This window comes from Streptomyces sp. NPDC053069 (genome assembly GCF_044546895.1).
Classification (GTDB): Bacteria; Actinomycetota; Actinomycetes; order Streptomycetales; family Streptomycetaceae; genus Streptomyces.
Map to the genome: position 1 here is coordinate 449,107 of NZ_JBITZN010000003.1, position 162,531 is coordinate 611,637.

General features: G+C 72.1%; 145 protein-coding genes, 1 tRNA gene and 7 pseudogenes (1 of these 153 only partly in view). 69 read left to right on the top strand and 84 right to left on the bottom strand.

All coding sequences use genetic code 11. From position 1 onward, the window contains the following. Together ACIGXP_RS09050 and ACIGXP_RS09055 are read left to right on the top strand one after the other, a co-directional pair. Positions 1-263, top strand: partial view of an anhydro-N-acetylmuramic acid kinase gene (locus tag ACIGXP_RS09050; protein WP_363217503.1) — the 3' portion only. The gene continues 907 nt to the left of window position 1, outside the view; the window shows 263 of its 1,170 coding nt (coding positions 908-1,170); its start codon lies beyond the left edge, outside the window; the stop codon is at positions 261-263. Positions 264-376: 113 nt separating this feature from the next. Next, on the top strand, positions 377-1,414 hold the full coding sequence (locus tag ACIGXP_RS09055; protein ID WP_399765833.1) for a DUF2510 domain-containing protein: 1,038 nt from the start codon (positions 377-379) through the stop codon (positions 1,412-1,414). 150 nt (positions 1,415-1,564) lie between these two features. Here ACIGXP_RS09055 and ACIGXP_RS09060 read toward each other — a convergent pair whose 3' ends face one another. Next, complete coding sequence (locus tag ACIGXP_RS09060; protein ID WP_363217505.1) at positions 1,565-2,179, bottom strand: TetR/AcrR family transcriptional regulator C-terminal ligand-binding domain-containing protein; 615 nt, start codon at positions 2,177-2,179, stop codon at positions 1,565-1,567. A 168-nt stretch (positions 2,180-2,347) separates the two neighbouring features. On the opposite strand from ACIGXP_RS09060, the gene ACIGXP_RS09065 reads away from it, so the two are divergent. Both ACIGXP_RS09065 and ACIGXP_RS09070 read left to right on the top strand, forming a co-directional pair. Next, entirely contained in the window at positions 2,348-3,148 is an 801-nt protein-coding gene (locus ACIGXP_RS09065; protein ID WP_399765837.1) for a phosphatase PAP2 family protein, read from the top strand. Continuing rightward, positions 3,145-4,101, top strand: a complete 957-nt coding sequence (locus tag ACIGXP_RS09070) for a hypothetical protein (protein WP_399765839.1) — start codon at positions 3,145-3,147, stop codon at positions 4,099-4,101. The genes ACIGXP_RS09065 and ACIGXP_RS09070 overlap by 4 nt, the downstream gene beginning before the upstream one ends. A gap of 108 nt (positions 4,102-4,209) precedes the next feature. Here the strand turns inward: ACIGXP_RS09070 and ACIGXP_RS09075 are convergent, their stop codons facing one another. From ACIGXP_RS09075 to ACIGXP_RS09090, 4 genes are all read right to left on the bottom strand, one after another. Next, entirely contained in the window at positions 4,210-5,076 is an 867-nt protein-coding gene (locus ACIGXP_RS09075) for a phospholipid scramblase-related protein (protein ID WP_363217508.1), read from the bottom strand. A 66-nt stretch (positions 5,077-5,142) separates the two neighbouring features. Next, positions 5,143-7,191: a phosphocholine-specific phospholipase C gene (locus ACIGXP_RS09080; protein WP_399765842.1), complete on the bottom strand. Its 2,049-nt coding sequence runs from the start codon at positions 7,189-7,191 to the stop codon at positions 5,143-5,145. Positions 7,192-7,409: 218 nt separating this feature from the next. Further along, a complete protein-coding gene (locus tag ACIGXP_RS09085) occupies positions 7,410-9,197 on the bottom strand; it encodes an HEXXH motif domain-containing protein (RefSeq protein ID WP_399765845.1) in 1,788 nt (595 codons plus the stop codon). Next, positions 9,194-9,379, bottom strand: coding sequence for a hypothetical protein (locus ACIGXP_RS09090; RefSeq protein ID WP_363218477.1), 186 nt, complete (start codon positions 9,377-9,379; stop codon positions 9,194-9,196). The genes ACIGXP_RS09085 and ACIGXP_RS09090 overlap by 4 nt, the downstream gene beginning before the upstream one ends. 254 nt (positions 9,380-9,633) lie before the next feature. Between ACIGXP_RS09090 and ACIGXP_RS09095 the strand changes: the two genes are divergently transcribed. The 3 genes from ACIGXP_RS09095 to ACIGXP_RS09105 all read left to right on the top strand — a co-directional run bounded on the left by ACIGXP_RS09095 (position 9,634) and on the right by ACIGXP_RS09105 (position 12,883). Beyond that, the gene (locus tag ACIGXP_RS09095; protein ID WP_399765847.1) at positions 9,634-10,752 is read left to right on the top strand and encodes a trypsin-like peptidase domain-containing protein; all 1,119 of its coding nucleotides are present in this window, start codon (positions 9,634-9,636) and stop codon (positions 10,750-10,752) included. 116 nt (positions 10,753-10,868) lie between these two features. Beyond that, positions 10,869-11,051, top strand: a complete 183-nt coding sequence (locus ACIGXP_RS09100; RefSeq protein ID WP_399765850.1) for a hypothetical protein — start codon at positions 10,869-10,871, stop codon at positions 11,049-11,051. A 17-nt stretch (positions 11,052-11,068) separates the two neighbouring features. Further along, positions 11,069-12,883 (top strand): HEXXH motif domain-containing protein, encoded by a 1,815-nt coding sequence (locus ACIGXP_RS09105; RefSeq protein WP_399765853.1) that lies wholly within the window; start codon positions 11,069-11,071, stop codon positions 12,881-12,883. A gap of 199 nt (positions 12,884-13,082) precedes the next feature. Here ACIGXP_RS09105 and fxsT read toward each other — a convergent pair whose 3' ends face one another. The 3 genes from fxsT to ACIGXP_RS09120 all read right to left on the bottom strand — a co-directional run bounded on the left by fxsT (position 13,083) and on the right by ACIGXP_RS09120 (position 19,825). Then, positions 13,083-17,096 carry an FxSxx-COOH system tetratricopeptide repeat protein gene (gene fxsT / locus ACIGXP_RS09110; protein ID WP_399765856.1) on the bottom strand — a complete coding sequence of 1,338 codons (4,014 nt, stop codon included), beginning with the start codon at positions 17,094-17,096 and terminating at the stop codon, positions 13,083-13,085. Between the two features lie 450 nt (positions 17,097-17,546). Further along, positions 17,547-19,016, bottom strand: a complete 1,470-nt coding sequence (locus ACIGXP_RS09115) for a hypothetical protein (protein WP_399765859.1) — start codon at positions 19,014-19,016, stop codon at positions 17,547-17,549. Positions 19,017-19,153: 137 nt separating this feature from the next. Next, a complete protein-coding gene (locus ACIGXP_RS09120; protein WP_399765862.1) occupies positions 19,154-19,825 on the bottom strand; it encodes a hypothetical protein in 672 nt (223 codons plus the stop codon). A gap of 240 nt (positions 19,826-20,065) precedes the next feature. Between ACIGXP_RS09120 and ACIGXP_RS09125 the strand changes: the two genes are divergently transcribed. From ACIGXP_RS09125 to ACIGXP_RS09135, 3 genes are all read left to right on the top strand, one after another. Then, positions 20,066-20,722 carry a helix-turn-helix transcriptional regulator gene (locus ACIGXP_RS09125; RefSeq protein WP_363218484.1) on the top strand — a complete coding sequence of 219 codons (657 nt, stop codon included), beginning with the start codon at positions 20,066-20,068 and terminating at the stop codon, positions 20,720-20,722. A gap of 14 nt (positions 20,723-20,736) precedes the next feature. Beyond that, a complete protein-coding gene (locus ACIGXP_RS09130) occupies positions 20,737-21,294 on the top strand; it encodes a toxin-antitoxin system, toxin component (protein WP_399765866.1) in 558 nt (185 codons plus the stop codon). 223 nt (positions 21,295-21,517) lie between these two features. After that, complete coding sequence (locus ACIGXP_RS09135) at positions 21,518-21,745, top strand: hypothetical protein (protein ID WP_363218486.1); 228 nt, start codon at positions 21,518-21,520, stop codon at positions 21,743-21,745. A gap of 48 nt (positions 21,746-21,793) precedes the next feature. Here ACIGXP_RS09135 and ACIGXP_RS09140 read toward each other — a convergent pair whose 3' ends face one another. Beyond that, positions 21,794-22,474, bottom strand: coding sequence for a 4'-phosphopantetheinyl transferase superfamily protein (locus ACIGXP_RS09140; protein WP_363218487.1), 681 nt, complete (start codon positions 22,472-22,474; stop codon positions 21,794-21,796). Further along, positions 22,422-23,327 (bottom strand): metallophosphoesterase, encoded by a 906-nt coding sequence (locus ACIGXP_RS09145; protein WP_363218488.1) that lies wholly within the window; start codon positions 23,325-23,327, stop codon positions 22,422-22,424. Before ACIGXP_RS09145 ends, ACIGXP_RS09140 begins: the two co-directional genes overlap by 53 nt. Before the next feature lie 235 nt (positions 23,328-23,562). On the opposite strand from ACIGXP_RS09145, the gene ACIGXP_RS09150 reads away from it, so the two are divergent. Continuing rightward, positions 23,563-24,672, top strand: a complete 1,110-nt coding sequence (locus ACIGXP_RS09150; protein WP_399765871.1) for an ATP-grasp domain-containing protein — start codon at positions 23,563-23,565, stop codon at positions 24,670-24,672. Between the two features lie 302 nt (positions 24,673-24,974). Here ACIGXP_RS09150 and ACIGXP_RS09155 read toward each other — a convergent pair whose 3' ends face one another. After that, a complete protein-coding gene (locus ACIGXP_RS09155; protein WP_399765874.1) occupies positions 24,975-28,034 on the bottom strand; it encodes an alpha-mannosidase in 3,060 nt (1,019 codons plus the stop codon). Between the two features lie 101 nt (positions 28,035-28,135). Continuing rightward, a complete protein-coding gene (locus ACIGXP_RS09160) occupies positions 28,136-29,473 on the bottom strand; it encodes a 6-phospho-beta-glucosidase (RefSeq protein ID WP_363218491.1) in 1,338 nt (445 codons plus the stop codon). A 448-nt stretch (positions 29,474-29,921) separates the two neighbouring features. Here ACIGXP_RS09160 and ACIGXP_RS09165 point away from each other — a divergent pair, with 448 nt between their 5' ends. Further along, entirely contained in the window at positions 29,922-30,392 is a 471-nt protein-coding gene (locus tag ACIGXP_RS09165) for a DUF4981 domain-containing protein (protein WP_399765877.1), read from the top strand. A 266-nt stretch (positions 30,393-30,658) separates the two neighbouring features. Here ACIGXP_RS09165 and ACIGXP_RS09170 read toward each other — a convergent pair whose 3' ends face one another. Continuing rightward, positions 30,659-31,855 (bottom strand): S8 family serine peptidase, encoded by a 1,197-nt coding sequence (locus ACIGXP_RS09170; RefSeq protein ID WP_363218493.1) that lies wholly within the window; start codon positions 31,853-31,855, stop codon positions 30,659-30,661. 8 nt (positions 31,856-31,863) lie between these two features. Continuing rightward, on the bottom strand, positions 31,864-32,553 hold the full coding sequence (locus ACIGXP_RS09175; protein WP_363218494.1) for a hypothetical protein: 690 nt from the start codon (positions 32,551-32,553) through the stop codon (positions 31,864-31,866). 681 nt (positions 32,554-33,234) lie between these two features. Between ACIGXP_RS09175 and ACIGXP_RS09180 the strand changes: the two genes are divergently transcribed. Beyond that, positions 33,235-34,647, top strand: a complete 1,413-nt coding sequence (locus ACIGXP_RS09180; RefSeq protein WP_399765881.1) for a glycoside hydrolase family 16 protein — start codon at positions 33,235-33,237, stop codon at positions 34,645-34,647. A 465-nt stretch (positions 34,648-35,112) separates the two neighbouring features. Here the strand turns inward: ACIGXP_RS09180 and ACIGXP_RS09185 are convergent, their stop codons facing one another. After that, positions 35,113-36,003, bottom strand: coding sequence for a helix-turn-helix domain-containing protein (locus tag ACIGXP_RS09185; protein WP_399765884.1), 891 nt, complete (start codon positions 36,001-36,003; stop codon positions 35,113-35,115). A gap of 146 nt (positions 36,004-36,149) precedes the next feature. On the opposite strand from ACIGXP_RS09185, the gene tkt reads away from it, so the two are divergent. From tkt to ACIGXP_RS09225, 8 genes and pseudogenes are all read left to right on the top strand, one after another. Next, entirely contained in the window at positions 36,150-38,225 is a 2,076-nt protein-coding gene (tkt, locus tag ACIGXP_RS09190; RefSeq protein WP_399765887.1) for a transketolase, read from the top strand. A 32-nt stretch (positions 38,226-38,257) separates the two neighbouring features. Continuing rightward, the gene (gene tal, locus ACIGXP_RS09195) at positions 38,258-39,403 is read left to right on the top strand and encodes a transaldolase (RefSeq protein ID WP_363216361.1); all 1,146 of its coding nucleotides are present in this window, start codon (positions 38,258-38,260) and stop codon (positions 39,401-39,403) included. Continuing rightward, positions 39,400-41,001 carry a glucose-6-phosphate dehydrogenase gene (zwf, locus tag ACIGXP_RS09200; protein ID WP_399765891.1) on the top strand — a complete coding sequence of 534 codons (1,602 nt, stop codon included), beginning with the start codon at positions 39,400-39,402 and terminating at the stop codon, positions 40,999-41,001. Before tal ends, zwf begins: the two co-directional genes overlap by 4 nt. Continuing rightward, the gene (gene opcA / locus ACIGXP_RS09205) at positions 40,998-41,924 is read left to right on the top strand and encodes a glucose-6-phosphate dehydrogenase assembly protein OpcA (protein WP_363216359.1); all 927 of its coding nucleotides are present in this window, start codon (positions 40,998-41,000) and stop codon (positions 41,922-41,924) included. Before zwf ends, opcA begins: the two co-directional genes overlap by 4 nt. 1 nt (position 41,925) lies before the next feature. Beyond that, entirely contained in the window at positions 41,926-43,587 is a 1,662-nt protein-coding gene (pgi, locus tag ACIGXP_RS09210; RefSeq protein ID WP_399765894.1) for a glucose-6-phosphate isomerase, read from the top strand. Between the two features lie 2 nt (positions 43,588-43,589). Then, on the top strand, positions 43,590-44,468 hold the full coding sequence (gene gnd / locus ACIGXP_RS09215; RefSeq protein ID WP_363220101.1) for a phosphogluconate dehydrogenase (NAD(+)-dependent, decarboxylating): 879 nt from the start codon (positions 43,590-43,592) through the stop codon (positions 44,466-44,468). Next, positions 44,461-44,631 (top strand): annotated as a pseudogene (locus ACIGXP_RS09220) (histidine phosphatase family protein); the annotation flags it as partial. The gene gnd and the pseudogene ACIGXP_RS09220, both read left to right, overlap by 8 nt. A gap of 151 nt (positions 44,632-44,782) precedes the next feature. Beyond that, on the top strand, positions 44,783-45,448 hold the full coding sequence (locus ACIGXP_RS09225) for a TetR/AcrR family transcriptional regulator (RefSeq protein ID WP_399765898.1): 666 nt from the start codon (positions 44,783-44,785) through the stop codon (positions 45,446-45,448). Between the two features lie 67 nt (positions 45,449-45,515). Here ACIGXP_RS09225 and ACIGXP_RS09230 read toward each other — a convergent pair whose 3' ends face one another. Together ACIGXP_RS09230 and ACIGXP_RS09235 are read right to left on the bottom strand one after the other, a co-directional pair. Next, on the bottom strand, positions 45,516-45,869 hold the full coding sequence (locus ACIGXP_RS09230) for a VOC family protein (RefSeq protein ID WP_399765900.1): 354 nt from the start codon (positions 45,867-45,869) through the stop codon (positions 45,516-45,518). Positions 45,870-45,938: 69 nt separating this feature from the next. Continuing rightward, a complete protein-coding gene (locus ACIGXP_RS09235) occupies positions 45,939-46,535 on the bottom strand; it encodes a TetR/AcrR family transcriptional regulator (protein ID WP_399765903.1) in 597 nt (198 codons plus the stop codon). On the opposite strand from ACIGXP_RS09235, the gene ACIGXP_RS09240 reads away from it, so the two are divergent. Beyond that, positions 46,477-47,517, top strand: a complete 1,041-nt coding sequence (locus ACIGXP_RS09240; RefSeq protein WP_399765905.1) for an NAD(P)-dependent oxidoreductase — start codon at positions 46,477-46,479, stop codon at positions 47,515-47,517. The two genes, ACIGXP_RS09235 and ACIGXP_RS09240, sit on opposite strands and share 59 nt — an antisense overlap. A 14-nt stretch (positions 47,518-47,531) precedes the next feature. Here ACIGXP_RS09240 and ACIGXP_RS09245 read toward each other — a convergent pair whose 3' ends face one another. Continuing rightward, complete coding sequence (locus ACIGXP_RS09245; protein WP_363220096.1) at positions 47,532-47,969, bottom strand: PPOX class F420-dependent oxidoreductase; 438 nt, start codon at positions 47,967-47,969, stop codon at positions 47,532-47,534. Between the two features lie 113 nt (positions 47,970-48,082). Between ACIGXP_RS09245 and ACIGXP_RS09250 the strand changes: the two genes are divergently transcribed. The 3 genes from ACIGXP_RS09250 to ACIGXP_RS09260 all read left to right on the top strand — a co-directional run bounded on the left by ACIGXP_RS09250 (position 48,083) and on the right by ACIGXP_RS09260 (position 51,909). Continuing rightward, positions 48,083-48,664: a TetR/AcrR family transcriptional regulator gene (locus tag ACIGXP_RS09250; RefSeq protein ID WP_399765909.1), complete on the top strand. Its 582-nt coding sequence runs from the start codon at positions 48,083-48,085 to the stop codon at positions 48,662-48,664. Further along, positions 48,661-50,127 (top strand): MFS transporter, encoded by a 1,467-nt coding sequence (locus ACIGXP_RS09255; RefSeq protein WP_399765912.1) that lies wholly within the window; start codon positions 48,661-48,663, stop codon positions 50,125-50,127. The genes ACIGXP_RS09250 and ACIGXP_RS09255 overlap by 4 nt, the downstream gene beginning before the upstream one ends. 558 nt (positions 50,128-50,685) lie before the next feature. Continuing rightward, positions 50,686-51,909 (top strand): serine hydrolase domain-containing protein, encoded by a 1,224-nt coding sequence (locus ACIGXP_RS09260; protein WP_399765915.1) that lies wholly within the window; start codon positions 50,686-50,688, stop codon positions 51,907-51,909. 65 nt (positions 51,910-51,974) lie between these two features. On the opposite strand, the gene ribA is transcribed toward ACIGXP_RS09260, so the two are convergent. After that, the gene (ribA, locus tag ACIGXP_RS09265) at positions 51,975-52,646 is read right to left on the bottom strand and encodes a GTP cyclohydrolase II (RefSeq protein WP_363220054.1); all 672 of its coding nucleotides are present in this window, start codon (positions 52,644-52,646) and stop codon (positions 51,975-51,977) included. A gap of 38 nt (positions 52,647-52,684) precedes the next feature. Here ribA and ACIGXP_RS09270 point away from each other — a divergent pair, with 38 nt between their 5' ends. After that, on the top strand, positions 52,685-53,473 hold the full coding sequence (locus tag ACIGXP_RS09270) for a creatininase family protein (protein ID WP_399765919.1): 789 nt from the start codon (positions 52,685-52,687) through the stop codon (positions 53,471-53,473). A gap of 170 nt (positions 53,474-53,643) precedes the next feature. On the opposite strand, the pseudogene ACIGXP_RS09275 reads toward ACIGXP_RS09270, so the two are convergent. The 5 genes and pseudogenes from ACIGXP_RS09275 to ACIGXP_RS09295 all read right to left on the bottom strand — a co-directional run. Then, positions 53,644-54,771: pseudogene (locus tag ACIGXP_RS09275) on the bottom strand (lysylphosphatidylglycerol synthase domain-containing protein); the annotation flags it as partial. After that, complete coding sequence (locus ACIGXP_RS09280; RefSeq protein WP_399765922.1) at positions 54,768-55,958, bottom strand: class I SAM-dependent methyltransferase; 1,191 nt, start codon at positions 55,956-55,958, stop codon at positions 54,768-54,770. The pseudogene ACIGXP_RS09275 and the gene ACIGXP_RS09280, both read right to left, overlap by 4 nt. Further along, positions 55,955-57,100 (bottom strand): glycosyltransferase family 4 protein, encoded by a 1,146-nt coding sequence (locus ACIGXP_RS09285; RefSeq protein ID WP_399766155.1) that lies wholly within the window; start codon positions 57,098-57,100, stop codon positions 55,955-55,957. Before ACIGXP_RS09285 ends, ACIGXP_RS09280 begins: the two co-directional genes overlap by 4 nt. Positions 57,101-57,204: 104 nt before the next feature. Beyond that, positions 57,205-57,603 carry a 6-carboxytetrahydropterin synthase gene (locus tag ACIGXP_RS09290; RefSeq protein WP_363220051.1) on the bottom strand — a complete coding sequence of 133 codons (399 nt, stop codon included), beginning with the start codon at positions 57,601-57,603 and terminating at the stop codon, positions 57,205-57,207. Between the two features lie 116 nt (positions 57,604-57,719). After that, complete coding sequence (locus ACIGXP_RS09295) at positions 57,720-58,703, bottom strand: zinc-binding alcohol dehydrogenase (protein WP_399765925.1); 984 nt, start codon at positions 58,701-58,703, stop codon at positions 57,720-57,722. A gap of 107 nt (positions 58,704-58,810) precedes the next feature. On the opposite strand from ACIGXP_RS09295, the gene ACIGXP_RS09300 reads away from it, so the two are divergent. Further along, on the top strand, positions 58,811-59,572 hold the full coding sequence (locus ACIGXP_RS09300) for a CDP-alcohol phosphatidyltransferase family protein (RefSeq protein ID WP_363220049.1): 762 nt from the start codon (positions 58,811-58,813) through the stop codon (positions 59,570-59,572). Positions 59,573-59,646: 74 nt separating this feature from the next. Here the strand turns inward: ACIGXP_RS09300 and ACIGXP_RS09305 are convergent, their stop codons facing one another. From ACIGXP_RS09305 to ACIGXP_RS09320, 4 genes are all read right to left on the bottom strand, one after another. Next, complete coding sequence (locus ACIGXP_RS09305; protein ID WP_399765929.1) at positions 59,647-60,357, bottom strand: YcnI family protein; 711 nt, start codon at positions 60,355-60,357, stop codon at positions 59,647-59,649. Between the two features lie 46 nt (positions 60,358-60,403). Next, positions 60,404-61,006, bottom strand: a complete 603-nt coding sequence (locus ACIGXP_RS09310; protein ID WP_399765931.1) for a hypothetical protein — start codon at positions 61,004-61,006, stop codon at positions 60,404-60,406. 234 nt (positions 61,007-61,240) lie between these two features. After that, the gene (gene fusA, locus ACIGXP_RS09315) at positions 61,241-63,298 is read right to left on the bottom strand and encodes an elongation factor G (protein ID WP_399765934.1); all 2,058 of its coding nucleotides are present in this window, start codon (positions 63,296-63,298) and stop codon (positions 61,241-61,243) included. A 353-nt stretch (positions 63,299-63,651) separates the two neighbouring features. After that, positions 63,652-63,948, bottom strand: coding sequence for an antibiotic biosynthesis monooxygenase (locus tag ACIGXP_RS09320; RefSeq protein ID WP_399765937.1), 297 nt, complete (start codon positions 63,946-63,948; stop codon positions 63,652-63,654). Between the two features lie 237 nt (positions 63,949-64,185). On the opposite strand from ACIGXP_RS09320, the gene ACIGXP_RS09325 reads away from it, so the two are divergent. Then, entirely contained in the window at positions 64,186-65,325 is a 1,140-nt protein-coding gene (locus tag ACIGXP_RS09325) for a site-2 protease family protein (RefSeq protein WP_399765940.1), read from the top strand. A gap of 201 nt (positions 65,326-65,526) precedes the next feature. Here the strand turns inward: ACIGXP_RS09325 and ACIGXP_RS09330 are convergent, their stop codons facing one another. Continuing rightward, on the bottom strand, positions 65,527-67,113 hold the full coding sequence (locus ACIGXP_RS09330) for a Na+/H+ antiporter (protein ID WP_399765942.1): 1,587 nt from the start codon (positions 67,111-67,113) through the stop codon (positions 65,527-65,529). A 1,277-nt stretch (positions 67,114-68,390) separates the two neighbouring features. Further along, positions 68,391-69,122 carry a hypothetical protein gene (locus ACIGXP_RS09335; RefSeq protein ID WP_363218588.1) on the bottom strand — a complete coding sequence of 244 codons (732 nt, stop codon included), beginning with the start codon at positions 69,120-69,122 and terminating at the stop codon, positions 68,391-68,393. Between the two features lie 98 nt (positions 69,123-69,220). Between ACIGXP_RS09335 and ACIGXP_RS09340 the strand changes: the two genes are divergently transcribed. Then, positions 69,221-69,352, top strand: a complete 132-nt coding sequence (locus tag ACIGXP_RS09340) for a hypothetical protein (RefSeq protein WP_399765945.1) — start codon at positions 69,221-69,223, stop codon at positions 69,350-69,352. Positions 69,353-69,367: 15 nt separating this feature from the next. Next, positions 69,368-69,556 (top strand): annotated as a pseudogene (locus ACIGXP_RS09345) (hypothetical protein); the annotation flags it as partial. 181 nt (positions 69,557-69,737) lie between these two features. Here the strand turns inward: ACIGXP_RS09345 and ACIGXP_RS09350 are convergent. Beyond that, positions 69,738-70,517 (bottom strand): hypothetical protein, encoded by a 780-nt coding sequence (locus ACIGXP_RS09350; protein WP_399766164.1) that lies wholly within the window; start codon positions 70,515-70,517, stop codon positions 69,738-69,740. Continuing rightward, positions 70,500-70,698: pseudogene (locus ACIGXP_RS09355) on the bottom strand (transposase family protein); the annotation flags it as partial. The pseudogene ACIGXP_RS09355 and the gene ACIGXP_RS09350, both read right to left, overlap by 18 nt. A gap of 53 nt (positions 70,699-70,751) precedes the next feature. On the opposite strand from ACIGXP_RS09355, the gene ACIGXP_RS09360 reads away from it, so the two are divergent. Beyond that, positions 70,752-71,042, top strand: coding sequence for a hypothetical protein (locus tag ACIGXP_RS09360; protein ID WP_399765948.1), 291 nt, complete (start codon positions 70,752-70,754; stop codon positions 71,040-71,042). Here the strand turns inward: ACIGXP_RS09360 and ACIGXP_RS09365 are convergent. The 3 genes and pseudogenes from ACIGXP_RS09365 to ACIGXP_RS09375 form a co-directional block, all read right to left on the bottom strand. After that, complete coding sequence (locus ACIGXP_RS09365; RefSeq protein ID WP_399765951.1) at positions 71,011-71,463, bottom strand: hypothetical protein; 453 nt, start codon at positions 71,461-71,463, stop codon at positions 71,011-71,013. The genes ACIGXP_RS09360 and ACIGXP_RS09365 overlap by 32 nt on opposite strands. Positions 71,464-71,503: 40 nt before the next feature. Continuing rightward, a pseudogene (locus ACIGXP_RS09370) lies at positions 71,504-71,641 on the bottom strand (IS5/IS1182 family transposase); the annotation flags it as partial. Positions 71,642-71,860: 219 nt separating this feature from the next. Further along, positions 71,861-71,945: transfer RNA gene (locus ACIGXP_RS09375), tRNA-Leu, on the bottom strand. A gap of 227 nt (positions 71,946-72,172) precedes the next feature. On the opposite strand from ACIGXP_RS09375, the gene ACIGXP_RS09380 reads away from it, so the two are divergent. Further along, positions 72,173-73,372: a low temperature requirement protein A gene (locus ACIGXP_RS09380; protein WP_399765954.1), complete on the top strand. Its 1,200-nt coding sequence runs from the start codon at positions 72,173-72,175 to the stop codon at positions 73,370-73,372. Positions 73,373-73,382: 10 nt separating this feature from the next. Here ACIGXP_RS09380 and ACIGXP_RS09385 read toward each other — a convergent pair whose 3' ends face one another. The 4 genes from ACIGXP_RS09385 to ACIGXP_RS09400 all read right to left on the bottom strand — a co-directional run bounded on the left by ACIGXP_RS09385 (position 73,383) and on the right by ACIGXP_RS09400 (position 76,732). Continuing rightward, positions 73,383-74,060 carry a GntR family transcriptional regulator gene (locus tag ACIGXP_RS09385; protein WP_399765957.1) on the bottom strand — a complete coding sequence of 226 codons (678 nt, stop codon included), beginning with the start codon at positions 74,058-74,060 and terminating at the stop codon, positions 73,383-73,385. A 151-nt stretch (positions 74,061-74,211) separates the two neighbouring features. Further along, positions 74,212-75,159, bottom strand: a complete 948-nt coding sequence (locus ACIGXP_RS09390) for a beta-ketoacyl-ACP synthase III (RefSeq protein ID WP_399765960.1) — start codon at positions 75,157-75,159, stop codon at positions 74,212-74,214. A 135-nt stretch (positions 75,160-75,294) separates the two neighbouring features. Beyond that, a complete protein-coding gene (locus ACIGXP_RS09395) occupies positions 75,295-75,423 on the bottom strand; it encodes a hypothetical protein (protein WP_399765963.1) in 129 nt (42 codons plus the stop codon). Next, a complete protein-coding gene (locus ACIGXP_RS09400) occupies positions 75,398-76,732 on the bottom strand; it encodes an OFA family MFS transporter (RefSeq protein ID WP_399765965.1) in 1,335 nt (444 codons plus the stop codon). The genes ACIGXP_RS09395 and ACIGXP_RS09400 overlap by 26 nt, the downstream gene beginning before the upstream one ends. A 216-nt stretch (positions 76,733-76,948) precedes the next feature. On the opposite strand from ACIGXP_RS09400, the pseudogene ACIGXP_RS09405 reads away from it, so the two are divergent. Both ACIGXP_RS09405 and fdhD read left to right on the top strand, forming a co-directional pair. Then, a pseudogene (locus tag ACIGXP_RS09405) lies at positions 76,949-77,052 on the top strand (Fe-S-binding domain-containing protein); the annotation flags it as partial. 7 nt (positions 77,053-77,059) lie between these two features. Then, positions 77,060-77,908, top strand: a complete 849-nt coding sequence (gene fdhD, locus ACIGXP_RS09410; RefSeq protein WP_399765968.1) for a formate dehydrogenase accessory sulfurtransferase FdhD — start codon at positions 77,060-77,062, stop codon at positions 77,906-77,908. Between the two features lie 229 nt (positions 77,909-78,137). Here fdhD and ACIGXP_RS09415 read toward each other — a convergent pair whose 3' ends face one another. Further along, entirely contained in the window at positions 78,138-78,665 is a 528-nt protein-coding gene (locus ACIGXP_RS09415) for an isochorismatase family protein (protein ID WP_399765971.1), read from the bottom strand. Between the two features lie 19 nt (positions 78,666-78,684). Beyond that, positions 78,685-79,122 carry a MarR family winged helix-turn-helix transcriptional regulator gene (locus ACIGXP_RS09420; protein WP_363218597.1) on the bottom strand — a complete coding sequence of 146 codons (438 nt, stop codon included), beginning with the start codon at positions 79,120-79,122 and terminating at the stop codon, positions 78,685-78,687. Between the two features lie 127 nt (positions 79,123-79,249). Between ACIGXP_RS09420 and ACIGXP_RS09425 the strand changes: the two genes are divergently transcribed. Both ACIGXP_RS09425 and ACIGXP_RS09430 read left to right on the top strand, forming a co-directional pair. Next, the gene (locus ACIGXP_RS09425; protein ID WP_399765975.1) at positions 79,250-80,167 is read left to right on the top strand and encodes a zinc-binding alcohol dehydrogenase family protein; all 918 of its coding nucleotides are present in this window, start codon (positions 79,250-79,252) and stop codon (positions 80,165-80,167) included. 131 nt (positions 80,168-80,298) lie between these two features. Continuing rightward, entirely contained in the window at positions 80,299-82,170 is a 1,872-nt protein-coding gene (locus ACIGXP_RS09430) for an exo-alpha-sialidase (RefSeq protein WP_399765979.1), read from the top strand. Here ACIGXP_RS09430 and ACIGXP_RS09435 read toward each other — a convergent pair. Beyond that, a complete protein-coding gene (locus ACIGXP_RS09435; RefSeq protein ID WP_399765982.1) occupies positions 82,120-83,136 on the bottom strand; it encodes a bile acid:sodium symporter family protein in 1,017 nt (338 codons plus the stop codon). The genes ACIGXP_RS09430 and ACIGXP_RS09435 overlap by 51 nt on opposite strands. 185 nt (positions 83,137-83,321) lie before the next feature. On the opposite strand from ACIGXP_RS09435, the gene ACIGXP_RS09440 reads away from it, so the two are divergent. Next, a complete protein-coding gene (locus ACIGXP_RS09440; protein ID WP_399765986.1) occupies positions 83,322-84,191 on the top strand; it encodes a LysR substrate-binding domain-containing protein in 870 nt (289 codons plus the stop codon). A 16-nt stretch (positions 84,192-84,207) separates the two neighbouring features. Here the strand turns inward: ACIGXP_RS09440 and ACIGXP_RS09445 are convergent, their stop codons facing one another. Further along, positions 84,208-85,185, bottom strand: coding sequence for an Lrp/AsnC family transcriptional regulator (locus tag ACIGXP_RS09445; protein WP_399765989.1), 978 nt, complete (start codon positions 85,183-85,185; stop codon positions 84,208-84,210). Between the two features lie 116 nt (positions 85,186-85,301). On the opposite strand from ACIGXP_RS09445, the gene ACIGXP_RS09450 reads away from it, so the two are divergent. The 3 genes from ACIGXP_RS09450 to ACIGXP_RS09460 all read left to right on the top strand — a co-directional run bounded on the left by ACIGXP_RS09450 (position 85,302) and on the right by ACIGXP_RS09460 (position 89,977). Further along, positions 85,302-86,789, top strand: coding sequence for an MFS transporter (locus ACIGXP_RS09450; RefSeq protein WP_363218603.1), 1,488 nt, complete (start codon positions 85,302-85,304; stop codon positions 86,787-86,789). A 328-nt stretch (positions 86,790-87,117) separates the two neighbouring features. Next, a complete protein-coding gene (locus ACIGXP_RS09455; RefSeq protein ID WP_399765992.1) occupies positions 87,118-88,944 on the top strand; it encodes an AMP-dependent synthetase/ligase in 1,827 nt (608 codons plus the stop codon). A 196-nt stretch (positions 88,945-89,140) separates the two neighbouring features. Next, positions 89,141-89,977 carry an aldo/keto reductase gene (locus ACIGXP_RS09460; RefSeq protein WP_363216235.1) on the top strand — a complete coding sequence of 279 codons (837 nt, stop codon included), beginning with the start codon at positions 89,141-89,143 and terminating at the stop codon, positions 89,975-89,977. A gap of 82 nt (positions 89,978-90,059) precedes the next feature. Here ACIGXP_RS09460 and ACIGXP_RS09465 read toward each other — a convergent pair whose 3' ends face one another. Further along, positions 90,060-90,671: a hypothetical protein gene (locus ACIGXP_RS09465; RefSeq protein ID WP_399765995.1), complete on the bottom strand. Its 612-nt coding sequence runs from the start codon at positions 90,669-90,671 to the stop codon at positions 90,060-90,062. Positions 90,672-90,884: 213 nt separating this feature from the next. Here ACIGXP_RS09465 and ACIGXP_RS09470 point away from each other — a divergent pair, with 213 nt between their 5' ends. Then, on the top strand, positions 90,885-91,592 hold the full coding sequence (locus ACIGXP_RS09470; RefSeq protein ID WP_399765998.1) for a glycoside hydrolase family 75 protein: 708 nt from the start codon (positions 90,885-90,887) through the stop codon (positions 91,590-91,592). 97 nt (positions 91,593-91,689) lie between these two features. Here the strand turns inward: ACIGXP_RS09470 and ACIGXP_RS09475 are convergent, their stop codons facing one another. The 4 genes from ACIGXP_RS09475 to ACIGXP_RS09490 all read right to left on the bottom strand — a co-directional run bounded on the left by ACIGXP_RS09475 (position 91,690) and on the right by ACIGXP_RS09490 (position 95,276). Then, positions 91,690-92,592 carry a class I SAM-dependent methyltransferase gene (locus ACIGXP_RS09475; protein WP_399766001.1) on the bottom strand — a complete coding sequence of 301 codons (903 nt, stop codon included), beginning with the start codon at positions 92,590-92,592 and terminating at the stop codon, positions 91,690-91,692. Positions 92,593-92,829: 237 nt separating this feature from the next. Further along, positions 92,830-93,621 carry a class I SAM-dependent methyltransferase gene (locus ACIGXP_RS09480; protein WP_363216239.1) on the bottom strand — a complete coding sequence of 264 codons (792 nt, stop codon included), beginning with the start codon at positions 93,619-93,621 and terminating at the stop codon, positions 92,830-92,832. Positions 93,622-93,626: 5 nt separating this feature from the next. Beyond that, entirely contained in the window at positions 93,627-93,932 is a 306-nt protein-coding gene (locus ACIGXP_RS09485; protein ID WP_363216241.1) for a 4a-hydroxytetrahydrobiopterin dehydratase, read from the bottom strand. 156 nt (positions 93,933-94,088) lie between these two features. After that, positions 94,089-95,276: an ADP-ribosylglycohydrolase family protein gene (locus ACIGXP_RS09490; protein WP_399766004.1), complete on the bottom strand. Its 1,188-nt coding sequence runs from the start codon at positions 95,274-95,276 to the stop codon at positions 94,089-94,091. A gap of 36 nt (positions 95,277-95,312) precedes the next feature. Between ACIGXP_RS09490 and ACIGXP_RS09495 the strand changes: the two genes are divergently transcribed. Together ACIGXP_RS09495 and ACIGXP_RS09500 are read left to right on the top strand one after the other, a co-directional pair. Further along, positions 95,313-96,215, top strand: coding sequence for a helix-turn-helix domain-containing protein (locus ACIGXP_RS09495; RefSeq protein ID WP_399766007.1), 903 nt, complete (start codon positions 95,313-95,315; stop codon positions 96,213-96,215). Between the two features lie 98 nt (positions 96,216-96,313). Beyond that, positions 96,314-97,177 carry a helix-turn-helix transcriptional regulator gene (locus ACIGXP_RS09500; RefSeq protein WP_363216244.1) on the top strand — a complete coding sequence of 288 codons (864 nt, stop codon included), beginning with the start codon at positions 96,314-96,316 and terminating at the stop codon, positions 97,175-97,177. A 13-nt stretch (positions 97,178-97,190) separates the two neighbouring features. On the opposite strand, the gene dnaK is transcribed toward ACIGXP_RS09500, so the two are convergent. The 6 genes from dnaK to ACIGXP_RS09530 form a co-directional block, all read right to left on the bottom strand. Continuing rightward, positions 97,191-99,053, bottom strand: a complete 1,863-nt coding sequence (gene dnaK / locus ACIGXP_RS09505) for a molecular chaperone DnaK (RefSeq protein ID WP_399766012.1) — start codon at positions 99,051-99,053, stop codon at positions 97,191-97,193. Positions 99,054-99,192: 139 nt separating this feature from the next. After that, the gene (locus ACIGXP_RS09510; protein ID WP_363216246.1) at positions 99,193-99,618 is read right to left on the bottom strand and encodes an OsmC family protein; all 426 of its coding nucleotides are present in this window, start codon (positions 99,616-99,618) and stop codon (positions 99,193-99,195) included. A gap of 205 nt (positions 99,619-99,823) precedes the next feature. Next, the gene (locus tag ACIGXP_RS09515; protein WP_363216247.1) at positions 99,824-100,261 is read right to left on the bottom strand and encodes a hypothetical protein; all 438 of its coding nucleotides are present in this window, start codon (positions 100,259-100,261) and stop codon (positions 99,824-99,826) included. 229 nt (positions 100,262-100,490) lie between these two features. Next, positions 100,491-101,723 (bottom strand): MBL fold metallo-hydrolase, encoded by a 1,233-nt coding sequence (locus ACIGXP_RS09520; protein WP_399766015.1) that lies wholly within the window; start codon positions 101,721-101,723, stop codon positions 100,491-100,493. Continuing rightward, complete coding sequence (locus tag ACIGXP_RS09525; RefSeq protein ID WP_399766018.1) at positions 101,720-102,976, bottom strand: aminotransferase class I/II-fold pyridoxal phosphate-dependent enzyme; 1,257 nt, start codon at positions 102,974-102,976, stop codon at positions 101,720-101,722. The genes ACIGXP_RS09520 and ACIGXP_RS09525 overlap by 4 nt, the downstream gene beginning before the upstream one ends. A gap of 218 nt (positions 102,977-103,194) precedes the next feature. Further along, complete coding sequence (locus tag ACIGXP_RS09530) at positions 103,195-104,064, bottom strand: hypothetical protein (RefSeq protein ID WP_399766021.1); 870 nt, start codon at positions 104,062-104,064, stop codon at positions 103,195-103,197. Between the two features lie 368 nt (positions 104,065-104,432). On the opposite strand from ACIGXP_RS09530, the gene ACIGXP_RS09535 reads away from it, so the two are divergent. From ACIGXP_RS09535 to ACIGXP_RS09550, 4 genes are read left to right on the top strand one after another with little or no spacing between them, the layout of a single operon-like run. Then, positions 104,433-106,229 (top strand): thiamine pyrophosphate-requiring protein, encoded by a 1,797-nt coding sequence (locus tag ACIGXP_RS09535; RefSeq protein ID WP_399766023.1) that lies wholly within the window; start codon positions 104,433-104,435, stop codon positions 106,227-106,229. A gap of 16 nt (positions 106,230-106,245) precedes the next feature. Further along, positions 106,246-106,623 carry a DUF2795 domain-containing protein gene (locus ACIGXP_RS09540; RefSeq protein WP_363216252.1) on the top strand — a complete coding sequence of 126 codons (378 nt, stop codon included), beginning with the start codon at positions 106,246-106,248 and terminating at the stop codon, positions 106,621-106,623. Further along, positions 106,620-107,273 (top strand): diguanylate cyclase, encoded by a 654-nt coding sequence (locus ACIGXP_RS09545; RefSeq protein ID WP_399766027.1) that lies wholly within the window; start codon positions 106,620-106,622, stop codon positions 107,271-107,273. The genes ACIGXP_RS09540 and ACIGXP_RS09545 overlap by 4 nt, the downstream gene beginning before the upstream one ends. A gap of 5 nt (positions 107,274-107,278) precedes the next feature. Then, a complete protein-coding gene (locus tag ACIGXP_RS09550) occupies positions 107,279-107,821 on the top strand; it encodes a type 1 glutamine amidotransferase domain-containing protein (RefSeq protein ID WP_363216254.1) in 543 nt (180 codons plus the stop codon). Positions 107,822-107,884: 63 nt separating this feature from the next. Here ACIGXP_RS09550 and ACIGXP_RS09555 read toward each other — a convergent pair whose 3' ends face one another. Next, positions 107,885-108,172: a DUF6158 family protein gene (locus ACIGXP_RS09555; RefSeq protein ID WP_363216255.1), complete on the bottom strand. Its 288-nt coding sequence runs from the start codon at positions 108,170-108,172 to the stop codon at positions 107,885-107,887. A 57-nt stretch (positions 108,173-108,229) separates the two neighbouring features. On the opposite strand from ACIGXP_RS09555, the pseudogene ACIGXP_RS09560 reads away from it, so the two are divergent. Continuing rightward, positions 108,230-109,341, top strand: a pseudogene (locus tag ACIGXP_RS09560) (Vms1/Ankzf1 family peptidyl-tRNA hydrolase). 120 nt (positions 109,342-109,461) lie between these two features. Here ACIGXP_RS09560 and ACIGXP_RS09565 read toward each other — a convergent pair. Beyond that, positions 109,462-111,081, bottom strand: coding sequence for an ABC-F family ATP-binding cassette domain-containing protein (locus tag ACIGXP_RS09565; protein WP_399766030.1), 1,620 nt, complete (start codon positions 111,079-111,081; stop codon positions 109,462-109,464). Positions 111,082-111,246: 165 nt separating this feature from the next. After that, a complete protein-coding gene (locus ACIGXP_RS09570; protein ID WP_399766033.1) occupies positions 111,247-111,903 on the bottom strand; it encodes a histidine phosphatase family protein in 657 nt (218 codons plus the stop codon). Between the two features lie 80 nt (positions 111,904-111,983). Here ACIGXP_RS09570 and ACIGXP_RS09575 point away from each other — a divergent pair, with 80 nt between their 5' ends. The 3 genes from ACIGXP_RS09575 to ACIGXP_RS09585 all read left to right on the top strand — a co-directional run bounded on the left by ACIGXP_RS09575 (position 111,984) and on the right by ACIGXP_RS09585 (position 114,611). Then, positions 111,984-113,477 (top strand): bifunctional phosphatase PAP2/diacylglycerol kinase family protein, encoded by a 1,494-nt coding sequence (locus ACIGXP_RS09575; protein WP_399766035.1) that lies wholly within the window; start codon positions 111,984-111,986, stop codon positions 113,475-113,477. 99 nt (positions 113,478-113,576) lie between these two features. Next, complete coding sequence (locus ACIGXP_RS09580) at positions 113,577-114,398, top strand: class I SAM-dependent methyltransferase (protein WP_399766038.1); 822 nt, start codon at positions 113,577-113,579, stop codon at positions 114,396-114,398. A gap of 42 nt (positions 114,399-114,440) precedes the next feature. Further along, complete coding sequence (locus ACIGXP_RS09585) at positions 114,441-114,611, top strand: hydrophobic protein (protein ID WP_363216262.1); 171 nt, start codon at positions 114,441-114,443, stop codon at positions 114,609-114,611. 7 nt (positions 114,612-114,618) lie between these two features. Here the strand turns inward: ACIGXP_RS09585 and ACIGXP_RS09590 are convergent, their stop codons facing one another. From ACIGXP_RS09590 to ACIGXP_RS09650, 13 genes are all read right to left on the bottom strand, one after another. After that, positions 114,619-114,900: a gas vesicle protein K gene (locus ACIGXP_RS09590; RefSeq protein WP_363216264.1), complete on the bottom strand. Its 282-nt coding sequence runs from the start codon at positions 114,898-114,900 to the stop codon at positions 114,619-114,621. Continuing rightward, on the bottom strand, positions 114,897-115,106 hold the full coding sequence (locus tag ACIGXP_RS09595) for a gas vesicle protein (RefSeq protein ID WP_399766043.1): 210 nt from the start codon (positions 115,104-115,106) through the stop codon (positions 114,897-114,899). Before ACIGXP_RS09595 ends, ACIGXP_RS09590 begins: the two co-directional genes overlap by 4 nt. Next, entirely contained in the window at positions 115,103-115,861 is a 759-nt protein-coding gene (locus ACIGXP_RS09600; RefSeq protein ID WP_399766046.1) for a GvpL/GvpF family gas vesicle protein, read from the bottom strand. The genes ACIGXP_RS09595 and ACIGXP_RS09600 overlap by 4 nt, the downstream gene beginning before the upstream one ends. Further along, entirely contained in the window at positions 115,858-116,193 is a 336-nt protein-coding gene (locus ACIGXP_RS09605) for a gas vesicle protein (RefSeq protein ID WP_363216267.1), read from the bottom strand. Before ACIGXP_RS09605 ends, ACIGXP_RS09600 begins: the two co-directional genes overlap by 4 nt. Beyond that, positions 116,190-117,326: an SRPBCC family protein gene (locus tag ACIGXP_RS09610; protein ID WP_399766050.1), complete on the bottom strand. Its 1,137-nt coding sequence runs from the start codon at positions 117,324-117,326 to the stop codon at positions 116,190-116,192. The genes ACIGXP_RS09605 and ACIGXP_RS09610 overlap by 4 nt, the downstream gene beginning before the upstream one ends. Beyond that, positions 117,323-117,934: a DNA primase gene (locus tag ACIGXP_RS09615; protein ID WP_399766157.1), complete on the bottom strand. Its 612-nt coding sequence runs from the start codon at positions 117,932-117,934 to the stop codon at positions 117,323-117,325. The genes ACIGXP_RS09610 and ACIGXP_RS09615 overlap by 4 nt, the downstream gene beginning before the upstream one ends. A 2-nt stretch (positions 117,935-117,936) precedes the next feature. Beyond that, the gene (locus ACIGXP_RS09620; RefSeq protein WP_399766052.1) at positions 117,937-118,194 is read right to left on the bottom strand and encodes a gas vesicle protein GvpG; all 258 of its coding nucleotides are present in this window, start codon (positions 118,192-118,194) and stop codon (positions 117,937-117,939) included. A 35-nt stretch (positions 118,195-118,229) separates the two neighbouring features. Beyond that, positions 118,230-118,997, bottom strand: a complete 768-nt coding sequence (locus tag ACIGXP_RS09625) for a GvpL/GvpF family gas vesicle protein (protein ID WP_399766055.1) — start codon at positions 118,995-118,997, stop codon at positions 118,230-118,232. Continuing rightward, positions 118,994-119,410 (bottom strand): gas vesicle structural protein GvpA, encoded by a 417-nt coding sequence (locus tag ACIGXP_RS09630; RefSeq protein WP_363216272.1) that lies wholly within the window; start codon positions 119,408-119,410, stop codon positions 118,994-118,996. The genes ACIGXP_RS09625 and ACIGXP_RS09630 overlap by 4 nt, the downstream gene beginning before the upstream one ends. A 70-nt stretch (positions 119,411-119,480) precedes the next feature. Continuing rightward, on the bottom strand, positions 119,481-119,852 hold the full coding sequence (locus ACIGXP_RS09635; RefSeq protein ID WP_399766058.1) for a gas vesicle protein: 372 nt from the start codon (positions 119,850-119,852) through the stop codon (positions 119,481-119,483). Positions 119,853-119,897: 45 nt separating this feature from the next. Then, positions 119,898-120,863: a non-homologous end-joining DNA ligase gene (gene ligD, locus ACIGXP_RS09640; protein WP_399766061.1), complete on the bottom strand. Its 966-nt coding sequence runs from the start codon at positions 120,861-120,863 to the stop codon at positions 119,898-119,900. Next, a complete protein-coding gene (locus ACIGXP_RS09645; RefSeq protein ID WP_399766064.1) occupies positions 120,860-122,707 on the bottom strand; it encodes a transketolase in 1,848 nt (615 codons plus the stop codon). The genes ligD and ACIGXP_RS09645 overlap by 4 nt, the downstream gene beginning before the upstream one ends. Positions 122,708-122,784: 77 nt before the next feature. Further along, positions 122,785-124,569, bottom strand: a complete 1,785-nt coding sequence (locus tag ACIGXP_RS09650; RefSeq protein ID WP_399766067.1) for an FAD-dependent oxidoreductase — start codon at positions 124,567-124,569, stop codon at positions 122,785-122,787. 201 nt (positions 124,570-124,770) lie between these two features. Between ACIGXP_RS09650 and ACIGXP_RS09655 the strand changes: the two genes are divergently transcribed. Then, positions 124,771-125,724, top strand: coding sequence for an LLM class F420-dependent oxidoreductase (locus tag ACIGXP_RS09655; RefSeq protein WP_399766070.1), 954 nt, complete (start codon positions 124,771-124,773; stop codon positions 125,722-125,724). 15 nt (positions 125,725-125,739) lie between these two features. Here the strand turns inward: ACIGXP_RS09655 and ACIGXP_RS09660 are convergent, their stop codons facing one another. After that, positions 125,740-126,159 (bottom strand): phage holin family protein, encoded by a 420-nt coding sequence (locus ACIGXP_RS09660; protein ID WP_399766073.1) that lies wholly within the window; start codon positions 126,157-126,159, stop codon positions 125,740-125,742. An 80-nt stretch (positions 126,160-126,239) separates the two neighbouring features. Between ACIGXP_RS09660 and ACIGXP_RS09665 the strand changes: the two genes are divergently transcribed. Beyond that, entirely contained in the window at positions 126,240-126,587 is a 348-nt protein-coding gene (locus tag ACIGXP_RS09665; RefSeq protein ID WP_363216279.1) for a VOC family protein, read from the top strand. A 22-nt stretch (positions 126,588-126,609) separates the two neighbouring features. Here the strand turns inward: ACIGXP_RS09665 and ACIGXP_RS09670 are convergent, their stop codons facing one another. The 11 genes from ACIGXP_RS09670 to ACIGXP_RS09720 all read right to left on the bottom strand — a co-directional run bounded on the left by ACIGXP_RS09670 (position 126,610) and on the right by ACIGXP_RS09720 (position 142,959). Then, complete coding sequence (locus ACIGXP_RS09670) at positions 126,610-128,610, bottom strand: DUF5107 domain-containing protein (RefSeq protein WP_399766160.1); 2,001 nt, start codon at positions 128,608-128,610, stop codon at positions 126,610-126,612. 180 nt (positions 128,611-128,790) lie between these two features. Then, entirely contained in the window at positions 128,791-129,342 is a 552-nt protein-coding gene (locus ACIGXP_RS09675) for a GNAT family N-acetyltransferase (protein ID WP_399766078.1), read from the bottom strand. 72 nt (positions 129,343-129,414) lie between these two features. Then, positions 129,415-131,295, bottom strand: a complete 1,881-nt coding sequence (locus ACIGXP_RS09680) for a CocE/NonD family hydrolase (protein WP_399766081.1) — start codon at positions 131,293-131,295, stop codon at positions 129,415-129,417. A 71-nt stretch (positions 131,296-131,366) separates the two neighbouring features. After that, positions 131,367-132,290 (bottom strand): LD-carboxypeptidase, encoded by a 924-nt coding sequence (locus ACIGXP_RS09685; protein ID WP_399766084.1) that lies wholly within the window; start codon positions 132,288-132,290, stop codon positions 131,367-131,369. Beyond that, a complete protein-coding gene (locus ACIGXP_RS09690; protein ID WP_399766087.1) occupies positions 132,287-134,239 on the bottom strand; it encodes a prolyl oligopeptidase family serine peptidase in 1,953 nt (650 codons plus the stop codon). The genes ACIGXP_RS09685 and ACIGXP_RS09690 overlap by 4 nt, the downstream gene beginning before the upstream one ends. A gap of 13 nt (positions 134,240-134,252) precedes the next feature. Continuing rightward, complete coding sequence (locus ACIGXP_RS09695) at positions 134,253-135,569, bottom strand: M20/M25/M40 family metallo-hydrolase (RefSeq protein ID WP_399766090.1); 1,317 nt, start codon at positions 135,567-135,569, stop codon at positions 134,253-134,255. After that, positions 135,562-136,395 carry a M55 family metallopeptidase gene (locus ACIGXP_RS09700; RefSeq protein ID WP_399766093.1) on the bottom strand — a complete coding sequence of 278 codons (834 nt, stop codon included), beginning with the start codon at positions 136,393-136,395 and terminating at the stop codon, positions 135,562-135,564. The genes ACIGXP_RS09695 and ACIGXP_RS09700 overlap by 8 nt, the downstream gene beginning before the upstream one ends. 93 nt (positions 136,396-136,488) lie before the next feature. Then, a complete protein-coding gene (locus ACIGXP_RS09705) occupies positions 136,489-137,202 on the bottom strand; it encodes a class I SAM-dependent methyltransferase (RefSeq protein WP_399766096.1) in 714 nt (237 codons plus the stop codon). Between the two features lie 144 nt (positions 137,203-137,346). Continuing rightward, complete coding sequence (locus tag ACIGXP_RS09710; protein ID WP_399766099.1) at positions 137,347-139,800, bottom strand: SpoIIE family protein phosphatase; 2,454 nt, start codon at positions 139,798-139,800, stop codon at positions 137,347-137,349. Between the two features lie 157 nt (positions 139,801-139,957). Beyond that, on the bottom strand, positions 139,958-142,354 hold the full coding sequence (locus tag ACIGXP_RS09715) for an MFS transporter (RefSeq protein ID WP_399766102.1): 2,397 nt from the start codon (positions 142,352-142,354) through the stop codon (positions 139,958-139,960). Positions 142,355-142,515: 161 nt separating this feature from the next. Beyond that, positions 142,516-142,959 carry an SRPBCC family protein gene (locus tag ACIGXP_RS09720; protein ID WP_351244431.1) on the bottom strand — a complete coding sequence of 148 codons (444 nt, stop codon included), beginning with the start codon at positions 142,957-142,959 and terminating at the stop codon, positions 142,516-142,518. A 135-nt stretch (positions 142,960-143,094) separates the two neighbouring features. On the opposite strand from ACIGXP_RS09720, the gene ACIGXP_RS09725 reads away from it, so the two are divergent. From ACIGXP_RS09725 to ACIGXP_RS09735, 3 genes are all read left to right on the top strand, one after another. Then, a complete protein-coding gene (locus ACIGXP_RS09725; protein WP_399766106.1) occupies positions 143,095-144,126 on the top strand; it encodes an Rv2578c family radical SAM protein in 1,032 nt (343 codons plus the stop codon). A 177-nt stretch (positions 144,127-144,303) separates the two neighbouring features. Further along, positions 144,304-145,863, top strand: coding sequence for an alpha/beta hydrolase (locus ACIGXP_RS09730; RefSeq protein WP_399766109.1), 1,560 nt, complete (start codon positions 144,304-144,306; stop codon positions 145,861-145,863). Between the two features lie 140 nt (positions 145,864-146,003). Further along, positions 146,004-146,402, top strand: coding sequence for a RidA family protein (locus ACIGXP_RS09735; protein WP_399766112.1), 399 nt, complete (start codon positions 146,004-146,006; stop codon positions 146,400-146,402). 39 nt (positions 146,403-146,441) lie between these two features. Here ACIGXP_RS09735 and ACIGXP_RS09740 read toward each other — a convergent pair whose 3' ends face one another. Further along, a complete protein-coding gene (locus tag ACIGXP_RS09740) occupies positions 146,442-147,029 on the bottom strand; it encodes an adenylosuccinate lyase (RefSeq protein ID WP_399766115.1) in 588 nt (195 codons plus the stop codon). Positions 147,030-147,424: 395 nt separating this feature from the next. Between ACIGXP_RS09740 and ACIGXP_RS09745 the strand changes: the two genes are divergently transcribed. The 9 genes from ACIGXP_RS09745 (at position 147,425) to pssA (ending at position 158,341) form a co-directional block, all read left to right on the top strand. Continuing rightward, positions 147,425-149,230 (top strand): 3-hydroxyacyl-CoA dehydrogenase family protein, encoded by a 1,806-nt coding sequence (locus ACIGXP_RS09745; protein WP_399766118.1) that lies wholly within the window; start codon positions 147,425-147,427, stop codon positions 149,228-149,230. Between the two features lie 154 nt (positions 149,231-149,384). After that, the gene (locus ACIGXP_RS09750; RefSeq protein WP_399766121.1) at positions 149,385-150,203 is read left to right on the top strand and encodes a TetR family transcriptional regulator; all 819 of its coding nucleotides are present in this window, start codon (positions 149,385-149,387) and stop codon (positions 150,201-150,203) included. A gap of 397 nt (positions 150,204-150,600) precedes the next feature. After that, positions 150,601-151,938, top strand: coding sequence for a crotonyl-CoA carboxylase/reductase (gene ccrA, locus ACIGXP_RS09755; protein WP_363217076.1), 1,338 nt, complete (start codon positions 150,601-150,603; stop codon positions 151,936-151,938). A gap of 9 nt (positions 151,939-151,947) precedes the next feature. Further along, positions 151,948-153,975 (top strand): protein meaA, encoded by a 2,028-nt coding sequence (locus tag ACIGXP_RS09760; protein WP_363217072.1) that lies wholly within the window; start codon positions 151,948-151,950, stop codon positions 153,973-153,975. Beyond that, positions 153,972-154,937, top strand: a complete 966-nt coding sequence (locus tag ACIGXP_RS09765) for a CoA ester lyase (RefSeq protein ID WP_363217071.1) — start codon at positions 153,972-153,974, stop codon at positions 154,935-154,937. Before ACIGXP_RS09760 ends, ACIGXP_RS09765 begins: the two co-directional genes overlap by 4 nt. A gap of 15 nt (positions 154,938-154,952) precedes the next feature. Beyond that, positions 154,953-155,465 (top strand): MaoC family dehydratase, encoded by a 513-nt coding sequence (locus ACIGXP_RS09770; RefSeq protein WP_399766125.1) that lies wholly within the window; start codon positions 154,953-154,955, stop codon positions 155,463-155,465. Continuing rightward, positions 155,465-156,670, top strand: a complete 1,206-nt coding sequence (locus tag ACIGXP_RS09775) for an acyl-CoA dehydrogenase family protein (RefSeq protein WP_228620643.1) — start codon at positions 155,465-155,467, stop codon at positions 156,668-156,670. The genes ACIGXP_RS09770 and ACIGXP_RS09775 overlap by 1 nt, the downstream gene beginning before the upstream one ends. Positions 156,671-156,840: 170 nt before the next feature. Next, entirely contained in the window at positions 156,841-157,497 is a 657-nt protein-coding gene (locus tag ACIGXP_RS09780) for a phosphatidylserine decarboxylase (RefSeq protein WP_363217069.1), read from the top strand. Positions 157,498-157,519: 22 nt separating this feature from the next. Beyond that, a complete protein-coding gene (pssA, locus tag ACIGXP_RS09785) occupies positions 157,520-158,341 on the top strand; it encodes a CDP-diacylglycerol--serine O-phosphatidyltransferase (protein WP_363217075.1) in 822 nt (273 codons plus the stop codon). A 91-nt stretch (positions 158,342-158,432) separates the two neighbouring features. Here the strand turns inward: pssA and ACIGXP_RS09790 are convergent, their stop codons facing one another. Further along, a complete protein-coding gene (locus ACIGXP_RS09790) occupies positions 158,433-159,569 on the bottom strand; it encodes a glycerate kinase (RefSeq protein ID WP_363217068.1) in 1,137 nt (378 codons plus the stop codon). Between the two features lie 218 nt (positions 159,570-159,787). Here ACIGXP_RS09790 and ACIGXP_RS09795 point away from each other — a divergent pair, with 218 nt between their 5' ends. The 4 genes from ACIGXP_RS09795 to ACIGXP_RS09810 are packed head-to-tail and all read left to right on the top strand — an operon-like array spanning position 159,788 to position 162,440. Next, entirely contained in the window at positions 159,788-160,864 is a 1,077-nt protein-coding gene (locus tag ACIGXP_RS09795; protein WP_399766131.1) for an ADP-ribosylglycohydrolase family protein, read from the top strand. Positions 160,865-160,892: 28 nt separating this feature from the next. Further along, positions 160,893-161,387 carry an NUDIX hydrolase gene (locus tag ACIGXP_RS09800; protein WP_363217066.1) on the top strand — a complete coding sequence of 165 codons (495 nt, stop codon included), beginning with the start codon at positions 160,893-160,895 and terminating at the stop codon, positions 161,385-161,387. Next, the gene (locus ACIGXP_RS09805) at positions 161,384-161,644 is read left to right on the top strand and encodes a hypothetical protein (RefSeq protein ID WP_399766134.1); all 261 of its coding nucleotides are present in this window, start codon (positions 161,384-161,386) and stop codon (positions 161,642-161,644) included. Before ACIGXP_RS09800 ends, ACIGXP_RS09805 begins: the two co-directional genes overlap by 4 nt. Positions 161,645-161,702: 58 nt before the next feature. Beyond that, positions 161,703-162,440 carry a Sir2 family NAD-dependent protein deacetylase gene (locus tag ACIGXP_RS09810; RefSeq protein WP_363217064.1) on the top strand — a complete coding sequence of 246 codons (738 nt, stop codon included), beginning with the start codon at positions 161,703-161,705 and terminating at the stop codon, positions 162,438-162,440. Positions 162,441-162,531: the final 91 nt, after the last annotated feature.

The following is a 162,531-nucleotide window of genomic DNA, read 5'->3' on the forward strand; positions in this document are numbered from 1 at the left end:
TCCGGGAGGAGCTGGCGCCCGTTGCGGTGCGTGCCTCGGACGAGCTGGGGCTGCCGGGCGCCGCGAAGGAGGCGTACGCCTTCGCGGTCCTCGGCTTCCTGACCGCCCATGGCCTGCCCGGTACCGATCCGCGCAGCACGGGCGCCCGCCATCCGAGCGTGCTGGGGTCGCTGACCCCGGGCAGGGACGGGTTCCGGCTGCCGCCGGCGGCGTCGCGCGGGCCGGTGCGACTGGTGGTGGAGGGGGCGGACCGGGGGCCGTGACGAGGGCGGCCGGGCGGCCGCGGGGCGGAACCGACGGGGCGGATCATCTCGTCCGAGGGCGGGGACACGGGTCCTCTCATCGCGCTTTCACCGTCGCCTCATACGGTATGGGCATGACGCAGGTGACTCCCCCCGGGTGGTACCCCGACCCCGGGCAGACGAACGACGGTCCGCCCACCGAGCGCTGGTGGGACGGCAAGGCCTGGACGGACCGGACCCGCCCCGCCGGGACGGCCGCCCCGTGGGGTCCCCCGGCACAGCAGCCGGCGCACCCGGCGGCACCCTCCGTTCCCCCCGGGTACGGCGCACAGCCCGGGTATCCGGCGTATCCGGCCTACCCCGCTGCGGCCCGCAACGGGTCCCGGCGCCTGCGCACCGGCATAGCCGTCACGGTGGGGGTGGCGGTCCTGGCGAGCATCGTGGTCGGCGCGTGGGCGCTCGCCAAGAACCCCGACGGCCACGCCGACCGGGCCGGGACCCGGCAGGGAGCCGCGGGCGGGCAGGACGGCGGCCAGGGCGGCGGACCCGGCGGCTCGGGCGGCTTCGGCGGTCAGGGCGGGTCCGGGGGCGGATCCGGTGGGGCCTCGCCGTCGCCGGGTCAGCCCGAGGCTCCCAAGGTCAAGGGCGGCGGCACGGTGCCGGACCTGGCCAACGGGATCAGCCTGCCGGTGCCCCAGGGCTGGACCGGGCAGACGATCCGCCTCGGCGCGGAGGTGACCTCCGACGACTCCTACACGTGCCCGGGCAATCCCGCCCAGACCTGCACCCCCGGCGGCGCCTACACGGCTCCGGCGCGGGCACTGCGCATCAAGGGCGACACCGCGGAGGAGGTCGCCAAGGCGGACATCGCGGCGAACGCCAAGCAGTCCTACGGCGGGAGCACCTACGGCAGCATCACCTCGCACCAGGTGCTCGGCTCCGGGACGGTGACGGTGGCCGGGCAGAAGGGCTACATGGTGCGCTGGAAGGCGGTCACCAGCAAGGGCGCCGACGGATACGTCGAGTCGGTCGCCTTCCCCTCGCCCGACGACGCCCGGCAGATCGTGGTGGTGCGCTTCGGCATCGACGTCGGACAGAACACGTCGGTCATCGACGAGATCCTCAAGGGGATCAAGGTCTCGTCCGGGGGCGGGAACGGCCAGGACGTCTGATCCCGGCCCGCCCGGACATGATGTGGCCGGGCGGGGCTCCCCTCCGCTCAAGAGGAGCCCCACCCGGCCGGGGGTGCGCGCCGCCCCCGTCCCCACGGTGCGGCGCGGGCAGGTCGCCGTCGAGTCATCCCGTGAACGGCGACCTGAGTCCTATGTCAGCCCGAGCGCAGGAAGCACGGTGGCCTCCACGAAACGGGCGAGATAGTCGGCGTCGGCGTACTGGCCGCTGAGCACGGGCCTTACGCGCAGCACGCCGAAGATCATCGCGGGGATGTACTCCAGGGCCGGATGGTCCGCTCGCACCTCGCCCCGGGCCACACCCCGCGCGAGCATCTCCTGCAGCGCGGCGATCTCCGGATACACCAGCGCCTCGCGCAGCGCCCGGGCCAGTTCCTGGTCCGCCGTCACCGCGTGCCCGAGCGCCTGCAGCAGCCTGGTGTCCTTGCCGGACCAGTCACCCGCGGCCCGCGCGGCCTGGCGCAGGTCCTCGGCGAGCGATCCGGTGTCGATGCCGGCGAACCGCACCCGGCGGTTGGCGCGCAGTGCGGCCGCCACGAACTGGGGCTTGGTCTTCCACTGCCGGTAGAGCGTGGACTTGCTGCAGCGGGTGCTGGCGGCGACGCCCTCCATGGTGACCGACTCGTAGCCGCACTCGCGGATCTGCTCCAGCACGGCGTCGAAGAACTCCCGCTCACGCTCCGGCGTGATCTTGGAGCGGCGCGAGGCGACGACCGTCTCCGGTCCGTCCGCGGCCTGCGACGTCATGCGGTGCTTCCTCTCACTCTGGGCCCTGGCCCTGTGTCTCCAGTGTGTCGCACATCAATCGATACGCCAGTGTACCGGTACCAAACCGTATCGGTACACTGGCGTATCGGTACGTCAGCGTATCGATGATGTGCACACCCGCACCACCGTCAGCGAAGGGGCCGGGGGATGAATGCCCGAACCGAGCCTGCAGAGGCAGAAGCGGAGCCGGACGCGACCGCGCGTCCGGCGCTGATACGTGAGCTTCTGCTGGTCGCGGGGCTCTTCCTCGTCTACAAGCTCGGCCGGCAACTGGCCATCGGGCACACCGGGACCGCCTTCCACAACGCACACCGCGTGTGGGACCTGGAACGGACCCTGCATCTCCCGCACGAGAACGGCGTGCAGTCCGCACTGCTGCACGGCGACACCCTCGTCCGCCTCGCGAACACCTACTACGCCACCGTCCACTTCCCGGCGACGCTCGCCTTCCTGGTCTGGCTCTACCTCAGGAGGCCCGCCCACTATGTGTGGGCCCGCCGGGTCCTCGCCCTCGTCACCACCGCCGCGCTGGTGCTGCCGTTCACCTTCCCGCTCGCCCCGCCGCGGATGCTGACCGGTACGGGTCTGGTGGACACCGCCCGCCGGTACGGCCCGTCCGTGTACGGCCCGCCGGCCGGCGACCACCTGTCCAACCAGTTCGCGGCGATGCCGTCGCTGCACTTCGGCTGGGCGCTGATGGTGGCTGTCGGCCTGATCGCGGCCACCAGGTCCCGGTGGCGCCCGCTGTGGCTGCTGCACCCGCTGATCACCCTGCTGGTGATCGTGGGCACGGCGAACCACTACTGGCTCGACGCGCTCGTGGCCACGGCCATGCTCGGCACAGCCCTGGCCGTGGTCCGTCCGCCGCACCCGAAGGCCACCGCGCCGGGAGGCGGCACCGGCCGGCTCGCGCCGCGCGAGCACGTCCTCGCGGGAGCGGGCCGATGAGCGCCGCCGCCCTGGCCGCCGTAGCCCTCTGCCTCGTCTCGGCCGTCGCCTACGCGCTGGCCGCCGTCGCCCAGGAGCGCCTCGCCTCGCGCACCACCGGCACCGGCCTGCTGCGGCTGCTCGGCACCGGTGCCTGGTGGTCGGCGGTCGGCCTGAACGCGGCCGCCGCCCTGCTGCACGTCGTCGCCCTCAAGTACGGTCCGCTCACCCTCGTCCAGCCGCTGGGCGCGCTCACCCTGGTCGCGGCCGTGCCGCTCGGGGCGCGGGCGGCCGGACGCCGGGTCGGTACGGCGGAGTGGCGGGGTACGGCGCTGACGCTGCTCGGGCTCGCCGCACTGCTCGTCACCGCCTCGGGACCGGCGCCCGCACGGGTGCTGACCCTGACCGAGGCGCTGGCGGTCGCCGGTACGACCGCTGCCGCCATCGGCATGCTGTCGTGGCCCGGCGCCCGGCCGGGTCTCAGGCACGCGACGGCGTCCGGCTTCGCCTCCGGTGTCGCCTCGGCGCTGACCCAGACGGTGACCGTGGCGGCCACCGACCGCACCGGGCCGGGCCCGAGCACCGAGGTGATCGTCGTCGCCGTGCTCGTCGCCGCGTTCGCCGCCGGCGGGCTGCTGCTGTCCCAGACCGCCTACCGCGACGGCCTCGGCGCGCCGCTGGCGGTGGTCACCCTCACCAACCCGGTGGCGGCCGCGGTCATCGGGCTCACCCTGCTCGGCCAGGACCTCAGGGGCGGCCCGGCCGGCGTCCTGCTGGCCCTCGCCGGGGCCGGCCTGGCGTCCCGGGGCGTGGTCCTGCTCACCCGGGGCACGCCGGATCCGGTGCAGCCGGTGCTTGAGGACGATGACCACCCCGTGGCCGCGGTGCTGGCGCTGGAGCCGGGCACGGCGACCGCCGAACCCGCGCTGGTGCCCCGGCAGCCGGAACAGCCGGGACACCTCACCTCGCTCTGACCGCCCGGGCTCCGCGGACACACGACGGCGGCCGGTGCGCGCGAACTGCGCAGGCACCGGCCGCCGTCGCCGTACTCCCCGTGTTCCGTTCTCCCCGTCGGGGCCCGCTCAGTTCCAGCCCCGCGAGTCCTGCTTCAGCGCGGTGTCGACGGTCAGGGCCGTCGCCACCACGAGGCTCAGCAGCGGCTCGGGCAGCTGGTAGTGGATCTGCAGGACGTAGTTGTCGGCGCTCGTGAAGAGCGTCTTGGCGAGGCCTTCCCAGGTCTTGGTGATCCGGGCCACCTCGTTGTCCGCGTGGTCGACGATGGCGAAGTTCCACGCCCGCCAGTTCTCCGCCTTGATCGCGCCGACCTGCTGGCCGTTCGCGTTCATCGCGAAGTTGATCTTCCCGATCATGTTCTGCTGGACGATCTCACCGACCTGCGAGCCGTCCGGGCGGGTCACGATGACCCGGGACTTGAAGATCTTCGCGGGGCGGGTCAGCAGCAGCTGCGGCTGCCCGTAGGCGTCGCGGATCTCCAGCTTGTGGGTCAGGAACTGGTCCCAGCTGGAGATGAAGCGGAAGATCTTCCTCAGCACGCCCTGGCCGACCTCGGTGACCGAGCCGATCTCGCGGCCGTTCTGATCCATGACCTTGTACTCGTTGGTCACCTCGATCAGCTTGGCCTTCTGGTTCACCACCAGGACGGGCTCGGTGAACAGGGTGCCGCCGCCGGGGCCGCCGGCCGCGACCCCGGCCTGCTGCTGCACCTGGCGCTGCACCTTGGGGTCGGCGGTCTGCGCCTGCGGGGCGCCGTAGTGCTGCGGAGCGGTCTGCTGTTGCGGAGCGGTCTGCTGCTGGGGCATCTGACCGGCGGGCGCCTGCGCCGGGTTGGTGTGCTCGGTCCACTGCGCGCCGTCCCAGTAGCGGAGCGTCTGCGGCGCTCCGTGCGGATCCGGGTACCAGCCTGCAGGAGTGTTCGATTGCGTGGTCACCGGGGCACACTACCCTGCTGTGACCGGTACCTGACCAGTCCGCACGGAGCGGTGTTCATCGCCCGTTCACTCCGCGGCGATGGCCGGGTCGCTGACGCCGGGGCGCCCGTTCTCGACGTGGCCGGCGAAGCCGCGCAGGAAGGCCGGGTCGCCGTCGCAGGTGACCGTCACGTCGTACCAGCGCTTGCTCACCGTGAGGTCGACGGTGTGCCTGACCGTCGCGCCGGGCCGTACGGTCACGGTGGCCGGACTGCCGCCGTAGCCGCTCACGAGCCTCAGCCTCACCGTGCCGGCACCCTTGTTGGTGAAGGTGAGTTCCAGGTGGTCGCCCACGTGCCGGGCGGTCGCCTCGGGGCCCGCCGCCTTCCCCTTGCCCTTGAAGACGCGCAGGAAGCCGTTGGGGCCGTGCACGGCGAGGTCGTGGACGCCGCCGGAGTAGGCCGAGTTCCAGGTGTCGGACAGGGACTTGCCGGCCTGGGTGGTGTAGGTCCAGGGGCCGTCGGTGCGGTTGCCGGAGGTCACGAGGAAGGCGGCGCCCGCGTGCGCCCCCGAGGCGAACGTGAGCGTGAAGGTGCCGGCCGCCGTGTCCGCGGAACCGTCCACCACCGGGGCGTACTTCAGCGGGCGGGTGGGCCGGTGGCCGCGCTCCTGCCTGGGCAGGGAGGGGTTGGCGGGCGGCTTGGGCACGTAGTCGGGGTGACGGCCCCGGTCCCGCGGCTGATAGGCGGCCGTGGACGGCAGCGCGACCGGTTTGGTGTCCTTGCGGGAGAAGTCGAAGGCGCTGGTCAGGTCGCCGGTGACGGCGCGGCGCCAGGGCGAGACGTTCGGCTCCCGCACGCCGAAGCGGCGCTCGATGAACCGGATGATCGAGGTGTGGTCGAAGGTCTCGGAGCAGACGTAACCACCCTTGCTCCACGGCGAGACCACCAGCATCGGCACCCGCTGGCCGAGTCCGTAGGGACCGGCGACATGGCTCGCGTCGCCCTTGTACAGATCGAGGGAGGGATCGACGGTCGACTTGCCCTGGGCGCCCGAAGCCGGCGGGAAGGGCGGGACGACGTGGTCGAAGAAGCCGTCGTTCTCGTCGTACGTGATGAACAGCGCGGTCTTGGCCCACACCTCGGGGTCGGCGGTGAGCGCGTCGAGGACCTGGGAGATGTACCAGGCGCCGTAGTTGGCGGGCCAGTTGGGGTGCTCGGTGAAGGCCTCGGGGGCGACGACCCAGGAGACCTGCGGCAGCTTGCCGGCCTTCACGTCGGCCTTCAGCTGGTCGAAGAAGCCTTCGCCCTTCTTCGCGTCGGTGCCGGTGCGGGCCTTGTCGTACAGCGGGTCGCCGGGCTTGGCATTGCGGTACTGGTTGAAATAGAGCAGCGAGTTGTCACCGTAGTTGCCGCGGTAGGCGTCGTCGATCCAGCCCCAGCCGCCGGCGGCGTCCAGGCCGTCGCCGACGTCCTGGTAGATCTTCCAGGAGACCCCGGCCTGCTCCAGGCGCTCCGGGTACGTCGTCCAGCCGTAGCCCTTCTCGTCGTTGCCGAGGACGGGGCCGCCGCCCTTGCCGTCGTTGCCGACGTAACCGGTCCACATGTAGTAGCGGTTCGGGTCGGTCGAGCCCATGAACGAGCAGTGGTAGGCGTCGCAGAGGGTGAAGGCGTCGGCGAGCGCGTAGTGGAACGGGATGTCCTCGCGGGTCAGGTACGCCATGGTCGTGGTGCCCTTGGCCGGCACCCACTTGTCGTACTTGCCCCCGTTGAAGGCGGCGTGCGTGTCCTGCCAGCCGTGCGGCAGGTCCTGGATGAAGGCCAGGCCCAGGTCGTCGGCGTCCGGATGGAAGGGCAGGATGTCCTTCGTGCCGTCGGACTGCTTCCAGACCGACCGGCCGTTCTGCGTGACGGAGCGGGGATCGCCGAAACCGCGGACGCCGCGGAGCGTGCCGAAGTAGTGGTCGAAGGATCGGTTCTCCTGCATGAGGACGACGATGTGCTCGACGTCCTGGACCGTCCCCGTGCGATGGTGCGCGGGCAGGGCCGCGGCGCGCTGGATACTGCCGGACAGCGCGGTGAACGCGGTGGTGGCGCCCGCGAGTTGAAGGAAACGGCGCCGGTTGACTTCGGCCATGGGTGTGAGGGTCCTCTCGTCCTGACGTACATGATGCCGCCGTGATGCCGTACACATGACGGAATCTGCGCGGAGCGAGTGTTCCAAGAGCAGCAAACGTCAGGGAAGGGTCTGGTGGCGCCTGTGTGAAACTCGGCGGTCCGTGCGGTGCGCACCACGGGGGCATATGAGGCACCGGTCACCGAAGCCAACGCTCGTGGCGGGCCGGTGACTTCGGGCTACGGGGTGAACTGCCGTGCGAGGGTGCGGCCCAGTTCCAGCGGGTCCCGTTCGCCCAGCGCGTACAGGGCCATGGCGAGTTCGGGGGCGGCGAGGAGGGCCTCGCCTCCCGGGTCGCCGTGCGCGCGGGCGGCAAGGGCAAGGCCGGTCCAGGTCTCCGGGTCGCCCTCGCCCCGGACGATCCGGCTCCGGAAGGCGTCGAGCGCCTCTCCGGTGCGGCCCGTGACCAGGGCGACGTCCTCGGGGCGCGCGCCCTCGACGACGGCGCCGGGGGCTGCGCCGAAACGGTGGACGTCCTCGGGGTCGGCCAGCAGACGGCGCAGCAGCACCGCGCGCGTGTCCAAGCCACGCACCGGACGCCCGGGGACCAGTCTGGGGGTGGAAAGGCCCGGGGGCGGCGGGGCGCTCCGCGCGAGGGCCTCGGCGTACTCGCCAACCGCGTCCGGATCGGGCCGCAGATGATAGGCCCGCCAGGTCGCCCGGTGGTCGGCGGCGGCGAGTTCGGCTGCGGCGAGCGCGCGGGCGCCGACCGGTTCGGTGAGCCAGGGCCGGAGCGTTGCGGTCAGCTCGGCCACCAGCCTCCGTCCCAGCTCGGTGAGCTGGGGTGCGGCGGCGACGGAGTGCAGGGCGTGCGCGGTCTGGGTGCGCCACAGGGCGAACTCGAAGTGGGCGAGGGGGTGCTGACGGCGGCGCCAGAACCGGGTGACACCGTGGAAGGCGTATACACCCTGCAGCAGACCGCCGAGGGGGCGCGGGTCGTCGCGCCAGGGAGCGTAGTACCGCTGTTCGCCGGTGTCCTCGTGCAGGGTGAACAGGTGCATGAGCGCACTGAGTTTGCTGTGCTGGAACTCGTGCACGAGAGTCGAGGCGAACTGCTCGGCGTCGTCGGGGACGGACGCCAGCGCCGCGCCGAAGGCGTCCCCGGAGGAGGCGCTGTGCGGCCGGTACCGCTCGGCCCGCGGCCGGGGCACGACCACGGACAGCCCCCGTGCGATCGCCCGGGCCTCCTCGGCCCCGGTCTCCCTCAGCACCTCCCACGCCCCGGCGAACAGTTGTCGCCAGTCGTCGGCGGCGGGGAGCGGCTCGGGGACGGCGGGTGTGCGCAGGGTGCGGTAGGGGTCGAGGTCGTCGAGCACCAGGGTGCAGCCCTCGGCGGTCAGCTGGGTCAGGGGGTGCCAGCCGGGGCCGGGCACGGGCCGTGCGGCGACCGTGACGCGTCCTCCGCCTTCGGCGCGTACCTCGGCGGTCGACCAGGCGGCACCGTCGTCGTACGCCTCGGCGGTGTCCGGCTCGTGGCCGCCACCGTCCAGTCGCAGGGCCCCCAGGCAGGGCAGCACCACCCAGCCGCGCCGCACCGGCACGTCCGCACGGAACTCCAGCCCGGCCAGGATCGCCGCGCTCGCCGCGAGGGCCTGGAGGTGGCCGATGTGCACCCACACAGGTGCGTCGTCCCGGGCGCTGCCACGCAGCCGGCGCAGGGTGTGGGCGGCCCAGGCGCCGGTCGCCGGGTAGGCCAGCACCCGCTCGGCCGCGGCCGGGTCGGCCGCCCCGGCCCGGACGAGCAACTGCCAGGCTTCGGCAGGCGGCGGCAGCGGGCCGGCGAGGTCCGGCGGTGGTGCGGTGTCCAGCACCGCACGGATGGCGAGCAGCCGCCAGCTGCGCTCGCTCGCCCTCAGGCCGGCCACGGTGTCCGGCCCGCCGGCACCGCAGAGCAGTTCGTCGAAGGCGGTGGCGGAAAGGACATGGGGCGGGGCGGCCGGGTGGGTCACGGAAGCCGGGTGGGTCACGGAAGAAGTCCCTGGGCCTCGCGCGGCGGCTGGTAGCCGCCGTAGCTGCCTTCACCGTCGTCGATCCGGCCGAGCAGCCGGCTCATGGAGGCGTCGGACGGCGGCAGTTGCGTCCCGGGCAAGTCGTCCAGCCGAACGCCACTGAGATCAACCAGCTCGGACTCGACTCCCGGCATGTGCATCGCGCTGTCCCTGTGTGTGGCATGAACTGGATCCGACGAAGAATGTCACTGAATACCACCTTTCGGCGGTATTCATACGACTTGATCGACTCTAGTGCACCGACACCCCACCCCACGGCCGCCGCACGGAAAGCCACCCGAAATGAGTGATCCCCGACGCCTTGCGGGTAGAACGCGAGCGTGACTGAACTCTTTTGCCACGCCGCGGCTTTGCCCTGTTCCGGGGCCGCTCCGCGGCGGACGGGCTGAGCCCGGTGCCGGAGCCGGACGGACGCCCCGGTCTGGACCCGCTCCGGGTGGCGGAGGTGATGGTCCGGGCGACGGGCGACGCCCGGGGTCCGGGCCGGCGCGGCTCCGGCTACCGGGTGGGTCCCTGCTGGGTGCTCACGGCCGCGCACGTCGTACAGGGCGCGGCCGAGGACGCTGTGCGGGTCCGGTTCGACGCCGACCGCCCCGACGAGTGGACCGCGCCGGCCCGGGTGGTTCTCGCCTCCGGCAAGGCGGACGTGGCACTCCTCGCCCTCACCGGTCCGCCGCCGCCCGGTCCGCACGCGGCACCGGCCGGCCCCCCGCTCTACGGCGACCTGCCGGACGCGGATCTGCACCTGCCGTGGAGCGCGCTGGGCTTTCCCCGCTTCAAGCTCCGCAAGGACCGGATGCGTCTGCTGGACGACGGTTCGCCCTCGCAGTACCGCGACTCCTGCCATGCACACGGGCTCACTTCGGTCCTCTCCAACCGTCGCGAAGGCACACTGGAGCTGGCGGTGACCCCGCCGGCCGCCGACCCGGATCCGCGGCGCTCGCCCTGGGAGGGGATGTCGGGGGCGGCCGTGTGGTACGACGGGCGGCTGGTCGGCCTGATCAGCACCCACCATCCGGCGGACGGGCTGGGCCGGCTCGCGGCCGTCCGGGTGAGCCGCTGGTACGCGCTGCTGAGCCCCGCCGAGCTGACCACCCTGCATACATACGCCGGACTGCCCCCGTCCCCGGCCGGCCTGTCCCGTGCGCCGGAGGTCACCGGCGCCTCACCGGCCCCGGCCGACCTGGCCCATCTGCCCTCCGACCTCCGGCTCGGCGAACTCGCCCCGCTGGCCGACGCCTTGGTCACCCTGCCGACCGTGGCCGACCGCACCACGCTCGACCTGGTGCTGTCCGGCATCGACCCGTCGATCGCGGCGATGAGCCCCCGCTCGCCCTCCCTGCGGCCGGACGTGTTCGGGATCCTGCGCACCTGCCTGCGCTATCCGGGAAGCCTGGACCAATTCCTGGAAGCGGTACGGCTGTTGGAGGACGGATCGGCCGGGGTGGCGCTTCTGGACCGGGCTGCTTCGGCACTGTCCCGGCGCCACCGGTCCGGCCCGGACGCGGGGTGACCTGATATCGCGCGCCCGGCTGAGCGCGGGGTTTCATCGTCCGTGCGGCGGGTCATGATGAGGAGGATGTGAGCAGCCAGCATCCAAACACAGCCGGGGGAAGGGGTTTGGCCGCCATGGAGCCGACTGTGTCCGACGTGGAGTCCAGCCTGGTCGATCTCGCGGGGGTATCTCTTGAAACGCTGCGCTCCATGGACGACCGAGTGCTCGCGCCGTCGGTACGGGAGTTGCTGCCACAGATCGACCACCATCTGGCCAGCGTCAGCCAACTCGACGGCGGGGCCATGCGGTTCGACTGACGCGCACGGGGCCGCTCGTGAGCGCTGAGCCCTCCCTGCCCCATCATCGCCTGCCCGCCGCCGGCGTCCTGGAGCTGATCCGGGGCGAGGGCGGCTCGGAGACCCTGGACTTCCTCCTCGGGGCCGAGCGCAGCCGCCGCCTGCTGCTGTTGCGGATACTCGACGACATCACGGACCTCGGCCCCGCCTGGGACCTGATCAGCCGGGCGCAGCGCCACGCTCCCCAGGTCGTCGAGGACCTCCTGATGTACCCGCAGACGGGCATGTGGCTGGCCACCGTACTGCGTCGGCTGCGTGGCGCGGCAGCCGTGGAGGAGCCGCCGCTGTCGGTGGTGCTCGGCCATGCCGGCGCCCTGGCCGCCTCGGCGGGACTGCGCGCCGGTCTGGACTTCGCCATCGATGTGCCGGTGTGGCACGGCCGGGTACCCCTGCCGACGCTCGGCTGCGCGGTGCTGCCGGTGCGTGAGCCGTGGGGTACGGCCACCGTCCGGGCGCAGGACGGAAGGGCCGTACTGGAGGTGCCCGGTGCCACGGTCGCAGTACCGTTTCCGCCGGGTTCGTCCGGCCCGCACTGGCACCCTGTGCGACGGGTTGTCGTCGGGCCCGAGGGCCGGCGGCTCGACATCGCCCTGGACGATTCGGACCCCTACCGGACGTATCCGCCGCCGACCGAGCCCCAACCGCTGTCCGACGAAGCCGCGGCGCTGTGGCGGGAGTTCCTGGGGCGGGCTTGGGCCGTGCTGCTGGACGAGCAGCCCGCCACGGCCGACGCGATGCGCCGCAGTTGGCTCTCACTGACTCCCACAGCCGCAAGGGAAAGGTTTCGGCCGCGTAGCGTCACATCCGGGGACGCGTTCGGCGGTATCGAGGCCTCGGAACCGGACGACGCCACTCAGCTGGCCGTCACCCTCGTCCACGAGTTCCAGCACACGAAGCTCGGCGGCCTGCTGCACCTGACCCCGCTGCTGACCCGCGACACCAGTGCGTCCCCTCAGCTGTGGTACGCACCCTGGCGGGACGATCCGCGGCCGCTGGACGGACTGCTCCAAGGTATCTACGCCTTCATGGGGATCACCGCGTTCTGGCGTACGCACCGCGCCGCCGCAGCGGAAGGGGACGCCCTCGCGCACTTCGAGTTCGCCCTGTGGCGCATCCATGTGACCACGGCGATGGAGCAGATACATCGCCACCCGCGCTTCACCCCGCTGGGCGCGGCGCTGCTGGAGGCGCTGCGCGAGCGAGCCGCGCAGTGGCAGTCCGAGCCGGTACCCGAGGACTGCCTGGCGCTGGCCCGGCTGTGCGCGCAGGACCGTCTCGCCCGCTGGCGCGCGCATCACTGGCAGCCTCCCGCTCCGGCGGTCGACGACGCGGTCCGCGCATGGCTGGACGGAGCGGACACGCCGCCCTCCTCGCTGGCGGCGGAGCCCGGGACCGTGCCCGACCCGTCGGCCCGCTGGCTCGACAGTCTGTCGGTGCTCGCCCGCTACCGTCTCGCCGGCACGGACGACGACGGGACCCCACCCGACGCGGCCGAGAAGACGGCCGCCAGGGTCGCCGGTGCGCTGACCGCGGACGCACTGCTGGCCGCGGGCGACGCCACGGCGGCCCGGGACGCCTATGTGTCACACCTGGCCACCGATGCCTGCCCCGCCGGAGCCTGGGCGGGCCTCGGCCGCGCCCTCGCCATGGCGGGCACCGACACGGCGGCGGCCCGCCTGCTCTGCCACCACCCGGAGCGCGCCCGAGCCGTGCACCAGGCCCTCCTCCGCACCACCGGCACCGCCCCCGACCCGATCCACCTCGGCACCTGGCTCGGCTCGACCGAGCAGTGAGGCAACCGTCGTCGGCGACCGGCCTCGACTCGACCGCGAAGCAAGGCGACCCACCCCGCACCTGACCCCGCCCAACCGCAAAGGACGGCGACCCACCCCAAGACGGCCCGCCTCCCTGTCCGGCCCGGCTCGACCACGCGCAAGGCCGTCCGTCACGGTGACTGCCGTCCGGGTAGGCGGAGGAGTGACATGGGTGGTTTTACATCGGCATCGGGTCGATGTCGCAGTCGCTGCGCCGCCGGGCCCTGGCCTGCTCGGTCGCCGGGTGTGGGGCGGGCTCGGCCGACCTGAGGCGCGGCTCGTCCAGGACCTGCTCCATCCGGGCCAGGGTGGCTGCGCGCAGCGCCTCGCCCTCGGCCTGCTCGCCGACGGCGATGAGGTCCAGGGAGAGATTGGCCGCGCCCACCAGCGTGGTCGGGTGGTCCTCCCCCAGCCGCGAACGGCACAGCGCCACCGTGCGCTCCCCCAGTGCGCGGGCCTCGGCCACCTGCCCCAGCGCACTGAGGTCACTCGCCAGGTTGATGGCGCAGGCCAGCACGATCGGGTGACTGTCACCGAGCCGCCCGCTCAGCGAGGCCAGCGCCGCCTCGTCCAGCTCTCTGGCTTCCGCCACCCGGCCCAGGAGCCGCAGCGTCACCGCGAGGTCCACATCCGCGGCCATGACATGGGGATGGTCCGGCCGGAAGACGGAGCGGAAACCCTCCGCGGCCTTCACCCCGCGCTCCAGCGCGCCTTCCAGGTCACCGTTGTGCCGCAGTGCCACCGACAGGGCGAGCGCGGACGTCAGGGACTCCGGGTGCGTGTCGCCGTAACGGCGGGTGAACTGGTCGAACGTCTCGCGTGCCAGGAGCAGCGCGGTCACCTGGTCGCCCTCCTTGCGGCAGGCCTCACTGAGCTGGCGCACGTTCCGCAACGTGGTGGGGTTCTCCGGCCCGAAGGTGTCGCGGTAGCCGTCGACGACGGCCTGCTGAAGGGATCGGGCGCCGACGTAGTTGCCCGTCTCGCGCACGTCGACGGCGACACTCGCCTCGGTCACCAGGGACTGCTGATGGTCACGGCCGAACAGCCGCACCTTCATCACATGGGTCTTCCGGTCGAGTTCCAGGGCGCGCTGGAAGTCGCCGACCAGCCGCAGGCTGACGCCGAGGTTGTGCGAGGTGACCAGCGTGGTGGGGTCGTCCTCGCCGAAGGCGCGCAAGGCCCGCTGATAGGCCAGCTCGTCCACCTCGGCACCGGCGATGAAGTCCCCCTGGTGCCGTCGTACCGCGGCTTCGAGGTTCAGGGCCACCAGCGCGTCCTCGCGGGTGTCCTCCTGGTCGGCCGGAGCGGTCCGGGTATAGGCCTCCTTCAGGACGGACACGACCTCGGCGGCATCGTCATGGCGCCCCACCATGAGATACAGGAAGCCCAGCCACCAGCCCATCAGCAGGGTCTGCTGGTCCTCCGGCCCGAACAGCCGCTGCCAGGTCTCCCACGCCTGCTCCGAGAACTCCAGGGCGACCGGGTGATCGCCCCAGTACCACAGGTACTTGGCGACGTTCATCACGAGCTCGCGCACCCACGGCTGGTCGGACTCGATGGCCGTGGACGCGATGACATGGCCGTACAGCTCCGCATAGCGAGGCCAGTTGCCCGCCTGGTTGGGTCCCTTCGGGTCGGCGGCGGCGAGCAGTGTGTGAGCCCCATTGCGCATGCGTTTCTGTTCCTCGGGGGTCATCCGGTGGACCAGCACCGCCTGCACGAGGCGGTGCATCTCGATCGAGTTGGTCCGGTGGTCGATACGGGCGAGCGAGTAGCGGTTGATTTCCCGGATGGCGCGGGCCAGCCGCATCGGATCGTTGAGGGCCCGGTCCAGGTCGGGATCGATCTGGGAGGCTCCGAGACCCGAGAAGATCGAACGCGAGATCGGGTCCGGGGCGAAGTAGGAGCACAGCTGGAGCAGGCGCAGCGCGGTCCGGCTGCGGGTCTCCAGGTGGTCGAGGGAGACGTTCCAGGCCGCCGCGACCGGCAGCTGGTAGTCGGCGGGCGGCGAGACCGCCAGGAGTTCGCTGCGCTTGTCCTCGAACAGCCGCAGGTACTCCGAGACCGGCATCCCGGTCTCCGCCCGCCAGGCCGCCGCCTGTTCCAGGGCGAGCGGGAGGTCACCGAGGGCCTCGGCGAGACGGTCGGCGTCCTGGTCGCTGAGTTCCTCGCCGTAGGCCCTGGACCGGCGCAGCAGCTGCTTGCTCTCGTCGCGTGTGAAGACGTCCACCTCCAGGGAGGGGCCGACCACGCTCCAGCGGCGGTTGCGGGAGGTGACCAGGATGGTGCCGCTGCCGCCGGTCGGGAAGTACTCCCGCACCCGCTCCGGGCTGTCGGCGTTGTCGAAGATCAGCAGCCAGCGGGAGTACGGCCGGCCCTCGCGCAACGCCTCGCGCACCGCGGGCCCGGCGATGTTCGCCTCGGCGCTGCTGACCAGCCCGAGCCGCTGGGCGAGTTCCACCAGGGCCTGTCCGATCTGACCGGGCCGCTCGGCGGGGATCCACCAGACGACGTCGTACTCGGACTGGTGCCGGTAGGCGTACTCGATGGCCAGCTGGGTCTTGCCCACACCGCCCATGCCGTGGATCGCCTCGGGCAGCACGGTGGTCGTGCCCTCGCGCAGCCGCTCGCCCAGACGTTCGAGAAGATCCACGCGGCCGGTGAAATTCGGGTTGCGCGGGGGGATGTTGCCCCAGACCCGCGGCGTGGACTGCCCGCTGCCCACCGTCGGCTGCTGCTGCGTGGTGGTCATGGCCGTGGCTCCTCCTGAAGTGGTCCCGGCGCCCCGGGGGACTGACGCGGTCTGCGCGGGGTCGGGTGAGCCGGCGGGCCCGGATCGCCGCGGACTCTCCGTCCGGGCGGGCCTGCGGACTCCGCTGCCCTTGCGCAGGCTGACGGTGTGCTGGCGGTCGTACTCGTCGATCGCCCGGGCCAGTTGCCCGGCCCGGGTGAGGAAACGCCCGGAGAGGGCGGACAGCGCGGCCAGTTCCACCCGCAGCAGGGACACATTGCGCACCGTGACGGGCGGCACCGGACCGGCGTCGGCCGGCCGGCCGATAGCGGTCGCGGCGGGTCCGGCGGCCTCGGCGCCTTCCGCGGTGACAGCCTCGCCGTCCGCCGTCACGGCAGGCTCGCCGTCCTCGCCGTCCCCCGGCGTCGCCGCCATCAGTGACCGCACCTCGTGCAGCACCCGCACGGTGTCCCGGCGCCGGGACAGGGCCAGCAGCTCCTGGCGGATGTTGGGGCCGAACGTGAAGATCACATCGGCCGCCCGGTCGGCCTCCCCGCCCGCGGGCCGCACCAGGCCGCTCATCAGCAGCTCGCTGAGGTGGGCCGGACCGGCGCCCGGTAACGAGGCGGTGACGGCCCGCATCACCTGCGGTGTCAGCGGGGCCGCAGCCAACCGGGTGGCGAGCGCGAACGCGGTGGGCGAGGCCGCCGCCCGGAACTCCGAGACCCGCTCCCACGGCGGTACGCCGCTCGCGGGATCGGGTACGTCGTCGATCCACGGCACGGCCCGCGCCGCGTCCGCCCGGCGCTTCCACTCGCGCGCGCGCAGGCCGGACGTCTCCAGCCGGCCGGCGCCGCGGCCGGTCACCAGGCCGGCCCAGCCCGCCAGCGACCGTTCGGTGAGCTCCAGGACGGGGACCGGCACCACGCCCGCCGGGTCGACGTCGTCGACGGGCTCCAGCGGCGAGGTGCGCAGCTCCCAGCGCAGCTCGGTGTTGGGTGCCCATGGCGCCCCGGCCCGCAGTCGCATCCGGCGGACGTCCAGCCCGGTACGGAACCACAGCCGTTGCGGCGGCAGCTCCAGGACCGCAAGGGGGCCCATCGCGCCCAGTTCCCGCAGCAGCGGAAGCACCGCTCCCGACCGCCAGCCCGCGGCGAGGCCGTCCGTCAGCACCAGCACCACCCGGCGGGCGGCCTTGACGGGCGGCAGATCGGCCAGCCGGACCCGGTCCGGTTCGGTGTCGTCGGAGCACAGCAGCCCGGTGACCGCCACCGGACCCAGTCCCGTCAAGTCGGCCAGGCCGCAGCTGAGTTGCTCGACCACCGAGTCCCATACCCGCATGGTGACGTGGTGGTCCACCACCAGCAGTACGGCGCAGCGCCCGGCGGCGTCGGGTGCGGCGAGCCCGCTCAGGGCTTGGCACGCCGCCTGAAGGGACACGGCGTCAGAAGTCGGTGCCATCGCTGATCGTGAGTCATCGTCACACCGCATAAGCACTCTCTGCGCGTCCAGGGGCTCTGGTCGCCGGGATGAAGGAGGGGAGGCGCATCGCGCGGGCATGCGTGACCACGCGCCCACCCTGTCAGTGGACTGTCGCAGGTGCAAGACGACAGGCCAGAAGGGGTGAGAGAAGACCGGATGAGGCGATGGAACATGGGCGCGCAGTCGTACCAGCGTGGCACCGCTCCCCCTACCGCGCAAGGGTGCCTCCGGGCCGTTTCGCCGCCCGGCCGAAAGGACGAAGACGGCCGGAAAAGGCCGCCTCGCAGGGGGGCCGAGAGGACGGTCCGGCCGGCCCGGCACGACGGCGCACAGCCCGGCCGGCGGTTCGGCCGCCCGCCCCCGAGCCGGTCCGCCCGACCGGCCGGCCCCGGCGTCCGGCCGCGCCCCGCCGCGCCAGTCCATGGCCGCCTACACCGGACCGGGCGGTGTCGGTTTGCGGTCCGGATCGTCCAGCAGGATGGCGAGGTGCCGGCCGACGTGCCCGTCCCACGCGTCCGGCCCGGCGGCCAGCGCCTCGTTGCGCCACTTGCGGACCCGGTCCTCCAGACTGCCCAGGCTCCGCTCCTCCAGTATGTCCCCGAGCGCATCCTGAAAGGCCGCGTCGGAGCAGTCGCTGCGGTGCCAGATCATCGCCGGCACCCCCGCCCGAAGCCCGGCCAGCACCTCACGCCGCCCGGCGCCCGAGTCGTCACCCGGCGGCTCGCTGAGGACCAGGCAGACCGCCTGGCGGTCCTCCTTCAGCTCACGCTCCAGGTGGAAGAAGTACGTCCCCTCCTGCACGGGGTGGCTCCAGTGGGAACGGCTGTCCGCCGGCCGTTCGCTCAACTGCCGCCACTTGGCCCGCCACGGCCGGTGCCAGGCGCCCCGCTGCAGACGCTCCAGGCTGCGCACCACCACCGGATAGTCGAGGACCAGCGGGGTCGGGGAGGGCGAGTCGGACTCCCTCGGCCACCATTCCACCGGCTCGTTCAGCAGTTCCCACGGCAGGACGAACTCCAGGAAGACCGGCTGGCGCAGATCGGCCCATCGCTCCTCGGTCTCCTCGATCAGCGCCTCGACCGCCGCCGGCAGCTCGTCCCGGCGCAGATGGACGGTCTCGCCACGTACCGGGTGCCAGCCCTCGGAGTCGGACTGGCGCCAGTGCGAGAGGTAGTAGCGGCCCGCCTCGACGCGGTCGGGCTCGAACTGGATGAGCAGATAGGCGGGCACCACGGAGGGCTCGGTCTGGAGGACCTGCGCGTGCTGCCAGTCCGCGAGCAGCGCCTCGGCGCCCAGCCGCCCCGCCTGCTCCCGGTTGAAGCGGCGCAGCCGCTCCGCCGCCTCCGTGCTGCCCTCTTCCACCAGCCACTCCGCGCACAGCGCCAGGAACGCCATGCCGGGCGCGAGTTCCCCGGGAGGTGTGTTCTGCCCGGCCAGCCGCAGGAAGACCTGCCACGCCGTACGGCACCAGGCGGGCAGTTCCTGCACCCGGGACCGGCTGGCCCGGCGGGCCGCCGCCGACAGGTCCATGGAGATCATCGGCTGCAGTACGGGGCGCAGCCCGCGCAGGTCGACCTGGAAGAAGTCGACGGCCTCCCACTCGTCCACCAGCGGCCACAGCTCCGCGACCGTCGTCGACTCCTCCTCCACGTACTCGACGGACCGCACCAGACAGGCGAGGCCGTCGCCGACCTCGGCGCAGGCCCTCGCCACGCTCAGCAGCCAGGGCCGCAGCCGGTCCCCGGTGTACGGCTCCACGCGCCGGCCCAGTTCACCGGAGAGCAGGTCGAGCCAGACCTCACGGCCGGCCGGCTGGCTCACCGTTCCCGACCGCTGCAGCGCGTCCACCATGGACACGATCAGCTCGTTGCGGACCCGTTCCAGACTGCGCTCTCCCACCCCGTTGCCTCCAGACAGCCTGCGCGGTTCCCTGACGGTGCCGACCAGGGTAAGGCCGGGCACCGGGAAAGGGCAGCAGAAGTACGGACCACCACCCCGAACGGCGCACGGGCCCGCGCCTCCAGGGGCGCGCCGGGTCAGTCCTCGGGGGTGCGGACGACCGTGAGGTGCCCCGCCGGGCCACGTGACCGGCGCGGGCGGCGTACGGGTGCGGCGGGCCGGCGGTTCTCGCGCAGGACCATCGAAAGGCGCCGGTAGCCGAGGTCGCGCAGGACCTCCGGCGTCTCCTCGACGATGCGGCACTCGGTGGGGCCGCGCCGCGGGTCGGGATGGACCAGCAGCCGCACGGCCCCGTCGATCCGGGTGGCCGTCTCCCCCACGGCCCGGATCCAGTGCGGCAGGCCCTGCCGGTAGGCGGCCTCCATGAGCGGGTCCTGGGCGATGTCCCGGCGGATCGCCTGGAGTTCGTGGTCGTGACCGTACGTCTCCAGGGCGGACCTGAGATGGGCCAGCATCGGCAGGCACCAGCCCTGCTCGTGCTCGCCGAGGACGTCGCCCGCGTCCGGGTGGAAGAGGACGAACCGCAGGAAGTTGTCCCCGGGCATGGCCGGCGCATACCGGCGCACCCCGCGGAAAAGTGTCTCGAACGCGCCGTTGGCCATGACCACGTCCCAGCGGTGGTCGACGACCAGGGACGGGCAGGCGAGGGCCTCCAGCAGTACGCCGTAGTCCTGGAGATACGCCTGGGTCTCGCAGGTCTCGGGGACGGGCCGCGGTGCCGGCCGCCGCCCTCCTGCCTGATGTGCCATCGGGAGGTCACCCCTCTTGCCTCTGCCGCCTTCACGCGGCCCTGCGATCCTGCGGCCCCCGGCAAGACCGTGTCAACTATCGTGGCATTCCATGCCCGTTGACGGCCGAAATTCGCCACAGTTGTGGCGACACCTGGATGTGAGTTCGAGGCACCCGCTACTCTCCGGGAAGTTCACGGCGATCGCTCGTGAGAAGCACGGACACATCTGAAGCCCTCGAGAGACGTAGGAGTTCTGTCGGTGACGGATGGCTACGAGGATCCGGGCGCCACGGCGACCGCCCAGCTGCCGGCCGTCGTCGCCCGCGTCACCGCACTCGCCGACCGGCTCGGCGTGCCGCAGTCCGAGGTCTTCGACGTCGGGCGGCTCTCCGTGGCCTGCGGTGTGCCGGAGGCGGTGGTCAAGGCCCTGCTCAGCGGCCGGCCGGCCGGTGAACCGGACGTCCAGGCCCGCTTTCTGCAGCGCCTGGGCCTGCTGCGGCGTACGCGGCTGAAACCCAACGGCCGCAAGTACACCCAGCAGGAGATCGCCGACGGTGCGGGCATGTCCCGGCAGCAGGCCGGCGCGCTCATCAACGGCGACCGGCGGCCGACCATGGAGCACTGCGACGCGCTGCAGCGTTTCTTCCGGGTGCACGCCGGCTTCCTCACCGCCGAGGACCCCGAGGCGTTGGCCGGTGCGCTGCAGCGCACCGAGCAGGAGCTGCTGCAGAAGCTCGCCGACCGGGAGCGGGCCGCCGCCGGGGCCGACCAGGATCCGCTGGAGCGGCTGCTGCAGGACCACGGCGTGCGCGGCATAGCCTGGCGCGCCGCGCAGTTGCCCACCGACCAGCACCGGGACAAGGTCGCGGAGTGGCTCGACATGCTCCTGGAGAGCGTCAAACGACCCGAGTCGTGAGCCGGGGGAGGACTGTGGGCATCGGCAGGGACATGCGCCGGCTGTGCAACGAGCTGGCGGGCGGGCTCAGGCTGCCCGTGCCGGCACCGCCGGGAGAGCTGTACCGCGCACTGTGCGAGGCGATGAGCCGCCGCCGCGGCCGGCCGGTGCACTTCCGGGCCGCCGCGTTTCCGCCGGGCACGGCGAGCGGGCTGTGGCTGGACCTGACCGACCGCGACCTCGTCGTCGTGGAGGAACGCACCGCGCCCGACCACCAGTTGGTGATCCTCGGCCACGAGCTCTGGCACATGCAGGCCGACCACCGCGGACACCACGTCGACGCCGTCGGGGTCGCCACCCGCCTGCTGCACGACGACACCGACCATGACGCGCTCCGGGCCACGGTGCAGCGGATCGCGGCGCGGACCCGCTTCGACCTCGCGGAGGAGCGGGAGGCCGAGACCTTCGGCCTGCTGCTGGCCAGCAAGTGCCGTACCTGGCTGGCCGGTTCGGGGCGCGGTCCGGTGCAGCGGGACGACGTGGTCGGGCGCATCGAGGCGTCCCTGGGATACCACTCGGGCGCAAAGGGCTGACCCCGGGCGTTCGCCGCAGCACCCCGGGACGCCCGGCGCCCGCCGCCCGCACGTCGTCTTCGGCGCGGCTCGTCCTTTTCGCCTCCGCTGAGCGGGCGAACCGGCGCGGAGTCGAACGGCGTTGTCAGTGGCGGGCGGCAAGCTGGAGGCGTGCGCCGTACTGCGCGGCGCGCGGCGCCGCAGGGCGCATGACCGATGACGCCTACTCGGGGAGAGCCGACCGATGCCCACCGCCGTACTGACCGACCGTGAGCGCACCGCCGTACAGGCCTACCTCCGGCTGCTGCACACGGTGCGCGCCGCCTTCGACGGGCCGCCGGACGAGGCCCGGCCCGCCGTGGTACCGCCCGCCGTGCTGGCCGAGGCGGAACAGGCCCTGGCGCGCGCGGGTCTCGCGGGCAACGAGGAGGAGTTCTTCCGTCTGCTGCACCACTGGTGCCCGCCGGACTGAGCGGGCCTCCGGAGCGGAGACCGGCGCTCCCCCGCCCCGGCCGGGGCTTCAGGGGTGCGGGACGATCACGGCGGTGGCGACCAGCCCGTCGCGTACGGCCCACCGGCCGTCGAAGACCTGAAGCCTGCGGTCGCCGACCCGGGGCCCGGGGACGAGGAGTTCGGCGCGCAGGATGCCGTCCGCCGCGTCGCCGGTCCCCGGGTGGAGGGTGATGTCGGCCTCGGAGAAGTCCAGCCACATACGGGTGAGCGGGAACCACGCCTTGTAGACGGACTCCTTGGCGCTGAACAGGATCCGGTCCCAGTGCACGGCGGGCCGCCGCCCGGCGAGCCGGGCGAGCCGGGCGCCCTCCTCGGGCAGGAAGACGGCGGGGCCGACGCCCTCCGGGAGCGGGCCGTGCGGTTCCGCGTCGATGCCGAGTGAGGCCAGGTCGTCCGCGCGGGCCAGGGCGGCGGCGCCGTAGCCGTCGCAGTGGGTCATGCTGCCGATCAGACCGGCCGGCCAGCGCGGTGCGCCCCGCTCGCTGCTGAGCACGGGCTGCGCCGGCACGCCCAGCTTCTCCATGGCCTGCCGGGCGCAGCCGCGTACGGCGGCGAACTCGCGGCGGCGCTTGTCCACCGCGCGTTCGACGAGCACCGCCTCCCCGGGGTAGAGCGGGGCGTCCCACAGCGGATCGTCACCGTGTGCCTCCACGGCCACGACCGACTCCGGGAGCAGCTCCTCGATCACCGGTTCCGACCTCCATCGGCAGGATGCGGCGCAGCCGTCCCGGCGGTTCCGGGCGCTTGCGCCATTCGCGGGGATAGCCTACGGAGACCTCTTCGAAGCGGACTCCGTCGTGCCAGGTGGTGCGCGGGATGTGCAGATGGCCGTAGACCATCGTGGCGACGGGGAAGCGGCGGTGCCAGTCGGCGGTCAGCTCGGTGCCGCACCACATGGCGAACTCGGGATACCACAGCACCTCGGTCGGATGCCGGTGCAGCGGATAGTGGTTGACCGGTACGACCGGCAGGTCCGCGGGGAGCGCGGCGAGCCTGCGCTCGGTCTCGGCGACCCGCGCCCGGCACCAGTCGTCACGGGTCGGATAGGGGTCGGGATGCAGCAGGTACTCGTCGTTGCAGACGATGCCCGTGCCGTGCGCGTACGCCAGGCCCTCGGCCTTGGTGGCGCAGCCGGGCGGCAAGAACGAGTAGTCGTACAGCAGGAACAGCGGGGCGACGGCGACCGGGCCGCCGGGGCCCTGCCACACCGGGTAGGGGTCCTCGGGAGTGACGACGCCCAGCTCCCGGCACAGCTCGACCAGGTGTTCGTAGCGGGCGACGCCGCGCAGGGTGACGGGATCCTTCGGATGGGTCCACAGCTCGTGGTTGCCGGGCACCCACAGCACCTTGCGGAAACGGCCCGCCAGCTTCTCCAGGGCCCAGCGGATGTCGGCGACCGTCTCGGCGATGTCACCGGCCACGATCAGCCAGTCCGCGTCGCTCGTGGGCCGCATGTCCTCGACCAGGGCGCGGTTCTCCGGATAGGTGATGTGCAGGTCACTGATGGCCAGCAGCTGTCCGGCCCCGGCCGCAGACTCCACCCCGCACCCCTTCCGATCATCCTCTGCCTGCACCACAAGAACACATTCCCGGACAGCGGAGCAAGCGGCAATCCGTAACACTCGCGTTGCACGCACAGTCTCTTGAAAGCCGTATGATCGCCCCGGCATCAGCACCCCAACCTCCCTTCTGCAGGGGTTGTTTGGTGTCCCTTCCTCCCTCCTGCCCGGGCACGGGCCGCTGAGCCCTGCCCGAAAACCCTGAAAGGCGGCCTGCATGCTCTCTCGCGTACGCGTCTGGCTCAACCGCACGTACGCGGAGAACGTGTTCTTCATGGATCAGCTGCGCAGAAATCCCAGCGACCGCGCCGTGGAGATCCACGCCACGCACGGGGACCCCGACTCCCCCGTGCTGGCCGCCGCCGACACCGCCGACCTGGAGCCGGAGGGCCTGTCCCCGGCCGGGTACGTCGAGTACGCCCTCGACCAGTGCGTCCGGCGCGGCATCGACGTGTTCGTGCCCCGGCTGCACCAGGCGGCGATCGTGGCGCACCGCGCGGAGTTCGCGGCGGCCGGTACGGCGCTGCTGGCGCCGACTCCCGAGGCGGTGGCCGTGTTCGAGGACAAGGCGACCGCGTACGAGGCGGTCCGCTCGGTGGGGGTCCCGGTGCCGCCGTGGTGGCGGGTCCGTACGGCGGACGAACTCCTCGCGGCGGTCGGGCAGTTGGAGGCGGCCGGGCACAAGCCGTGCGTCAAGCCGGCCGCCGGCGCCGGCGGGGTCGGCTTCCGGATGATCACCCGCGCCCCGTTCTCGCTGGCGAACCTCGCCGGGTTCCCGAGCCCGTACGTCCAGCTGGACCTCGTGGTCGAGGCGCTGCGGCGGGCGGATGAGCCGGTGGACTGGCTGGTGATGCCGCGCCTGGAGCAGCCCGAGGTGTCCGTGGACTGCCTGACCGGGCCGGACAACCGGCTGCGGCTCGCGGTGGGCCGCACCAAGAACGGCCGCCGGCGGGGCTTCACCCTGGACGAACGGTGGCTGGAACCGGCCCGGCTGATCGTGGAGGGCTTCGGGGTGCACCACCTGTCCAACATCCAGTTCCGCATGCTCGGCGACCGGCCGGTGCTGCTCGATGTGAACACGCGGCCCTCCGGGGGCTTGCACCAGCTGTCCCTGTGCGGGGTGAACGCACCCTGGGCCGCCGTGCAGTTGGCGCTGGGCGAGGATCCCGGGGAGATCGAGCCGCCGTTCCTGGGACAGGACTACACGGTGGTCTCGGGGCCGCGGCCTGTGGTGCCTGCTTCACTTCCCCGGCAGAGGGGGGCGGAGATCACCCTGCCGGCAGTGCCTGCGCAGGCGGGTTCGGCGGTGGAGGCGCTGCCGCTCTAGGCCGTAGGCCGGGTTCACCTGGTGAGCGCGCCCTCGCCGTCCCCCGGCCCTCGCTGCCCCCGTCCTCGCTGTCCCCCGGTTTTCAGGACCGGGGGACATTTTTTTCCGCAGGGGGTGTATCAGAGCGGGGCCTCGCCGCTCTCCATGACAGCAACGGAAAGCCCACGGGGACCAACGGGGGAATCCACGGGGGGACGGGGGAACGGGCCGGTCGGTCGCGGTCACGGGGAGCGACCGGCCGGCCCGGTGGGCCGGGCACACGGTGCCGGCTCTCCGTCGTCCGTGCGCCCGGACCGCACGCCCTACGACCCGCTCGCCCGGGCCCGCCGCAGACGCAGGGTCAGGACCTGGAACGGCCGCAGCGCGACCGGGACCGAGCCGTCGGGGCACGCTTCCGCGTCGGCCAGCGGTCGCTCCAGCAGGTCGGTGACCTGGGCACCCGCCAGCGGGAACCCGGTGCGCAGCACCCCGGCGGCCCGGCCGCCCCGGCACTCGTACAGCCGTACCACCACGTCCCCCGAGCCGTCGTCGGCGAGCTTGACCGCCTCCACCGTCAGCCCCTCGCCCTCGGCGGAGACGACCGGTTCCGGCTCGCCCGCCGAGTCCGCCACGCGCAGCGGGAGGTTGAGGGCGTAGCCCTCGGCCATCGCGTCCTCGATGCTCGCGCCGGGCAGCAGCGCGTAGGTGAAGCGGTGCCGGCCCTGGTCGGCCTCGGGGTCGGGGACGCGCGGGGCGCGGACCAGGCTGAGCCGGACCGTGGTGGTGGTGCCCCCGTCCTCGCGGACGGTACGGGAGACGTCGTGGCCGTAGGTGGAGTCGTTGATGAGGGCGACACCGTAGCCGGGTTCGGCGATGTGCACCCAGCGGTGCCCGCACACCTCGAAACGGGCCGCCTCCCAGCTGGTGTTGGTGTGGGCGGGCCGCTGGACGTGACCGAACTGGATCTCGGCGGAGGAGTGCGGGGCGCGCAGGTCGACGGGGAAGCCCGCCTTGAGGATCTTCTCCGTCTCGTGCCAGTCGATGTCCGTCTCGATGTCGATGCGGGCGCTGCCGGCCCGGACCGTGATCGTCTGGGTGATCCGGGATCCCCTGCCGAAGGAGCGGACCACCCGGATCGCGCCGACCAGAGGGGTGTCCTCGACCACGGCGACCGAGTCGGGCTCCAGCAGGTCGGTGTACCGGTTCCTGTAGTGCTTGTCGATGTCCCAGGCGTCCCAGCAGTTGGGCAGGTCCGTGTGCAGGCGGAGCAGATTGCCCTGGCCGGCGAGGACTTCACGGTCCGCCCGTAGATCGCGTACGGACGACAGTGTTCCGTCGTCCGCCACCTGTACACGGACGATCCCGTTGTCCAGGGTCCGTCCGGAGACCGTGACCGTGTGCGGGGGTTCGGCCGCGGTGAGGGGCGCGGAGCCGTTCGCCGGCACCCGCACATACACCGGTGCGCCCCCGGGAGGACGGACCACCTCGGCGCGCGGGCGCGGGCCGGCGTTGAACACACGGGGCCCGCCGGCACCCAGCGCGGCGATCGCCTCGCCCGTGAGCAGCTGCAGCTCCTCGGCGACCCGGGCGTATGCGGCCTCGGCCTCGCGGTGCACCCAGGCGATGGAGGAGCCGGGCAGGATGTCGTGGAACTGGTGCAGCAGGACCGTCTTCCACAGGCGGTCCAGCGTCTCGTACGGGTAGGCGTAGCCCGGCGCGTGCAGGGCGGCCGTGGTGGCCCACAACTCGGCCTCCCGGAGGAGGTGTTCACTGCGCCGGTTGCCCTGCTTGGTGCGGGCCTGGGTGGTGTAGGTGGCGCGGTGCAGCTCCAGGTACAGCTCGCCCGCCCAGACCGGTGCGTCCGGGTATTCCTCGCGTGCCTTGGCGAAGAACGCGTCGGGGTGTTCGATCTCGACCTTCGCCGAGCCCTCCAGGTTCTTCAGGCGGCGGGCGCGTTCCATGATCTCGCGGGTGGGGCCGCCTCCGCCGTCGCCCCAGCCGAAGGGGGCGAGGGAGCGGGTGCCGCCGCCCTTCTCGGCGTAGTTGCGGACGGCCCGGGCCAGTTCCTCGCCGCTGAAGCGGGCGTTGTAGGTGTCGATGGGCGGGAAGTGGGTGAAGATGCGGGTGCCGTCGATGCCCTCCCACCAGAAGGTGTGGTGGGGGAAGGTGTTGGTCTGGTTCCAGGAGATCTTCTGGGTGAGGAACCACTCGTTGCCGGCGAGCCTGGCCAGCTGCGGGTAGGCCGCCGTGTAGCCGAAGGAGTCCGGCAGCCATACGCCCTTGGTCTCGATGCCGAAGTGGTCCAGGAAGAACCGCTTGCCGTGCACGAGCTGGCGGACGAGGGCCTCACCGCCGGGCAGGTTGCCGTCGGCCTCCACCCACAGGCCGCCGACGGGCGCCCACTGGCCCTTCGTCACGGCTTCCTTGATCCGCTCCCACACCTGCGGGTAGTGGTCGCGCACCCACGCGTACTGCTGGGCCTGGGAGCAGGCGAAGACGAACTCCTCGTACTCGTCGGCGAGCGCGGTGACATTGGAGAACGTCCGGGCCGTCTTGCGCTTGGTCTCGCGGATCGGCCACAGCCAGGCGGTGTCGATGTGCGCGTGGCCGACGCCGGAGAGGATGTGGGCGCTGGCGTGGGCGGGCTTGGCGAGCACCGGGCGCAGGGCCTCGCGCACGGCGGGGGCCGAGCCGGAGACGTCGTCCAGGTCGAGCAGGTCCATGGCCCGGTCGAGGGCGTGCGCGATCTCGTGCCGGCGCGGGTCGTGCCCGCCAAGTTCCGCCATGAGTTCGCGCAGCACCTGGAGGTCGAGGTCGAGGTGCCAGACCTGCTCGTCGAGTACGGCGAGATCGGCGCGGCGGAATGTGTACAGGGGACGGTCGCCTGCCGTCCGTACATCGCCGAGCGGGGTCGGTCCGGCGAAGCCGTTCGCGAGGATGTCCGGGTTGGAGGCAGCCTCCACCAGGTACTCGACCGTCTCCCCGCCCGCCGCCGGGCGCGCCACCGGCACATACTGGTTGAGCGGGTTGACCGCCTTGAGCGGGGTGCCGTCGGTGCGGTGGACGAGCGCCTCGGCCTGGTTGCCCGGCCAGTCCCCGACGAAGCCGAGGTCGATGACCGACTCCACCCGCCGGCCGGCCCACTCGGCCGGCACCCGGCCGCGCATCCGGAACCAGGTCGTCCCCCATGGCGGTCCCCACGGCATGTCCTTCACGAAGGGCGCGTACGGAGCGGCCGCGGCCTCCTCGAAAGAAACCGGTTCCCCGGGAGCCTGCCAGGCCTCCACCTCCAGGGGGATGGCGGCGGCGTAGATCGCGGGCCTGATGCGCTGGTGGTGGAGGCGTTCGGTGCGCTCCTCGATCCGGCGGCGTTCGTCGTGCATGGCGGCCTCCCAAGGATGTCGGCGAAAGCAGAAAACGCTGGGAACACAGAGGACGCAGGGAACGCAGGGGACGCTCGGCGGGCAGGACGGGGCGGAGACGCTTACTTCAGGTATGCCAAGCCAGGATGGACCTCGGTGTACGCCTCGACCAGCCTGCGGGCCACATTGACCGAGTCGACCAGCGGATGCAGCGCGAAGGCCTTCACGGCCGTCTGCCGGGATCCGGAGTCTGCGGCGGCGAGCACCTCGCGCTCGACGGCCTTGACGGAGCAGACCAGTCCGGTGGCGTGACCGGGCAGCGGCGCGACCGCGACCGGATGGGCGCCGCCCGCGTCGACCAGGCAGGGGACCTCGATGACGGCATCGGCGTCGAGCGCCGACAGGGTGCTCCTGTTGCGCACGTTCAGGATCAGCGTCGTCCGCTCGTTGCGGGCGATGGCCCGCATCAACGCCAGCGCCACCTTCTCGTAGCCGCCGGACAGGTCGTCGGCCTCGCGCTCCCCCGCGCCGGCGCTCTCCCGGTTCTCGGCCATGTAGGTGGCCTCGCGTTCGGCGCGGGTGCGGTTCCACACGTCCAGCGCGGACCGGTCCGTGCGCAGGGCCTCCGCGTAGAAACGGGCCTGCTGGTCGCGCAGGAAGGCACCCCGGGTCCGCTCGGCCTCCTGGTAGGCGCGCACGGTTTCCCGGTTGAAGTAGTAGTAGTGCAGGTACTCGTTGGGGATCGCGCCGAGCGACTGCAGCCAGTCGGCCCCGAACAGCCTTCCCTCCTCGAAGGAGCCGAGCAGGGCGGGATCGGCGAGCAGGCGTGGGAGTTCGTCGCGTCCGGCGACGCGCAGGCCGCGTACCCAGCCGAGGTGATTGAGGCCGACGTAGTCGACGAAGGCCTGCGCCGGGTCGGCGCCGAGGACGCGGGCGATACGGCGGCCGAGGCCGACGGGAGAGTCGCAGATACCGATGACGCGGTCGCCGAGGTGCCGGGACATGGCCTCGGTGACCAGGCCGGCGGGATTGGTGAAGTTGATGACCCAGGCGTCCGGGGCGAGGCGGGCCACCCGCCGGGCGATGTCGACGGCGACGGGGACGGTGCGCAGACCGTAGGCGATGCCGCCCGCGCCGACGGTCTCCTGGCCGAGCACCCCTTCGGCGAGCGCCACCCGCTCGTCGTCGGCGCGGCCCTCCAGGCCGCCGACGCGGATCGCGGAGAAGACGAAGTCGGCACCGGTGAGCGCCTGGTCGAGGTCGGTGGTGGCGGTCACCCGGGGCGCGTCGGGGAGGCCGGCGGCTTGGGCATCCAGTACACGGGTTACTGCATACAGTCGACGGTCGTCCAGGTCGTGCAGGACGACCTCGGTGACCCGGCCTTCGGCGCGGTCGGTCAGCAGGGCACCGTACACGAGCGGCACGCGGAATCCGCCGCCGCCCAGAATCGTCAGCTTCACGTCTGCACCCTTCCCGGAACGTCCGACCCGCCACCTCGACGCCCGCTTCCCGGAGCGCGGACCGGGTGGCCGGCTCCACCGGCGCGCCCCTCACCGACGCGCCCCGTCACCGGCCCGTCCCTCACCGATACACCCAGGAGGGGATTCCGAGCACCCGCTGCTCGGCCGCGGGGTTCCCCGCGTACCGGGCGTGCGCGCGGTGGCCGAGCACGATGCGCCTGCTCGCTCGTCGCGTACCTGGGGGAACGTGACATGCCGTCATCGTAGTGGTGCGGGACCCGACGCCGGAACGCCGGACGAAGCCGCTCCCCACAGGGGCACCCCGGATCACTCCCAGCGGCCCGGACAACCGGCGGCGCCCGCGGACCACCGCACGGCCACCGGGTCCGCCCCGGCTCTTCAACGCAGCTTCATGCAGCTGTCCCGGGACCACGGCACTGTGCACCGTGTGAGCGACGGAAGACCGGCCGGGCGCCGCGGCGCCCGGCCGTACGAGCACCTGGAGTGCCGGGGTCCGGTGCGCATCCGGTGCCATCGGCACGAGGGGATCGTGCTCGTCAACGACCATGCCGTCCGGGGCCTCGGCCGCCTGGCGGCGACCTGGGAACTGGTGCGGGCCGACGGCCGGATCCTGACCGCTCCCGCCCGCCTGCCCGATCTGAGACCGGGCGAGACGGCGGCCGTACTCCCGCCGTTCCCGCTACCGCGGGACGGCGGCGAGGCGTGGCTGACGCTTCGGGTGGTGACGGCGGTGGACGAGCCGTGGGCACCGCGCGGTACGGAGCTGTGCGCGCCGCGGATCCGGCTGCGGACGGCGTCCCCGGCCGCCGGGCGAGCCGATGCCGGCAGTGGCGTACGGCCGTCCCGTCCGGCCGCGGACGGGAACCACCACCGGAACCGGCCCCTGCGCGCCCTGTGAACCCGGCCCCTCCTCCCCGCACCCACCTGGGCGACCTCACACAGAACGGGGCCCAGGAGGAATGCGCCGCGATCAGTGAGGCGTTCGGGCCGCCGGACCGACGGGGCGTCGGCCACCGAGGGCACCGTCACCGACTGGGCCAGGAGACGCCGCTGGAGACCTGGTGGCACCTCGCGGTCGTGAACGACGGCAGCCACATGATCCGGTACGTCGAGGGCTGCCCCGTCGTCCGCGAAGATGGCGCACCGTCTTGTGATCTCGCAGGATCAGCCCGGGAAGGGTCCGTGAGGCTGTGCCATGCCCATCGTTCCCGCCGGGGCCCTGCGGCGGCCCGATCGTGCGAGGAGCACACCGGCGATCAGGAGTACCAGCCCCGCGCCGGCGGCCACGAGGCCCGTCATCCACAGCCCCTGCTCCAGCGGCGCATGCCTGGTCTTCGGGGTTCCGTCCGGAGTCGCCAGGTGCTCCCTGCCGTGGTACGTCACCGGAGCGGTCCTGTCCTCGGGGGGCGAGGCGGCGGCCTTCACCGCCGCGGCGGCGTCGATCGGTCCGTAGCCGAGCCGGGCGCTGCCGCCCCCCGCGGGGCGATGTGCGGTGGCGATCAGGACGTCGTTCACCTGCGCCGGGGTCAGTTTCGGGTTCTTGCCGTACATGAGCGCCACGACCCCGGCGGCCAGCGCGCACGCCGGTGAGGTGCCGTTGATCTTCAGGTAGCCGCCGGTGTTCTTCGCACTGACGATGCCGACGCCGGGTGCGGCCACATCGTTGTAGGTGTGCACGGTGGAGAAGCCGGCGCGCCCACCGCCCGGCTGAGTGGCGGCCACCGCGATCACGCCCGGGTATCCGGCCGGGTAGGAGTTGTCGTTGAGTTTGTCGCCCGAGTTGCCGGCCGACGCCAGCAGCGTCACCCCCTTGCGGAGGGCATAGGCCACGGCCTCGGTCTCTTCGTCGTCGTAGGTGCTGAAACCGTCCGCGCTGCCGAACGACATGGAGATCACGTCGGCGCCGTGGTCGGCCGCGTAGCGGATGCCTTGCGCGGCCGGGCTCTTGCCGCCCTTGCGGAGATGTTCCAAGTCCTTCGCGGCGGTCTTCTCGTCGTCCTTGTCGGAGGTGACGCGCACGGCGAGGATCCTGGCTCCGGGGGCCACCTTGAGGACGTCCGAGGCCATGGCCGTACCGTGCCCTCCCCAGTCCGGGTCCCCCGGCCGCAGCCCGTCCTGGCGGTAGTCGGGGCCGGTCGTCACCCTGCCCTTCAGGGCCGGGTGGCCGGCCACCACGCCGCTGTCGAGGACCGCGACCGTCACTCCTTCGCCCTTGCTCTGCTGCTGCGCCGCGGACAGGCCGAGTGCGCCCCCTTCCCACCCGACCGGTGCCGCCGCCTGTGCGGGGGCGGCGGCCAGAGTGCACAGCAGACCGGTGAGGGCGACCGCGGTGCAGGTGGCGCGTATCGTCTTGAGCTTCACTGCGGGTCTCACCTTGCCAGGTTCAGGATGTGGGCGTGGAACGTCTCGCTGAGCGCCTTGGCCTCGTCCATCCAGGGCTGTCTGTCCGCGTCGTTCCCCTCGAAGCCGCTGGGCAGGGTGGACGAGGCGCGCCCGTCGACGGCGCCCGTGGTGACGGCGACGGCGTAGGGGAAGTCGTCTCCCAGGCCGGTGCCGCCCATGCCGTTGCGCCTGCGCTCCTGCCACTTCGCCGCGAGCGTCCCCGGTACCCGCAGCGGGACCACCGCGGCGTCGGGAACGTCCGCCGACTGCTGGTCGTCGAGATACTCGCCCATCTCCTGTGCGGCGGTTCCGCCCTTGGGCAGCACGATGACCGCGACGGTGGCGACCATTTCCCCGGTGAGATCGACGTACGTGGCGCGCAGTACGGCCTTGCAGCCGAGCCGCTGGGCGGTCTTGCGCGTCTCTCCGCTGAGACCGGCGGAGCACGAGGTGTCCTCGGAGACGCCCATCCGGCTCCACTGCGCAACGTTCTTGTCCGAGGCCTGGTGGGTGTAGTCGGGCGGTTCGCCGATGGTCGCAGGGAAGAGACGGCCGACGGTCTCGTCGCGCCACAGCACCGGCCCGTAGGCGTCGGAGTTGGGCACCGACTGCCGGCTGTTGCCGTACGCGTGCGCCGCCAGTGCTCCGCCGCCGAGCATGCCGAGTACACCGAACACGCCGAGCAGACTGCCCAGGACCTTCCGGGCGGTGCGTCCTGAGCCCGCGGGGGCCGCCGGCGGCCCGGGCACGGGATGTGCGGGCGCGGGGTAGGCACCGTACGGTGAGGGCCCCGCGTGGGCCGGAGCGGCAATCGGGGGTGCCGTCGGCATGGGCGGCGGCACCGGGGCCGGGCCCTGCCACTGTGGTTGCGGCTGCCAACCGCCGTGCGAGGGCGGCTGCCCATACGGATGGCCGCTTCCCGGCGGCGGGGGGTAAGACATGGGTGGTTCCCTCTCACAGGTCAATCTGCGAGGGAGCACGATGCCTGGTCCGGCTCACGTGGCAGAGCACACACCTCGAACGACCTGCACACCAGGATGCAGCGAGGCACAACTTCAGCCACCCGCGCACCTCTTCGGCGCCCCCGCGAATCTGACGACAGCTTATGACCTTCGCAGACGCAAGGCGTGTGCCGCTCGTGGAGTTCGTATAACGATCTCATCCCTTCGCCACGGCACCTGCTGGGCCCTTCACCCAGTGAACTCATCTGCAGGGGCGTCGACTTTCCTTGCTTCAAGCCTTGACGACCGCAGAGAGGGGGAGCACATTGGCGGCACGGTGAGAGCGCTCTCAGAATGCTCGGCGAGCGCCCGCCGAGGGCTCCCCGCACAACTCCCCGTACCCGAGAGGCCTCCCCCATGAGCGATTGCTCCGGCATACCCGGAATCCACCGCCGCCGGCGCCCCCTGCGGCGCGCTCTCGTCGCCGTCGCCGCGACGCTCGGCCTGGCCGCGGCCGTCGCCACGGCGGCCTCCGCACCGGCGAACGCCACCGCCCCCGCCCCTCCCTCGGGCTGGACCCAGGTCTTCCTGGACGACTTCGACGGCGCGGCCGGCTCCGGCGTGAACACCGCCGACTGGCAGTACGACACTGGCACTTCGTACCCGGGCGGCGCCGCGAACTGGGGTACCGGCGAGGTCGAGACGATGACGTCGAACACGAACAATGTGGCGCTGGACGGCAAGGGCGATCTGCTCATCACGCCGCGCCGGGACGCCTCCGGCAACTGGACCTCCGGGCGGATCGAGACCACCCGCACCGACTTCCAGCCCCCGGCCGGCGGCAAGCTGCGCGTCGAGGCCCGGATCCGGATGCCCGATGTGACCGGTGACGCGGCCGCCGGCTACTGGCCGGCGTTCTGGATGCTGGGCGCACCGTACCGCGGCAACTACCAGAACTGGCCGAGCGTCGGCGAGCTGGACATCATGGAGAACGTCCAGGGCCTGAACAAGACGTGGGCCACCGTGCACTGCGGCACCAACCCCGGCGGCCCGTGCAACGAGACGACGGGCCTCGGCAACTCGACCGCGTGTCCGAACACCACCTGCCAGTCGGGCTTTCACACCTACACGATGGAGTGGGACCGCTCGGTGAGCCCGGAGGCGATCCGCTTCGCCGTCGACGGCGTGACCTACCAGACGGTCACGGCGAACCAGGTGGACGCGACGACCTGGGCCAACGCCACGAACCACGGCTTCTTCGTCATCCTGAACGTGGCGATGGGCGGCGGCTTCCCGGGGGCGTTCGGTGGCGGCCCGACCGGCGCGACGGAGCCCGGCCACCCCATGGCCGTCGACTATGTGCAGGTCCTGCAGTCCTCGGGCAACGGCGGTGGCACCACTCCCCCGCCGTCCGGCAACCGCGACGCCTACAGCACCGTCCAGGCCGAGTCCTACGACAGCCAGTCCGGCCTCGGCACCGAGACCACCACGGACACCGGAGGCGGTCAGGACATCGGCTGGATCGCGAACGGCGACTGGGCGCTGTACAAGGGCGTGAACTTCGGCTCGACACCGGCCAGGCAGTTCTACGCGCGCGTGGCGAGCGGGGCGGCGTCCGGGGTGAGCGGGCTGGTGGAGGTGCGACTGGACAGCCGTGGCAACGCACCCATCGGCAGCTTCGCGGTGGGCAGCACCGGCGGCTGGCAGACGTGGAAGACGGTGCCGGCCAACATCAGCGCGGTGACCGGCACCCATGACGTCTATCTGACCTTCTCCAGCGGCCAGTCCGCGGACTTCGTGAACATGAACTGGTTCGACTTCGGTCACTGACCTGGAACGGCCGTACGGCCCTGGAGCCGGCACCAGGACGGCCCGGTGCTCGCCCCAGCGCGGTGACACCGGCGGCCCGCGAAGCTGAACGGGTCCGCCGGGGGCGGCAACTGGCCGCCGGCGGCTGCCGGCGCAGCACGAGCAGCACGGCCGGGGCACCCTGGTCCGGGCCGAGAAGCCGTACACCGTCGCGGGCCGTGGCGGCCGGTGGGGCGGGGGCGCCCCGGCCCGCGCCTTCGCGCCCGGACGGCGTACGCCGACAGAACAGGCCGTCACCGCCCACACGGAGCACTGCCGGACGGCTCTGGGCAGGAACGGCGTGAACGCACGGGTCGTCGATGTGGGCGCCGCCGACCACCACGGCTCCCGGCACCTGGGGGCCGACGCCGCGGCCACGCCGCCGATCGTCCGCTGGTTCGGGGAACTGGCCCGCAGTTGAGCCGAACACGGTGCGCGGCGGAAGGTTCAGCGCAGCTCCGCCCGGAACGCCACCGGCGTCTGCCCGGTGTGCAGATGGAAGAACTTGGTGAAGTTCGCCGCGTCGGGAAAGCCCACCGCTGCCCCGACGCGGCCGATCGGCATGTCGGTGTGGGCGAGGAGGCGCTTGGCCTCCAGGACGACGCGTTTGTCGATGAACCCCTTGGGGGTCTCACCGGTGGCGGCACGGACGGCGCGGACGAGGGTGCGGCGGGAGTACCCGAGTGCGTCGGCGTAGGCGCTGACGCTGTGGTTGGTGGCGAAGCCGTGCTCGACGGCGTCCCGGAAGCGGGTGAAGGTGCTGTCCGTCTGCTGCCGGGTGACCTCCGCCGAGCTGGCCGCGAGATGCGCGAGGCGCAGCAGGAACGCGGTGAGGGTGTGTCTGAGGACGGCGGTGTGCAGGCTGAGCGGCAGCGTGGCCGTGTCCTGGTACTCGCGGCGCAGCTGGTCGAGGGAGGCCTTGAGGGCGATGAGCCGGTCCGGGGCGGGGTGCAGCAGGGGCGGGAGGTCGTAGCGGTACAGGCCGGTGGCCTCGACGGTCGCCCGGGGCAGAAAGCCGGGCTGCATGGTCAGGACGGTTCCGCGGTACACGGTCTCGCGGGAGAAACGGTGGACCTGTCCGGGGCGGATCCAGAGCAGGTCGCCGGCACCCGCCTCGTACTCGGCGAAGTCGATCATGTGCCGTACGGGGCCGTCGGTGAACAGCATGACGACGTGGAAGTCGATGCGGTGGACGCGGTGCAGGGGGGCGTCGGCGTGCCAGGTGCGGTCGGTTCCCATGGGGCCGATCTGCATGCCGACGCCGCCGACGGCCAGTTCGGCCGGGAAGGGAAAGGTTCGGATGCCGTCGCCGTCAGCCTGAGAGGTTCCGTCCGTCATGTCCTTTTCGTGCCGTCCCTGTCGCGCGCTCGCTGTCCCAGATTCACCACAGGCTGACACACCCCGACCTTTCCTCGAAAAAGTCAGACTTTTAAGTTTGAACGCGTCAGGCCAGCAATCCCGCACTGAACGAGGACTTCTTGAAGATGACCACGCAGACTCCCGACGGATTCGAGTGGACCGACCTCGACCGGCGTGCTGTGGACACCGCCCGTCTTCTGGCGGCTGACGCGGTCCAAAAGGTGGGCAACGGCCACCCGGGCACCGCGATGAGCCTGGCACCTGCCGCATACACGATCTTTCAGAAGGTGATGCGTCACGATCCCGCCGACCCCGAGTGGACCGGCCGGGACCGTTTCGTCCTCTCCCCCGGCCACACCTCGCTGACCCTCTACACGCAGCTGTTCCTCTCCGGGTACGAGCTGGAGCTGGACGACCTGAAGGCATTCCGGACCCAGGGCTCCAGGACACCGGGGCACCCCGAGTACGGGCACACCGCCGGCGTCGAGACCACCACCGGCCCGCTCGGCCAGGGGGTCGCCAACGCGGTCGGCATGGCGATGGCGGCCCGCTACGAGCGCGGCCTGTTCGACCGGGACGCGCCGCAGGGCGAGTCCCCCTTCGACCACACCGTCTGGGCGATCGTCTCCGACGGCGACCTGGAGGAGGGCGTCTCCGCCGAGGCCTCCTCGCTCGCCGGTCACCAAAGGCTCGGCAACCTCGTCCTCCTGTACGACGACAACCACATCTCCATCGAGGGCGACACCGCAACCGCGTTCTCCGAGGACGTGCTGAAGCGGTACGAGGCCTACGGCTGGCACACCCAGCGCATCGAGCCCGCCGCCGACGGCGACATCGACGTGCCCGCCCTGCACACGGCCCTGAAGGCCGCGCAGGCCGAGACCGAGCGGCCCTCGATCATCGCGATGCGCACGATCATCGCCTGGCCGGCCCCGAACGCGCAGAACACCGAGGCCGCGCACGGCTCGGCGCTGGGCGCGGAGGAGATCGCGGCCACCAAGCGCGTCCTCGGCTTCGACCCCGGGCAGGCCTTCCAGGTCGAGGAGGCGGTGCTCAAGCACACGCGCCGGGCGCTGGACCGGGGTGCCGAGGCGCACGCGGCCTGGGACAAGCGGATCGCCGAGTGGCGTGCCGCCGACGCCGAGCGAGCCGCCCTCTTCGACCGGATCGCCAAGGGCGAGCTGCCCGAGGGCTGGGAGAGGAACATCCCGGTGTTCGAGGAGGGCAGGTCGGTCGCCACCCGCGCCGCCTCCGGCAAGGTGCTCCAGGCGCTCGGCCCGGTGATCCCCGAGCTGTGGGGCGGCTCCGCCGACCTGGCAGGGTCCAACAACACCACCATCGACAAGACCAGCTCGTTCCTGCCCGAGGGCAACCCGCTGCCCGAGGCCGACCCGTACGGCCGAACCGTCCACTTCGGCATCCGCGAGTTCTCGATGGCCGCGGAGATGAACGGCATCGCCCTGCACGGCAACACCCGCATCTACGGCGGCACCTTCCTCGTCTTCTCCGACTACATGCGCAACGCCGTGCGGATGTCGGCGCTCATGCAGCTGCCGGTGACGTACGTGTGGACGCACGACTCCATCGGCCTGGGCGAGGACGGCCCCACCCACCAGCCCGTCGAGCACCTCGCGTCCCTGCGCGCCATCCCGGGCCTGAACATCGTCCGCCCGGCCGACGCCAACGAGACCGCGATCGCCTGGGCCGAGATCCTGAAGAGGCACGCCACCAGCCCCGCCCCGCACGGGCTCGCGCTCACCCGCCAGGGCGTGCCGGTGTACGCGCCGAACGAGGACGCGGCCAAGGGCGGCTATGTGCTGCGCGAGTCGTCGACCGAGGTCCCGGAGGTGATTGTCATCGCGACGGGCTCCGAGGTGCAGCTGGCCGTGGCCGCGCGGGAGCAGCTGGAAGCCGAGGGGATCGGCACGCGCGTGGTGTCCATGCCGTCGGTGGAGTGGTTCGAGGAGCAGCCGCGCGAGTACCGCGAGCGGGTGCTGCCGCCGGCCGTGAAGGCCCGGGTCGCCGTCGAGGCCGGGATCGCTCTGACCTGGTACCGGTTCGTGGGCGACGCGGGACGCATCGTCTCCCTTGAGCACTTCGGCGCTTCCGCCGACGCGAAGACCCTGTTCACCGAGTTCGGCTTCACCCCCGAGAACGTCGCCGCCGCGGCCCGCGAGTCGCTCGCCGCCGTGCGCGCCTGACACCGACGCCCGATACCGACGCAAGCAGAAAGATGATCACTGTGACCGAAGCAATCGCGACCCCGGGAGCCCTCAAGCGCCTCGCCGACGAGGGCGTGTCGATCTGGCTCGACGACCTGTCGCGCAAGCGGATCACGTCGGGCAGCCTCGCCGAGCTGGTGGCGAGCGGCAGCGCCGTCGGTGTCACCACCAACCCGTCGATCTTCCAGGCCGCCATCGGCTCCGGCGAGGGCTACGAGGAGCAGCTCACCGACCTCGCCGTACGGGGGGTGACGGTGGACGAGGCGGTGCGGATGATGACGACCGCCGACGTGCGGGCTGCCGCCGATATCCTGGATTCTGTATACAGCACATCGAAGGGTGTGGACGGCCGCGTCTCCATCGAGGTAGACCCGCGCCTGGCCCACGACACCGGGGCCACCGTCGCCGAGGCCAAGCAGCTGGCGTGGCTGGTGAACCGCCCCAATGTCATGATCAAGATCCCGGCGACCAGGGCGGGCCTGCCGGCCATCACCGAGGTCATCGGCCTCGGCATCAGCGTCAATGTGACCCTGATCTTCTCCCTGGAGCGCTACCGCGAGGTCATGGCCGCCTACCTGGCCGGCCTGGAGAAGGCCCGCGAGCGCGGCATCGACCTGTCCACGATCCACTCCGTGGCGTCCTTCTTCGTCTCCCGCGTGGACACCGAGATCGACAAGCGGCTGACCGCCCTGGGCACCGACGAGGCCCTGGCCCTCAAGGGCCGCGCGGCCCTCGCCAACGCCCGGCTCGCCTACGAGGCGTACGAGGAGGTGTTCGGCTCCGACCGGTGGCTGGCGCTCGCCGGTGCCAAGGCCAACAAGCAGCGCCCGCTGTGGGCGTCCACCGGTGTGAAGGATCCTGCATACAAGGACACCCTGTACGTGGACGAGCTGGTCGCGCCGGGCACGGTCAACACCATGCCGGAGGCCACCCTGAACGCCGTCGCCGACCACGGCGAGATCACCGGCGACACGGTGACCGGCGGCTACGCGCAGGCCCACGCCGACCTGGCCGCCGTGGAGCGGCTCGGCATCTCCTACGACGAGGTCGTCCAGCAGCTGGAGGACGAGGGCGTCGCCAAGTTCGAGGCGGCCTGGCAGGAGCTGCTGGACGCCGTAGCGAAGTCCCTGAAGAGCAAGGGAGTTGACGCCCGATGACCGACAACGCACCCGCCGCCGCCCCGGCGCCCGCAGAGGTGCCGGTCCCGGTGGCCCCGCCGGGACGTGCTCTCGCCGACTGGGAGAATCCGCTGCGGGACGCCCGTGACCGCCGGCTCCCCCGGATCGCGGGCCCGTCCGGGCTGGTCATCTTCGGTGTGACCGGTGACCTGTCCCGCAAGAAGCTGATGCCCGCGGTGTACGACCTCGCCAACCGCGGTCTGCTGCCGCCGGGCTTCTCCCTCGTCGGGTTCGCCCGCCGGGACTGGGAGGACCAGGACTTCGCCCAGGTCGTCCACGACGCGGTCCGCGAGCACTCCCGCACCCCGTTCCGCGAGGAGGTGTGGCAGCAGCTCGCCGAGGGCATGCGGTTCATCCCCGGCGACTTCGACGACGACACCGCGTTCAAGCAGCTGAAGGACGCCGTCGAGGAGCTGGACGCCTCCCGCGGCACGGGAGGCAACTTCGCGTTCTATCTCTCGGTTCCGCCGAAGTTCTTCCCGAAGGTCGTGCAGCAGCTGAAGAAGCACGGCCTGGCCTCCCCGCCGCAGGGATCCTGGCGGCGCGCGGTCATCGAGAAGCCCTTCGGGCACGACCTGGACAGCGCCCGCGAACTGAACGCGATCGTGCACGAGGTGTTCGAACCGGACCAGGTGTTCCGGATCGACCACTACCTCGGCAAGGAGACCGTCCAGAACATCCTGGCGCTGCGCTTCGCCAACCAGATGTACGAGCCGATCTGGAACCGGTCGTACGTCGACCACGTCCAGATCACCATGGCCGAGGACATCGGCATCGGCGGCCGGGCCGGCTACTACGACGGCATCGGCGCCGCCCGTGACGTCATCCAGAACCACCTGCTGCAGCTGATGGCGCTGACCGCCATGGAGGAGCCGATCGCGTTCGACGCGGAGGCGCTGCTCACCGAGAAGCTGAAGGTGCTGAAGTCGGTGCGCCTGCCCGAGGACCTCGGCCGGCACACCGTGCGGGCGCAGTACGCGGGGGGCTGGCAGGGCGGCGAGAAGGTCGTCGGCTACCTCCAGGAGGACGGCATCGACCCCAAGTCGAAGACCGACACCTTCGCCGCGATCAAGCTGGGCATCGACAACCGCCGCTGGGCGGGCGTCCCCTTCTATCTGCGCACCGGAAAGCGTCTCGGCCGCCGGGTGACCGAGATCGCGGTGGTCTTCAAGCGGGCCCCGCACTCCCCGTTCGACTCCACCGCGACCGAGGAGCTGGGCCAGAACGCGATCGTCATCCGCGTCCAGCCGGACGAGGGCATGACCGTGCGGTTCGGCTCGAAGGTGCCGGGCACGTCGATGGAGATCCGGGACGTGTCGATGGACTTCGCGTACGGCGAGTCGTTCACCGAGTCCAGCCCGGAGGCGTACGAGCGGCTCATCCTGGACGTGCTGCTCGGCGACGCGAATTTGTTCCCCCGTCACCAGGAAGTGGAAGAGTCCTGGAAGATCCTCGACCCGATCGAGGCGTACTGGGCGGCGCACGGCAGGCCGGCGCAGTACGCGTCGGGCAGCTGGGGACCGAGTGAAGCGGACGAGATGCTCGCACGAGACGGACGGAGCTGGCGCAGGCCATGAAGATCGACCTGACCGACACCACGGCAAGCAAGATCAACAAGGCGTTGGTGCAGGGCCGCCGCGCCATCGGCACCCCGGCCGTGGGCATGGTCCTGACGATGGTCATCGTCACGGACGAGGAGAACGCCTACGACTCGATCAAGGCCGCCGAGGAGGCCTCGCACGAGCACCCCTCGCGGACCCTGGTCGTCATCAAGAGGCACGCCCGCACCCTGCGCGACCGCACCCACTCCCGGCTGGACGCGGAGGTCCGGGTCGGTTCCGAGGCGGGCACCGGGGAGACGGTCGTGCTGCGCACCTACGGCGAGGTGTCCGACCACGCCGACTCGGTCGTCCTGCCGCTGCTGCTGCCGGACGCGCCCGTCGTCGTGTGGTGGCCGGTGGAGGCCCCCGACACCCCGTCCAAGGACCCGCTCGGCGCGCTGGCCCAGCGCCGGATCACCGACCTGTACGCGGTCGAGCGGCCGATGGAGGTCCTGGAGACCCGCGCCCGCAACTACGCGCCCGGCGACACCGACCTCGCCTGGACCCGGCTGACGCTGTGGCGGTCCATGCTGGCCGCCGCGCTCGACCAGGCCCGGGTGAAGGTGACCACGGCGGCCGTCGAGGCCGAGGCGGACAACCCCAGCGCCGAGCTGCTGTCCCGCTGGCTGGAGGCCCGCCTGAACGTCACCGTGGACCGCGTGGTCAGCGCCGGCCCGGTCGTCACGGCCGTACGCCTCGGCACCGCGAACGGCGAGATCGTCATCGACCGCCCCGAGGGCCCCCTCGCGACCCTGACCCTGCCGGGCCAGCCGCCGCGCACCCTTGCCCTGAAGGTCCGCCCCACCTCCGAACTCATCGCCGAGGAGCTGCGCCGCCTCGACGCCGACGAGATGTACGCCATCGCCCTCAAGGGCGAGGCCGCCAAGGAGAACGCCTGACATGGCACAGTCCGAGTTCCCCAAGCTCACCAGCCGGCCCGAGTGGACGGCCCTCGCCGACCACCGCGCCGAGGGGCAGCCGCAGCTGCGCGAGCTGTTCGCGGCGGACCCCGGCCGCGCCGAGCGGTATGTCGTACGGGCCGGCGACCTGTACATCGACTACAGCAAGCACCTGATCACCGACGAGACCCTGGCCCTGCTCCAGGAACTCGCCGCCGCCACCGGCGTGTTCGCGCTGCGCGACGCCATGTTCCGCGGCGAGAGGATCAACCTCACCGAGGACCGGGCCGTGCTGCACACCGCGCTGCGTTCCGCACGGGACGCGGTGATCGAGGTCGACGGCGAGAACGTCGTGCCCAAGGTGCACGCGGTCCTGGACAAGATGGCCCACTTCGCCGACCGGGTCCGCTCGGGCGAGTGGACCGGCCACACCGGCAGGCGGATCAGGAACGTCGTCAACATCGGCATCGGCGGCTCCGACCTCGGCCCGGCCATGGCCTACGAGGTGCTGCGCCCTTACACCGCACGGGAGTTGACGTTCCGGTTCGTGTCGAACGTGGACGGCGCCGACCTGCACGAGGCCACCCGTGACCTGGACCCGGCGGAGACGCTGTTCATCGTCGCGTCCAAGACGTTCACCACGATCGAGACGATCACCAACGCCACCTCGGCGCGCAAGTGGCTGCTCGACGGGCTCGGCGGCGAGGAGAAGGCGGTCGCCAGGCACTTCGTGGCACTGTCCACGAACGCCGAGAAGGTCACCGAGTTCGGCATCGACCCGGACAACATGTTCGAGTTCTGGGACTGGGTCGGCGGCCGGTACTCGTACGACTCGGCGATCGGCCTCTCCCTGATGATCGCCATCGGGCCCGACCGGTTCCGGGAGATGCTCGACGGCTTCCGGCTGATGGACGACCACTTCCGCACCGCGCCCGCCGAGGCCAACGCGCCGCTGCTGCTGGGCCTGCTGGGCATCTGGTACGGCAACTTCCACGACGCCCAGTCGCACGCGGTGCTGCCGTACAGCCACTACCTGTCGAAGTTCACCGCCTACCTCCAGCAGCTGGACATGGAGTCCAACGGCAAGTCGGTGCAGCGCGACGGCGAGCCGGTGCAGTGGCAGACCGGGCCGGTCGTCTGGGGCACCCCGGGCACCAACGGCCAGCACGCCTACTACCAGTTGATCCACCAGGGCACCAAGCTGATCCCGGCGGACTTCATCGGCTTCGCCCGCCCGGTCGACGAGCTGAGCGCCGAACTCAAGGCCCAGCACGACCTGTTGATGGCCAACTTCTTCGCCCAGACCCAGGCACTCGCCTTCGGCAAGAGTGCCGATGAGGTCCGCGCCGAGGGCGTGCCCGAGGAGCAGGTGGCGCACCGCACCTTCCAGGGCAACCACCCCACCACCACGGTCCTCGCCCCCGAGCTGACCCCGTCCGTGCTCGGCCAGCTGATCGCCCTCTACGAGCACAAGGTGTTCGTGCAGGGCGCGGTGTGGAACATCGACTCCTTCGACCAGTGGGGCGTGGAGCTGGGCAAGGTCCTCGCCAAGCGGGTCGAGCCCGCGCTGACCGAGGGCGCACAGGTCCCCGGTCTCGACCCGTCCACCACGGCCCTCGTCGCCGCCTACCGCACCTTCAAGAACGCTCAGGAAGTGAACTGATCATGCAGCTCGGTCTCATCGGTCTCGGCAAGATGGGCGGCAACATGCGCGAGCGGATCCGCCGCGCCGGCCACACCGTCATCGGCTACGACCGCAATCCCGAGGTCTCCGACGTCAAGTCCCTCGCCGAACTGGTCGAGAAGCTGGACGCGCCACGCCATGTGTGGGTGATGGTCCCGGCCGGCACCGCCACGCAGACCGTCATCGACGAACTGGGCGACCTGCTGCAGCCCGGCGACACGGTGATCGACGGCGGCAACTCCCGCTGGACGGACGACGAGAAGCACGCCGCCGCCCTCGGCATCAAGGGCATCGGCTTCGTCGACGCCGGTGTCTCCGGCGGGGTGTGGGGCCTGCAGAACGGCTACGCGCTCATGGTCGGCGGCGACAAGGCGCACGTGGAGCCGCTGGAGCCGATCTTCGAGGCGCTCAAGCCGGAGGGCCCGTACGGCTATGTCCACGCGGGCCGGGTCGGCGCCGGGCACTTCTCGAAGATGGTCCACAACGGCATCGAGTACGCCATGATGCAGGCGTACGCCGAGGGCTGGGAGCTGCTGGAGAAGGTGCACTCGGTGGAGAACGTCCGCGAGGTGTTCCGCTCCTGGCAGGAGGGCACCGTGATCCGTTCCTGGCTGCTGGACCTCGCGGTCAACGCCCTGGACGAGGACGAGCACCTGCAGAAGCTGCGCGGCTACGCGGAGGACTCCGGCGAGGGCCGCTGGACGGTGGAGGCGGCGATCGACAACGCCGTACCGCTCCCGGCGATCACGGCCTCGCTCTTCGCCCGGTTCGCCTCCCGGCAGGACGACTCACCGCAGATGAAGATGATCGCGGCGCTGCGCAACCAGTTCGGCGGCCACGCGGTCGAGAAGAAGGACTGACGCCCTCGCCCTGTCCAGCCCGCTGGACAGGGCAATCCGCACCGCCGAGCCGGCGGGCCCGACCGGAGCCGTGCCCGACCCCGATCTGCACGAGTGGCACTACGGCGGCTACGAGGGCGTCACCACCGTCGACATCCACCGCACCCGCCCCGGCTGGGACCTGTGACGGCCCTTCCGGGAGCGAGACACCGTACGGCTCGCAGCCGCGCGGACTGTGAGGAACATCCCGGCCACCACCCCGGGCCCGGCTTCTACAATCTCCGGCACGCACAGTGAGCGTGCCGCCCCGGCGGCCACCGGCCCGAAGGAAAGCGATGACCAGCGTCGAAGAACCGGTACGCCCCGGGGGACGCGTACGCGACGCGGCCCGCACCAAGGCCGAGATCCTGGACGTGGCCACGCAGGAGTTCGCCCGAGCCGGCTACGACGGCGCCCGCGTGGACGAGATAGCGGCCCGCACCCGCACCACCAAGCGGATGATCTACTACTACTTCGGCGGCAAGGAGCAGCTGTTCACGGCCGTGCTGGAGCGGGCGTACGGAGTGATCCGCGAGGCCGAGCAGCAGCTGGACGTCGAGCACCTGGACCCGGTCGCCGCGATCCGGCGGCTGGCCGAGCTGACCTTCGACCACCACGAGCGGCACCCGGACTTCATCCGGCTGGTCGGTATCGAGAACATCCACGGGGCCGAGCACCTCGCGGCCTCCGGGAAGCTCGGCAGGACCGGCTCACCGGCCCTGGAGCTGATCCGCCGGATCCTCGCCGCGGGGCGGGAGTCCGGGCTGTTCACAGCCGATGTGGACGCGGTCGACCTGCACGCGGTGATCAGCTCGTTCTGCTTCTTCCGGGTCGCCGGCCGGAACACCTACGGCGCCCTGTTCGGCCGGGACCTGGCGGACCCCGCCCGGCGGGAGCACTACCGGACCATGCTCGGCGACATGGTGATCGCCTACCTGACGGCGGAGCGGGCGGCCGGCTGACCGCCGTAGCCCCGGCTGCCCACCGCGGCTGACTCTGCACATCCGGGTCGGGGAGCCGGTTCGTTGATCAGCAGCGGGGATCCGGTCTCGGGTGGCGCGGCTCGTAGAGGGTGAGTTCACCGCCGCCCGGCAGGCGCAGGGTGGTCACCCGGCCCCACCGGGCCTCCTCCACCGGACGGGTGAACTCCACGCCATGTCCGGCGAGTTGACGCTGCGTCGCGTCGAGGTCGTCGCACATCAGCATCAGCTCGTGCGCGGGCTCGCCGTCGGTGGGGTGACAGGCCACCTCGGCAGGCGGTGCCTGGAAGATCAGCCAGCCGTGGCCCGCGTCGACGTGCGCCCAGCCGAGGGTGTCGCGCAGAAAGGCCCGGTCGGCCTCCGCGTCGCGGCTGTAGAGCACCACATGTGCACCGTTGATCACGCGCGGAGGCTAGTGCGGCGGAGGGGTCCGGGCAAGCACCGGCCGCCTGCGCCCCGCCGTGCGGCCCGGTCACGGGGCCGGGTTCACGGCCGCGTCGAGGAGCGGGCCGAGTTCCCTCACGGCCGTGGTCAGGGGGCCTGCGTCGCGTTCGGCGCGGGCCATGAGGATCGCTCCCTCCAGCGTGCTGATCATCAGTGTGGCGAGGGATGCGGCACGGGCCCCGGGCACCCCCATGCCGGCCAGGGCCTCGGCGAGCGGGTTCCGCCAGGTCGTGAACGCGGCGGCCACGGCCTCCTGGGTCGATCCGGCGGCGGAGGTGCACTCGACCGTGGCGGCGGTCACCGGGCAGCCCGCCGCGAAGCCGTCCGTCGCGTACTCGTCGGTCCACTGCGCGACCATCGCCGCGAACAGGGCGCTCGGCGTCGGCTCCTCAAGTCCCGCCAGAAAACGGGCGATGCGCCGGCCCGCGTACCGTCCGGCCCAGGCGACCGCCTCGTTGACCAGCTGTTCCTTTCCACCCGGGAAGTAGTGCTGGAGCGAACCGCGCGGTGCGCCGGCGTGCGCGGCGACCTCGCGCAGACCGGTGGCGGCGACTCCGTCGCGGCGGATGAGCTGGGCGGCGCTGAAGACCATCCGCTCCCGCGGCCCCCGTCTCGCCTCGCTCATCGCGGCCCTCCGTTCCTCACGGCGCCCACTCTATGACCGGCGTCATAACGACCGCTACTATGACAGCGGTCATAGTCCGCTCCGGGAGCAGAGGACGGTCCCCGTGCACGTCGGTTTCATCGGTCTCGGTGTGATGGGCCGGCCCATGGCGCAGCGCCTGGTGTCCGCCGGCACTCCCCTGGTGGTCTGGAACCGGACTCCGGGACGCACCGCAGCCCTGCGCGCGGCCGGGGCCTCGGTCGCCGCGGACGCCGACGAGGTGTTCGCACGGTCGGACGTGGTGCTGCTGATGCTCGCCGACGAGGCCGCGGTCGACGCCGTCCTCGGCCGCGGCACCCGTGTGTTCGCCGCGCGCGTCGCCGGGCGCACCGTCGTCCACATGGGCACCACCTCGCCCGAGTACTCCCACGCCCTGGAGAGGGACATCCGGGCGGCCGGCGGCGGGTACGTCGAGGCGCCCGTCTCCGGGTCGCGGGTGCCGGCGGAGGAGGGCCGGCTGGTGGCGATGCTCGCCGGGGAGGCGGACGCCGTGGACGCCGTACGGCCGCTGCTCGCGCCGTTGTGCCGGGAGACGTTCGTGTGCGGTCCCGCGCCCGGCGCCCTGTTGATGAAGTTGTCCGTGAACCTCTTCCTGATCACGCTGGTGACCGGCCTGACCGAGGCGTTCCACTTCGCCGAGCGCCAGGGCCTGGACCGCCGGCTGTTCCTGAAGGTCCTCGACGCGGGGCCCATGGCCAGCGCGGTCTCCCGGATGAAGGCACCCAAGCTGGGTGAGCGGGACTTCTCGGTTCAGGCGGCCGCGCTGGACGTCCTGAAGAACAACCGGCTCATCGCCGAGGCGGCGCGCAAGGCGCGGCTGGCCTCACCGCTCCTCGACGTGTGCCACACCCTGTTCGAGGAGACGGTGGCGCAGGGGTACGGCGGCGAGGACATGGTGGCCGTACTGCGCGCGATCGAGACCCGGTCCGCCGAGGCGTCGTAGCCGGCCGTCGCGGGTCAGCGCTTAGGGGCGCCGTAGACCCGGTCGACGTGCAGGCGCACCACGAGGCGTCGGTCGCGGACCATCGCCGCCCGGTAGTCGTCCCAGTCCGGGTGCTCGCCGAGCACGTCCCGGTACAGCCGGATCAGTTCCTCGACGGTCTCGTCGTGCGGGTCCCGGGCGACCGGGGACAGCTCGGCCGTGCCCTCGGCGACCGTGTACGCCCAGCGGTCGGCGCTGGTGACGTGGTAGGAGGCGCGGGGGTCGCGGCGCAGGTTGCGGGTCTTGGCGCGGTCGTCGGTGACCGAGATCCGGATGATCCGCTCGTCGGGGTAGTAGGCGTGGCTGACGTTGGACAGCTGGGGACGGCCGTCGCGCTTGAGGGTGACCAGCACCCCGCCATGGCCGTCGGAGAGGAGGTCGAGCAGCGCGTCCTGTGCCGGTTCCTGAGTCATGACGGGGTCAACCCTGCGCGGCCCGCCGGGCATTCCCTCAGCCGGGAGGAGCGGCAGGCGCCGCCCGCGACCCGCGGTAGACACTGTCTACGCACGCCTGGTAGACAGTGTCTATGACTGAGTCCGACATCGGGTTGCGCAAGCGTCTGGTCGACGTGGGAGCGGAGCTGCTGGCCGCCGAGGGGCTGCAGGCGCTCACCCTGCGGGAGATCGCCCGGCGCGCCGGCGTCTCGCACGGGGCGCCGCGCCGCTACTTCCCCACCCATCTGGAGCTGCTGTCGGCCATCGCCCGCCGCGGCTTCGACGATCTGGCCGAGCGGGTGCGCAGCACACTCGCACACGAGCCCGCCGACCCGCGCGCACAGGTGGCGGCGCTCGCGCGGACGTATCTGGAGTTCGCGCTGCACAACCCCGGCATGTACGAGCTGATGTTCCGTCACGACCTGCTGGAGAGCGGACATCTCGGGTTGCGGGAGACGAGTCTGCCCCTGTTCGGTGTGCTCGCCGGGCTGGTCGGTGAGGTGCGGCCCGAGGCCGACGCACGGCGGGTGGCGGGCGCACTGTGGGCGAACCTGCACGGGATCGCCCAGCTGTGGCGCTGGCGCAGCCTCCAACTGGCCCTCGGTGAGGACGACTTCGGCCGGTTGCTCGATGCGGTGCTGGCGGCCCACCTGGGCGCGGACGGCGACCGGTGAACCGGCGGTGGACGCTGGCGAGCAGTGTGGCGGGCGCGGTGGTCGTCGCGCTGGACGGCACGGTCCTCACGGTCGCCCAGCCCCGTCTGCAGGGGGACTTGGGCGCGTCGTTCGCCGAGGTGCAATGGACCAGTACGGCGTACCTCGTCGCGGTGGCGAGCCTGCTGGTGTTCGCGGGGCGGCTCGGCGACCGGTACGGGCAGCGGCGGGTGTTCGCGCTGGGCCTGCTGGGGTTCGGGGCGGCGTCGGCGGGGATCGGTGCCGCGCCCTCGGTGGGCTGGGTGATCGGACTGCGGGCGGTGCAGGGAGTGTTCGGCGCGCTGTTGCAGCCGGCCACGCTGGGCATGCTGCGGGCCGCGTTCCCGCCGGACCGGCTGGCCGGGCCGCTCGCCGTACGGACGGCCGCGATCGGGCTGGCGGCGGCAGCGGGGCCGCTGGTGGGCGGGGCGCTGGTGGGCGGCCTCGGCTGGCGGGCGGTGTTCTTCGTCAACGTGCTGCCCGCGCTCGTCTTCGGCCTGCCGGCCCTGCTGCGGCCACAGCCGCCCGCCGCGGGCTCCCGGACAGCGCTGGACGTGCCGGGGGCCGCGCTGCTCGCGGTGTCCCTGGCCTGCCTGGTGCACGCGCTGACCGCGCCGCCGGACTTCGTGGCGGGCCTCGCCGCCGCCGCGGTCACCGCCGCCGTCCTCGTGCGGCACGAACGGCGTACGGCGAGCCCGCTGCTGCCGGCCGCGGTCCTCGGCTCGCGGGCGGTCGGGGCGGCGCTCGGGATGCTGGTGGCCGTCTCCGCGGCCCTGTTCGGCGCCCTGTTCGTGGCCACCTACGTGCTGCAACGCCGGCTCGGCCTCGACCCGTTGCCCAGTGCCCTGCGCAGTCTGCCCCTGGCGGTGCTGATGGTGGCGTCCGCCGCGCTGTGCCCGGTGCTGCTGCGCCGGTTCGGGGCGCGCGGTACGACGACGGCGGCGACGGCTCTGCTGGCGCTCGGTGTCCTCGTGCTGTCCGGCACCACCGCCGCGCCGGCGCTCGGCTGTGCGTTCGCCCTGCTGGGCGCGGGCTTCGGCACGGTGATGGTGGCGGCCACCCAGGTGGTCGTACGGCGGGCGCAGGTGGCGGTGGCCGGAGTGGCGGGCGGACTGCAGCAGACAGCACTGAACGTCGGCCCGGCCGTCGGCGTCGCCACGGCGACCGCCCTGATGGACACCGGAACCGGTCAGGCCCTGCTGGTCCTGGCAGCCGTCGCAGCACTCGGCATACCGCTGGCCCGCGCGCTGCCGGGCATCGGGGACGGGGATGCACTGCCCGGCATCGGGGACGGGGATGCACTGCCGGGGGCCGGTGACGGGGATGCGCTGCCGGGGGCCGGTGACGACCGTTCGGTGCCCGGGCCGGACGGCGACGATCCGCTGCCAGGGACCACCCGCGCCCGATCGCTGCCTGGCATCGAGGGCGCCCCTTCGTCTTCCTAGACCGCAGGCATCATCCGCCGCCCGGACCCACCCTCGCCCGGCTGGTGCCCTGCGCCAAGGCGCCCCTTCGTTGCCCTGGACCGCGAGCGACCACCCGCTGCCGGAACCACCTCGCCCGGCTTCTGGCCCGCACCGAGGGCCACCCTTCGATGCCCTGGAGCCGCAAGCGACCATCCGTCAGGGACCGCCCGTGCCCGATCGCTGCCTGGCATCGAGGGCGCCCCTTCGTCTTCCTGGACCACAGGCACCATCCGCCGCCCGGACCCACCCCCCGCCCGGCTGGTGCCCTGCACCACGGGAAACCCTCGTCGCGTGGGACCGGAAGCCGCCGTCCGCTGCCCCGGGCCGGCCATGAGCCCTCTGCTGCCCGGGACCCTCTGGCGCCTCCCTGGCGGCGCGGTCCGGTGACGGGGGCGGGCGGCCGCTGCCGGTGCCGTTGCGTCGATGACGTGCGGCGCTGAGCAGCGGGTGGGTAAGGGTGCTCCTGCGGGACGATGAGGGGCGGGTGCTTCCGGTGGGCGGCCGGGGCATCGCGGACGAGGTGACCGGAGGAGAGCGATGGCACAGCTGCGGCAGGAAGCCGACCCGGGCGAGGCGGGGCTGGACGTCGAGGCGCTGGACCGCCTGGACCGGCAGTTCGCCCGCTACGTCGACCAGGGGCGGCTGCCCGGCTTTCTGGTGGCCCTGTCCCGCGGCGGCCGGGTCGCCCATCTCACCACATACGGCCGGCGCGATGTCGCGGCCGGCCTGCCGGTCGAGGCGGACACCCTGTGGCGGATCTACTCGATGACCAAGCCGGTCACCGCGGTCGCCGTGCTGCTGCTGGCGGAGGAGGGCAGGCTGTCCCTGGACGACCCACTGGACCGCCATCTGCCCGCATTCGCCGACCCGGTGGTGTACGAGGGCGGTTCGGGCGCCGAGGTGCGCACCCGCCCGGCCGCAGGCCCGATCCTGATCCGCCATCTGCTCACCCACACCGCCGGCCTCACCTTCGGCTTCTACTACCGTCACCCCGTCGACGCCCTGTACCGCGAGGCCGGCCTGGAGTACTCCGTCCCGCCGGGCAAGAACCTCGCCGAGACGGTCGCGGTGTACGCGCGCATGCCCCTGCAGTTCGATCCCGGCACACAGTGGAACTACTCGGTCGCCTCGAACGTGCTGGGCCGGGTCGTCGAGGTGGTGTCCGGGCAGCCGCTGGACGCGTTCTTCACCGAGCGGATCCTGCGTCCGCTCGGCATGACCGACACCGGCTTCCACCTCGGGCCCGGACATACGGGCCGACTGGCCGAGTTGTACGGGGAGACGGACGACGGCGGGATCGAGCCCGTGCCGGGACTGCCGGTGCACGGCCGGCCGCGGTTCCTGTCCGGCAGCGGCGGCCTGGTCTCCTCCGCGTACGACTTCCACCGGTTCATGGAGATGCTGCGCCGGGGCGGCGAACTGGACGGTGTCCGGCTGCTGTCCGCGGACAGCGTCGCGCAGATGACCCGCAATCAGCTGCCCGGCGGCGCGACGCTGCGGTCCTTCGGCGCACCCGTCCATCAGGAGCGGGGCAACGACGGGCTCGGCTTCGGCTTCAACGTGTCGGTGGTGACCGACCCGTCCCGCACCCCGGCCCCGTCCACCCTCGGCACGTACGGCTGGACCGGTGTGGCCACGACCGCGTTCTGGGTCGACCCGGCCCATGAGCTCACGGTGCAGTTCATGACGCAGATGCGCCCGAAGACGCTGAAGATCTTCCCGGAGCTGCGGCGGCTCGTGCACGCGGCACTGGTGGACTGAGCGCCGAGGACGCCGCCCGCCGCTCGTCCCCCATGGGGAGCGGCGGCGGGCCGCACGGTCCGGCTTCAGGAGCCGTGCGCGACGGCGTCCAGATGGGGCAGGATGTGGTCCATCCGCTCCCGCTTGGTGCGCAGATAGGTGATGTTGCTCTCGCACGGCTCGATCAGCAGCGGCACCTGCTCGGCGACCTGGACGCCGTGCCGGACCAGCGCCTCCCGCTTGCGCGGGTTGTTGGACATCAGGCGTACCGAGCGCACCCCGAGGTCGCGCAGGATCCCGGCCGCGACGCCGTAGTCACGGGCGTCCACGGGCAGGCCGAGCGCGAGGTTCGCCTCCACCGTGTCCAGGCCCTCCGCCTGCAGTGCCATCGCGCGCAGCTTGGCGAGCAGTCCAATCCCGCGGCCCTCGTGGCCCCGCAAGTAGACGACGATCCCGCTGCCTTCGGCGACCACGGCGCGCAGGGCGGCCTCCAGCTGGTCGCCGCACTCGCAGTGCCGGGAGCCGAACGCGTCCCCGGTCAGGCACTCGGAGTGCAGCCGGGTCAGCACGTTCTCGGTGCCGATGTCGCCGTACACCAGGGCCACTTGCTCGTCACCGAGGTCGTGGTCCAGGTAGCCGATCGCCTGGAATTTCCCGTACACGGTGGGCAGCGGTGCATTCACGACGCGTTCCACGCCCGACCGCCGCGAGGACTTCTTGCCGAGTACGCCGAGGTTGGCGCCGGTGTTTTCTGTCATGATCTGATTCCTAAGCAGAGACGAAAGGCCGTGAAAAGATGAGTGGTTCGGGCGCGCGTGCGGCGGCAGGCGAGGGGACGTACGACGTGGCGAACGGCGTGCTGCCGACGGACACCACGGAAGACGTACGGAGGCGGGGGGCGGGCGTTTCAGCACAGGTCGCCGTCCTCCCCGTCGGGAGCTTCGAACAGCACGGTCCGTTCCTTCCGCTGGCGACCGACACGCTCGTCGCCTGCGCCGTGGCGCGGGAGATCGCCGCCGCGTACCCGGTGCACCTCCTTCCTCCGGTGACGGTCTCCTGCTCGCACGAGCACGCCAACTGGCCGGGGACCGTCAGCATCTCCTCCGTGACCCTCCATGCGGTGGTCCGGGACATCGCGGCGTCGCTGCGCCGCTCGGGCGTCGGCGCGCTGGTCGTGGTCAACGGGCACGGCGGCAACTACGTGCTGGGCAACGTCGTCCAGGAGGCCTCCGCGTGCGGCGAGCGGATGGCACTGTTCCCGGCCGCCGAGGACTGGGAGTCGGCCCGGGAGCGGGCGGGGGTGCACACCTCGCTGCTCACCGACATGCACGCGGGAGAAATCGAGACCTCGATTCTGCTGCACGCTCACCCCGAATTCGTCCGCCCTGGTTACGAGTCCGCCGATTTCACCGCTGACGACCGTCGTCATCTGCTCACCGTGGGAATGTCCGCCTATACCGAATCGGGTGTCATCGGCCGTCCTTCCCTGGGGTCGGCGGAAAAGGGGAAGGAACTCCTGGCGAGCCTGGCGGAATCCTTCGCACCGTATTTCGCGTTGCTCACCTCGGCGGAGGGGCGCGGGTAGTCCCCGGCGGCAGCGGGGCCCGGCTCCTCGGTCACGGCGGCCGGGCCGGGGTCCGCCGGCGCGCCGGCGGGGCGCAGACCGGCGTACCAGCGCGCGGCGAGGACAAGGGCGCCGGGCAGGCTCGCCACGAAGCTGAGTACGCCGTACACGACGGCGACGGCGACACCGGTGCTCGCGCCGAGACCGGCGGCGCCGAACGCCCAGGCGGTCACGCCCTCGCGGGGGCCGAAGCCGCCGACGTTCAGCGGCAGACCCATGGCGACCAGGGCGAGGACCGCGAGCGGGACCAGTACCGCGACGGGGGCGGCACAGCCGGCGACCCGGGCCGCCACGACGAACATCGCCAGGTGCCCGGCCAGGACGAGAGCGGAGGACACGGCGATGCCCGGGCCGCCGCGACGGGAGAGCAGGCCCCGGCGTGCCTCGCCGAGGGCGGTGCGCAGGGCTCCGGTCCGGCGCGAGGGCGCGCGGTTCATGCGGACGGCGAGGCCGACGGCGAGCGCCCCGGCCGCCGCGAGGGCCACCAGCGGGGCGAAGTCGCGGGCCTCGGCGCGGACCGGGGACGGCAGCGTCGGCAGCACCGCCACGGCGAACACGGCCAGCGCGATCTGCCCGGCGACGCGTTCCAGTACGACGGCCTTCACCCCGCGCCGCAGGTCACCGGCGCTCTGTCCGTGCCGGACCGCCCGGTGTACATCGCCCAGGATCCCGCCGGGCAGCGCCGCGTTCAGGAACAGCGCCCGGTAGTAGTCGGCGACGGCGGGGCCCAGCGGCAGCCGGATGCGCAGGCCGCGGGCCACCAACTGCCAGCGCCAGGCACTGAGCACGGTGGTGGCCGCGCCGATGCCCAGCGCGGCCAGCACCGTCACCGTGTCGATCCGCCGCAGCCCGTCGAGGAGCACACCGGTGCCCAGCCGCCACAGCAGGAAGCCGAGGACGACGACGCCGGTGACGCTGCCGACGTGCCTACGCAGCGCGCGGAGTCGGGGACGGCCGGGGCTGGTGGGCTGCGGGGCCTCGGAGGCCGGCGGCTCCGTGAGCGAGGACCGCGAGGACCGCGAGGACGAGGACGGCTCCGGCATCCGGGTGCCGGCCGCGCGGGCCGTCTGCCCGGCGTCCACGCCAGGGTGTGCGGGTGCGGGGTGTGGGCCCGCACTCTGCACATGCGCGGGTGCCGCGCGGACCAGGCCGGCGTCGTGCGGGCGGGCGGGCGCCGGGCCGGTGGGCAGCACGCGCGCGTGGGCGTCGGCTCCGGTGACCCGGTGCTCCGCCTCCACCGCAGCCGTCCGCGGGGTCATGACGCCCCGCCCGTCGGCCGGGGCAGGGCCAGCAGGTCGCTGTGCTGGACCACGACCCGCAGTTCACCGGCGGCGCAGGCGGCGAGCCGGTCCCGCAGATAGCGCTCGGCACGGTCGCGCAGCTCCGGCCGCTGCTCCACGGCCGCGCCCACCCAGCCGCGCAGCCACTGCTCGGTCAGCGCCGACTCCTCGGGGCCGAGTCGCCACGGGCTCGGATGCACGCGTACGGCGGCGCCGCGCTCGGCGAACGCCTCGCAGGCCGCGGTGACCGCGTCGGGACCGAGCAGCCCGGCGCGCCGCTGATGGGCGTTGAACGCCTCGGCGATCTCCGCGTCCAGCGGGTCGGCCGGGGTGAGTTCGACGCGGCCGGCGACCGACAGCGTGAGCAGCGCGGGGCAGCCGGCCCCCGCGCAGGCGTCGGCGAGGGTGACGACCTCCTCGCGGGTGAGGACGTCGAGCAGCGCGGAGGCGGTGACCAGCGAGGCCCCGGCCAGCGCGTCCGGGGTGAGCCGGGCCACGTCGCCGCGCCGGGTCTCGACGGTGACGCCGCTGCCGTCGGCGGCGGAGCGCGGGGAGCCGACGGCGGCGAAGTGCAGCAGGTAGGGGTCGCGGTCGTGCAGGACCCAGTGCTGGGATCCGTCCAGGCGGGGCGCGAGCCAGCGGCCCATCGAGCCGGTGCCGCAGCCCAGGTCGTGCACGGTCAGTGCGCCGGTGCGGCCGGGCGGGTTCGCCAGCCGGATCCGCAACGCGTCCAGCAGTTCCTCCGCGCGGGCGGCCGCGTCGGCCCCTTCCCTGAGCCGCAGCCATTCGGGCGCGTACCGGGGCGGCTCCTCGGGCTCGCTGTCCCGCAGCCGCACGGTGACCCGCTCACCGCGACTCCCCACGGGCCCGGCTCCGGCGACCACCCCGGTCTCCTCACCACCACCGACGGCACCGCCGAACTCCCCGTCTCCCACCGCCCCGTGGGCGGCACCGCTCTCCCCGCCCCCGGCGACGACCTGGCCGCTCAAGTCCGCAGTGCTCTCCGCCGCCTGCGCACCCGCCGCGGCGGCCGGAGTGCGGGCCTCCTCGCGACCGGCGTCGGGTACCGGCTCCGCCTCGGCACCGCGCAGCGCGCGTACCTGCCTCGGCCCGGACTGGGCCGGTATCGACGAGATGCCGTTTGTCGTGGTGTGCGGGCCGGTCATGCCGCCCTCCTCGGGGTTTCGGGGAGTCGTGCGAGGACTCCGGCCAGGCTGCGGGCGGTGGTGGCCCAGCCGTCGAGTGCGGCGCGGCGGGCGCGGGCCGCGGCCTTGAGCCGGCGGCGCACGTCGGGCTCGCCGAACCAGCCGCGCAGTTCGGCGGCGAGCGCGGCGGGGTCCTCCGGCGGGACGAGGATGCCGGGCACCCCGCCGTCGGGGGCACGGCCGACCGCCTCCGGCAGGCCGCCCACGTCGGTGGCGAGGACCGGGACACCGCGGGCCAGCGCCTCGGTGACCGCCATGCCGTAGGTCTCGGCGTAGGAGGTGAGGACCATCAGGTCGGCGGCGGCGTACGTGGCGTCGAGGTCCGCGCCGGAGCGCGGGCCGGTCAGGTGCAGCCGGTCGGCGAGGCCGTACCGGGCGATCAGTTCCCGCAAGTGGGCGACGTACGCCGGATCGTGGCCGAGTCCGCCGACCAGTTCGCAGGTCCACGGCAGGTCCCGTACCGTCGCGAGCGCCTCCACGAGCCGGTGCTGGCCCTTGCGCGGGGTGACCGCGGCCACGCACAGCAGCCGGGACACGCCGTCGGTGCCGGGCGCGAGCGGCGCGATGTCGGCGCCGGGCGCGGCGGCATGCACGCGTTCGGGGGCGAGGCCGTGGTGGGAGAGCAGTCGGCGCACCGCCCAGTCGCTGGTCGCGATCACAGCGGGCACGGCACGCAGCACGGCGCGTTCGCGGGCGTCGAGGTCGGCGGCGACGGCCGGGTCGAGACCGGTCTCGTCGCCGAGCGGAAGGTGGACGAGCACCGCCAGGCGGAGCCGGCCGGTCTCCGCGGTGATGACCTCCGGGACGGCGCAGGCGACGAGCCCGTCCAGCAGGACGACCGCGTCGTCCGGCAGGTCCCGCAGGGTGCGGGCGAGGCCGTCGCGGGCCGCGCGGTCGGGGCGCGGCCAGGTGCCGGGAGCGGCGTGCGGGGTGACCTGCCAGCCGAAGCCGGGCAGGTCCAGGCTGACCCGGCGGTCGTAGGCGTTGCCGCCGCTGGGCGCGGCCGGGTCGTCGACGCCGCCCGGCAGGACGAAGTGGACGGTGCGCAGGGACATGGGGACGATTCCGGCCTTCTCGACGGCGATGGCCTTCTCGACGGCGATGGCCTCGTCCTCGACGGTGGCCTTCTCCTCGGCGGTGGGCTTCTCGTCGGCGGTGGGCTGCGCCGGCACATAGGCCAGCCGCGCCGGCGCCGTGGTCGCCCCGGTCACAGGCCACGCTCGTAACTCGCCCAGGCGACATGGGACTCGTGTAGGGTGACGCCGATACCCGCGAGTCCCTTGGCGCCCTCGCCGAGCGCGCCCTTGTGGACGCGTTCGGCGAGCCGGTCGGCGATGACCTTGGCGAGGAACTCGGTAGAGGTGTTGATGCCGGCGAACTCGGGTTCGTCGTCGAGGTTGCGGTAGTTCAGCTCGGCGGTGATGGCGCTCAGTTCCTGCGTGGCCAGGCCGATGTCGACCACGATGTTGTCCTCGTCCAGCTGCTCGCGGCGGAAGGTTGCGTCCACCAGGAACGTGGCGCCGTGCAGGCGCTGCGCGGGCCCGAACACCTCGCCGCGGAAGCTGTGGGCGATCATGATGTGATCGCGGACGGTGATGCTGAACAACGGACGACCCTCCAGGTACGGCGCGTCTGGTCCCCCGGTCCTTACCCGTCGGGGGATGCCGGATAGTACGGCTCTCCGCCTCCCCGCGTTCAGCCCCCTCTCACTCTTTTCTCAGGTCAGGCCGGTTCCGCGTACCGGACCCGGTGGCACAGGGCGGGGACCTCGCCCGAGGCGAGCTTCGGCAGGACGTCCGGGAGTTCCTCGAAAGCGCTCTCCCCGGTGATGAGCGCGTCCAGTGCCGGGTCGGCGAGCAGGTCGAGGGCGAGCGCCATCCGGTCGCCGTAGCCGCGGCCGGGGCGGGCGGCCGGGGACACGGTGCCGACCTGGCTGCTGCGCACGGTGAGCCGGCGGGAGTGGAAGGCCTCGCCGAGCGGCAGGGCCACGCGCCGGTCGCCGTACCAGCTCAGTTCCACGACCGTGCCCTCGGGCGCGAGGAGTTGCAGGGCGCGGGTGAGGCCGGCCTCGGTGGCGCTGGCGTGCACCACGAGGTCGCAGTCGCCGAGGGCGCCGTCGGGCGTGGCGAAGTCGACGCCGAGCGCCTCGGCGGTCCTGGCGCGGGCCGGGTCGGCGTCGACGAGCTGCAGCCTGACGCCCGGGAAGCGGGCGAGCAGCGCGGCCACCGAGCAGCCGACCATGCCACCGCCGACCACCGCGATCCGGTCGCCGATCAGCGGCGTCGCGTCCCACAGGGCGTTGACGGCGGTCTCCACGGTTCCGGCGAGCACGGCCCGCGCGGCGGGGACCCGTTCGGGCACGACGGTCACGGCGCTCGCCGGGACGACGTAACGGCTCTGATGCGGGTAGAGGCAGAAGACCGTACGTCCGATCAGCTCGGCCGGCCCCTCTTCCACCTCGCCGACGCTGAGGTAGCCGTACTTGACCGGACCAGGGAAGTCGCCCTCCTGGAACGGCGCCCGCATCAGGGCGTGTTGGCTCTGCGGCACCCCGCCGCGGAAGACGAGCGTCTCCGTGCCGCGGCTCACCCCGGAGTACAGGGCGCGCACCAGGACCTCGCCCTCGGCGGGCGCCGCGAAGGTGACGTCGCGCAGCTCGCCGTGGCCGGGTGAGCGCAGCCAGAACGCCCGTGCCGAGCGGTTCATCGGCATCCTCCTGAACGATAGGGAAGTTGTTCACGTACCGAGAAGTGCACAGGCCGCGCACAGTACGCGGCGTTGATCGACTCTGTCACTCGGCCGGAGGGTGTGCGGTGGCCCTGAACAACACGTATGACGCGAGGCTCCAGCAGGAGACCGCTGTGGGAGCGGGCGTACAGCTGCTGCTGCTCGCGCTGCTCGGCACGGCGATCGGCATGGGGCCGGCCGGCTGGCTTACGGGGCTGGCGTTCGCGTTCGCCACCTGGGCGGTGCTGGCCCGTGCGCTGCACCGCTCCCCCCTGCGCTCCTTCGGCCCCGCGAACCGGGTCACGCTCGGCCGGGCGACCCTGGTGGGCGGGGTGACCGCGCTGGTCGCGGACTCCTTCGAGAGCGCGCCGCCGGTGACGCTGCTGGTCGGCCTGACCGCGGTCGCCCTGCTCCTGGACGGCGTCGACGGCAAGGTGGCCCGCCGCACGGGGACCTCGACGGCGCTCGGCGCGCGCTTCGACATGGAGGTCGACGCGTTCCTGATCCTGGTGCTGAGCGTGTACGTGTCCATGCAACTCGGCCCGTGGGTGCTGCTGATCGGCGGCATGCGGTACGCCTTCGTCGCCGCCGCCCGGCTGGCCCCCTGGCTGAACGCCCCGCTGCCGCCGTCCTTCGCCCGCAAGACCGTCGCCGCCGTCCAGGGGGTGTGCCTGCTCCTGGCCGGCGCCGAACTGCTCCCCCACCTGGCGAACCTCGCGGTCGTCCTGCTGGCGCTGGGCTCGCTGGTGTGGTCCTTCGGCAGGGACGTGCGGTGGCTGTGGCGCACCTCCCGGATGCCCGTGGAGCCGGCGGCCGGGGTGCAGGTCCTGGAGCTGGCGGCGCGCTGAGCGCGGCCCGACGGCGACGCAGAGGGCCCGGACCGGGTGACCGGTCCGGGCCCTTCGTCATGCTTCTTCGGCTGTTACGACCGTGCCGCCCGGCTGCGTACGATCGCGAACGCGGCGGCCGCGAGGCCGAGGACGCCGACGGCCAGGCCGGCGATGCCGAGCCCACGGGCGGTGGAGTCGCTCGTGCCGGCCGCTTCGGCGGTGGCGGCGGCGGTCTTGGCGGGCGCCGGCGCGGCGGTGGCATCACCGGCCGTCAGCTTCAGCACCGGGGCCGGGTTCTCCGGCTCCTCTCCGCCCGTCGGCTCCTCGATCCAGCGCGCGACCTTGCCGTCGGAGTAGGTCTGCAGGGTCTTGAACACCAACTGGTCTGTGTTGTCGGGAAGTTGACCGAAGGCGACGTCGAAGTCCTCGTACTGCCCGGCGCCGATCTTCCCGCCGGTGAAGGTGATCTCGGAGGCGGCCTCGGTGATGGTGCCGTCGTCGGTCTTGACCGGCGTCTTGAGCTTGGTGGTGGTGACCTTGGCGGTCCAGCCGTCCTGCGGGTGGACGAGCACGCCGAGGACGGGGTGGTCGGTGGGCAGGAAGACCTGCACCTTGGTGGTGGAGGCGCTGTCCTCCTCGTTCGGGACGCGGAAGGTCAGCACACCGTCGGTGGCTCCCTTGGCGTAGCTCTCGGGGTGGACGGTGACGTGCGCGAAGGCGGCACCGGCGGCGAACAGGACCGTCGCGGCGCCGACGGCGGCGACGGTTCCGGCGCGGCGCGCGGTGAGACGTGCTGCGGACATGGACATGGGTGAGTCGATCTCCGTACGGGTGATGGGTCGTTCGGGGTCAGAGCGAGTACGGGATCGGGGCCGGGGGTCCGCGCCGGCTGACCGCGTGCCGCAGCAGGGCCGGGCGGGGCGGGGCGGGGGCGACCGGGACCCGCGGGGCGGCACCGGCGGGGGCGGGCAGCGGGGAGCCGCGCCACCAGGCGAAGAGACCGGGTACGAGCGTGGCGGCCCGGCGCAGCAGCGACCACAGGGCGGCCTCACCCCGCCGCAGCCACCAGGAGGCGGCGAGCGCGGCGAGGACGTGGGCGGCGGTGGCGTGGCCGGTGAGATGCGCTGTCACCTGGGCGTGCGTGTGCATCGCGGCCATGGTGTGCCCCGGCATGGCGGCCATGTGCGCGGTCCCGAAGCCGGGGCGCGCGGCGTCGAAGCCGAGGTGCAGTCCGGCCTGGGTGAGCAGCGTGGCCGCACCGATGCCGGGCAGCGACCGCTCCCGGCCGCCGAGGACCCAGCCGAGCGCGAACACGGCGAGGAAACCGGCCGCGTCGGCCCACAGCGGCGGCATGGCGCCCATGGCAAGGCCGTGCCCGGCGGCGGCGAGCAGCACGCACACCGCGGCGAACACCGCGGCACGCAGGGCTCTCACCGCCGGGGACGCGCTCATGGGACTCATGGTGAGGGATCCTCCCACGGCTGGGTGATACGCGCGGCGCGGACGCTGTGTTCAGCGGCCGGGGGAACACACTCGCACCGGACGGCTGACTCCCCCGGCCCGGACGCTCCCCGGCCGTACAGCGGTGCGCGGAACCCGCACCACACAACCGCAACCGTCTCTCGGGTCCCGCACCACGAACCGCGTCGGTCCGTGGTGCGGGTCCGGGTCCGGGACCCGTGCTGCCTACCGGACCGGTGCGGGTCGGGGCGCCGGGACGTAGCCGGCGGGCCGGGTCGTGAAGGTGCCCCGGCCCTGGGTGCGGCTGCGCAGCCGGGTGGCGTAACCGAACAGTTCGGCCAGCGGTACGGTCGCGGTCAGTACGGCCGTACCGTCGCGGCTCCCGGACCCGCCGACCCGGCCGCGCCGGGCTGCCAGGTCGCCGAGGACCGAGCCGACGGCGTCCTCCGGCACGGTCACCGTGACCTCGGCGACCGGCTCCAGCAGGGCGACCGCGCAGGCGCGCAGGGCCTCGCGGAGCCCGAGCCGGCCGGCCGTGCGGAAGGCCGTGTCGGACGAGTCCTTCACGTGGGTGGAGCCGTCGGTGAGGGTGACCCGCACCCCGGTCACCGGGTGCCCGTCGAGCGGTCCCTCGGCGAGCGCGTCCCGGCAGCCGGCCTCCACCGCGCGCACGTACTCCTGCGGCACCCGCCCGCCGACCACGGCGGAGCGGAACTCGAAGCCGGTGACGCCGGTTTCGGGTCCGAGCGGTTCCACGTCGAGCACGACATGGGCGAACTGCCCCGCTCCGCCGTCCTGTTTGACGTGCCGGTACACGAACCCGGTCACCCCTTCCAGGACCGTCTCGCGGTGGGCGACCCGCGGCCGGCCGACGCCGACCTCCGGTCCGCCGTCGCGGCGGATCTTCTCCACCGCGACCTCCAGATGGAGTTCGCCCATCCCGGACAGCACGGTCTGCCCGGTCTCGGCGTCGGTACGCACCACCAGCGAGGGATCCTCCTCGGCGAGCCGTGCCAGCGCCGCCGCCAGCCGGCCGGTGTCCGTGGCGCGCCGGGCCTCGACCGCCACGGACACCACGGGTTCGGCGGCCACCGGCGGTTCCAGCAGCAGCGGTGCGCCGGGGTCGCACAGGGTGGAGCCGGCCCGCGCCGCCTTCACGCCGGCGAGCGCGACGATGTCACCGGCGACCGCCCGGTCGAGCTGGGCATGCCGGTCCGCCATGACCCGCAGGATGCGCGCGACGCGCTCGGTGCGCCCGGTGCCCGGGTCCCGCACGGTGTCTCCCTTCTCGATGGTGCCGGCGTAGACGCGCACGTAGGCCAGCCGCCCGGTGGCGCTCGCGTTCACCTTGAACACCAGCCCCGCGAACGGCGCTTCGGGGTCGGCGGCCCGCCGCTGCTCGGTGCCCTCGTGGACACCGCGTACGGCGGGGACGTCCAGCGGCGAGGGCAGATAGGCCACGACCGCGTCCAGCAGCGGTTCGATGCCGCGGTTGCGGTAGGCGGAGCCGCACAGCACGACCACGCCGTCCCCGGTGCGGGTGAGGTCACGCAGGGCGGCGGCGAGGGTGCCGGCGTCGAGTGTGTCCCGGTCGCAGAACTCCTCCAGGGCGGCCGGGTGCAGCTCCGCCACCGTCTCCTCCAACGCCCGGCGCCGCCGTAGCGCCTCCTGCCGCAGCGGCTCGGGTACGGGCCCCGCCAGGGCCGTTGCGGCACCGTCGGCCCAGACCAGCGAGCGCATCCGCACCAGGTCGACCACTCCGGTGAACGCGTCCTCGGCGCCGATGGGCAACTGGACGACGAGTGGCGCGGGATGCAGCCGCTGCCGGATGGACTCGACGGCCCGGTCGAGCTCGGCGCCCGCGCGGTCCATCTTGTTGACGAACGCGATTCTCGGCACACCGTGCCGGTCGGCCTGCCGCCACACCGACTCGCTCTGCGGCTCGACCCCGGCGACGGCGTCGAACACGGCGACCGCCCCGTCGAGGACCCGCAGCGAACGCTCGACCTCGTCGGCGAAGTCGACGTGCCCGGGGGTGTCGATCAGGTTGACGCGGTGGCCGTCCCAGGCGCAGCTGACGGCGGCGGCGAAGATGGTGATGCCACGGTCGCGTTCCTGCGGGTCGAAGTCGGTGACGGTGGTGCCGTCGTGCACCTCGCCCCGCTTGTGGGTGGTGCCCGTCGCATACAGGATCCGCTCGGTGACGGTGGTCTTGCCGGCGTCCACGTGAGCGAGGATGCCGAGGTTGCGGACGGCGGCGAGGGTGGTGAGGTTCGTGCGCACGGCCCGGGGCCTTTCTGGCGATCAGGGAAAGATCCTGAAAGATCAGGAAAAGGGCAGCGCGATTTACCCGTGCGTCCGGGTCAGCGAGGCGTCACGGGCGTCCGGTGCCGGCCGCGCAGCGGGCACCGGCCGGACCAGGACACGAGGATCACCTCGTACCGGGATCGGGGAGCGACGACAGCGGTGCGTGCGCGCACGGCCGGGCTCCCCTCTGTGTCGGTCGACAGGCGCCGCCGTACGGTCGTCGCGGCGCTCGGTACGGCATGACGGTACGAGAGCGGCGCGGCCGGGGCACGTGATTTTCCGGGCGGGTCGTGGATCACCTGGATCCGGCCGCCTCCGGCTGTCCCGGACTACCGCTGGGGGATGGCGAGTTCGCGGCCGCGGTAGAACCCTTCCCGCTCCTCGACGACGAAGGGGGCCATGGCCGCGCGCCGTTGCGCCTCGTGCTCGGAGGACCTCCAGGCGTCGCACGCCTCCTGGGAGTCCCAGAACGACACACCGGTGATCTCCTGTCCGTCCTCGGACCAGTAGGCGTAGGCACGGCGAAGGCCCTGCGGGGAGGGTGTGGGCCGCCACGCCTGTTCGAAGTCCTCCAGGGTGTCCGGCCGGATGCGGCGGGTGGTCACCCAGATGTAGTGCTCTTCCATCGCGGCCTCCTGCGCAACGCCGGCTCGGTCGGCTCGCCGGGCTCTCTCCGCCCACCGTAGGCGCGGGCCGCCGCCTCCGCCTGCGTGGCGGGCCCGGCCTCGCCCAACCGTGTCATGGGCCCTGTGCGACCAGGGGGTTCGCTGCCCGGCAGGGGCGTTCCCCGGCCGCGGCCGACGGTGGACCATGGAGGAAGGACCCGTGCGGTGGCTGGGCACGAGTCGTCGGCGGTGAGGACGATGAGGGGTTCGATCCGGCTCGGGAGTGTGCGAGGAGTGGTGCTGCGGGCCCACTGGAGCGTGCCGTTGATCATGCTGTTCTTCGCGTACGGTCTGGCTGCCCGCACCCTGCCCCGGTACGCCCCGGGCCTGGCACCCGTGGTGTACGCGGTGGCCGGAGTCGCCGGAGCCGTGCTGTTGCTGGCGAGCCTGGTGGTGCACGAGGCGGCGCATGCTCTGACGGCTCGCCGGGCGGGGATCGGTGTGCGGGACGTGACGCTGTGGGCGCTCGGGGGATTCACCCGGATGGACCAGCCGACGACCGCGCGGGCGGCCTTCGTGGTCGCGGTCAGCGGGCCGCTCGCCAGCCTGCTTCTCGGCGGGATCGGGCTCGGCGCGGGGGCCGCGGTTCAGGCGGCGCCGGACGCGCGGATCGTTGTCGCCGTACTGGGCTGGCTCGGTGGCACGAACCTGGTGCTGGGCGTGTTCAATCTCCTGCCTGCCGCGCCGCTGGACGGCGGCCGGCTGCTGCAGGCCGCGCTGTGGTGGCGTACCGGGGATCGCGAGCGGGCCCAGCGGGCGGCCGGGCGCAGCGGTCAGGCCGTCGGCATGGTGCTGGCCGTCCTGGGCTGGCTCGCGTTCGCCCGGGGCCTGTCGGGTGGCTTGTGGCTGGTCCTCGTCGGAGTCTTCGTCGCGGGCGTCGCCGCGGCCGAGCGCCGGTGGGCCGAGCTGGTCACGGCCCTGCGGGGCCTGCGGGTCGGGCAGACGATGACCGCGCCGGTGGTCACCGGTCCGGACTGGCTGACCATCGACCGCTTCCTCGCCGAGGTGGCGGCCCCGGCACGGCACTCGGCGCTGCCGCTGCTGGACTTCGAGGGCCGGCTCAGTGGCGTCGTACAGCTGAGCCGGCTGGCCGCCGTGCCGTCCGGGCAGCGTGCGTCGCTGCGGGCACGAGACGTGGCGACCCCGCTGTCCCGGTGCGCGCTCGCCGCACCCGACGAGCTGCTGACCTCCGTCCTGGAACGGCTCGGCACCGAGGGCCGCCTGCTGCCCATCCTGGTCATGGACGACAGCCGGCTGCTCGGGATCATCACCGCGCACGACATCGACCGGTCCCGCCGCACCACCGGGCATGCACCGGAGGAACAGGCGCCCCCGTAGAGCGGCACGGAGGCATTCATTCCGGGAAGCGAGGGGGACGGTGAGAGCGCGGCGGCCGTCACGACGGCGTGGTCGTCGCTCCCCCCGACGTCCTCCGGGCCGGCCCGCGCCGCCCTGTGTCTTGGTCAGCTGAGGCGGATGCCCTCGACCGCGGTGTCGAAGACCGGCCGGTACTGCTTTGAGCCGGCTGCCGGCCGGCCGTCAGTCGCAGGGGCGGAGGCTGGCTTCTTCGAGGTCGAGTTCGTGCTGGATCCGGCGCCGGGTGGCGTTGCTGATCTTGTTCGCTTCGTAGAGGCGGTGGAGCTCGGCCGCCTCAATGGCGATGAGCGTCCGGCGAATCTCGCGGTAGGCGTCGGCAGGGCGGGCGTCCGGGTCGCTGTAGTGCGCGTCTTCGACCTGGTGGATGCGCGCTTCCAGATGACGACGGGCCTGTTTCAGGGCGACCTCGGCGGCCGTACCCAGCTCGGCGAGCTGATCCAGATCGCCCAGCAGTTTGAGCTCATCGAGAGCGGCGTGGGCAATGTGCCGGCGGGTCCGGGCCTCCTCTCGGGCGGTGTGCTCCGGTTCCAGGGCGATGCCGGAGCGGCGGACGACGGGGACCAGCGTGAAGCCCTGGAAGACGAGAGTGAGCGCGACGGTCCCGGTGGTGAGCGTGAGAATGAGCGCCCGGTGCGGCAGTGGCGCCCCTGTGTGGGTGACCAGGGGGATGGAGAGCGCGGCTGCCAGCGGCATGACACCCCGGGTGCCCGCCCAGGACAGGACAGCCGGAATCCGCCAGGAGAGGCGGTTGTCGCCCTCCCTGTGCCGGTGGTGGATCAGGGCGGACAGCGGGAAGATCCACAGCAGGCGGATCGCCAGCAGAGTGAAGGCGATCACCGGCACCCACAGCGGCCAGCCGTGCTCATCGCGCGCGAGATGACGGACGGTCGAGGGGAGCTCAAGTCCGATCAGGGCGAAGACGACGCTCTCCAGCAGGAAGGTCACGGTTTCGTAGACGGCGTGGACCTGCAGGCGGACGGGGGCGTCGCCGAGCTTGTGACCGGTGCTGCCGAGGACGACTCCGGACACGATGACGGCCGTCACGCCGGAGGTGTGCGACTGCTCCGCGATGACGTACGAGGCATAGGGAGTGACCAACGCGATGACGGTCTCCAGCATGGGGTCGTCGGTCCGTCTGCGGATCAGGGTCACCACTGCGGCGAGCGCCGCCCCGATGAGGGCCCCTCCGCCTGCGAGGATCAGGAACTGCAGGGCGGTCCCGGACGCACTGATGACGCTGCCGGACACCACGGTGGCCACGGCGACCTTGTACAGGACCAGCGAGGTGGCATCGTTGAACAGGCTTTCCGCCTGCACCATGGCCTGTACGCGCGATGGGAGCGACAGGCGCCGGCCGAGCGCGGTCACGGCTACGGGGTCGGTGCTGGCCAGGACGGAGCCGAGGATGAACGCGGTCGCGGCGGTGAGCGGCGTGATCGCCTGGGCCACGTACCCGACGGCGAGGGCCGAGGCGAGGACCAGGCCGAAGACCAGGCCTGTCACGGGCCGCCATACGGCACGCAGGTCGCGGACGGAGATTTCCCCGGCCGATGCGTAGAGCAGCGGTGGCAGCACCAGCACGTTGATCACATGAGGCGGCAGCCGGACCTCGGGAACCCAGGGCATCAGCCCCACGACCAGACCCACGACCACGAGGAGCGAGGGGGCGGGCAGGCTCCAGCGCCGGGCACCGGTCGCCACAGCGGTGGCCAGGACCACCAACAGCAGGACGACGATCACGCCGGTCATGGAGCGTCCTCGGTGGGTTACGGCTTGTGCCCCCTCTGGCCAGGTGCTTTACCAACGTAACCGACGTACGGCGGTGACGCAGCCGACGGGGAGCAGCGACCGACCGGTGTCCCGGCCCCTCGTCCGAACTCGGAGCTCAGCGCGGCGCCGGAGCGTTGGACGCCGCGGGCGGTGTTCGAGTCGACGCCGGTCGGACAACAGGGCGTACGTCCACGGGAACTGCTGGGCACCACGACTGATCCACGGCCGCCGGCGCACGGCCGACACTGCCCCACACCCGCTGGTGCTGACGCGGGCACCCTGCCCCGGCACGAGCGGAGGCACTTCACGACGGGCGCCAGTTCGCCCTTCGGGGTGTCGATGACCTTGAGGGGCCCGGCGCGGCTGTCATCGGTCCTGAAGCAGAGTACGGAGCCCTCTTCCAGGGGCTTGCCGTCGGGCTCGGCGGCGTGGCTGATCACGGCCCACGCGACCGCCGCCCCGACGAGCAAGACGCGCGGCCTCCGGCGTGAGCCGGGGGCTGAGGGCGGCCGCGCCGGCCGGCCCCGTTGCACCGGGCCCAGGTGCACGTTGGCGTGGGTCACGGTCTGGTCGCGGCCCGCCTGGTACACACCGCCGTGGTCCGAGGCGCAGCCCCACGGATGGATCGCGCCGGTTCTGGCTTCTGGCTTCTGGCTCGTCGATGCGGTCAGCCGTAGTGGTTGACGGTCTGGTCGCGTGCGGACCGGTACACCTGGGCCTGGCCCTCCGCGCGTGCCTCGAGGTGCACGTTTCCGGCCCCAGGCGTCAGTCGCCATCAGCGTCACGACAGTAGGAACGCGGTGGCGGAGCCCGGGAGTCGTATCCAGCTCCCGGGCCCCTGGGGATGCCACCCAATTGCGCACGCCGGCGGCGTTTAAGAGGACGGATCAGTCATCATGCCGTCGTGTTCTTCCTTTGAACTACCGCAGCACGAAAGAGCTGCAGGCGAGAGTCGAACTCGCATCCGACGGCGTTCGTCCGGCCTCGGTCGATCCGGCGATCGGCGGCGATGCTGAGACTGGAGCGAGAGTCTGAGATTGACCGCGGCTGCCTCTGCCGTGTTGGGCTACCCCGGCCCGTTGGTGGTGCTGTGCCGGGGGAAGGACTCGAACCTTCACTGTCACCGCGTGTTTCAGGCTGAACTTCAGTGTCAGCTTGCGCTCCTCACGCGAACCGGTCCTCAATCCGGCCCGCGCCTGTCGCGCACCCCCGCGCTCACACGCGGGGGCGATCGTGGATGCTACCCGTGCACGGCGTCAGCCGAACAGGTAGCCGAACACCGCGTCGCCGACCCGCTGGTCGGTGACCTCGGCGCCGTTGGCCTCCTCACGGGCGAACTTCACCGCCTGCTGGAGCTTCTCGACCCGCTCCACCAGTTCGTTCACCCGCCGCGCCGGAAGCGCTCCGGAGAACTTCACGGTTGTCCAGTACCCGATGGGCACGTCCTCGTAGTACACCTCGACCTGCGCCGGGTGCTTGTCGGTCGCCTCCGCCTTGACGTGGTTGCGGGGGACCTTCTTCGTACGGATCGTGCGAACCGGGTCCGTCTTCCACCAGTCCGTCGACGGGTCGTGGGACCAGGATTCGGCGGCGTCGAGGGTGGGGAGCTTCCTGACGAACGTGTGCAGGTCGGTGAGCTGCTTCTCCAGGAAGAGGAGGTAGCTGACCGGGACGTCGGCGACGATCGTGCGGCCGTCGACCGTGACGTCGGCGCGGGCCGTGCAGTTCGCCCAGTCCTTGGTGGCGGTCACGTCGAAGAGCCGGGTGAGCGACGCGGACATCTCCCGCAGTACGTCCTCGGCCTGTACCTGCACCCGCGTGGACTCGGGCGGCAGCTGCTCGCCCTCCTCGTCCTTCGGCTGGTACGTACGCGAGATACCGGCCAGCAGAGCCGGCTTCTGCACCTTGTGGTGCGCCGCGGTGATGTCCTGGAGCGACTTGCTCTTGACACCCTTCTCGACAGCGATGATCTGGTTCAATCGCGCCACTTCTGATCCCCCTTCGAACAGGCAGGAACGTACCTCAGCGACTCGCACGCACGCACTCCGTTTATCGCCCCGCCTCTCGTGTCCGCGAGGCACGGCTGGTGACCGCCACGGCCCGCCGCTGCCGGGAGCAGCGCCGGCTGCCGGTCCTGCTGTCCACAGCGGCCACCGGCCTGTACGGCAGGCAGGGCGAGGGTCACGAGAGCGCGCGGATCACCCCGCTGACGCCATAGGGCCATCACAAGCCGGCGATGGAACGGCTGGTCACCGCATCCGGCGCCGCCGCGCTGATCCTGCGCCTGAGTCATCTGGTCGGCCCGGACCAGAACCCGGCCCAGCTGATCCCGTCGCTGGTCCGTCAGATCCGCTCGGGCACCGACTCCCGCCCTCTTCTGTCGGCATCCGCCCCTGGTCAGACCCTGGTTTTGGGTCTCTGACCGGCGAGTGCCCCCGGCAGGATTCGAACCTGCGCACACGGCTCCGGAGAGCTTGCGTATGACAGGGTTAGATGTGCGCCTGACCTGCAACTTCTGAGGCGCGAAGCAGGTCAGGGCTCGGGTCTCACTCGCCGCTCACTCGCATCGTGACCTTGCTGGGCGCCGGCGAGTGCGATGGCACCTATGCATCGGGCGGTTGCACCCCCGCCGTGTAGCCGCCAACAGCATCGATCCCCAGTCCGCGGTTCACTAATCCCCGGTCGATACTGGCCTTCCGGGTGTCCTGCAGCATGCGGAGAGCTGCGTGGAAGTCGGAGATGGGCTTATCAACTCCGAGATCGTGCCTGAGGACCTGGCGGTGTACCCATGCCGCCTCCGAGAGGCCGTCGTAGAGCCACTGTTGAAGCTCAGCAGCCTTGGCTGCGTCGTAGTTCTTCTGGAGTTGAGCCAGGACCCGATAGGCACTGTTGAAGCTTCTGTTGATTTCGGATGTGATGATCATGGGGTGTTCAGGGAGGACCATCTGCGCGCGGGCGTACTCGATCTGGTAAGCGCGCCGGGGCTCGTCCAGGACGTCCAGTGTGGGGCCCGGCGAGGCTGCTTGGTCCAACAAGTCCTGCACATAGAGTTCGATCGCTGCGCGGAAGGCACGCACGGCTTGGTTAAGATCGGCGTACAGCGCTCGCTTTTCAGCGAGCTCGGCCCGCTGGTCTTCGTGTGCTCGTTCCTCAGCCCGCTCCTGGCGCTGGAGATCAAACTCCTGCTTCTTCGCGCGGGCTGCGGAACGTTGCGTCGTAATGGGTGCTGCCAGCGTTCCTATGATGCCGATGACGGCGACGAAGGCTGCAGTAAGGTTCCCTGACAAGGTCTCTCCCGAAGCGGACGAGGAACCGACGAACAGTGCGGCACAAGCACACTGCTTCAGGGCGGTTGTGTCGAGATTCTTTGCAGGTTGCAGCACGCAGCAGCCGCACATGTGCGGTCCGAGATGCCCGATGATCCCGCGCGGCAGCCGACTTGGACACACCGAATAGCGGGCCGAGCTGACGCAGCGTCATGTTCATCCGCCAATACGCGGTGACCAACAAGACCCGATCGTGTAGAGACAGGACGGCTCCGACGCCGTGATCAGACCAGGCACGACAAGATCATGTCGCCAAGAGCAGTCGCTACGGGACAGCCCATAGTTCGGAGAATGGACGTACGGCACTTCGGCACGGTGCTGAACCGGCTGCTGGACCTCGGAGTGCACGGCCGTACCGTCAATGTGGCCTCGGGGATCTCCTGCTCGGCCGAGGAGATCGTCACCGCGGTCGAGGCGGCCCTGGGCAGGCGGGCGCACCGGGCCCCTCACGAGGTGCCGCCCGAGTCCCTGCGGATCTCTACCAGCCGGATGCGGGCCTGCGTCCCCGAGGCCGCGCACTTCGGCTTCGGCCCCGCCTACCTGGACGGCCTCATCGCGCGCTACGCGCCAGCCACGGTGTGAGGTTGGCGTCCACGATCAGTTCCTTGTAGGTCTCGTCCCCCGGGAGCGGCACGATGAGCCACTGGCCGGACGGGAACAGCCGGCCCTTGGTCCGGGCGAGCCCGCCGTAGACGGATCGCAGGAACCCGGGCACGGAGTCCCGCGGCACATCGTGGAACTCCACCCCGTCGACGATGATCCGCGCGTCGTCCTCGGGAAAGAGCCGGACGCTGACGGAGGGCGACCCGGCCAGCTCCACGAACGCCTCGTGCGGCAGCGAGCCGTCGGGGTCGAACACGGTGAACAGCTCTGCCGAGGTGCGGCGCGAGGTCTGGTCGGCACCGATGTCGTCGGTGACGGTCATGCTCACCCCGAACTCCACCGCGAGGTCACGAATCGCCACGACAGCGGACTCAGTGGTCGGCAAATGCGCGCTCTCCATGCACCGATCATGCCCGACGAGGCCCACAGAGGTCTAGACAACACTCCTCACCTCTCCTGACGGGCCACGACTTGAGGGTGGCGACGGCCTGCTCGACGAGGGGCCGGATCTTCGCGTGGGACCGGTCGACCGCCTGTTGCCCCATCGACAGGTTCTCCCAGCGGCCCCAGTAAGGCGGCATGAGCAAGGGCGAGCGCAACCGCAGTCCCCGCTCGACCCGCAACACTTCCGGCAGATCACTGAGAGTCTTGGAGATGTTGCAGAGCGCATCCAGATCGCCGCCGTCGAGAAGAAAGGTCCACTCCAGGAGGCTCTGGGCATCACTGTCAGCTACGAATACGCAACGAGGACCGCGACCGTAAGGTCGAGGCCCTCGTCACCGTATCGTCAATCGTTGTGTCCGAGGGGGGACTTGAACCCCCACGCCCGATAAAGGGCACTAGCACCTCAAGCTAGCGCGTCTGCCATTCCGCCACCCGGACCAGGTGTCTGCCGCCTCGCGGGGGTGTTCCCCGCGGCGACATGGACAACAATACCAAGGTTTCGGAGTGCGTTTCACCTGCGTATCCCCCCTGTGCGTGGCAGTCCGGGCCCACGGATCGGCGACGGTGTACAGAATGCAAGATCTTGCCTACAGGTGGTGAAGATCAGGGCGTGAGGACGTGCCCCTCTACGATCTGCTCACCGAACGCCGGAGGGGGAACACCGCATGGACATCACGTCGTTGCACACGCCGTTCGACACGACGGCCGAGGAGCCCGGGCGCCGGGTCACCACCCTGGAACTCTTCTTCGACCTGGTCTTCGTCTTCACACTCACCCAGCTCACCGTGCTGCTCGCGCACGACCTGTCCTTCGCCACGGCCGGCCGGGTGGCGCTGATCCTCGTCGTGCTGTTCTGGATGTACGGCGCCTACGCCTACCTCACCAACCAGGTGCCTCCCGACCGCCCCTCCCGGCGCCTGCTGCTGATGCTCGGCATGGCCGCGTTCCTGGTCTGCGCGCTGGCCATCCCCCGGGTCTTCGAGGACACCGGCGTGGTCTTCGGGCTCGGTTTCCTGCTGGTGGTGACCGTCCACACGGGCCTGTACACCCGCGGCCACGGCTGGGACTCCATCTGGTACGGCGTCCCCAACGCGCTCGCGGCCCTGTCGGTGACCGCCGCCGGGCTGGTCGACGGGCTCGCGGCGGACGGCCTGTGGCTGCTCGCGATCGCCCTGCAGTTCGTGACGCCGCTGGTGGCCGAGCACGGGCCGGGCCGCAGGGACGGGCGCAGTGCGGCGACGCTGCGGGTGCAGCTGGGCGCACTCGACCCGGCCCATTTCGTGGAGCGGCACGGGCTGCTGCTGATCATCGCCTTCGGCGAGTCCGTGATCTCCATCGGGGTCGGCATCGGCGATCTGCCGCTCACGCCGGAGCTGCTCTGCGGCGCGTTCCTCGCGCTGGCCCTGTCGGTCGCGCTGTGGTGGACGTACTTCGTGCGGGACGAGGAGGCGGCCGAGGTCACGTTCCGGGCGACACCGCCGCCGGCCCGCTGGCGGCTGGCGATGAACGCGTACTACTACGCCTTCCTGCCGATGCTGCTCGGCATCGCGTTCCTCGCGGCCGGCATCAAGAAGACCCTCGGCCATCTGACCGGACACCCGCAGCCGGGGCCCGCGTTGGCACTTGCGGGCGGGGTCGCGCTGTTCCTCGCGGGCGACGTGGCCTTCCGTAGGGCTCTGCGGCTGCGGCCAGTGCGCCACCGCGCGGCCGGTGCCCTCCTCGCCCTGGCCACCGCCGCGGCCGGCGTCCGCATGCCGGTCTACGGCGAACTCCTCCTGCTGGTCGCCGTGCTGGCGGGGATGCTGGCGGTGGAAGCCCGGTCCTGCATCACGGCGACACCGGACCCCGCGGCGGCCAGGACGTGACAGCGGCGGGTCAGGACTCGTTACGGTGGCGGTACGAGCGCCGGGTGCGCTCGGTGTGCTCGCGCATCAGCCGGCCGGCCCGCTCCGCGTCCCCCTCCTTGATCGCGAAGGCCAGGTCCGAGTGTTCGCTCCAGGAGGTGCCGCCGCGCAGCCGGGCCACAGGGGTGTAGTACCAGCGGACCCGCCGGTCGACCTGAGCGGCCAGCTCGGCGAGCACCGCGTTGCCGGCCAGCTCCATGACCTTGGCGTGAAAGGCCGCGTTGAGCGCCACGGCACGGGCCACGTCGTCGGCGGCGACCGCCGTCCGGCCGTCCTCCACGATGGCGAAGAGGGCCTCGACCCCCTCCTCGCCGGCGTTGAGGGCCGCCAGCCGGGCCGCCTCCGCCTCCAGCAGGGTGCGGACCGTGAGCAGCTGGTCGGCCTCCCCCTCGGTCGGCTCGTGCACGAACGCGCCCTGCGCGGGCCGCAGATCCACCCAGCCCTCGGTGTTGAGCCGCTGCAGCGCCTCGCGCACCGGCTGCCGGGAGACGCCGAGGTGCCCGGCGAGTTCGCTCTCGACCAGATGCTGACCGGGGTGCAGGGCGCGGGTGGTGATGAGTTCCAGCAGCGCCTCGTAGACGCGCTCGCGCAGCGGTCCGGGACGTTCCAGCTTCGGCACCGGCATCTGCGGCAGTCCGGTCGACAACATCGCGGTCCCCCTCCTGGGCAGCGCCGGCGCGTGAACCCTGGACGCTCGGTATCGATGAGCTCGGTGTCGTGTCCTTCGTCCACAGTCCGCGGTGTACGAAATCCACGCTGCCGGTATACAACATCCCGGCAGGAGCACCGACTTCACCCGCTCAGGGGCAGCGTACGACCTGCCCGGCGTACGACAGATTGCCGCCGAAGCCGAACAGCAGCACCGGGTCGCCGGTGCTGAGCGCTCCCTGCTCGATCAGCTTGGAGAAGGCGAGCGGGACACTGGCCGCCGAGGTATTGCCGGATTCGGTGACATCGCGGGCGACCACCGCGTTGACGGCACCGAGCTTCTCCGCCAGCGGTTCGATGATGCGCAGGTTCGCCTGGTGCAGGACGACGCCCGCGAGGTCCGCCGGGACCACGCCGGCCTTCTCGCAGGCCCGCCGGGCGATGGCCGGCAGCTGGGTGGTGGCCCAGCGGTAGACGCTCTGTCCCTCCTGCGCGAACCGCGGTGGCGTGCCCTCGATCCGTACCGCGTGCCCCATCTCCGGCACCGACCCCCACAGCACCGGCCCGATCCCCGGCTGCTGTCCCGGCGCGCAGGCCTCGACCACGGCGGCCCCGGCGCCGTCGCCGACGAGGACACAGGTGCTGCGGTCGCTCCAGTCGGTGACGTCGGACATCTTGTCGGCGCCGATGACCAGCGCGCGGCCGGCCGCGCCGGCCCGGACGGTGTGGTCCGCCGTGGCCAGCGCGTGGGTGAACCCGGCGCACACCACGTTCACGTCCATCGCAGCCGGCTGCGGGATGCCGAGCCTGGCCGCGACCCGGGCGGCGGTGTTCGGGGAACGGTCGATCGCCGTGGAGGTGGCGACCAGGACCAGGTCGATGTCGCCGGGGGTGAGACCGGCGGCGGCGAGGGCCTTGGCCGCGGCGTGCGCGGCCAGCTCGTCGACCGGCTCGTCGGGACCGGCGATGTGCCGGGTCCTGATGCCGACCCGGCTGCGGATCCACTCGTCACTCGTGTCGACCAGGCCCGCCAGGTCCTCGTTGGTGAGCACCCGGGCGGGCTGGTAGTGACCGATGGCGGCGATGCGCGAGCCGTTCATGGCGGAGGTCCCTCGTTTCCGTCGTGGCGGATTCACCAGTCTGAACAGTGACTCGCGAGTACGGCGGCAGGTGAAGCCACAGGAATCGGGCGCCCGCGTTGTCGGCTTCGCGCAGGCCCTCGGACGCCCGAGTATTCATCCGGTGAACAGCCGGGTTGCCTTGTGTACGAGTTCGTAGACCCCGTAGGCGAGGGGTGCTCCGACCCACAGCCAGGCGAGGGTGATCAGGCCCCGCCGGCTAGGCGGGCTGCTGTCGCTGGGCATCTGCGGCCTCCCTCGGGGCGGGGACGTGATGGCGGGTGTGGACGGGACGGACGAGTTCGTTGGCGACGAAGCCGACGACGAGGAGGCCGATCATGATGCCGAACGACAGCCCGTACAGCGACGAGCCGTGCTTGCCCGCGCCCTTCTGCCGGTCGGCGATCCAGTTGACGATCAGCGGCCCGAGCACGCCTGCCGTGGACCAGGCGGTGAGCAGCCGGCCGTGGATGGCGCCGACCTGGTAGGTGCCGAACAGGTCCTTCAAGTAGGCGGGGACGGTCGCGAAGCCGCCGCCGTAGAAGGAGAGGATCACCAGCGCGCACAGGACGAACAGCGGCTTGGACGCGTCGCCGAACAGGGCGATGAGCAGGTACATCAGCGCACCGACGCCCAGGTAGAGACGGTAGATGTTCTTGCGGCCGATCAGGTCGGAGGCGGACGACCAGCCGATGCGGCCGGCCATGTTGGCGGCGGACAGCAGGGCGACGAACCCCGCGGCCGCGGACGCCGACACCGGGGTGGAGCCGCCGGCGAAGAAGTCCGTGATCATCGGTGCGGCTTTCTCCAGGATGCCGATGCCGGCGGTCACGTTCATGCAGAGCACGATCCACAGGCACCAGAACTGCGGGGTGCGCACCGCGCTGCGTGCGGAGACCTGCACTCCCTCGAAGGCGTTCGGCCCACTCGCTGTGCCGGCACGGCCCTCGGTGCGCGGCACGCGGACCAGCAGGACGCCCAGGGTCATGAAGACGGCGTACGACAGCCCGTGCACCAGGAAGGCGAGGGCGATGCCGTCGTTGTCACCGCCGAAGGACGCGAGCATCTGCGCGGACCACGGCGAGGCGATCAGCGCGCCGCCGCCGAAACCCATGATGGCGATGCCGGTGGCCGTGCCCGGCCGGTCCGGGAACCACTTGATCAGGGTGGACACGGGCGAGATGTATCCGATGCCGAGGCCGATCCCGCCGACGAAGCCGTAGCCGAGGACGATCAGCCAGTACTGCTTGGTCTCGGCGCCGAGCGCGGAGAGCAGGAAGCCGGAGGAGAAGCACACGAGGGCGACGGTCATCGCCCAGCGCGGGCCGTTGCGCTCGACGAGCGTGCCGCCGAACGCGGCCGACAGCCCGAGCATCACGATCGCCAGCTGGAAGGGCAGTGCGCTCCGGGTGCCGTCGAGGTGCAGGGCGGATTCGAGCGGCGGCTTGAACACGCTCCAGGCGTAGGCCTGGCCGATGGACAGGTGGACGGAGAGGGCGGCGGGCGGGACGAGCCGGCGGCTCCAGCCCTCAGGCGCGACAGGGGGGCTGCTCATGAGGCCGGACGGTACGGCGGGGCACGGGAGTTGAGAAGGCGCGGCGTCGACCGTATGCGGTGAACGGTAGGCGGAATGCGGTCAACGGTCGACACGCGAACCCTTGTCGCGACCGGCTCCGTACCGTGGTGCCGGGTGCGTGACGGAGGCCGAGGGCGCGCGGACGCCGGCGCCTGCCTGGGCACGCACCGCGCAGCCCGGGGCGGGAGCCCCCAGAATGAGATCGTGAGGGTCACCTTGCCGCAGGCAACCCGGTGACCCACGGCAATCCCTGCAGCAAGGGCCGTTTCGGCCACCAGCACATACAGAACCGGGGCTGATCAGGACATGGGACGAGTCACGGAACGACGCAAGGTCCTCCGCATCCGGGACGGGGCGGTCTCCACCCGGCCGGACACGCTCGTCGCCGAGGAACCCCTGGAGATCCGGCTGAACGGCAAGCCGCTCGCGATCACCATGCGCACACCGGGCGACGACTTCGCGCTGGCGGCGGGGTTCCTGGTGAGCGAAGGTGTGCTGGCGACCGCATACGATCTGCAGAACATCGTCTACTGTGCGGGGGCGACCGCAGACGGCTCCAATACCTACAATGTCGTCGACGTGAAAACCGCGCCGGGCGTCGCCCTGCCGGACTTCACGCTGGAGCGGAACGTCTACACGTCGTCCTCGTGCGGCCTGTGCGGCAAGGCCAGTCTGGACGCCGTCCGTACGACCGCGCGCTTCCCGATCGCCGACACTCCCCCGGTGCGGGTCACCCCGGAGCTGCTGTCGAGTCTTCCGGAGCGGCTGCGGGCGGCCCAGCGGGTGTTCGACCGGACCGGAGGCCTGCACGCGGCGGCCCTGTTCAACGAGGACGGGGAGCTGCTGGACATACGCGAGGACGTGGGCCGCCACAACGCGGTGGACAAGCTGGTCGGGCGGGCGCTGCAGAACGGCGACCTGCCGCTGTCCCGGACGATCCTGCTCGTCTCCGGGCGGGCCTCGTTCGAGCTGGCGCAGAAGGCGGTGATGGCGGGCATCCCCGTGCTGGCGGCGGTGTCGGCGCCGTCGTCGCTGGCGGTGGACCTGGCCGCCGAGACGGGGCTGACCCTGGTGGGTTTCCTGCGGGGCAGCTCGATGAACGTGTACGCGGGCGAGGACCGCATCACGCTGCGGGAGGCGGCCACCCAGGGCTGAGACAGCTCCCCACGGCACGGCGGCGGGCCCCGGCCGACGGGCCCCGCCTCAGCCGGGGGACTGCGTCGCTGCGACGAACGGGACGTATGCGGCCCGCAGGGCGCGGCGCCGCGTCCCGTCGGCCAGGGGCAATCTCCTTGCCCTGCCCAGGAGTGATGTCCGGATTCGGTCGACCTCGGGTCGATCCGGCCGGGCGCCAGGGACGTGGGCGGGATGCCGGCCTGGGCGGTCAGGCGGGCCCGAGGCGTACGGCGGCGGCGGTCACGACCGTGCCGAGCCGGGGGAAGTCGAGCCGGACGGACGCCTCGTGCTCGGCGGCGGTGAAGGCGGCCATGGCGTCCTCGGCGAAGAGGAGGTCGTAGCCGAGGTCGGCGGCGGCACGGGCGGTGGACTCGACGCCGAGGTTGGTGGCGATGCCGCCGAACACCAGCGTGGTCACGCCGCGTTCGCGCAGCCGCTCGTCCAGGCCGGTGCCCTGGAAGGCGCCGATGGTCCGCTTGACCACCTCCAGGTCGCCGTGCGCCGCGAGGCCGGGGACCAGGGCGCTGCCGGGCGGCTGTTCGGCCACCGAGGGGCGTTCGACCCGGACGAGGACGACGGGCGCTCCGGCGGCACGGAAGGTACGCGCCAACTCCTCGGCGGTGGCCAGCACTTCGGTGCCTTTGCGGGGTTCCAGGGGCAGCGCGACGATGCGTTCCATCAGGTCGACGAGGATCAGGGCGGTGCGCTGCGGATCGAGCGTGTGAGCTGCGGTCATGACGGAACGTTAGCCGCCGTCAGCCGTCCGTGCCGGAAATCCGGATCAACAGGCCCATGAACTGCTCGCGTTCGGCGTCCGAGAGCGGGGCGAGCAATTCGTCGTTGGCCGCGCGGGCCGCCTTCTCGCAGCGGGCGAGGAGGCGGGCGCCGTCGTCGGTGAGGGACACGGCGTTCTTGCGCCGGTCCCTGGGGTCGGGGGCGCGGACGACGTGGCCGGCGGACTGCAGGTCGTTGAGCACGCCGACCAGGTCCTTGGGGTCCAGGCCCACGCTGCGGCCGAGGTCTGCCTGGGCGACGGGCTGAAGGTCCCGGACGGCGGAGAGGACCACGTGGTGCCACATCTTCTGGCCCTCGGCCGCGAGGGCGTCGGCGACCAGGGCGCGCCCCCGGCCGGCGGCGCGGCCGAGGAGCCAGCTGGGCAGGGAGCGGATTGCGGGCAGGGGTGCTTCGGCCATACGGGCAGCGTATCCCGAGAATCGTTGGACGCACCAACGAACCTCCGCTATCGTTGGGGCTCCCAACGAGTTCATGGGTGTTCCCAACGGTCAATGCGCCGGAATTCCGGCCCTGGAGGTGTGTGCGATGCGTCGCGTCCGATACGAGTCCACCGGCGGCCCGCTGTTCGTCGAAGAGGCGCCCGTCCCCGAACCCGGCCCCGGCGAGCTGCTGGTGCGTTGCGCGGCCGTCGGCGTCACCCTGCCCGTGGTGCGCAAGGTCACCGAGGCCGCCGAGCCGATCGCGCTCGGCGGGGAGATCGCCGGCGAGGTGGTGGCGGCCGGCGAGGGCGTGACCCGGTACCGGCCGGGCGACCGGGTGACCGGGCTGTGCTTCGGACACGGATACGCCGACTTCGCCCTGCTGCACGAGGCCATGGCCTCCCCGATACCGGACGGCGCAGATGCCGTGGACGCGATCGCGCTGGTCCGCAGCGGTCTGGTGGCGTTCGGGGCGCTGGAGGCGGCGCGCCCGGTGCCGGGCGAGGCAGTGCTCGTCACGGCGGCGGCGAGCGGGGTCGGACACCTCGCGGTGCAGCTGGCGCGGGCGCGGGGTGCGGGGCGGGTGGTGGGGGCCGTGTCCGACCCCCGCAAGGCGGATTTCGTCCGCTCACTCGGCGCGGACGACTGTATCCAGTACGGCGACGACAGCTGGGGGGATCCCGTCGACTGTGTACTGGATGCCGTCGGCGGTGACCTGCTCGGCCCAGCCCTCGCCGCCCTGGCCCCGCACGGCCGCCTCGTCGCCTACAGCTCCGGCGGCGGCACCCTCCGGGCGTACGACCTGCTGGTGGGTGCCAAGTCGGTGATCGGATTCCAGATGGCCCTGATCGCCCGTGGCCGGCCGGAGCTGTACGAGCAGTGGCGCAAGGAGCTGTGGCGGTTGTTCGCCGAGGGCGCCCTGAAGCCCGCCGTGCACGCCGAGTTCGCGCTGGAGGACGCGGCGAAGGCGCACGAGGTGATCGAGCGGCGGGCCAACCTCGGCAAGGTCGTGCTGCGCCCGTAGGCCGTTCGCGTGTTCCGTGCGCTGCACGCTTCTTGTGGGGCGCCCTGTCCCCAACTACCTTCGATGGGGCGCATTGGACGTCGGATGTCCGGATGTCCAGAGGTCCGGCCGACGAAAGGGCAGGTCGCACCATGCCGTCAGGTCTTCGCGCCCGTCTCAGAGCCGTACTCGCCGCCGTCACCGCGGCGGCCGCCCTCACAGCGTTCCTCCCCGGCACCACCGCGCACGCCCGACCGGCCACCGGATCCGACGTGTTCGAGCAGCAGATCCTCTTCAAGGCGTCCCAGGACCCCGGCTACGCCTGCTTCCGCATCCCGGCGATCGTGCGGACGACCGCCGGCACTCTGCTGGCGTTCGCCGAGGGCCGGGTCCTCAACTGCGGTGACGCCGCCGACATCGACATCGTGCTCAAGCGCTCCACCGACGGCGGCCGCACCTGGGGCCCGCTGCAGGTGGTCAACGAGGGCGCCGGTGACACGCACGGCAATCCGGCGCCGGTCGTGGACCGCGAAACGGGCCGGGTCTGGCTCGCGGAGACGTACAACACGGGCCGTACGGACAGCGCCAGTTGCTCGATCCCCTGCGACCGCACCCCGCATCTGCAGTACAGCGACGACGACGGCCAGAGCTGGTCCGTGCCGCGCGATCCGGGCCCGGAGATCCTGCCCGCCGACTGGAACTCCTGGTACGCGACCGGGCCGGTGCACGGCATCCAGCTGACCCGGGGCCGGTACGCGAGCCGGCTGGTCTTCGGGGTCAACACCGAGACCTGGGACGGCAGCCGGGTCACCGCCAACCACGCGGCGCTGATCGTGAGCGACGACCACGGCGGCCACTGGCGGATCGGGGCCACGGACACCTGGCCCATCGCCGACGACGGCACCTTCCGGCAGAAGCCGTCCGAGCTGGCCCTCGCCGAGCGCGGCGACGGCTCCATCCTGGTCAGCGGCCGGGAGCAGGACGGCACCGACCTGGGCCACCGCACCCAGGCCGTCAGCCGCGACGGCGGGAGCAGCTTCACCGCGCCGTTCCACGGCCTGCCCGACCTGTACGCCCCGCAGGTCCAGGGTTCCCTGCTGCGCCTGGACGACCGGCTTCTGCTCGCCTGCCCCGCCGACCCCGACCGGCGGCGGACGATGATGATCCGCTCTTCCTACGACGGCGGCCGGACCTGGGACGGCGTGGACCGCGGCACGGTCGTCACCACGGACTGGTCCGGCTACTCGGACATGGTGCGTGCCGACGCGGACACGGTGGGCCTGCTCTACGAGGGCGGGGCGGTGGACGCGCGCGACGAGATCCGCTTCGCCCGCTTCACCGAGGACCGGCTCGCCCCGCGCCGCGGCCCCGACCCGGTCACCGCCGACCTGGCCCCGCACGCGCGCCCGGCCGCGGTGCTCGGCGGCGCGCAGGAGACGGACGGGGTCTTCGGCAAGGCGCTGGAGTTCGACGGCACCGACGACGCCGTGCGCCTGCCGTTCCGCAGCGGGCTGCCCCTGGGGACCAGGGACTTCACGGCGTCCCTGTGGTTCCGCTACACGGCCACCGCCGGCGAGCAGCCGCTGCTGTGGATGGGCGGGGTGGGCACCACCCAGCCGCAGGTGTGGGTGCGCGGCGAGCCGGCGAACCACCGGATCCAGGGACTGATCACGGTGCGGGACGGGGCGATCGCGCCGCAGACTGTCTACGTTCGTACGGATACCGCATACAACGACGGCCAGTGGCATCACCTGGCGCTGCGCCGGGGCGGAGGACGGCTGTCGTTGTTCGTCGACGGTGTGCAGTCGTCCGTCGCCGACATACCGGGGTCGGTCAGCCGTAACTCCCCCTTCGGTGTGCACATCGGTCAGCGCATGGACAGCCGGGCCTTCTTCACCGGCTCGATCGACGAGGTGCACGTCTGGGACCGTGCGCTCACCGATGGGCAGCTGTCGGACCCGAAGGCACTGCGGTCACCGAAGGACACGGTCCTGTGGCTGCCCCTGGACCGCGTGCTCGGCTGACGCGCCCGGCGCGTCCTGGGCCTCCTGCGGGTCGCGGGCGCGCCGCTTGGCGATGACCGCGCACACCATGAGCTGCATCTGGTGGAACAGCATCAGCGGCAGCACGGCGAGGGAGGCCTGGGCGCCGAACAGGACGCTCGCCATGGGCAGCCCGGAGGCCAGGGACTTCTTCGAGCCGGCGAACTGGATGGCGATCCGGTCGTTGCGTCCGAAGCCGAGTGCCCGGGCGCCGTACCAGGTCAGCAGGAGCATCACGGTGAGCAGGACGGCCTCGACGGCGAGCAGCGCGCCCAGCCGGGCCGGGCTGACCTGGTGCCAGATGCCCCGGGTCATGCCCTCGCTGAAGGCGGTGTACACGACCAGCAGGATCGAGCCGCGGTCGACCAGGCCGAGCACCTTCTTGTGCCGGGCGACGAAACCGCCGATCCAGCGGCGCAGCACCTGCCCGGCGAGGAACGGCACCAGCAGCTGCAGCACGATCTTGATCAATGAGTCGGCGGAGAACCCGCCCCCGCTGTTGCCGAGCAGTCCGGCCGCCAGCAGCGGGGTGACGACGATGCCGAGGAGCGAGGAGAAGGACCCGGCGCAGATCGCCGCCGGTACGTTTCCGCGGGCGATCGAGGTGAACGCGATGGACGACTGGATCGTGGACGGCACCAGTGTCAGGAACAGCAGCCCCTGGTAGAGGGGCTGGGTCAGCAGTACCGGCACCAGCGCCCGCGCGGCCAGCCCGAACCCCGGGAAGAGGATGAAGGTGCAGGCCAGCACGGTGACGTGGAGCCGCCAGTGGCGCAGTCCGTCCAGCGCCTCCCGGGTGGAGAGCCGGGCGCCGTAGAGGAAGAAGAGGAAGGCGATCGCGGCCGTCGACGCGCCCGAGGCCACGTCGGAGGCGGTGCCGCGGGCCGGCAGGAGCGCGGCGAGGCCCACCGTCGCGAGCAGCAGGACGATGTACGGGTCGATCGGCATCCAACGCGGCCGGCGCAGGCGTTTCACAGTGCTCCGATTGCTGTACGGGGGCGGGACGGGTGTCGCTTTGTCGCTTCCAGGGGCTGCAGGTCCCCCTCCATCGTCCTCCTCCGCCCGGCGATCGGGAATCCCGCACACCACTCTGACTGTCATCATGAATGGCGATAGCCGGGTAGCCTGAGGATGTGTACGACCCGGCGCAGCTGCGCACCTTCCTCGCCGTGGCCCAGACGCTCAGCTTCACGCAGGCCGCACGCCGGCTGGGGCTGCGCCAGTCCACGGTCAGCCAGCATGTGCGCCGGCTGGAGGACGCGGCCGGGCGGCAGCTGTTCACCCGGGACACCCATTCGGTGGAGCTGACCGAGGACGGCGAGGCGATGCTGGGCTTCGCCCGGCGGATCCTGCAGGTGCACGAGCAGGCCACGGCGTTCTTCACGGGCACCCGGGTGCGGGGCCGGCTGCGGTTCGGGGCGTCGGAGGACTTCGTGCTCACCCGGCTGCCGGAGATCCTGAAGGGCTTCCGCACCGACCATCCGGAGGTCGACCTGGAGCTGACGGTGGAGCTGTCCGGCACCCTGCACGAACAGCTGGCCGCCGGGAAGCTCGACCTGGTGCTGGCCAAGCGGCGCCCGGAGGATCCCCGTGGCGCGCTGGTCTGGCGCGACGACCTGGTGTGGATCGGCGCCGAGCGGCTGCGCCTGGACGCCGACCGGCCGGTGCCGCTGATCGTGTATCCGCCGCCCGGTATCACCCGGGCCCGTGCGCTCCAGGTGCTGGAGCGCGAGGGCCGCGCGTGGCGGATCGTGTGCACCAGCGGCAGCCTCAACGGGCTGATCGCGGCGGCCCGCGCCGGGCTCGGCGTGATGGCCCACTCCCGGCACCTGATCCCGCCCGGCCTGTTCCGTCTGCCGGAGCGGTCCGGGCTGCCCGACCTGGGCAAGGTCGACTTCGTACTCGTCCACGGCCGCCGAAGGGGCGCTGCCGAGGGGGCCGCGAACGCGCTGGCGGCGGCGTTGCTGGCGGGTGGGGAACGCCTCAGCCGCCGGGGCGGCTGAAGTCCGTCGCCCGAGGTCAGCGGGGCATCGGGTACGTGAGTTTCTTGACCTGGCGCAGGAAGGGCGTGGTCTCCACGTGCTGGACGCCGGCCAGGCCGCCGAGCGGGCCGCTGAGGTAGGCGTACAGATCGGCAGTGCTGCGGAACAGCGCGGTGACGGCGAGGTTGGACTGGCCGGCCGTCGCGGAGACCCAGGCGGTCTCCTGGTGCCCGGCCAGGGCCTCGCCGACGGAGTGCAGTGCGGCGGGCGCGGCGGTGACCCACAGCGCGGCGACGACGGGGTGGCCGAGGACCTCGGACCGGTACTCCACGTCGATGTACACCGCGCCCGAGGCGCGCAGCGCGGCCAGCCGGCGTTTGACCGAGGACTCCGAGCGGCCTGTCGCCCGTTGGAGCTCGGGGTAGGCGGCCCGGCCGTTCTGCTCCAGGACGGCCAGCAGGGGTTCGTCCTCGGGTTCGATGCGGGCCGGTCCGGGCACGGGTTCGGCGGGGCGCAGGGCGGCGATCTGGTCGTCGGTGAGTGCGGCGAACTTGCTGACCCAGCAGTCCGCACCGCCGTAGAAGCGGTGCAGGAGCTGGAGGGCGCGGATCTCGACCACGTTCGGCGTGCGCGGCAGCTTGCCGAGCAGCAGTTCGTCGTGGTCGCCGGGGGTGCGCGGCCTGGTCAGGCACAGGACCTCGGTGCCGCCCGAGGCGAGCCCGATCCAGTAGGTGTCGGGGCGCCGGGCGAGCGCCTCCCCGATGGCCAGGGCGCTGTCCGGCGCACAGCGGATCCGCAGCATCCACTGGTCCTGGCCGAGCCGGGAGGCGTTGCGCATCGCGACGACCCGCAGCCCGCCCTGGGCGCACAGGCGCCGGTAGCGGCGCGCGATCGTCTGGTCGGAGACGCCGAGCACCGCGGCGATCCGGCTGAAGGAGGCCCGGCCGTCGACCGCCAGCGCGGAGAGCAGTTGCAGGTCGAGCCCGTCGACGCTGTCGGTTTCCATCTCCAGCATGCGCGCCCCTGTCGGATTCCGTCGTGAATGGACAGTGCAGCGGTCCAATCGTCCGCACCTGGGCCATCGTACGGAGCGACGGGCAATCGGTCCGCAGGAACGCGGGGAGTCAGGACATGCGTACATGGGGGACGCTCACGGCCGTGTGCCTGGGCACGTTCATGTTGTTGCTGGATGTGACGATCGTGGTGGTGGCGCTGCCGGACATGGCGGCGTCGCTGCACGCGTCGCTGGGTGATCTGCAGTGGGTGGTCGACGGGTACGCGCTCGCGCTGGCCGCGCTGCTGCTGGGCGTCGGTGCCGCCGCCGACGTCCTGGGGCGGCGCCGGGTCCATGTGGCGGGCGTGGTGGTGTTCGCGGCGGCCAGTCTGCTGTGCGGGCTGGCCTCGGGGCCGGGGACGCTGGTGGCGGCGCGGGCGCTGCAGGGGCTCGGCGCGGCGGCGATGTTCGCGACGACCCTGCCGTTGCTGGGCTCGGTCTACCGGGGGCGGCAGCGGTCGGCGGCGCTCGGCGTGTGGGGCGCGGTCAGCGGTGGGGCCGCCGCGGTCGGCCCGGTGCTCGGCGGGCTGCTCACCGAGGGGCCGGGCTGGCGGTGGATCTTCTTCGTGAACCTGCCGGTGAGCGTGCTGGAGGTGTGGCTGACCCTGCGGATGGTCCCGGAGTCGCGCGGGGCGCGCGGCAGGAGTGTCGACTGGGCGGGTACGGCGGCCTTCGCGGTGTTCGCGGGCGGTGCGACGTACGCGGTGGTGCGCGCCGGCGAGGACGGCTGGTCGGCGGCGGCGACGCTGACGGCGTTCGCGGTGGCGGCGCTGGCGCTGGCGGTGTTCGTGCTGGTGGAGCGGCGGGTGGCGCATCCGCTGCTGGATCTGTCGCTGCTGCGCCGGCCGGCGTTCGCCGGGGTGATGGTGGCCTCGTTCGCCTTCAACGGGGTGGCGTTCGGCGCGATCCCCTATCTGTCGCTCTGGATGCAGACCCTGCTCGGCCTCAGCCCGGTGCGGGGCGGGCTGACGCTGCTGCCGATGACCGTGGTGTCGATGCTGGTGGCGGTGCTGGTGGGGCGGTTGCTGCACGGGGTGCCGGCCTGGCTGACGGTCGGCGGCGGGCTGCTGCTGATCGCCTCGGGCACGTTGTGCCAGGCGGTGCTGGACGCGGGCTCCGACTGGACGGCGCTGGTGCCGGGGTTCGTGCTGGTCGGTGCGGGCACCGGGTTCGTCGTACCGACCATGTCGGGGGCGGCGCTCGCCGCGGTGCCGGCGGAGCGGGCCGGAATGGCGGGCGGTGCGGTGAACACGGTCCGGCAGCTCGGGTACGCGCTGGGCGTGGCCGTCTTCGGCACTGTGCTCACCTCCCGGATGACCGGCGCGCTGCCGAGCGGCGCGGCGCACGCCCTGGCGGGCGGCGGCGCCGGTGCGCTGCGCGACGGCTTCCCGGAGCCCGTCCTGCGCGCCGCGTTCGCCTCGGGCCTGAACGCCGGCCTGGTGGTGGCGGGTCTGACCGGCATGGCCGCGGGGGTGCTGGTGCTGCTCCTCGTACGGAGGGGCCGGCCGGCGCCGCAGCAGGCGTCCGGCGCGGTGCCGGAGCGGACGGTGCCGGCCCGCCGGTGAGCCGCCACGGGACAGGGCGAGGCCGGTGCTCCAGGACTGCCCTCGCCGGCCCCCTGGACCCTGCCCCGTATGCGGTGATCGGTACGGTGTGCGCCGTAATCGCCGCGTACAGATTCGGTGGAGATTACGGGACCGAAACTTACTGACCCGTCAGTACCATGTCCGGCCCTTCCCCATGTGCGGGCATTTTCCGGTCACCGGCGGGGAGAAAGATGAGGTTTGCTCGGTTTCCGACCCCCTCCCGCCGGATGACGGTGTGGGGTAGCTTTCACCGCGCTGTGCCGCGTGTCACGGGCGTGACCAAGCAGCGAGGATCGGGGAGCGAGGTTTGCGCGAGTTCACCAACCCGCCGCTCACGTCGGCGCCGCCGGTGGGCGGTCTGGCCGACGCGGTCTTCGAGCATGCCCGCACGGATCCCACGCACATCGCTCTCGGCCGCAAGGACGCCTCCGGGCAGTGGCGGGAGGTGACCTCCGCCGAGTTCCGCGACGAGGTCCTGGCCCTCGCCAAGGGCCTGCTGGCGCGCGGCATCCGCTTCGGCGACCGCGTCGCGATCATGTCCCGCACCCGTTACGAGTGGACTCTGTTCGACTTCGCGCTGTGGTCGATCGGTGCCCAGGTGGTGCCGGTCTATCCCACGTCCTCGGCCGAGCAGTGCTTCTGGATGCTCTACGACGCGGAGGTGTCCGCGGCGATCGTGGAGCACGAGGACCACGCGATGACCATCGCCACCGTCATCGACCGCCTCCCGCAGCTGCGCCAGCTGTGGCAGCTGGACGCGGGCTGTGTGCAGGAGCTGTACGACGCCGGGGCGCACCTGGACGACGAGCTGGTGCACCGGCACCGGCAGGCGGTCACCCCGGATTCGGTCGCCACGATCATCTACACCTCGGGCACCACCGGCCGTCCCAAGGGCTGTGTCCTCTCGCACGCCAACTTCATGTACGAGGCGGACACGATGATCCAGCGGTGGCAGCCGGTGTTCCACACCAAGAAGGACGACGAGGCCTCCACCCTGCTGTTCCTGCCGCTCGCGCATGTCTTCGGGCGGATGGTGGAGGTCGCCGCGATCCGCGGCCGGGTCCGCTTCGGGCACCAGCCGCAGCTGAACGCCGCCGCCCTGCTGCCCGATTTGCAGGCCTTCAAGCCGACTTTCATCCTCGCGGTGCCGTACATCTTCGAGAAGGTGTTCAACGCGGCCCGCCGGAAGGCGGAGAAGGAAGGCAGATCCGGGCCGTTCGAGAAGGCCGTCGACATCGCGGTGAAGTACGCGGAGGCCGTGGAGGCCAAGGCGTGGGGCACCGGGCCGGGCCCGTCGGCGGGGCTGCGCATGCAGCACCAGCTCTTCGACAAGCTCGTGTACTCCAAGGTCCGTGCGGCGATGGGCGGCCGGATCCGCAACGCGATGTCCGGCGGGTCGGCGATGGACCGCCGGCTGGGCCTGTTCTTCGCGGGCGCCGGTGTGCAGATCTACGAGGGCTACGGCCTGACCGAGTCCACGGCCGCGGCGACCGCCAACCCGCCCGAGCGCACCCGCTACGGCACCGTCGGCCAGGCCATCCCCGGCGTGACCGTGCACATCGCCGACGACGGGGAGATCTGGCTGCACGGCGGAAACGTTTTCCAGGGCTATCTCAACAACCCGAAGGCCACCGACGAGACCCTGCACGAGGGCTGGCTGGCCACCGGTGACCTCGGCTCCCTCGACGAGGACGGCTATCTGACCATCACCGGCCGCAAGAAGGAGATCCTGGTGACCTCCGGCGGCAAGAGTGTCTCCCCGGGGGTGCTGGAGGAGCGGGTCCGCGAGCACCCGCTGGTCAACCAGTGCATCGTCGTCGGCAACGACCGCCCCTACATCGCCGCCCTGGTCACCCTCGACCAGGAGGCCGTCGAACACTGGCTGCAGATGCGCGGAAAGCCGAGGATGACCCCGGCCGAGCTGGTGCGCGACCCGGACCTGGAGACGGAGGTGCGACGGGCGGTGGTCGCCGCCAACACCCTCGTCTCCCAGGCCGAGTCGATCCGCACCTTCCGCATCCTCGCGCAGCCGTTCACCGAGGAACACGGTCTGCTCACCCCGTCGCTGAAGCTGAAGCGGAAGGCGATCGAGAAGGCGTACGACAACGAGGTCGAGGCCCTCTACCGGACCTGACGCAGGGCCGGCCCGCTCCGGATCGCCGCCGACCGGAATACGCCGCCGCTGTTCGCTGCGCCGGGACGTCATGGAGCGCCGCGGTGACGGACTGACCGGTCGGTGGAGACGGAGTGCGCGGTCAGGAATGCGTCGCGGCGCGTGATCGTTGACGATGGAAGTACCACCTGTCCACAACCGAAGGATCAAGAAGCTCGTGAGCAGCAAGGTCCCCCCGATCATCCTCAACAACGGCGTCGAAATGCCCCAGCTGGGCTACGGCGTCTGGCAGGTGCCGGACGACGAGGCCGAGCAGGCCGTCGCCACGGCGCTGGAGGCCGGGTACCGCAGCATCGACACAGCGGCGATCTACGGCAACGAAGAGGGCACCGGCAAGGCCATCGCCGCCTCCGGCCTGCCCCGCGAGGACATCTTCGTCACCACCAAGCTCTGGAACAGCGACCAGGGGTACGACTCCGCCCTGCGGGCCTTCGACGCGTCGCTTCGGAAGCTGGGTCTCGACTACGTCGACCTGTACCTGATCCACTGGCCGCTGCCCTCCCGCGACGCCTACGTCGACACGTACAAGGCGTTCGAGAAGCTGCTCGGCGACGGCCGGGTCCGCGCCATCGGTGTGTCCAACTTCCATCCCGAGTACCTGCAGCGGCTGATCTCCGAGACCTCGGTCGTCCCGGCGGTCAACCAGATCGAGCTGCATCCGCATCTGCAGCAGCACGCCGCCCGCGCGTTCCACGCGGAGCACGGCATCGCGACCGAGGCCTGGTCACCGCTCGGCCAGGGCAAGGGCCTGCTGGAGGTGCCGGCGATCGTCGCCATCGCGCAGAAGCACGGGCGTACGCCGGCGCAGGTCGTGCTGCGCTGGCACATCCAGCTCGGCAACGTCGTGATCCCGAAGTCCGTGACGCCGTCCCGGATCAGGGAGAACATCGAGGTCTTCGACTTCACCCTGGACGACGAGGACCTGGCGGCGATCAGCGCGCTCAACGAGGACCGGCGCCTGGGCCCCGACCCGGCCACCTTCGACATGGCCTGACAGCCCCGCGCACCACGGCCGTCCACCCCGCTTGCCGGGGCGGACGGCCGTCCGCGTGGCCGCGCACGGTGTCAGTCGCCGGTCAGTCGCCCCGTACGTCCACGTGCAGGACCTCGAACTCCTCCAGGGCGATCACCGTGGCGTGTGCCTTGGCTGTGCCCTCGCGGCGGATCGCGGCCTGGCGGGCGCGGGCGGCGGCGAGTGAGGCGCGGTCGGCGAAGAGGACGCCGGTCATGCCACGGCCGCGTTCGCGGTCCAGGAAGAGGGCCGCCCCGGCGAAGCCGGGCAGCACCTCCAGCCGGGGCAGCACGCCGACGTGGAAGGTGTCCGCGGCGAGGTCCGTGTCCGCCGGTTCGAACTCCAGGCGGGTGAGCCGCAGTCCGCCGCCGGAGAGGGTCCGTTGCCCGGCGTGGAAGACGGCGGCCTCGTAGTTCTCGACCGCGACGGTCCCGGCGAAGGGCTGCAGCAGTTCCGGCCGCCGCGCGCTCATCACCTCGTCGCTGATCCGACGGGCATCCGCGGACTCCCACCAGCTGACCGTGAGCAGCTTGCCGAGGTCACGGTCGACGAAGACGCCCGCTCCCCGGTATCCGGGGCGCTCCTCCAGCAGGTCGTGCCCGCGGGTGTTCAGGGCCCGGACGGCCGTGTCCAGCTGCGCCGGATCGCCGGTCGCGTACACCGTGCGTACGTACATGCGCCTCGCCTCCCGGAGCCGTGACCGAGTCGGCCGACAGCGGCCGAGATATCCGCATTGGCCGTTTTCCTTCAGTTTTGCCATGGTCACAAATCACCGCAATACGCGTGTGCTTCACCGGTTCGCCACGACGGGCTTGACGAGGACATGCATACAGGTCCACGGTGTACGGCACCTGGTAAGGAAACTTTCCTAACAGAAGGGTCCCCCACCGTGCGCCTTCGATCCCTGTCCCTCGCCGCGGCCTCCGCAGCCGCGCTGCTCACCGCCGGAGTCCTGCCGGCACACGCCTCCGCCGGCTCCGCGGCGAGGTCCGCCCCGCACTCCGCCCAGGAGGGCTCGGTCAGTGCGGCCGACCTGCTCGCCAAGGTGACGTCCTGTTCCCAGATATCGAACGGCAAGTACAAGACGGACGACGAGACATCGGCCACGGTCCCCGTCTGCGGCAAGAACGGCGCGGTGTTCTGGAAGGCCGACATGGACATCGACTGCGACGGCCAGCGCACCACCGAGTGCAACGAGGACCGCGACCCCTGGTACCAGGACGACACCGCCTTCCACCAGTCCGACGGCAAGCCGCTGAAGGCGCAGTCGCTGCCGTACGTCGTGGTCCCCAGCTCCAGCAGCATCTGGAACTACGCCGGCGCCGGCATCAAGGGCGGTGGAGTGGTCGCGGTCATCTACCAGAACAAGGTGGAGTACGCCGTCGTCGGCGACACCGGCCCCACGCAGATCATCGGCGAGGCGTCGTACGCCACCGCCAAGGCACTCGGCATCGACCCCGACCCGGCCAACGGCGGCGTCGACTCGGGCGTGACCTACATACTGTTCAAGAACTCCAAGGTCTCCCCCATCGAGAGCCACAGCGCCGCGGTCTCTCTCGGAGACCAGCTGGCCAAGCAGTTCCTCCAGAACAACTGACCCGTGCGGTACGCCCGCCGGGCCGGCCCGGCGGGCGTACGACCACGGTGCTGACGTCGCCCCCGGGCGGCTGCCGGATCGCCCCGGCCGGCCGTTGTCACACGGGCCGTACCGCCCGGTGCACCGTGTGGGCCGCCAGTACGAACACGTCGGGACGCCGGTGGGCGCTGCCGGGGTCGGCGGGGTCGAGGAGACGGTCCAGGGCGGCGAGGTCGCCGGCGTCCAGGACGTCGGCGTGGATCTCCCGGGCCCGCGTCAGGGCGGCGACGACGAAGGCGCGGGCCCGGTCCGGGACGGGGGCCGGCACATCGAGGAGGAAGCTGCGGGTGCCCGTGTGCCTCAGGCCCGCCGCGCCCAGCAGGGCGGGCCAGTCCTCGGCCTCGGCGACCGCGCCGGGCAGCTCGGCTCGCATCCGGGCGAAGCGGTCCTCCTGGGCCACGTCGATGCGGGCCTGCAGTCCGGGACGGCCGAAGCCGATGTCGCGGGGCAGGTAGCGGGCGGGCAGGCCGCCCTCCAGGATGGCCAGTGTGCCGCCGGGGGCGAGCCGGGCGGCGAACGCGGCGAGCGCGGCCTTCTGGTCGCCGAGGTGATGCAGGCTGCGGCTGGCCCACAGCAGGTCCACCGGATAGTCCAACTCGGCGAGAACGCCCGGAAGTTCCCCGGCCAGCGTGTCGAAGCGGTCGGCGGCGCCCTGGCGGGCGGCGCGTTCGCGGGCGCGTTCCAGCAGAGGCGCGGAGCCGTCGGCGGCGACCACCCGCGCGCCGGGGAACGTCTCCGCGATCAGGCAGGCGATGACCCCGGGTCCGCTGCCCGCGTCCACGATCAGACCGGGCTCGGTCACTTCCTTGCCCAGCCACGCCAGGGCCCGCGCGTACGCGGGGCCGAACACCTCGGCCTCCGCCTCCATCAGCGCCGCGATGGCGGCCCAGTCGGTATCCCCTCCGTGGCCGTGGGCGTGATGGCCGTGCTGCCCCTGGGGGATGTGGTGGTCGTGTGCCATGGTGGTCAGCCTCTCGCTCGGATGCGGCCAGCCTGCGACGGCGCACGGGGGCGGTGCCACTTTCGTTGCCGGTGCCGCAAAAAGCGATCCGCCGGGGGCTCGTCCGCCGGCGGTCAAGCCCCCGGCGGACGGGCCGGCCCGACACCCGGGACCCGTCAAGTCCCCGAAACAACCGCGGACTTCACGTCACCGTCGCCGACTACACCGACGACGTCGGCGTGGCGAGACGCTGACCCACTACGGCGCCAAGTCCGGTGGGGAGGTCGCCGCTCCCGTCCCTCGATCCGCCACCGGTTTGCGGTAGGCGCGCAGCGCGAACACCGGGTCGGGGCGGGGGCGGTCCTGGTCCGGCAGGCGGGTCAGCCGGGTGGCGAACTCCTCCGTGCGGGGCTCACCCGGTGGCAGCAGGGTGAACCAGCCGCGGCGCAGGTCGGCGATGGTGGTGCGGGGGCTGCGGCCCTGGCCGACGCCGGGGAACACGGCGTCGCCGGCCGGCCGCAGCCCGTGCCGGGCGGCGTGCGCGGTGACGGTGGCGGCGGCGTCCTGGGCGGGGCGGTGCGGGCGGGAGGCGAGGACGGCGTCGATGTCGCTGCCGACGTCGTGCGCCGCGGCCTTGTCGACGGTCGTGACGTACACCCCGCCGGGGCGCAGCACGCGGGCGCACTCGGCGACGATGGCGCGGACGTCCTCGGCGTCCTTCAGCAGATGCAGCAGCCAGATACTGGTGACCGCGTGGAAGGTGCCGGTGCGGAAGGGCAGGCGGCGGCTGTCGGCCCGTACGACCGCACCCGGCAGCCGGGCCCCCGCCATGCGGACCATGGCCGGGGTGAGGTCCGCGCCCGTCACCCGCAGCGCGGGACGGTCGGCGGCCAGCCGGCGGGTGACGATGCCGGTGCCGCAGGCGATGTCGAGGAGACGGCCCGGCCCGTCGGGGATCAGGCCGAGGATCGCCTCGGTGGCCGCTGCGGCGCGGGCCTCGCCGCCCCGGGACGCGTCGTAGGCGTCGGCTTCTTCGTCGTAGTCGAGCACGTCCCTCAGTGTCCGACGTGACCTGGGGCGATGTCCTCCACCCTGCGGGCGAGACCGAAGTCCTTCTCGGTGAGGGCGCCGCCCGCGCTGTGGGTGTGCACGCTGAGGGAGACGGTGTTGTAGCCGAGGCTGAGGTCGGAGTGGTGGTCCAGCTCGTCCTGGACGGCGGCGATGTGCATGACGAGCGCCGCCGCCGCGACATGCGAGCCGAGGCGGTAGGAGCGGGTGAGCCGGCCGGACTCCACCGACCAGCCGGGCAGCTCGGCGAGCCGGTCCTCGATCTCCTTCTGCGACAGCGGTTCGACGGCCATGGCCGGGTCTCCCTTCGAGGCGGCGGGAAGGAGGGCTACGCCATCAGCCTGCCACGCCGGCCGCGCGCCTACTCCGCCCGCGTCGGCCGCCTGCACACCCCCCTGGTTCAGTCCCCTGCACACTCCCCCGCATCAGCCGCCCGCACACTGCGCACATCAGGCGTGCGCGCACTCCGCGGCGAGGTCGTCGGCGAGTGCGGCGATCCTGGCCCGGCCCTCCACCTGTGCCACCCAGGGGTGCGGCAGGCCGGTGTCGCCGTACCGGGCGCCCAGCAGATTCCCGCAGATGGAGCCGGTGGAGTCGCTGTCGCCCGAGTGGTTGACGGCCAGCAGCAGGGCACGCGCGGCGTCGGGCTCCGCCAGGGCGCAGTAGACGCCGATGGCGAGGGCCTCCTCGGCGATCCAGCCCGCGCCGAGGGACTCCACCTTCTCGGCCGTCGGTGCCCCGTCGGCGGCGAGGTCCAGGGCGGCGCGCAGGGCGGCCGTCGTCTCGGTGTGGCCGCGGTGCCCCTCCAGCAGCCGCAGCGTGCGCAGCACCGCGCCCTCCAGGGAGTCCCCGGCGACCAGGTGGGCCACGATCGCGGCGAGGGCACCCGCCGCGTAGTAGCCGGTGGGATGGCCGTGGGTGATCTGGGCGCCGCGCGCGGCCATGGCGAAGGCCGTGTCGGCGGAGGTGACCAGGCCGAAGGGGGCCGAGCGCATGACCGTGCCGCAGCCCTTGGAGTCGGGGTTGACCTCGCCCGGTGTGCCGTCGAGCGGCAGCGCGGGGTCGGGCGCGTACATCTGGGCGACGCCGGACAGGCAGGCGTTGCCGGGGGCACGGCGGGCGTACAGCCAGGCCTCGGTGACCAGGCCGCCGGCCGGGACGCCCGGATACGACGGTGCCGGCCGGCCCGGACCGGACCGCGACGGGGCCGGGAACGACGCGCCCGGTTGCGGCGGTTCCGGCTGCGGCGGTTCCGGCTGCGACGGGCCCGGCTTGGACTGGGTTTCCAGCCAGCGTTCGTACGCCTGACGCAGCAGCAGCGGCCAGGCGCCGCCGATGCCCTTCTCGCGTTCCCGGGCGTGCGCCTGGATGAGGGCTTCGACGGTGAACAGGGTCATCTGCGTGTCATCACTGATCAGGCCGACCGCGCCGTGCGCGCCGGGCACGAGACCGGTGACGCCGCGGGCCCCGTGCGAGGCGCGGATGCGGTCCAGGGAGGCGAATTCCACGGGGTAGCCGAGGGCGTCACCGAGGGCGCCGCCGAGGAGACAGCCGCGGACCCTGGCCCGGTACACGGCCGCGGCCTGAAGGGACTGAGGGGACGAGGTCCGCCAGGGCTTCGACCACGGCTCGTGCATGCGTAACTCCGCAACTCCTGGACTACGGTCGGACGTATGACCATTGTCGCTTCCGGCCCCGCCGCGTCCGCCACCGCCCCCGCCGCCCTCGCCGCGTCCGCCGGTTCCGGCGCGTCCACCGCTTCCGCCGCTTCCACCGCTTCCGCCGCTTCCGGCAAGGGCGTCGGACCGCTGCTGCGGGCCTGGCGGGAGCGGCGACGGATCTCCCAGCTGGAGCTGGCGCTGCGTGCCGACTCCTCGGCCCGGCACATCAGTTTCATCGAGACCGGCCGGTCGCGGCCGAGCGAGGACATGGTGCTGCGGCTCGCCGGGCATCTGGACGTGCCGGTGCGCGAGCGCAACTCCCTGCTGCTGGCGGCCGGTTACGCCCCGCGCTATCCGGAGACCCCGCTGGACGACCCCGCGCTGGACGCGCTGCGCGACGGCATGGAGCGACTGATCCAGGGCTACGAGCCCTACCCGGCGCTGGTGGTCGACGCCGGCTACACGGTCGTCGCCGCGAACCGGGGCATCGCGATGCTGCTGGACGGCGTACCGGAGAAACTGCTCGGCCCGGCGCCCAACGCGATGCGGCTGACCCTGCATCCGGAAGGGCTGGCCCCGCGCATCCGCAATCTGCGCGAGTGGCGCGGGCATCTGCTCGCCCAGATGGAGCGGCAGATCGCCCTGGAGCGCTCGGAACGGCTGCGCGCCCTGTACGAGGAGGTGGCCGCCTACCCGGTACCGGAGGAGGACGCGCCGGCCGGTGAACCGGAGGAGCCCGTCGCGTACTTCGCGCTGCCGCTGCGCATCGAAGTCGGCGACCGGATCCTGTCGTTCGTGTCGTCGATCTCCACGTTCAACACACCGATGGACGTCACCGTCGCCGAACTCGCCATCGAGACGTTCCTGCCGGCGGACCCGGCGACCGCCAAGTACCTGCACACACTGGCCGGTTGACGCCTGCCCGCCGCCCGGATGCTTCTCGGACCGGTGTGCGAGAGGGCATCGCATGACAGACTGCCCGGGTACGTCGGCGCGTAAGGGGAGGGCGTGGCGTGAGTGAGCGGCGGGCTGCGCCCACCGTGGGTCAGGTGGTGCTCGGCAAGCGGCTGCAGGAGCTGCGGGAGGCGGCGGGCCTGGGCCGCGAGGAGGCCGCCCGGGTGCTCCGGGTGGCGCCCGCGACCGTACGGCGGATGGAGATGGCCGAGGTCGCGCTGAAGATCCCGTACGTGCAGGTGCTGCTGGACACCTACGGCGTGGCCGAGGAGGAGGCGGCCGCGTTCGTGCGGCTGGCCGAGGAGGCGAACCAGCCGGGCTGGTGGCAGCGGTTCCACGACGTGCTCCCGGACTGGTTCAGCCTGTACGTCAGTCTGGAGGGCGCCGCCCGGATCATCCGCTCGTACGAGCCGCACTTCATCCCCGGTCTGCTGCAGACCGAGGACTACGCGCGGGCCGTGCTGGAGGCCGGGACGATCGGGCAGACCTCGCCGCAGACCGTGGAACGGCATGTGTCGCTGCGCATGGAGCGGCAGCGGCTGCTGGAGCGGGACGACCCGCCCCACCTGTGGGTGATCATGGACGAGACGGTGCTCAGGCGTCCGGTGAGCACGCGCGGCGAGGTGATGCGCGCGCAGCTGGACCGGCTGCTGGAGTACGCCGAGCGGGACCGGGTCACGCTGCAGCTCGCCGAGTTCGCGGCGGGCCCGCATCCGGGGACGTACGCGCCGTTCACCCTGTTCCGGTTCGCCGAACCGGAGCTGCCGGACATGGTGTTCACCGAGTACCTGACCGGTGCCCTGTACCTGGACTCCCGCCGTGAGGTCGCCGCGCATCTGGAGGTCCTGGACCACATGACGGCGCGGGCGGCGTCGGCACAGCGCACGCGGACCCTGCTGCGGGAGTTCCGCCGGAGGCTGTGAGATCCGTGGGGAGTCAGGCCGCGCCTCCCTTGTCCCTGTCCTCGTCCACGATCTCGGCGTCCACCACGCCCTCCTCGTCGGGGGCGGAGCCCTGTTCCGTGGCCGGACCGCCGTCGGCGGAGGACGAGGCGGCCGCGTACATGGCCTGCCCCATCTTCTGGCTGACGGTGGCGAGCTTCTCCACTCCGGTGCGCAGGGCGGTGGTGTCGGCGTTCTGTTCCAGCAGGGTCTTCAGCTCCGCGACGGCCGTCTCGACCTCGCCGCGCGTGCCGGCGGGGACGCGGTCGTGGTTGTCGCGGAGGAACTTCTCGGTCTGGTAGACGAGTTGCTCGGCCTGGTTGCGGGTTTCGGCGGCCTCGCGGCGTTTGCGGTCCTCCTCGGCGTACTGTTCCGCCTCCCGCATCATGCGGTCGATGTCGTCCTTGGGCAGGGCGGAGCCGCCGGTGACGGTCATCTTCTGCTCGCGCCCGGTGGCGAGGTCCTTGGCGGAGACGTGCATAATCCCGTTGGCGTCGATGTCGAAGGCCACCTCGATCTGCGGGACGCCGCGCGGCGCGGGCGGCAGCCCGGTGAGGTCGAAGACGCCGAGCTTCTTGTTGTAGGCGGCGATCTCGCGTTCCCCCTGGTAGACCTGGATGCCGACCGAGGGCTGGTTGTCGGTGGCGGTGGTGAAGATCTCCGAACGGCGGGTCGGGATCGTGGTGTTGCGCTCGATGAGTTTGGTCATGATGCCGCCCTTGGTCTCGATGCCGAGGGACAGCGGGGTGACGTCGAGGAGGAGTACGTCCTTGACGTCGCCGCGCAGGACGCCGGCCTGGAGGGCGGCGCCCACGGCGACCACCTCGTCGGGGTTGACGCCCTTGTGCGGGTCCTTGCCGGTGAGGTCGCGGACCAGGTCGGTGACGGCGGGCATCCGGGTGGAGCCGCCGACGAGGATGACGTGGTCGATCGCGGACAGCTCAATCCCGGCGTCCTGGACGGCCTGGTGGAAGGGCTTCTTGCACCGGTCGAGCAGGTCGGCGGTCAGCTCCTGGAACTGGGCCCGGGTCAGTTTCTCGTCCAGGTGCAGCGGGCCCTCGGCGGAGGCGGTGATGTAGGGCAGGTTGATGGTCGTCTCCGACGACGACGACAGTTCGATCTTGGCCTTCTCGGCGGCCTCCCGCAGCCGCTGCACCGCCATCTTGTCGGCGGCCAGATCGATGCCGTAGCTCCCCTTGAACCGCTTCACCAGGTGCTCGACGATCCGCTGGTCCCAGTCGTCGCCGCCGAGGTGGGTGTCGCCGTTGGTGGCCTTGACCTCGATGACGCCGTCGCCGATCTCCAGCAGGGAGACGTCGAAGGTGCCGCCGCCGAGGTCGAAGACCAGGACCGTCTGTTCCTCGCCGCGGTCCAGGCCGTAGGCGAGGGCGGCGGCGGTCGGCTCGTTGATGATCCTGAGCACCTTCAGGCCGGCGATCTCGCCGGCCTCCTTGGTGGCCTGCCGCTGGGTGTCGTCGAAGTACGCGGGTACGGTGATCACCGCGTCCGTGACGTCCTCGCCGAGGTAGGCCTCCGCGTCCCGCTTCAGTTTCTGCAGCACCCGGGCGGACAGTTCCTGTGCCCGAAGGCGGGTGCCGTCGATCGAGCCCTGCTCCGGGAAGCGCCAGCTCGCGTCGCCCATGTGGCGTTTCACCGAGCGGGCGGTGCGCTCCACGTTCGTCACCGCCTGCCGTTTGGCGACTTCGCCGACCAGCACCTCGCCGTTCTTCGCGAACGCCACCACCGACGGTGTGGTCCGCGCACCCTCCGCGTTGGTGACGACGGTGGGCTCGCCGCCCTCCAGGACGGCCACCACCGAGTTCGTCGTCCCGAGATCGATCCCGACCGCGCGTGTCATGGTCCGTCCCCTTCCGCCCGGGTGCCTGCCGCTCTCCCAGCACATGACGTGCCTGCGACGCTGTCAATGCCCGGGTTCCCCGGGAACGGCGATGCCGCGCCCCTTCAGCGGGACGCGGCATCCGGGGTGGTACGAGGCCTCAGGCCAGCTCGGCCGTCAGGGTGATGCTCGTACCGGTCAGGGCCTGGCTGACCGGGCAGTTCTTCTTGGCGTCCTCGGCGGCCGAGGCGAAACCCTCGGCGTCCAGGCCCGGCACCTCGCCGCGCACGGTGAGGTGGATGCCGGTGATGCCCTCGCCCGGCTGGAAGGTGACGTCGGCCTTGGTCTCCAGCCGGGTGGGCGGGGTGCCGGCGCCGGCCAGGGCGTGCGAGAGGGCCATGGAGAAACAGCTGGAGTGGGCACCGGCGATCAGCTCCTCGGGGCTGGTCTTCCCGTTCGCGTCCTGGGAACGCGAGGCCCAGGTGACCGGCTGCTCGCCGATGCCGGAGGAGTCGAAGGTGACGACGCCGTTGCCCTCGAGAAGGTTGCCTTCCCAGACCGTGTGCGCGGTGCGCGTGGTGGCCACGATGATTCCTTTCCGTCGGATCCCGGTTCGGGGTTTTCCGTACCCCTATCCGATCACATCCTGGCTCGTCGCACGCTGAAGACCGGCCCGAGCGGGGTGAACGGAAGGTGCGGACGCTCGGCGCCGGTCTCGGCCGCGCCCCCTGGCCCCGCCCTGTCACCCGGGTGCGGTGCACATGACCAACCGGGTGCGGGGCCGGGTGCTCCTAGCGGCCGTCGTAGCCGGCCGTCGGCATGGACAGGCGGCGGTGCACGCGGGCCTTCATCTGCGCGTCGTACGACGGTTCGGCCCGCCCGACGGTTTCCACGCGCACGCCGCGTCGGGCGCACTCGGCGGTGAATGCCTCGACCGAGGACACGGCACGCCGGAGCACGCGCAGGCTGGGCGCGACGAAGACGTCCAGGCCGGGCCGGACGCCGTCCCACAGGGCGCAGTGGTCGAAGCGCAGTCCGCCGGCGAGGAGTTGCCGGGCGATGACGTAGCCCCGTTCGGCGGCCCAGCGGGCGCACATGGCGTGCTGGCTGCGCGAGTCGACGAGGAAGGGATCCGCCTCCAGTTCTTCCAGGGGGGTCAGGCTGGCGATGGCGATGACCCGCACCGGCGTGGGTGCAGGTGTGCCGGAGGTGCCCCGCAGTTGTCCCATGGCGTCCCCCTCACCTCCGATTTCGCCGCCGACCCTACTCCTGCCCGCGGGCATCGGGGAGTCGCGCGAAGGAGGCGAAGAGGGTGCCGGTGGAGACCGACCGGTGAGATCACGCCACCTGCGCGATCCGGGACGGGAACATACGGATGCTCACCGATCCTCTGTTCGCCTGCCGGTGTTCGCTGCCGGCCGGGTCCCGGCGTGCGGACGCGGTGCCTGTCTCGCACCCCTACGGGGCGCTGTACTCCAGCACCCTTGAGGCGCCGACCGGCAGATCCCACAGGTCCTCCCTGTCCAGTCCCGCCTTCTCCCAGGCCGCCCGTACCCGCGTGAGCGGTTCCAGGACCGGCTCGGCCGAGAGGATGAAGGTGCCCCAGTGCATCGGGGCCATGCGGCGCGCGCCCAGGTCCAAGGTGGCCTGGACGGCTTCCTCCGGGTCGCAGTGGACGTCGCTGAGCCACCAGCGGGGGTTGTAGGCGCCGATGGGCATGAGGGCGAGGTCGATGCCGGGGTAGCGGCGGCCGATGCGGGTGAACCAGTGGCCGTAGCCGGTGTCGCCGGCGAAGTACAGACGCTGTCCGTCGGCGTCGGTGAGGACCCAGCCGCCCCAGAGGCTGTGGCAGGTGTCGGTGAGGGTGCGCTTGGACCAGTGGTGGGCGGGGACGAAGTCGAAGCGGACTCCCGCCCGTCGCGCGCCGCCGTCCTCGGCCGAAGGGCCTGCGGTGCCGTCCCTCGGATGCAGTTCGGCGCCTTCCCACCAGTCCAGCTCGGTGACGCAGGTGAAGCGGCGGCGACGGAACCAGCGGCCGAGGCCGGCTGGTACGAACACCGGGGTGTCTCGCGCGAGTTGCCGCAGGGTGGGGGCGTCGAGGTGGTCGTAGTGGTTGTGGCTGATGACGACGGCGTCGATGCGCGGCAGGGTCTGCCAGGGGACGCCGACGGGGGTGATGCGGGCGGGGGTGCCGAGGATACGGCGGGACCAGACCGGGTCGGTGAGGACGGTCAGGCCGCCGATCCGGACGATCCAGCTGGCGTGGCCGGCCCAGGTGACGGCGAGGGTGCGGGTGTCGACGCGGGGCAGGGGTGCGGGCGCGCAGGGGAGCCGGGCGATGTCGGCGAGGCCTTCGGGTCCGGGGCGTACGGCGCCTTCGCGGGCGAAGCGGGCGAGGGCCTTGAGGCCGGGGAGGGGGGCGGTGAGCCGGTCGTGGAAGGTGCGGGGCCACACGCGGTGTTCACCGAGGGGGCGGGGTTCGGCCAGCGGGGGGAAAGGGGGAGCCAGGGGGGCCGGGGGAATGGTTTCGGCAGCTTCGTCGGTGTGTGCGGTCGTCGTGGCCACCGTCGTCGTGGTCGTCGCCGCCGTCGTGGTCGTCGTCGTGGTCGTCGCGGCGGGACCGGGCTCAGCCGTGCCGGGCTCGTACCTCTCGGTGTCATGGATCTCGGTCTCATGCGTCTGCTGCGTCATCGAGGAGGCTCCCATCGCTGAGCGTCGTCGCGGAGATCGCCGAGGGCCGACGTCAAGGACATCAACGCGCGTTGCACGTGCGGCAGTTCCAACGGCGCGGGTGAGGTGAGGCATTCCGTGCGCTCCTCGTCCGTACCGCCCAGCAGGGGGCCCGTGGCGAGTCGTACGCGCAGCGCCCCGAGGTCGTCGCCGAAGCGGTGGCCGCCGGGGGCGGGCATGCCGAGGCGGGTGGTGAGGAGGTCCTCCAACTCCTGTGCGTCGCCGACGCCTTGTGCGGCGAGGGACTCACGCAGCGGGCCGAGGTCGGCGTACAGGTGGCGGCCGGCCTGCGGGGGGCGGGCGAGCGCGCCGACGGCGACGACGGCGGCGTGCGCGGCGGCGGCCACGCACGCGTGCAGGCGTACGACGGCCTCGCGGCGCTCGGTGACGGGTGGGGGTTCGTCGAGGGCGTAGCCGGCGGCCGCGGCGACGGGTGCGGCGATGCGGGCGCCGAGCGCGGTGAGGATGTCGAGCACGCGCGCGTGCAGGTGTGCTCCGGGTTCGGTGGCCGGGAAGCGGGCGACGGCGGCGGGCCAGCCCGGCGGCAGCAGGGATCCGGCGAGGTCGGTGACGACGGTGACCAGGTCGGGCCGCATCTCGGCGGGGCTGAGCAGGACGGTGTCGTGGGGGTGGTGCAGGGTGTCGCGCCAGGTCTCGTCGCTGACCAGGTGCAGTCCCTCGGCGGTGGCCGCCTCGACGGTCTCGTGGAGGAGTTCGGGCGGGGCGACGGTGGCGGTGGGGTCGTCGGCGATGGACAGCACGAGCAGCCGCGGGTCGCCGCCCTCGGCGCGGACCCTGCGCACGGTCTCCAGCAGGGCGTAGGGGTCGGGGACGCCGCCGCTCTCGGCGGGTGTGGGCACGTGGTAGGCGGGCCGGCCGAGGACGCGGGCGTACGGGGCCCACCAGGCGGCGCAGGGGCGGGGGACGAGGACGTCACCGCCGTCCGAGGCGAGTGCGGAGGTGAGGGCGAGCAGCAGTGCGGGGGCGCCGGGGCCGGCGGCCGCCTGGTCGGGGACGGTGGGCAGGCCCCGCCGGGTCCAGTAGCCGCAGGCCGCTTCGAGGAGGGCGGGGGCGCCGCCGACGGGCTGGGCGTCGGTGCGGCTTGCCGCGGCGGCGAGTACGGCGGTGAGTTCCGGGAGCACGGGGAGTCCGTCGCCGGGCAGGGGCGGGCCGTAGCGGACGGGGCCGTGCCCTTCGGGGTCCGTCCGCCGCATGTCCGCCTCCGCGCAGTCCGGGTTCCGTGTGCCGCCCGGTCCGGTGCCGTGTGGCCGGGGCGGGCTGTGTCGTCGTGGGCTGCTGTGTGGTGTGGTCCTGTGGCCGGGTCTGTCCATGGCCTGGGGTGTCGGTCGGTGTGGGGGCCGCTTGCCGGTGTCCTTGTCGGGGCGTGTACCCGCGGGGCGGCCGTCCATGGGAGTGTCGGGCGTGGCCCGGGTCACACGTCCGTGCGCCGGTCGGTGGGGGCGCGCCGTCGGCCGTACAGCCGGTAGCCCGCTCCGCCGCAGGCCGCGGCCATGAAGGCGGCGCCGCCGGCGAGGGCCGGGACCGAGTCGGTGAAGGTGCCTCCCTGGCCGGCTTCGACGCCGTGCTGCACGGTGGCCGGATCGCATCCGTCGGCGTCGTGGCCCTTCCGGTCGTCGGCTCCGCCGCAGCCGTGGCCGTCGTCGGGGCAGTCTCCGCCGCCGGTGCACTCGCCACGGCCCTCGTGACACTGGCCGCCCTCCCGGCAGGCGTTCCCGCCGGAGCACGCCTCCCCGGTCCTGCACTGCGCGCCACCATCGCAGTCCTCCCCCGCCCTGCAATCCGCGCCGCCCTCGCGGTCCTCCCCCGCCCTGCCCCCCGTACCGTCCCCGCTGTGCTGGCAGTCCTCCCCCGCCTCACACCCCGCACCGCTCTCGCGGTCCTCCCCGGCCCTGCCCCCCGTACCGTCCGGACCCGGGCAGGACTCCGGGCTGGGGCAGCCGCCGTCGTCGTCCTCGCACGGCTCGCTCTCCCGGCACGGCGTGGCGCCGTCGTCGCAGGGGGCGGCGGCGTCCGCGCAGGCGTGTGCCGCGCCGCACTGCTGCGGCGCGGCACACGGTCCGGTGTCGGCGCCACCGACCGCGGCGCGGGTAGGGGAGACGGGGCCGACGCTGTGGGGTGGCAGCACGGGGTCGGCTGCGTGGGTCGGGGACACCGGACCGGCGGCGTGGGTCGGGGACACCGGACCGGGGCCGCCCTCATCGGCGGTCGCGGTGGGCCCGGCCAGGGTGATGGCGGCACCGGCTATGAAGGCTACGGACAGGGCACGGGCGGTGCGGCGCATGGGGCGGGCTCCTCGGCGGGCACGGCGGGCGGTCGGCGGCGGTACGCCGGACACCGGTACGGCAGTACGCCGGAACCGGTGGGACGGTGCCTCCGGTGCTGTACCGGCGGTGCCGGTGGCACTGCCCGGCGGTGTCGCGGGTACGGGGCACGGGGCGTGCCCTCGCTGCCATCACAGCCCCGGCGGCGCCGCGGCGCGCGCGGCCGGCCCCCATTCGCGGGACAAGGACGGCCGGCCGGGTGAACACACCGGCCGCGCGTCTCCCGCCCCCTCCCTGACGACGTTTCGAGGTTTTCCGTCCCCTGCGCAGGTGACTCGGTATCTGCTGACCGGATCGTCCGCTTCGCACCTCACCAGGAGGTTCCTCCATGAGCACCAAGGTCTCCGACCACATCCTCGAGCGCTTGCGCGCTTGGGGCGTGGAACAGGTCTTCGGCTATCCGGGTGACGGCATCAACGGGCTGCTCGCCGCCTGGGGCCGGGCCGAGGACCGGCCGCGGTTCATCCAGTCCCGGCACGAGGAGATGTCCGCCTTCGAGGCGGTCGGGTACGCGAAGTTCAGCGGCCGTATCGGGGTGTGCGCGGCCACCTCGGGGCCCGGCGCGATCCATCTGCTGAACGGCCTGTACGACGCCAAGCTGGACCATGTGCCGGTGCTGGCGATCGTCGGCCAGACGAACCGGACCGCGATGGGCGGCTCCTACCAGCAGGAAGTCGACCTGCACACCCTGTACAAGGATGTCGCCTCGGACTTCGTGGAGACGGTGACGGTGCCCGAGCAGCTGCCGAACGTGCTGGACCGGGCGATCCGCACGGCCTACGCGCGGCGCTCCCCGACGGCCCTGATCATTCCTGCCGACGTGCAGGAGCTGGACTACTCGCCGCCGACGCACGAGTTCAAGATGGTGCCCTCCAGCCTGGGCATGAGCGACTACACCGCCACGCCCACGGACGAGGCGCTGCGCCGCGCGGCGGATGTGCTGAACGAGGGCGACAAGGTGGCGATCCTCATCGGGCAGGGCGCGGCCGGTGCGGTCGCGGAGGTGCAGGAGATCGCCGAACTGCTCGGCGCGGGCGTCGCGAAGGCGCTGCTCGGCAAGGACGTGCTCAGTGACGAGCTGCCGTACGTCACCGGGCCGATCGGGCTGCTGGGCAGCCGGCCGTCGTACGAGCTGATGCGGGACTGCGACACCCTGCTGACGATCGGGTCGTCGTTCCCGTACACGCAGTTCATGCCGGACTTCGGCAAGGCGCGCGGGGTGCAGATCGACATCGATCCGCACATGATCGGTATGCGTTTCCCGTACGAGGTGAATCTCGTCGGTGACGCGAAGGCGACGCTGCGGCGGCTGATCCCGTTGCTGAACGCCGACCGGGGCGGGCGCGAGTGGTACGACACGGTCTGCGCGAACGTGACGCGCTGGCACGAGACGATGGAGCGGCGGGCCGGGCTGTCGGCCGACCCGATCAACCCGGAGTACGTGGCACGGGCACTGGATCCGCTGCTGCCGGACAACGCGATCCTGACCTCGGACTCCGGTTCGGTCGCCAACTGGTACGCGCGGCACATCACGATGCGGCCGGGCATGCGCGGTTCGCTGTCCGGGACGCTGGCGACGATGGGGCCCGGGGTGCCGTACGCGATCGGCGCGAAGTTCGCGCATCCGGACCGGCCGGTGTTCGCGCTGGTCGGTGATGGCGCGATGCAGATGAACGGCCTGGCGGAGATGATCACGGCGGCGAAGTACCGGGACCGCTGGTCGGATCCGCGGCTGGTGGTGGCCGTATGGAACAACCGGGACCTCAACCAGGTGACCTGGGAGATGCGGGCCATGGAGGGCGCGCCGTCGTTCCTGCCGTCGCAGGAGATCCCGGACGTGCAGTACGCGGCGTTCGCCCGCTCGCTGGGGCTGACCGGTGTCCGGGTGGAGAAGCCGGAGGAGGTGGAGGCGGCCTGGCGGACGGCACTGGAGGCCGACGGACCCGCGGTGGTCGAGTTCCTCACGGACCCCGCCGTACCGCCGATCCCGCCGCATGCCACCTGGGAGCAGATGGAGGCGACGGCCGCGGCGATCCTGAAGGGGGATGCCGACCGCGGCTCGATGGTCAAGCAGGGGCTGAAGGCGAAGATGCAGGAGTTCCTGCCCGGCAAGGACAAGCGCTAGTCCCCTGGAGGGAGACATGCAGCGAGGCAGTGACCGGCTGAGCGTCCACCGGGACGACGAGATGAAGCATGAGCTGCAGGGCCTGTTGAGGTCCGGGCATCCGACACGGGTGGAGGAGTGGCACGATCCGGAACCGGCCGCGGACGACGACCCGGAGGTGTGGAGCGGTCCCGTGGGCGGACTGGGTTCGCCGGCGTCGCTGGAGCGGGTGCGGACGGAGCTGGCCCGGACCCTGAGCCGCGGTTGCTTCCCGGCGACCGCGCGGGACCTGGCGCGGATGCTGCGCCGACGGAACGCGCCGGCTGCTTTGGGTGACGCGGTGGCCGGGCTGCCGCACTCGGCCCGCTACGAGAACGTGCAGCAGCTGGCCGAGGCGCTGGTGGGCCGCGGATGAGCCGGGGCCAGGCGGCCGAGATCGCGAGCGGGGCCGGCGTCGACGTCGAGGTGGCGACCACCCGGTTCCTGCTGTACGGACTGCTGCCCGGCTGGTTCGTGCCGGGGCTCGCCGACTGGGTGATGCACCGGCGCACCCGGATCGAGGACACCGTCGGCACGAAGGAGTCGGTGATCCATGCGCTGATGATGGCGGAGGTCGGTCTGCCGATCGCGCTGACCTTGCGCTACCGGATCAATCCCCTGCTGCTGAGCGTGCAGCTGGGGGCGGCGGCGGTGCACGAGGCGACCGCGCTGTGGGACGTGCGCACGGCTGTCCGCAGCGACCGGGAGGTCAGGCCGGTCGAGCAGCACATCCACAGCTTTCTGGAGTCGCTGCCGTTCGGTGCGCTGGCCTCGCTGATGTGCCTGCACGCCGACCAGGTGCGGTCGCTGCTGCGGGGCGGGCGCGGGGACCCGGACGCCTGGCGGCTGCTGCCGCGCCGGCGCCCGCTGTCGCCCGGCTATCTGGCGGGCATCGGCGTGGCGATCGGCGCGTTCGTGCTGCTGCCGTACGGCGAGGAGCTGTGGCGCTGCCGGCGGGCGGCCCGGGTGAGGAAGGGGCGCGCCCGCGCCCACAGGGCCGCGGTGAGGAAACTGAAAGGGAACTGAGCATCATGCGTATCGCATTTCTCGTGGCACCCGAGGGCGTCGAGCAGGTCGAGCTGACCGAGCCGTGGAAGGCGGCCTCCGACGCCGGGCACGAGCCGGTGCTGGTGTCGACGGAGCCGGGGAAGGTCCAGGCGTTCCACCATCTGGACAAGGCGGACACCTTCGACGTGGACGAGGTGGTGGGCGAGGCGTCGGCGGGGTCGTTCGGCGGTCTCGTACTGCCCGGCGGGGTGGCCAATCCGGACTTTCTGAGGATGGACGACAAGGCCGTGGCGTTCGTGAAGGACTTCTTCGACCAGAGCCGTCCGGTCGCGGCGATCTGCCACGCGCCGTGGACGCTGGTGGAGGCGGACGTCGTACGGGGCCGGGTGCTGACGTCGTGGCCGAGCCTGCGGACGGACATCCGCAACGCGGGCGGCACCTGGGTGGACGAGCAGGTCAAGATCTGCGACCACGGCTCCAATCAGCTGGTGACCAGCCGCAAGCCGGGCGATCTGAAGGCGTTCTGCGACGCGTTCCTGCACGTGTTCGCCGGGGAGCCCGGCTGACCTGCGGCGACGAGTGAGGGCCGGCCTGTCGGGGCCGGCCCTTTCTCTGCCGTGGCTGTCGGCTCAGGTGCCCGAGGTGCCGGGGTTCGCCGTCTCGCTGCAGCCGCGTTCGCGGGCGCCCTCGCGGGTGCGTCCGGCGCTCACCAGGCGGCGTGGGTTGCGGCGCAGGTATTCGCCCTCCAGCTGTGCCATGCGCTCGTTGTGGGCCCGCAGCGCGTCGTTGGAGCCGTACAGCAGAGTGTCGTGGCGCGTGCGGTGGATCGTCTCCAGCTCCTTCATGAGCTGCTGGTCGTCCAGCCGGCTGGGGTCGACTCCGGTCATCGTGGTGCCCCGCTCGTCGTGTTCGTTCATGGGGTACGGGTACCCGCCCGGCATGCACAGCCCCCGAGCGGTTTCCGGGAGGAATCCATGGAGCTCGCGTTCCTGAGTCCACTGTACGAACATCCGGGGTCCTGGGCCTCCGCATACGTCGACACCTAGGTGCACACGGAGGACCAGCAGCAACGCCGTCATCTGAGTGCGGAGGCGGTGACCCGGGAGCTGGCCCGGCAGGGGGCGGACGAGCCCACCTGCCAGGCGGTGCACGAGGCCCTGGAGCGTATGCGCCACGCGCCGGAGCCGTACGGGCGGGCGGTGTTCGCCCGGGACGGCGAGGTGGTCCTGGAGGTGCCGCTGACGCGGGGTCCGCAGGGCGGCGAGGCGTACTGGGGTGCGCTGCCGCGGGTGACACCGCTGCTGGACCTCGCCGGCGAGGACCCGCTCTGGTCGCCCGCATCGACCGGACCGGCGCCCGCATCGAGCTGCGCAGCGCGCTGCTGCACGAGGAGGCCGGGCGGGTGACGGGCCGGCAGTGGCCCATGCACCGGTCGAAGGCGTCCGACTGGTCCGAGCGGCACTTCCAGCTGAAGGTGGAGGACACCTGGGAGCACAATGCGCGCGAGGTCGCCGAGGCACTCGCCGCGTGCCAGGAGGAGACCGGCGCCGACCTGCTGATCCTGTGCGGTGACGAGCGGGGGCGCAGGTCGGTGCACGAGCAGCTGCCGAAGGCGCTGCAGGACCGTGCGGTGGAGACGTCGCGCGGCAAGGACAGCAACCTGCTGCCGCAGGAAGTGGAGGAGATACGCGCGGAACACGTACGGCAGCGGATCCTGGCCGAGGTGGACCGGTACCGGGCGGCGCGGACACCGGACGAGGAGCGGCGGGCGGCCGCCGTCGAGGGCGTGCCGCAGCTGATCGAGGCGGCGCGCGAGCACCGGCTGGCCGAGCTGCTGATCCGCCCGGACGCGCCCGACACGCACCGCGAGGTGTGGATCGGCGAGGACCCGGACCAGCTGGCGGTCCGCCGTACGGAGCTGAGGGACATCGGCGAACAGCAGGCATGGCCGGCCCGCGCGGACGACGCACTGGTCCGGGCGGCCGTGGTGACGAACGCACCGGTCGTGTCGCTCACCCCCGTGCTCCAGGACACCGGGGACGAGGTCGCGGCGGGCGGCCTGGGGGCGCTGCTGCGCTGGAAATGACCGATGGCGCCGGAGCCAATGGAGCGCCGGGCAGCGGGAGCAAGGGGCGCGGAGCCGTGGCGACATGCGGCTTTGCCGCGCGGGCGCGACAAGCCACGACGGCGAGAGGGTGCGTGCCTCCTAGCGGGTGCGTGACACGCGGCGCTCGTCCCAGACGGGCTCCGGCGTCTCGCGGACGCGACCATCGCTGCCGAAGACCAGGTAGCGGTCGAAGCAGCGGGCGAACCACCGGTCGTGGGTCACGGCGAGGACCGTGCCCTCGAAGGCCTCCAGGCCCTCCTGAAGGGCCTCTGCCGACTCCAGGTCGAGGTTGTCGGTCGGCTCGTCCAGCAGCAGGGCGGTGGCGCCCGCCAGTTCCAGCAGCAGGATCTGGAAGCGGGCCTGCTGGCCGCCGGAGAGCCGGTCGAAGGTCTGCTCGGCCTGCTGGGTCAGCTCGTAGCGGCGCAGCCTCGACATGGCGGCGCCGCGGTCCTGGGAGTGCTCCTTCCACAGGACGTCGAGGAGGGTGCGGCCCTGGAGTTCGGGGTGCGCGTGGGTCTGCGCGAAGTGGCCGGGCACGACACGCGCGCCGAGCTTCCACTCGCCCGTGTGCGCGACGTCCTCGCCGGCCAGCAGACGCAGGAAGTGGGACTTGCCGGAGCCGTTGGAGCCGAGGACGGCGACCCGTTCGCCGTAGAAGACCTCCAGGTCGAACGGTTTCATCAGGCCGGTCAATTCGAGTCGCTCACAGGTGACGGCCCGGACGCCGGTACGGCCGCCCTTCAGGCGCATGGTGATGTCCTGCTCGCGCGGCGGCTCCGGCGGCGGGCCGGCTTCCTCGAACTTGCGCAGGCGGGTCTGGGCGGCCGCGTACCGGGAGGCCATCTCGTGGCTGACGGCGGCGGCCTGCCGCAGGTTCAGGACCAGCTTCTTCAACTGGGCGTGCTTCTCGTCCCAGCGGCGGCGCAGCTCCTCGAAGCGGGCGAAGCGTTCGCGGCGGGCCTCGTGGTACGTGGCGAAGCCGCCGCCGTGCACCCATGCGTCGGCGCCGGCCGGGCCCGGCTCCACGGAGACGATCTTCTCGGCGGCGCGGGCGAGGAGTTCGCGGTCGTGGGAGACGAACAGGACCGTCTTGCGGGTCTCCTTGAGCTGCTCCTCCAGCCACCGCTTGCCGGGCACGTCGAGATAGTTGTCCGGCTCGTCCAGGAGCAGCACCTCGTCGGTGCCGCGCAGCAGCGCCTCCAGCACGAGGCGTTTCTGCTCGCCGCCGGAGAGGGTACGGACCAGGCGCCACTGGGCCTTCTCGTACGGCACGCCGAGGGCGGCGGTGGTGCACACGTCCCACAGGGTCTCGGCCTCGTAGCCGCGGGCCTCGGCCCAGTCGGCGAGTGCCTGTGCGTACGTCAGCTGGGCCGCCTCGTCGTCGACGGTGACGAGGGCGTGCTCGGCCTCGTCGACGGCCTTCGCCGCCTGGCGGATGCGGGGCGGGGCGACGGAGACGAGGAGGTCGCGTACGGTCGTCTCGTCGCGTACGGAGCCCACGAACTGGCGCATCACGCCGAGGCCGCCGCTGACGGTGACGGTGCCGGCGTGCGGCTTCAGCTCGCCGGAGATCAGCCGGAGCAGGGTGGTCTTGCCGGCGCCGTTCGGACCGACGAGCGCGACGGCGGCCCCTTCGCCGACCCGGAAGGACACGTCCCCGAGCAGGGTCCTCCCGTCGGGGAGGTGGTATTCGAGGTGCGCGGCTTCCAGATGTCCCATGGCCGGGCATTCTCCCGGGCGACTCACGGACACGGCAAACCGTTATAGGGGGCACCAACGGTTGCCGGGGGCGGCCATACGGCTGCCGGTGGGCCGAAACGATCGCCGGGGGCGCTGTCGGTTGCCGCGGGCCGGTGATCGGTTACCAGCCCCGCCGGCCTCCCCCTACCCCGCCGTCTCCACCCGCTCCCCCGTCGGGCCGCCCTCGGCCGCTGGTCGGACTGTGGCGCCCTGCCAGGACACTGCCTTCCAGATGCCGGACGGGGAGTTCTCCAGGATGATCACGCCGGTGTTCTTGAGGGGCCGGGCCGCGGCGAAGGGGATGTCGATGTTGGCGGCGCGGGCGGCGGTCCACATGCGGATCGCGGCGCCGTGGCTGACCATGGCGACGGTACGGGCACCGCTCGCGGCGGCCTCGGCGATCACGGCGTCGTACCGGGCGAGGGCCTCCTCGCCGCTCTCCCCGCCGGGGATGCGCAGCGCGGTGTCGCCGGCCGCCCAGGCGAACACCGTGCGCATGTACTCCCGGCCCTCGGGGGATTCGCCCGGCAGCATCTCCAGGTCGCCGGCGGAGACCTCGCGGATGCCGTCGCGGACGAGCACCTCCAGCCCGACGGCGGCGGCCAGCGGGGCGGCGGTGAGTCTGGTGCGCAGCAGCGGGGAGGCGTAGACCGCCTCGATGTCCTCGTCGGCGAGCGCCTCGGGCAGTGCGGCCGCCTGCGCCTCGCCGAGCGGGGTGAGCCCGGGGCCGGGCACGGCGGTGTCCAGCAGGTGGTCCACGTTGGACGGGGTCTCACCGTGGCGGACGAGGAGCAGGCGCATACGGGGGAACTCCTTGCGCGCCGGCCGGACCACGGCGCGGGCAGGAACAAGAAGCGGGCACTTCAGGGTAACCGCACCTCATGAGCCCAGACCTGGACCTGACTGCCCGTACGACCGGCCACGGCCCGCTGTGCCGGCTGCTCGATCTGGACGGCCGGCTGTTCGAGGCGGCCGCCGCCTGGCACTGGCCCGGCGCGGAGCGCGTGCTGCCCCGTCTCAGCCGCAGCGCGAACCACGGTGTGCTGTGGTTCGCGACAGCCGCCGCGATGGCCGCGAGCCGCACCCCGAGGGCCCGCCGGGCGGCCGCCCGGGGCCTGGCCTCGCTCAGCGTGGCCTCGCTGGCCATCAACACGATCGGCAAGCGCTCGGTGCGCCGGGCGCGGCCGGTACTGGACCCGGTGCCGCTGGTGCGGCAGCTGAAGCGGCAGCCGATCACCACGTCCTTCCCGTCCGGGCACTCCGCGTCGGCCGCCGCCTTCGCGACGGGGGTCGCGCTGGAGTCCCCGGCGTGGGGCGCGGCGGTGGCGCCGGTGGCGTTCTCGGTGGCGGCCTCCCGGGTGTACACGGGCGTGCATTTCCCGAGCGACGTACTGGCCGGGGCGGCGCTCGGCGCGGGTGCGGCCTTCCTGGTACGACGGCTGGTGCCGACCCGCGCCCAGGTGCGGCGGCCGGCCCGGCCGCGCGCCGAGGCGCCCGCGCTGCCGGAGGGCGACGGTCTGGTGATGGTCGCCAACCAGGGTTCGGGCGGCGCCGACCGGGCCCGGGCGTTGCAGGCGGCGCTGCCGGCGGCGGAAGTCGTCGAGTGTGCGCCGGAGGAGATCGGTGACGAGCTGGCGAAGGCGGCGGCCCGCGCGCGCGTGCTGGGTGTGTGCGGCGGCGACGGCACGGTGAACACGGCCGCCGGGGTCGCCCTGCGGCACGGACTGCCGCTCGCGGTGCTGCCCGGCGGCACCCTGAACCACTTCGCCTACGACCTCGGCGTGGAGGACGAACGCGATCTGGCCCGTGCGGTCCGGCACGGCGAGGCGGTGCGGGTGGACGCGGGCCGGTACCGCAGCGGCGGCGCCGAGGGCCTGTTCCTGAACACCCTGAGCCTGGGCGTCTACCCGGAGCTGGTGCGCGAGCGGGAGCGCTGGTCGCACCGGATCGGCGGCTGGCCGGCCGGGGTGCTGGGCGCGCTGCGGGTGCTGCGCGCGGACCGGCATCCGCTGGAGGTGGAGGTGGGCGGTCAACGACGTCCGCTGTGGCTGCTGTTCGCCGGCAACGGCGTCTACCACCGGATGGGGCTCGCGCCCGGCCGGCGTACCGATCTCGCTGACGGGCTGCTGGACGTGCGCGTGGTGCACGGCGGCCGCCGGCCGGCGCTGCGGCTGCTGGCCGCCGCGGCGGCGGGCCCGCTGACCCGGTCCCCGGAGCATGCCGCGGTGCAGGTGAACCGGCTCCGGCTCACCGGTATCGCACCGGGGACCCCGCTGGCGTACGACGGCGAGGTGACGGCGGTGTCGGGCGAGCTCACCCTGGAGAAGCTGCCGGAGGCCCTGACGGTGTACCGCCCGCTGCGGACCGGCATTTGACAGGCTGCCAGTCCACATCTCGATACACAGATCTCATCATTCGGCATGCGCGCGTACCGTGATGCTTACCACCGGCGACGAGGGTGAAGGGGAACAGCCATGCCGAAAGCACAGGAAACCGCCGTCTACACGCACGGGCACCACGAGTCGGTACTGCGGTCGCACACCTGGCGGACCGCCGAGAACTCCGCGGCCCATCTGCTCGGCTCCCTGAAGCCCCACATGAAGATCCTGGACATCGGCTGCGGTCCCGGGACCATCACCGCCGACCTGGCGGAACGGGTCCCCGAGGGCCATGTCACCGGCGTGGACCACGCGCCGGGCATCCTGGAGCAGGCCCGGGCCACCGCCGCCGCGCGCGGTCTGGCCAACGTGGACTTCGCGGTCGCCGACGTGCACGCCCTGGACTATCCGGACGACACCTTCTGCGTGGTCCACGCCCATCAGGTGCTCCAGCATGTCGGTGACCCGGTGCAGGCGCTGCGCGAGATGAAGCGGGTCACCAGGCCCGGCGGACTCATCGCCGTACGCGATGCGGACTACCCCGGAATGTCGTGGTATCCCGCGTCGCCCGGCATGGACGACTGGATGGACCTGTATCTGAGGGTGGCCCGGGCCAACGGCGGCGAGCCCGAAGGCGGGCGCCGGCTGAAGGCATGGGCGCTGGCCGCCGGGCTGACGGACATCACCGCCACCTCCAGCACCTGGACGTTCACCACACCCGAGGAGCGGGCCTGGTGGAGCGGCCTGTGGGCGGACCGGACCCTGGCCTCCGCCTACGCCGACCGGGCCACGCAGGGCGGTCACGCGACCGTGGAACAGCTGCGGGCCGTGTCCGAGGCCTGGCGCGCCTGGGGACGGCGGGAGGACGGCTGGTTCGCGGTCCTGCACGGGGAGATTCTGTGCCGTAAAGAAGCCTGAATCCCGGAATTCGGGAAACCCGGACTGCAGGAGGTTCAGACTATGGTTCCCATTCTGCTGGTACTGCTTCTGGCGCTGATTCTTTTCGGGGTCGGATTCGCGGTGAAGATTCTCTGGTGGATTGCTTTGGCGGTGCTCGTCGTCTGGCTGCTGGGTTTCCTGGTCCGCAGCACCACCGCCGACGGCGGCAGGGGCCGCTGGTATCGGTGGTGAGGTGAGGTCAGCCGCGCGGAAGCAGCGGCCCGAGCGGCCCGAGGTCCAGATTCAGGTCCTCGGGCCGCAGTCCGTAGCGCTCGCGCAGCTCGGCCATCCGCTCCTCCAGGAGCATCAGGGTGAGCCCGATGCGCTCCTCCTGCTCCTCGGTCAGCTCACCGGTGTCGAAGCGCCGCACGGCCTGCCGTTCCATGAGCTGGCGCAGCAGTTCCACCACGGTCAGCACCAGTTTCACCAGGTCGCGCTCGACCGTGTCGGGTTCCAGGTCGAGCCGGTTGCGCGGGGTCACACGACCTCCTCGGGCGGGGGGACAACCAGTTCGAAGGGTGAGGGGACCGACTCGTTCACGGAGCTGATCAGGGCGTTCAGGTCGATGCGGACCAGGTCGACGTCCGCGATCCGCAGGGTGATGTCACCGGTGACGACCACGCCGCCGGCCAGCAGCCGGTCGAGCAGGTCGACGAGTGCGATCTCGCGCCGTTCCACGACGGTCACGACCCGGCCTCCCCCGTGAACGAATAGGCGGCCCAGGGGCCGGTGAGTTCGACCCGGATTCCGGGTGCCTCGTCCTTTGTGCGGTCCACGAGTTCCACGAATTCCTCGGAATGCATGCGCGGTACAAGATAGGCCGCGTTGAGGACGTTACGGCCGGGCGCAGCGGAAAGTGTGGAATTCTGCGGAGCGTGCAGCCGGTATTCCTCGGCGTACCGGCAGAGCCGCTCGTGCAGCGACCGGGCGAATTTCTCGGCGCGCTGCCACTGCTCCTCCTGGGCGTGGGTGCTCTCGCGCCGCCGGCGCAGATAGTCCCGGCCGCCGGCCGGCTTCGCCGCCTCGGGCTCGGGCTGGGCAGGCTCAGGCTCCAGGTACACCTTCACGCCCCACTCGACCCGGCCCTCCAGCCGGTCGAGGATGCGGCGGAAGTCGTCCTCCCGGGCCTCGATCATCGAGCGTACGCCGCTGCAGTCCCGGAAGACGGTCCCGAGCCGGAGCGGCAGCGGGGTGGTGACGGTGGTGAGCGCGTCGATCACACCCTGGTGCGCGCGGGCGGTCGCGGCCAGCCAGTCCAGATCCTCCAGATGGGCCTTGAGGGCCTCCTCGCTGAAGTCGGCCTCCGGGACCTGACTGACGACGGCGACCAGCCCGTGGTGGTGCAGCAGCCCCGGCGGGGCGCCCCCGATGCCCGTGAGCTGGGACTGCAGGGGCGTCCCGAAGGGGCGGCAGACGGCGTAGACATAGCGCAGTCCGGTCATGGCGCCTCCTTCGGCACGTGGCCCGCTTCCAGCTCCTCCAGCCGGGCCAGCCGTTCTCTCAGCTCGGCGTTCTCCCGGGTCAGCTCGTCGCGGCGGGCCCGGGAGGACAGGGCCGGGTCGCTCTCCCACCAGTCGATACCCATCTCCTTGGCCTTGTCGACCGAGGCGACGATGAGCCTCAGCTTGACGGTCAGCAGTTCGATGTCGAGCAGATTGATCCGGATGTCACCCGCGATCACCACGCCCTTGTCGAGCACGCGCTCCAGGATGTCGGCGAGGTTGGCTCCGCTGCTGTGGCCGTACGGATCGGGAAACCGGCTGGGCGTCGTCATCGACGGCTCCCGCGCCCGGCGTACTCGGGCTCCTCTTCTTCTTCGTCTTCCTCTTCGTCCTCGTACTCGTCCTCGGACTCCTCCGGCTCCTCTTCTTCCTCCTCCTCTTCCTCGTTCTCGCCCTCGTACTCCTCGGGCTCCTCCTCTTCCTCTTCCTCTTCCTCTTCTTCCTCGTCCTCGGCGCGGGGCTCCTCGGACTCCTCCTCGGACTCCTCCTCCGCGGGCTCCTCCTCTTCGGACTCCGCCTCTTCCTGCACCGCGTCCTCGTGGCTGCGGACCACCTCGCCGTCGCGGATCTCGCCGCGCCAGCCGTCCTCCGCCTCTCCCTTCATGGTGATGAAACGGGCGAAGTGCTTCAGGTCCAGCCTGGCCCGGCGGCCCTGGGCGCGCCACAGATTGCCGGTCTTCTCGAACAGACCGGACGGGTAGTACTCCATGACCAGCAGGACCCGGGTGAGGTTCTCCCCCAGCGGGTGGAAGGTCACGACGCCCTTGACGCTGCCCTTGGCGCCCTCGGACGTCCACTGGATGCGGTAGTCGGGTATCTGCTCGGTGACGTGCGCCTTCCAGCTGCGGCTGGACCAGAAGATCTTCGCCTGCCAGTCCGAGTCGGTGTCGCCGGCGCGGCTCGCGCTCTTGACGCCCTTGGCGAAGGTGGAGAACTCCTGGAACTGGGTCCACTGGTCGTAGGCGGTACGCACCGGCACGCCGACGTCGACGGACTCCATGATGACGGTGGGCTTGTTGCCCCCGCGGCCCTTTCTCTTGCCCTTGCCGCCCCCGAGGTTCTTGACCGCGTCCATCACGTTCTCCTTGGCGCGGGAGGCTCCCAGCTCCAGGACGGAGCGCAGCGGTCCCTTGCCCTCGGCGAGCTTGCGGCCGCCGTCGAGGGCCAGCTTGGCGAAGCCGGGGCTCTTGCCCTCGGCGATGTCGTTGAGCTTGACGGTGGTCTCGCCGAGCTTGCGGCCGAACCCGGTGAGCAGTCGCTGGGCCTGAGCGGCCAGGTACTCCTGGGCCTCGGCCTTGAGCCGGTCGGCGGCCTCGCTGTGGGCGAGGTCGGCGATCGGGTTGTCCTTCGCCGCGCCCGTGGCCTTGCCGGCCCCGGACGTGACCGACCCGAGGGTCTCGGTCATCGCTCCTCACCACCCTTCGACTCCCGGGTGCCGGCCGTCTTCTTCCCGGCCGTCTTGCGCGCCCCGCCGGTCTTCCTGGCCGCCGCCTTCTTCGCGGGGGCCGTCTTCTTCACCGCGGTCTTCTTGGCGGAGGCGTTCTTCGGCGGGGCCTTCTTGGCCGCCTTCTTGGCCGACGGCCTGTCCTCCCGCTCCTCGCGGTCACCGTCCTCCGGTGCCTCGCGGTCCTCCTCCCCGCGTGTCTCGCGGTCGCCGTCCTCCTCCCGCTCCTCATCGGAACCGGACTCGGGCAGCACCCCGGAGAGCTGGTCGCGCACCTGGGAGGTGCGACTGTGCAGCCGGTCGGCGAGCGTGCTCATCTGCCGCTCGACCATGGCCCCGGACGCGGCCTTGCCCACGCCCCGCAGATCCTGGCGCAGCTGATCGCCGATCTCCTTGAACTGCGGGTTGTCGCGCAGCTGCTGGCGCGCCATCGACGCGAGCGCCCCGGGGCCGAGGTTCAGCTTCTTGCCGGCGACCAGGGAGCCGACCGCGAGCGCCATTTTCAGTTTCTTCGTGCGTCCGAGCAGATATCCGGCCCCTATGGCGAGGCCCAGTGCCGTGCGGTTCATCATCACGTCCCGTCACCTGTGGTGTCGCCGGAGCGCAGGGCGATCTCCAGCCGGTCGAGCAGTTCGTCCTCGCGCCGGTCGAACTCCTCCTCGGTGATCTCACCCGCCTCCAGCTGTTCTTCGAGTCGGGCGAGTTCGGCCCGTACGGTGGCGGGGTCGTAGTAGATCCGTTCCGCCTCGCGGAGCACCTGGCCGATCGCCCAGCCGCTGCCGCGCACCGGTGCGAACGGCAGCAGCAGCACCTCCTTGATCAGTCCCATGGACTCCTCCTTCCGCGCGGGCCCCGCCCCGTCGCCTACGCCCCGGCGTCCGCGGCCGCGGTGTCGGCCGCCGGCTGGGAGGGGCCGGGCTCGACGAAGCTGTACGGCGGCAGCGGGCCGTTGACGCGCAGTTCCAGGTGGGGGTGGCCGGCGCGGACCCGCTCCACGGCGGCCAGGAACTCCTCGGCCGCGTCCCGGCCCACCAGGAACGAGACGTTGAGCAGCCAGCCGGTGGACTGCGGGCCGACGCTGACCGCGGCGGCGGCCGGCTCCAGCTCGGCCTGCACCTCGGCGGCGTCCTCGGCCTCCTTGGCCTTGACGGCGGCCGCGACCATCTCGCCGAGGCGCAGCTTGTCGTCGTAACTGCCGCCGCCGGCACGCCTGTTGGCCTCGGCGAGGGAGCGGATCTCCGCGTTCTCGGCCATCACACGGTGCAGCACGGCCTCTTCGACGTGGTTGGCCTTGACGTTGTACTCGACCCTGCCGTCCAGGGCCTTCAGTCGCTCCAGGTAGTGCTCCGCGCGGTCGGTCAGCACCTGGACGACCGTGTCGTCGTCGGGGGCGACGTTCCCGAACCGCATGGGCAGCACACACCCGGCCGCGCCGGTCTCGGCGAGCACGTTCTGGTGCGCGAGCAGGTCCCGGCGCTTGGCCCGCAGCCCCTCGGGGGCGTCGCTGACCACGGCGGCCAGCTCGCCCGCCGTGAGGACCCGCACCGGCCGGGCCGGCTCACCCACACCGGTCATGCCCTCGGGGAGGGCAGGGTGCGAGCGGGCGGTGATCCCGTAGACGTAGGTGCTCACTCCTGCTCCTCCTTCCGGCGGGTGGTGGACTTACGAGGGCGCCGAACTTCGCTGCCCTCCTCGCGGGCCTGCTTGAAGGCGTCGGAGATGGTCTCCGCGGCTCCCGACAGGGCGCCCTTGGACTTGCCGCGGGCACCGGACTCGGTGATCTCGCCGACCAGGTCGGGCAGCCCGGGGCTCTTGCGGGGGCCCGCCTCCAGGTCGAGACGGTTGCACGCCTCGGCGAACCGCAGGTAGGTGTCGACGCTGGCCACCACGACCCGCACGTCGATCTTCAGAATCTCGATGCCGACCAGGGAGACCCGCACGAAGGCGTCGATCACCAGTCCCCTGTCGAGGACGAGTTCGAGTACGTCGTAGAGGCCGCTGCTGCCGCCTCCGCCTCCGGTCTGCTGTGCCGGGACAACGGTCATGCCGGCCGTTCCTCCTCCTGAATAGTCGGTGCCACGGTGGCTGCGCGGACGGGGCAGGCGGGCAGGCGGCCTACCGGCCGCCGGGTCGGCGCGCGTCGGCCCGCCCGCGTTCGTAGCGGCGAACGCGTCGGTAGCCGGTGAGCTGTCCGTCGCCGTCGAGCTCGACCTCGTAGCTCGCCATCAGGCTCATCGTGTCCGGCACCCTCGCGAGTTCGAGGACCTCCATTTCGAGCACCCATCCGTTCTCGGTCTGCTCGAAGGAGGTCACCGACTCAGGGGCCAGCCCGGTGAGTTCGGCGAGCTGGCTACGGGCCTGGCGCAGCACCTCGATGGGGGCCGGCCGTCGCTCGTCCGCCTCGCTCCGCGTGTCGTTCTGTGGCTCCCGTGAATTCTGGGTTTCCCGTGAATTCTGTGACTGGGATGTGTTGTTTGTGTTCGACATGGCCACCTCCCTCTGCGGGTGGCCCCTCATCCCGTGGCCAAACCTTCAGGAGCGGATGTCCGCGAGACGCCGCCGCGCCGGGCCCAGGCCGCGCCCGCGGCTCGCCAGGCCGGCCCAGGGGTCGGTGCGGGCCTGGTCGAGGGCGTCGGCGATGGTCCAGCGGCGCGCGTCGAGCCCGGGGTCGTCGAGCTGCTCCCAGGCGAGCGGCACGGCGACGGGCGCGCCGGGGCGGGCCCGGACGGTGTAGGGGGCGACGGCGGTCTGCGCGTAGGCGTTACGCTGCACGTCGAGGTAGAGACGGTCGCCCCGGTCCTGCTTGCGGGCGGCGGTGGTGAGCCGGTCCGGGTGCCGGGAGGCGGCCAGCTCGGCCACGTCGCGGGCGAATCGGCGTACCTCGTCGAAGTCGTGGCGGCCGTTCAGCGGGACGACGAGATGGAGTCCGCGCGAGCCGGTCGTCATGGGCGCGGCGGGCAGCCCCAGCTCCTCCAGCAGCTCCCGCAGCCATCCGGCCGCCTCACGCACCCGGGCGAAGTCGTCACCGGGGGTCCCCCCGGGCCCTTCGGGCGCCGGCGGAGGATCGAGGTCGAAGACCAGCCGGTCGGGGTGGTCGGCGCCGCCGGCCCGGTCGGTGCGCGCAAGCCAGCGGTGCAGGGTGAGACAGGCCTGGTCGGCGAGGTAGAGAAGGGTGGCGGTGTCGTCGCACACGACGTGCGTGACGGTGCCGCCCTCCTTGGCGACCTCGGCCCGCTTGATCCACTCCGGGTAGTGGTCCGGGGTGTTCTTCTGCATGAACCGCTGCCCGTCGACACCGTCCGGATACCGCTCCAGCATCAGCGGACGGCCCCGCAGGTGCGGCAGCAGCCAGGGCGCGACGGACCGGTAGTAGTCGGCGAGGTCGCCCTTGGTGTACTCCTTCGCACCCGCACGGCCCGGGAAGAGCACCTTCCCGGGCCGCTGGATCGCCACCGAACGGCGGCCCGCCCGCAGGGTCCGCGCGTCGGCGTCGCTCATCGCACGACCGCCTCCTCCACCAGCAGCTTGGCGGCCGCCGCGATGCCCACGGCGTCGATACCGGCCGCGTGCAACTGCTCGTCGGGCGCCGCCGAACCCGGCATGGTGCGCACCGCGAGCCGGACCAGCCGGGGTACGGGCCGGCCGTCGGCGAAGGCCTCCGCGACGGCGTCGCCCAGGCCGCCCTCGGCATGGTGGTCCTCCACGGTGAGCAGACAGCCGGTCTCCTCGGCGGCCCGGCGCAGCGTGTCCACGTCGACGGGCTTGACCGAGTACAGGTCGATCACCCGCACCCGGATGCCGTCCTCCGCGAGCCGGTCGGCCGCGGCCAGTGCCTCCGGCACCGTGACCCCGGCCGCGACGACCGTCAGCCGGTCCTCCTCACTGGTGACGAGCGTCTTGCTGCCGCCCACCGGGAACTCCTCGTCGGGGCCGTAGATCACCGGTGTCTTGCCGCGCGAGGTGCGCAGATAGCGGATGCCGTCGAGGCCGGCCATGGCCGCGACCAGGCGGGCGGTCTGGTTGGCGTCGCACGGGTACAGCACGGTCGAGCCGTGCACGGCACGGAACATCGCCAGGTCCTCCAGGCCCATCTGCGAGGGCCCGTCCTGCCCGATCGCGACACCGGCGTGCGAGCCGACCAGGTTGATGCCGGAGCCGCTGATGGACGCCATGCGCACGAAATCGTGGGCACGGGTGAGGAACGCGGCGAACGTGGAGGCGTACGGCAGCAGGCCCCGGGTGGCCATGCCGACGGCCGCGGCGACCAGCTGCTGCTCGGCGATGTAGCACTCGAAGAACCGCTCGGGGTGCGCCTTGGCGAACTCCTCGGTGCGGGTGGAGTCGCCGACCTCGCCGTCCAGGGCCACGACGTCGCCGCGGGCGGTGCCGAGTGCGGCGAGGGCCGCGCCGAAGGCGTCCCGGGTCGCGACCTCGTCGCCCTCGTCGTAGCGCGGGAGCTGGAGTACCTCGGTGGTCAGGTCCCGCAGCGCGGCGGCGGCCGGCGGCTCGCTGACCCTCACGTGCAGCTCGCGCGGTCCGCCGAGTTCGGCGATGGCCTCGTCGGCGTCCGGCAGCGGTTTGCCGTGGTGGCCCTCCAGGTCCTCGACGGCGGCGACGCCCTTGCCCTTGAGGGTGCGGGCGAGGATCACGACGGGCTGCCCGGCCGTGGACAGCGCCTCGCCGTAGGCCCGGTCGATCTTGTCGACGTCATGGCCGTCGATCTCGACGGTGTGCCAGCCGAAGGCCTGGAAGCGGCGGGCGTAGGCGTCCAGGTCGTGGCCGTGCCGGGTGGGGCCGCGCTGGCCGAGCCGGTTGACGTCCACGATCGTGATCAGGTTGTCCAGGTGCTCGTGCCCGGCGTGTTCGGCGGCCTCCCACACCGAGCCCTCCGCCAGCTCGCTGTCGCCGCACAGCACCCACACCCGGTAGCCGGTGTGCTCCAGGCGCTTGCCGGCGAGGGCGATGCCGACGGCCACCGGCAGGCCCTGGCCGAGGGATCCGGTGGCCGTCTCCACCCAGGGCAGCCGCCGGGGCGTCGGATGCCCTTCGAGCCGGCTGCCGATCCTGCGGAAGGTGAGCAGCTCGCCGTCCTCGATGGCACCGGCCGCCTTGTACGCGGCGTACAGCAGCGGCGAGGCGTGGCCCTTGGACAGCACGAAGCGGTCGTTGGCCGGGTGTTCGGGGCGTTCGAAGTCGTAGCGCAGATGGTTCGCGAGGAGGACGGCCATCAGGTCGGCGGCGGACATCGAGGAGGTCGGGTGCCCGGATCCCGCGGCGGCGGACGCCCGCACACTGTCCACGCGCAACTGCTGTCCCAGTTCTGCGAGTTCGGCGGTCTTCATGAGTCTCCTTGCACAGAGTCGAGTGGAGTCCGGGGGGCGGCACGGCCGGGCCCCGATCGGCAATCTCGCCCGACCGGTCACCGGCCGGCAGAGTCCGGAGGATCGGCACGCTTCACCGGCCCGGGGGCGGGGTGACCCGGCCTGACCGGGCCGGGGGCGGGGCGGTCCGGGGCGTCGGTACGCCTGACCGGGCCCGGGGCAGGGTGATCTGGCGCCTCCGTACGCCTGACCGGGCCGGGAGCCGGGCGCTCCGGCGGGTCCGTACGCTTCACGGGCCCGGGGGCGGGGTGATCCGGGGCGTCGGTACGCCTGACCGGGCCCGGCGCAGGGTGCTCCGGCCCATCCGCACGCCTGACCCGACCGGGAGCCGGGCGCTCCGGCGGGTCCGTGCGCCTGACCGGGCCCGGCGCGGGGTGGTCCGGCCCATCCGTACGCCTGACCGGGTCGGGAGCCGGGTGGTTGCCGGGTTCGGCGGGCGCTGGTTCACGTGTGCGTTGCCGGTCGTCCGGCCCTCCCGGCGGCGCTGCCTGGTCCGGTCCGTCGGGTCGGGCAGGGCCGGCCGGGACGCGTGCCAGTTCCGGGGAGGCCGTGTCCAGGGGGACCGACCAGGAGCGTACGAGGCCCAACTGGACGCCCTGGCGCGGCAGTACCGCGTCCAGCAGCCAGTCGGCGGCCACCCGGATGCGGCCCGCGGGCAGCGCGGCCAGATGGTAGCCGCGGGTGACCGCGCCGGCCGCCGGACCGGACAGCGGGACGCCGAACGGGTTGGCGGCGGCCCGGACCCCGCCGAGGTCGACCGCGAAACCCAGGTCGCGGTGACGGTAGGGCCGTCGGCGCCGGCCGAGGCCGAGCGAGGCGGCCACGTTCTCCCCCGCCACCCGCCCCTGCCGCCACGCGTGCTGTGCCGTCATCGGCGTGAACGACCCGGGGCGCTCCAGGTCCGGTACCGCCGCCGCGTCCCCGCAGCCGGACACCTCGGGCCGGCCCGGCACCCGCAGATGCGGGTCCACGATCAGCCGGCCCCGCTCCAGCGGCTGCCCGACGCCCTCCACCAGCGGATCCGGACGCACACCCACGCACCACACCAGGGTCCGGGTCGGCACGAACTCCCCGTCGGTGAGCAGCACCCCCTCATGGGTGGCCTCCTTCACCGACGTGCCCGTCCGTACCTCCACACCCCGCACCCGCAGCACCCGGTCGGCGGTGCGGGACAGCCGCGGGTCCAGCTCCGGCAGCACGCGCTCAGCCATGTCCAGCAGCAGCCAGCGGGGCCGCACCCCGCCGGGCAGCGGGCTCCGGCGCGCCAGCCGGTCGGTGAGCAACTGCATGTGGGCGGCCACCTCGGTACCGGTGTAGCCGGCACCGACCACCACGAACGTGCACCGGGCGGCGCAGGCCTCCGCGTCCTCCTGCGCGGCGGCGAGCTCCACCTGCCGGGTCACGTGGTCGCGCAGGTACAGCGCCTCCGGAAGCCCGCGGAACCCGTGTGCGTGCTCGGCGACCCCCGGAATGGGCAGCAGCTTGTTGACGCTGCCGACGCTGAGCACCAGCCGGTCGTACCCGAGCGTGCCGGCGCCGCCCTCCGGGTCGGTGTAGTGGACCGTGTGCCCGTCCAGGTCGACACGGTCCGCTTCGCCGAGCACCAGCCGTACCCCGCGCAGCGTGCCCGGCAGCGACACGGTGACCCTGCGGGCCTCCAGGACACCGGCGGCGACCTGGGGCAACAGCGGCAGGTACAGGAAGTAGTCGGTCGGGTTCAACAGCGTGATGTCGGCCCGGTCGCGGGTCAGGCGGGCCAGTGTGCGAGCAGCCCGGTACCCGGCGAAACCGGCGCCGACGATCACGACGTGAGGTCGGCTCACGGTGCGCCTCCGGCGGTGTGGCTCGTCCGAGGCTTTCCGCGTAACCGGGGCCGGGGCACCCAAACGCCGGGCGGGTCACCCGTACGCCGGTCACGGCACCCGAACGCGGCACCGTCCCGCGTTTCGCAGCGGGGCCCCCGGTTACCCGGGCCCGGGCCGGATCACCTCCTGACCGGCCGCGCCGACACGGAGGTACGTTCCATGCCCGAGTACGGCTATTTCCTGGCGAGCGAGGAGCACGACCCCGCCGCGCTCGTCGAGCAGGCCCGGATGGCCGAGCAGGCCGGCTTCCGGGCGCTGTGGATCTCGGACCACTTTCACCCGTGGAACGGCGCGCAGGGACAGAGCGCGTTCGTGTGGTCGGTGATCGGTGCCCTCTCGGAGGCGGTGTCGCTGCCGATCGAGACGGCGGTGACCTGCCCGACCGTGCGGATGCATCCGGCGGTGACGGCGCAGGCCGCGGCGACGAGCGCGGTGATGACCGAGGGCCGGTTCCGGCTCGGCGTCGGCACGGGCGAGGCGCTCAACGAGCACATCCTCGGCGACCCCTGGCCCCCGCTGCACGTCCGCCTGGAGATGCTGGAGGAGGCGATCCAGGTGATGCGCCGGCTGTTCACCGGCGAGGAGGTCAACCACCACGGCACGCACTACACCGTGGAGAACGCGCGCCTGTACACGGTGCCCGACGAGCCCGTCCCGATCGACATCTCCGGTTTCGGGCCGAAGGCGACGTCCCTGGCCGCGCGGGTGGGCGACGGCTACATCACGATGATGCCGGAGGAGGAGATGGTCACGCAGTTCCGCAAGGGCGGGGGCGGGACGAAGCCGGTCAGCGGCGGCACGAAGGTCTGTTACGGCACCGATCGCGACGAGTGCGTCCGTACGGTGCACTCGCTCTGGTACAACGAGCTGCTGCCCGGCGAGATGGGGCAGGTGCTGCCGTCGCCGCGGCACTTCGAGCAGCTGCACGAGCTGGTCACCGAGGACATGGTCGGCGAGAAGGTGGTGTGCGGGGACGATGCCGAGCAGCACGTGTCCACGCTGAGGGCGTTCGCCGACGCCGGGTTCGATCGGGTGTACGTGAATCAGATCGGGCCGGACCAGCGGGGGTTCTTCGATTTCTATCGGACGAAGGTGCTGCCACAGCTGGGGTGACGTACCCGGAGGAGCTCAGGCCCTGTGGTGGCCGGTCTCCGGGGGTTCCGTCGGCATCGGCGGGTACGGCATGCCCAGGCCGCTCGGTGGCGCGGCCGGGGCGGTGCCGCCGATGACCCGGGCCGGCGGCGACGGGTGGCTGTGTTTCGGACGGGCCGCGCCCCGCAGCACACAGGCCGCCGCGCCCAGGATCGCCGCCGTGATCAGGGCGGCGGCCCAGCCGGGCAGGCCGATCGCCAGGGCGAGACCCACCGCCAGGGCCACGGCCGCGCCCGCGTACAGGGCGACGGCACCGGAAGCGGCGTACAGCAAGGCCGTGCGGCGCTGCTTGCGGCTCTGCTCGCGCAGTTCGTCGCGTACCGTCTCGCGCGCCACCTGCGCCAGCTCTTCGGCAAGGTGCTTGTCCAGGTGTTCCAGGTGATCCAAACGGTCCATGTCCTGCGGGTACCCGGCGGACACGGTGGGTAACGCGGGCGCCCTGCACGGCCGGGGACGCCCCAACTAGGCTCGGACGCATGGAGATTCTGGGCGCCTCGCTGCGCATCTGCGTCGACGACCTCGAAACCGCGATCCCCTTCTACGAGCGGCTGGCGGGCGGCAGAGCCCTGCGTTTCGAGCGCGGCGGGGTCCAGGTCGCCGCGATCGGCTCCTTTTTGCTGATGAGCGGCCCGGAGGAGGAGCTGGAGATCCTGCGCCGGGTGGCGGCGACCATCGCGGTCAAGGACGTGGACGAAGCCCACCGGCTGCTGACCGACCTCGGCGCGCGGATCGTCGCGGGGCCGGTGCCGACGCCGGTGGGCCGGAATCTGCTGGCGATGCACCCGGACGGGTCGGTCTTCGAGTACGTCGACCAGCGGGGCTGAGCCGCCCGGCCCCCGCAGCCGCTCAGGCCGTCCCGGGCCGCATCCGGAAGTCGTAGCGGGCGGGCAGCGGCTCGTCGGTGAGGCGGGCCCACAGCCGGCCGATCGTCTGCTCCGCCTCCCGCAGGTCGGCGACCTCGAACCCGGCGTCGAAGACGGCCCGTGCCTCGTCGGGCCTTCCCTCGGCGAGCAGCAGTTCGGCCTCCAGGAGCCGGAACCGGCCGCGTCGGCGGACGGCGGGCAGCAGCCGGTTCCAGACGGCCCGGGCGTCCGCCGTCCGCCGCACCCGGAGCAGCGCCTCAAGGGTTTCCCGGCCGAGCGCGGCCACGGCGGCGGTCCATGCCTCACCGTCGTCGCGCCGCTCCCGGCACAGGTCGTCGAAGGCGTCGGCGTAGCGGTCGGCGGCCCTCCGCCACCCTTCGGGCGGGAGGACTCCCATCTCGCTTCGCTCGTGGTGGCCGGACTCCTGGTCGGCGACGGCCAGACAGCGCAGCAACGGCCACAGCGACGGGGCGAGCAGGAGGGCGCGCTCCCAGCTGCGGACGGCCTGGGCACGGTCGCCTGCGTGCCACTGGGCGATCCCGAGGTGGTACTCGGTGTGCGGGGTGGCGGGCGCGGCCTCCAGCATGTCCCGCCAGTGCGGGCCGACGAGGGTTTCACCGGGCGGCCGTACCCGGCGCGGCTCGGGCAGGCATCCGGTGCGCAGCAGTTCCAGCCAGGGTGCCTGTGGCTCGCCGAGGGTGGACTGCGGGAACGGGGTGCCGGGCAGCTTCCAGTCGGCGCGCAGCACTTCGAGCGCGCCCCAGCCGGATCCGGTGGCCAGCGTCTCGCCGGGTTCGGTGCCGGCGTACGGTTTCCACGCCGCGTACGCCTCCTCGACACGGGTGCGGGGCAGAGCCGACTCCAGCCGTTCCCCGGCCTCCTGGACGACGCGCGTCCACTCACCGGCGGGCGACGCGACGAGCGGGCCGTACGCCTCCAGCCAGGACACCTCGCTCTCGGCCTGCAGCCGGACGTGTTCCAGCTGGGTGCGGGCGAGGCCGGCCTGAATCTCGCAGTAGCCGCCGGTACCGGGTTCGGTCAGCCACTCCTGCCAACGCCGTCCGCCGGGCCGGTGGCCCCATACGAAGAGCTTGCGGCCGCGCAGCACGTCCGTGGAGGTCTGCACCAGCCCGTGCCCGTCGGCGTCCAGCGCGGCGATCCAGCGGCGGCGGCCGTCCGGCACGTCGTAGAAGTAGTCGGCGGCACAGGGGCTGTTGAGGGGGTGGGTACGGTCGATGCCGTCGTACGACGGGACGGGCACGCGGCGCAGCCGGCGCTCGTGGTCGAGGTGCCATGCCTCCTCGGCCGGGGCGAGGACCCGGACCTCCTCCGGCACCGCGATGTTCGACCACCAGTAGGTCGGCACCGGCCGCTCGTGCGGGTTGCGGATGCGGACACCGGCGTAGAGGAAGTCGGATCCGTCGGGCAGCCACAGGTCCACCTGGAAGGGCAGGTCGCGCAGGCGCTCCCACTCCCACAGGCGCAGCATCTCGGTGCCGTCCGGTGCGCGGACGCGGGCGGCGTGCACAGGGGCGCAGGAGAGGGTGGTGTGGCCGGTGGCGCCGATGTTCCATTCGATGCCGCCGGAGTACCAGGCGCCGTTGAGGGCGAAGTTGGCCGGCTGGAACACCGGGTTGCGGTAGAGGAGTTCGCGGCCGGTGGGCAGGTGGAGCAGGGAAACGACACGGCCGCCGAGGCCGGGCAGGACGGTGGCGCGCAGCCGGTCGTTCTCGATCACCAGGGCGTCGAGGGCGCGGGGTTCGCGGGTTCTGTCGTAGCCGTCGCGGACGCGGACCGGGAGGAGGCTGTGCAGCGGTGCGTAGCCCAGCCGGCGGGCCATGTCCCCGGGCAGGCCGTCCCGGTCGCGGTCGTCGATGCGGTGCACCTCGTCGAGGGGGCGCAGCGGGGGCAGGGGGTTGTCCGGGCCCAACTGCGCGGCGGGCAGCGTCAGTACCTCACGTCGGATCCTCGTCACGATGACCATGGAACCCGGCGGCACGGCACTCGGCCAGGGGACCTGCTGGTCAGGATTGCGCAAAGGCGTCCACGGCCGGGCCGGCGGGCGGCTCGGCCGGTTCGGCGGGGTTCGGGCCGTCCGGGGCGGGGCTGTCGACGGCGGGTGCGACGGACGGGTCGAGGACGCCGGCGTCGCGGTCGCCGCCGTTCAGCCGGAAGCCCTCATCTCCTTGGTCAGCGCCCAGCGTTCGTGGTCGCGCCAGGCGCCGTCGATGTAGATCATGTTCGGGGAGAAGCCCTCGTGCCGGAACCCGGCGCCCCGGGCGAGCGCGAGGGAGGCGGTGTTCTCGGGCTGCGCGTTGATCTCCAGCCGGTGCAGTCCCAGCGGCCCGAAGGCGTACCCGATGACCAGGTCGAGGCCCTCGCGCATCAGGCCGCGCCCGGCGGCGTGTGCGAAGACGCCGTAGCCGAGGGCACCGCACTGGAAGCCGCCGCGCACGATGTTGTTGATGTTGATGAATCCGACGATGTCCCCGCTGTCCTTCTCGCACACCAGGAAGCCGGCCTTGGCCGGGTCCTCGATCAGCCGGCCGGCGTAGGCGGCGTAGGCCTCCTCGGTGTCCGGCGGGAACAGCCAGGGCCGGTGCAGGTCCTTGCTCTCTCGGGTCCGCGCGGTGAACTCGGGGCCGTCCTCCAGGGTGAAGTGACGGATGGCCACGCGGGGGCCCTCGGCGAGGTAGTGGGGCGCGGTGTGCGGCATCGGGTCAGCTTACGGCGTTGCGGGCGTGCGGTGCCCGGTTTCGTACTCCGCCCGCCGCGCCCCGGGACCGGCTCAGCCGCCGACGGCCGGCAGCCGCAGCACCCCGGTGTCCCCGGGCGCGCTGACCACGGTCACCGGCTTGATCCCCCGGTTGCCGAAGTAGGCGTCGTCGCTCGCCGCGATCACGAACCGCAGCCGGTGCCCGGGCGCGTACCGGTGCACGATGCCCGGCAGGCTGACGGTGAAGCGCTTGGTCACGTCCGGTACCCGGACCGGTGCGACCAGCCGGTGGACCAGCGTCTGGCTGCCGTCGGGCGCGACGTCGTACAGCTTGGCGAACAGCACCAGCCGGTCGGCGGCGTCGCCGGAGTTCTGGGTGCGTTCGGCCGTCGGGGAGACGACCCTGAGGGTGACCTGCGGGGCGCCGACGACGTCGAGGTTCCTGGTGAGGGCCGCGCCGGTCCAGGCGAGGTAGGTGCCCTTGGTGTCGTACGGCTCCGGGTCGGGCAGGCCGACGGATCCGGTCAGGGAGCTCTCCGAATGGCTCGTCGGGACGGGTCCGTTGGCGTAGCTGCGGCTGCCGCGGGTCACCTTGGCACTGTTGTCGACCAGCTTGCCGTCCCCGGAGAGGTAGAGGGTCCGGCTGAGGGCGGGGACCCGGTCGGCGGTGGCGTAGGTGCGGGCGGGGTCGGTGATCCAGTCCCGGTAGTAGGCAAACGCGGGGCCGGTGCCGGAGCCTTTGCCCTTCTTCAGATAGCGGTCGAACCAGGCGAGGATGCGCCGGCCGACATAGCTGGACTCCAGGTCGCCCCGGACCAGGTTGAGTTCGCCGGGCGCGGGGTCGGTGATTCCGCCGCTGTGACCCCAGGACTGCCAGATCAGCGCGGCCGGGGTGCCGTGAGCCCTGAGCGTGCGGTAACTGGCCGTCGCCTCGTTGAGGTTGAACAGGCTGTCGGCCTGGCCCTGGACGAGCAGGGTGGGCGCCTGCACGCGGGGGAGGTAACTCGTCGGGGAGACACTGCGGGCGTAGGCGAGCAGCCGGGCGGTGCGGTCGGCCGGGTAGGTGCCGGAGTTGAGGGTGCGCACGGTGTCGCAGACGTCGGAGACGAAGTGCAGACAGGCCAGCGAGCTGATCCGGGACGGGTCCAGGTTCGGGACGGTCAGCGGCTGGCTCTCGCCGGCCAGGTAGAAGCCGTTGGTCCACTGCCACTTGAAGGCGCCGGGCACCTGGGGGGCGCCGACGGCGTTGTTCGGGTCCAGGGAGTAGACGAGGTCGTTCCAGGTGATGAGCGGGACGAGGGCGTCGACGCGGGGGTCGGCGGAGGCGGTGGCCAGCTGGATCGCGCCGCCGTAGGAGCCGCCGATCATGCCGACGCGGGGGTCGCCGGGGGCGTCGAGGGTGACGAAGTCGGCGCGGGTGCCGTCGTCGGCGGTGCGCTTGCCGCCGAGGAAGTCGACCAGCTGGGAGGCGGCCCTGCCGTCGATGCCGGGATCGTCCAGGGAGATCAGGCAGCCGGTCTGGCCGAAGCCGAGGCCGGAGTAGACGAGGGAGACGTAACCCCGCTCGGCGAAGACCTTGCCGATGGCGTCGGTGGAGCCGTCCGACTTGCTGCCGCCGAAGCCGTTGGTGGCGAGGACGGCGGGCGCGGGATGGGCGTGGTCGGCGCCGGCGGGGCGGTACAGGTCGGCGTCGACCGCACATCTGCGGCCGCCGGCCTCGACGGTGAACTTCAGCGGGGTGACGGTGTACTGGCCGCTCGCACGGGCCGGGCCGGCGGCGAGCGTGAGGGGTGCGGTGAGGGCCGCGCCGAGCAGCGCGGCGAGGGCCTTTTGTCCTAGGGCGGCACGGCATCGGGACGCGCGGCGGCGCGCCGGTCGGGGCACACGTCGGGGCACGGGGTCCTCCACACTGAGGCACACGAATACCGACCAGTAGGTCTGGCCGAGGAGCATGCTGTGACACGTGTCAGGCGCGGGTCAATCGACGCGCATGTGGTTTCTTGACGGGGATTCAGTGGACGCGGTCAGCGCAGCGCGGGCTCGTCGAGCGTCAACGTGGCCGTCTCCGCATCGAGTTCGGCCGCGACGCCGAAGGGTATCGTCAGCGCGCCGGCGCAGTGGCCGAAGCCGAACTCCTCCACCACCGGTACACCGAGCGGGCCCAGCCGGTCGGCCAGCAGCGGCCGTATCTCCTCGTAGCGGGAGCACTCCTCCCAGGAGCCGAGCAGCACCCCGCGCACCTGCTCCAGCCAGCCCGCGCGCAGGAGTTGGGTGAGATACCGGTCCAGCCGGTACGTCTCCTCGCCCACGTCCTCCAGGCACAGCAGCCCGCCGGCGGCCGAGGCACGCGCGTGCGGGGTGCCCAGTTCCGCGGCGAGCAGGCACAGCAGGCCGCCGAGGGTGACACCGCGGGCCCGGCCGGCCACGAGGGCCGTGCCGCCGGAGGCGATGGTGCGGACGGTCTCGGGGGCGAAGAGCGTGGCCCGCAGATGCTCCTGCGCCCGGGTGTTCTTGACGAAGTCGGCGCCGGCCGCCATCGGCCCGTACAGCGTGGCCAGCCCGAGGCGGGTGGCGAAGGCCTCGTGCAGGACGGTGTGGTCACTGAAGCCGACGAAGACCTTCGGCCCGGCCGCCCGCAGCGCCTCCCAGTCCAGCAGGTCGACCATGCGCTGGGTCCCGTATCCGCCGCGGGCGCACAGCACCGCGTCCACCGCCGGGTCGCACCAGGCGTTCTGCAGGTCGGCGGCGCGATCGGCGTCCGTGCCGGCCAGGTAGCCGAACTCGGGATGCCGGTCCAGGACATGGGGTCCGACCACCGGGTCGAGGTCCCAGCCGCGCAGCACGTCGAGCCCTGCCTGGAGCCGCTCCTCGGGCACCGGCCCGCTGGTGGCGACGACGGCCACCCGGGCGCCCGGGGCCAGCCGCTTCGGCCGTGTCAGTTCCTTCACGAGTGCAGCTCCAGTCTGGGGACACCGGGCACGTCCAGCCCGAACACCTGGGCGTACAGGGAGATTTCGGCCTCCAGGGCGCGGATCATCGTATCGGCCCGCCGGAACCCGTGTCCCTCCCCCGCAAAGGTGATGTAGGCGTGCGGCAGGCCCCGGCCCGCGATCCGGGCGAGGAAACGTTCGCACTGGGCGGGCGGGCAGATCACGTCGTCCAGGCCCTGCAGCAGCAGGAACGGCACGGTGAGCCGGTCGGCGTGCGCGGTCGGCGACCGCTCGGCGTACCGGGCGGGCACCTCGGCGAGCGGCCCGATCAGTGACTCCAGGTAGCGGGACTCGAAGTCGTGGGTCTCGCCGGGGCCCCAGGTGGCCAGGTCGAGGATCGGGTAGACGATGGTGCCGCAGGCGTAGACGTCGGTCGTGGTCAGCGAGACGGCACTGGTCCAGCCGCCGGCGCTGCCGCCGCGGATGGCGAGCCGGTCCGGGTCGGCGGTGCCCTCCTCGGCGAGGGCGCGGGCGACGGCCGCGCAGTCCTCGACGTCGACCACGCCCCACTGCCCGCGCAGCCGCTCACGGTAGGCCCGGCCGTACCCGGTGGAGCCGCCGTAGTTCACCTCGGCCACCCCGATGCCCCGGGAGGTGAAGTAGGCGATGGCGAGGTCCAGCACGAGCGGCGCCCTGCTGGTCGGGCCGCCGTGCGCCCAGATGACGTACGGCGGTGCCGCACCGTCGGGCGCGGTCCGTGCGGGGTGGTGCGGCGGGTAGACGTGGGCGTGCACCTCGCGGCCGTCCGGGCCGGTGAAGGTGCGGATGTGCGGCTCGGGGTAGTAGGCGGGGTCGACGGCGTCCCGGTGCCGGGCGCCGATGGCGCGGGCCCGGCCGGTGGCGGTGTCCAGCTCGACCACTTCGTACGCGGTGCGCGGACTGGCGCCGACGCCGACCACGCGCCCGCCGTGGGCGGCGAGGGTGGCGCCGAACTCGGTCCACGGTCCGGCGGCGTCGACGATCTCCCCGGATTCTGTATCCAGTATTCCGAGTACGGTCGACCCTCGGCCGTGTACGACCGCGACCAGACCGTCGTCCAGCGGCGCGAACCAGCGCAGGCCCGGTTTCCACAGGGGGCCGGCGAACTCCTCGTCGCGCGGGCACAGCGGGATGCCGTCCCGGTACAGGTTCCACCAGCCGCTGCGGTCGCTCGTATACAGAAGACGGTTGTCCGCCGACCATTCGGCCTGCGCGATCGCCTCCTGGGGCCCGCCGGCGACGGCGTCGACGGTATGCAGTGTGCCGTCGACAGCGATCTGGGCGACGAGCAGTTCCGTTCCGTCCCACGGCATGCGCGGATGGTCCCAGGCCAGCCAGGCCGCCCGGCGGCCGTCGGGCGAGACGCGGGGCCCGGTGACGAACCGGTGCCCGCCGTCGGTGAGCTCGCGTACGAGGGTCCGGTCCTCGGCGGCGGAGCCGTCCAGCGGTACGGCCGCCAGGACCCGCCGCACGTCCGAGGGGCCGGCGCCGGTGAACTCCTCCAGCACACACCACACCTCGCCGCGCGCGAGGTCCAGATGGGGGTCCGCCCAGCGCAGTCCCGCGCCGACCGGGGAGACGGGGGTCAGCGGGCGCGGCTCGCCGCCGGGCTCGTACCGGTACAGCCGCTGGTCGGCGAAGTGCGTGAACACGACGAGCGGTCCGCCGGCGCCCACCGCCCCGGACCAGGGCCGGCCGCCGTACTCCATCACCCGGTTGCGCACGTTCCACGGCGCGGGCAGCACGACCTCCTCCACGCCCTCGGCCGTGCGCCGTACGAGTGCCCGGCGACCGCCCTCGGCCGGCCGGGGCTCGGTCCACCACACCTCGTCCCCGACGAATCCCACCCACTCCGGCTGCCCGTCGTGCGCGGCGGCCAGCGCCGCGTCGATGGGCGACGGCCACGATCCGTACGGCGACGTCCGCATCGTCTCCCCTCCCCTAGGCCGTCCGCAGGAAGCGGTCGAGCACCCGGACGCCGAAGTGCAGCGCCTCGACGGGCACCCGCTCGTCCACGCCGTGGAACAGCGCCTGGTGGTCGAGGTCCTCGGGCAGCTTCAGCGGGGTGAACCCGTAGCCGGTGATGCCGAGCCGGGAGAACTGCTTGGCGTCCGTGCCGCCCGACATGCAGTACGGCACCACATGCCCCTCGGGCGCGAACTCCGTCACCGCGGCCCGCATCCTGGCGAACGTGGGCGAGTCCACCGGCGCCTGCAGAGCCACCTCCCGGTGCGCGAACTCCCAGCTCACGTCCGGGCCGGTCAGATGGTCGAGGGTGGCGGTGAACTCCTCCTCCGCGCCCGGCAGACAGCGCCCGTCCACGTAGGCGACCGCCTCGCCGGGGATGACGTTCAGCTTGTAACCGGCGTTCAGCATGGTCGGGTTGGCGCTGTTGCACAGGGTGGCCTCGACCAGCTTGGCCGCCGGGCCCAGCTTCTCCAGCAGCAGGTCCATGTCGGTGAAGTCGGGCTCGACGCCGTAGAGAACGGCGAGTTCGGTGAGCGCGGCCCGCACGGTCGGGGTGAGTCTCCGGCGCCACTGGTGCTCACCGATCCGGGTGACGGCGGCGGCGAGGCGGGTCACCGCGTTCTCCTTGTTCACCTTGGAGCCGTGCCCGGCCCGGCCGCGCGCGGTGAGCTTCAGCCAGCCGGTCCCCCGCTCCCCCGCCGCGATCGGATAGATCTGCCGGCCGGTACCGTCGTGGAAGGTGAAGGCTCCCGACTCGCTGATGCCCTCGGTGCAGCCCTCGAACAGCTCGGGATGCTCGTCGGCGAGGAAGCCGGAGCCGTCCTCGGCGCTGGCCTCCTCGTCGGCGGTGAACGCGATGACCAGGTCCCGGCGCGGCCGTACGCCCGCCCGGGCCCAGGAGCGGACGACCGCCAGGATCATCGCGTCCATGTTCTTCATGTCGACGGCGCCCCGCCCCCACACCACCCCGTCGCGGATCTCGCCGGAGAACGGGTGGACGCTCCAGTCGGCGGCCTCGGCGGGCACCACGTCGAGATGACCGTGCACCAGCAGCGCGTCGGCGGACGGGTCGGTGCCCTCGATCCGGGCGACGACGTTGGTGCGGCCCGGCGTGCGCTCCAGCAGCAGCGGTTCCACGCCCGCGCCGGCCAGCCGCTCGGCCGCGTACTCGGCGGCGGGCCGCTCCCGGCAGTCCCCGCCGCCCCGGTTGGTGGTGTCGATGCGGATCAGGCCGGAGGTGAACTCCACGACCTCGGCCAGAGCCAGTTCGTCGGCCTGCTGGTCAGCCATACTGCTCCTCCACGGCGGCCGAGACGATCGTGGTGACCGCCTTGAACGTCCTGATCCCCTCGTACATGGTGGCGCTGGTGTACGCCACCTTTCGCTCCCCGATCCGCGCGACCCCGGGCACGACGGTCGCGGCCATCGCCAGATGCTCGGCGTCGAACTCGACAGCGACCGTGAACGGCCCGGCCTGCACGGGTGCGTGGCGCACCGCCAGCCGTGCGGCCTCCTTGGCGGCGCCGCGGATGTCGGCAGCGGTGCGGGCCGGGGTGCGGCACACCGCCGCATACCGCGACACATGGTCTTTCACCGCCACCTTCAGTGCCTCCGGTGCGTACCCGAGCGCGTCCTCGCAGGCCACGTCGTCACCGGTGACGAGGACGACGGGCACGCCGTACTCCGCGACGACGTGCGCGTTGAGCAGACCCTCGCTGGCGCGGACGTCGTTCAGCCACACCCCGGTGATCTGGTTCGCGAGGTAGGTGTGGGCGAGGACGCCCTCCATGCCGGCGCCCGCGTGGTAGCCGACGAACGCGATGCCGTCCACGTCGCCGTGCTGGACGCCCTCCACCATGGACAGCGCCTTGTGCCGCCCGGTGAGCATCTCCACCCGCTCGTCGAGCCGCTCCAGCAGCAGATTGCGCATGGTCCAGTGGGCCTCGTTGACAAGAACCTGCTCCGCCCCGCCGTCGAAGAAGCCTTCCACGGCGGCGTTCACGTCCGAGGTGAACATCGACCGGCACCGCTCCCACTGCGGCGTGCCCGGCAGCACGTCGGCCGGCCAGGTGACGCCCGTGGCTCCCTCCATGTCGGCACTGATGAGGATCTTCATGGTGCGTCACGTTACGCGTCGAGGAGCGGCCAGGCTACGACCCCGACGCGTCGGCCGGGCGGCCTTCTCGGCCGGGGAAGACCGTCGCGGGCCCTACACCCGGGCGAGGACGAACCAGTGGGCCGGCAGCTCGATGCGGGTGCCGTCGGCCAGGTGCTCGGTCTGCGGCAGGGCGGTGTCGCCCTCGGCGAGGACCTTGAGGCCGGCCGCACCGAGCAGCCGCGGGATCTCGTCGTCGTCGGCGTCGGCGGGCTTGAGCCCGTGGTGGAAGACGCGCTGGAGCTTGGGCCCCGGGCCCTCGGAGGCGGCGCGCTTCAGGACGTCCCGGGAGCCGGAGGTGAGTTCGACGACGAACGCCCGGCCCTCGGTGCCGAGGATCTCGGCGACGGCGGCGGCGACCGCGGGCCGTGCCTCGGGTTCGCTCTGGTGGATGACGGCCCGCATGTAGACATTGGCGTCGCCGAGCCGCTCGTGCAGGGCGCGTACGGCGTCGCCGTCGGTGAGGTCGAGCTGCTGGAACTCCACGGTGTCGTCCTGCGTGGTGCGGCGGGCGTGCTCGACGGCGGCGTGCGAGAGGTCGACGCCGACGGCGCGCGCGAACCGGGTGGCGAGGTAGCGGGTCTGGGTGCCGTTGCCGCAGCCGAGGTCGACGATGGTGCGCGCCGGATCCGCGTGGGGCAGCAGCAGGGCGCTGTGCGGTGCGGCGGACAGGGCGGGGTCGCAGTCCCAGATCGCCTCGCCCGCCTCGTCGGAGGTCTCGCTCCAGTAACTCTCCCAGTTGCTGCGGTACTTGTCCGAGACGTTCATGCGCTCTCCCCACGGTTCGGTTCCGTGATCGGGATATCGCGGGGACCTGCGGCGGGGCAAGGGGCCCGCGGCCACCTTCACCGGAAGTACGGACGCCGGACCACTCCGGGGGCGCGCACCGGCAGGTCGCACGCCCCCTGCTCGTCATCCTCTGCCGGTGATGGCCTGTTCGAACCAGACGGTCTTGCGGTGCCCGGTGGCGCTGGCGCCCCACTCCCGGGCCAGCCGGCTGACCACGCGCAGGCCGCGGCCCGACTCGTCGTACGGCCCGGCTGGGAGCATCTCGGGCAGGCCCGGCTCGTCGTCGGTGACCTCGAACAGCAGCGCGTCGGTGCGGACCACACGCAACCCGACGGGCTCGCTCCGGGCATGCCGGACGGCGTTGGTGACGACCTCGCTGACCAGCAGCTCGGCGGTCCGAACCGCCTGCGGCAGCCCCCAGGTGAGGAGCCGTGCGCGGACCTCGTGGCGGGCCCGGGCGACCTCGCGCGGGTCCGCGTCGAAGCGCCACTCGGCGACGTGGTCGTCGGGGATGCCGTTGAGGCGGGCCATGAGGAGGGCGACGTCGTCCTTGCGGCCGCCGCGCGTGTTCAGGGCGCGGATGATGGTGTCGCAGGCGTCGTCCATGGAGGCGGCGGGGTGCGCGGCGGACTCGCAGAGCGCGGCCAGGCCCTCGCCGATGTCGCAGCCGCGCACCTCGACCAGGCCGTCGGTGCACAGCACCAGCCGGTCGCCGGGCCGGACCCTGACCCGGGTGGCCTCGAACGGGACGCCGCCGACGCCGATGGGGGCGCCGGTGGGCAGTTCCAGCAGTTCGCTGCTGCCGTCCTCGGCGCGCACCAGGACGGGCGGGATGTGTCCGGCGTTGGCGAGGTGCAGCTCGCCGCGGATCGGGTCGTAGACGGCGTACAGGCAGGTGGCGAGGTAGGTGTCGCCGAGCCTGCGGGCCAGGTCGTCGAGGTTGCGCAGGAGCTGGGCGGGCGGCGTCTCCATGGTGGCCATGGTCTGCACCGCGGTGCGCAACTGGCCCATCATCGCGGCCGAGTTGAGACCGTGCCCCATGACGTCGCCGACCACGAGGGCAGTGCGCGAGCCGGGCAGTTTGATGGTGTCGAACCAGTCGCCGCCGATCCGGCCGAGCCGGGTGCCGGGCAGATAGCGGGTGGCGATGTCACAGCCGGCCATCCGGGGGCTGACCTGCGGGAGCATGCTGTCCTGCAGGGTGTCGGCGACGTTCTCCTGGTAGGTGTACATGCGGGCGTTGTCGAGTACGAGGCCCGCGCGGGCGGCCAGTTCGGCGCCGGTGGTGCGGTCGATGTCGTCGAAGGCCGGGCGGTCCGGGCGGCGCATCAGCACCATGAAGCCGAGGACGACGTTGCGGGCCTTGAGCGGGACGATCAGCAGGGAGCGGCCGGTGATGAGCGGTCTGAGATCGCGCTTCTCGAACTCGCCGGAGATGCGGTCGCCCAGCTCCTCGGTCACCCGCGGGATGAGGACCGGTTCACCGGTGACCATGCACTTGTAGAACGGGGTGTGTTCGGGGAAGGCGAAGGACTCGCCGACCGGCACGGTGTCGTCCCAGCGGCCGGGTTCGTCGTTGTGCTCGACCCACACGCGGAACATCACCGTGTGGGCGTCCGGCGGGCCGTCCGGGAATCCCTCGCCGGCGAGGACGGCCGCGCGCAGATGGGTGCCCGCGAAGTCCGCGAACCGGGGCACGGCGGCACTGGTGACCTCGCGGATGGTCGCACCCAGGTCGAGGGAGGAGCCGATGGCGGAGCTGACCTCGTTGAGGAACTCCAGCCGTTCGCGCACGGCGACGTACTCCAGGTCCTGCTCGGCGCCTTCCGGGATCACCACCGGCGCCGTCCGCTGCTGGGGTACGACCGCTTCGGTGCGGATGCGTCCGGGACGGCGGGGCACGCCCCAGTAGGGGGTGACGGGTACCCGCTCGGACTGGCTGAACTCCAGGACGGGGTAGCCCAGTTCGAGCACCTGCGAGACGATGCGGCCGCTCAGACCGGGGCCCATGTTGGGCAGGATCTCGGGCAGCCGCCGTTCCAGTTCCTCGGGGGCGGGCAGTTCGGTGTGGCGGGCGAAGCCGGGCGCGATGCGTTCGGCGGTCTCGTCGTCGTATCCGCGCTCCTCGCGCAGCCGCGTGGCGTCGGCGGCGAGCACGAGCAGCCGGGACGGTCCGGGGCCGACCAGCGGGTAGGCCCACCACAGCACGTCCAGCCGCTCGCCGTCCGGTTCCTGCGCGGGCGGGAAGAGACGGGCGCGGCCGGCGGTGGCGTAGCCGGTGTGTCCGCCGAGGGAGGCCTCCAGGCCGGGGCCCAGTACGCCGTACTCCTCGTGGGCGTCCGGCATCGCGTCGCCGCGCAGGTCATCGGGCAGGACGCCCGAGACGGGCAGCAGGTCGGCCGCGACCCGTCCGACGGCGTCCGCCCTGCCCACGTTGAACAGGCGCCGGGCACCGCTGCTCCAGTGGGACACCAGGCCGTCGCGGTCGACGACGACCACGGCCAGCGGAATCCGGCCCGCCGCCGCGCCGTCGGCGCCGCTCCCGGGAGGTGTCTCCCGCTCGCTGCCACGGTCCATGGCCAGGCCCTCTCTCCCCACGGCTGTACGCAAACGATCTGTGCCGCCCCACAACTACGGTACGGCGGCGGCCGGTCGCGATGTGTGGCAATCCTGGAATTGGTTTCACCGGATCGCACCGGCGCGCAGCTCAGCGCCCTGCGCGCGCCGCGGCCGCTCAGTCCTCGTGGCCCAGCTGGAGGTCCCGTTCGGTACGGCCCCCGCCCGCGACCTGGAGCACCGTTGCGACCGGCGGGTAACCGGCGGCGATGACGGTGTACTCGCCGGACGCGAGGTCGACGAACCGGAACATTCCGTCCGCTGCGGTGGTGAGGGTGTCGACGACGTTCCCGGCGGCGTCCAGGAGCGTGACGCGCGCGTCCTCCACAGGCCGTCCGCCGCTCGCCCGGACGGTGCCCTTCAGCACGGCGCCGCCCGCGAGTTCGATGTCCTGCCGGGTCTCCCGGGAGGCCTGCACGGTGACCGGGAGGGCGGCCGGGCGGAAGGCGGGGGCGCCGGCGGCGAGGGTGTACTCGCCGGCGACCAGCTCGGTGATGACATAGCCGCCCTCGCGGCCGCTGCGGGTGGTGGCGACGACCTCGCCGTGCACATCGGTGAGGGTGACGGTGGCATCCCGCACGGGAGTGCCGTCGGCGGTGAGCACGCTGCCGGCGAGGCGACCGGCGCCGCCGAGGACGACATCGAGTTCGACGGGCCGTTCGCCGACGGTGACGGAGACGGCCTGCGGCTGGTGGCCGCCGGCGGCGGCGATGAGCACGTACGACCCGGAGCCGGGCGTGCCGAGCGCGTACCGCCCGTCCTCGCCGCTCGCGCCCCGGCCGATCTGCGCTCCGGCGGCGTCGATCAGGGTGAGCGCCGCGCGGGGCACCACGGTGCCGTCGGGGTGCTGGACCGTGCCGCGGACGGGGACCGCGGCGGCGTAGGGCGAACGCGCCTGCGGGATCGGAGGGTTCACGGTCTCGGGCTCGGGATCGGTCCCGGTCTCGGTGGTGTGGTGGGACACCAGTGGTTTCTCCTTGAGGAAGAAGGCGATGAGCACGCCGAGGACGAGCACCGGGACGAGGTAGAGGAAGATCCGGGGCATCGCGTCGGCGTAGGCGCGGATGTAGGCGTCGCGCAGCGCCGGGGGCAGCGCGTGGACGAGCTGCGGGGTGACCGAGGCGGGGTCGGGCAGCGCGGCGCCCGCGCGCGGGGGCAGCTCCTTGTGCAGCGAGGAGGTGAGCCGGTTCGCGAAGAGGGTGCCGAAGACCGCGGCGCCGACGCTGCCACCGATCTGCCGGAAGTAGTTGTTGGCGCTGGTGGCGGTGCCGAGGTCGGCGGGCCGTACGGAGTTCTGCACGGCGAGGACGAGGACGGGCATCACCATGCCGATGCCGGCGCCGAGGACCGCCATCCAGATGCTGTAGTGCAGCCGGGGCGTGTCCGCTTCGAGGCGGGAGAGCAGCCACATGCCGGCGGCGGAGAGGGCGCCGCCGAGGACGGGGTAGATCTTGTAGCGGCCGGTGTGGCTGATGAGCTGGCCGCCGATGAGGGAGGCGCCGACGATCCCGGCCATCATGGGCAGCATCAGCAGACCGGACTCGGTGGCGCTGGCTCCGTCGGCCATCTGCAGGAAGGTCGGCAGATAGCTGGCGGCGCCGAACAGGGCGACGCCGATCACGAGCCCCACCAGGCCGCTGACGTTGAAGACGGAGTCGCGGAACAGCCTGAGCGGGATGAGGGGTTCGGCGGCGAAGCGCTCGGCGACGACGAAGAGGACGACGGCGGCGAACGCGCCGGCGCCGAGTCCGACGATCCGCCGGGAGTCCCAGGCGTACTCGGTGCCGCCCCAACTGGTGAGCAGCACCAGGCAGGTGGAGGCGCCGGCGAGCAGCAGCGCGCCGAGCACGTCGAGGCGGCCACGGCCGGGCGGTCGGGGGAGTTTCAGGACGAGGGTGACGACGGCGAGGGTGACCAGGCCGAAGGGGACGTTGATGTAGAAGCACCAGCGCCAGGAGAGGTGGTCGGTGAAGTAGCCGCCGAGCAGCGGCCCGGCGACGGAGGCGAGACCGAAGGCGGCGCCGATCAGGCCCATGTACCGGCCGCGCTGCCGGGGCGGCACGATGTCGGCGATGATCGCCTGCACGCCGATCATGAGGCCGCCCGCGCCGACGCCCTGGAGCGCGCGGAAGGCGATCAGCTGGTCCATGGTCTGCGCCCGGCCGGCGAGCGCGGAGCCGACGACGAAGACGGCGATGGCGAACTGGAAGACGCCCTTGCGGCCGAAGAGGTCGCCGAGCTTGCCGTACAGCGGCAGGCCGATGGTGGAGGTGAGCAGATAGGCGGTGATCGCCCAGGACATCCGGTCCAGGCCGTGCAGTTCGCCGACGACCTTCGGCAGCGCGGTCGCGACGATCATCTGGTCGAGGGCCGCGAGCAGCAGGGCGAGCACCAGCCCCAAGACCACGAGCCGCACGCGGCGGGCGCCGAGCGAGCCGGTCTCGGCCCCTGGGGCCGCGGGCGCGCCGGCGGGCGCCGTGAGCGGCTCGTCCCGCATCAGAGTCGTCCCGCCCACGTACCGCTCCCCTCGTCGCACCTGTCACAATTCCCGCGTAAGGCGACAACTGCGAACAACTTCGGCGAGTTACGGCACGGTTCTGGACGAGCGGGAGGTCCACTCGAACCGGTGAAGGGGTCCCCAGGGGGCAACGCCCCTTCACCGTCCCGGGGTTCGGGCTACTTCTCGACCTCGGCGGCGAGCCTGGCGAGCACGGCGTCGTAGATCCGGCCGAGGCCCTTGGGCGCGAACGTCTTCTCGAAGAAGCCGCCGATGCCGCCGGCGCCCTTCCAGGTGGTGGTGACGACGACCCGGGAGCTGCCCTCGCCGGCCGGGGTGACGCGCCAGGTGGTGACCATGGAGGAGTTGCGGTCCTTCTCGACCAGCTCGCCGTCCGTGGGCTCGCTGACCTCCAGGAGGCAGTCGCGCACGCGCTTGCTGGTGGCCTGGAGCTTCCAGTGGACGAGGGTGCCCTCGCCGTCGCCGCCCTCGCGGACCTCGTACTCGCTGAAGTGCTCGGGCAGCAGCTTCTGCCGCGTGCCGCGGTAGTCGGCGAGGGCGTCGAACACCTTCTCCGCGTCCGCCGCGACGACCCGCTCCGTAGTGGCCTCGACCTGCGCCATTGCGTTCCTCCAGGACCTGGTTTCTCGGGGTTGGGGCAAGCCAACCACCCCGGTGCCCGGCCGCCCAAATCGGGGGTCGCACGATCATGGGAACACATGTTCTATTCTGTGCCCAGTGCTAGCGAGGAGGGCGTCATGCGCTGGGAGAACCTCACCGAGGACGGCGAACACGGCCGGGCCGGGACCGCGCTGTTCGGCGCGGACGCCGTCACCACCCGCACCTTCGACACGCCCGAGTTCCGCGGGATCACCTTCCACGAGGTCCGGGCGCGCTCGGTGCTCAACCGGGTGCCGGGCGCCTCGCGCATGCCGTTCGAGTGGACCGTCAATCCCTACCGCGGCTGCACGCACGCGTGCGTGTACTGCTTCGCCAGGAAGACCCACAGTTATCTGGACCTCGACACCGGCATCGGCTTCGACACCCAGATCGTCGTCAAGGTGAACGCGCCCGAGGTGCTGCGCCGCCAGCTGGCCTCCCGGCGCTGGCAGGGCGATCACGTGGCGATGGGCACGAACGTCGACTGCTACCAGCGCGCGGAGGGCCGCTACCGGCTGATGCCGGGCATCATCGGCGCCCTCACCGAGCACGCCAATCCGTTCTCGATCCTCACCAAGGGCACCCTGATCCTGCGCGACCTGGACCTGCTGGTGCGGGCGGCCGAGGTGACGGACGTGGGCATCTCGGTCTCCGTCGGCTTCCTCGACACCGAGCTGTGGCGCACGGTGGAGCCGGGCACGCCCGCGCCCGAGCGCCGGCTGGACGTCGTGCGCACCCTGGGCGAACACGGCATCGGCTGCGGGGTGCTGATGGCACCGGTGATCCCGTTCCTGAGCGACCATCCGGACCAGCTGCGCGCCACGGTACGGGCGTTGGCGGAGGCCGGGGCCACCTCGGTGACCCCGCTCACGCTGCACCTGCGCCCCGGTGCGCGGGAGTGGTTCATGGCCTGGCTCGCCCGGCACCACCCGCACCTGGTGCGGCGCTACGAGCGGCTGTACGCGGAGGGCGCCTACGCACCCAGGTGGTACCAGCGCCGGATCACCCGTCAGGTGCACGAGCTGGCCCAGGAGTACGGGATCGGGCCCACGCGCGCGGGCCTGGCCCGCAGGATCCGCCCGCCGGAACCGGCCGACGTGTCCGAGCCGACGCAGCTGACGCTCCTGTGAGGGCCTCGTCCAGGGGGTGAGGCCCGCCCGGCCGCAGGGGGGAGCGTTCGAGGGCTTCGGGCAACCCAAACGGGTCAACTATCCCTACAAAGCGTTCTTCAGAGCGCTCATTCCGGGACGATGCGGCGAGAGAGGTGACCCTCGCGGTCCGCCGAAACCTCCGTCCCGGGAGGACGCATGAGAACACGCGCAGCCGTGCTGTGCGCAGCCGCCGTCGTGCTGGCGGGCTCGGTCACCGCTTTGCCCGCGCAGGCCGCCCCGGCCGCCCCCGCCGCGCGGCTCGCCTGGACGAAGTGCGGCACCGACGACTATCCGACGCTGCAGTGCGCCTCCCTCAAGGTGCCGCTGGACCACGCCGACCCGTCGGGCCGGCAGATCACGCTCGCCCTCTCCCGCGTCCCGCACACCGCGCAGACCTTCCAGGGCCCGCTGCTGGTCAACCCCGGCGGGCCCGGCGGCAGCGGCCTGGACCTCGCCGGACTCGTCGCCTCGGGACTGCCCAGGAGCGTCGCGGCGCAGTACGACGTCATCGGCTTCGACCCGCGCGGCGTCGGCGCGAGCAGCCCGGACCTCGATTGCGCGCCCGGTCACTTCACGACGGTGCGCCCCGACAGTGTGCCCGCCACGGTCGCGCTGGAACGGACGAACCTCGACCGTGCGCAGTCCTTCGCCGCCGCCTGCGGCCGCAAGTACGCGGACGTGCTGCCGTACATCGACACGGTCAGCACCGTGCGCGACATGGACCTGATCCGTGCGGCCGTCGGCGCGCCGAAGGTCAGCTACTTCGGCTACTCCTACGGCACCTACCTCGGCGCGGTGTACGCGAAGCTGTACCCGCAGCGGGTCCGCCGTATGGTGCTGGACTCGGTCGTCGACCCGACCGGCGTCTGGTACGAGGACAACCTCGGCCAGGACTACGCCTTCGACGACCGTCACCGCGCGCTGATGGCCTGGATCGCCCGGTACGACGCGACGTACCACCTCGGCAAGGACCCCCAGCAGGTCGAGGCCGAGTGGTACGCGATGCGGGCGGCCCTGGCGAAGAAGCCGGCCGGCGGCGAGGTGGGCGCCTCCGAGCTGGAGGACACCTTCATCCCCGGCGGCTACTACAACGGCTACTGGCCCGACCTCGCCGAGGCGTTCGCGGCGTACGCGCGCGACAAGAAGTCCGGGCCCCTGATGGAGGCGTACGAGAACCTCGGTGCCGTGGACGACTCCGGCGACAACGGCTACAGCGTCTACTCTGCGGTGCAGTGCCGTGACACCTCCTGGCCCGGCAGCTGGCAGCAGTGGCGCACGGACGCCTGGGCGGTGTACACCAAGGCGCCCTTCATGGCCTGGAACAACCTCTGGTACAACGCGCCGTGCGCCTTCTGGCCGACCGCACGGCGCAAGCCGGTGGACATCGCCAACGCCAAGCTGCCGCCGGTCCTGCTCTTCCAGGCGACCGACGACGCGGCCACGCCGTACCCCGGCGGTGTGACGGTCCACCGTCTGCTCGCCGGTTCCAGCCTGGTGGTCGAGGAGGGCGGCGGCAACCACGGCATCACGCTGAGCGGCAACGACTGCCTGGACCGGTACCTGGCCGCCTATCTGACGGACGGCCGGGTGCCGCGGGGCTCGGGGGTCGCCGACGCGGTCTGCGCCAAGTCCCCCGACCCGAAGCCGGAGGCGCCGAGGGCGGCGTCGGCGGCATCGCGGGGACTGGCGTTGCACCGCTTGCTGGGCTTCCGCTAGGCGCCAGGCGCTCCGCTGAGGGCGCCGCCGTCTGCCGTCGAATGCCGTCTGCCGTCGTCTGCCGTCTGCGGCATGCAGGTGGCCGGTCGCGCAGTTCCCCGCTTCGGGGCGCTGTCAGTGGGCTGGTCCATCATGGGGCCATGAGTGAACCGACCCGGATCGCCGCCCCGGACGGCGTCGCCCCCGCGGCCCAGTACAGCCATGTCGTCTCGGCGGCCGGCCGCTTCGTCGCCGTGTCCGGCCAACTCGCCCTGGACGAGCAGGGCAAGCTGGTCGGCAGGGGCGACCCCGCGGCTCAGGCACGCCAGGTGTTCGAGAATCTGAAGCGCTGTCTGGCCGCCGCCGGTGCCGGTTTCGAACACGTCGTCAAACTGACGTACTTCGTCACCGACACGGCCCATCTCCCCGCGATCCGCGCGGCCCGCGCCGCCCACATACCCGACGACCGCCTCCCGGCGTCCTCCGCGGTGCGGGTGGCCGGGCTGGTGGCCCCGGAGTTCCTGATGGAGATCGAGGCGCTCGCGGTGGTGGGCGACTAGGGGGTGGGGGCGGCGTGCTCTGTCACCTCGTCTCCTCCTTCACCTCGTCTCCTCCTTCTGCTGCGGGATCCGTGCCAGTGCGTGCACCGCCGCCTCGGCCAGGGCCGGGTGGGCCAGGGCCTCGGTCAGGACCCGGCGGGCGCGGGGGTCGCCCAGCAGGCCGAGGCCCTCCACGCAGGCGAGGGCGACCCGGCGGTAGGGGTCGTGCGGGCGCAGGCGGCGTTCCAGGGTGGTGATCAGGGCGGGCACGGACTCGGGCGCGCCGAGTGCGGCCAGCAGCCGTACCGGGTGCAGGGCGTAGGCCACGCGCAGTTCGTTCGTCGCCAGGGCCGCCGCCGCGCGGGCCGTGCGGGGGTCGCCGAGGCGGGCGAGGGCGTAGGCGGCAGAGGCGCAGCGGGGCGGGTCGCGGTGGTTGAGGAGGAGCACCAGGGACTCGAAGGCGCGCCGGTCGCCCGCGAGGCCGAGCCGGAACGCGGCCAGTTCCCTGGCCCACAGCGGCTGTCCGGGCGCGGTGAGCACATGAGCGAGTTCGTCGTGGTCCTCGGTCGCGAGCAGCCGGTCGTACGCCGCCGAGCCGCCCGACTCCTGCCGTAAGCGCTCCGTGAGTGATCGCAACTCTTCGTCCACGAAGGCCAGCGTAGGGGGGTGGCGAGGCCGGAGGGAGCTACATCACAAAGTCCGGTGCGAACTGGGGGCTGGCGCGCTCGTTACCCGCCGGTTAAGCTCAGACGAGCGAGTTACCCACTCGCGCTTCCGCTGACGACGGTCTGGTGACGCGGCCGTCGTGAGCATTGGTCGGTTCGGTACGACGTGTACCGCAGTACGACCCGGCTCCGGGACAGGGCCGGTCGGATTCCCTGCCGAGTGCCACTCGCGGGCGATGTGCATCGCCCGTGGCACCGGCGGCACCGGGCGTGTGCGCTCAGCAGCCCGGCAACACCCGCATCCCTTCCGCTCCGCGGTGCGCCCCTCGGCGCACCCGGCGCGTTCCTCGTCGTCACCCTCATTCCTGGAGTCCCGCGATGGCCACTCCCCTTTCCGACTCAGCTCTGTCCCCGCTCAAGACGATCGCCGTCGTCGGCCTCGGCACCATGGGCACCGGCATCACCGAGGTCCTCGCCAAGGCGGGCCGCGAGGTGATCGGCATCGACATCAGCGAGGCCCAGGCCGCGAAGTCGCGCGCCGCCCTGGAGGCCTCCACCGCCCGCTGTGTCGAGCGCGGCCGGCTCACCGAGCAGGAGCGCGCCGAGGCCCTCGCCCGGGTCCGCACCGGCACCGACCTCGCCGCGGCGGCCGACGCCGACCTCGTCATCGAGGTGGCTCCCGAGTCGTACGAGATCAAGCAGCAGATCTTCCGCGAGCTGGACGGCATCGTCCGCCCGGAGACGATCCTCGCGACCGGCACCAACGCGCTGTCCGTCACCCGGCTCGCGGCCGACTCGGCCCGCCCCGAGCGGGTGCTCGGCCTGCACTTCTTCAACCCGGCCCCGGCGATGAAGCTGGTCGAGGTGGTCTCCTCGGTGCTGACCGCACCGCAGGCCGTCGCCGCGGTCACGGACCTCGCGATCGAGCTGGGCAAGGAGCCGGTGGCGGTCGGCGACCGTCCCGGTTTCGTCGCGGACGGCCTGCTCTTCGGCTACCTCAACCAGGCCGCCGCGATGTACGAGGCCCGGTACGCCTCCCGCGAGGACATCGACGCGGCGATGCGGCTCGGCTGCGGCCTGCCGATGGGCCCGCTCGCGCTGCTGGACCTGATCGGCGTCGACACGGCGCGTACGGTCCTGGAGGCCATGTACGCCGAGTCCCGCGACCGGCTGCACGCCCCGGCGCCGATCCTGAAGCAGCTCAGCGAGGCGGGGCTGACCGGCCGCAAGTCCGGGCGGGGCTTCTACACCTATGCGGCGCCGGGCAGCGCCACGGTCGTGCCGGACGCGCTGACCCCTGCGGCGGACGGTGCGACGACTCGGGGCCGCGACATCCGCTCCGTCGGCGTCGCCGGCTCGGGCACCATGGCGTCCGGCATCGCCGAGGTCTTCGCCAAGGGGGGCTACGACGTCGTCCTGGCCGCCCGCAGCGCGGAGAAGGCCCAGGCCGCCAAGGCCCGTATCGGCAAGTCTCTTTCGCGCTCTGTCGACAAGGGCCGGCTGACCGCCGAGGCCGCCGCGCAGATCCTGGACCGGATCACCCCGGCGGGCTCCTACGACGCCTTCGCCGAGGTCGACCTGGCGGTCGAGGCGATCGCCGAGGACCTGGAGATCAAGCGGCAGCTGTTCGCCACGCTGGACAAGATCTGCAAGCCCGGCGCGGTCCTCGCCACCACCACCTCCTCGCTGCCCGTCGTGGCCTGCGCCCGCGCCACCTCGCGCCCGCAGGACGTGATCGGCATGCACTTCTTCAACCCGGCGCCGGCGATGAAGCTGGTGGAGGTCGTGCGGACCGTGCTGACGGCCGACGACGTCCACGCGACCGTCCACGAGGTCTGCACGAAGATCAAGAAGCATGCGGTGGACTGCGGCGACCGGGCCGGCTTCATCGTGAACGCGCTGCTGTTCCCGTACCTCAACAACGCGATCAAGATGGTCCAGGAGCACTATGCGTCCCTGGACGACATCGACGCGGCGATGAAGCTCGGCGGCGGCTACCCGATGGGTCCCTTCGAGCTGCTGGACGTGGTCGGCCTGGACGTCTCGCTGGCCATCGAGAAGGTCCTGCACCGCGAGTTCCGCGACCCCGGCCTCGCCCCGGCCCCGCTGCTGGAGCACCTGGTGGCCGCGGGCTGCCTCGGCCGCAAGACCGGCCGCGGCTTCCGCGAGTATGCCCGCCGCTGACGGCGGCGGCGACTGGTCCCACGCGGAGACCGACTGGGGCGGACTGCTCGGCCCCGCGGACGTGCCCCCGCCCTCCTGGGGCGGGGGCGGTCCCGGGGGCGGGAGAAACCCCGCACCCGCGCACCGAACTGCGCACATGCAGTACGTTCGGGTCATGTCCCAGCCCGCCAAGTCCTCCCGTACACCAGCTACGCCCGACGCGCCGGAAAGTGCCGCAGGCAGTCGCGCCGCCGCCCAGCGGCTCAAGATGCGCCGAGAACTGGCGGCCGCAGCCATGGAGCTGTTCGCGACCAAGGGGTACGAGGCGACCACCGTCGACGAGATCGCGGCCGCCGCCGGGGTCGCCCGCCGCACCTTCTTCCGCCACTTCCGTTCCAAGGAAGAGGCGATCTTCCCGGACCACGACGACACGCTGATCCGCGCCGAGGCGGTCCTCAACGCCGCCCCCGCGCACGAGCATCCGCTCGACACCGTCTGCCGCGGCATCAAGGAAGTCATGAAGATGTACGCGGCCCGGCCGGAGATCTCGGTCGCCCGCTACAAGCTCACCCGAGAGGTGCCCACTCTGCGGGAGGCCGAGATCGCCTCGGTCGCCCGCTACGAGCGCCTCTTCACCCGTTACCTGCTCGGCCACTTCGACGAGCACGCGCACGCCGACGACGCCAACGACGACCCGCTGCTGGCCGAGGTGGCCGCCTCGGCGGTCGTCACCGCCCACAACCACGTCCTCAGGCGCTGGCTCCGGGCAGGCGGCCAGGGGGACGTGGAGGCGCAGCTGGACCACGCCTTCGCGATCGTACGCAAGACGTTCGGCTCGGGCATCGGCGCCGGCCGCGGCACCGCCGCGAAGCCGGCGGCCACGGTCCCCGCGACGGCGTCCGCGCACGGCGAGGTCCTCGTCACGGTCGCCCGCACCGACGCCCCGCTGGACGAGGTCATGCGGACCATCGAAGAGGCACTGAAGGAGCGCTGAGCCCGCTTCCCCGCTGTGACGACGGCCACCCGACCGGGTGGCCGTTTTGGCATGTCAGGGCCTGTTTTCCAGCAGATTTCAGGGCCCGTTCGATCGATCATCGCTCATTTGTTACGTAAAGATTTCATCTGAGGCCAAGTTCTGGCACTCAGTGCCTTGTCACCTGACACGCGGTGTCATACGTTGAAGGTGTCCGGGCTGTCCCGGCAGGCCCACCGCCTGCGCGCCCGGTCGCCTGCGTCACAGGCACCTCCCGCGCCACAAAGCGCTGCCGAAGCACCACCGAGCCGAACCGACGGCACCTCCAAAACCCTCAGCAGCAGCACTCAACGCAGCACCGACGAACCCTCAGCGCCCCTCCCTCAGGGCGCTCACCGCCGGAGGCAACACCGTGACCGTGAAGGACATCCTGGACGCGATCCAGTCGAAGGACGCCACGTCCGCCGACTTCGCCGCCCTGCCGCTCCCCGAGTCGTACCGTGCGATCACCGTGCACAAGGACGAGACGGAGATGTTCGCGGGTCTGGAGACCCGCGACAAGGACCCGCGCAAGTCCATCCACCTCGACGAGGTGCCCGTGCCCGAACTCGGCCCGGGCGAGGCCCTGGTGGCCGTCATGGCCTCCTCGGTCAACTACAACTCGGTGTGGACCTCGATCTTCGAACCGCTGTCCACCTTCGGGTTCCTGGAGCGCTACGGCCGCACCAACGAGCTGGCCAAGCGCCACGACCTGCCGTACCACATCATCGGCTCCGACCTCGCGGGCGTCGTCCTGCGCACCGGCCCGGGCGTCAACGCCTGGAAGCCCGGTGACGAGGTCGTCGCCCACTGCCTGTCCGTCGAGCTGGAGTCCTCCGACGGCCACAACGACACGATGCTCGACCCGGAGCAGCGCATCTGGGGCTTCGAGACCAACTTCGGCGGCCTCGCCGAGATCGCCCTGGTCAAGTCCAACCAGCTGATGCCGAAGCCGGACCACCTCAGCTGGGAGGAGGCCGCGGCCCCGGGCCTGGTGAACTCCACCGCCTACCGCCAGCTGGTCTCCCGCAACGGCGCCGGCATGAAGCAGGGCGACAACGTGCTCATCTGGGGCGCGAGCGGCGGCCTCGGCTCCTACGCCACGCAGTTCGCCCTGGCCGGCGGCGCCAACCCGATCTGCGTCGTCTCCAGCGAGCAGAAGGCGGACATCTGCCGCGCGATGGGCGCCGAGGCGATCATCGACCGCAACGCCGAGGGCTACAAGTTCTGGAAGGACGAGGAGACCCAGGACCCGAAGGAGTGGAAGCGCTTCGGCAAGCGCATCCGCGAGCTGACCGGCGGCGAGGACGTCGACATCGTCTTCGAGCACCCCGGCCGCGAGACCTTCGGCGCCTCGGTCTACGTCACCCGCAAGGGCGGCACCATCGTCACCTGCGCCTCCACGTCCGGCTACATGCACCAGTACGACAACCGGTACCTGTGGATGTCCCTGAAGCGGATCATCGGCTCCCACTTCGCCAACTACCGCGAGGCCTGGGAGGCCAACCGCCTCATCGCCAAGGGCAAGATCCACCCGACGCTGTCGAAGGTGTACTCGCTGGAGGACACCGGCCAGGCCGCCCACGACGTCCACCGCAACGTCCACCAGGGCAAGGTCGGCGTGCTCTGCCTCGCGCCCGAGGAAGGCCTCGGTGTGCGCAACGAGGAGATGCGCGCCAAGCACATCGACGCCATCAACCGCTTCCGGAACGTCTGAGAGCCATAGATGACAGAGCGTCAGAAGGACCGTCCGTGGCTCATGCGGACGTACGCCGGCCACTCGACGGCCGAGGCGTCCAACGAGCTGTACCGGCGCAACCTCGCCAAGGGCCAGACCGGTCTGTCGGTGGCGTTCGACCTGCCGACGCAGACCGGCTACGACCCCGACCACATCCTCGCCCGCGGCGAGGTCGGCCGGGTGGGCGTGCCCGTCGCGCACCTCGGTGACATGCGCCGGCTGTTCCAGGACATCCCCCTGGAGCAGATGAACACCTCGATGACGATCAACGCCACCGCCATGTGGCTGCTGGCGCTCTACCAGGTCGTCGCCGAGGAGCAGGGCGCGGACATCACCAAGCTCCAGGGCACGACCCAGAACGACATCGTCAAGGAGTACCTGTCCCGCGGGACCCATGTGTTCCCGCCGGGACCGTCGCTCCGCCTGACGACGGACATGATCGCGTACACGGTCTCCCACATCCCGAAGTGGAACCCGATCAACATCTGCAGCTACCACCTGCAGGAGGCCGGGGCCACGCCGGTGCAGGAGATCGCGTACGCGATGTCCACCGCCATCGCCGTCCTGGACGCCGTGCGCGACTCCGGCCAGGTGCCGCAGGAGCGCATGGGTGACGTCGTCGCCCGCATCTCCTTCTTCGTGAACGCGGGCGTCCGCTTCATCGAGGAGATGTGCAAGATGCGGGCCTTCGGCCGCATCTGGGACAAGGTCACACGGGAGCGGTACGGCATCGAGAACCCCAAGCAGCGCCGCTTCCGCTACGGCGTCCAGGTCAACTCGCTCGGCCTGACCGAGGCGCAGCCGGAGAACAACGTCCAGCGGATCGTGCTGGAGATGCTGGCGGTCACCCTCTCCAAGGACGCACGCGCGCGTGCCGTGCAGCTGCCCGCCTGGAACGAGGCCCTCGGCCTGCCCCGCCCCTGGGACCAGCAGTGGTCGCTGCGCATCCAGCAGGTGCTGGCGCACGAGAGCGACCTGCTGGAGTACGAGGACATCTTCGAGGGCTCGCACGTCATCGAGGCCAAGGTGAACGCCCTCGTCGAGGAGTCCCTCGCGGAGATCGACCGGATCCAGGAGATGGGCGGTGCGATGGCCGCCGTCGAGTCCGGTTACCTCAAGGCGCAGCTGGTCTCCTCGCACGCCGAGCGGCGGGCGCGGATCGAGTCCGGCCAGGAGAAGATCGTCGGCGTCAACATATTCGAGACGACCGAGCCCAACCCGCTGACGGCCGATCTGGACACCGCGATCATGACGGTCGATCCGGCGGTCGAGGCCCGCGTCATCGCCTCGCTGCAGCAGTGGCGCGACACGCGCTACCAGCCGCCCTTCAACCACCCGCGCCCCTGCAAGGCGCTGGAGCGGCTGAAGGAGGCCGCCAAGGGCACCGACAACCTGATGGAGGCCACGCTGGAGTGCGCCCGCGCCGGGGTCACGACCGGCGAGTGGGCCGCGGCCCTGCGCGAGGTGTTCGGCGAGTACCGGGCGCCCACCGGGGTCTCCTCCGCTCCGGTGGCCGTCGCCGCCGAGCCGGGTTCCGCGCTCGCCGAGGTCCGCGCCAAGGTGGACGCCACGGCGCGCGACCTGGGCGTGGGCAAGCTGCGCTTCCTGGTCGGCAAGCCGGGCCTGGACGGGCACTCCAACGGCGCCGAGCAGATCGCCGTACGCGCGCGTGACGCCGGCTTCGAGGTGGTCTACCAGGGCATCCGGCTCACCCCGGAGCAGATCGTGGACGCGGCCCTCGCCGAGGACGTGCACGCGGTGGGCCTGTCGATCCTGTCCGGTTCGCACGCCCAGCTGGTGCCGGACGTGCTCCAGCGGCTGCGTGTGGCCGGTGCCACAGATATACCCGTGATCGCAGGTGGCATCATCCCGAACGGGGACGCCGACCAGCTCAGGGCCGCCGGAGTGGCCGCCGTCTTCACCCCGAAGGACTTCGACATCACCGGAATCATCGGCCGCATCGTCGACGAGATCCGGAAAGCGAACAAGCTCGACCCTCTGGAGGTCCCCGCATGACCACCCCCGTCAACCGCCTCCGTCCGCGGCGTTCCTGCCTGGCCGTACCGGGCAGCAACCCGCGCTTCCTGGAGAAGGCGCAGGGTCTTCCGGCGGACCAGGTCTTCCTGGACCTGGAGGACGCGTGCGCGCCGCTCGCCAAGCCGGAGGCGCGGCACACCATCGTCAAGTTCCTCAACGAGGGCGACTGGACGGGCAAGACGCGGGTGGTGCGCGTCAACGACTGGACGACCGAGTGGACGTACCGCGATGTCGTCACGGTGGTCGAGGGTGCCGGCCAGAACCTCGACTGCATCATGCTGCCGAAGGTGCAGAACGCCGAGCAGGTCGTCGCGCTGGACCTTCTGCTCACGCAGATCGAGAAGACGATGGGCTTCGAGGTCGGGAAGATCGGCATCGAGGCGCAGATCGAGAACGCCCAGGGCCTGAACAACGTCAACGCGATCGCCGAGGCCTCCCCGCGCCTGGAGACGATCATCTTCGGCCCGGCCGACTTCATGGCCTCCATCAACATGAAGTCGCTGGTCGTGGGCGAGCAGCCGCCCGGCTACCCGGCGGACGCCTACCACTACATCCTGATGAAGATCCTGATGGCCGCCCGCGCCAACAACCTCCAGGCGATCGACGGCCCCTACCTGCAGATCCGCAACGTCGACGGCTACCGCGAGGTCGCCCGGCGTGCCGCCGCGCTCGGCTTCGACGGCAAGTGGGTGCTGCACCCGGGCCAGGTCGAGGCGTCCAACGAGATCTTCTCGCCCTCGCAGGAGGACTACGACCACGCCGAGCTGATCCTGGACGCGTACGACTACTACACGTCCGAGGCGGGCGGCAAGAAGGGCTCCGCGATGCTCGGCGACGAGATGATCGACGAGGCCAGCCGCAAGATGGCCCTGGTCATCGCGGGCAAGGGCCGGGCCGCCGGCATGCAGCGCACGTCGAAGTTCGAGATCCCCGCCAGCTAAGGAGCCCTGAGCACGATGCAGTTCGGACGCACCTACGAGGAGTTCGAGGTCGGGGCGACGTACAAGCACTGGCCGGGCAAGACGGTCACGGAGTACGACGACCACCTGTTCTGTCTCCTCACCATGAACCACCACCCGCTCCACATGGACACGAACTATGCGGAGAAGACGACGGACTTCGGCAAGAACGTCGTCGTCGGGAACTACATCTACTCGCTGCTGCTCGGCATGTCCGTGCCGGACATCTCCGGCAAGGCGATCGCCAACCTGGAGATCGAGTCGCTCAGGCACGTGGCGCCGACCTTCCACGGCGACACCATCTACGGCGAGACGACCGTGCTCGACAAGTGGCCGTCGAAGTCGAAGAACGACCGCGGGATCGTCTACGTCGAGACCAAGGGCTACAAGCAGGACGGCACGCTCGTGTGTGTCTTCCGCCGCAAGGTCATGGTGCCGACCGAGACCTACATCAAGGAGCGCGGCGGCGAGCAGCCCGGCCGCCCGGAGCTGAAGCAGCAGGAGAAGTAATGGCGCGCCTCGCCCAGACCGCCGGTCTGACCGACGTCCAGCAGGAGATCCTGTCGACGGTCCGTGACTTTGTCGACAAGGAGATCATTCCGGTCGCGACCGAGCTGGAGCACCGCGACGAGTACCCGCAGCAGATCGTCGACGGCCTGAAGGAACTCGGCCTCTTCGGCCTGATGATCCCCGAGGAGTACGGGGGTCTGGGCGAGTCGCTCCTCACCTATGCGCTGTGCGTGGAGGAGATCGCCCGGGGCTGGATGTCGGTGTCCGGCATCATCAACACCCACTTCATCGTCGCGTACATGCTCAAGCAGCACGGTACGCAGGAGCAGAAGGACCACTTCCTGCCGAGGATGGCGGCCGGCGACATCCGGGGCGCCTTCTCGATGTCGGAGCCGGGTCTGGGCTCCGATGTGTCGGCGATCACCTCGAAGGCGGTGAAGGACGGCGACGAGTACGTCCTGAACGGCCAGAAGATGTGGCTGACGAACGGCGGCACGTCCTCCCTCGTGGCCGTTCTCGTCCGGAGTGACGAAGGACACGCCGAGGGAACCGCGCCCCACAAGTCGATGACGACCTTCCTGATCGAGAAGGAGCCGGGCTTCGGCGAGGTCCGGCCGGGCCTGACGATTCCCGGCAAGATCGAGAAGATGGGCTACAAGGGCGTCGACACGACCGAGCTCATCATGGACGGCCTGCGCGTTCCGGCCGATCGGGTGCTCGGCGGGGTCACCGGCCGAGGTTTTTACCAAATGATGGACGGCGTCGAGGTCGGCCGGGTCAACGTGGCGGCGCGCGGCTGCGGCGTCGCCCAGCGCGCCTTCGAGCTGGGTGTGCAGTACGCCCAGCAGCGGCACACCTTCGGCAAGCCGATCGCCCAGCACCAGGCCATTCAGTTCAAGCTGGCGGAGATGGCCACCAAGGTCGAGGCCGCGCATGCGATGATGGTCAACGCGGCACGCAAGAAGGACTCCGGCGAGCGAAACGATCTCGAGGCCGGAATGGCGAAATACCTCGCCTCCGAGTACTGCAAGGAGGTCGTGGAGGACGCCTTCCGCATCCATGGCGGCTACGGCTTCTCCAAGGAGTACGAGATCGAGCGCCTCTACCGCGAGGCCCCGATGCTGCTCATCGGTGAAGGTACCGCCGAGATCCAGAAAATGATCATCGGCCGCCGATTGCTCGAAGAGTACCGGTTCCAGGGCTGAATGTCCGGATACGGGGTGTTTTCTTCGAGAAGAAGATCACACCCCGTTGACGGTGTTCGGCCGCCGACTCGGCTTCCCAGCTTGCCCAGTTGTAGGCCGCGACCGGTACGATCCCCGGAAAGCCGCCGTCCCCCGTCATAGCGCGGCATCATCCGCTACGAAGGTCATCCATGCCCCACAGCCAAACCTCTGCACCTCGCGACAGCCGAGCCGGCGTACGCCTCGCGCGCGGAGCATCGCCGTGGCTTCTCCCGACCGTCGCCACCGCAGCCCTCAGCCTGGCCCGTGCCCGACGCTCCGGCGCGGCCCGGGCCGTGGCCGTCCCCGCCACCGCCCTGGCGGCGGGCATGCTGTGGTTCTTCCGCGACCCCGAGCGCGAGATCGCCCCGGGCCGGGTCATCTCGCCCGCCGACGGTGTGGTGCAGAGCATCATGCCGTGGAAGGACGGGCGCACCCGCGTCGCGATCTTCATGAGCCCGCTGAACGTCCACGTCAACCGCGCGCCCCTCGCGGGCACGGTGACGTCCGTCGAGCACATCCCCGGCGGCTTTGTTCCGGCTTTCAACAAGGAGAGCGAGAACAACGAGCGCGTAGTCTGGCATTTCGACACCGAACTCGGCGACATCGAGATGATCCAGATCGCCGGCGCGGTGGCCCGCCGCATCGTGCCCTACATCCCGGAGGGCACGAAGGTCGAGCAGGGCGACCGTATCGGTCTGATCCGCTTCGGCTCGCGTGTCGACCTCTACCTGCCCGAGGGTGTGGAGGTCGCGGTCGAGGTCGGACAGAAGACCGTGGCTGGGGTGACTCGCATTGACCGTGATTGATCCGGAGACCCAGGCGGGCTGGGTGCCCGAGGCCGACGAGGTGGACGAAGAAGAGGAGATGCCCCTCTCGCTCCGCCTGTCGATAGCGGACACCCTCACCCTGGGGAACGCCACGTGCGGCTTCATGGCGGTGTACTTCACCACCACCGGCATCCTGATCCCGCACCTGACGGGCAATGACGAGTCCGCGGGCATGGCACGGCACAGCGCCGCCACGGCCGTCATCCTGATGCTCTGCGCGGCCGTCTTCGACCTGTTCGACGGACTGGTGGCCCGGAAGCTGCGCTCGTCCCCCATGGGCGCGGAGCTGGACAACCTCTCCGACCTGATCAGCTTCGGGCTGGCGCCCGCGTACTTCGTGCTGGTCTACGGCATGGTCGCGGACGACGCGCACCAGCGGGTGGCGGCGGTGGGGGCGATCGTGGTGCTGCTGGCGGTCGTGCTCAGACTCGCCCGCTTCAGCTGCGTGACGATGAAGGACGGCATGTTCCAGGGCATGCCCTCGCCGTTCGGCGCGCTGACGGTCGTCTCGATCGTGCTGCTGGAGCTGCCGTTCGTGGCGACGCTGCTGGCGATCCTCGGGACCGCCTGGCTGATGGTGAGCCGGGTGGAGTACCCGAAGCCGAGGGGGCGCCTGGCCGGGGCCATGCTGTCCTGGATCGTGCTGTCCATGGGCCTGCTGGCGGCGTGGGCCTTCGACGCGCCGAGCGGCCAGCTCCTGCTGCAGACGGGGTGCGCGCTGCAGCTGGTCATGGGCGCGGTGATTCCGCTGTTCGCCACCGCTCGGCGGGTGAACAACTTCCGCGACAACCGCCGCGAGGCTCGGGCGGCGCAGTTGCCGTAGCCCGGCATACGGGCAAGGGCCCCGGACCCGGTGACGGGTTCGGGGCCCTTCGCTGTCCTCACCCCCTGGGGGCCTCAGTCCCCAGGGGTTCTCAGCCCAGGTAGTCCTCGGCGATCCGGACGGCGACCCGCTCCAGGATCGGCCCCGCATCCGCGATGCACCTGGCGACGTCGGGCTCGACCGAGGTGAGCGGGTAGGCCCGCTCGATCCCGGCCTGCAGCAACGCCTCCGTCGGCAGCGCAAGCCTCCCGCACACCGCCACCACGGCCTTGCCCGCGGAGCGCGCCGCGGCAGCAACCCCCGCCGGTGCCTTCCCGTGCAGCGTCTGCTCGTCCAGCGACCCCTCACCGGTGATCACCAGGGAGGCCCGCGCCAGCGCGGGGGCGAAGCCGAGAACGTCCAGCATGACCTCGATGCCGGGCCGGAAACGGGCGCCCAGCAGCAGCGCGCCGTAGCCGATGCCACCCGCGGCACCCGCACCCGGGGCCGCCGCATGCTCGGCGGCACGCGGGCCCACGGCCGCCTCCAGCACCTTGGCGAAATGGGCGAGCGCCGCGTCCAGGGCGTCCACGTCGTCCGGGGTGGCGCCCTTCTGCGGGCCGTACACCGCCGGCGCGCCCTTCGGCCCGGTCAGCGGATTGTCGACGTCGCTGGCGAGGACCAGCTCCACGGACGACAGCCGCGCGTCCAGGCCGGACAGGTCCGCACGCGCCAGGTCGGCGAGCCCGCCGCCGCCCGGCGAGACCGGTTCCCCGTCCTCGTTCAGGAACCGCGCACCCAGCGCAGCCAGCATGCCCGCGCCGCCGTCCGTCGTGGCGCTGCCGCCGACGCCGAACACGATCGTCCGCGCGCCCGCGTCGAGCGCGGCCCGCAGCAGCTCGCCGGAGCCGTACGTCGACGCCGTCAGCGGCGCGAAGACCCCGGCCGGGAGGCGCTGGAGGCCACTCGCCTCGGCCATCTCCACGACGGCGGTGTCGCCGCGCAGCGCGAACGCGGCCGTCACCTCCTGGCCCAGCGGCCCGGCGACCCGGACCTCCCGCCGCTGGAAACCGGCCGCGACCGCCGCGTCCACGGTCCCGTCGCCGCCGTCGGCCACGGGCAGCGCCTCGACCGACAGGTCCGGCACGACCCGGCGCAGCCCGGCCGTCACCCGCTCGGCGACCTGTACGGCCGTCAGCGAGCCCTTGAACTTGTCCGCGGCGATGAGCACCCGACGGGTCTCGTTCACTGCAGCGTCCGCCACCTTGCTTTCCCCTTGCTCTCCGGGCCCCGCGCACGTCAGGGCCAGTCGCGCCGCTGCGACCTTAACCGGAGGACACCCTCGCCGTCATGCCCCGACCGAAGGCTGGGAAGCGCCCGGGAACGGCCGGGAAGCGCCTGGGAGGCAGCCGGGAGGACGTCGGGAGGAGCCGGGAAGAACCTGGGGAAAACGGGTAGACCCCAGCCATGACCAGCCAGCGCCCCGGACCTGCCGCCCTCGCCGACCGCATCCACGGCGGCTGGCTGGGCCGGATCGCCGGCAACATGCTCGGCAAGCCGGTCGAGCAGGGCGAGGTGTGGACCCGCGAGCGCATCGACCGCTATCTGCGGGGGGCCGCGGCCCTGCCGCTCACCGACTACCTGCCGGAGCCCGCCGACCCGGCCGAGACCGCCGTACTGCGCCCGGAGTGGCGTGTCTGCGTGCGCGGCCGGATCCACGGCAGCTGCCGGGACGACGACGTCGACTACGCGATCCTCGGCCTGCACCTGCTGGAGACGCACGGCTTCGGCTTCAGCACCGAGCAGGTCGGCGACCTGTGGCTGCTCAGGCTGCCGTACCTGCAGACGTTCACCGCGGAACGGGCGGCGTACCGCAACCTCGCGAACGGGCTGAAGCCGCCGCTGACGGCGACGTACGACAACCCGTACCAGGAGTGGATCGGCGCGCTGATCCGCGCCGACGTGCACGGCTGGACGCGCCCCGGCGACCCGGCCGGCGCCGCCGCCCTGGCCCGCCGGGACGCGGTGCTCTCGCACACGGGAAACGGCGTCTACGGAGCCATGTGGGCGGCCGCGCTGATCGCGGCGGCGTTCACCGCGCCGAGCGTGCGGGACGCGCTGGAGAGCGCGCTCGCCGTCATCCCGGCCGGCAGCCGCCTCGCCCGTACCGTACGGCGCGTCATGACCCTGCACGAGACGCGGCTGCCCTGGGAGGAGACCCTGGCCACGCTGTCCGCGGAGACCGCCGGGCTCGGCTGGATCCACACCGTCCCGAACGCCGCGGTCCTCACCGCCGGGCTGCTGTACGGTGACGGCGACTTCACCCGGACCATCACGCTGACCGTGCGCGGCGGCCTGGACACGGACTCCAACGGGGCGACGGCCGGCTCGGTGGCCGGGGTCCTCACCGGCGCGGAGGCGATTCCTTCCCAGTGGAAGGACCCGCTTCAGGACACGGTACGGAGCGCGGTGTTCGGCTTCGACGGCGTTCGGATCAGTGCGCTGGCGGAACGCACCGTGCGCCTGGCGACGGCGGCCCCATAGCCGTACGACGGCTGGTTACCCTTCCCCAATGACCACGACTGGTGACTTCGCCACGTACATCGCGAGCCTGCCCCGCGTCCTCGCCGGTGCCGCCGCGCTCTTCCGGGACGAAGAGGGGCGCGTACTGCTGGTCGAGCCGAACTACCGCGAGGGCTGGGCGCTTCCGGGCGGCACGATCGAGTCGGACGACGGGGAGACACCGCGCCAGGGCGCCCGACGGGAGACGCTGGAGGAGATCGGGCTCGACCGGCAGCTCGGCCGGCTGCTGGCCGTGGACTGGACGCACGGCGAGGGCCGCCCGCCGCTGGTGGCCTACCTGTACGACGGCGGTGTCCTCGGAGACGCCGACCTCAAGGCGATCCGCCTGCAGGAGGAGGAACTGCTCTCCTGGCGGCTGGTCCCGCGCGAGGAGATCACCGCCCACCTGCCCGGCGCCCTCGGCCGCCGCGTCCTGACCGCACTGGACGTCCTGACGGCCGGCTCCGGCACGGCGGAGCTGGAGAACGGCCACCGGGTGGCATGAGCGACCCCGGTCGGGCCGACACCGACCGCGGCTGCCTGCGCCTGGTCCTCGCCGTGCCGCTGACCCTGCTCACCCTCGTCGCCGGCTTCTTCTGCCGGGCGGCACTGGTGACCCGCCCGTCGGGCACCTGGGACCACGACGCGTACGCCGCCATCGTCCTGCCCTGCCTTCCCACCCTCGCCGCCGCGGCGGCCGCGTTCGGGCTGCGGCTGCTCGGCCGACGGGTGCTGGGCCGGCGCTGGGCGACGCTCGGCTGAGGGGTGGGCGGCGTTATCCGTTCGCGGCGCCACGCCCGCCCGGCCTACCCTCGACGGCATGACCAAGCCTCTCGTGGCCGTGCTCAGCGGTGCCGGTGTCTCCACGGATTCGGGGATCCCCGATTATCGCGGTCCGAACGGACTGTGGCGGCGGGATCCGGAGGCCGAGAAGCTCGTCACGTACGAGTACTACATGGCGGACCCGGAGATCCGGCGGCGCTCCTGGCAGATGCGGCGCAAGAACCGCACGCTCCACGCCCAGCCGAACGCCGCACACCGGGCCGTGGCCGAGCTGGAGCGGTCCGGGATACCGGTCAGGGTGATCACACAGAACGTCGACGGACTCCATCAGCTCGCCGGCATGCCCGCCCGCAAGGTGCTCGAACTGCACGGCAGCGCACGGAGCGTGGTCTGTACGAAGTGTCGCGCGCGCGGGCCGATGGAGGACGCCCTCGCCCGTGTCGAGGCCGGAGAGGAGGACCCGGCGTGCCTGGAGTGCGGCGGCATCCTCAAGTCGGCCACGGTGATGTTCGGCGAACGGCTCGACCCCATGGTGCTCGGCGAAGCTGTGGCCATCACCAAAGCCTGCCAGGTGTTCATCGCCGTCGGTACCAGCCTCCAGGTGCAGCCCGCCGCTGCCCTCGCAGGCCTCGCCGCCGACCACGGCGCCCGACTGATCATCATCAACGCCGAGCCCACGCCGTACGACGACCGCGCCGACGAAGTCGTACGGGAACCGATCGGCACCGCACTGCCCAGAATCCTCCGCAGGTTCAGCGCCGAGAGCACGCTCTAGGTGTATTGATCACGAGCGTTGTTAACGCTGGCCGGTCTTGATCGTGGCGAAGGCCCCCGTGTGTGGTGGAGGTGTCGAATCTTCACCGCAC

Coding starts and splice junctions, on each gene's coding strand:
- ACIGXP_RS09055 (WP_399765833.1), top strand. CDS start 377: ATGACGCAGGTGACTCCCCCCGGGTGGTACCCCGACCCCGGGCAGACG.
- ACIGXP_RS09060 (WP_363217505.1), bottom strand. CDS start 2,179: ATGACGTCGCAGGCCGCGGACGGACCGGAGACGGTCGTCGCCTCGCGC.
- ACIGXP_RS09065 (WP_399765837.1), top strand. CDS start 2,348: ATGAATGCCCGAACCGAGCCTGCAGAGGCAGAAGCGGAGCCGGACGCG.
- ACIGXP_RS09070 (WP_399765839.1), top strand. CDS start 3,145: ATGAGCGCCGCCGCCCTGGCCGCCGTAGCCCTCTGCCTCGTCTCGGCC.
- ACIGXP_RS09080 (WP_399765842.1), bottom strand. CDS start 7,191: ATGGCCGAAGTCAACCGGCGCCGTTTCCTTCAACTCGCGGGCGCCACC.
- ACIGXP_RS09090 (WP_363218477.1), bottom strand. CDS start 9,379: ATGCACATGCCGGGAGTCGAGTCCGAGCTGGTTGATCTCAGTGGCGTT.
- ACIGXP_RS09100 (WP_399765850.1), top strand. CDS start 10,869: ATGGAGCCGACTGTGTCCGACGTGGAGTCCAGCCTGGTCGATCTCGCG.
- fxsT (WP_399765856.1), bottom strand. CDS start 17,096: ATGGCACCGACTTCTGACGCCGTGTCCCTTCAGGCGGCGTGCCAAGCC.
- ACIGXP_RS09120 (WP_399765862.1), bottom strand. CDS start 19,825: ATGGCACATCAGGCAGGAGGGCGGCGGCCGGCACCGCGGCCCGTCCCC.
- ACIGXP_RS09135 (WP_363218486.1), top strand. CDS start 21,518: ATGCCCACCGCCGTACTGACCGACCGTGAGCGCACCGCCGTACAGGCC.
- ACIGXP_RS09150 (WP_399765871.1), top strand. CDS start 23,563: ATGCTCTCTCGCGTACGCGTCTGGCTCAACCGCACGTACGCGGAGAAC.
- ACIGXP_RS09155 (WP_399765874.1), bottom strand. CDS start 28,034: ATGCACGACGAACGCCGCCGGATCGAGGAGCGCACCGAACGCCTCCAC.
- ACIGXP_RS09180 (WP_399765881.1), top strand. CDS start 33,235: ATGAGCGATTGCTCCGGCATACCCGGAATCCACCGCCGCCGGCGCCCC.
- ACIGXP_RS09185 (WP_399765884.1), bottom strand. CDS start 36,003: ATGACGGACGGAACCTCTCAGGCTGACGGCGACGGCATCCGAACCTTT.
- tkt (WP_399765887.1), top strand. CDS start 36,150: ATGACCACGCAGACTCCCGACGGATTCGAGTGGACCGACCTCGACCGG.
- tal (WP_363216361.1), top strand. CDS start 38,258: ATGATCACTGTGACCGAAGCAATCGCGACCCCGGGAGCCCTCAAGCGC.
- zwf (WP_399765891.1), top strand. CDS start 39,400: ATGACCGACAACGCACCCGCCGCCGCCCCGGCGCCCGCAGAGGTGCCG.
- opcA (WP_363216359.1), top strand. CDS start 40,998: ATGAAGATCGACCTGACCGACACCACGGCAAGCAAGATCAACAAGGCG.
- pgi (WP_399765894.1), top strand. CDS start 41,926: ATGGCACAGTCCGAGTTCCCCAAGCTCACCAGCCGGCCCGAGTGGACG.
- gnd (WP_363220101.1), top strand. CDS start 43,590: ATGCAGCTCGGTCTCATCGGTCTCGGCAAGATGGGCGGCAACATGCGC.
- ACIGXP_RS09225 (WP_399765898.1), top strand. CDS start 44,783: ATGACCAGCGTCGAAGAACCGGTACGCCCCGGGGGACGCGTACGCGAC.
- ACIGXP_RS09240 (WP_399765905.1), top strand. CDS start 46,477: ATGAGCTGGGCGGCGCTGAAGACCATCCGCTCCCGCGGCCCCCGTCTC.
- ACIGXP_RS09235 (WP_399765903.1), bottom strand. CDS start 46,535: ATGAGCGAGGCGAGACGGGGGCCGCGGGAGCGGATGGTCTTCAGCGCC.
- ACIGXP_RS09245 (WP_363220096.1), bottom strand. CDS start 47,969: ATGACTCAGGAACCGGCACAGGACGCGCTGCTCGACCTCCTCTCCGAC.
- ACIGXP_RS09250 (WP_399765909.1), top strand. CDS start 48,083: ATGACTGAGTCCGACATCGGGTTGCGCAAGCGTCTGGTCGACGTGGGA.
- ACIGXP_RS09260 (WP_399765915.1), top strand. CDS start 50,686: ATGGCACAGCTGCGGCAGGAAGCCGACCCGGGCGAGGCGGGGCTGGAC.
- ribA (WP_363220054.1), bottom strand. CDS start 52,646: ATGACAGAAAACACCGGCGCCAACCTCGGCGTACTCGGCAAGAAGTCC.
- ACIGXP_RS09270 (WP_399765919.1), top strand. CDS start 52,685: ATGAGTGGTTCGGGCGCGCGTGCGGCGGCAGGCGAGGGGACGTACGAC.
- ACIGXP_RS09280 (WP_399765922.1), bottom strand. CDS start 55,958: ATGACCGGCCCGCACACCACGACAAACGGCATCTCGTCGATACCGGCC.
- ACIGXP_RS09295 (WP_399765925.1), bottom strand. CDS start 58,703: ATGAACCGCTCGGCACGGGCGTTCTGGCTGCGCTCACCCGGCCACGGC.
- ACIGXP_RS09305 (WP_399765929.1), bottom strand. CDS start 60,357: ATGTCCGCAGCACGTCTCACCGCGCGCCGCGCCGGAACCGTCGCCGCC.
- ACIGXP_RS09310 (WP_399765931.1), bottom strand. CDS start 61,006: ATGAGCGCGTCCCCGGCGGTGAGAGCCCTGCGTGCCGCGGTGTTCGCC.
- ACIGXP_RS09320 (WP_399765937.1), bottom strand. CDS start 63,948: ATGGAAGAGCACTACATCTGGGTGACCACCCGCCGCATCCGGCCGGAC.
- ACIGXP_RS09325 (WP_399765940.1), top strand. CDS start 64,186: ATGAGGGGTTCGATCCGGCTCGGGAGTGTGCGAGGAGTGGTGCTGCGG.
- ACIGXP_RS09330 (WP_399765942.1), bottom strand. CDS start 67,113: ATGACCGGCGTGATCGTCGTCCTGCTGTTGGTGGTCCTGGCCACCGCT.
- ACIGXP_RS09360 (WP_399765948.1), top strand. CDS start 70,752: ATGGACGTACGGCACTTCGGCACGGTGCTGAACCGGCTGCTGGACCTC.
- ACIGXP_RS09365 (WP_399765951.1), bottom strand. CDS start 71,463: ATGGAGAGCGCGCATTTGCCGACCACTGAGTCCGCTGTCGTGGCGATT.
- ACIGXP_RS09380 (WP_399765954.1), top strand. CDS start 72,173: ATGGACATCACGTCGTTGCACACGCCGTTCGACACGACGGCCGAGGAG.
- ACIGXP_RS09385 (WP_399765957.1), bottom strand. CDS start 74,060: ATGTTGTCGACCGGACTGCCGCAGATGCCGGTGCCGAAGCTGGAACGT.
- ACIGXP_RS09390 (WP_399765960.1), bottom strand. CDS start 75,159: ATGAACGGCTCGCGCATCGCCGCCATCGGTCACTACCAGCCCGCCCGG.
- ACIGXP_RS09395 (WP_399765963.1), bottom strand. CDS start 75,423: ATGCCCAGCGACAGCAGCCCGCCTAGCCGGCGGGGCCTGATCACCCTC.
- ACIGXP_RS09400 (WP_399765965.1), bottom strand. CDS start 76,732: ATGAGCAGCCCCCCTGTCGCGCCTGAGGGCTGGAGCCGCCGGCTCGTC.
- fdhD (WP_399765968.1), top strand. CDS start 77,060: ATGGGACGAGTCACGGAACGACGCAAGGTCCTCCGCATCCGGGACGGG.
- ACIGXP_RS09415 (WP_399765971.1), bottom strand. CDS start 78,665: ATGACCGCAGCTCACACGCTCGATCCGCAGCGCACCGCCCTGATCCTC.
- ACIGXP_RS09420 (WP_363218597.1), bottom strand. CDS start 79,122: ATGGCCGAAGCACCCCTGCCCGCAATCCGCTCCCTGCCCAGCTGGCTC.
- ACIGXP_RS09425 (WP_399765975.1), top strand. CDS start 79,250: ATGCGTCGCGTCCGATACGAGTCCACCGGCGGCCCGCTGTTCGTCGAA.
- ACIGXP_RS09430 (WP_399765979.1), top strand. CDS start 80,299: ATGCCGTCAGGTCTTCGCGCCCGTCTCAGAGCCGTACTCGCCGCCGTC.
- ACIGXP_RS09435 (WP_399765982.1), bottom strand. CDS start 83,136: ATGCCGATCGACCCGTACATCGTCCTGCTGCTCGCGACGGTGGGCCTC.
- ACIGXP_RS09445 (WP_399765989.1), bottom strand. CDS start 85,185: ATGCTGGAGATGGAAACCGACAGCGTCGACGGGCTCGACCTGCAACTG.
- ACIGXP_RS09450 (WP_363218603.1), top strand. CDS start 85,302: ATGCGTACATGGGGGACGCTCACGGCCGTGTGCCTGGGCACGTTCATG.
- ACIGXP_RS09465 (WP_399765995.1), bottom strand. CDS start 90,671: ATGTACGTACGCACGGTGTACGCGACCGGCGATCCGGCGCAGCTGGAC.
- ACIGXP_RS09475 (WP_399766001.1), bottom strand. CDS start 92,592: ATGGCACACGACCACCACATCCCCCAGGGGCAGCACGGCCATCACGCC.
- ACIGXP_RS09485 (WP_363216241.1), bottom strand. CDS start 93,932: ATGGCCGTCGAACCGCTGTCGCAGAAGGAGATCGAGGACCGGCTCGCC.
- ACIGXP_RS09490 (WP_399766004.1), bottom strand. CDS start 95,276: ATGCACGAGCCGTGGTCGAAGCCCTGGCGGACCTCGTCCCCTCAGTCC.
- ACIGXP_RS09495 (WP_399766007.1), top strand. CDS start 95,313: ATGACCATTGTCGCTTCCGGCCCCGCCGCGTCCGCCACCGCCCCCGCC.
- dnaK (WP_399766012.1), bottom strand. CDS start 99,053: ATGACACGCGCGGTCGGGATCGATCTCGGGACGACGAACTCGGTGGTG.
- ACIGXP_RS09515 (WP_363216247.1), bottom strand. CDS start 100,261: ATGGGACAACTGCGGGGCACCTCCGGCACACCTGCACCCACGCCGGTG.
- ACIGXP_RS09520 (WP_399766015.1), bottom strand. CDS start 101,723: ATGACGCAGCAGACGCATGAGACCGAGATCCATGACACCGAGAGGTAC.
- ACIGXP_RS09525 (WP_399766018.1), bottom strand. CDS start 102,976: ATGCGGCGGACGGACCCCGAAGGGCACGGCCCCGTCCGCTACGGCCCG.
- ACIGXP_RS09530 (WP_399766021.1), bottom strand. CDS start 104,064: ATGCGCCGCACCGCCCGTGCCCTGTCCGTAGCCTTCATAGCCGGTGCC.
- ACIGXP_RS09535 (WP_399766023.1), top strand. CDS start 104,433: ATGAGCACCAAGGTCTCCGACCACATCCTCGAGCGCTTGCGCGCTTGG.
- ACIGXP_RS09540 (WP_363216252.1), top strand. CDS start 106,246: ATGCAGCGAGGCAGTGACCGGCTGAGCGTCCACCGGGACGACGAGATG.
- ACIGXP_RS09545 (WP_399766027.1), top strand. CDS start 106,620: ATGAGCCGGGGCCAGGCGGCCGAGATCGCGAGCGGGGCCGGCGTCGAC.
- ACIGXP_RS09550 (WP_363216254.1), top strand. CDS start 107,279: ATGCGTATCGCATTTCTCGTGGCACCCGAGGGCGTCGAGCAGGTCGAG.
- ACIGXP_RS09555 (WP_363216255.1), bottom strand. CDS start 108,172: ATGAACGAACACGACGAGCGGGGCACCACGATGACCGGAGTCGACCCC.
- ACIGXP_RS09565 (WP_399766030.1), bottom strand. CDS start 111,081: ATGGGACATCTGGAAGCCGCGCACCTCGAATACCACCTCCCCGACGGG.
- ACIGXP_RS09570 (WP_399766033.1), bottom strand. CDS start 111,903: ATGCGCCTGCTCCTCGTCCGCCACGGTGAGACCCCGTCCAACGTGGAC.
- ACIGXP_RS09575 (WP_399766035.1), top strand. CDS start 111,984: ATGAGCCCAGACCTGGACCTGACTGCCCGTACGACCGGCCACGGCCCG.
- ACIGXP_RS09580 (WP_399766038.1), top strand. CDS start 113,577: ATGCCGAAAGCACAGGAAACCGCCGTCTACACGCACGGGCACCACGAG.
- ACIGXP_RS09585 (WP_363216262.1), top strand. CDS start 114,441: ATGGTTCCCATTCTGCTGGTACTGCTTCTGGCGCTGATTCTTTTCGGG.
- ACIGXP_RS09600 (WP_399766046.1), bottom strand. CDS start 115,861: ATGACCGGACTGCGCTATGTCTACGCCGTCTGCCGCCCCTTCGGGACG.
- ACIGXP_RS09605 (WP_363216267.1), bottom strand. CDS start 116,193: ATGACGACGCCCAGCCGGTTTCCCGATCCGTACGGCCACAGCAGCGGA.
- ACIGXP_RS09610 (WP_399766050.1), bottom strand. CDS start 117,326: ATGACCGAGACCCTCGGGTCGGTCACGTCCGGGGCCGGCAAGGCCACG.
- ACIGXP_RS09615 (WP_399766157.1), bottom strand. CDS start 117,934: ATGAACCGCACGGCACTGGGCCTCGCCATAGGGGCCGGATATCTGCTC.
- ACIGXP_RS09620 (WP_399766052.1), bottom strand. CDS start 118,194: ATGGGACTGATCAAGGAGGTGCTGCTGCTGCCGTTCGCACCGGTGCGC.
- ACIGXP_RS09630 (WP_363216272.1), bottom strand. CDS start 119,410: ATGACCGTTGTCCCGGCACAGCAGACCGGAGGCGGAGGCGGCAGCAGC.
- ACIGXP_RS09635 (WP_399766058.1), bottom strand. CDS start 119,852: ATGTCGAACACAAACAACACATCCCAGTCACAGAATTCACGGGAAACC.
- ligD (WP_399766061.1), bottom strand. CDS start 120,863: ATGAGCGACGCCGACGCGCGGACCCTGCGGGCGGGCCGCCGTTCGGTG.
- ACIGXP_RS09645 (WP_399766064.1), bottom strand. CDS start 122,707: ATGAAGACCGCCGAACTCGCAGAACTGGGACAGCAGTTGCGCGTGGAC.
- ACIGXP_RS09655 (WP_399766070.1), top strand. CDS start 124,771: ATGCCCGAGTACGGCTATTTCCTGGCGAGCGAGGAGCACGACCCCGCC.
- ACIGXP_RS09660 (WP_399766073.1), bottom strand. CDS start 126,159: ATGGACCGTTTGGATCACCTGGAACACCTGGACAAGCACCTTGCCGAA.
- ACIGXP_RS09665 (WP_363216279.1), top strand. CDS start 126,240: ATGGAGATTCTGGGCGCCTCGCTGCGCATCTGCGTCGACGACCTCGAA.
- ACIGXP_RS09670 (WP_399766160.1), bottom strand. CDS start 128,610: ATGGTCATCGTGACGAGGATCCGACGTGAGGTACTGACGCTGCCCGCC.
- ACIGXP_RS09675 (WP_399766078.1), bottom strand. CDS start 129,342: ATGCCGCACACCGCGCCCCACTACCTCGCCGAGGGCCCCCGCGTGGCC.
- ACIGXP_RS09680 (WP_399766081.1), bottom strand. CDS start 131,295: ATGCTCCTCGGCCAGACCTACTGGTCGGTATTCGTGTGCCTCAGTGTG.
- ACIGXP_RS09690 (WP_399766087.1), bottom strand. CDS start 134,239: ATGCGGACGTCGCCGTACGGATCGTGGCCGTCGCCCATCGACGCGGCG.
- ACIGXP_RS09695 (WP_399766090.1), bottom strand. CDS start 135,569: ATGGCTGACCAGCAGGCCGACGAACTGGCTCTGGCCGAGGTCGTGGAG.
- ACIGXP_RS09700 (WP_399766093.1), bottom strand. CDS start 136,395: ATGAAGATCCTCATCAGTGCCGACATGGAGGGAGCCACGGGCGTCACC.
- ACIGXP_RS09705 (WP_399766096.1), bottom strand. CDS start 137,202: ATGAACGTCTCGGACAAGTACCGCAGCAACTGGGAGAGTTACTGGAGC.
- ACIGXP_RS09710 (WP_399766099.1), bottom strand. CDS start 139,800: ATGGACCGTGGCAGCGAGCGGGAGACACCTCCCGGGAGCGGCGCCGAC.
- ACIGXP_RS09720 (WP_351244431.1), bottom strand. CDS start 142,959: ATGGCGCAGGTCGAGGCCACTACGGAGCGGGTCGTCGCGGCGGACGCG.
- ACIGXP_RS09725 (WP_399766106.1), top strand. CDS start 143,095: ATGCGCTGGGAGAACCTCACCGAGGACGGCGAACACGGCCGGGCCGGG.
- ACIGXP_RS09730 (WP_399766109.1), top strand. CDS start 144,304: ATGAGAACACGCGCAGCCGTGCTGTGCGCAGCCGCCGTCGTGCTGGCG.
- ACIGXP_RS09735 (WP_399766112.1), top strand. CDS start 146,004: ATGAGTGAACCGACCCGGATCGCCGCCCCGGACGGCGTCGCCCCCGCG.
- ACIGXP_RS09745 (WP_399766118.1), top strand. CDS start 147,425: ATGGCCACTCCCCTTTCCGACTCAGCTCTGTCCCCGCTCAAGACGATC.
- ACIGXP_RS09750 (WP_399766121.1), top strand. CDS start 149,385: ATGTCCCAGCCCGCCAAGTCCTCCCGTACACCAGCTACGCCCGACGCG.
- ACIGXP_RS09760 (WP_363217072.1), top strand. CDS start 151,948: ATGACAGAGCGTCAGAAGGACCGTCCGTGGCTCATGCGGACGTACGCC.
- ACIGXP_RS09765 (WP_363217071.1), top strand. CDS start 153,972: ATGACCACCCCCGTCAACCGCCTCCGTCCGCGGCGTTCCTGCCTGGCC.
- ACIGXP_RS09770 (WP_399766125.1), top strand. CDS start 154,953: ATGCAGTTCGGACGCACCTACGAGGAGTTCGAGGTCGGGGCGACGTAC.
- ACIGXP_RS09775 (WP_228620643.1), top strand. CDS start 155,465: ATGGCGCGCCTCGCCCAGACCGCCGGTCTGACCGACGTCCAGCAGGAG.
- ACIGXP_RS09780 (WP_363217069.1), top strand. CDS start 156,841: ATGCCCCACAGCCAAACCTCTGCACCTCGCGACAGCCGAGCCGGCGTA.
- ACIGXP_RS09795 (WP_399766131.1), top strand. CDS start 159,788: ATGACCAGCCAGCGCCCCGGACCTGCCGCCCTCGCCGACCGCATCCAC.
- ACIGXP_RS09800 (WP_363217066.1), top strand. CDS start 160,893: ATGACCACGACTGGTGACTTCGCCACGTACATCGCGAGCCTGCCCCGC.
- ACIGXP_RS09805 (WP_399766134.1), top strand. CDS start 161,384: ATGAGCGACCCCGGTCGGGCCGACACCGACCGCGGCTGCCTGCGCCTG.
- ACIGXP_RS09810 (WP_363217064.1), top strand. CDS start 161,703: ATGACCAAGCCTCTCGTGGCCGTGCTCAGCGGTGCCGGTGTCTCCACG.